Annotated in this window: 170 protein-coding genes, 8 tRNA genes, 4 pseudogenes and 1 riboswitch; of the genes and pseudogenes, 81 read left to right on the plus strand and 101 right to left on the minus strand. The window is 70.6% G+C overall.

Annotated elements, in window-relative coordinates:
- The 3 genes from ACIHCX_RS17750 to ACIHCX_RS17760 all read left to right on the plus strand — a co-directional run.
- On the plus strand, positions 1 to 906 hold a 906-nt coding region (locus tag ACIHCX_RS17750; RefSeq protein WP_400030313.1), incomplete at its 5' end, for a VWA domain-containing protein.
- A gap of 156 nt (positions 907 to 1062) precedes the next feature.
- Positions 1063 to 2778 carry a methionine--tRNA ligase gene (metG, locus tag ACIHCX_RS17755; protein WP_400030315.1) on the plus strand — a complete coding sequence of 572 codons (1716 nt, stop codon included), beginning with the start codon at positions 1063 to 1065 and terminating at the stop codon, positions 2776 to 2778.
- Positions 2779 to 3064: 286 nt separating this feature from the next.
- Positions 3065 to 3583, plus strand: coding sequence for a hypothetical protein (locus ACIHCX_RS17760; RefSeq protein ID WP_400030317.1), 519 nt, complete (start codon positions 3065 to 3067; stop codon positions 3581 to 3583).
- A gap of 78 nt (positions 3584 to 3661) precedes the next feature.
- On the opposite strand, the gene aspS is transcribed toward ACIHCX_RS17760, so the two are convergent.
- Positions 3662 to 5425: an aspartate--tRNA ligase gene (gene aspS / locus ACIHCX_RS17765; protein ID WP_400030319.1), complete on the minus strand. Its 1764-nt coding sequence runs from the start codon at positions 5423 to 5425 to the stop codon at positions 3662 to 3664.
- A 182-nt stretch (positions 5426 to 5607) separates the two neighbouring features.
- Between aspS and ACIHCX_RS17770 the strand changes: the two genes are divergently transcribed.
- The gene (locus ACIHCX_RS17770) at positions 5608 to 7806 is read left to right on the plus strand and encodes a SpoIIE family protein phosphatase (protein ID WP_400030321.1); all 2199 of its coding nucleotides are present in this window, start codon (positions 5608 to 5610) and stop codon (positions 7804 to 7806) included.
- A 20-nt stretch (positions 7807 to 7826) separates the two neighbouring features.
- Here ACIHCX_RS17770 and ACIHCX_RS17775 read toward each other — a convergent pair whose 3' ends face one another.
- The 3 genes from ACIHCX_RS17775 to ACIHCX_RS17785 form a co-directional block, all read right to left on the minus strand.
- On the minus strand, positions 7827 to 8873 hold the full coding sequence (locus ACIHCX_RS17775; protein WP_400030323.1) for an AI-2E family transporter: 1047 nt from the start codon (positions 8871 to 8873) through the stop codon (positions 7827 to 7829).
- Positions 8874 to 9060: 187 nt separating this feature from the next.
- On the minus strand, positions 9061 to 10032 hold the full coding sequence (locus tag ACIHCX_RS17780; RefSeq protein ID WP_400030325.1) for a pirin family protein: 972 nt from the start codon (positions 10030 to 10032) through the stop codon (positions 9061 to 9063).
- A gap of 153 nt (positions 10033 to 10185) precedes the next feature.
- Positions 10186 to 10668, minus strand: a complete 483-nt coding sequence (locus tag ACIHCX_RS17785; protein WP_141366432.1) for an SseB family protein — start codon at positions 10666 to 10668, stop codon at positions 10186 to 10188.
- A 160-nt stretch (positions 10669 to 10828) separates the two neighbouring features.
- Here ACIHCX_RS17785 and ACIHCX_RS17790 point away from each other — a divergent pair, with 160 nt between their 5' ends.
- From ACIHCX_RS17790 to ACIHCX_RS17800, 3 genes are all read left to right on the plus strand, one after another.
- Complete coding sequence (locus tag ACIHCX_RS17790) at positions 10829 to 12655, plus strand: acyl-CoA dehydrogenase (RefSeq protein ID WP_400030328.1); 1827 nt, start codon at positions 10829 to 10831, stop codon at positions 12653 to 12655.
- A 99-nt stretch (positions 12656 to 12754) separates the two neighbouring features.
- Positions 12755 to 14053, plus strand: a complete 1299-nt coding sequence (locus tag ACIHCX_RS17795) for a M18 family aminopeptidase (protein ID WP_400030330.1) — start codon at positions 12755 to 12757, stop codon at positions 14051 to 14053.
- Between the two features lie 152 nt (positions 14054 to 14205).
- Positions 14206 to 14472: a DUF6458 family protein gene (locus ACIHCX_RS17800; RefSeq protein WP_400030819.1), complete on the plus strand. Its 267-nt coding sequence runs from the start codon at positions 14206 to 14208 to the stop codon at positions 14470 to 14472.
- 81 nt (positions 14473 to 14553) lie between these two features.
- Here the strand turns inward: ACIHCX_RS17800 and ACIHCX_RS17805 are convergent, their stop codons facing one another.
- Complete coding sequence (locus ACIHCX_RS17805) at positions 14554 to 16383, minus strand: NHL domain-containing thioredoxin family protein (RefSeq protein ID WP_400030332.1); 1830 nt, start codon at positions 16381 to 16383, stop codon at positions 14554 to 14556.
- A 110-nt stretch (positions 16384 to 16493) separates the two neighbouring features.
- Here ACIHCX_RS17805 and ACIHCX_RS17810 point away from each other — a divergent pair, with 110 nt between their 5' ends.
- Positions 16494 to 16988, plus strand: coding sequence for an LURP-one-related/scramblase family protein (locus tag ACIHCX_RS17810; protein WP_400030334.1), 495 nt, complete (start codon positions 16494 to 16496; stop codon positions 16986 to 16988).
- A 37-nt stretch (positions 16989 to 17025) separates the two neighbouring features.
- On the opposite strand, the gene ACIHCX_RS17815 is transcribed toward ACIHCX_RS17810, so the two are convergent.
- A complete protein-coding gene (locus ACIHCX_RS17815) occupies positions 17026 to 17856 on the minus strand; it encodes a carbon-nitrogen family hydrolase (RefSeq protein ID WP_400030336.1) in 831 nt (276 codons plus the stop codon).
- 220 nt (positions 17857 to 18076) lie between these two features.
- Here ACIHCX_RS17815 and ACIHCX_RS17820 point away from each other — a divergent pair, with 220 nt between their 5' ends.
- Positions 18077 to 18901 carry a maleylpyruvate isomerase family mycothiol-dependent enzyme gene (locus tag ACIHCX_RS17820; protein WP_400030338.1) on the plus strand — a complete coding sequence of 275 codons (825 nt, stop codon included), beginning with the start codon at positions 18077 to 18079 and terminating at the stop codon, positions 18899 to 18901.
- Between the two features lie 144 nt (positions 18902 to 19045).
- Here the strand turns inward: ACIHCX_RS17820 and ACIHCX_RS17825 are convergent, their stop codons facing one another.
- The gene (locus ACIHCX_RS17825; protein ID WP_400030340.1) at positions 19046 to 20359 is read right to left on the minus strand and encodes a nitrate/nitrite transporter; all 1314 of its coding nucleotides are present in this window, start codon (positions 20357 to 20359) and stop codon (positions 19046 to 19048) included.
- Positions 20356 to 21006 (minus strand): GntR family transcriptional regulator, encoded by a 651-nt coding sequence (locus tag ACIHCX_RS17830; RefSeq protein ID WP_400030342.1) that lies wholly within the window; start codon positions 21004 to 21006, stop codon positions 20356 to 20358. The genes ACIHCX_RS17825 and ACIHCX_RS17830 overlap by 4 nt, the downstream gene beginning before the upstream one ends.
- Before the next feature lie 195 nt (positions 21007 to 21201).
- Here ACIHCX_RS17830 and ACIHCX_RS17835 point away from each other — a divergent pair, with 195 nt between their 5' ends.
- Positions 21202 to 22104, plus strand: coding sequence for a D-alanyl-D-alanine carboxypeptidase family protein (locus ACIHCX_RS17835; RefSeq protein WP_400030344.1), 903 nt, complete (start codon positions 21202 to 21204; stop codon positions 22102 to 22104).
- Between the two features lie 88 nt (positions 22105 to 22192).
- On the opposite strand, the gene ACIHCX_RS17840 is transcribed toward ACIHCX_RS17835, so the two are convergent.
- From ACIHCX_RS17840 to pdhA (ACIHCX_RS17850), 3 genes are read right to left on the minus strand one after another with little or no spacing between them, the layout of a single operon-like run.
- Positions 22193 to 23614 (minus strand): dihydrolipoamide acetyltransferase family protein, encoded by a 1422-nt coding sequence (locus tag ACIHCX_RS17840; RefSeq protein WP_400030346.1) that lies wholly within the window; start codon positions 23612 to 23614, stop codon positions 22193 to 22195.
- Between the two features lie 10 nt (positions 23615 to 23624).
- Positions 23625 to 24605: an alpha-ketoacid dehydrogenase subunit beta gene (locus tag ACIHCX_RS17845; RefSeq protein WP_400030349.1), complete on the minus strand. Its 981-nt coding sequence runs from the start codon at positions 24603 to 24605 to the stop codon at positions 23625 to 23627.
- Positions 24606 to 24607: 2 nt separating this feature from the next.
- A complete protein-coding gene (gene pdhA, locus ACIHCX_RS17850; protein ID WP_400030351.1) occupies positions 24608 to 25804 on the minus strand; it encodes a pyruvate dehydrogenase (acetyl-transferring) E1 component subunit alpha in 1197 nt (398 codons plus the stop codon).
- Positions 25805 to 26406: 602 nt separating this feature from the next.
- Between pdhA (ACIHCX_RS17850) and ACIHCX_RS17855 the strand changes: the two genes are divergently transcribed.
- Positions 26407 to 27423 carry a phosphotransferase gene (locus tag ACIHCX_RS17855; protein WP_400030353.1) on the plus strand — a complete coding sequence of 339 codons (1017 nt, stop codon included), beginning with the start codon at positions 26407 to 26409 and terminating at the stop codon, positions 27421 to 27423.
- Positions 27424 to 27554: 131 nt separating this feature from the next.
- Here ACIHCX_RS17855 and ACIHCX_RS17860 read toward each other — a convergent pair whose 3' ends face one another.
- On the minus strand, positions 27555 to 29168 hold the full coding sequence (locus tag ACIHCX_RS17860) for a protein kinase (protein WP_400030355.1): 1614 nt from the start codon (positions 29166 to 29168) through the stop codon (positions 27555 to 27557).
- 342 nt (positions 29169 to 29510) lie between these two features.
- On the opposite strand from ACIHCX_RS17860, the gene ACIHCX_RS17865 reads away from it, so the two are divergent.
- Complete coding sequence (locus ACIHCX_RS17865) at positions 29511 to 31139, plus strand: protein kinase (RefSeq protein WP_400030357.1); 1629 nt, start codon at positions 29511 to 29513, stop codon at positions 31137 to 31139.
- Positions 31140 to 31263: 124 nt separating this feature from the next.
- On the opposite strand, the gene ACIHCX_RS17870 is transcribed toward ACIHCX_RS17865, so the two are convergent.
- Together ACIHCX_RS17870 and ACIHCX_RS17875 are read right to left on the minus strand one after the other, a co-directional pair.
- On the minus strand, positions 31264 to 31803 hold the full coding sequence (locus tag ACIHCX_RS17870; RefSeq protein WP_400030359.1) for a bacterial proteasome activator family protein: 540 nt from the start codon (positions 31801 to 31803) through the stop codon (positions 31264 to 31266).
- A gap of 77 nt (positions 31804 to 31880) precedes the next feature.
- Positions 31881 to 32438: a PadR family transcriptional regulator gene (locus ACIHCX_RS17875; protein WP_400030361.1), complete on the minus strand. Its 558-nt coding sequence runs from the start codon at positions 32436 to 32438 to the stop codon at positions 31881 to 31883.
- Between the two features lie 125 nt (positions 32439 to 32563).
- Between ACIHCX_RS17875 and ACIHCX_RS17880 the strand changes: the two genes are divergently transcribed.
- A complete protein-coding gene (locus ACIHCX_RS17880) occupies positions 32564 to 33259 on the plus strand; it encodes a hypothetical protein (RefSeq protein ID WP_400030363.1) in 696 nt (231 codons plus the stop codon).
- Positions 33260 to 33306: 47 nt separating this feature from the next.
- Here ACIHCX_RS17880 and ACIHCX_RS17885 read toward each other — a convergent pair whose 3' ends face one another.
- Genes ACIHCX_RS17885 through pdhA (ACIHCX_RS17915) form a run of 7 tightly spaced genes read right to left on the minus strand, consistent with a single transcriptional unit; the run spans position 33307 to position 41368 of the window.
- On the minus strand, positions 33307 to 34287 hold the full coding sequence (locus ACIHCX_RS17885) for an NAD(P)H-quinone oxidoreductase (RefSeq protein WP_400030365.1): 981 nt from the start codon (positions 34285 to 34287) through the stop codon (positions 33307 to 33309).
- Between the two features lie 37 nt (positions 34288 to 34324).
- The gene (locus ACIHCX_RS17890) at positions 34325 to 35425 is read right to left on the minus strand and encodes a potassium channel family protein (protein WP_400030367.1); all 1101 of its coding nucleotides are present in this window, start codon (positions 35423 to 35425) and stop codon (positions 34325 to 34327) included.
- Complete coding sequence (locus ACIHCX_RS17895; RefSeq protein ID WP_400030369.1) at positions 35422 to 36849, minus strand: molybdopterin molybdotransferase MoeA; 1428 nt, start codon at positions 36847 to 36849, stop codon at positions 35422 to 35424. The genes ACIHCX_RS17890 and ACIHCX_RS17895 overlap by 4 nt, the downstream gene beginning before the upstream one ends.
- A complete protein-coding gene (locus ACIHCX_RS17900) occupies positions 36849 to 37778 on the minus strand; it encodes an NTP transferase domain-containing protein (RefSeq protein ID WP_400030371.1) in 930 nt (309 codons plus the stop codon). Before ACIHCX_RS17900 ends, ACIHCX_RS17895 begins: the two co-directional genes overlap by 1 nt.
- 55 nt (positions 37779 to 37833) lie before the next feature.
- Positions 37834 to 39228: a dihydrolipoamide acetyltransferase family protein gene (locus tag ACIHCX_RS17905; protein WP_400030373.1), complete on the minus strand. Its 1395-nt coding sequence runs from the start codon at positions 39226 to 39228 to the stop codon at positions 37834 to 37836.
- Positions 39228 to 40232, minus strand: coding sequence for an alpha-ketoacid dehydrogenase subunit beta (locus tag ACIHCX_RS17910; protein ID WP_400030375.1), 1005 nt, complete (start codon positions 40230 to 40232; stop codon positions 39228 to 39230). Before ACIHCX_RS17910 ends, ACIHCX_RS17905 begins: the two co-directional genes overlap by 1 nt.
- Positions 40229 to 41368 (minus strand): pyruvate dehydrogenase (acetyl-transferring) E1 component subunit alpha, encoded by a 1140-nt coding sequence (gene pdhA / locus ACIHCX_RS17915; protein ID WP_400030377.1) that lies wholly within the window; start codon positions 41366 to 41368, stop codon positions 40229 to 40231. Before pdhA (ACIHCX_RS17915) ends, ACIHCX_RS17910 begins: the two co-directional genes overlap by 4 nt.
- A 189-nt stretch (positions 41369 to 41557) precedes the next feature.
- Between pdhA (ACIHCX_RS17915) and ACIHCX_RS17920 the strand changes: the two genes are divergently transcribed.
- Entirely contained in the window at positions 41558 to 42064 is a 507-nt protein-coding gene (locus tag ACIHCX_RS17920; protein WP_400030821.1) for an Lrp/AsnC family transcriptional regulator, read from the plus strand.
- A gap of 12 nt (positions 42065 to 42076) precedes the next feature.
- Here the strand turns inward: ACIHCX_RS17920 and ACIHCX_RS17925 are convergent, their stop codons facing one another.
- Together ACIHCX_RS17925 and ACIHCX_RS17930 are read right to left on the minus strand one after the other, a co-directional pair.
- Positions 42077 to 42664: a TetR/AcrR family transcriptional regulator gene (locus ACIHCX_RS17925; RefSeq protein WP_400030380.1), complete on the minus strand. Its 588-nt coding sequence runs from the start codon at positions 42662 to 42664 to the stop codon at positions 42077 to 42079.
- Positions 42661 to 42864: a hypothetical protein gene (locus tag ACIHCX_RS17930; protein ID WP_400030382.1), complete on the minus strand. Its 204-nt coding sequence runs from the start codon at positions 42862 to 42864 to the stop codon at positions 42661 to 42663. The genes ACIHCX_RS17925 and ACIHCX_RS17930 overlap by 4 nt, the downstream gene beginning before the upstream one ends.
- A 170-nt stretch (positions 42865 to 43034) precedes the next feature.
- On the opposite strand from ACIHCX_RS17930, the gene paaN reads away from it, so the two are divergent.
- Positions 43035 to 44726, plus strand: coding sequence for a phenylacetic acid degradation protein PaaN (gene paaN / locus ACIHCX_RS17935; protein ID WP_400030384.1), 1692 nt, complete (start codon positions 43035 to 43037; stop codon positions 44724 to 44726).
- A gap of 21 nt (positions 44727 to 44747) precedes the next feature.
- Here the strand turns inward: paaN and ACIHCX_RS17940 are convergent, their stop codons facing one another.
- The 6 genes from ACIHCX_RS17940 to ACIHCX_RS17965 form a co-directional block, all read right to left on the minus strand.
- Entirely contained in the window at positions 44748 to 45500 is a 753-nt protein-coding gene (locus tag ACIHCX_RS17940) for a TrmH family RNA methyltransferase (protein ID WP_400030386.1), read from the minus strand.
- On the minus strand, positions 45497 to 46708 hold the full coding sequence (locus tag ACIHCX_RS17945) for an HTTM domain-containing protein (protein WP_400030388.1): 1212 nt from the start codon (positions 46706 to 46708) through the stop codon (positions 45497 to 45499). The genes ACIHCX_RS17940 and ACIHCX_RS17945 overlap by 4 nt, the downstream gene beginning before the upstream one ends.
- On the minus strand, positions 46705 to 47535 hold the full coding sequence (locus tag ACIHCX_RS17950; protein ID WP_400030390.1) for a DUF5819 family protein: 831 nt from the start codon (positions 47533 to 47535) through the stop codon (positions 46705 to 46707). The genes ACIHCX_RS17945 and ACIHCX_RS17950 overlap by 4 nt, the downstream gene beginning before the upstream one ends.
- A 242-nt stretch (positions 47536 to 47777) precedes the next feature.
- Positions 47778 to 48107: a rhodanese-like domain-containing protein gene (locus tag ACIHCX_RS17955; protein ID WP_400030823.1), complete on the minus strand. Its 330-nt coding sequence runs from the start codon at positions 48105 to 48107 to the stop codon at positions 47778 to 47780.
- Between the two features lie 89 nt (positions 48108 to 48196).
- On the minus strand, positions 48197 to 49045 hold the full coding sequence (locus ACIHCX_RS17960; protein WP_400030392.1) for a hypothetical protein: 849 nt from the start codon (positions 49043 to 49045) through the stop codon (positions 48197 to 48199).
- Positions 49046 to 49234: 189 nt separating this feature from the next.
- Positions 49235 to 49321 (minus strand) — tRNA-Leu (locus tag ACIHCX_RS17965).
- Between the two features lie 488 nt (positions 49322 to 49809).
- On the opposite strand from ACIHCX_RS17965, the gene ACIHCX_RS17970 reads away from it, so the two are divergent.
- From ACIHCX_RS17970 to ACIHCX_RS18000, 7 genes are all read left to right on the plus strand, one after another.
- Positions 49810 to 50670: an FhaA domain-containing protein gene (locus ACIHCX_RS17970; protein ID WP_400030394.1), complete on the plus strand. Its 861-nt coding sequence runs from the start codon at positions 49810 to 49812 to the stop codon at positions 50668 to 50670.
- 10 nt (positions 50671 to 50680) lie between these two features.
- Positions 50681 to 51193 (plus strand): FHA domain-containing protein, encoded by a 513-nt coding sequence (locus tag ACIHCX_RS17975; protein ID WP_400030397.1) that lies wholly within the window; start codon positions 50681 to 50683, stop codon positions 51191 to 51193.
- A 91-nt stretch (positions 51194 to 51284) separates the two neighbouring features.
- A complete protein-coding gene (locus ACIHCX_RS17980) occupies positions 51285 to 52853 on the plus strand; it encodes a Stp1/IreP family PP2C-type Ser/Thr phosphatase (protein WP_400030825.1) in 1569 nt (522 codons plus the stop codon).
- A gap of 27 nt (positions 52854 to 52880) precedes the next feature.
- Positions 52881 to 54314, plus strand: a complete 1434-nt coding sequence (locus ACIHCX_RS17985) for an FtsW/RodA/SpoVE family cell cycle protein (protein WP_400030399.1) — start codon at positions 52881 to 52883, stop codon at positions 54312 to 54314.
- Positions 54311 to 55795: a peptidoglycan D,D-transpeptidase FtsI family protein gene (locus ACIHCX_RS17990; protein WP_400030401.1), complete on the plus strand. Its 1485-nt coding sequence runs from the start codon at positions 54311 to 54313 to the stop codon at positions 55793 to 55795. Before ACIHCX_RS17985 ends, ACIHCX_RS17990 begins: the two co-directional genes overlap by 4 nt.
- A 170-nt stretch (positions 55796 to 55965) precedes the next feature.
- The gene (gene pknB, locus ACIHCX_RS17995; protein ID WP_400030403.1) at positions 55966 to 57945 is read left to right on the plus strand and encodes a Stk1 family PASTA domain-containing Ser/Thr kinase; all 1980 of its coding nucleotides are present in this window, start codon (positions 55966 to 55968) and stop codon (positions 57943 to 57945) included.
- Between the two features lie 207 nt (positions 57946 to 58152).
- Positions 58153 to 59184 carry a restriction endonuclease gene (locus tag ACIHCX_RS18000; protein ID WP_400030405.1) on the plus strand — a complete coding sequence of 344 codons (1032 nt, stop codon included), beginning with the start codon at positions 58153 to 58155 and terminating at the stop codon, positions 59182 to 59184.
- A gap of 96 nt (positions 59185 to 59280) precedes the next feature.
- Here ACIHCX_RS18000 and ACIHCX_RS18005 read toward each other — a convergent pair whose 3' ends face one another.
- The 6 genes and pseudogenes from ACIHCX_RS18005 to ACIHCX_RS18030 form a co-directional block, all read right to left on the minus strand.
- Positions 59281 to 60057, minus strand: coding sequence for a class E sortase (locus ACIHCX_RS18005; protein WP_400030407.1), 777 nt, complete (start codon positions 60055 to 60057; stop codon positions 59281 to 59283).
- Positions 60058 to 60071: 14 nt separating this feature from the next.
- On the minus strand, positions 60072 to 61202 hold the full coding sequence (locus ACIHCX_RS18010) for a class E sortase (protein WP_400030410.1): 1131 nt from the start codon (positions 61200 to 61202) through the stop codon (positions 60072 to 60074).
- A complete protein-coding gene (locus ACIHCX_RS18015; RefSeq protein WP_392303848.1) occupies positions 61199 to 61837 on the minus strand; it encodes an aminodeoxychorismate/anthranilate synthase component II in 639 nt (212 codons plus the stop codon). Before ACIHCX_RS18015 ends, ACIHCX_RS18010 begins: the two co-directional genes overlap by 4 nt.
- Positions 61834 to 62042: pseudogene (locus ACIHCX_RS18020) on the minus strand (hypothetical protein). The gene ACIHCX_RS18015 and the pseudogene ACIHCX_RS18020 overlap by 4 nt, the downstream one beginning before the upstream one ends.
- A 54-nt stretch (positions 62043 to 62096) precedes the next feature.
- Positions 62097 to 62216, minus strand: a pseudogene (locus ACIHCX_RS18025) (class E sortase); the annotation flags it as partial.
- Between the two features lie 43 nt (positions 62217 to 62259).
- Positions 62260 to 63036 (minus strand): DUF881 domain-containing protein, encoded by a 777-nt coding sequence (locus ACIHCX_RS18030; RefSeq protein ID WP_400030413.1) that lies wholly within the window; start codon positions 63034 to 63036, stop codon positions 62260 to 62262.
- Positions 63037 to 63176: 140 nt separating this feature from the next.
- On the opposite strand from ACIHCX_RS18030, the gene crgA reads away from it, so the two are divergent.
- Positions 63177 to 63431, plus strand: coding sequence for a cell division protein CrgA (gene crgA / locus ACIHCX_RS18035; RefSeq protein WP_400030415.1), 255 nt, complete (start codon positions 63177 to 63179; stop codon positions 63429 to 63431).
- Between the two features lie 269 nt (positions 63432 to 63700).
- On the opposite strand, the gene ACIHCX_RS18040 is transcribed toward crgA, so the two are convergent.
- Together ACIHCX_RS18040 and ACIHCX_RS18045 are read right to left on the minus strand one after the other, a co-directional pair.
- Positions 63701 to 64618: a rhomboid family intramembrane serine protease gene (locus ACIHCX_RS18040; protein WP_400030417.1), complete on the minus strand. Its 918-nt coding sequence runs from the start codon at positions 64616 to 64618 to the stop codon at positions 63701 to 63703.
- Positions 64619 to 64750: 132 nt separating this feature from the next.
- Positions 64751 to 65284 (minus strand): peptidylprolyl isomerase, encoded by a 534-nt coding sequence (locus tag ACIHCX_RS18045; protein ID WP_400030419.1) that lies wholly within the window; start codon positions 65282 to 65284, stop codon positions 64751 to 64753.
- Positions 65285 to 65689: 405 nt separating this feature from the next.
- Between ACIHCX_RS18045 and ACIHCX_RS18050 the strand changes: the two genes are divergently transcribed.
- Both ACIHCX_RS18050 and ACIHCX_RS18055 read left to right on the plus strand, forming a co-directional pair.
- The gene (locus ACIHCX_RS18050; protein ID WP_400030421.1) at positions 65690 to 66403 is read left to right on the plus strand and encodes a DUF5324 family protein; all 714 of its coding nucleotides are present in this window, start codon (positions 65690 to 65692) and stop codon (positions 66401 to 66403) included.
- 317 nt (positions 66404 to 66720) lie between these two features.
- Complete coding sequence (locus ACIHCX_RS18055) at positions 66721 to 68331, plus strand: hypothetical protein (RefSeq protein ID WP_400030423.1); 1611 nt, start codon at positions 66721 to 66723, stop codon at positions 68329 to 68331.
- A gap of 84 nt (positions 68332 to 68415) precedes the next feature.
- Here the strand turns inward: ACIHCX_RS18055 and ACIHCX_RS18060 are convergent.
- Positions 68416 to 68488 (minus strand) — tRNA-Ala (locus tag ACIHCX_RS18060).
- Positions 68489 to 68670: 182 nt separating this feature from the next.
- Between ACIHCX_RS18060 and ACIHCX_RS18065 the strand changes: the two genes are divergently transcribed.
- Positions 68671 to 69219 (plus strand): helix-turn-helix domain-containing protein, encoded by a 549-nt coding sequence (locus ACIHCX_RS18065; protein ID WP_400030425.1) that lies wholly within the window; start codon positions 68671 to 68673, stop codon positions 69217 to 69219.
- A 75-nt stretch (positions 69220 to 69294) separates the two neighbouring features.
- Entirely contained in the window at positions 69295 to 70926 is a 1632-nt protein-coding gene (locus tag ACIHCX_RS18070) for a protein kinase (RefSeq protein ID WP_400030428.1), read from the plus strand.
- 14 nt (positions 70927 to 70940) lie between these two features.
- Here the strand turns inward: ACIHCX_RS18070 and ACIHCX_RS18075 are convergent, their stop codons facing one another.
- Together ACIHCX_RS18075 and ACIHCX_RS18080 are read right to left on the minus strand one after the other, a co-directional pair.
- Positions 70941 to 72329 carry a hypothetical protein gene (locus ACIHCX_RS18075; protein ID WP_400030430.1) on the minus strand — a complete coding sequence of 463 codons (1389 nt, stop codon included), beginning with the start codon at positions 72327 to 72329 and terminating at the stop codon, positions 70941 to 70943.
- Positions 72330 to 72522: 193 nt separating this feature from the next.
- On the minus strand, positions 72523 to 72651 hold the full coding sequence (locus tag ACIHCX_RS18080) for a DLW-39 family protein (RefSeq protein WP_003999697.1): 129 nt from the start codon (positions 72649 to 72651) through the stop codon (positions 72523 to 72525).
- A gap of 337 nt (positions 72652 to 72988) precedes the next feature.
- Here ACIHCX_RS18080 and ACIHCX_RS18085 point away from each other — a divergent pair, with 337 nt between their 5' ends.
- The gene (locus ACIHCX_RS18085) at positions 72989 to 73357 is read left to right on the plus strand and encodes a DUF6344 domain-containing protein (RefSeq protein ID WP_400030432.1); all 369 of its coding nucleotides are present in this window, start codon (positions 72989 to 72991) and stop codon (positions 73355 to 73357) included.
- Between the two features lie 412 nt (positions 73358 to 73769).
- Here the strand turns inward: ACIHCX_RS18085 and ACIHCX_RS18090 are convergent.
- The 9 genes from ACIHCX_RS18090 to dnaA all read right to left on the minus strand — a co-directional run bounded on the left by ACIHCX_RS18090 (position 73770) and on the right by dnaA (position 86676).
- Positions 73770 to 73846 (minus strand) — tRNA-Ile (locus ACIHCX_RS18090).
- Positions 73847 to 73978: 132 nt separating this feature from the next.
- Positions 73979 to 74719, minus strand: coding sequence for a DUF3566 domain-containing protein (locus ACIHCX_RS18095; RefSeq protein ID WP_400030434.1), 741 nt, complete (start codon positions 74717 to 74719; stop codon positions 73979 to 73981).
- A 19-nt stretch (positions 74720 to 74738) separates the two neighbouring features.
- Complete coding sequence (gene gyrA, locus ACIHCX_RS18100) at positions 74739 to 77333, minus strand: DNA gyrase subunit A (RefSeq protein WP_400030436.1); 2595 nt, start codon at positions 77331 to 77333, stop codon at positions 74739 to 74741.
- A gap of 42 nt (positions 77334 to 77375) precedes the next feature.
- Positions 77376 to 79457, minus strand: coding sequence for a DNA topoisomerase (ATP-hydrolyzing) subunit B (gyrB, locus tag ACIHCX_RS18105; RefSeq protein WP_400030438.1), 2082 nt, complete (start codon positions 79455 to 79457; stop codon positions 77376 to 77378).
- A gap of 390 nt (positions 79458 to 79847) precedes the next feature.
- Entirely contained in the window at positions 79848 to 80384 is a 537-nt protein-coding gene (locus ACIHCX_RS18110; protein ID WP_400030440.1) for a DUF721 domain-containing protein, read from the minus strand.
- Positions 80381 to 81502: a DNA replication/repair protein RecF gene (gene recF / locus ACIHCX_RS18115; protein ID WP_400030442.1), complete on the minus strand. Its 1122-nt coding sequence runs from the start codon at positions 81500 to 81502 to the stop codon at positions 80381 to 80383. The genes ACIHCX_RS18110 and recF overlap by 4 nt, the downstream gene beginning before the upstream one ends.
- 52 nt (positions 81503 to 81554) lie before the next feature.
- Positions 81555 to 82430 carry a phosphogluconate dehydrogenase (NAD(+)-dependent, decarboxylating) gene (gnd, locus tag ACIHCX_RS18120; protein WP_141359852.1) on the minus strand — a complete coding sequence of 292 codons (876 nt, stop codon included), beginning with the start codon at positions 82428 to 82430 and terminating at the stop codon, positions 81555 to 81557.
- Positions 82431 to 82600: 170 nt separating this feature from the next.
- A complete protein-coding gene (gene dnaN, locus ACIHCX_RS18125) occupies positions 82601 to 83731 on the minus strand; it encodes a DNA polymerase III subunit beta (RefSeq protein ID WP_400030445.1) in 1131 nt (376 codons plus the stop codon).
- 953 nt (positions 83732 to 84684) lie between these two features.
- The gene (gene dnaA, locus ACIHCX_RS18130; protein ID WP_400030447.1) at positions 84685 to 86676 is read right to left on the minus strand and encodes a chromosomal replication initiator protein DnaA; all 1992 of its coding nucleotides are present in this window, start codon (positions 86674 to 86676) and stop codon (positions 84685 to 84687) included.
- A gap of 393 nt (positions 86677 to 87069) precedes the next feature.
- On the opposite strand from dnaA, the gene rpmH reads away from it, so the two are divergent.
- From rpmH to ACIHCX_RS18175, 9 genes are all read left to right on the plus strand, one after another.
- Positions 87070 to 87207: a 50S ribosomal protein L34 gene (gene rpmH, locus ACIHCX_RS18135; protein WP_003956500.1), complete on the plus strand. Its 138-nt coding sequence runs from the start codon at positions 87070 to 87072 to the stop codon at positions 87205 to 87207.
- Positions 87208 to 87228: 21 nt separating this feature from the next.
- Positions 87229 to 87600, plus strand: a complete 372-nt coding sequence (gene rnpA / locus ACIHCX_RS18140; protein ID WP_400030449.1) for a ribonuclease P protein component — start codon at positions 87229 to 87231, stop codon at positions 87598 to 87600.
- Positions 87597 to 87950: a membrane protein insertion efficiency factor YidD gene (yidD, locus tag ACIHCX_RS18145; protein ID WP_400030451.1), complete on the plus strand. Its 354-nt coding sequence runs from the start codon at positions 87597 to 87599 to the stop codon at positions 87948 to 87950. The genes rnpA and yidD overlap by 4 nt, the downstream gene beginning before the upstream one ends.
- Before the next feature lie 3 nt (positions 87951 to 87953).
- Entirely contained in the window at positions 87954 to 89237 is a 1284-nt protein-coding gene (gene yidC, locus ACIHCX_RS18150) for a membrane protein insertase YidC (RefSeq protein ID WP_400030453.1), read from the plus strand.
- Positions 89238 to 89252: 15 nt separating this feature from the next.
- Entirely contained in the window at positions 89253 to 89765 is a 513-nt protein-coding gene (locus tag ACIHCX_RS18155; RefSeq protein WP_400030455.1) for a protein jag, read from the plus strand.
- Positions 89766 to 89884: 119 nt separating this feature from the next.
- The gene (rsmG, locus tag ACIHCX_RS18160) at positions 89885 to 90601 is read left to right on the plus strand and encodes a 16S rRNA (guanine(527)-N(7))-methyltransferase RsmG (protein WP_400030457.1); all 717 of its coding nucleotides are present in this window, start codon (positions 89885 to 89887) and stop codon (positions 90599 to 90601) included.
- Positions 90602 to 90853: 252 nt separating this feature from the next.
- Entirely contained in the window at positions 90854 to 91927 is a 1074-nt protein-coding gene (locus tag ACIHCX_RS18165) for a ParA family protein (RefSeq protein WP_400030827.1), read from the plus strand.
- A complete protein-coding gene (locus ACIHCX_RS18170; protein ID WP_400030459.1) occupies positions 91924 to 93048 on the plus strand; it encodes a ParB/RepB/Spo0J family partition protein in 1125 nt (374 codons plus the stop codon). The genes ACIHCX_RS18165 and ACIHCX_RS18170 overlap by 4 nt, the downstream gene beginning before the upstream one ends.
- Before the next feature lie 207 nt (positions 93049 to 93255).
- A complete protein-coding gene (locus ACIHCX_RS18175; RefSeq protein WP_400030461.1) occupies positions 93256 to 93873 on the plus strand; it encodes a GNAT family N-acetyltransferase in 618 nt (205 codons plus the stop codon).
- A gap of 94 nt (positions 93874 to 93967) precedes the next feature.
- On the opposite strand, the gene trxA is transcribed toward ACIHCX_RS18175, so the two are convergent.
- The 7 genes from trxA to ACIHCX_RS18210 form a co-directional block, all read right to left on the minus strand.
- On the minus strand, positions 93968 to 94300 hold the full coding sequence (gene trxA / locus ACIHCX_RS18180; RefSeq protein WP_141359862.1) for a thioredoxin: 333 nt from the start codon (positions 94298 to 94300) through the stop codon (positions 93968 to 93970).
- Between the two features lie 41 nt (positions 94301 to 94341).
- Positions 94342 to 95313 (minus strand): thioredoxin-disulfide reductase, encoded by a 972-nt coding sequence (trxB, locus tag ACIHCX_RS18185; protein ID WP_400030464.1) that lies wholly within the window; start codon positions 95311 to 95313, stop codon positions 94342 to 94344.
- Positions 95314 to 95482: 169 nt separating this feature from the next.
- The gene (locus tag ACIHCX_RS18190) at positions 95483 to 96343 is read right to left on the minus strand and encodes an anti-sigma factor family protein (protein WP_400030466.1); all 861 of its coding nucleotides are present in this window, start codon (positions 96341 to 96343) and stop codon (positions 95483 to 95485) included.
- Positions 96340 to 97065: an RNA polymerase sigma factor SigM gene (sigM, locus tag ACIHCX_RS18195; protein ID WP_400030468.1), complete on the minus strand. Its 726-nt coding sequence runs from the start codon at positions 97063 to 97065 to the stop codon at positions 96340 to 96342. The genes ACIHCX_RS18190 and sigM overlap by 4 nt, the downstream gene beginning before the upstream one ends.
- A 26-nt stretch (positions 97066 to 97091) precedes the next feature.
- Positions 97092 to 98807, minus strand: a complete 1716-nt coding sequence (locus ACIHCX_RS18200; RefSeq protein ID WP_400030470.1) for a protein kinase family protein — start codon at positions 98805 to 98807, stop codon at positions 97092 to 97094.
- A gap of 118 nt (positions 98808 to 98925) precedes the next feature.
- Positions 98926 to 101259: a murein biosynthesis integral membrane protein MurJ gene (murJ, locus tag ACIHCX_RS18205; protein ID WP_400030472.1), complete on the minus strand. Its 2334-nt coding sequence runs from the start codon at positions 101257 to 101259 to the stop codon at positions 98926 to 98928.
- Between the two features lie 45 nt (positions 101260 to 101304).
- A complete protein-coding gene (locus ACIHCX_RS18210) occupies positions 101305 to 103740 on the minus strand; it encodes a DUF6049 family protein (RefSeq protein WP_400030474.1) in 2436 nt (811 codons plus the stop codon).
- Positions 103741 to 104053: 313 nt separating this feature from the next.
- On the opposite strand from ACIHCX_RS18210, the gene ACIHCX_RS18215 reads away from it, so the two are divergent.
- The gene (locus ACIHCX_RS18215; RefSeq protein ID WP_400030476.1) at positions 104054 to 105526 is read left to right on the plus strand and encodes a CCA tRNA nucleotidyltransferase; all 1473 of its coding nucleotides are present in this window, start codon (positions 104054 to 104056) and stop codon (positions 105524 to 105526) included.
- A gap of 107 nt (positions 105527 to 105633) precedes the next feature.
- Here the strand turns inward: ACIHCX_RS18215 and ACIHCX_RS18220 are convergent, their stop codons facing one another.
- The 4 genes from ACIHCX_RS18220 to ACIHCX_RS18235 form a co-directional block, all read right to left on the minus strand.
- Positions 105634 to 106152 carry a hypothetical protein gene (locus ACIHCX_RS18220; protein WP_400030479.1) on the minus strand — a complete coding sequence of 173 codons (519 nt, stop codon included), beginning with the start codon at positions 106150 to 106152 and terminating at the stop codon, positions 105634 to 105636.
- A gap of 127 nt (positions 106153 to 106279) precedes the next feature.
- The gene (locus ACIHCX_RS18225) at positions 106280 to 107542 is read right to left on the minus strand and encodes an MFS transporter (protein WP_400030481.1); all 1263 of its coding nucleotides are present in this window, start codon (positions 107540 to 107542) and stop codon (positions 106280 to 106282) included.
- 100 nt (positions 107543 to 107642) lie between these two features.
- A complete protein-coding gene (locus ACIHCX_RS18230) occupies positions 107643 to 108725 on the minus strand; it encodes an inositol-3-phosphate synthase (protein ID WP_400030483.1) in 1083 nt (360 codons plus the stop codon).
- 44 nt (positions 108726 to 108769) lie between these two features.
- On the minus strand, positions 108770 to 109453 hold the full coding sequence (locus tag ACIHCX_RS18235; protein ID WP_400030485.1) for a PadR family transcriptional regulator: 684 nt from the start codon (positions 109451 to 109453) through the stop codon (positions 108770 to 108772).
- Positions 109454 to 109852: 399 nt separating this feature from the next.
- Between ACIHCX_RS18235 and ACIHCX_RS18240 the strand changes: the two genes are divergently transcribed.
- Together ACIHCX_RS18240 and ACIHCX_RS18245 are read left to right on the plus strand one after the other, a co-directional pair.
- Positions 109853 to 112576, plus strand: coding sequence for a transglycosylase domain-containing protein (locus ACIHCX_RS18240; protein ID WP_400030487.1), 2724 nt, complete (start codon positions 109853 to 109855; stop codon positions 112574 to 112576).
- 108 nt (positions 112577 to 112684) lie between these two features.
- Positions 112685 to 114193 carry a glycosyltransferase family 87 protein gene (locus ACIHCX_RS18245; protein ID WP_400030489.1) on the plus strand — a complete coding sequence of 503 codons (1509 nt, stop codon included), beginning with the start codon at positions 112685 to 112687 and terminating at the stop codon, positions 114191 to 114193.
- 84 nt (positions 114194 to 114277) lie between these two features.
- Here ACIHCX_RS18245 and ACIHCX_RS18250 read toward each other — a convergent pair whose 3' ends face one another.
- The 3 genes from ACIHCX_RS18250 to ACIHCX_RS18260 all read right to left on the minus strand — a co-directional run bounded on the left by ACIHCX_RS18250 (position 114278) and on the right by ACIHCX_RS18260 (position 117051).
- Positions 114278 to 115309, minus strand: a complete 1032-nt coding sequence (locus ACIHCX_RS18250; protein WP_400030491.1) for an alanine racemase — start codon at positions 115307 to 115309, stop codon at positions 114278 to 114280.
- Between the two features lie 83 nt (positions 115310 to 115392).
- The gene (gene femX / locus ACIHCX_RS18255) at positions 115393 to 116514 is read right to left on the minus strand and encodes a peptidoglycan bridge formation glycyltransferase FemX (RefSeq protein ID WP_400030493.1); all 1122 of its coding nucleotides are present in this window, start codon (positions 116512 to 116514) and stop codon (positions 115393 to 115395) included.
- A gap of 213 nt (positions 116515 to 116727) precedes the next feature.
- Entirely contained in the window at positions 116728 to 117051 is a 324-nt protein-coding gene (locus tag ACIHCX_RS18260; RefSeq protein ID WP_400030495.1) for a hypothetical protein, read from the minus strand.
- 284 nt (positions 117052 to 117335) lie between these two features.
- On the opposite strand from ACIHCX_RS18260, the gene rpsF reads away from it, so the two are divergent.
- The 4 genes from rpsF (at position 117336) to rplI (ending at position 119022) form a co-directional block, all read left to right on the plus strand.
- Positions 117336 to 117626: a 30S ribosomal protein S6 gene (gene rpsF, locus ACIHCX_RS18265; protein ID WP_019324683.1), complete on the plus strand. Its 291-nt coding sequence runs from the start codon at positions 117336 to 117338 to the stop codon at positions 117624 to 117626.
- A gap of 70 nt (positions 117627 to 117696) precedes the next feature.
- Positions 117697 to 118278 (plus strand): single-stranded DNA-binding protein, encoded by a 582-nt coding sequence (locus ACIHCX_RS18270; protein WP_400030497.1) that lies wholly within the window; start codon positions 117697 to 117699, stop codon positions 118276 to 118278.
- A 42-nt stretch (positions 118279 to 118320) separates the two neighbouring features.
- Positions 118321 to 118557, plus strand: a complete 237-nt coding sequence (gene rpsR / locus ACIHCX_RS18275; protein WP_003949403.1) for a 30S ribosomal protein S18 — start codon at positions 118321 to 118323, stop codon at positions 118555 to 118557.
- 18 nt (positions 118558 to 118575) lie between these two features.
- A complete protein-coding gene (rplI, locus tag ACIHCX_RS18280; RefSeq protein ID WP_400030499.1) occupies positions 118576 to 119022 on the plus strand; it encodes a 50S ribosomal protein L9 in 447 nt (148 codons plus the stop codon).
- Positions 119023 to 119177: 155 nt separating this feature from the next.
- On the opposite strand, the gene ACIHCX_RS18285 is transcribed toward rplI, so the two are convergent.
- Entirely contained in the window at positions 119178 to 120515 is a 1338-nt protein-coding gene (locus ACIHCX_RS18285) for an MATE family efflux transporter (RefSeq protein WP_400030501.1), read from the minus strand.
- A gap of 459 nt (positions 120516 to 120974) precedes the next feature.
- Between ACIHCX_RS18285 and dnaB the strand changes: the two genes are divergently transcribed.
- The 3 genes from dnaB (at position 120975) to ACIHCX_RS18300 (ending at position 123692) form a co-directional block, all read left to right on the plus strand.
- Positions 120975 to 122450: a replicative DNA helicase gene (dnaB, locus tag ACIHCX_RS18290; RefSeq protein ID WP_400030503.1), complete on the plus strand. Its 1476-nt coding sequence runs from the start codon at positions 120975 to 120977 to the stop codon at positions 122448 to 122450.
- Between the two features lie 127 nt (positions 122451 to 122577).
- On the plus strand, positions 122578 to 123141 hold the full coding sequence (locus ACIHCX_RS18295) for a TetR/AcrR family transcriptional regulator (RefSeq protein ID WP_400030506.1): 564 nt from the start codon (positions 122578 to 122580) through the stop codon (positions 123139 to 123141).
- Positions 123138 to 123692 carry a hypothetical protein gene (locus tag ACIHCX_RS18300; RefSeq protein ID WP_400030508.1) on the plus strand — a complete coding sequence of 185 codons (555 nt, stop codon included), beginning with the start codon at positions 123138 to 123140 and terminating at the stop codon, positions 123690 to 123692. Before ACIHCX_RS18295 ends, ACIHCX_RS18300 begins: the two co-directional genes overlap by 4 nt.
- Positions 123693 to 123868: 176 nt before the next feature.
- On the opposite strand, the gene ACIHCX_RS18305 is transcribed toward ACIHCX_RS18300, so the two are convergent.
- Positions 123869 to 124435, minus strand: a complete 567-nt coding sequence (locus tag ACIHCX_RS18305; RefSeq protein ID WP_400030510.1) for a dihydrofolate reductase family protein — start codon at positions 124433 to 124435, stop codon at positions 123869 to 123871.
- Between the two features lie 182 nt (positions 124436 to 124617).
- Here ACIHCX_RS18305 and ACIHCX_RS18310 point away from each other — a divergent pair, with 182 nt between their 5' ends.
- On the plus strand, positions 124618 to 126003 hold the full coding sequence (locus tag ACIHCX_RS18310; protein WP_400030512.1) for a serine hydrolase domain-containing protein: 1386 nt from the start codon (positions 124618 to 124620) through the stop codon (positions 126001 to 126003).
- Between the two features lie 81 nt (positions 126004 to 126084).
- On the opposite strand, the gene ACIHCX_RS18315 is transcribed toward ACIHCX_RS18310, so the two are convergent.
- The 6 genes from ACIHCX_RS18315 to ACIHCX_RS18340 form a co-directional block, all read right to left on the minus strand.
- The gene (locus ACIHCX_RS18315) at positions 126085 to 126537 is read right to left on the minus strand and encodes a GNAT family N-acetyltransferase (protein ID WP_400030514.1); all 453 of its coding nucleotides are present in this window, start codon (positions 126535 to 126537) and stop codon (positions 126085 to 126087) included.
- An 88-nt stretch (positions 126538 to 126625) separates the two neighbouring features.
- A complete protein-coding gene (locus ACIHCX_RS18320) occupies positions 126626 to 127492 on the minus strand; it encodes a GNAT family N-acetyltransferase (protein WP_400030516.1) in 867 nt (288 codons plus the stop codon).
- A 90-nt stretch (positions 127493 to 127582) separates the two neighbouring features.
- Positions 127583 to 128065: an NUDIX domain-containing protein gene (locus ACIHCX_RS18325; protein ID WP_400030518.1), complete on the minus strand. Its 483-nt coding sequence runs from the start codon at positions 128063 to 128065 to the stop codon at positions 127583 to 127585.
- Positions 128066 to 128136: 71 nt separating this feature from the next.
- Positions 128137 to 129042 (minus strand): LysR family transcriptional regulator, encoded by a 906-nt coding sequence (locus tag ACIHCX_RS18330; RefSeq protein WP_400030520.1) that lies wholly within the window; start codon positions 129040 to 129042, stop codon positions 128137 to 128139.
- A gap of 253 nt (positions 129043 to 129295) precedes the next feature.
- On the minus strand, positions 129296 to 130477 hold the full coding sequence (locus ACIHCX_RS18335) for a cystathionine gamma-lyase (RefSeq protein WP_400030523.1): 1182 nt from the start codon (positions 130475 to 130477) through the stop codon (positions 129296 to 129298).
- Between the two features lie 6 nt (positions 130478 to 130483).
- Positions 130484 to 130861 (minus strand): phage holin family protein, encoded by a 378-nt coding sequence (locus ACIHCX_RS18340; protein WP_400030525.1) that lies wholly within the window; start codon positions 130859 to 130861, stop codon positions 130484 to 130486.
- Positions 130862 to 130909: 48 nt separating this feature from the next.
- Here ACIHCX_RS18340 and ACIHCX_RS18345 point away from each other — a divergent pair, with 48 nt between their 5' ends.
- The 4 genes from ACIHCX_RS18345 to ACIHCX_RS18360 all read left to right on the plus strand — a co-directional run bounded on the left by ACIHCX_RS18345 (position 130910) and on the right by ACIHCX_RS18360 (position 133254).
- On the plus strand, positions 130910 to 131227 hold the full coding sequence (locus ACIHCX_RS18345) for a cupin domain-containing protein (protein ID WP_400030527.1): 318 nt from the start codon (positions 130910 to 130912) through the stop codon (positions 131225 to 131227).
- 182 nt (positions 131228 to 131409) lie between these two features.
- Positions 131410 to 131622, plus strand: coding sequence for a DUF5326 family protein (locus ACIHCX_RS18350; protein ID WP_392303796.1), 213 nt, complete (start codon positions 131410 to 131412; stop codon positions 131620 to 131622).
- Positions 131623 to 131819: 197 nt separating this feature from the next.
- Positions 131820 to 132719: an IclR family transcriptional regulator gene (locus ACIHCX_RS18355; protein WP_400030529.1), complete on the plus strand. Its 900-nt coding sequence runs from the start codon at positions 131820 to 131822 to the stop codon at positions 132717 to 132719.
- Between the two features lie 97 nt (positions 132720 to 132816).
- The gene (locus ACIHCX_RS18360; protein WP_400030531.1) at positions 132817 to 133254 is read left to right on the plus strand and encodes an SsgA family sporulation/cell division regulator; all 438 of its coding nucleotides are present in this window, start codon (positions 132817 to 132819) and stop codon (positions 133252 to 133254) included.
- Between the two features lie 121 nt (positions 133255 to 133375).
- Here ACIHCX_RS18360 and ACIHCX_RS18365 read toward each other — a convergent pair whose 3' ends face one another.
- The gene (locus ACIHCX_RS18365) at positions 133376 to 134848 is read right to left on the minus strand and encodes a YibE/F family protein (protein ID WP_400030533.1); all 1473 of its coding nucleotides are present in this window, start codon (positions 134846 to 134848) and stop codon (positions 133376 to 133378) included.
- Between the two features lie 71 nt (positions 134849 to 134919).
- A riboswitch (TPP riboswitch) is annotated at positions 134920 to 135097 on the plus strand.
- Here ACIHCX_RS18365 and thiC point away from each other — a divergent pair.
- The 3 genes and pseudogenes from thiC to ACIHCX_RS18380 all read left to right on the plus strand — a co-directional run.
- The gene (gene thiC / locus ACIHCX_RS18370) at positions 135090 to 136922 is read left to right on the plus strand and encodes a phosphomethylpyrimidine synthase ThiC (RefSeq protein ID WP_400030535.1); all 1833 of its coding nucleotides are present in this window, start codon (positions 135090 to 135092) and stop codon (positions 136920 to 136922) included. Its footprint overlaps the riboswitch before it by 8 nt.
- A 162-nt stretch (positions 136923 to 137084) precedes the next feature.
- A complete protein-coding gene (locus ACIHCX_RS18375; protein ID WP_400030537.1) occupies positions 137085 to 137651 on the plus strand; it encodes a phosphoribosyltransferase family protein in 567 nt (188 codons plus the stop codon).
- Positions 137645 to 137776: pseudogene (locus ACIHCX_RS18380) on the plus strand (thiamine biosynthesis protein ThiC); the annotation flags it as partial. The gene ACIHCX_RS18375 and the pseudogene ACIHCX_RS18380, both read left to right, overlap by 7 nt.
- A 167-nt stretch (positions 137777 to 137943) precedes the next feature.
- Here ACIHCX_RS18380 and ACIHCX_RS18385 read toward each other — a convergent pair.
- From ACIHCX_RS18385 to ACIHCX_RS18395, 3 genes are all read right to left on the minus strand, one after another.
- Positions 137944 to 138801 carry a hypothetical protein gene (locus tag ACIHCX_RS18385; protein ID WP_400030540.1) on the minus strand — a complete coding sequence of 286 codons (858 nt, stop codon included), beginning with the start codon at positions 138799 to 138801 and terminating at the stop codon, positions 137944 to 137946.
- Positions 138802 to 138982: 181 nt separating this feature from the next.
- Positions 138983 to 140104 (minus strand): metallophosphoesterase family protein, encoded by a 1122-nt coding sequence (locus ACIHCX_RS18390; protein ID WP_400030542.1) that lies wholly within the window; start codon positions 140102 to 140104, stop codon positions 138983 to 138985.
- 269 nt (positions 140105 to 140373) lie between these two features.
- Positions 140374 to 141486 carry a LacI family DNA-binding transcriptional regulator gene (locus tag ACIHCX_RS18395; RefSeq protein ID WP_400030544.1) on the minus strand — a complete coding sequence of 371 codons (1113 nt, stop codon included), beginning with the start codon at positions 141484 to 141486 and terminating at the stop codon, positions 140374 to 140376.
- Between the two features lie 420 nt (positions 141487 to 141906).
- Here ACIHCX_RS18395 and hisC point away from each other — a divergent pair, with 420 nt between their 5' ends.
- From hisC to cydD, 4 genes are all read left to right on the plus strand, one after another.
- Positions 141907 to 142986 carry a histidinol-phosphate transaminase gene (hisC, locus tag ACIHCX_RS18400; protein WP_400030546.1) on the plus strand — a complete coding sequence of 360 codons (1080 nt, stop codon included), beginning with the start codon at positions 141907 to 141909 and terminating at the stop codon, positions 142984 to 142986.
- Between the two features lie 217 nt (positions 142987 to 143203).
- A complete protein-coding gene (locus ACIHCX_RS18405; protein WP_400030548.1) occupies positions 143204 to 144712 on the plus strand; it encodes a cytochrome ubiquinol oxidase subunit I in 1509 nt (502 codons plus the stop codon).
- Positions 144713 to 144732: 20 nt separating this feature from the next.
- On the plus strand, positions 144733 to 145737 hold the full coding sequence (gene cydB, locus ACIHCX_RS18410) for a cytochrome d ubiquinol oxidase subunit II (protein ID WP_400030550.1): 1005 nt from the start codon (positions 144733 to 144735) through the stop codon (positions 145735 to 145737).
- Between the two features lie 59 nt (positions 145738 to 145796).
- Positions 145797 to 149369, plus strand: a complete 3573-nt coding sequence (gene cydD / locus ACIHCX_RS18415) for a thiol reductant ABC exporter subunit CydD (RefSeq protein ID WP_400030552.1) — start codon at positions 145797 to 145799, stop codon at positions 149367 to 149369.
- Here cydD and ACIHCX_RS18420 read toward each other — a convergent pair.
- From ACIHCX_RS18420 to ACIHCX_RS18435, 4 genes are all read right to left on the minus strand, one after another.
- On the minus strand, positions 149338 to 150246 hold the full coding sequence (locus ACIHCX_RS18420; RefSeq protein ID WP_400030554.1) for a Cof-type HAD-IIB family hydrolase: 909 nt from the start codon (positions 150244 to 150246) through the stop codon (positions 149338 to 149340). The two genes, cydD and ACIHCX_RS18420, sit on opposite strands and share 32 nt — an antisense overlap.
- Positions 150247 to 150313: 67 nt before the next feature.
- Entirely contained in the window at positions 150314 to 151225 is a 912-nt protein-coding gene (locus ACIHCX_RS18425) for an LLM class flavin-dependent oxidoreductase (RefSeq protein WP_400030556.1), read from the minus strand.
- A gap of 92 nt (positions 151226 to 151317) precedes the next feature.
- Positions 151318 to 151866, minus strand: a complete 549-nt coding sequence (locus tag ACIHCX_RS18430) for an RNA 2'-phosphotransferase (protein WP_400030558.1) — start codon at positions 151864 to 151866, stop codon at positions 151318 to 151320.
- A gap of 124 nt (positions 151867 to 151990) precedes the next feature.
- A complete protein-coding gene (locus ACIHCX_RS18435; RefSeq protein ID WP_400030560.1) occupies positions 151991 to 153775 on the minus strand; it encodes an SDR family oxidoreductase in 1785 nt (594 codons plus the stop codon).
- Positions 153776 to 154011: 236 nt separating this feature from the next.
- On the opposite strand from ACIHCX_RS18435, the gene ACIHCX_RS18440 reads away from it, so the two are divergent.
- From ACIHCX_RS18440 to ACIHCX_RS18465, 6 genes are all read left to right on the plus strand, one after another.
- On the plus strand, positions 154012 to 154986 hold the full coding sequence (locus ACIHCX_RS18440; RefSeq protein ID WP_400030562.1) for an ABC transporter ATP-binding protein: 975 nt from the start codon (positions 154012 to 154014) through the stop codon (positions 154984 to 154986).
- Entirely contained in the window at positions 154976 to 155884 is a 909-nt protein-coding gene (locus tag ACIHCX_RS18445; RefSeq protein WP_400030564.1) for an ABC transporter permease, read from the plus strand. The genes ACIHCX_RS18440 and ACIHCX_RS18445 overlap by 11 nt, the downstream gene beginning before the upstream one ends.
- Entirely contained in the window at positions 155881 to 156792 is a 912-nt protein-coding gene (locus ACIHCX_RS18450; RefSeq protein ID WP_400030566.1) for an ABC transporter ATP-binding protein, read from the plus strand. The genes ACIHCX_RS18445 and ACIHCX_RS18450 overlap by 4 nt, the downstream gene beginning before the upstream one ends.
- Before the next feature lie 10 nt (positions 156793 to 156802).
- Positions 156803 to 157522: an ABC transporter permease gene (locus tag ACIHCX_RS18455; RefSeq protein WP_400030568.1), complete on the plus strand. Its 720-nt coding sequence runs from the start codon at positions 156803 to 156805 to the stop codon at positions 157520 to 157522.
- Positions 157523 to 157620: 98 nt separating this feature from the next.
- Positions 157621 to 157860, plus strand: a complete 240-nt coding sequence (locus ACIHCX_RS18460; RefSeq protein WP_400030829.1) for a hypothetical protein — start codon at positions 157621 to 157623, stop codon at positions 157858 to 157860.
- Positions 157861 to 158128: 268 nt separating this feature from the next.
- A tRNA-OTHER gene (locus tag ACIHCX_RS18465) sits at positions 158129 to 158216 on the plus strand.
- 14 nt (positions 158217 to 158230) lie between these two features.
- Here ACIHCX_RS18465 and ACIHCX_RS18470 read toward each other — a convergent pair.
- The 9 genes from ACIHCX_RS18470 to ACIHCX_RS18510 all read right to left on the minus strand — a co-directional run bounded on the left by ACIHCX_RS18470 (position 158231) and on the right by ACIHCX_RS18510 (position 168287).
- Entirely contained in the window at positions 158231 to 159043 is an 813-nt protein-coding gene (locus ACIHCX_RS18470; RefSeq protein WP_400030571.1) for an HAD family hydrolase, read from the minus strand.
- Positions 159040 to 160317 carry a serine--tRNA ligase gene (gene serS / locus ACIHCX_RS18475; protein ID WP_400030573.1) on the minus strand — a complete coding sequence of 426 codons (1278 nt, stop codon included), beginning with the start codon at positions 160315 to 160317 and terminating at the stop codon, positions 159040 to 159042. Before serS ends, ACIHCX_RS18470 begins: the two co-directional genes overlap by 4 nt.
- Before the next feature lie 547 nt (positions 160318 to 160864).
- On the minus strand, positions 160865 to 161797 hold the full coding sequence (pheA, locus tag ACIHCX_RS18480) for a prephenate dehydratase (RefSeq protein WP_400030575.1): 933 nt from the start codon (positions 161795 to 161797) through the stop codon (positions 160865 to 160867).
- Between the two features lie 108 nt (positions 161798 to 161905).
- Complete coding sequence (efeB, locus tag ACIHCX_RS18485; protein ID WP_400030577.1) at positions 161906 to 163204, minus strand: iron uptake transporter deferrochelatase/peroxidase subunit; 1299 nt, start codon at positions 163202 to 163204, stop codon at positions 161906 to 161908.
- A gap of 8 nt (positions 163205 to 163212) precedes the next feature.
- The gene (locus tag ACIHCX_RS18490; protein WP_400030579.1) at positions 163213 to 165306 is read right to left on the minus strand and encodes a copper resistance CopC/CopD family protein; all 2094 of its coding nucleotides are present in this window, start codon (positions 165304 to 165306) and stop codon (positions 163213 to 163215) included.
- 13 nt (positions 165307 to 165319) lie between these two features.
- Positions 165320 to 165793: a copper chaperone PCu(A)C gene (locus ACIHCX_RS18495; RefSeq protein WP_400030581.1), complete on the minus strand. Its 474-nt coding sequence runs from the start codon at positions 165791 to 165793 to the stop codon at positions 165320 to 165322.
- Complete coding sequence (locus ACIHCX_RS18500) at positions 165790 to 166440, minus strand: SCO family protein (RefSeq protein WP_400030583.1); 651 nt, start codon at positions 166438 to 166440, stop codon at positions 165790 to 165792. Before ACIHCX_RS18500 ends, ACIHCX_RS18495 begins: the two co-directional genes overlap by 4 nt.
- A 93-nt stretch (positions 166441 to 166533) precedes the next feature.
- Positions 166534 to 167265 carry a YcnI family protein gene (locus ACIHCX_RS18505; protein ID WP_400030585.1) on the minus strand — a complete coding sequence of 244 codons (732 nt, stop codon included), beginning with the start codon at positions 167263 to 167265 and terminating at the stop codon, positions 166534 to 166536.
- A gap of 167 nt (positions 167266 to 167432) precedes the next feature.
- A complete protein-coding gene (locus ACIHCX_RS18510) occupies positions 167433 to 168287 on the minus strand; it encodes a hypothetical protein (RefSeq protein WP_400030587.1) in 855 nt (284 codons plus the stop codon).
- A 223-nt stretch (positions 168288 to 168510) separates the two neighbouring features.
- Between ACIHCX_RS18510 and ACIHCX_RS18515 the strand changes: the two genes are divergently transcribed.
- Positions 168511 to 168957, plus strand: coding sequence for an ATP-binding protein (locus ACIHCX_RS18515; RefSeq protein ID WP_400030589.1), 447 nt, complete (start codon positions 168511 to 168513; stop codon positions 168955 to 168957).
- A gap of 157 nt (positions 168958 to 169114) precedes the next feature.
- On the opposite strand, the gene ACIHCX_RS18520 is transcribed toward ACIHCX_RS18515, so the two are convergent.
- Both ACIHCX_RS18520 and ACIHCX_RS18525 read right to left on the minus strand, forming a co-directional pair.
- A complete protein-coding gene (locus ACIHCX_RS18520) occupies positions 169115 to 170596 on the minus strand; it encodes an aminopeptidase P family protein (RefSeq protein WP_400030591.1) in 1482 nt (493 codons plus the stop codon).
- A 76-nt stretch (positions 170597 to 170672) separates the two neighbouring features.
- Positions 170673 to 172208: a PP2C family protein-serine/threonine phosphatase gene (locus tag ACIHCX_RS18525; RefSeq protein ID WP_400030593.1), complete on the minus strand. Its 1536-nt coding sequence runs from the start codon at positions 172206 to 172208 to the stop codon at positions 170673 to 170675.
- A gap of 504 nt (positions 172209 to 172712) precedes the next feature.
- Here ACIHCX_RS18525 and ACIHCX_RS18530 point away from each other — a divergent pair.
- Complete coding sequence (locus tag ACIHCX_RS18530; protein WP_400030595.1) at positions 172713 to 173378, plus strand: bifunctional DNA primase/polymerase; 666 nt, start codon at positions 172713 to 172715, stop codon at positions 173376 to 173378.
- Between the two features lie 603 nt (positions 173379 to 173981).
- Here the strand turns inward: ACIHCX_RS18530 and ACIHCX_RS18535 are convergent.
- The 3 genes from ACIHCX_RS18535 to ACIHCX_RS18545 all read right to left on the minus strand — a co-directional run bounded on the left by ACIHCX_RS18535 (position 173982) and on the right by ACIHCX_RS18545 (position 176730).
- Positions 173982 to 174947 (minus strand): DUF5926 family protein, encoded by a 966-nt coding sequence (locus ACIHCX_RS18535; RefSeq protein WP_400030597.1) that lies wholly within the window; start codon positions 174945 to 174947, stop codon positions 173982 to 173984.
- 225 nt (positions 174948 to 175172) lie between these two features.
- The gene (locus ACIHCX_RS18540) at positions 175173 to 175811 is read right to left on the minus strand and encodes an ATP-binding protein (protein WP_400030599.1); all 639 of its coding nucleotides are present in this window, start codon (positions 175809 to 175811) and stop codon (positions 175173 to 175175) included.
- A gap of 91 nt (positions 175812 to 175902) precedes the next feature.
- Positions 175903 to 176730, minus strand: coding sequence for a glycerophosphodiester phosphodiesterase (locus tag ACIHCX_RS18545; RefSeq protein ID WP_400030601.1), 828 nt, complete (start codon positions 176728 to 176730; stop codon positions 175903 to 175905).
- A gap of 267 nt (positions 176731 to 176997) precedes the next feature.
- On the opposite strand from ACIHCX_RS18545, the gene ACIHCX_RS18550 reads away from it, so the two are divergent.
- From ACIHCX_RS18550 to ACIHCX_RS18575, 6 genes are all read left to right on the plus strand, one after another.
- Positions 176998 to 178434, plus strand: a complete 1437-nt coding sequence (locus ACIHCX_RS18550; protein WP_400030603.1) for a S1C family serine protease — start codon at positions 176998 to 177000, stop codon at positions 178432 to 178434.
- Positions 178435 to 178496: 62 nt separating this feature from the next.
- Positions 178497 to 178581: transfer RNA gene (locus tag ACIHCX_RS18555), tRNA-Ser, on the plus strand.
- Between the two features lie 381 nt (positions 178582 to 178962).
- Positions 178963 to 179427 (plus strand): DUF6234 family protein, encoded by a 465-nt coding sequence (locus ACIHCX_RS18560; RefSeq protein WP_400030605.1) that lies wholly within the window; start codon positions 178963 to 178965, stop codon positions 179425 to 179427.
- 205 nt (positions 179428 to 179632) lie between these two features.
- Positions 179633 to 180184 (plus strand): hypothetical protein, encoded by a 552-nt coding sequence (locus ACIHCX_RS18565; RefSeq protein ID WP_400030607.1) that lies wholly within the window; start codon positions 179633 to 179635, stop codon positions 180182 to 180184.
- 117 nt (positions 180185 to 180301) lie between these two features.
- A tRNA-Ser gene (locus tag ACIHCX_RS18570) sits at positions 180302 to 180380 on the plus strand.
- A gap of 392 nt (positions 180381 to 180772) precedes the next feature.
- A complete protein-coding gene (locus tag ACIHCX_RS18575) occupies positions 180773 to 181558 on the plus strand; it encodes a hypothetical protein (RefSeq protein WP_400030609.1) in 786 nt (261 codons plus the stop codon).
- Between the two features lie 369 nt (positions 181559 to 181927).
- Here ACIHCX_RS18575 and ACIHCX_RS18580 read toward each other — a convergent pair whose 3' ends face one another.
- Positions 181928 to 182179, minus strand: a complete 252-nt coding sequence (locus ACIHCX_RS18580; RefSeq protein WP_400030611.1) for a hypothetical protein — start codon at positions 182177 to 182179, stop codon at positions 181928 to 181930.
- A gap of 168 nt (positions 182180 to 182347) precedes the next feature.
- Between ACIHCX_RS18580 and ACIHCX_RS18585 the strand changes: the two genes are divergently transcribed.
- The gene (locus tag ACIHCX_RS18585) at positions 182348 to 182890 is read left to right on the plus strand and encodes a DUF4262 domain-containing protein (protein ID WP_400030613.1); all 543 of its coding nucleotides are present in this window, start codon (positions 182348 to 182350) and stop codon (positions 182888 to 182890) included.
- A 54-nt stretch (positions 182891 to 182944) separates the two neighbouring features.
- Here ACIHCX_RS18585 and ACIHCX_RS18590 read toward each other — a convergent pair whose 3' ends face one another.
- The 3 genes from ACIHCX_RS18590 to ACIHCX_RS18600 all read right to left on the minus strand — a co-directional run bounded on the left by ACIHCX_RS18590 (position 182945) and on the right by ACIHCX_RS18600 (position 185351).
- The gene (locus ACIHCX_RS18590; protein WP_400030615.1) at positions 182945 to 183436 is read right to left on the minus strand and encodes a hypothetical protein; all 492 of its coding nucleotides are present in this window, start codon (positions 183434 to 183436) and stop codon (positions 182945 to 182947) included.
- A 226-nt stretch (positions 183437 to 183662) separates the two neighbouring features.
- Positions 183663 to 184322 (minus strand): NADPH-dependent FMN reductase, encoded by a 660-nt coding sequence (locus ACIHCX_RS18595; RefSeq protein WP_400030617.1) that lies wholly within the window; start codon positions 184320 to 184322, stop codon positions 183663 to 183665.
- Positions 184323 to 184466: 144 nt separating this feature from the next.
- Positions 184467 to 185351, minus strand: coding sequence for a bifunctional DNA primase/polymerase (locus ACIHCX_RS18600; protein ID WP_400030620.1), 885 nt, complete (start codon positions 185349 to 185351; stop codon positions 184467 to 184469).
- A gap of 398 nt (positions 185352 to 185749) precedes the next feature.
- Between ACIHCX_RS18600 and ACIHCX_RS18605 the strand changes: the two genes are divergently transcribed.
- The 3 genes from ACIHCX_RS18605 to ACIHCX_RS18615 all read left to right on the plus strand — a co-directional run bounded on the left by ACIHCX_RS18605 (position 185750) and on the right by ACIHCX_RS18615 (position 188767).
- Positions 185750 to 186061: a hypothetical protein gene (locus ACIHCX_RS18605; RefSeq protein WP_400030622.1), complete on the plus strand. Its 312-nt coding sequence runs from the start codon at positions 185750 to 185752 to the stop codon at positions 186059 to 186061.
- A 375-nt stretch (positions 186062 to 186436) separates the two neighbouring features.
- Positions 186437 to 186994 carry a SigE family RNA polymerase sigma factor gene (locus ACIHCX_RS18610; RefSeq protein WP_400030624.1) on the plus strand — a complete coding sequence of 186 codons (558 nt, stop codon included), beginning with the start codon at positions 186437 to 186439 and terminating at the stop codon, positions 186992 to 186994.
- A gap of 117 nt (positions 186995 to 187111) precedes the next feature.
- A complete protein-coding gene (locus ACIHCX_RS18615; protein WP_400030626.1) occupies positions 187112 to 188767 on the plus strand; it encodes a long-chain fatty acid--CoA ligase in 1656 nt (551 codons plus the stop codon).
- 114 nt (positions 188768 to 188881) lie between these two features.
- On the opposite strand, the gene ACIHCX_RS18620 is transcribed toward ACIHCX_RS18615, so the two are convergent.
- Both ACIHCX_RS18620 and ACIHCX_RS18625 read right to left on the minus strand, forming a co-directional pair.
- A complete protein-coding gene (locus tag ACIHCX_RS18620; protein WP_400030628.1) occupies positions 188882 to 193699 on the minus strand; it encodes a PAS domain-containing protein in 4818 nt (1605 codons plus the stop codon).
- Between the two features lie 293 nt (positions 193700 to 193992).
- Positions 193993 to 194508 carry an SSI family serine proteinase inhibitor gene (locus ACIHCX_RS18625; RefSeq protein WP_400030630.1) on the minus strand — a complete coding sequence of 172 codons (516 nt, stop codon included), beginning with the start codon at positions 194506 to 194508 and terminating at the stop codon, positions 193993 to 193995.
- Positions 194509 to 194702: 194 nt separating this feature from the next.
- On the opposite strand from ACIHCX_RS18625, the gene ACIHCX_RS18630 reads away from it, so the two are divergent.
- A tRNA-Ser gene (locus tag ACIHCX_RS18630) sits at positions 194703 to 194793 on the plus strand.
- A 196-nt stretch (positions 194794 to 194989) separates the two neighbouring features.
- A tRNA-Arg gene (locus ACIHCX_RS18635) sits at positions 194990 to 195062 on the plus strand.
- Between the two features lie 331 nt (positions 195063 to 195393).
- Here the strand turns inward: ACIHCX_RS18635 and ACIHCX_RS18640 are convergent.
- On the minus strand, positions 195394 to 196464 hold the full coding sequence (locus ACIHCX_RS18640; protein WP_400030632.1) for an LLM class flavin-dependent oxidoreductase: 1071 nt from the start codon (positions 196462 to 196464) through the stop codon (positions 195394 to 195396).
- Between ACIHCX_RS18640 and ACIHCX_RS18645 the strand changes: the two genes are divergently transcribed.
- On the plus strand, positions 196446 to 197225 hold the full coding sequence (locus ACIHCX_RS18645) for a helix-turn-helix domain-containing protein (RefSeq protein WP_400030634.1): 780 nt from the start codon (positions 196446 to 196448) through the stop codon (positions 197223 to 197225). The genes ACIHCX_RS18640 and ACIHCX_RS18645 overlap by 19 nt on opposite strands.
- 274 nt (positions 197226 to 197499) lie before the next feature.
- On the opposite strand, the pseudogene ACIHCX_RS18650 reads toward ACIHCX_RS18645, so the two are convergent.
- Positions 197500 to 197562 (minus strand): annotated as a pseudogene (locus ACIHCX_RS18650) (hypothetical protein); the annotation flags it as partial.
- A 393-nt stretch (positions 197563 to 197955) separates the two neighbouring features.
- Between ACIHCX_RS18650 and ACIHCX_RS18655 the strand changes: the two are divergent.
- On the plus strand, positions 197956 to 199083 hold a 1128-nt coding region (locus tag ACIHCX_RS18655; RefSeq protein WP_400030636.1), incomplete at its 3' end, for an RCC1 domain-containing protein.

Genomic DNA, 199083 nt, shown 5'->3' on the forward strand with positions numbered 1-199083 from the left:
GAGCCGCAGGCCGAGGCCGAGCCGAAGTCGGAGCCGCAGGCCGAGGGCGACAACCCGCAGGCCGCCGACGGCGAGGAAGCCCCACAGGAGTCACCGGCACCCGACGACGAGAGCCGCACGGGTGGTGCGGGTGGGAACGACCCGGCCGAAGGCGAAGCCGAGGCCGAACCGACGACCGAACAACCGCCCTCGGAGCAGGAACCGGCGGCCGAACAGCCGGCGCCGGACGCGGACAACACCCCCGCCACCCCCCTCGCCCACATCGACTCGCACGCCCCCGCCCTCACCACCGCCTACCACGCCGCCGCGTCCGCCCTGGCGAAGTACGACCTCACCGGCACCCGCGCCAAGGTCTACCTCGTCCTCGACCGCTCCGCCTCCATGCGCCCGTACTACAAGGACGGCTCCGCCCAGGCCCTCGGCGAGCAGACCCTGGCCCTCGCGTCCCACCTCGACCCCGAGGCGACGGTCCAGGTCGTGTTCTTCTCCACGGAGGTGGACGGCACCGGCGAGCTGACCCTCGCCGAGCACGAGAACCGGATCGACGACCTGCACGGCTCCCTCGGCCGCATGGGCCGCACCAGCTACCACGCCGCCGTGGACGCCGTACTGGCCCACCGCGCGGAGTCGACCGACGACCCGGCGGCCCCCACCCTGGTGATCTTCCAGACGGACGGCGCCCCGGACGCCAAGACCCCGGCCACCCAGTCCCTCACCGACGCGTCGAAGAAGCACCCCACCGTCTTCTTCTCCTTCGTCGCCTTCGGCGAGCACGACCACAAGGCCTTCGACTACCTCCGCAAACTGAAGACCGACACCACGTCCTTCTTCCACGCGGGACCGACCCCCCGCGAGCTCACGGACCAGGAGCTCTACGAGGGCGTACTGGCCAACTGGCGCCCGTAACCGACGGGACTCACCACCGCACCAGGGCCGCCCCTTCCCACCCCTCAGAACGGGAAGCGGGCGGCCCAGCCATGTCGGCTACGATTTCAAGGTTCCGCAGACGACCCGCACCCGACGAGATCGTCACCCCACGTAGCGACTTGGGAGCAGCCCGCGATGGCTCGACACCTCATCACCAGCGCCCTTCCGTACATCAACGGGATCAAGCACCTGGGCAACATGGTGGGGTCCATGCTCCCGGCCGACGTGTACTCCCGCTACCTCCGCCAGCGCGGCCATGAGGTCCTGTACATCTGCGCGACCGACGAGCACGGCACCCCCGCCGAACTGGCCGCCAAGGAGCAGGGCATCCCGGTCGACGAGTTCTGCGCGCAGGCGCACGACGCGCAGAAGGCGGTCTACGACGGCTTCTCGCTCGCGTTCGACTACTTCGGCCGCAGCTCGTCCCCGCAGAACCACGAGATCACGCAGGAGATCGCCCGCGAGCTGAAGGCGAACGGGTTCATCGAGGAGCGGGCCATCCGCCAGGTGTACTCCAACACCGACGGTCGCTTCCTGCCCGACCGGTACATCATCGGCACCTGCCCGCACTGCGGCTACGACAAGGCGCGCGGCGACCAGTGCGAGAACTGCACGCGGGTCCTGGACCCGACCGACCTGATCGAGCCGCGCTCCGCGATCAGCGGCAGCAGCGACCTGGAGGTCCGCGAGACCAAGCACCTCTTCCTGCTCCAGTCCGTGCTGGCCGGCGAGGTCGAGGCCTGGGTCGACGAGCGCGCCGACAACTGGCCGGTGCTGGCCTCCTCGATCGCCCGCAAGTGGCTCACCGAGGGCCTGCACGACCGTGCGATCACCCGTGACCTGGACTGGGGCGTGCCGGTCCCGGCCGACACCTGGCCGGACCTGGCCGCCGAGGGCAAGGTCTTCTACGTCTGGTTCGACGCCCCGATCGAGTACATCGGTGCCACGAAGGAGTGGGCGGACCAGGACCCGGAGAACCGGGACTGGCGTGCGTGGTGGTGGGAGTCGGACGCGGACGTCCACTACACGCAGTTCATGGGCAAGGACAACGTGCCCTTCCACAGCGTGATGTTCCCGGCGACCCTGCTGGGCACCCGCTCGCCGTGGAAGAAGGTCGACGTCATCAAGGCCTTCAACTGGCTCAACTACTACGGCGGCAAGTTCTCCACCTCGCAGCGGCGCGGCGTCTTCACGCACGACGCGCTGGAGATCCTCCCGGCCGACTACTGGCGCTACTTCATGATGGCGAACGCGCCGGAGTCCGACGACTCGTCCTTCACCTGGGAACACTTCACGGCCACGGTGAACAAGGACCTGGCGGACACGCTGGGCAACTTCGTCAACCGGGTGCTGTCCTTCTCCCGCAAGCGCTTCGGCGACGCCGTCCCGGAGGGCGGCGAGCCGGGCGAGGCCGAGGCGCGGCTCGGGGAGGAGATCGCCCGCCTCCTCGCCGAGTACGAGGAGCACATGGAGGCCATCCAGTTCCGCAAGGCGGCGGCCTCCCTGCGCGCCCTGTGGTCGGCGGGCAACTCCTACCTGGAGGAGAAGTCCCCCTGGCTGGAGATCAAGACCGACAAGGACGGCGCGGCCCTCACCCTGCGCACCGCGATGAACCTGATCCACCTCTACTCGGTGGTCTCGGAGCCGTTCATCCCCACCTCGTCGGCGGCCATGCGCGCGGCGTTCTCCCTGGACGACGACACGGCGACCTGGGTGACCCCCACCGAGGCGGCCGCCCTGACCACCGTCCCCGCCGGCACCCCGTTCACGGTCCCGCCGGTCCTCTTCGCCAAGCTCACCGACGACGACCTGGAGACCTACAAGAACCGCTTCGGCGGCGACACGGAATAACACAGCCCAGGTGACGGGGCCACGTTCCCCCCTGTATCAGCAGGGGGGAACGTGGCCCCGCCCCTCGAAAGAGTGAGCGCACCCCGATCGTCGGGCACACGGTCCCCCGATCCACCTACGTTGCGCCCATGGTCACATCGACACACGAGGCCGCACACCGGATCTTCCAAGAGCATCCAGAGGTCCTCGCCCTCGTCTTCGAAGCGCTCGGCCTGCCGCAGCCGGCAAAGGCGGACATCACGGCACTCCCCCCGACGCCACGGAACTCCGCCCCATGGAGCGCCGTGTGGACACGGTGCTCAAGGTCGAGCCTTCCGAGGGGGACGGCTTCATGGTCGCCGTCGAATTGCAAACGAAGCCTGCCCCGGAAAAGGCGGCCAACTGGGCCTATTACGTGGCCTATCTGCGCGCGAAGTACGACCTTCCGGTGCTGCTCGTCGCCGTCTGCAAGAGCCGGTCCACGGCTTCCTGGGCCACCGGTCCCTTCGAGTGTCGCGTGGGTCCCTGGGCGACTCCGGCCAGAGAGACATGGAGAGGACTGCAGAAGATGGTCGCCACATACTTCCCCGGCCGGGGAACCCTCTTCGAGGAGACGTACCTGAAGGGCAGAGCAGAAGGCAAGGCCGAGGGCGAGGCGAAGGGCATCTTGCGCGTTCTCGAGGTGCGCGGTCTCCCCGTCTCCGACGACGTCCGCGAACGCATCACGTCCTGCACGGATCTCGAGCTCCTGGCGGACTGGCTGGACCGGTCCGGCACCGTCAAGCGCGCGGAGGATCTGTTCACCCGGGAGTCGGAAGAAGTCTGACGCCTCTCGGGCGCGGCGGCAACGGAAGCGGCCCGGAACCCCTCGGGGGGGTTCCGGGCCGCTTCCCTGTCCGGTGGACTACTTCGGCTGCGGCTTGCGCACCGACAGGTGGAGTTCCCGCAGGCGGGACTCGTCGAGCTCGGTCGGGGCGCCCATCATCAGGTCCTGGGCGTTGCCGTTGAGCGGGAAGGCGATGGTCTCGCGGATGTTGGGCTCGTCCGCGAGGAGCATGACGATGCGGTCGACGCCGGGGGCGATGCCGCCGTGCGGCGGGGCGCCGAAGCGGAACGCGCGGAGCATGCCGGCGAACTTCTCCTCGACGGTCTCACGGTCGTAGCCCGCGATCTCGAAGGCCTTGAGCATGATGTCCGGCTCGTGGTTGCGGATGGCGCCGGAGGACAGCTCGACACCGTTGCAGACGATGTCGTACTGCCAGCCCAGGATGTCCAGCGGGTCCTGGGTCTCCAGGGCCTCCAGGCCGCCCTGCGGCATGGAGAACGGGTTGTGGGAGAAGTCGATCCCGCCGGTCTCCTCGTCCTTCTCGTACATGGGGAAGTCGACGATCCAGCAGAAGCGGAACACGCCGTCCTCGAAGTGGCCGGCGCGCTTGGCGGCCTCCACCCGCACCGCGCCCATGATCTTCGAGACCTCGTCGAACTCGCCCGCGCCGAAGAACACCGCGTGGCCGGGGGCCAGCGACAGCCGCTTGGTCAGCTCGGCGACGTTCTCCTCGGTCAGGAACTTCGCGATCGGGCCGGTCAGCCCGCCGTCCTCGCCGACGCGCACCCACGCCAGGCCCTTCGCGCCCTGCTCCACCGCGTAGTCGCCGAGCTGGTCGAAGAACTTGCGGGGCTGGCCCGCGGTGTCCGGCACCGGCAGCGCGCGGACGTGCTTGCCCGCGAACGCCTTGAACTCCGAGCCCGCGAAGACGTCGGTGATGTCGACGAGCTCCAGCTGGGCGCGCAGGTCCGGCTTGTCGGAGCCGTACTTCAGCATCGCCTCGCGGAACGGGATCCGCGGGAAGGGGGAGGTGACGTGGCGGCCGCCGCCGAACTCCTCGAAGAGCTCCGTCATGAGCTTCTCGATCGGCTGGAAGACGTCCTCCTGCTCGACGAAGCTCATCTCGACGTCGAGCTGGTAGAACTCGCCCGGCGAGCGGTCCGCGCGGGCGTCCTCGTCGCGGAAGCAGGGCGCGATCTGGAAGTAGCGGTCGAAGCCCGAGATCATCAGCAGCTGCTTGAACTGCTGGGGGGCCTGCGGGAGGGCGTAGAACCGGCCCGGGTGAACCCGGGAGGGGACCACGTAGTCGCGGGCGCCCTCGGGGGAGGTGGCGGACAGGATCGGTGTCGCCATCTCGTTGAAGCCCATCGCGGACATCTTCTGGCGGATGGCGGAGACGACCGCCGTGCGCAGCAGGATGTTGCGGTGCATGCGCTCGCGGCGCAGGTCCAGGAAGCGGTACTCCAGGCGCCGCTCCTCGTTGACCCCGTCCTCGGCGTTGATGGTGAAGGGGAGCGGGGCCGCCGCGCCCAGCACCTCGACCTCGCCGACCTCGATCTCGATCTCACCGGTGGGCAGCTCGGGGTTGACGTTGTCGGCGCCGCGGGAGACGACCTTGCCGTCGACGCGGACGACGGTCTCCTTCGAGAGCTTGTCGAGGGCCTCGTACGCGGGCGTGCCGGGGCGGGCGACGAGCTGCGTGATGCCGTAGTGGTCGCGCAGATCGATGAAGAGGATGCCGCCCAGGTCGCGCCGATTGTGCAGCCAGCCACTGAGCCGGACGTCGGTGCCGACGTCAGAGGCGCGGAGCTCGCCGCAGGTGTGGGACCTGTACCGATGCATCGTCGTTCATCCAGCCTTCGCGGATCGGGGATCGCCGGGCGGGCACGGCCCGGACCTACCCAGCGTACCGGGCAGCTCAAGGTCGGCTCCCCACCATATGGAGCGGTCCGGGGCGGCTCCGGGACCGGACGGCCGTACGCCATCGGTGGCAGTGTCCGATCGCCTCTTCTTACAGTGGGGCAATGCGCACTGGTGAGCCCCTGCCCGCCGTGGGCGACGTGCTCGCCTCTCTCGCGACCGGGATGTGGCACTGGGACACGGCCACCGGCCTGGTCTCGGTGGACGCCGAGGCGGCCCGGCTGCTCGGGCTGCCTCCCGAGAAGGCCACGCTCAGGGAGGCCCAGGTGCGCGCCCGCCTCCACCCGGTCGACTGGAACGAGATCACCGGCGTCGTGCAGCTGGCCGTCGCCGAGGGCACCCTCGCCGAGGTCCGCATCCGCATCATGGACGAGCGCAACCGGATCGTCCGCGTCGTGCGCAGCCGCTCCAAGCCGACCTTCGACGCCCACAAGAAGGCGTACCGGCTGATCGGCACCCTCCAGGAGGTCGCCGAGCCGACGCCCGGTTCGCCCGCCGGGCGACGAGCGGTCACCGGCGACTGGCGGCGCTCGCGGGAGGCCTTCCTGCTCGACGCCGGCCGGGCCTTGGCCGAGGCCCGCTCCACGGCGGAGGTGCTGCGGGTCGCCGCCGGCCTGTCGATGCCCGGCTTCTCGCCGGACGGGCTGGCGGTCTTCGGCGTCCAGGGCGACCGGCTGACGATCATCGGCCACCACGGGCAGCGGCCCGGCGACGAGGGCCCGTTCGTGCACATGGGTCTGGAGACGGACTATCCGGCCGCCGAGGTGGTCCGCACCGGGCGGGCCGTCTACCTCGCCTCGCCGGGGCAGTACAAGTCCCGCTATCCGCTCACCTGGCCGCTCGCCGAGCGCTTCCACCGCCACTCCTGGGCGTTCCTGCCGCTGACCGTCGCGGGCCGCACGATGGGCGCCTGGATGGCCGCCTTCACCTACCCGGTGGCCTTCACTCCCGACGAGCGCTCGGTGCTGACCACGGTGGCCCGCATGCTCGCGCAGGCCCTGTCCCGGGCCGGGACCGCCGAGACCGAGCGGGAGCTGAGCGAGGGCCTTCAGCGTTCGATGATGCCCACGCTGGGCCCCGAGGTCCCCGGGATGGACGTGGCCGCCCGCTACGTCCCCACCGGTGGCGGCCTCCAGATCGGCGGCGACTGGTACGACATGATCCCGCTGCCCGGTGCCGCCTCGCGGTCCCGCACGTCCTCCGGGTCGGGGCGCTTCGCCCTGGTGATGGGGGACGTCCAGGGCCACGACGTGCGCGCGGCGGGGCTGATGGGCCAGCTGCGCATCGCCCTGCGCGCCTACGCCTGCGAGGGGCACCGCCCGGACGCGGTGCTCTCCCGCGCCTCCCGCTTCCTGCACGGCATGCTCGCCGCCGGTGCCGAAGGCGAGAACGGCGAGACCGGCGAGGACGCCGAGAACGGCGAGGCCGGTGAGGATGCCGACGAGGCCGCCGACCTGCGCTTCGCGACCTGCCTGTACGCCGAGGTCGACCCGCGTACCGGGGTCCTGGAGGTGGCCCGCGCGGGCCACCCGGACCCGGTGATCCGGATGGCGGACGGCACGGTGCTGCAACGGGCGACCGCGGGCGGGCTGCCGCTCGGCGTCGACCCGGACGCCGACTACCCGACCACCCGGTTCACCCTGGAGCCGGGCGAGACGATGATGCTCTGCACGGACGGCCTGATCGAGACCGGCGGCCACGACCTGGAGACCGGCTGGCAGCGGATCCGTACGATCCTGGAGCGGCACGGCGGCGACGCCGAGGAACTCGCCGACGCGCTGGTGCAGGCCGTGCACGGGCCCTCCTCCCACCACACCACCGGGCCCCTGGCCGACCGCCGCGAGGACGACATCGCGGTGCTGCTGCTGAGTCGGCGCCGCGACGGCCGGGCGGCCCGCCCCCGGCTGCGGCACACCCTGATGACGGTCGCCCAGGCCGAGCCCGAGCGGGTCTCCGTGGCCCGCCGGCAGCTGCGGGAGCTGCTGCACGACTGGTCGAACGAGGAGCATGTGGACTCGGCGGTGCTGCTGCTGTCGGAGACCCTCGCCAACGTCCTGCTGCACACCGACGTCGACGCGCTGGTGCTGGCCGAGGTCAGCGGGGAGAAGGGCGAGCGGCGGCTGCGGGTGGAGGTCACCGACGGCGGCGACGACCTGCCGCACAAGCGCCGGCCCGGCGAGCTCGCCTCCTCCGGGCGCGGGCTGGTGCTGATCGAACTGCTCGCGGACGCATGGGGCGTCGTGCCGCGGGGCCGGGGCAAGAGCATCTGGTTCGAGCTGTACGAGTCCTCGGCGGCCAGGTGAGCCGTTCCGGCGGGTGCGTCCTACGGCGAAGCCGCGTAGCGTTCCCGCAGCTCGTGCGCGGTTCCGAAGGCCGCCGCCGTCAGCGGCACCGCCAGCAGCATCCCCACGATGCCGGCGACCGACGCGCCTCCCGTGATCGCCAGCAATACCACCGCCGGGTGCATCTGCACGGTCCGGCTCTGGATCACCGGCTGGAGCACGTGCCCCTCCAGCACCTGCACCGCCAGCACCACGCCGAGCGCCCACAGCCCGATGACGAATCCGCGGTCGGCGAGGGCGACCAGCACGGACACCGTGCCGGAGAGGAAGGCGCCCAGGTAGGGGAGGTAGCCGCCGATGAAGACCAGCGCGCCGAGGCCGAGCGCGCCGGGCACCCTCAGCACCAGCAGGCCGGCGGTGATGCAGGCGGCGTCGATCAGCGCGATAAGTGTCGTGCCGCGCATGAAGCCCTCCACGGCCGCGAAGGCCCGCCGGGCCATGGCCTCCGCCGTGTCGCCGTTCCCGCGCGGGGCGAGGGTGCGCAGGACGGCGGCGGCCCGGTGCGCGTCGCGCAGGAAGAAGAACACGAGCAGCAGGGCCAGTACGGCCATGGCGAGCCACTCGCCGACCGCGCTGACCCCGCTGATGACGTTGGAGGCGGCCGTCCCGCCGAACTTCTCCAGCAGCCGCCCGCCGTGGGAGGCGAGGTCGTCCAGCGAGGTGCCGGCCGCCCCGAGGGGCTTGGCGAGCGAGTGCGCGGCCTTCTTGAGCGAGGCGACGATCTGGTCCCCGCTGTCGATCAGCGCGGCCACCACGATGTAGACCACCCCGCCGACGACCGCGACGACCGCCACACAGGTGATCCCGGCGGCGAACGACCGGTTCACCCCCACCCCCACCAGCCGCCGGAAGAGCGGCCGCAGCAGGGCCGTGCCCAACAGCGCCAGCAGCACCGGGATCACCGCGGTCCGGAACACCACGCACAGCTCGACCCCGATCCACACCACCCCGGACACCAGCAGGAGGGCGGCGCACCAGGCGGCGAGACGCCGGACGGGCTCGGGCAGCAGCGGGGCGGGGGCCTGCACACCTCCAGACGATCACACGCCGGACGGGCTGTCCCGCACGGACGCCCCACACGGGTGACACGGCGTCAGCTGCCGGGGCTCCGCCCGCCGGTGACGCGTCCCGCGCCGGGCACCGCGGCCCGGCAGGAACGTGAAAGGCCCCGTCCGTGAAGGACGGGGCCTTTCACGCCCAACGACCGGGAAGGGTCTACAGCCCGCCCTCGCTCATCCCGTGGACCGCCGGGACGGTGCCGAGGCGGCCCTTCTTGAAGTCCTCGAAGGCCTGCACGAGCTCGTCCCGGGTGTTCATGACGAACGGGCCGTAGTGGGCCATCGGCTCGCGGATCGGCTGCCCGCCGAGGAGCACGACCTCCAGGTCGGGCGTGTGCGCGTCCTGCTTCTCGTCCGCGCGGACGGTCAGCGCGGAGCCGGCGCCGAAGACCGCGGTCTGGCCGAGGTGGATCGGCCGGCGCTCGGCGCCCACGGAGCCGCGCCCGGCCAGCACGTACGCCAGGCCGTTGAAGTCCTCCCGCCAGGGCAGGGTGACCTCCGCGCCCGGGGCCACCGTCGCGTGGATCATCGTGATCGGCGTGTGCGTGACGCCGGGGCCGGCGTGGCCGTCCAGCTCACCGGCGATGACCCGCAGCAGCGCGCCGCCGTCCGGGGAGGTGAGCAGCTGGACGTTGCCGGCGCGGATGTCCTGGTAGCGCGGCGCCATCATCTTGTCCTTGGCCGGCAGGTTCACCCACAGCTGGAGGCCGTGGAAGAGGCCGCCGGACACCACCAGCGACTCCGGCGGGGCCTCGATGTGCAGCAGGCCGCCGCCCGCCGTCATCCACTGGGTGTCGCCGTTGGTGATGGTGCCGCCACCGCCGTTGGAGTCCTGGTGGTCGAAGACGCCGTCGATGATGTACGTGACGGTCTCGAAGCCGCGGTGCGGGTGCCAGGGAGTGCCCTTGGGCTCGCCCGGCGCGTACTCCACCTCACCCATCTGGTCCATCATGATGAACGGGTCGAGGTGGCGGTAGTTGATCCCGGCGAACGCGCGGCGCACCGGGAAGCCCTCGCCCTCGAAGCCGCTCGGGGCGGTCGTGACGGTGAGCACGGGGCGTGCCACGGCGTCGGCGGGTGCGGCCACACGAGGCAGCGTCAGCGGGTTCTCGACGGTCACTGCAGGCATGTCGGTTCCTCCTTGTGCGACCACTTTAGTTGATGGTTGAACTTTCTGCCAGCCTCAACAGAAGAAGCCCGGAGGGAATTCCCTCCGGGCTCCGCGCCTCCGGACGCCGCCGGACGCCCCGCAGTGACGCCCGTGACCGCTCCCAGCCGTCCGCTAGCCGTACATCCGGCGCATGGCGAAGTCGACCATCTGCTCGACCGCCTTGGCGTCGAACACCATCCGGTGCTCGCCCTCCATGTCGAGCACGAAGCCGTAGCCGGTCGGCAGCAGGTCGATCACCTCGGCACCGGTGATCACGAAGTACTTGGACTCCTTGCCCGCGTACCGGCGCAGCTCCTTCAGCGAGGTGAACATCGGGATCACCGGCTGCTGCGTGTTGTGCAGCGCCAGGAACCCGGGGTTGTCGCCGCGCGGGCAGTACACCTTGGAGGTCGCGAAGACCTGCTGGAAGTCCTCGGCGGCCAACTGCCCCGTGGTGAAGGCGCGCACCGCGTCCGCGAGCGAGGGCGGCGAGGGCTCGGGGTAGGCCGGAGCCTGCTGACCGTACCCGCCGACACCGCCGGGCATCTGCTGCTGCGGAGGGACGTACCCCTGCTGTGCCGCCCCACTGTCCATCGGCTGGCCGTATCCGTACATGAGCCACAGCGTACTGACCCGCACGAGGGCTCGGTCACACATGGCGGGATCGGGGTTGCTTCTTATTACCGACGGGTAGCATCATCGGAGCTACTAGTTGGTACGTGAACCAGATGCGAGGAGTCAGTGCCTCGCCGAGTCCTCGACGGGAGCCGTGGCCATGGGGCACTACAAGTCGAACCTCCGCGACATCGAGTTCAACCTCTTCGAAGTGCTCGGGCGCGACAAGCTGTACGGCACCGGTCCGTTCGAGGAGATGGACGCCGACACCGCCAGGAGCGTCCTGGCGGAGCTGACCCGCCTGGCGGAGAACGAGCTGGCGGAGTCCTTCGCGGACACCGACCGCAACCCGCCGGTGTTCGACCCCGAGACGAACACCGCGCCGGTGCCGGCGAGCTTCAAGAAGAGCTACCGGGCCTTCATGGACTCCGAGTACTGGCGCCTGGGCCTGCCCGAGCAGATCGGCGGCACCACCGCTCCGCCGTCCCTGATCTGGGCCTACGCGGAGCTGGTCCTCGGCGCCAACCCGGCCCTGTGGATGTACTCCTCCGGCCCGGCCTTCGCCCGCATCCTCTTCGAGGAGGGCACCGAGGAGCAGCAGCGGATCGCGAAGATCGCGGTCGAGAAGACCTGGGGCTCCACCATGGTGCTCACCGAGCCCGACGCCGGCTCCGACGTCGGCGCCGGCCGCACCAGGGCGGTCCGGCAGGAGGACGGCTCCTGGCACATCGAGGGCGTGAAGCGCTTCATCACCTCCGGTGAGCACGACATGGAGGAGAACATCCTCCACTACGTCCTCGCCCGCCCCGAGGGCGCGGGCCCCGGCACCAAGGGCCTGTCCCTCTTCCTCGTCCCGAAGTACCTCTTCGACGTCGAGACCGGCGAGCTCGGCGAGCGCAACGGCGTCTACGCCACCAACGTCGAGCACAAGATGGGCCTGAAGGCCTCCAACACCTGCGAGATGACCTTCGGCGACCGCCACCCCGCCAAGGGCTGGCTGATCGGCGACCGGCACGACGGCATCCGCCAGATGTTCCGCATCATCGAGTTCGCCCGCATGATGGTCGGCACGAAGGCGATCTCCACTCTGTCCACCGGCTACCTGAACGCGCTGGAGTACGCCAAGGAGCGCGTCCAGGGCCCCGACCTGGCGAACTTCATGGACAAGTCCGCGCCCAAGGTCACCATCACGCACCACCCCGACGTGCGCCGCTCGCTGATGACGCAGAAGGCGTACGCGGAGGGCATGCGCGCCCTCGTCCTGCACACCGCCGCGGTCCAGGACACGATCGCGGTCAAGGAGGCCGAGGGAGAGGACGCCTCGGTCGAGCACGCGCTCAACGACCTGCTCCTGCCCATCGTCAAGGGCTACGGCTCGGAGAAGGGGTACGAGCAGCTCGCCCAGTCGCTCCAGACCTTCGGCGGCTCCGGCTTCCTCCAGGAGTACCCGATCGAGCAGTACATCCGGGACGCCAAGATCGACACCCTGTACGAGGGCACCACGGCCATCCAGGGCCAGGACTTCTTCTTCCGGAAGATCGTCCGCAACCAGGGCGCCGCGCTGAACTCGATCGCCGAGGACATCAAGGAGTTCCTGGCCCTCGGCACCGGCGGGGAGGAGCTGGCCGGCGCCCGCGAGCACCTCGCCAGGGCCGCCGCCGAGCTGGAGGCCCTCGTCGGCCACATGCTGACCGACCTCGCGGCCACCGAGAAGGACGTCAAGAGCATCTACAAGGTGGGCCTGAACACCACCCGTCTGCTGCTCGCCTCCGGTGACGTGATCGTCGGCCACCTGCTGCTCAAGGGCGCCGCGATCGCCGCCGAGAAGCTGGAGACGGCCTCCGCCAAGGATGTGGCGTTCTACCAGGGCAAGATCGCGGCGGCGAAGTTCTTCGCGGCCAACGTCCTGCCGGGCGTCACCCTGGCCCGCAAGGTCGCGCAGAACGTGGACCTGGACCTGATGGAGCTCGACGAGGCCGCCTTCTAGGACGGGCACCGGCCCTGCCGCCCGTCCCCACCCCCCCACACACGAGGGTCCGCTCCCGGCGCCGGGAGCGGACCCTCGTGACGTCGTTAAGGTGAACCCATGAGTACAAGCCAGCGCTTCGACCGCGGCCACACCGACGACCTGATGTCCTTCCTGGCGGCGAGCCCGTCGCCGTACCACGCCGTGGCGAACACGGCCGAGCGGCTGGAGAAGGCCGGCTTCCGCCAGGTCTGCGAGACGGACGCGTGGGACGGCACGACAGGCGGAAAGTACGTGCTGCGCGGCGGGGCGATCGTGGCCTGGTACGTCCCCGAGGGTGCCGCACCGCACACCCCCTTCCGTATCGTCGGCGCGCACACCGACTCCCCCAACCTGCGGGTCAAGCCGCTGCCCGACACCGGGGCGCACGGCTGGCGCCAGGTCGCCGTGGAGATCTACGGCGGCCCGCTGATGAACTCCTGGCTCGACCGCGACCTGGGCCTGGCCGGCCGGCTCACGCTGCGCGACGGCTCCACCCGCCTGGTCAACGTCGCCCGTCCGCTGCTGCGCGTCCCCCAGCTGGCGATCCACCTGGACCGCCAGGTCTCGGCGGAGGGACTCAAGCTGGACAAGCAGCGGCACCTGCAACCGGTGTGGGGCCTGGGCGACGACGTCCGCGACGGCGACCTGATCGCCTTCCTCGAGGCGGAGGCGGGGCTCACCGCGGGCGAGGTGACCGGCTGGGACCTGATGACGCACTCCGTGGAGCCCCCCGCCTACCTGGGCCGGGACCGGGAGCTGATGGCCGGCCCCCGCATGGACAACCTGCTGTCGGTGCACGCCGCCGCCGCGGCGCTCACGGCCGTCACGGCGGGGACGTCGGAACTGCCGTACATCCCGGTGCTGGCCGCGTTCGACCACGAGGAGAACGGCTCCCAGTCGGACACCGGCGCGGACGGCCCGCTGCTCGGAGGCGTGCTGGAGCGCTCGGTGTTCGCACGCGGAGGGTCCTACGAGGACCGGGCGCGCGCCTTCGCCGGCACGGTCTGCCTGTCCTCCGACACCGGCCACGCCGTCCACCCCAACTACGCCGAGCGGCACGACCCGACCCACCACCCGCGCGCGGGCGGCGGTCCGATCCTCAAGGTCAACGTCAACAACCGCTACGCGACGGACGGTTCGGGGCGCGCGGTGTGGGTGGCGGCCTGCGAGAAGGCCGGTGTCCCCTTCCAGTCCTTCGTCTCCAACAACTCCATGCCGTGCGGCACGACCATCGGCCCGATCACCGCGGCCCGGCACGGCATCCGGACCGTCGACATCGGCGTGGCCATCCTGTCGATGCACAGCGCCCGCGAACTGTGCGCCGCCGACGACCCGTTCCTGCTGGCGAACGCGCTGGTGGCGTTCCTGGAGGGCTGAGAAGCACGGCCGCCCGGCCCATAGGAGCCGCCTCCGCATGGCCACCCGGCTTGCGGGTACCCGGAGTTGACCGGAAGGGACCGGCCCGGCCCGGTCCCATCGGATCCGACACCGGACAAGGAGGCGACACTCATGGGCCATGGGGGTCCCCCCTGCTCGAGCGAAGCCGAGAGCTCGGGGGAGGGTGCATCATCCTCATCGCCGTGGGAGCCATCCTCACGTTCGCGACCGACTGGCACATGCAGGGGGTCAACCTGCACATGGTCGGCGTCATCCTGATGATCGTCGGCCTGATCGGCGTCACGACCTTCAGCAGCATCTACCGGCGCCGCCGCGTCATGGTGCCCCCCACCACGGTCGTCGAAGAGGACCGCCACCACCACACACGCGACGGCTACAGCGACGGCTACGGCATCTGAGCACGTGCCGGGCCGGTTCCGCGGCCACCGGGGTGGTGGCCGCGACCGTCAGGAGACCAGCGGCGTCGGCAGGCTCGGCGATCAGCCCGCCGCGGTCTCGTCCATCCCGGCCAGGACGAGCGGCAGCCGGTCCGTCGCGCCCTCGGTGAGGCGGACCGGAACACCCCAGTCCTGCTGGTGCACATGGCAGGCGGGGTACTCGTTCGCGGGGTCGTCGTCGCACGAGGCCGCCATCGCGGAGACGTGCAGGACACCCTCCGGGACGGCGGGATCCAGCTCCAGTTCGCGGCACAGGTCGGTGTCCGCGCCCTCGCCCTTCAGCAGCAGCTCGGGCGGGGTCGAGGACACCAGCAGCCGGGTCGACGGCCCGTAGCGGGTGTCGAGCTTCTGCCCGGCCGGGGCCTGGAAGATCACGTCCAGGCGGAGGCGGCCGGGGGCGACCTCCGTCGCCGCGCGCCGGGTGCGGTGGGCGACCGCCTCCACCCGTACCGCCTCCTCCGGCAGCCGCAGCCGGGTGAGCCGGTGCCGGGCCGACTCCACCACCACGATGTCGTCCCCCACGAGCACCGCGTCGCTGGGCTCGCGCAGATCGGTGGCGAGCGTGGTGACCTCGCCGGTCGCCGGGTCGTAGCGGCGCAGGGCGTGGTTGTAGGTGTCGCTGACGGCGACCGAGCCGTCCGGCAGGGCGGTCACGCCCAACGGGTGCTGGAGCAGCGCCTGTCCGGCGGCTCCGTCCCGGTGCCCGAAGTCGAACAGCCCGGTGCCGACCGCCGTGTGGACGGCTCCGTCGAGATCCACCCAGCGCAGGGCGGACGTCTCGGAGTCGGCGAGCCACAGCCGGTCGGGCGTGGCCGCGAGCCCGGAGGGCTGCGCGAACCAGGCCTGTGCGCCGGGCCCGTCGACGAGCCCCTCGTTCGTGGTGCCGGCGGTGACGGCGACGGTCCGGTCCTGCGGGTCGTAGGCCCACAGCTGGTGCACGCCCGCCATGGCGATCCACACCTTGCCGTTCCACCAGGCCACGTCCCAGGGCGAGGACAGGTTCACGTCCCGGGCGGGACCGGACGTGGCCTCGCCCTGCATCCACTGGCGGCCGGTACCGGCCAGCGTCGTGGTCTCGCCCGTCTCCGGGTCGAAGCGCCGCAGGGCGTGGTTGACCGTGTCGGCGACCACGACGGCGCCGTCCGGCAGGAGCGCGAGTCCCTGCGGCTCCTGGAACCGGGCCAGCTCCGGGCCGCCGTCGGCCATCCCCCGGCCGCCCTGGCCGATCCGCCGCACCACGGTCTCGCCGTCCGCCGCCAGCTCCACCAGCTGGTGCCGGGTGGTGTCGCTGACCAGGAAGTTCCCGGACGGCAGCAGCACCGCCTTGCCCGGGAAGCGCAGGGTGGTGGGCTCCGGCTCCGGCGGCACGTACGGGCCGTCGCCACGGCGCAGGGTGCCCTTCGCCTCGTGCTCGGCCTCCAGCTCCTCCACCAGCCGCTCGATGGCGTGCGCATGCCCCTCGCCGGCGTGCTGCGCGACGACGTAGCCCTCCGGGTCGATGACGACGAGCGTCGGCCAGGCCCGTACCGCGTACTGCTTCCAGGTGGCGAGCTCCGGGTCGTCGAGCACCGGGTGCTCCACCCCGTACCGCTCCACCGCGTCGACCACCGCCTGGTGCTCCGCCTCGTGAACGAACTTCGGCGAGTGCACCCCGACGACCACGACGGTGTCGCGGTGCTTCTCCTCCAGCTCCCTGAGCTCGTCCAGGACGTGCAGGCAGTTCACGCAGCAGAAGGTCCAGAAATCCACCACGACGCATTTGCCGCGCAGGTCGGCGAGGGTGAGGTTCTTCCCGCCCGTGTTGAGCCAGCCGCCCTTGCCGATCAGCTCGGGGGCGCGTACGCGGGCGCGTCGGGGTGCCGTGTCGTTCATGGGACCAAGGGTGCCACCCGTGCGGGGCGGCCCGTCCGGCGCGGTGCCGTACGGGGCCCGTCGGACCACCGGCCGCGTCGCCGGGGCGGAGGCGGGGAAGCGGTGAGGACATGAGATTCCTCGTACGCGACCGGATTTTCGGCATCGGTGACGACTACTGGATCGAGGACGAGCACGGCCGCAAGGTCTTCCTCGTCGACGGCAAGGCGATGCGGCTGCGGGACACCTTCGAGCTGAAGGACGCCCACGGCCGGGTCCTGATCAACATCCACCAGAAGATGTTCGCGCTGCGGGACACGATGGTGATCGAGCGGGACGGGGAGGGGCTGGCGAAGATCAGGCGCAAGCGGCTGTCGCTGCTGCGCCACCACTACCGGGTGTCCCTGGTGGACGGCACCGAGCTCGACGTCAGCGGCAGGATCCTCGACCGGGAGTTCGCCGTCGAGTACGACGGCGAACTGCTCGCGGTGATCTCCCGGCGTTGGCTGAGCGTCGTGGAGACCTACGGCGTCGACGTCGTGCGCGAGGACGCCGACCCCGCGCTGGTGATCGCGGTGGCGGTGTGCGTGATCCACCTGGCGGAGAAGGAACGCGAGGAGCGGTAGAAGAGAGGAGCGGTAGGGGGAGAGGAGCCTCGAAACCCTAGGGGACGTCCTGGCGGTGCGGCGGCTCCAGGCCGAGGACCCGGTCCTTCAGGGCCGGGAACTGGTCCCGGGTGGCCGGCACCCTCGCCGGGTCGAAGTCGACCGTGAGGACCTCCTCACCGGGGCCGGCCTCGGCCAGCACCTCGCCCCAGGGGTCCACCACGATCGAGTGACCCGCCTGCGGAACTCCGGCGTGCGTCCCGGCCGTTCCACAGGCGAGCACGAACGCCTGGTCCTCCACCGCCCGCGCCCGGGCCAGCAGCGTCCAGTGCGCACGCCGGCGCTCGGGCCAGCCCGCCGGGACCACCAGGGTCTGCGCCCCGGCGTCGACGAGCCCGCGGAAGAGTTCGGGGAAGCGGAGGTCGTAACAGGTCGCGAGGCCGAGGGTGGTGTCCGGCAGAGGGACCGTCACCAGTTCCCGCCCCGCGCTCATCAGCACGGCCTCGCCCTGGTCGAAGCCGAAGCGGTGGATCTTGCGGTAGACGGCGGCCAGATCGCCGGCGGGGGAGAAGACCAGGGAGGTGTTGTACAGGGAGCCCGTACCAGTACCCGGGCCGCCGTCGGACGCGGCGCGTTCGGGGATCGAGCCGGCGTGCAGCCACACGCCCGCGTCGCTCGCCGCCTCGGCCATCGCCTCGTAGGTGGGACCCTCCAGTGGTTCGGCCCCGCGTTCGAACTCTTCGAAGGCGAAGGCTCCGGTGGTCCACAGCTCCGGCAGCACCACGAGGTCGGCCCCGGCCTGCTCGCGCACCAGCGCGGCCACTCGCCGACGCCGCGAATCGGCACATTCGCCGTCGTCCACGGCAATCTGGATCAACGAGGCGCGCACACTACCACCGTCCTGGCACTCGAGTCGTCCGGACGGGCCTACGATCGTCACACGAAAGCACTGCCGGGCTGCCGCACAGCAGCGTAACTTGGGGGTACCCCGTGCTCGTAGCGGAGCGAGAAGCCGGGGGAGTTCCAAGACACCCGCCGACCGCAGCCACCTCCCACTGGCAATGCCATCACATCCTGCCCGTGTACCGACCGCCGAGGGGTCCCGTTCCGTGAGTCTGCATCCCACCCTCCAGCCCTACGCCGATGCCTGGACCCACTCCGTCGAGGCGATATCGGAGCTGATGCAGCCCCTGGTGGAGGCCGATTGGAACCGGCGCACCCCGTGCCCGGGCTGGTCGGTCCGCGATGTCGTCTCGCACATCATCGGCATGGACTGCGAGTTGCTGGGGGACCCGCGGCCCATCCACGCCCTCCCGCGCGACCTGTTCCACGTCACCAACGAGCACCAGCGCTACATGGAGATGCAGGTCGACGTCCGCCGCCACCACACGTCGCCGGAGATGACCTCCGAGCTGGAGTACACGATCATCCGCCGCAACCGCCAGCTGCGGAACGAGTCCCGCGACCCCGACACCAAGGTGCGCGGCCCGCTCAGCGCGGAGATCACCCTCGAAGAGGCCATGCGCTACCGCGCCTTCGACATCTGGGTGCACGAGCAGGACCTGCGCGTGGCCCTCGGCCGCCCCGGCAACATCGACTCGCCCGGCGCCCACGTCGCCCGGGACTACCTGCTGGCCGCCCTCCCCGACGTGGTCGCGGTCAAGGCGGACGCCCCGCGCAGCTCGGCGGTCGTCTTCGACGTGCACGGCCCGCTGGAGTTCCTGCGGACGATCCGCGTCGACATCCAGGGCCGCGGCACCCTGGAGACGGCTCCGGCCCTCGGCCCGGCGGCGACCCTCGCGCTCGACTGGGAGACCTACGTCCTCCTGGCCTGCGGCCGGGTCACCCCGGAAGCGGTCGCCGACCAGGTGAAGACGGAGGGCGACCTGGACCTGGCGGCGGCGATCCTGCGGAACTTCGTGGTGACGGCCTAGCACCGTGGCCGCGGACGGACGCGCCTCCCCAGTCCTAGCCGGATCCCCCCTGGTCCCTGAGAGCCGGGGGGAGACGCCCCTCGGCCGGGCGAGCGCGCCGGGCCCCGCCGCCACCCCGCTCCGCGGCGGCGGCGCAGAGCACCGTCACGCCGGCACGTGCACCGTCTCCACCCGGCTGGCGACCAGCCGCTCCCGCTCCCGCCGGGCCGCCCGCTTCCGCAGCCGCAGGATCTGGCTCACGCCCAGCGCCTGGAGCACGAACACCGCGGAGAAGGCGATCCGGTAGTCGTCCCCGGTCGCGTCCAGCAGCACCCCGATCGCGAACAACGTCGTCATCGAGGCCACGAAGCCGCCCATGTTGGTGATGCCCGACGCCGTCCCCTGGCGCTCCGCCGGATTCGCCGGCCGCGCGAAGTCGAACCCGATCATCGAGGCCGGCCCGCACGCGCCGAGCACCAGGCACAGCACGACCAGCAGCCACATCGGCGCCCGCCCGCCCGGATACGCCAGCGTCACCGCCCAGACGCACGCGGTCGCCGCCACCGTGCCGAGCGCGAGCGGCAGCCGCGCCGCGTGGTGCCGGGCGATGATCTGCCCGTAGACGAGCCCGACGGCCATGTTGGACACCACGACGAGCGTGAGCAGTTCGCCCGCGTCCGCCCGTGACAGGCCCTGGGCCTCGACCAGGAACGGCAGCCCCCACAGCAGCAGGAACACCATCGCCGGGAACTGCGTGGTGAAGTGCACCCACAGCCCGAGCCGCGTCCCGGGCTCCCGCCAGGCCGCGGAGATCTGCCGGCGTACGTACGCGGCGCCCCGGTGGGGCAGCGGCTCCGGTTCGTGGCCCTCCGGGTGGTCCTTGAGGAACAGCACCAGCAGCACCAGCACCACCGCTCCGGCCAGCGCGCTGCCCGCGAAGGCCGCCGTCCAGCCCACCCCGTGCAGCAGCCGGGCCAGCACCAGCGTGGACACCAGGTTGCCGGCCATTCCGGCCAGCGCGGCCAGCTGGGCGACCAGCGGCCCGCGCCGGGCGGGGAACCACCGGGTGCCCAGCCGCAGCACGCTGATGAACGTCATGGCGTCCCCGCAGCCGAGCAGCGCGCGCGAGGCGAGCGCGGTGCCGTACGAAGGGGAGAACGCGAAGCCGAGCTGGCCGGCCGTGAAGAGCACCGCGCCGATGGCCAGCACCTTCTTGGTGCCGAGCTGGTCGACGAGCAGGCCGACCGGTATCTGCATGCCCGCGTAGACGAGGAGTTGGAGGATCGAGAACGTCGACAGCGCCGAGGCGCCCACGTGGAAGCGGTCGGCGGCGTCGAGGCCGGCGACGCCCAGGGACGTGCGGAAGATGACCGCGACGAAGTAGACGGCGACGCCGATGCCCCAGACGGCGACGGCGCGCCGGCCGCCGGGCGGGTCGCCGGGCAGGGAGACCGGTGACGAGGACGACGACGAGCTCACCGGACCTCACCCCGGGCGAGGTGGGAGAACCAGTTGACGTGCCGGTGCACGACGTCGACGGCCGCCTCCGCGTCCCCCGAGCGCAGCGCGTCCAGGATCTGCTCGTGCTCGGCGAGCGTCTTGGCGAGCCGGTCGGGGTGGGAGTGCATGACGGCGACGCCCATGCGCAGCTGCCGGTCGCGCAACTGGTCGTACAGCCGGGACAGGATCTCGTTGCCGCCGCTGCGGACGATCTCGGCGTGGAAGCAGCGGTCGGTGACGGCGGCCGCGGCGAAGTCGCCGGCGGCCGCCTGCTTCTTCTGCTTCCGGAGCAGTTCCTCGAGCCGCTCGATGAGCCCCGGCGGCGCGGGTACGGCCTTCCTGGCCGCGTGTACCTCGACCAGCTGCCGGGTCTCGACCACGTCGGCGATCTCCTGCGCGGAGACCGGCAGGACGAGGGCCCCCTTCTTCGGGTACAGCTTGATGAGCCCCTCGACCTCCAGCCGCAGCAGCGCCTCGCGCACGGGGGTGCGCGAGACCCCGACGGCCTCGGCCAGCTCGCCTTCGGTCAGCAGGGTGCCGCCCTCGTAACTGCGGTCCAGGACTGCCTGCTTGACGTGCGCGTACACGCGATCGGCGGCGGGGGGCTGTTTCACGGCCAGGCTCATGTCCACAGCATAGATACAACACGTACGCAAGGCCCGCCCCATCCAGCATGCGGACCATACGGACGCGACGGGAAATCCACCCGGAAGCCGCACAACCTTCTGCCCCACCCGTGCGTCAGACAGGCGCGGTCCCACTTTGTGGGCTTTCAACTCCGCCGCACCGCAGAGGAATTCAATACAATCGGGGTACTTCACTTGAAAACCGGCATCCAGGGCATCCGTATCCGCAGGGCCGCCGCAGTCGCCGTGACCGCGAGCGCCGTGCTCGCCACCGGGGCCCTCACCACGGCCCCCGCGCAAGCCGCGACCGCACCGTCGATCGTGGCCAAGGGCGGCTACGTGATGGACAGCGCGACCGGCAAGTCCCTCTACAGCAAGGCCGCGGACACCAGGCGCTCGACGGGCTCCACCACGAAGATCATGACCGCGAGGGTCGTGCTGGCCCAGCCGAAACTGAACCTCGACGCCAAGGTCACCATCCAGAAGGCGTACAGCGACTACGTCGTCAAGAACAACGCCTCCCAGGCGCACCTGATCGTCGGCGACAAGGTGACCGTCCGCCAGCTGCTGTACGGCCTGATGCTGCCCTCGGGCTGCGACGCCGCGTACGCGCTGGCCGACAAGTACGGTTCGGGCTCGACGCGGGACGCGCGGGTGAAGTCGTTCATCGGCAAGATGAACAGCACCGCCAAGAGCCTCGGCATGACGAACACGCACTTCGACTCGTTCGACGGCATCGGCAAGGGCAGCAACTACTCGACGCCGCGCGACCTGACGAAGCTGGCCCGCGACGCGATGAAGAACTCCACGTTCCGCACGGTCGTGAAGACGAAGTCGTACACGGCCAAGACCGTCACCAAGACGGGCAGCACCCGCACGATGGCGAAGTGGACGAACACCAACACGCTGCTCAGCAGCTACAGCGGCACCATCGGCCTGAAGACCGGATCCGGCGCGCAGGCCAAGTACTGCCTGGTCTTCGCCGCCACCCGCAACGGCAGGACGGTCATCGGCACCGTCCTCGCCTCCTCGTCCGCCTCCCAGCGGGCCACGGACGCCACGAAGCTCCTGAACTACGGGTTCTCCAAGAAGGTCTGACACCCGCCCACCGGCCCGGAAAGGCCGGTCGGGACGCCGGGGCGGCGCACCTTTGCGAGAGGTGCGCCGCCCCGTTCGCCGTGGGCCACTAGGCCCAGGTGATCAGTCGCTTCGGCTGTTCCAGGATCGCGGCCACGTCGGCCAGGACCTTGGAGCCGAGTTCGCCGTCGACCAGGCGGTGGTCGAAGCTGAGCGCCAGCGTGGTGACCTGGCGGGGCTTGACCTTGCCCTTGTGGACCCACGGCTGGAGCTTGATCGCGCCGACCGCGAGGATCGCGGACTCGCCGGGGTTGAGGATCGGCGTGCCGGTGTCGACGCCGAAGACGCCGACGTTGGTGATCGTCACCGTGCCGCCCTGCATGGCCGCCGGGGACGTCCTGCCCTCGCGGGCCGTGGACACCAGCTCGCCGAGGGCCTCGGCGAGCTGCGGCAGCGTCTTGGCGTGGGCGTCCTTGATGTTCGGGACGATCAGGCCGCGCGGGGTCGCCGCCGCGATGCCCAGGTTGACGTAGTGCTTCCGGACGATCTCCTGAGCGGCCTCGTCCCAGGACGCGTTGACCTCCGGGTTGCGCCGGATGGCGACCAGCAGGGCCTTGGCGATCAGCAGCAGCGGGTTGACCCGCAGGCCCTGCATCTCCTTGTCCTGCTTGAGCTCCTCGACCAGCTTCATCGTGCGCGTCACGTCGACCGTCACGAACTCCGTGACGTGCGGGGCCGTGAACGCCGAGCTGACCATCGCCGCCGCCGTCGCCTTGCGGACGCCCTTGACGGGGACGCGGGTCTCGCGCACCCCGTCGTAGCTCACGGCCGGAGCCGGGGCGGCGGCCACCGGAGCCGGCGCCGCCGGCGCTTCGGGGGCCTGGGGTGCGGCCGGTGCGACCGGCACCGCCGCGTGCACGTCCTCGCGCGTGATGATGCCGTCCGGGCCGGACGGCACGACCGCGGCGAGGTCCACGCCCAGGTCCTTGGCCAGCTTGCGCACCGGGGGCTTGGCCAGCGGGCGGGGCCCGGCGGCAGCCGCGGCGGCCGCGGTGCCGTGGCCGTTCAGCTCCGGCCGGGGTGCCGTCGCCGCCGGGGCGGCCGCGGCCTCCGGGCCCTTGCGCGGGCGGCGCTTGGTGGAGGACACCGAGACGCCGTAGCCCACGAGCACCGGCTGACGGCCCTGCGGCTTCTCCTCCCCGTCCGCGCCCGGCTCGGCCACCGGCTCGGCCACCGGAGCGGCCTGCGCCGGGACCTCGGCCGGCGCCGCGCCCGCCACCTCCACCGCGATGATGGACGTGCCCACGTCCACCGTGGTGCCCTCGGCGAAGTGCAGCTCGCGCACCACCCCGTCGTAGGGGATGGGCAGTTCGACGGCCGCCTTGGCGGTCTCGACCTCGCAGACCACCTGGCCGTCGGTGACCGTGTCACCGGGCTGGACGTACCACTTGAGGATCTCCGCCTCGGTCAGACCCTCGCCGACATCCGGCATCTTGAACTCGCGCACGGACGCATCGGTCATCGTCGTCACGAACCTCTCCTCAGTACGCCAGCGAGCGGTCGACGGCGTCGAGCACGCGGTCCAGGTCCGGCAGGTAGGACTCCTCCAGGCGGGCCGGCGGGTACGGGGCGTGATAGCCGCCGACCCGCAGCACCGGAGCCTCCAGGTGGTAGAAGCAGCGCTCGGTGATCCGGGCGGCGATCTCCGCGCCGGAGCCGAAGAACACCGGGGCCTCGTGGACCACGACCAGGCGGCGGGTCTTCTCCACCGAGGTCTGGATGGCGTCGAAGTCGATCGGGGAGACCGAGCGCAGGTCCAGGACCTCCAGGGACCTGCCCTCCTCGGCGGCCGCGGCGGCGACCTCCTGGCAGAGCTTCACCATCGGGCCGTAGGCCGCCAGGGTCAGGTCGGTGCCCTCGCGGACGACCTGCGCCTTGTGCAGCGGGTTCGGGATGGCCTCCGTGTTGACCTCGGACTTGTCCCAGTAGCGCCGCTTGGGCTCGAAGTAGATCACCGGGTCGTCGCTCTGGATGGCCTGCTGCATCATCCAGTACGCGTCCGACGCGTTGGAGGGGCTGACGATCTTCAGGCCCGCCACATGGGCGAACAGCGCCTCGGGGGACTCCGAGTGGTGCTCGACCGCGCCGATGCCGCCGCCGTAGGGGATGCGGACGACGACCGGCAGCTTGACCTTGCCCAGCGAGCGGGCGTGCATCTTCGCGAGCTGCGTGACGATCTGGTCGTACGCCGGGAAGACGAAGCCGTCGAACTGGATCTCGACCACCGGGCGGTAGCCGCGCAGGGCGAGGCCGATCGCGGTGCCGACGATGCCGGACTCGGCGAGCGGGGTGTCGATGACGCGGCTCTCGCCGAAGTCCTTCTGGAGGCCGTCCGTCACCCGGAACACGCCGCCGAGCTTGCCGACGTCCTCGCCCATGATGAGGACCTTGGGGTCGGTGTCCAGGGCACGGCGCAGCGACTCGTTGATCGCCTTGGCCAGGGCCATCTTCTCCGCAGCCATGATCAGACCCCCTCTACGTCCGCGAACGACGCCTGGTAGGCGGCGAACTGGGCGCGTTCCTCGTCGACGAGCGCATGCCCGTCCGCGTACACGTTCTCGAAGATGGCGAAGAGGTCCGGGTCGGGCATGGCACGGACCGCTTCGCGCACTCGTCTGCCCAACGCCTCACTCTCGGTCTCGAGTTCCGCGAAGAATCCCTCGTCCGCGTGGTTTGCGGCCTCCAGGTGGCGGCGAAGGCGCAGGATCGGGTCCTTCGCCTCCCAGGCCAGGCGCTCCTCGTCCCCCCGGTACCGGGTGGGGTCGTCGGAGGTGGTGTGGGCGCCCATGCGGTAGGTGAACGCCTCGACCAGGGTGGGGCCCTCGCCGCTGCGGGCACGCTCCAGCGCCCACTTGGTGACCGCGAGGCAGGCCAGTACGTCGTTGCCGTCGACGCGGACGCCGGGGAAGCCGAAGCCGGCCGCGCGCTGGTAGAGCGGGACCCGCATCTGCTTCTCGGTCGGCTCGGAGATCGCCCACTGGTTGTTCTGGCAGAAGAACACCACGGGGGCGTTGTAGACCGCGGAGAAGGTGAAGGCCTCGGCCACGTCGCCCTGGCTGGACGCGCCGTCGCCGAAGTAGGCGATGACCGCGGAGTCGGCGCCGTCCTTGGCGACGCCCATCGCGTAGCCGGTGGCGTGCAGCGCCTGGGAGCCGATGACGATCGTGTAGAGGTGGAAGTTGTTGCCGTTGGGGTCCCAGCCGCCGTTGTTCACCCCGCGGAACATGCCGAGCAGGTTGGTCGGGTCCACCCCGCGGCACCAGGCGACGCCGTGCTCGCGGTAGGTCGGGAAGACGTAGTCGTCCTCGCGGGTGGCGCGGCCGGAGCCGATCTGGGCGGCCTCCTGGCCGAGCAGGGAGGCCCACAGCCCCAGTTCGCCCTGGCGCTGCAGGGCGGTGGCCTCGGCGTCGAAGCGGCGGGTGAGCACCATGTCGCGGTACAGGCCGCGAAGCTCCTCGGCGGTGATGCCGGCGACGTACTTGTCGTACTCGGCGTTCTTGACGCGCTTGCCCTCGGGCGTCAGCAACTGCACGAGTTCGGGGTCGGCGCTCTTCTTGGCGCCGGTACGCCGCCTGGTGCCGGCGGCTTTCGTGCCGGTCGCGCCGGCCTTGCTTGCGGCGCTGCGTCGCGATGTGCGCGCGGCAGTGCTCTCCACGGTCACGTGTGCTCCTCCGTCGGTCCGGCCCCGGGGTTGCCGGTAGCTGGGGGTCCCCCCTGCTCGTCAGAGCTCGGGGGAGGCTCACCTGTTTCCGAACCACCGGGCACGGGGTGGGTGCCACTCGGCCGGGAACAGGCGTGACAGGTGCCCCGGCGAGCGCCCTGCAACAGTCACGTTACCCAGTGCTCCACATTTCTGGGAAACCCCTCCTGACCTGGGCGTTTCCTTGGATTTCCAAGTATTTCCACTTGGACGTCCAAGTACCTCGCCAGGCAGTCGGAGCAGCCGCTGGTCACAGCCGTGCAGGGGGGCCGGAACACCGGCACGTTATCCCGGCCACCCCCGCGTCGGGAAGAGTCGGTGAATGGCCGGAACTGCTCTTGATGGGCGACCCTGCACGGGCCATGACGCGACGGGACCGGCGGGCGGCGGGCAAGAGCGCACCCGAGGGTGCGCCGGCGCACGGCGGGCGACGGCGGGACGACATCGCGACCCCATGTGACCGAAAGCGACCACCCATGACTGTCTGCGACAAGTCCCAGCTCACAGCCCTCCGCCGGTGCCCTAGCATCTGGCGCGTGCCGCGCCCATGTGTACCACCCCTTGTGCCCCACGCGCCCCCTCTGAGCGCCTTGCTGCGCCAGTACTCCGCCGGTTCCGCCCTCGCCTGCGAGCCGGTCGACCAGGGCCTGCTCAACCGCGGCTACCGGCTCCGCACGACCCGCGGCCGCTATTTCCTCAAGCACCACTTCGATCCGGACACCGCCGACCCCGCCGCCATCGCGCGCCAGCACCGGGCCACCCAGCGCCTGGCCGACCTCGGCGTCCCGGTGGCCCCGCCGCTCACCGGCCGCGACGGGCGCACGGTCGCCGTCGTCGGCGGCCACGCCTACGCCCTGCACCCCTGGATCGACGGCCGGCACCGGCACGGCGGCCAGCTCACCACCGGCCAGTGCGCCCGCCTGGGGGCCCTGCTGGGAGCCGTGCACGCCTGCCTGGAGCGCGTGATGCCGCCCAAGGGTCGCACCCGCCCCGCCGCGAGTCCCCACCCCGTGGAGAGCGCCGATCCCGCCGACACCTTCGCCCTGATCGACGACCTGCTCGCGCACGTCCGCCGCCACCGGCCCCCGGACACCTTCGACGAACTGGCCCGGTACCGGCTCCGGGAGCGGCGCGCGCTCCTGGAACGGCACGCGGACCGGCGGCCGCCGCCCGGCGGACCCGTCGGCTGGGTGCACGGCGACTTCCACCCCTTCAACCTGCTCTACCAGGGGGACGCGCCCGCCGCGATCGTCGACTGGGACCGGCTCGGCGTGCAGCCCCGGGCGGAGGAGGCGGTGCGCGCCGCCGCGATCTTCTTCGTCCGGCCAACCGGCACCCTGGACCTGCCGAAGGTCAGGGCGTACGCACGCGCGTACCGGCTGACGGCCCGCGCCACCCCGGCGGAACTCGCGGCGGCCGTGCACCGCGTGTGGTGGGAGCGCCTGAACGACTTCTGGATGCTGCGCTGGCACTACGAGCGCAAGGACACCCGCGCCGACCCTCAGTTCCCGGCCGCCTCGGCGCTCGCGGTGTGGTGGACGCGGGAGTACGGCGCGGTGTGCGGCGCGTTCGCGGAATGACGCGCGGGGGGGGGGGGGACGGGCCGGGTGACGCGCGGGGGGACGCCGGGAAAGCCGGAGAAACACCACGCGCGCGTGAGGCCCGTACGACCTCACGCGCGCGTGAAGGATGGTCGGTCCGCGGGCGGGACTCAGTTGCCTCCGCCGACGCTCCCCGCCGCCCCCGCGGCGGTACCGCCGGGGTCGCCGCCGCCGTCCCCGGAGCCGGTGTCGGGCGGAGAGCCGCCCGCGTCGGGGGGCGTCGACGGAACGCCGGGATCGGCCGGTTCGCTGGTGGGCTGCGGATCGGGCTGCTGGTCGGAGGGCTGTTCGTCGGACGGCTCGGACGGGGTCCACGACGGCTGGTACGACGGCGTGTTCCGCCAGCCGCCGCCTCCGCCCGAACTGTAGCCCCGGTCCGTCGACGTGTCCGACGGCTGCTCGTCCGACGGGTCGCTCGGGGTGCTGCTGGGCTGCTCGTCCTTGGTGGACTGCGTGATCGACGGCGATTCGGTGGGGTCGAGGGTGCCGCCCTTGTCGCCGCCGGTGTTCTGCATCGCCAGCGCGACGCCCGCGGCGATGGCGATCACCGCGAGGACGGCCAGGATCCACAGCTTGCCGCGGCCGCTGCCCTTGTTGCCGTGTCCCTCGAAGCCGCCGTCGTCGGCGTTGCCGTACCCGGCGGGCAGGATCGGCTGGGGGATCTGCGTGGTGCCGGAACCGAGGTCGGCCGGGTGCGGCATCGCGGTCGTGCCCGCGAAGCCCGCCGCCGGGGTGTGCCGGCCGTCGTGCGCGTCGACCGGGCCGGTGTTCCAGGTGCCGGTGTGGCCGCCCTGGTCGTACAGCATCTGCAAGCCGTACTGGATCAGCCCGCGCATCTCCTCGGCCGTCTGGAAACGGTCGTCGGGCTCCTTGGCCAGCGAGCGCATGACCAGGCCGTCGAGCTCCGGCGGGCAGACCCCGTCGGTGACCTGGGACGGCGGCACCGGCATGTCCTGGACGTGCTGGTAGACCACCGACAGCGGGGTCTCGCCGGTGAACGGGGGCCGCAGCGCGAGGAGTTCGTACAGCAGGCAGCCGGTCGCGTACAGGTCGGAGCGGTAGTCGACGGCCTTGCCGAGGGCCTGTTCCGGGGAGAGGTACTGCGGGGTGCCCATGACCATGCCGGTCTGCGTCATCGTCGACTGCGCGCCGTGCAGGGCGCGGGCGATGCCGAAGTCCATCACCTTCACGGCGCCGTTGTCGGTGATGATGACGTTGGCCGGCTTGATGTCGCGGTGCACGATGCCGTGCTGGTGCGAGTAGGCCAGCGCCTCCAGGACACCCGAGACGATGATCAGCGCCTGCTCCGGGCCGGGCGCCTCGGCGTTGAGCAGCAGATCGCGGATGGTGCGGCCCTCGACCAGCTCCATCACGATGTACGGCACGGCCTGGCCGCCCGCCTGGTCCTCGCCGGAGTCGTACACGGCGACGATCGCGTGATGGTTGAGTCCGGCCACCGACTGGGCCTCACGCGTGAACCGCGCCTTGGACACGGGGTCCTCGGCCAGATCGGCGCGGAGCAGCTTGACGGCCACGGTCCGGCCGAGGCGCACGTCCTCGGCGGCGAACACCTCGGCCATACCGCCCCGGCCGAGTCTGTGCGTCAACCGGTACCGGCCGTCACCGACCAGTCCGTTGTTGCCCCACATCTCCGGCGCGTCTGACATACCGCCGCCCGTCGCCTCGGGGTCGGACGGGCCCTGGGCGCGATGCTGCTGTGCCATCAGTCCTCGCCGTCGTTTCTGCCCGCGGTGCGCGCGGTGTTGTCACGGTCTCCGTCGGCCACGCTACAGGCTCCGCGGGGGCCGCCGGTCCAGGATCCTCGCGGCGAGCACCGTCGGGACCGGACCCGAGACGGACCGGCCATGAAACCCCGTGCGGGGGCCGCGGCGCAAATTCCACGCACCGGCCGTGCGCCTGCTGTAACGCTTCCGCGACGCTTCTTTCGCGTACGGTCACGGAACGGGCACCGAGCTTGACGTGTCAGGGCCCTGGGGCAGACTTGGCCGGGAATGACTCATTCGATCAACGAGGGCGCCGGACGGCCTAGTGGGGGACGCGGAGACATGAGCCAGGACGCCGCACACGGCCAGTACGCGGGACGGGCACTGGCCGGCGGCCGGTACCAGCTGCGCGACCTGCTCGGCGAAGGCGGCATGGCCTCGGTACACCTCGCCTACGACTCCGTACTCGACCGCCAGGTCGCGATCAAGACACTCCACACCGAACTCGGCCGTGAACAGGCCTTCCGCGAGCGGTTCCGCCGCGAGGCCCAGGCAGTGGCGAAGCTCACGCACACCAACATCGTCTCGGTCTTCGACACCGGCGAGGACGATGTGGACGGCATGACGACGCCGTACATCGTCATGGAGTACATCGAGGGCCGCCCCCTCGGCTCGGTGCTGGACGAGGACATCCGGCAGTACGGCGCGATGCCCGCCGACAAGGCCCTGAAGATCACCGCGGACGTGCTCGCCGCGCTGGAGATCAGCCACGAGATGGGCCTGGTCCACCGCGACATCAAGCCGGGCAACGTGATGATGACCAAGCGCGGCGTGGTCAAGGTCATGGACTTCGGCATCGCCCGCGCCATGCAGTCCGGCGTGACGTCGATGACGCAGACCGGCATGGTCGTCGGCACCCCGCAGTACCTCTCGCCGGAGCAGGCGCTCGGCCGGGGCGTGGACGCGCGGTCCGACCTGTACTCGGTCGGCATCATGCTGTTCCAACTGGTCACCGGGCGGCTGCCGTTCGAGGCGGACTCGCCCCTGGCCATCGCGTACGCGCATGTGCAGGAGGAGCCGGTGGCGCCCTCCTCGATCAACCGCTCGCTCCCTCCGGCGGTGGACGCGCTGGTCGCCCGCGCGCTGAAGAAGAACCCCAACGAGCGCTTCCCCAGCTCCGAGTCCATGCGCGACGAGTGCCTGCGCGTGGCGGCCTCGCTCCAGGCGGCCGCGCCGAGCATCGTCCCCGGCGCCCAGACCTCGAGCGGCGCGGGTGTCGGCTCGGCCGTCTTCCCGCCCGTCGACCAGGCGTCCCCGATGCCCCAGGGCCATGTGCAGATGCCGTACCAGCCGACTCCGACGCCCAACCCCTACAGCACCGGCGCCCCCACGCCCGCGGGCTACGGCTACCCGCAGCAGCCCGGCTACCAGACGCCCGTCGCGTCGCCCTACGCGCAGCAGCAGGCGGCGACCCCGCCGCCGTACGTCATCCAGCCCCAGCACACGCCCCCGCCGGGCGGCGGCAGGAGCACCAGGCCCGTGGTCATCGGGTCGATCGTCGTCGCCGCGCTCGCGGTGGTCGGCCTGCTGGTCGCGCTGGGCCTGAACAGCGGCGGCGGAGACGAGGCCAAGGGCGGGGAGAGCAGCGCGAGCGCGGCCACCTCGGCGGTCGAGGGTCACCGCGGGCCGGACACCTCGAGGACGATCGACGCCGACGAGTGCAAGGAGCCGCGGGAGTCGTACAACGACGAGCACAAGGTCAGGCTGCCGGACTTCCGGTACAAGAACCTCGGGTCGGTCAAGGAGTGCCTCCAGGCCGCGGGCTGGAAGCTGAAGAAGACCGACGTCGACGAGAACACGTACGGCCAGGACACGGTCCTCAAGCAGTTCCCGGCGGCCGACACGGACGTCGATCCGAAGAACATGCCGATGATCGAGCTCGACGTCTCGACCGGCAACCCCGCGTCCTGACGGAGCCGCCCCGGCCGAAGTCGTCCGGACCGGAGCCGTCGGACCGGATGATGTCGAGGGCCCCGGCAGCGTGGCTGCCGGGGCCCTGTCATATCCGCCTACAGGTACGGCCTACACATATGGCCTACAGATACGGTCCGCCCGAGCGGCCGCCCGTGTGGGGGTCGTCGCCGCCGTCGTGCCCGATGCCGGGCGGGAGGGCACGGCGCATCTGCTCCAGCTGGGCGCGGGCGGCCATCTGCTGGGCGAACAGGGTCGTCTGGATCCCGTGGAAGAGACCCTCCAGCCAGCCCACCAACTGCGCCTGCGCGATCCGCAGTTCGGCGTCGCTGGGGGTTCCCTCGTCGGTGAACGGCAGGGAGAGCCGCTCCAGCTCCTCGACGAGTTCCGGCGCCAGGCCGTCCTCCAGCTCCTTGACCGAGCTCGCGTGGATCTCCTTCAGCCGGACCCGGCTGGCCTCGTCCAGGGGAGCCGCGCGCACCTCTTCGAGAAGCTGCTTGATCATGCTGCCGATCCGCATGACCTTCGCGGGCTGCTCCACCTGCTCCGTCACCGGGGTCTCACGGGAGTCGTCGTCGCCGCCTCCGCCGAGCGCCATACCGTCCTGGCCCACGACCAGGATCTGCGGATTCTCCGGCGACCGTTCGTTCCTCGGCATCTCCATGCCCCCCATTGTCTCGCACCCGTACATGCCACTTCCGTGGCGCCCCCCACACACGAACGGTTCGCCTCGTCATCGGGTCATTCCCCCGTCTCCCCGCCCCGGTGGAGGTCCAGACGGAGCAGCCGGGCCTCGCAGTGGTCCAGCCAGCGGGATTCCGCCTCGGCGCGGCAGATCAGCTGCTCCACGACCAGCAGCCGGGCCACCTCGTCCGGCGTGCCGAGCGGGCCGGCCAGCACCTGGGCCCGACGGCGCACGTGGTCGTGCAGCGCCTCGGACACATGCCGGCGCTGCGTGTCGACGACCTCACGCACATCGACGCCGGGCGTCCCCACCGCCAGCGCCAGCTTGATCGCCAGTTCGTCGCGCGGCGGCCCCGTCCGCTCCACCGGCCGCGCGTACCAGGCCCGCAGCTCGGCGCGGCCCGCCTCCGCCAGGGCGTAGACCACCCGGCCGGCCTCGTCCACGCCCTCCCGGGTGACCAGGCCGTCGTGCTCCAGGCGGCCGAGCGCGGCACGGACCCGGCCGAGGTCCAGCGGCCAGGCCGCCCCCGTGCGCGCCTCGAACCCGGCGCGCAGCCGGGAGGCGGGGCAGGGGCCGTCCGCCAGGAGCGCCAGCAGTCCGTGCCGTATCGACATAACCGGATTGTGCGGCCGGTTCGACCCGGCGGCCGATCCTGGAATGCCGGATTGGTCCAGTGATGTGACTGTTGTTGAAGAAACGATCTGATCCGCTGCCCGGGCACCGTGAGGGGACCCCCGACGTGACTCCAAGGCTGCGCGCTCGGCTGCGCGCGACGGGACTGCTGATCGCGCTGGGAACGGCGGTCCCGCTCGGTGGCTCCGCCTCGGCGTACGGCGCCGTGCGGACGCCCTCGGCCTCCGCCACGCCGCACGATCTCGCGTCCGCGGCTGCCCGGGCCGGCGCCTCGGCCACCGACGCGGCGCGCGACCTCACCTCCGCGGCCGCCGCGGACGCCGCCACCGCGGGCATCGCCGCCCCCTGGATGGCCGTCGGCTCCCACCTCGCACCGCTCCACGGGCCCTCGCCGTCCTCCGCGCCACCACCTCCGGCCTCACCCCGGGACTCGACCCTTTCCTCCTCCGCTTCCTCCTTTTCCTCCTCTTCCTCCGTCTCGTCCTCGTCGGCCTCCGGCCCGTCGCGGACCGGGAGCCGCGGTGACAGGAGGTGGCCGCCGCGCCGGTGGGAGAGGTGGCGCGACGACCGCGATGAGGACTTCAGGACCGCGAGCGCGACCCCGGAGGCGACGAGCACCTCGCCGTCGGACCAGGAGGCCGCTCCCGTGCCGTCCGGGCCGCCGGACAGCCCCGGCGCCCTGCCCGTCGCGCAGAACGAGACCGGGACCGTGCTGCGGTCCATGTCCCTGGGCAGCGGAATCGTCCTGATCGGCCTCGGCCTCGGCCTGGCGTTCATCGCCCTGCGGTTGCGCCGGAGCTAGCGCCCCGACAGGCAGTGGCTCCGGCGCTCCGCGTACGGCGGTGGGAGTCAGGGCGCCACCAGGAGCACCTTGCCGATGTGGCCGCTCTCCTCCACGATCCGGTGGGCGGCCGCGGCGTCGCTCATCGGCAGCTCCTGGTCGACCACCGGCCGGACGTGCCCGTCGGCGAACAGCGGCCAGACGTGTTCGCGGACGGCGGCGACGATGGCCGCCTTCTCGCCGAGCGGGCGGGCCCGCAGCGAGGTCGCGCTGATCGCGGCCCGCTTGCCGAGCAGGGTGCCGATGTTCAGCTCGGCCTTGATCCCGCCCTGCATGCCGATGATCGCGAGCCGGCCGTTGACGGCGAGGGCCTGGACGTTGCGGTCCAGGTACTTGGCCCCCATGTTGTCGAGGATCACGTCGGCGCCGGACCCGTCCGTGGCCCGCCGGATCTCCTCGACGAAGTCCTGCTCCCGGTAGTTGATCAGGATCTCGGCGCCCAGTTCGGCGCAGCGTTCGAGCTTCTCCCTGGTGCCCGCGGTCACGGCGACCTTCGCGCCCACGGCCCGGGCGAGCTGGATCGCCATCGTGCCGATGCCGCTGGAGCCGCCGTGCACGAGCAGCGTCTCGTCGGGACGCAGCTGGGCGACCATGAAGACGTTGGACCAGACGGTGCAGGTCACCTCCGGCAGCGCCGCGGCCTGCCGCAGGTCGACGCCGTCGGGCACGGGCAGCAGCTGACCGGCCGGAACGGCGACCTTCTCGGCGTAACCGCCACCCGCGAGCAGCGCGCACACCTCGTCGCCGACGGCCCAGCCGGACACCCCGCGGCCGAGCGCGGCGATCCGCCCGGAGCACTCCAGGCCGGGGTACGGGGAGGCGCCGGGCGGCGGGTTGTAGAAGCCCTGCCGTTGCAGGATGTCGGCCCGGTTGACGGCGCTCGCCGCCACCTCGACCAGCACCTCCCCCTCGCCGGGTACGGGATCCGGTACCTCGTCCCACACCAACGCCTCGGGCCCACCGGGTTCGGGAATCGTGATCGCATACATGGGCCCGACGCTACTGCTTCTGCCGCACGGCCCGCCCTCAGTCGTGCGGGAGCGGGCGTATGTCCGGGGTGACCTTCGTGATCGGTGTGGTCCGGACGATGGTGATCAGACGGTCGGTCAACTCCAGTTCCCGTACGGACGGGTCGTCGTAGCCCAGCACCCGGTGTCCGCGCAGGACGCTCACCACCAGCTCTTCGATGTCCCGCGGGTCCCGGCCGACCTCGGCCTTTATGACGGGCCGTTCGACGATGTCCAGGCCGCTGCCCTGGTGGATGAGGTCCTCCAGGATCATGCTCGCGGCCGGACTGAGCACGGACAGCCCGAGCAGCCGTCCCGCGGCGCTCGCGCTGGTGATCACGGCGTCGGCCCCGGACTGTTTGAGCAAGGGCGCGTTCTCCACCTCACGCACCGCCGCCACGATCTTCGCCGCCCGGTTGAGCTGCCGGGCCGTCAGCGTCACCAGGACGGCCGTGTCGTCCCGCTGCGTCGCGATGATGATCTGCCGCGCACGGTGCACCTCGGCCCGCTTGAGCACCTCGCTGCGGGTGGCGTCCCCGACCACGCCCGCGTAGCCCTCCGCCGTGGCCGCCTCGATCGCCTTGGCGCTGGGGTCGACCACGACGACCTGCTGCTTCTTCAGCCCTGCCGCGCAGACGGTCTGGAGCGCCGACCTTCCCTTCGTGCCGAATCCGACGACGATGGTGTGATCGCGCAAAGTGGACCTCCAGCGATTCTGGCGCCATTCCTCACGAGTGCGTTCGGTGAGGACTTCGAGCGTGGTGCCGACCAGGATGATCAGGAACAGCACACGCAACGGCGTGAAGACGAAGATGTTGGTGAGGCGGGCACTGTCGCTGACGGGCGTGATGTCCCCGTATCCGGTGGTGGAAAGGGTCACCGTCGCGTAGTACGCCGAGGAGATGAGGCCCATGGGGGCCTCTTTCGCGCTGTCCAGGTATCCGTCGCGGTCGACATAGACGATCACGATGGTCACGAGCAGCACCAGCAGCGCGAGGGACAGTCGTTTGCCGACCTGACGTATCGGGCGATCCATCACCTTTCGTGGGAGCTTCACCCGATGGGTCACGAGATGTTCGTCCGCCTGGCGGGCGATCGCGTCATGGCCCGGAAGTTTCACGTGAAACACACCCCGATTCCGGCGGCGGCCCAGGGCAGGTCGAGGAGTTCGGCCTCCTGACCCGGCCGGTTACCACCCGGTGGTACGACAGCGAGGGCATCGGCCGCCGCGACGCCGCGCAGCATGGCGGGGCCGTTGTAGTGCAGAGGGACGGCGCGGTCGCCGCGCAGCACCACCGGCACGAGCCGGGTGTCGTCCGGGGGCCCGTGCACCGCGTCCGTCAGCGGCAGCGTGTACGGCTCCGGGGCCGGGCGCGCGGCGAGCGTGCGCAGCAGCGGCTCGGCGAGCGTCAGCAGACCCGAGACGGCCGCGAGCGGATTGCCGGGCAGGCCGACGAGGTGCTGGTTCTCCTTGGTGCGCGCCAGGAGCATGGGGTGGCCGGGGCGTACCCGCACGCCGTCCACCAGCAGTTCGGCGCCGATGCGGCGCAGGGTGGGGTGGACGTGGTCGACCGGTCCGGCGGCGGTTCCCCCGGTGGTGACGATCACGTCGGCCCGCGACCCGGTGACGGCCTTGTGCAGGGCCTTGGCGTCGTCGCCGATCCGGCGCACGCCGGTGACCTCGGCGCCCAGCGCCCGCAGCCAGGGCGGCAGCATCGGGCCGAGCGCGTCCCGGATCCGTCCGTCGTACGGCAGGCCCTCGGTGAGCAGTTCGTCGCCGAGCACGAGGACGTCGACGCGGGGGCGGGGGATCGCGGTGAGGGTGTCGTACCCGGCGGCCGCTGCCAGACCGAGCACCACCGGGGTCACCAGCGTGCCGACAGGCAGCAGTTGGTCCCCGCCGCGGCACTCCTGCCCGCGCGGGCGGATGTCCCTGCCGTGCCCGGACCCCTCGGTGGCGTGCAGCCGGCCCTTGGCGTCGGTGCGGCCGTGTTCGCTGCGCAGCACCGCCGTGGTGTCCTGCGGGACGCGGGCGCCGGTCGCGACGCGTACCGCCTCGCCGTCGGTCAGCGGTTCGGGCTCGTCGTGCCCGGCCAGGACGCTCTCCACGCGGACGTCCCAGGGGCCGGGGCCGGCGACCGCCCAGCCGTCCATGGCGGAGGTGTCGAACGGGGGCAGGTCGCACAGGGCGGTCAGCGGCGCCGCCAGGACCAGCCCCAGGGCGGCGTCGAAAGGCACGGAGACAGGGGCGCGGCGGCCGCCGGCGCGAGCCGCGCGGGCGGCGGCCTCGCGCGCCTGCGGCCAGGTGATGGCCTGGTGACGGGCCTCCTGGGAGCGCGCGGAGTGCGGGGTGCCGTGACCGGCCGCGGCGTTCCCGCGGTCCGGGAAGGAGCCGGAAGCGGGCACGGGTGTGCCGCCGCGTCCCGCCGCACCCCGGCCGGGCTCGTGAGCGCGCCGGCCGCTGCCTTCGTTCACCAGGGCGAGCGCCTCCTCCACGTCGAGATCCTCGGCGTCCTCGCCGACCCGCGCGCCACGGGCGGCCATCAGGCGTCCGGGCGGTTGTCGGGCGTGGCGTCGGACGCCACGTCGGGCCTGCCGGTGTCGTCGGTGGCCTCGTCCGCCCAGCGCTGGGCGAGCGCGACGGCCTTGCGGGCGGCCTCGGCGACGGCTTCGGGACCGCCCTTGCCCTGCGCGGCCGCGTACCCGACGAGGAAGGTGGTCAGGGGTGCCGCGGGCCGGGCCACGCCGTGGGCGGCGTCGCGGGCGAGGTCGAGCAGGGCGCGGGTGTCGACGTCCAGCTCGATGCCCAACTCGTCCTTGACTGCGGAAATCCATTCATCCAACACGTGCCCATGCTCCCTGATACGTGCTCTGGCGATGGCGATGTCGTCCCAGGTGTCGCAGTCGAAGGACGCGATGTCGTCGGGGACGCGGGTGAGGTCGAGCGCGGCGGTCAGCCGGCGCAGCGGCAGCCCGGTGAGGGCGCCGGCCCGGGGAGAGCCGTCGTCGGCCGCGGTGCGGGCGAGCGCGGCCAGTGCGTGGCGCAGCGCCCGCACGCGGTAGGCGGCCACGAGCGGCTGGTCGCGGCCGTCGGCGTCGGTGAGCAGCACGCCGTCGGCTCGGCCGGCCTCCAGGGCCGTCAGCAGCCGTCGTACCGTGCCCTGTTCGAGGAACGGCAGGTCGGCGGAGAGCACGACGACGTGGTCCGCCGTGGTGTGGCGCAGCCCGGCGTCGAGCGCGGCGACCGGTCCGGCGCCGGCCGGTTCCTCCCGTGCCCAGCGCACGGGCCGCGCGGTGGGGCGGGGGTCGGCGACCACCACCGTGGTGTGCGCGTCGGCGCAGGCGGCGAGCACGCGGTCGAGCAGCGCGCGGCCGCCGACGCGCAGACCGGGCTTGTCCGCGCCGCCGAGCCGCCGGGCGGCTCCTCCGGCGAGCACGACGGCGTCGTGGGTGAGGGGCTCGTAGGAGGTCACCCCCCGAGTATGCGTCCCGCCCGCGATCAAGGGGAACGCGGGCGGGGCACTGCCGTCACAGCGTGCGCAGGAGCACCGCCGGCTGTTCCACGCAGTCGGCCACATACCGCAGGAAACCGCCCGCCGTGCCGCCGTCGCACACCCGGTGGTCGAAGGTGAGCGAGAGCTGGACGACCTGCCTCACCGCCAGCTCGCCCTCGTGCACCCACGGCTTGGGGACGATGCGGCCGACGCCGAGCATGGCGGCCTCGGGGTGGTTGATGATCGGTGTGGAGCCGTCGACGCCGAACACTCCGTAGTTGTTCAACGTGAAGGTCCCGCCGGTGAGTTCGGCCGGGGTGAGGGTGCCGGCGCGGGCCGCCTCGGTCAGCCGGGCGAACTCGGCGGTCAGCGACTCCGCGTCCCGCGCGTGCGCGTCCCGTACGACCGGGACGACGAGCCCGCGTTCGGTCTGCGCGGCAAAGCCGAGGTGCACGGCGTCCAGCCGGACGATCTCCCTGGCCTCCATGTCGACCCGCGAGTTGAGCTCGGGGTAGCGGGCGAGGGCGGCCGTGCAGATCCGGGCCAGCAGCGCGAGCAGGGAGATCTTCTGACCCCCGGCGCCGTTCATTGCCTTCCGGGCGCGCATCAGCTCCGTGGCGTCGGCGTCCACCCAGCAGGTCGCGTCCGGGATCTCGCGGCGGCTGCGGGACAGCTTGTCGGCCACGGCGCCGCGTACCCCCTTGAGCGGAACGCGGGAGCCGGAGCCCTGCGCCGGCCCGGCCACGGAAGCGGGAGCGGCCGGTGCGCCGGCGCTCGGGCCCGCTGCCGCGCCGGCCCTGAGCACGTCCTCGACGTCCACGCGCAGAATCAGCCCCTCGGGCCCGGAGCCCGACAGCTGCCGCAGGTCCACGCCGTTCTCCCGCGCCAGGCGGCGCACGAGCGGCGAGATCACCGGGACGGGGCCGTCGGCGGGCCGCTCGGCCACCGCGGCGGCCTGGGCCGCCGGGGTCGCCGGGGCACCCGCCGTACGCGCCGTCCCGTTGGCGGCCGGTGCCGCGGGCGCCGAAGACACCTTGGCGGCGTTCACACCCGGGCGCGAGCCCCGCGTCACCGGTGCCGGGCGCACCCTGCGGCGGCGGGCCGGGGGCGCCCCCGTGCCGTAGCCGACCAGGACGTTGCCGGAGCCCTCGGTGCCGTCACCTGTGCCGTCACCGGCGTCCTGCTCCCCGACCGCCACCGTCAGCAGGGGTGCTCCCACGGGCAGTTCCGCGCCCTCCTCGCCGAAGCGGGCGGTGACCACCCCGGCGTAGGGGCAGGGCACCTCGACCATCGCCTTGGCCGTCTCGACCTCGACGACCGGCTGGTCGACGGCGACCACGTCGCCCACCTCGACCAGCCAGCGGACGACCTCCGCCTCGGTGAGCCCCTCCCCGAGGTCGGGCAGCCTGAACTCCAGCACCTGTGCCATCAGCTCTCCGCCTCCCACTGCAGACGCGCCACGGCGTCCAGGATCCGGTCGACGCCGGGCAGATGGTGCCGCTCCAGCATCGGCGGCGGGTAGGGGAGGTCGAACCCGGCCACGCGCAGCACCGGCGCCTCCAGGTGGTGGAAGCAGCGCTCCGTGACCCGGGCGGCGATCTCCCCGCCCGGGCCGCCGAACCCGCTCGACTCGTGCACGACGACCGCACGCCCGGTGCGCCGCACCGACGCGCACACCGTCTCGTCGTCGAACGGCACCAGCGAGCGCAGGTCGACGACCTCCAGCTCCCAGCCCTCGGCCCGCGCCGCCTCGGCGGCTTCGAGGCAGACAGGCACCGACGGGCCGTACGTGATCAGCGTGGCGCTCCTGCCGGTGCGCCGCACCACCGCGCGGCCGATCGGCTCGACGGTCTGCGGCTCGTCCGGGTTCCAGGTGTCCTTCGACCAGTACAGCCGCTTGGGCTCCAGGAAGACGACCGGGTCGTCGGAGGCGATGGCGGCCCGCAGCAGCCCGTAGGCGTCGGCGACGGTCGCGGGCGTGACGACATGGAGGCCCGGAGTCGCCATGTAGTACGCCTCGGAGGCGTCGCTGTGGTGCTCCACGCCGCCGATGCCGCCGCCGTAGGGGATGCGGAGGGTGATCGGCAGGGGCATCTTGCCGCGGGTGCGGTTGCGCATCTTGGCGACATGGCTGGCCAGCTGCTCGAACGCCGGGTAGGCGAAGGCGTCGAACTGCATCTCGACCACCGGGCGCAGCCCGTACATGGCCATGCCGACGGCAGCGCCGAGGATGCCGGCCTCGGCCAGCGGGGTGTCCGTGCAGCGGTCCTCGCCGAACTCCTTGGCGAGGCCGTCGGTGATGCGGAAGACACCACCGAGGGTGCCGACGTCCTCACCCATGACGTGCACGGAAGGGTCGGCGGCCATCGCGTCGCGCAGCGCGCGCGTGAGGGCCTGGGCCATGGTGGCCGGCTTGAGCGCGACGGTGGTCATCGGACCGTACCCTCCTCCGACTCGGCCTGGAGCTCGGCGGCCAGCTGGTCGCGCTGCTCTCGCAGTTGCGGGGTCGGCTCCGCGTACACGTGGGCGAACAGGTCCATGGGGTCGAGCGGCGCGTCCTGGTTCATGCGCTCGCGCAGCCGCGCGGCCATCGCCTCGGCGTCCTCGCGGGCGGCGCGGACGCCGTCCTCGTCGAGCAGGCCGAGCCCGGTCAGCTCCCGCTCGAGGAGCTGGATCGGGTCGTGCTCGCGCCAGGCCTCGACCTCGGCGTCGCCGCGGTAGCGGGTGGCGTCGTCGGCGTTGGTGTGGGCGTCGATGCGGTAGGTCACCGCCTCGATCAGGGTGGGCCCGCCGCCCGCGCGCGCGTGCCGCACGGCGTCGGCGAGCACCTCGTGCACGGCGGCGGCGTCGTTGCCGTCGACCAGGCGGCCCGGCATGCCGTACCCGACGGCCTTGTGGGCCAGGGACGGTGCCGCGGTCTGCTTGGCGAGCGGGACGGAGATCGCGAAGCCGTTGTTCTGCACGAGGAAGACGACGGGGGCCTGCCAGACGGCGGCGAAGTTCAGCGCCTCGTGGAAGTCGCCCTCGCTGGTGCCGCCGTCGCCGATCATCGCCAGGGCGACCACGTCGTCGCCCTTGAGGCGGGCGGCGTGGGCGAGTCCGACGGCGTGCGGGAGCTGGGTGGCGAGCGGCGTGGACAGCGGGGCCACCCGGCGCTCGTAGGGGTCGTAGCCGGTGTGCCAGTCGCCGCGCAGCAGCGTCAGGGCCTCGACGGGGTCCACACCGCGGGCCACGACGGCGAGCGTGTCGCGGTAGCTCGGGAAGAGCCAGTCGCGCTCCTCAAGGGCGAGCGCGGCGGCGACCTCGCAGGCCTCCTGGCCGGTGCTGGAGGGGTAGACCGCCAGGCGGCCCTGCTTGGTCAGGGCGGTGGCCTGCGTGTTGTACCGGCGGCCGAGGACCAGCTGCGCGTACAACCGCCGCAGCAGCTCCGGATCCGCCTTCGCGGCCGCCTCCGTCCCCAGGACGCGGTAGGGCTCCGCGTCGGGCAGCAGCGGCGCGGGGTCGGTACGGGGCTGCCAGGCGGGCGGCGGCGATGGCCGGTACGCGCCCCGCTGCTCCATGACCGTCATGACGGCACCTCCTCGTGGGAGTGGCTACAGGGGCGCGTCGGCTGTGACGCGCCCCACCTACCGATTGTTCGGTCGCCGGCACATTTTGGCTACAGGCGGGCCCAGGCTGTGGACAAACGGTTCTCCACAACCTGAGATGTACGCAGTACGTCCACGACGGAAAGGCGGGGGGACATGGCACCTGAACAAATGGCCGAGAACGCAGCAAACGCAGAGAACGCAGCGAACCGGGCCGGCGCCGTACCGCCGCCGCGCCCGCTGGACGCCGTCGACCAGGACATCCTGCGCATGCTCCAGACGGACGGCCGCGCCTCGATACGGTCGGTCGCCGAACAGGTCCACGTCTCGCGCGCCAACGCCTACGCACGGATCAACCGGCTCGTCGAGGACGGCGTCATCCGCGGCTTCGGCGCCCGTGTCGACCACGAACGCGCCGGACACGGCACGTCCGCGTACATCACGCTGAAGATCGTGCAGAACACCTGGCGCACGGTGCGCGAGCAGCTCAGGCAGCTGCCCGGCGCCCATCACATCGCGCTGGTCGGCGGCGACTTCGACGTCCTGCTGCTCGTGCACACCCCGGACAACCGGGCGCTGCGGGAGCTGGTCCTCACCCGGCTCCAGGCCATCCCCGAGGTGCTGAGCACGCGCACGCTGCTGGTGTTCGAGGAGGAGGACCTGGAACCGCAGGGATGAGCCCGTGCGGGGTCAGTCCTTGCGCAGCCCCGAGAACACCAGCCGCGTCACCGCGTCGGCCACCTCGCGCTCCCCCATGCCGCGCCCGTCGGGCCGGTACCACTCCACGATCGAGTTGATCATCCCGAAGACGAGCCGGGTCGCCAGCCGCACCTCCACGTCGGAGCGCACGTCCCCCTCCTCGGCCGCCGCCCTCAGCAGCTCGGCCACCCGGTGGTCGAAGTCGCGGCGGCGCTCCAGCGCCCAGCGCTCGGTCTCGGTGTTGCCACGCACACGCAGCAGCAGCGTCACATAGGGCAGCTCGGTGATGAGCACCTCGACCATGCGCCGCACCACGTACTCCAGGCGCTCGGCGGCGCGTCCCGTACAGGCGTGCTCCTCGCCGAGGATCCCGAACAGCTCGTCCAGGGCCCGGCTGACCGCCCGGCGCAGCAGCTCCTCCTTGCCGGCGACGTGGTGGTAGATCGACGACTTGGAGATGCCCGCCGCCCTGGACAGGTGCTCCATGGAGGTGCCGTCGTAGCCGCGCTCGTTGAAGACCCGCACGGCCACGGACAGCAGCGTCTCCGGGGTGTACGTGTCGCGCCTGGCGGTGGTCATGAGGTGCCCTCCCGCTTGTCGGTGGCGTAGGCGTGGCGGTGGAACGCGGGCAGCGGCGCGCGGCGGCCGGACGGAGCGCACTCGTGCAGGGTGCCCATCGGGGAGCAGGCCCGGGTGCCGCCGGGCCCGCGGCTCCCCTCGAAGGGCCCGAGGGGGTCGCCGGCGACGGCCACGGGACTGCTGAGGTCGAGTGCTGTCATGTGCGCGATCCTCCCGCACGGCGCTGTCCTCGGACGCGGCGGACCCCTTGTCCCGACCGATCGTTCGGTTACTCTAACCCTGACCGCCTGTTCCTGCCCATGGCCGTGACCATGGAGATGCCAGATCACGGGCTCGACGAGGAGCTCTTGAGACGAGGAGTTGGTCCCGCATGGCCGCCGAACTGACCGCACACGAGCTGATCGCCAGGCACCGGCCCACCCTGGACCAGGCGCTGGAGGCGATCCGCACCCGCGCGTACTGGTCGCCCCACCCCGAGCACCCCAAGGCCTACGGGAACGACGGCAGCCTCGACGCGGCCGCCGGCAAGGCTGCCTTCGACGCCGTCCTGGGCACCCGCCTCGACCTCGGCCAGCCCGGCACGGACGACTGGGTGGCCGGCGAGACCTCGCCGTACGGCATCGAGCTCGGCGTGAGCTACCCGCACGCGGACGTCGACGTGCTGCTGCCCGCCATGAAGGCCGGCCAGCGGGCGTGGCGGGACGCGGGCGCGGAGGCGCGCGCCATGGTGTGCCTGGAGATCCTCAAGCGGATCAGCGACCGGACGCACGAGTTCGCGCACGCCGTCATGCACACCTCAGGACAGGCGTTCATGATGGCGTTCCAGGCGGGCGGCCCGCACGCCCAGGACCGCGGCATGGAGGCGGTGGCGTACGCGTACGTGGAGCAGGTGCGCACCCCCGACACCGCCGAGTGGACCAAGCCGCAGGGCAAGCGCGACCCGCTCGCCCTCACCAAGCGGTTCACCGCCGTCCCGCGCGGGATCGCGCTGGTCATCGGCTGCAACACCTTCCCGACCTGGAACGGCTTCCCGGGCCTGTTCGCCTCCCTCGCCACCGGCAACGCGGTCCTGGTCAAGCCGCACCCGCGCGCGGTGCTGCCGCTCGCCCTCACGGTGAAGACCGCCCGCGAGGTGCTCGCCGAGGCCGGCTTCGACCCGAACCTGATCGCCCTGGCCGCCGAGCGGCCCGGCGAGGGCATCGCCAAGACGCTCGCCACCCGCCCCGAGATCAGGATCATCGACTACACCGGCTCCACGTCCTTCGGCGACTGGCTGGAGACCAACGCCCGCCAGGCCCAGGTCTACACCGAGAAGGCCGGCGTCAACACGGTGCTCGTGGAGTCCACCGGGAACTACCAGGGGATGCTCGCCAACCTGGCCTTCTCGCTGTCCCTCTACAGCGGCCAGATGTGCACCACCCCGCAGAACCTGCTGATCCCCCGCGACGGCATCCGCACCGACCAGGGCCCCAAGTCCTTCGACGAGGTGACCGCCGACCTCGCCAAGGCGGTGGACGGCCTCCTCGGCGACGACGCGCGCGCCAACGCGCTGCTCGGCGCGATCGTCAACCCGGGCGTCAAGGCCCGCCTGGAGGCCGCCGCGGGCCTCGGCGAGGTCGCCCTCGCCTCCCGCGAGATCACCAACCCGGACTTCCCCGGCGCGGTCGTCCGCTCGCCGGTGATCGTGAAGCTGGACGGCGCCAAGCCGGACGCCGAGGCCGCCTACATGAACGAGTGCTTCGGCCCCGTCTCCTTCGCCGTCGCCGTCGACTCGGCCGCCGACGCGGTGGAGCTGCTGCGCCGCACCATCCGCGACAAGGGCGCGATGACGGTGGGCGCGTACACGACCGACGAGGACGTCGAGCAGGCGGTGCAGGAGGTGTGCCTGGAGGAGGCGGCCCAGCTGTCGCTGAACCTCACCGGCGGGGTGTACGTCAACCAGACCGCCGCGTTCTCCGACTTCCACGGCTCCGGCGGCAACCCGGCGGCCAACGCGGCCCTCACCGACGGCGCGTTCGTCGCCAACCGCTTCCGCGTGGTGGAGGTCCGCCGGGAGGCGTAGGCCTCTCGGGCCCTCGGGCCCTCAGGACGCGGCCGCGCCCCCGGTGGCGCTCCAGTGGTACAGCGTCATCGCCACGCTGGTGGCGAGGTTGTAGCTGGAGACCTGGGGGCGCATCGGCAGCGCCAGCAGGTGGTCGGTGCGCGCGCGCAGTTCGGCGGACAGGCCGCTGCGCTCGGAGCCGAAGGCGAGCACGGCGTCGTCGGGCAGCTTCACCCCGCGGATGTCCTCGCCCTCCGGGTCGAGCGCGAACAGCGGCCCGTGCGGGAGTTCGTCCACGCCCAGCCGCTCCACCGCGGTCGCGAAGTGCAGCCCCGCGCCGCCGCGCACCACCGTCGGGTGCCAGGGGTCCAGGGTGCCCGTGGTGACCACTCCGGTCGCCCCGAAACCGGCGGCCAGACGGATCACCGCCCCCGCGTTGCCCAGGTTGCGCGGCTGGTCCAGGACGACAACTGGCGCGCTGCGGGGCGAGTGCGCCAGCGCCCGCAGATGGGCTTCCCGGGACGGCCGTACGGCCAGGGCCGCCACGGCGGTGGGGTGCGGGCGCGGCACGAGGGAGGCGTACGTCTCCCGCGGCACCTCGCTCAGCAGGGCGTCCAGCGTGTCCCGCAGGTCCGGCGCCAGCTCGTCCGCGAGGGCGAGCGCCGCGCGCCGGTCGGCGGTGACGGCCACCGGCACCTCGGCGCCGAAGCGCAGGGCGTGCTTGAGGGCGTGGAAGCCGTCGAGCAGCACACAGGCGCCGGCCCGCCGGTGCCAGGCGCGTACAGGGTCGTTCATGCCGGGAAGCCTACGCGGGCGGGCCCGGTGTCCTCCGGGGAGCGCGGGTCCCGCGCCGGGGGCCGGTCGCCGCCCCGCCGCAGTCGCGCACGCGCGCGTGCCGCGAGGCCGCCCAGACGGCGCAGGAACGACGTCGGCAGGAACACCGCGTCCGCCGCGATCATCGCCAGCGAGAAGAACGGCAGCCCCAGCACGACCGCGATCACGGCGTGCTCGGTCATCATCACCGCCAGCAGGACGTTCTTCACCCGCCGGTTGAACAGCGTGAACGGGAAGGCGACCTGCGCGATCACCGTCCCGTAGGTCACCAGCATCACCAGGGTGCCACTGGCGGACAGCAGACCGGCCAGGCCCGGCCAGGGCGAGAAGTAGTCCAGGTGGAGCGGGTAGTAGACGGCCGTGCCGTCCTGCCAGCGCGGGCCCTGGACCTTGTACCAGCCGGCCGTGGCGTAGATCAGACAGGCCTCGGCCATGATCACGAGCAGGGCGCCGTTGTGGACGACGCGGGCGACGACGTCGAGCAGCATCCGCGGCTGCGCCGAGCGCGCCCGGCGCCCGACCGCCCACCACAGGGCCAGGCCCAGCCAGACCGTCCACAGCAGGACGGGTACGAACGCCTCGCCCCGCACCCGGCCGGCCGCGGTGACCACGGCCAGGAACAGCCCCAGCACGCTCCACAGGACGGGACCGGCCCGGTCGGGCACACGCTCCCCGCGCGCGTGTGCCGCCCGTACCCGTGCGGCCCGGCGCGCGTCGAGCGACCAGACCTGGCCGCAGCGGGTGAACACCAGGTACAGCGACATCAGGTGCAGCACGTTGTCGCCGCCGTCGCCCATGAAGATGCTGCGGTTCTGCAGGGAGAGCACGCCGACCATGAAGAGGACGGACGTCGTGCGGGTGCGCCAGCCCAGCGCGAGCAGCAGGCTCGCCAGCACGGCGAGCGCGTAGCACGTCTCGAACCAGAGGCCGCCGCGGAACCACAGCAGGGCCGTGAAGGCACCGTTGTCCGCGGTCAGCTGCCGGGCCAGGGTCCAGCTCCACGGGCCGTCGGGTCCGTACAGCTGGTGCCGGTGGGGATACTCGCGCAGCAGGAACAGCAGCCAGGTCAGCGAGAAGCCGATGCGTACGACGGCGGTCTGGTAGGGGCCGAGGGCCGCCTCGGTGACCCGGCCGACCCCGCGCGAGACCGCGAGTGCGAGGCGGTTCACCGCACACCTCCCCGGGTCTCGCCGGCCGGCACCGTCCACCAGGGCAGCGAGCGGTAGACCGGCCTGCCCGTCGCCTTCTCCCCGCTCCACGGGGGCGGGGACACGCCGCTGGTGCGGCTGCGGACCTGGACGCGTTCGAGGACGCCGCCCGCGCCGACAGCGCCGCCCGGGTCAACGCGTTCCAGGCGCAGCACCGCGATGCGGCGCACGTACTGCTCGGCCAGAGCGCCGCGCAGGCCCACCGACCGGTTGTCGCCGTCGTGGCTGCCCCCGTAGAAGTCCCAGGCGCGGCGCAGCTCGTTCTGCTGGGTGTGGCTGGGCAGCAGGTTGCCGTCGATGGCCCGGCCGTCCTCGGCGGACAGGTCGTACCAGCCGGTGGTACGGATGCCGCCGTCCGCCGCCCTGACCTCCGCCCGCGCCTGTACGGCGACGTTCTGCTGGAGCGGGTTCGGCGCGAACAGCTTCCAGTTCTGCTCGAACTCCGGGTAGATCCACCCGTCGACGGCCTGGGCGTGCTGCCTGCTCACCGTGTTCGGCGGCGCGACGTGCAGGAACACCATCCCGAGATGCACACACACCACGACCCCGACCACCACGAGCGCCAGCACCGCACCCACCTGGTACGGCAGGGACAAGGCGGCGACACCACCACCGGGATCGGGATCGGGATCGGAGCCGGGGGCTGAGCGGGGAGCCGGAACGGAGACGGGCGCGGAGGCCAGGGCCTTCCCGTCCGGCCCGGCGGTAGTCCGGGGGTCCTCGTCCGGCCGGGGGTCCGGGCGGCTGGGGGGCCGGGCGGCGGTCGAGTCGTCGTCGTGCGCGTTCATCCCGCCCCGTTTCCGATCCCGGTCCGCCGTCCGGTCGCCGTCCGGCCGCGGGGCGCCGTACCGCCGCGCGCACCGCTTCCCGGCGGCGTACCGGAACGGTACTCAGGGCCGTCCTCCGGGCACACCCCCGGGGCGTACCGGACGCCGCCGCACCGGACAGCGGGCGTCTTCCTCACCGACGCGACCCTGACGCGGGGTCAGGCAGGCGTGGTCGTAGAGGAATACAGAAACCCGGCCCGGTGTCACACCACCTGGCCGGGCCGCCCCTCGTCGGTCACGACGGGTCGGCCGGAGGCCTCCCACACCTGCATGCCACCGTCGACGTTCACCGCGTCGACGCCCTGCTGGACCAGGTACATCGCGACCTGCGCGGACCGCCCGCCGGAGCGGCAGATCACATGGACCCGCCCGTCCTGGGGCGCCGCCTCGGTCAGCTCGCCGTACCGGGCCACGAACTCGCTCAGGGGGATGTGCAGCGCCCCCTCGGCGTGACCCGCCCGCCACTCGTCGTCCTCGCGGACGTCCAGCAGGAAGTCGCCGTCCTCGAGGTCCTGGACACCGACCGTGGGCACACCAGCTCCGAAATGCATGAGGCGACGCTACCCGAAACGCGCCGAAGGGATCCGGGCGTACCTCACACAGGTCGCACAGGTCACACAGGTCACTCCTGGCTCAGCAGCGCGGTCAGTTCGGCCTCCCGCTCCGCGATCTCCTTGTGCAGCTGCTCGGCGATCTCGTCGAGCAGACGGTCGGGGTCGTCGGGGGCCAGCCGGAGCATCCCGGCGATCGCGCCGTCCTCCAGTCCCTTGGCGACCACCGTGAGCAGCTCCTTGCGCCGGGCGAGCCATTCGAGGCGGGCGTACAGCTCCTCACTGCGGCTCGGCAGCTGCTCCTTGGGCTTCGGGCCGGCCGCCCACTCGGCGCCCAGCTCCCGCAGCTCGTCCTCGTCGCCGCGCGCGTAGGCGGCGTTGACCCGGGTGAGGAACGCCTCACGCCGCTTGCGCTCGTTGTCGTCCTGCACCAGGTCGGGGTGGGCCTTGCGGGCCAGCTCGCGGTACAGCCGGCGGGCCTCCTCGCTGGGGCGCACCCGCTGCGGGGGCCGCACGGGCAGGTCGGTGAGCATCGCGACGGCCTCCGGGTACAGGCCGCTGGAGTCCATCCAGCCGTTCAGCAGCTCGTCGACTCCGGGGATCGGCGCCAGATCGGCCCGCGCCTCCTGCGCCCTGCGCAGGTCCTCGGGGTCACCGGTGCGCGCGGCCGTCGCCTCGGCCGTCAGCACCTTCAGCTCCTCCAGCCGGGCGTAGAGCGGTCCGAGCCGCTGCTCGTGCAGCCGGGCGAAGTTCTCGACCTCCACCCGGAAGGTCTCCACCGCGATCTCGTAGTCGATGAGCGCCTGTTCGGCGGCCCGTACGGCCCGCTCCAAACGCTCCTCGGGCCGCGCCGCAGCGCCCTCGGACGTCGCCCGGTCCGCCCCGGCGACGTCACCCTGTCCAGCTTCCGGGGTCGTCACCCGACCAGACTAGTGCCCAGCCGGGCAACGTTCGCCCCGCCGCGAGGGTCGGCTCCCCCGACAACAAGGCGGGCCCCAGCGCGTGAGATACCTCACGTATCGGGGCCCGCCTCGCATGTGCCGGCACAACGAAAAACGGGCCCCACCGTGACTTCCGTCACTGGCGGAGACCCATTCATCGGTATCTCATGGTGCGCGAGGGGGGAGTTGAACCCCCACGCCCTTGCGGGCACTGGAACCTGAATCCAGCGCGTCTGCCTATTCCGCCACCCGCGCATTGGGTGTGTCCTCCGGCTCCGTCCCCCTGGGGGCTGGCGCCTTCCGACATGCAGAACATTAGCACGGCCCGGACGGCGCATTCACATCGCTTTCCCAGGGCAGACACCCCGCACCGGCCGCGCCCGCGCCCGCCCGCCACGGCGCCCCGCCGGCCCTGGGCCGCGCCGCCCGGACAGAACCCCGTTCCGTGTCGGGACGCCCCCGTTCACGTATCAACCTCGTACCGGTCGCACCCGTCTGCCCAGGAGCCGGGCAAGGTCCGCGCCCGGGTGCGGGACACTGGTCTGCGACCCCCTTTACGATCCTGGGCAGAAGTACCGAGCAACACCGGGTACGCGACAGGCGTCGACACCCGTCGACAGGGCCGACAGGGGGAACCAGCCGATTCACCGGCGCGTGGATACGATCAGTAAGCAGTACCAGGCAGGCAACACGCAGCACGACGGCAAGACCCACAGCGAAGGCAACGACGGAGGAGGTGCCCCATGGGAGTCCTGAAGAAGTTCGAGCAGCGTCTCGAAGGTCTGGTCAACGGCACCTTCGCCAAGGTCTTCAAGTCCGAGGTCCAGCCCGTGGAGATCGCGGGTGCGCTCCAGCGCGAGTGCGACAACAACGCGACGATCTGGAACCGCGACCGCACCGTCGTACCCAACGACTTCATCGTGGAGCTCAGCGCGCCCGACTACGAGCGTCTGAGCCCCTACTCCGGCCAGCTCGGCGACGAGCTCGCCGGCATGGTGCGCGACTACGCGAAGCAGCAGCGCTACACCTTCATGGGGCCGATCAAGGTCCACCTGGAGAAGGCGGAGGACCTGGACACCGGCCTGTACCGGGTGCGCAGCCGTACGCTCGCCTCCACCAGCAGCCAGCAGGCGCCCCAGGCCCCCTCGGCCGGTCCGGCCGGCCGTCCCGCCGCCCCGGGCGGATACGGGTACCCGCCCGCCGCCGGCCCCTCCGCTGCCCCCCCCATGCCGGCCGCGCCGCCGCCCGGTGCCCGCCCCGGCGGCTACGGCTACCCGCCGCCCGCCGCCCAGCGGCCCGCGCCCACCCCGGCGAGCGGCGGCCGCACCCGCTACTGGATCGAGATCAACGGCACCCGCCATCAGATCTCCCGCGCGACACTCGTGCTCGGCCGCAGCACCGAGGCCGACGTGCGGATCGACGACCCCGGCGTCTCCCGCCGGCACTGCGAGATCCGGACCGGAACGCCCTCGACGATCCAGGATCTCGGGTCCACCAACGGCATCGTGGTGGACGGGCAGCACACCACCCGCGCTACGCTCCGCGACGGCTCGCGGATCGTCGTGGGCAGCACCACCATCATTTACCGGCAAGCCGAAGGGTGAAGCGGGGGCAATGTCAGAGCTGACCCTCACGGTCATGCGGCTGGGTTTCCTGGCCGTACTGTGGCTGTTCGTGATCGTGGCCGTGCAGGTCATCCGCAGCGACCTGTTCGGTACGCGCGTCACCCAGCGGGGGGCCCGCAGAGAGACCGCCCGGCCGCAGCAGGCCGCGCGCCAGGCGGCGCCGCCGCAGCAGCGCGGTCAACAGGGCGGTGGCCGCCAGCGCCGCAACGCCCCCAGCAAACTCGTGGTGACCGAGGGCATCCTCACCGGCACCACCGTCGCGCTGCAGGGCCAGACCGTCACCCTGGGCCGCGCGCACGACTCCACGATCGTGCTGGACGACGACTACGCCTCCAGCCGCCATGCCAGGATCTACCCGGACCAGGGCGGCCAGTGGATCGTCGAGGACCTCGGATCCACCAACGGCACCTACCTGGACCGGACCCGGCTGACGACCCCCACACCGATCCCGCTGGGCGCGCCGATCCGCATCGGCAAGACCGTCATCGAGCTGCGGAAGTAATACGACTAATGAGCGAGCGGAGCGAGCACGCAGCGGAGGCCGGCACCCCGGGCCCCGGCGCGCTCCCGACCGGAGGGTGGGCACCGTGCGGATGTACCCGGAGCCGACGGGCGAGGTGCGCATGAGTCTGTCACTGCGCTTCGCCGCCGGATCGCACAAAGGCATGATCCGCGAGGGCAACGAGGATTCCGGCTACGCCGGTCCGCGTCTGCTCGCGATCGCCGACGGAATGGGCGGCCAGGCCGCCGGCGAGGTTGCCTCCTCCGAGGTGATCTCCACCATCGTCGCCCTCGACGACGACATCCCCGGCTCCGACATCCTCACCTCCCTCGGCACCGCCGTGCGGCGTGCCAACGACCAGCTGCGCGCCATGGTCGAGGAGGACCCCCAGCTGGAGGGCATGGGCACCACGCTCACCGCCCTGCTGTGGACCGGCCAGCGACTCGGTCTGGTGCACGTCGGCGACTCGCGCGCCTACCTGCTGCGCGACGGCGTACTGACCCAGATCACCCAGGACCACACCTGGGTGCAGCGCCTCGTCGACGAGGGACGCATCACCGAGGAAGAGGCCACCACCCACCCGCAGCGCGCCCTGCTCATGCGCGCCCTCGGCAGCGGCGAACACGTCGAACCCGACCTGTCCATCCGCGAGGTGCGCGCCGGCGACCGCTACCTGATCTGCTCCGACGGCCTCAGCGGCGTCGTCTCCCACCAGACGATGGAGGAGACCCTCGCCGGCTACCAGGGCCCGCAGGAGACCGTGCAGGAACTGATCCAGTTCGCGCTGCGCGGCGGCGGCCCCGACAACATCACCGTCATCGTCGCCGACGTCCTCGACCTGGACACCGGCGACACCCTCGCCGGGCAGCTCTCCGACACCCCGGTCGTGGTCGGCGCGGTCGCCGAGAACCAGAACCACCTGCACGACAACGGCATCATGCAGACCCCCGCCGGACGCGCCTCGGGCCTCGGCCGCCAGGTGCCCGGACAAGGCGGCGGTGGCGGCGAGTTCGGCCCGCCCGGCTCCGGCGACACCGCCGGCTACGCCCCCGCGGCCGACCACGGCGACTACGGCGACGACGACTTCGTCAAACCCCGCAAGAACCGCAGGTGGCTCAAGCGGTCGTTCTACAGCGTCCTCACGCTCGCCGTCCTCGGCGGCGGCCTCTACGGCGGCTACCGCTGGACGCAGACGCAGTACTTCGTCGGCGCCAACGAGGAACACGTCGCGCTCTACCGGGGCATCAGCCAGGACCTGGCCTGGCTGAAGCTGTCGAAGATCCACACGGACCACCCCGAGATCGAACTCAAGTACCTGCCGCCCTACCAGCAGAAGCAGGTCAGAGCGACGATCACCGAGGGCGGTCTGGAGAACGCCCGAAAGAAGATCGACGAGCTGTCCGTGCAGGCCTCCGCGTGCAAGAAGGAGGCCCAGCGCCGCACCGTCGAGGACAAGAACGGCGCCACGACGGGCCAGGACCAGGCCGGCGGCACCACGGGAACCACCCGCACCGCCCTCACGTCCAAGGCGACACCGAACCCGTCGACGGCCAAGTCCCCGTCCTCCCCGTCCACGTCCGCCACCGCGTCCACTCCCAGCCCCGGCCCCACTCTCTCGGAGGAAGAGCAGAAGGTCGTCTCGCTGTGCGGTAAGCAGTAGGCAAGCCGTGAGAGGCCCTGTCACACGATGAGCACTACCAACCCGTCGACGCAGCACACGTCCACGATCGGCGCGATCGGCGCGCCCAGCCGACGCAACACCGAGCTGGCGCTGCTGGTCTTCGCCGTCGCCATCCCGGTGTTCGCCTACGCCAACGTGGGCCTGGCCATCAACAGCCAGGTGCCCGCGGGCCTGCTGAGCTACGGCCTGGGCCTCGGTCTGCTGGCCGGCGCCGCGCACCTGGTCGTCCGCAAGTTCGCCCCGTACGCGGACCCGCTGCTGCTGCCGCTGGCCACGTTGCTGAACGGGCTCGGACTGGTCGTCATCTGGCGCCTGGACCAGTCGAAGCTGCTCCAGGCCATCGACCAGGCGGGAACGGCCGCGCCACGGCAGCTGCTGTACACGGCCCTGGGCATCGCCCTGTTCGTGGTGACCCTGATCTTCCTCAAGGACCACCGCGCCCTCCAGCGCTACACCTACATCTCCATGGTCGGCGCGCTGATCCTGCTGCTGCTGCCGCTCGTACCGGGCCTCGGCGCCAACATCTACGGCGCCAAGATCTGGATCTCGGTCGCCGGATTCTCCATCCAGCCCGGTGAGTTCGCCAAGATCGTGCTCGCCATCTTCTTCGCCGGGTACCTCATGGTGAAGCGGGACGCGCTCGCCCTGGCCAGCCGCCGCTTCATGGGCCTGTACCTGCCCCGCGGCCGCGACCTCGGACCGATCCTGGTCGTCTGGGTGATGTCCATCCTCATCCTGGTCTTCGAGACCGACCTCGGCACCTCGCTGCTGTTCTTCGGCATGTTCGTGATCATGCTGTACGTCGCCACCGAGCGGACCAGCTGGATCGTCTTCGGTCTGCTGATGTCCGCCGTCGGCGCCGTCGGCGTGGCCAGCTTCGAGACGCACGTCCAGCAGCGCGTCCAGGCCTGGCTCGACCCGTTCAAGGAGTACAAGCTCAGTCAGCAGGGCGTCAGCGGCCACTCCGAGCAGTCGATGGAAGCGCTGTGGGCGTTCGGCTCCGGCGGCACCCTCGGCTCCGGCCTCGGCCAGGGCCACTCCGACCTCATCAAGTTCGCCGCCAACTCCGACTTCATCCTCGCCACCTTCGGCGAGGAGCTGGGCCTGGCCGGCATCATGGCGCTCCTGCTGGTCTACGCCCTGATCGTGGAGCGCGGCGCGCGCACCGCGCTGGCCGCCCGCGACCCCTTCGGCAAGCTGCTCGCCATGGGCCTGTCCGGCGCCTTCGCGCTCCAGGTCTTCGTGGTGGCCGGCGGTGTGATGGGCCTCATCCCGCTCACGGGTATGACGATGCCGTTCCTGGCGTACGGCGGCTCCTCCGTCATCGCCAACTGGGTCCTGATCGGCATCCTGATCCGGATCAGCGACACCGCCCGCAGACCCGCCCCCGCGCCCGCCTCCAACCCCGACGCCGAGATGACCCAGGTGGTCCGCCCGTGAACAAGCCCCTGCGCCGAATCGCGATCTTCTGCGGACTCCTCGTCCTCACCCTGCTCATCCGCGACAACTGGATCCAGTACGTCAAGGCCGACACCCTCAAGAACGACAAGCACAACCGCCGCGTCACCATCGCGCGCTACGCCACCCCGCGCGGCGACATCATCGTCGGCGGCAACCCGATCACCGGCTCGGTCGAGACCAAGAGCAGCGGACTCAACGACCTCAAGTACAAGCGCACGTACAAGAACGGCCCGATGTGGGCGCCCGTCACCGGCTTCGCCTCGCAGTCCTACGGCGCCGACAAGCTGGAGAGCGTCGAGGACGGCATCCTCACGGGCAACGACGACCGGCTCTTCTTCCGCAACACCCTGGACATGATCACCGGCAAGCCCAAGCAGGGCGGCAACGTGGTCACCACGCTCAACGCGGCCGCGCAGAAGGCGGCCTACAACGGCCTGAAGAACGTCGGCGGCAAGGGCGCGGCGGTCGCCCTGGACCCCTCCACGGGCAAGATCCTCGCCCTGGCGTCCTACCCGTCCTACGACCCGTCGTCGTTCGCCGGCAACTCCAACGCGGACGCCGAGGCCTGGAACAAGCTCCAGAAGAAGTCCGACCCCAACGACCCGATGCTGAACCGGGCACTGCGCGAGACCTACCCGCCGGGCTCCACCTTCAAGGTGGTCACCGCGGCCGCCGCGCTGGAGAACGGGCTGTACAAGTCGGCGGACCAGGCCACCAACTCGCCGCTGCCGTGGATCATGCCCGGCACGACGACGCCGCTGAAGAACGAGGGCAACATCCCCTGCGAGAACGCCACCATGCGCGAGGCGCTGCGGGTGTCCTGCAACAGCGTCTTCGGCAAGATCGGCGCGGACCTCGGCAACGACAAGATGCTCGAGGAGGCGAAGAAGTTCGGCTTCGACAGTGAGCAGTTCACGCCGGTCCGCTCCAACGCCTCCGTGTTCTCGGACGACATGAACAAGTCGCAGACCGCGCTGTCCTCGATCGGCCAGTTCAACACCGCCGCCACCCCGCTCCAGATGGCCATGGTCGCCTCCGCCGTCGCCAACGACGGCAAGCTGATGAAGCCGTACATGGTCGACAAGCTCCAGTCCCCCAGCGTGGACACCCTGGAGCAGACCCAGCCGCAGGAACTGAGCCAGCCGCTCAGCTCGCAGAACGCCCAGATCCTCCAGTCCATGATGGAGACCGTCGTCAAGGACGGCACGGGCCAGAACGCGCAGATCAACGGCGTCACCGTGGGCGGCAAGACCGGTACCGCCCAGCACGGCGTCGACAACAGCGAGAAGCCGTACGCCTGGTTCATCTCCTACGCCAAGCTCCCCGACGGCAGCTCGCCGGTCGCCGTGGCCGTGGTCGTCGAGGACAACAACGCCAACCGCGACGACATCTCCGGTGGCGGCCTCGCGGCGCCCATCGCGAAGAACGTCATGGAGGCGGTCATCAACTCCAGGCAGTGACCCCCATCACGCCCCCTTCACATCGATGCACGTTGCGATACCGGTCCTGTATCGGGTGACGGGCTTGGCCAGGTCACACACAGCGAGCCGGGTACGGTAGGCCCGGACAGCAGCCTCCGGCGGCACAAGCAGTGCCGGTCGGGACCGACGGAGAGGGCTGGTAGGTAGCTATGGAAGAGCCGCGTCGCCTCGGCGGCCGGTACGAGCTGGGCCATGTGCTCGGCCGTGGTGGCATGGCGGAGGTGTACCTCGCACATGACACCCGGCTGGGACGCACCGTGGCAGTGAAGACGCTGCGCGCCGACCTGGCGCGCGACCCTTCCTTCCAGGCCCGGTTCCGCCGGGAGGCCCAGTCGGCCGCCTCGCTCAACCATCCCGCGATCGTCGCGGTCTACGACACGGGCGAGGACTACATCGACGGGGTCTCGATCCCGTACATCGTGATGGAGTACGTCGACGGCTCCACGCTCCGTGAACTGCTGCACAGCGGCCGCAAGCTGCTGCCGGAGCGGTCGATGGAGATGACCATCGGCATCCTCCAGGGCCTGGAGTACGCCCACCGCAACGGCATCGTCCACCGCGACATCAAGCCGGCCAACGTCATGCTGACGCGCAACGGCCAGGTCAAGGTCATGGACTTCGGCATCGCCCGCGCCATGGGCGACTCCGGCATGACCATGACCCAGACCGCGGCCGTCATCGGCACCGCCCAGTACCTGTCTCCCGAACAGGCCAAAGGCGAGCAGGTCGACGCGCGCTCGGACCTGTATTCGACGGGGTGCCTGATCTACGAGCTGCTGACGGTCCGCCCACCCTTCGTGGGCGACTCCCCCGTCGCGGTCGCCTACCAGCACGTCCGCGAGGAGCCGCAGCCCCCGAGCGTCTTCGACCCCGAGATCACGCCCGAGATGGACGCGATCGTGATGCGGGCGCTCGTCAAGGACCCCGACTACCGCTACCAGTCCGCCGACGAGATGCGCGCCGACATCGAGGCCTGCCTCGACGGCCAGCCGGTCGCGGCCACGGCGGCCATGGGCGCGGTCGGCTACGGCGCCTACCCCGACGACCAGCCGACCACCGCGCTGCGCCCCGACGCCGGCCCCGCGGGCGCGACGACGATGCTGCCGCCCATGAACCCGGACGACGGCGGCTACGGCTACGACGACCGCCCCGACCGGCGCCGTCAGAAGAAGTCCAACACCTCGACGATCCTGCTGGCCGTCGCCGGCCTCCTGGTCCTCATCGGCGCGATCTTCATCGGCATGTACGCCTTCGGCGGGAAGGGCGCCAACAACGACATGGTGCCCGTGCCCAACTTCGTCGGCCACACGAAGAGCGACGCCGAGAAGATGGCCACGAACGGCAGCGTCGTGGTGGCCTTCACCCAGGACACCTGCGAGGACCAGCCCAAGGGCAGGGTCTGCTCGCAGGACCATAAGGGCGGTGAGGACATCAAGAAGGGCGAGACGGTCAACCTGGTGATGTCCACCGGGGCGCCGAAGGTGACGGTTCCCAGCGTCCGCGGCCTGTCCTTCGACAAGGCGCAGACCCAGTTGGTGGATCTGGGCTTCAAGGTCGAGAAGAAGACCCGGGAGTCCGACCAAGAACCCGACGTGGTCATCGACCAGGACCCCGCGGGCGACACGGAGAAGGAAAAGGGCTCCGTCATCACCCTCACGGTCGCCAAGCCCGTCGAGAAGGCCACCGTGCCGGACGTCACGAACAAGACCTGCGACGACGCCGTGGCCCAGATGCAGCAGAACGGCCTCACCGGCGAGTGCAGCGACACCCCCGTGAACGACCCCAACCAGGACAACAAGGTCGTCTCGACCGTTCCGGGCCCCAATCAGCAGGTCGACAAGGGCTCCAAGGTGACCATCAACATCGGCAGGCTTCAGCAGCAGAAGACGCAGGTGCCGAAGGTCCAGGGCATGCGTCTGGGGCAGGCCAAGCAGGTCCTGGGGCAGAACGGCTTCACCAACATCCAGTTCGCCGACGGAAGCAGCCAGGACGACAACGCGTTTGTCATCAGCCAGGAACCGAACGAAGGCCAGGAGGTCGACGACCCCGCCGGGACGCCGATCACGCTGACGACCGTCGGCGGCAACGGCAACAACGGCCGCGGCAACGGCGGCTTCTTCGGCGGCTGACCCCGACCCTGCCGACACTCAGAGCCCCGGTTCCCCCTCGCAGGAGGAGAACCGGGGCTCCGTCGTACCGCCCGCCCGCCTCGTCACCACACACCTGCACGCAATCCGATCGTGTCTTCATATGTCACGACTCGTTGATCGGGTGGGGTGGGGAATCGAAACGCTCTGCCCCGGCCATATGGCCGCACACGAACAGAAGGGCAGGGCGTGATCAACGAGTCGGTACTCTTGGAATCAAAGAGCCTGCGCAACAGCGTGCTCGACCGCACAGACGTGCTCGACAGGGTGAAGGCACTGTCACTGTTGCCTGACGGGATGCATGTGACGACAGCGATGGTGGCGACGTATTTCGGCGTCACCGTGGAGGCCGTCCGCGCCCTTGTGCACGACCACCGCGGGGAACTGGAATCGAATGGGTATCGGGTCCTGACCGGTTCAGAACTGAGTGACTTCAAGCAACTCAGTGGCATCCAGTCACGCACCCGGTCTCTTGCGCTCTTCTCCCGCCGAGCCGTCCTCAACGTGGCCATGCTCCTCAGGGACAGCGACATCGCACGTCAGGTACGTGTGTACCTCCTCGACATGGAATACCTGGCCCGCGCACAGCCTGTGGAAAACCCTCCCCAGCCGGACGTCGTCTCCCTCGATGACCGAATCGACCAGCGCATCAGCCACGTCCTCGGCAAGACCGTCGTCCCCATGTTCAACGCCTTGATCGAAACATCGGGCGAGCACCGGCGGGAGCTGATCGCGCTCCGCGCAGGTGTCCAGCACATCGAGCGGCGGCTGCAGCAGCACCACGCACGCCTCCTCAGGCTGGAGAGCCCCCGCCAGGATCGTCCCCTCGCCGGAGTCATGGCCGCCATGGACTCCATGACCGGCCGTGAGTTCGAGAAGCACATCGCCGTGCTTCTGCGACGCGACGGCTGCACCAACGTGGTCGTCCTCGGGCGCCACGGAGACCGAGGCGTCGACATCACCGCGCTGACGGCCGACGGCCGGCGCCTCGTCGTCCAGTGCAAGAGGTTCGCGCCCCACCTGCGGATCACCAGCCCCGAGGTCCAGAAGTTCGTCGGATCCGCAAAGGTCCTGTACGCCTCGGACGTCGCTCTGTACGTGGCGACGTGTCGCTTCACACCCGACGCCCTGAGCATCGCCGAGGAGGCCGGCATCACCGCCGTGCACCGCGGGCTGCTGGAGAAGTGGGGCGCGGGCGACATGCTCACGGTCCTGAAATAGGACCGCAGCGACAGCAAGAGGCCCGAAGTCGCAAAACCACGTTGCGGCTTCGGGCCTCCGCCATGTTAAAGGACTGAACTCCTTCAAGGCGCTCAGTCAGCCTCGCAGTTCCTCCGGCAACGTCCGCTTGCTGTCCACCTTCTCCACCCGGACCAGTTCCCCCCACACCACGTACCGGTACCGCGAGGTATAGACCGGCGTGCACGTCGTCAGGGTGATGTAGTGTCCCGGCTTCTTGACGCCCGACTCCTTGGGGACCCGGGCCAGGACCTGGACGTTGTACTTGGAGGTCTCGGGGAGGATGTCGAAGACCTTGTAGACGTACCACGTGTCCTTGGTCTCGAAGACGACCGGATCGCCCACGTGCACCTTGTCGATGTTGTGGAACTTCGCGCCGTGACCGTCCCGGTGGGCGGCGAGGGTGAAGTTGCCGGTCTTGCCGGACGTCGGCAGGGTCGCCTTGGCCGGGTCCGTGTAGTAGCCGGCCACCCCGCCGTTCAGCACCTCCGACGACGTGCCCTTCTTGACCAGGACCTCGCCGTTGTGCATGGACGGCACGTGCAGGAAGCCGATGCCGTCCTTGGTGTCCAGCGCTCCGGGACCGCCGGGCGCTGACTGCGCCCAGTCGTCGCGGACGTGGTCGCCCTCCCGGTCGGCCTTGCGGTCCGCCAGGACGTTCGTCCACCACAGGGAGTAGACGACGAACAGGCCCAGGACCAGACCCACCGTGATGAGAAGTTCGCCGAAGACGCTGACGGCGAGGGCCAGCGGGCCCGTACCCCGGCGGCGCCGCGCACGACCGGCACCCGGCCTGTCACCGTGCCCTTCGCGGCCGTCCGTGTGCTCTGCCGTGTCGTCCGTGGTCGCTGCCACTGTTCATCCGCCCTTTAACTGACGAGCGCATCCGGCTTGCCCTTGCTGCGCGGCCGTTCCTCGACCATCTTGCCCCAGACGATCATCCGGTACTTGCTGGTGAACTCCGGAGTGCAGGTGGTCAGCGTGATGTAGCGGCCGGGCCCGGTGAAGCCCGATCCCTTCGGTACGGGATCGAGGACGCTGATGTTGGCCGGTGGGGTCACCGGCAGTATCGACGCCATCTTGTACACGAAGTACGTGTCCTGCGTCTCCACGACGATCGCGTCGCCCGGCGAGAGCTTGTTGATGTACCGGAAGGGCTCACCGTGCGTGTTGCGGTGGCCGGCGAGCCCGAAGTTGCCCGTCTTCGCGTCCGGCATCGCGGTGTTCAGGTCGCCCTGCCCGTAGTGCCCGACCATGCCCTTGTCCAGCACCTTCGCCTTGCTGGTGCCCTCTGCGATGGGGACCACCACGTCCAGCTTCGGGATGTGCAGGAGCGCGAAGCCCTGCCCCGGCTCGAACGTCCCCGGGTTGCGTTTGCCACTCGCCCAGTCGTCCTGCAACTGGTGCGCCTCACTGCCCGCCTGCGCGTGCGCCCGGACGTTCGTCCACCACAACTGGTAGGTGACGAAGAGCAGCATCACCACACCGGTGGTGATGAACAACTCGCCGACGACCCGACTGGCGATCACGGCCGGGCTCGCCCTGCGTGCCCGCGCCTGCCGGCGGGCCTCCACGCGGGACAGCGGCGCGGACGGACGGTCTTCCGGGCTGTCCTCCTCCGACGGCGGGGCCGCCGGCGCCCCACGACGGCCGTGACGGCGCCTGGCGGCCTTTCTGCGGGCCGCGCGTCCACCCGGTGGAGGTGCAGCGGCCCGCACGGCGGAAGAGGCGCCAGGCGGCGGATCCGGGATCCGCAGCGCCATGGTCTCGTCGTCGATCCGCAACGCCATGGTCTCGTCGTCGACCGGAGGCAGGTACGCCGTCGCGTCGCCCGAGGGCCCGTACGACACCCCCGCCCCGCTCTGCTGGGGCGCCGCGTAGGGGTCCTGGGGCACGTCTCGCGCCCCGGTGCCGTACCACTCCTCGAGCGCGTCCGGCCCCTCGTACGACTGCTGCCCGTACGAGGTGTCCGTCTCGCGCTCGGGGCGCAGCGCGGTCACGCCGTGGCCCTGCCCACCACCGGGGCGAGCCCCGCCGACCTCGCCACGGCCTCCTTGTCGCCGCACTCCGCCAGCCAGTTGGCCAGCATCCGGTGCCCGTGCTCGGTCAGCACCGACTCCGGATGGAACTGCACGCCCTCGACGGGAAGTTCACGGTGCCGCAGCCCCATGATGATGCCGTCGTGCGTGCGCGCCGTGACCACCAGCTCGTCCGGCACGGTCGCCGGTTCGGCGGCCAGGGAGTGGTAGCGGGTCGCCGTGAAGGGGGAGGGCAGGCCCGCGAAGACGCCCGTGCCCTCGTGCTCCACCAGCGAGGTCTTGCCGTGCAGCAGCTCGGGCGCGCGGTCCACCACACCGCCGTAGGCCACCTGCATCGACTGCATGCCCAGGCACACACCGAAGACGGGAACACCGGTCGCGGCGCAGTGCCGGACCATCTCCACGCAGACACCGGCCTGCTCGGGCGTGCCCGGCCCGGGCGACAGCAGCACGCCGTCGAAACGGTCCTGCGCGTGCGCCGTCGACACCTCGTCGTTGCGCAGCACCTCGCACTCGGCCCCCAGCTGGTACAGGTACTGGACCAGGTTGAAGACGAAGCTGTCGTAGTTGTCGACGACGAGAATCCGTGCACTCACTGGTTGTCCACCGTCACATCGTTGAAGGGAAGCAGCGGTTCGGCCCACGGAAAGACGTACTGGAACAGGGCGTAGACCACGGCCAGGACCAACACCAGTGAGATCAGGGCCTTCACCCACGCGTTCCCGGGCAGTTGCCGCCAGATCCAGCCGTACATGCCGTCCCTTTCGTCTCCCACGGCACCAGACTCACGCCGTACGCCACCAGACTAACGGCGCGACGCCCGAGGTTTCCCAACCTCCGCGAGCTGTGCGGAAACCGTGTGCGCCCGGACGGACGTGGCACAGCGTCGATCAGCTCAACGACCGCGGAGACGGTTTTGTACTGCCCTTTGTCGATCCGATACGCGAACCAGGTGGTTCCGTTCACCAGTACGACACCGGAGCGCCCTCACCGGAGTGCCGGCGCCCGGCGGCCGCGCCTACCGCACGGGCTTCGCGTAGTGCAGGTCCACGGTGCCGGAGTAGCCGGGCAGGGTCACCGTTCCGTCGTCGGTGACCTTCCAGCCGAGGCCGTAGACGTTGACGTACACCATGTAGTTCTGGATCGCCGGGGAGTCCGCGAGCGCCTTCTGGAGCTTCCCCGGATCGCCGACCGCCGTGATCTTGTAGGGCGGTGAGTAGACGCGGCCCTGGAGGATCAGCGTGTTGCCCACGCAGCGCACGGCGCTGGTGGAGATCAGCCGCTGGTCCATCACCTTGATGCCCTGGGCGCCGCCGTTCCACAGCGCGTTGACCACGGCCTGGAGGTCCTGCTGGTGGATCACCAGGTAGTCGGGCTGCGGCTCGGGGTAGCCGGGGAGCTTCGCGGTGGCGTCGGGCGGGGCGTCGTTGAGCGTGACCGTGATCGCGCGGCCGGTGAGCTTGCGGGTGCCCGCGCTCTTCTCCACGCCGGTCAGCCCGCCGTCCTGGGGCTTGCCGTCGTCGTCGCGCGCGGCGAGGGACTCGATGTTGTCGCGCAGGGCGGCGTTGGACTCGTCGAGGTCCTTGTTCTTCCGGCTGCGCTCCTGGACGAGGTCGGACAGCTTCAGGAGGGACGTGTCCGTGCGGATGTTGGTGCCCTTGGCCGTGTTGAAACTGGTGAAGAAGATCAACCCGGCGAGGGCGAAGACGGCCACGGTCATGATCCGCACGGGCCTCGGGCGGCGCGTGCGGGCCGGGCCGGCACCCGTCCCCGGGAAGTCGGCAGAATTGCTCAACGTACCCTTATCTCCTTCGGCGCCGCGGAAGCACTACGCTAACGGACGTCCGGGGGAGTGCTCAGTGTGCCCTTGTACGCTGCTCCGGAGCCAGCCCAGTTCCCTGCGCGGCCACCAGCGCATCGACAGGAGAGACCCTCGTGCCGAAGTCACGTATCCGCAAGAAGGCCGACTACACGCCGCCGCCCGCCAAGCAGGCGACGAGCATCAAGCTGGAGGGCCGCGGCTGGGTGGCGCCCGTCATGCTGGCGCTGTTCCTCATCGGCCTGGCCTGGATCGTCGTCTTCTATGTGACCGACGGCTCACTGCCCATCCATGCCATCGGCAACGCGAACATCGTCGTGGGCTTCGGCTTCATCGCCGCCGGATTCGCCGTCTCCACGCAGTGGAAGTGACGTTGTCCTCCCGGTGAACACAGCTCTGCCCACGGCTATCCGCTGAGTTATCCACAGGCCGGAAGAATTTCCACATACAGCCTGGGGAAAACGCTGATGATCTGTGGATAACCCGTCTGTCGTTGACACCGATACGCCTGTCATACCGCTCACTCAGAGTGCGCGTGCCCCCTGCCTGACCTGCAACAACGCAGGTCAGCAGCAGGGGGCACACCTGTTCGCGCACGCTATGCACAAGATCAACGACTGGCTGTGGACAACGGGCGCTCTCAGGTGAGCTGAACCGTTCTGAGCAGCGTCAACACGATGACGACCACCAGCACCAGCGCACAGGTGCCGTACTGCACCAGGGCCCGCCGCTCGCGCGGGGCGTGCACCATGGCGTACCCCACCACCACGCCGGCGACCAGACCGCCGATGTGGGCCTGCCAGGCGATGTTGCCCCAGCCGAAGGTGATGACCAGGTTGATCACCAGCAGGGCGATGATCGGCCGCATGTCGTAGTTGAGCCGGCGCATCAGCACGGCGGTGGCGCCGAACAGGCCGAAGATGGCGCCGGAGGCGCCGAGCGAGGCCTGGTTGGGCGCGGCGATCAGATAGGTGAGCGCGCTGCCGGCGAGCCCGGCCGTGAAGTAGAGCGCGAGATAGCGGGCGCGGCCGAGAGCCGCCTCGAGCGGGCCGCCGACCCACCACAGGCTGAGCATGTTGAACAGGATGTGGATGTAGCTGCCGTGCAGAAACATCGCGGTGAGCATCCGGTACCACTGGCCGTCCGCGACCCCTTCGAAGGAGCCCAGCGAGGGGACGTAGGCCCAGCCGATGAGGTCGAACCGATCGGTGAACCGGTCTCCAACGGAGAGCTGGACCAGGAAAAAGGCGAGGTTGAGGCCGATCAGCACCTTGGTGAGCAGCCGGGGGTCGGCGGTGACCGAACCGCCGGCCAGCGTGCGGGGCCGGTTCGCGGCGGGCGGGTGGCCGGTGCCGGAGCCGCCGCGGACGCAGTCCGGGCACTGGAAGCCGACGGAGGCGTCGACCATGCAATCGGGGCAGATCGCCCGGTCGCAGCGGGCGCAGCGAATGCCGGTCTCGCGGTCCGGATGGCGGTAGCAACTGGGCAGGCGGTGGGCGTCCGGCGGGCCCTGGTCCGCCGGGTCCTGGCCCGTCGGGCTGCCTGGTGCCTGGTCCATGGGGTTCCCCTCGATTCGTCCTGCGCGGAGCACGGCTGCCGTTGCCCGTGGGCAATGCACCGCCCCGCTCATCCTTACGGACAAGCGGGGCGTTTGGTTCCCTCCGGGGAGCCGTCGGGACGAGCCCTGCACTCAGCCTTCGCGGGTCTCGACGACGACCGACTCGATGACGACGTCCTTGACCGGGCGGTCGGTGCGCGGGTTGGTCTGCGCGGTCGCGATGGAGTCGACGACCTTCTGGCTGGCCGGGTCGGTGACCTCGCCGAAGATGGTGTGCTTGCGGTTCAGCCAGGACGTCGCGGCGACCGTGATGAAGAACTGCGAGCCGTTGGTGCCCGGGCCCGCGTTGGCCATCGCCAGCAGGTAGGGCTTGTCGAAGGCGAGGTCCGGGTGGAACTCGTCCTTGAACTGGTAGCCGGGACCGCCGGTGCCGTTGCCCAACGGGTCACCGCCCTGGATCATGAAACCACTGATCACCCGGTGGAAGACCGTGCCGTCGTAGAGCTTCGCCGTGGACTTCTCGCCGGTGGCGGGGTGGGTCCACTCACGCTCGCCCTTGGCGAGTTCGACAAAGTTCCGGACCGTCTCGGGAGCGTGGTTCGGCAGGAGCCGGACCTCGATGTCGCCGTGGTTGGTCTTCAGGGTGGCGTAGAGCTGCTCAGCCACGATCTGCCTTCCGTTGTCTTCCTGTGACTCCCCGATCCTCGCACGGCCCGCGCCGTGCGTCGCCCGACGGTCGCCTCCAAGGGGGGATCCGCCGGATTCGGCTGCGGAAAACCGGGCGGGTCCTCCCGGTCGGGAGCGCGGCGCGGCGATCCGTGGCATTGTCGACGAAAAGCTCCTGTTGCTCCGCATTCACCCCTATTCATTCCCTGGCGCGCGTGATCGTTCATCCCCTGTCGCACGTGATCGTCCCCCGGCGGTCCCGATACGCGGGGCCACCGCGGTGACCGTGGTCGTCGCCCGTGACCCGGATGCCCGTTCGCACATGCCGCCGGGCCCGTTGGCAGGCATGATCCGTAAAAGGGTGGAAAGTCGAATTACCGTACGCCACCGAGGAGGAGGAAACCCGTGACCCGCATCAACAGCGTGCGCGCCGCGACCGGCTCGGCGAGGGACAGCGTGCTGCACGCCGCGGAAGTGGTGGCGCCCTACGCCGACACGGCCAGGGAAAGGGCCGCGCACTACGCACAAGAGACACGCGTACGGCTCGCGCCGAAGGTGACGCTGGCCGCCGACCAGGCCCGCGTCCAGTACGGCGCCTATGTCGCCCCCCGGCTGGAGCAGGCCCGTACGCAGGCCAAGGCCCATGTGCCGCCGAAGGTCGACCGGGCCGCCCAGCAGGCCGCCTGCCGGACGCGCAAGGCCGCCCGGCAGGCCGCCGAGTACTCCCGGCCGCGGATCGAGCAGGCGATGGCCGTGGCGGCGCCGGTCGCGGACGAGGCCGCCGCGCGCGGTGCCGCCGCGCTGGTGGCGCTGCGCGGTCAGGTGCCGGCCCGAAAGATCCAGAAGCTGGCGCGCGCCCAGGCGCGGCGGGCCCGGACCGGGCGCGCCATGAAGCTGCTCGCGCTGGGGGGCGCGCTCGCCGGTGGTGTCTTCGCCGCCTGGAAGTGGTGGGACAAGCAGGCCAACCCGGACTGGCTGGTGGAACCGCCGGCCGCGACGGAGGTGCCCGAATCGGGCCGGCTGACGTCCGTGGACGGCACCGGCCAGTCCGTGCTGGACCCCGAGGTCCAGGCGAGGCAGACCGAGGACGAGACGACGGACCGCGACGACCAGGGCTGACCGCCGGCAGCGAAGGCGCCGGAAGCGGAAGAGCCCGAACCTGAAGAACCAGAACCGAAAGAGCCCGCCTGACCGGTGTCCGCACTGGTCGGGCGGGCTCTTTCGGCGTGCGACACGTCGGGCGGCGGCGCAAGCGCACCCGGAGACGGCTTCTGCCGGGCTCACCGCGGCTACTGGGCCCCTCCGCCGGTTTGGGCCCTGGTATGGGCCTGTGAGCCCTGTCCTTGGGCCCAGGTGTGGTCGTTACGGTTCGGTCCCCGGCGGGTGTACGGCCGGCCCCCGGTGACCCGATCGAGCAAGCCACGACGAGGTGACGCGTGAGACGCAGCGACCGAATACGCCGAGGCGTACGCACGAGCACGGGGCAGACGGCGGTCGAGTACCTGGGAATGCTGGGGCTCGTCACGCTCGTGGTCGGCGCGATCGTCGGCACCGTCATCGGGGGCGACATCTCCAGCTCCGCACACCGGCAGATCTGCCGGGTCGTGGAGGCGGCGGGCGCCGGCGGCTGCGGTGACGACAACGATGTCAGCGCTGCCGGGGGACGGTCCGAACCCGGCAAGCCCGCCGCCGCCCCTGGCACCGAGACCGGCGAGCCCGATGGCGCATCCCCTGGCACGCCGGACGACAGCGACGCGTCCGACGACGGCAAGGGAAACGCGCTTCCCGATCTGTGCTTCGAGCCGCGGGAGCGGGCATCGAAGTCGTCGATCTCCGTTCCGGGCAACGGCCCCGTCAGCACGGCGGCCGCCTGGGGGTACTCCTGGCTGGTCAACTTCGTCATCGACAAGGTCAACAACGAGAAGAACAAGGAGAAGCGGGTCCAGGAGGCGCTTGCCGACCTCGCCTACTGCCTCCCTGACTACAACATCGTCATCGCGCAGCCGCACGAGGGCAATCTGCAGCAGATGGACGGTGCGGCCCTGATCGAGACCGTCAGCATCAGCGGCACGACGTACCGCGTGTACGCGTTCAAGACCGGCAAGTTCACCTGGGCGGATGACGCCGACCTCGGCTGGAAGAACCGCGCGTTCCGCGGCGTGTTCGACGTCAGCGAGGACCGCCGCACCGTCACGTTCGAAGAGCCTCCCCGTCCCAGGCGGAAGGAGGGCTGGAAGCCCGGCGACGAGGGGTGCGAGATCGAGGGGGAGGAACTGCCCGACCGGAGCCGCTACTACAACACGTACTCCCCGCTGGACAACGAGGCGTCGGCCCAGGCGGTCCGGATGCTCGTGAACGACATGCGCCGCTGCTTCCCCGACTACAACGTGGTCGCGATGCATTCGGAGCAGTCGTCGCACTGGGTCGAGCAGCCGGATTCGTTCGTCCATCACGGCAGATACCGGCTGAACTCCAACGAATACCACGATGGCGACAACGGGGACGACATCGACTCCGGCCGGGCGGTGTTCGATGTGTACGTCTTCGACAAGGGCACGTTCCGGAACGACGGCGACGGCGGCTACACCAACTGGGCCTTCTACGGCGACTTCACCCGCGACGGGCCGGAGGTGACCTTCGAGCAGCCGGAACCCGCCGACCTGGACGCCGATTCCATCCCCACCAAGGCGGGCACGGTCAACTTCAACGACGGGACGCCGAAGTACACGGACGGCGGGCCGTACCCCGGTACCGACTACTCCGGCGCTGTACCGCGCGACGACGCCGAGCTGATCCATTCGCTGATCGACGAGTACAGCCGCAGCTTCCCCGACACGAACATCATCGCGGTGAAGTCGTTCAACGACCTCTCCTTCTCCGGAGTGTCCGGCCTCGAGCACCTGGCGGTGGTGCACGGCGTCGACGTGTTCTCCATCGACGAGGGAGCCATCACCAACAACGGGGACGGCGGCTGGCAGAACTGGGGCTTCGCCGGAACCTTCGAACGCGCCGACGGCTCGAAGGACGTGACCTTCAGCCACCCGTGAGGGCGGTGCGAGCAGATCATCGGGGAATCGGGAACCAAAGACCCCTCCAACCACGTTTCCGCAGGTCAGAGGGGTCTGAAGAAGTGGAGCCTAGGGGAGTCGAACCCCTGACATCTGCCATGCAAAGACAGCGCTCTACCAACTGAGCTAAGGCCCCGGACGGGAGCATCCGCCCGGAAGAACCGTCCACCGGTCGGGTGCCGCAGACCAGAGTACCGGGTCACCCCCCGGATCTCGCAAAAGGATTGGGGCTCCCCGCGGCCGACCACTCTCCGTAAGATGCTCCGCGTGGTTCGCTACAGCGAACCGCGGTACTTGGGGAAGCGATGGGGAGACGCAATGGACGCCGCACAGCAGGAAGCCACCGCGAGAGCGCGGGAACTGCAGCGGAACTGGTACGGGGAGCCGTTGGGGGCGCTCTTCCGCAAGCTCATAGATGACCTCGGGCTCAACCAGGCCCGGCTGGCGGGCGTGCTGGGACTGTCCGCCCCGATGCTGTCGCAGCTGATGAGCGGCCAGCGCGCGAAGATCGGCAACCCCGCGGTGGTCCAGCGGGTGCAGCTGCTCCAGGAGCTGGCGGCCCAGGTGGCGGACGGCAGCGTCAGCGCGGCGGAGGCGACCGAGCGCATGGACGAGATCAAGCGGTCGCAGGGCGGCTCGGTGCTCAGCAACACCACGCAGACGTCGAGCGCTTCAGGGGCGCCGACGGTCAAGCGGGTGGTCCGTGAGATCCAGTCGCTGCTCCGCTCGGTCGCGGCGGCCGGCGACATCATCGAGGCCGCGAACACCCTCGCCCCGACCCACCCCGAGCTGGCGGAGTTCCTCCGGGTGTACGGCGCGGGCCGCACCTCGGACGCGGTCGCGCACTACCAGTCCCACCAGAACTGACGCCCCGGGGAGTCGTATCGCGCGTCGAGGGGGATACGAGGGGGACAGCCGCAGGGGGAGGAGCGTCGCACAGCCATGGGTGAGGTCTTCGCCGGCCGGTACGAGCTGGCCGACCCGGTCGGACGCGGGGGAGTCGGCGCGGTCTGGCGGGCCTGGGACCACCGCCGCCGCCGGTACGTGGCCGCCAAGGTCCTTCAGCAGCGCGACGCGCACTCCCTGCTGCGCTTCGTGCGGGAGCAGGCGCTGCGGATCGATCACCCCCATGTGCTCGCACCGGCCAGCTGGGCCGCTGACGACGACAAGGTCCTGTTCACCATGGATCTGGTGGCCGGCGGCTCCCTGGTCCACCTGGTCGGGGACTACGGCCCGCTGCCCCCGACGTTGGTCTGCACCCTGCTCGACCAGCTGCTGTCCGGGCTCGCCGCGGTGCACGCGGAGGGGGTCGTGCACCGCGACATCAAGCCCGCCAACATCCTGCTGGAGGCCACCGGAACCGGCCGGCCCAGGCTGCGGGTGTCGGACTTCGGCATCGCGATGCGGCTGGGCGAACCGCGGCTGACGGAGACCAACCTGGTGGTGGGGACCCCGGGTTACCTCGCTCCCGAGCAGATGATGGGCGCGGAACCCGACTTTCCCGCCGATCTGTTCGCCACCGGCCTGGTCGCCCTCTATCTCCTCCAGGGGGCCAAGCCGGACGCCAGGGCACTCGTGGGGTACTTCGCGGAGCACGGAACGCCCGGTGCGCCCAAGGAGGTCCCCGAGCCGCTGTGGCAGGTCGTGGCCACCCTGCTGCAACCCGATCCGCAGGCCAGGTTCCGTACCGCGACGGGTGTGCGCAAGGCCCTCGCCGCGTGCGCCGAGCTGCTGCCGGAACCGGGCCCCGAGGACGAGCTGATCGAGATCTTCGACCAACTCGGTCCGCTGCCCCCGGGGTTCGGACCCGAGGGGCCGCTCATCCGGAGCCCTGGGGTGACGGTCGGGCATACGGCGGCATCCGCCTCCGCCGGTTCGGCCATCGGATCTGTGCTTCCAGACACCGGTGCGGCCGCCTCCGACACCGGCTTCGTGGCTTCCGACATCCACTCCGTGCCTTCCCGTGCCGATACCGCCTCCGGCACGGGTACCGGGAGCGTGCCGGATCCTCGTCTCGATCCACGGGAAGGGACCGGGGCTACGCCGGGGACGGACGGCAGCGGCCTGTCGCCCGGACCACCCCAGCCCTCCGCCATGTCGGACACAGGCAGCTTCCCCCTGCCGCCGCCCCGGACCGCCGCCCCGCAGCGGGAAGCCCCACCGCACCAGGCCGCTCCCCCGCAGGCCGCTCCACCCCCTGCCGTGCCCCCACGGGCCGTCCCCCCGCCACCTGCCGGCCCGCCCTCCGGCCCCATGCCGTTCGAACCCGCGGTCCACCCCGCGCCTCGACCCCCGGTCCAGCCCTCGGTCCAGCCCGCGGTCCACGTCTCCCCTCACGACCCCACCCATGTGCTGTCCTCCCCCGATCCCCGGCAGCGTGCTGACGCCTCTACTGCTTCGTACACCGCCCAGGCCCCGCAGGTTCCCGTTCCGGCGCGGGGAATCTCGCGTCACCGCGCCGGACGTCCTCGCCGCCCCCGCCGCCCCGGCCCGCCCGCGAAGGTGGCGATCCCGCTGCTGCTCCTCGCTCTGGCCTGCTACGCCGTCGGCTTCTGGGCGCTGAGCCGTCTGTGAGTCCCGCCGCCGCGTTACAGGGCTTCTGCCCCGCGCCGGGCGCGCACGGTCCACACCCCGAGAACGGCCAGCAGGACCGTTCCCGTGCCGATCCCGCCGACGGCGAGCGCCCGGAGCGCCGCGACCCCGTCCGCCGCCCCGGCCGGGGTCGCCGCGGCCCGGTCGTGGGCGGTGACCTCGAAGATCCGGCCGGGTTCGGACCGGCCCGCGTAATCCGGCCCCGGCTGTGGCGTGCCGTCCACCCGCAGCCGCAGGGTCAGGCCGTAGGGCCCCTCGCCGAAGGAGTCGGCGGTCTGCGAGGCGAGGTGCACGACCAGGTAGTGGAGGCCGGCGAACCGCATCCCCTTGACCTGCTCGGCGAAGCCGTGGCGGTTGGCGTGGGCGACGGGCGGCACGGGGCCGAGGGTGGTGGACGTCTGCCGGCCGGTGTAGCCGGCGTACGCCTCCTCGACACGTCCGCGCACCGGGTTGTAGAGCGACAGGGTCAGCGCGCCGCTGACATAGCCGCTGCCGCCGCTGGAACTGCCCAGCTCGACGGTGGCGTTCGGCTGCTGCCCCCAGTCGACCGGGACCTTGTAGAAGAGCGTCCGGCCGGGCCGGATCCGGGTCCGCCACACGCCTTGCCCGACCGTGCTCGCCGTGGCGAACCCGGCGCCGCCGGCCCGTTCGACCACCTGACCGGTGACCGGCTCGGGTGAGGCGGAGTTCCACGACTCGGGCGCGCTCGTGGCCCCGGTGCCGTTCAGGGGCGGCTCCGAGACGACGGCGAGCTCCAGGGGCCAGGTGCCGGACGAGGACGCCCTGGCGCCGACGCGCTCGACGAGCACGTAGTACACCCCGGCGCCCTGGCACAGGGTGCGGCCCGAGGAGACCTCGCGCGTGCCCCACGCGGCGATGGGGTGCGCACTGCGGCTCGGGCCGAAGCGAGCGGCCTGCGAGGAGCAGGGGGTGCCCTGGGCGTCCTGCACCGAGATCCTGAGGCCGTCGGTGGCGGCGACCGCGGTGCCGGCGGCGGGTACGGCCGTGGCGGAGACGTACGTGGTGGAGGTGGCGTCGAGGTCGAGGCGGTAGGAGAACTTTCCGCTGCCCGGCAGGGAACTCCGGTAGGTGTGGCCGGGATCGAGGCGTTGAGCGTCCGTGGTGCTCGTGGCCCCGGCGACGGACCGGGCGCCGTCGGTGAAGGCGTACGGGCCCGGTTCACCGGCCGCGAACGCGCTCGGCCCCGGGACGGCCGCCGCGAGGCACAGCGCCGCCGCTGCCACGACCAGGCGCCCGGCGAGGTGGTACGAGGGGTGCCGGCCGCGGCGGTCACGCCGGGGCCTCCCTGGCCGCTCCTGCCCTCCCGCACCGCGCCGAACCATGCCGCGCCACCCCTCGCGTTCCGTCGCTTCGACGTCGCCCATCCTGCCCCGCGGGCCGCTACGCCATCCGCCCGTCCCCCGGGCACATCGAAGCACCGGCCTCAGGAAGCGACCCCTACCCCAGTCCCCACGGCCCCGCAACACAAGAGCCCGGCCCACCCGGCCCGGGGGGACCACAACACAAAACCCCGACCGCTACGGCGGTCGGGGCCTGCTCAGTTCGGGATGTCGGTGCTCACGAACCCGTGGGCACGGAGTCAGTCGCCTCCGTCCACAGATCCTGCTCGGCGCGATCCGCCTGGATCTGGCGGTACACGAGGAGCCCGCCGATGGCGGCCAGTGCGACCAGGAGAAGCTTCTTCACCGCGCGACCTCGTCTTTCCTTGACGTAGGGGACCTCTGGCGCCCGACTATACACACCGGCCGATACCGATCGGTGACCTGCGTCGGCTGTCAACTGCCGTGCGCGAGAGCGCTTTAGACGCGGCCGAAAGCTCTCCGATCGGAGGGTGATCACGCCCGCACGGACGGTGACTTTGGTCGCCCTCCTCCCAGCTTCGCACCTTTTCACCGCTCATGCGCCCATCCGAGTGGTGTTCATCCGAAGATCGCTGCGCCACGGGCGTCGGTCCACCACTTCGCGGTCCTCATACACATGATGAGCAAAGTACGCAAATCGCCCAACCCGAAAGTGAGGGGCCATGGACCAGCACAAGCTCATGAAGCTGTGGACCGCCATCGTCACCGCCTTCCTCGCGCTCTGCACGGCGCTCGGACTCATCACCACGGCCGCCGCCTCCGCGGCCGCGGCCGCACCGCAGCCCAAGACGGCGCCCAAGACGGCGTCCAAGCGCACCGCACCGGTACCGGCACAGACGACGTCATCCGCGTCCAAACCCCCTACACGGTCCCTGCCCCCCACGATGAAACAGCGCATCCGCGCCGAGGCCCACGGAAGGACCCCCGGCTGCCGACACCGTCCGCCGACCGACGCCTTCTCCCTCGCCGCCGAACCCCGAGGCATCCCGGTCGAACCGCCGGCCCGCCCGACCATCCCCCTCCAGCGCTGACAGGACCGCACCGGCCGCGCCGGTGCCACCGGCAGCACTCATGACGTAACGGCGATTCGCGTACAGCACCAGCCGCAGAACGCGAAGCTCCCCGGTCTTCACCGCCGGGGAGCTTCCCCTGCGTCCGCGACACCCCGGGGCTGCTCGACCGGGCACTTCGGCCCCGTCCGAGACGCCCACGCCCTTTCACCGGCGAACGGCGCCCCCTCCAGCACGGTGCCGGCTGATCCTCCGCCGGAGGCACCGTCCTTGACCGTGGCGGGTTCCGTCCGGCGCTCGCCTCCTGGCCGTGGCCCCGTCCCATCCTGAACTGAGCGACCGCCAGGGCCGGCAGGGCCCCCAGGGCCGGCAGGCCGCTGCCGGCCATGAACGTCAAAGACCCCCGGCCCATTCGGACCGGGGGTCTTCTCGCTGGTGGGGCTAACAGGATTTGAACCTGTGGCCTCATCCTTATCAGGGATGCGCTCTAACCAACTGAGCTATAGCCCCGCCGCGCTCTGCGGTGATGTCCCGCGCGCTGACTCCTGAAGATTAGCGCACGAGGGGGGCAGTCCCAAAATCGGTTGTCGGAGGACCGTCAGCGGACGTTTCGCGACACCCGCGCAGGCGCGGTCGGCCGGTCTACTCGTCCTCGGCCAGCGTCAGCTCGACACCGCCGACGAAGCCCGCGGAGAGGTTGTAGATGAACGCTCCGAGGGTCGCGAGGGCCGTCGCCAGCACCACGTCGATCACGGCGATGATCGACGTGAACATCAGCACGTGGGGGAGGGACAGGAAGGACTGGAGGTCGAAGCCGTTCGACTCGTTGGAGCCGGTGGCCTCGGAGATCGTCCCGCCGACCGTCGAGAACACGCCCATCGCGTTCATGACCATCCACAGCACGGCGGCCGCCACGATCGTGCAGACACCCAGGGCGATGGAGAGCAGGAAGCTGACCTTCATCACCGACCACGGGTCGGCCTTGGCCACGCGCAGCCGGGCCTTGCGGGTGCGCGGTGCGGTACGCGCGCCCGTACGCGGCCGGCGCACCGCCTGGGAGGCGGACTCGGCCGACGGGTAGGCCTGCGGCGGGTGATACGGCCCGGAGGGCTGCTGCTGCCGCTCTCCCGGCAGCGGAGAGCCCGCCGCCTGCTGGCCGGCCGCGGCGTTCACCTGCTGGGCCTGCGGGCCTCGGGTGTCCGTCACCGTTCCCCCCTGGGATCCGTGGGTGTGGGGCGTGTGTGCGTCGGTCGTGGGCGACTTGATCGCTTGCAGATTGGTCGTACGTGTGTCCGTCGCAGACGCGGCGGAGCCACGGCCGCCGCCGTTCGCATCCGTACCAGTGGAGGTACCGGCCGATCCGGCGCCCGTGGCTCCGCTCACGATGACTTCTCTCCTCGTGCTACTCGGCCGAGGGCACCCCGCCCTCGTCCGTGCCGCTGGTCGCGGCCTCCTCGGCGATCTCGTCCACGGCCACGTCGCCGTCGACTTCCTCCGCCTCGCGCCCCGCCTCGGCGTTACGTGCGATACCGACGACGGCATCGCGCTTCCCCAGATTGATCAGTTGGACGCCCATGGTGTCACGGCCCGTCTCCCTGACCTCGTTGACCCGCGTACGAATCACGCCACCCGAGAGGGTGATGGCGAGGATCTCGTCGGTCTCCTCGACCACCAGCGCCCCCACGAGCGAACCGCGGTCCTCCACGGTCTTGGCAGCCTTGATGCCGAGGCCACCGCGACCCTGGACGCGGTACTCGTCGACCCGCGTCCGCTTGGCGTACCCGCCATCCGTGGCAGTGAACACGAACGTACCGGGTCGAACAACATTCATCGAGAGCAGCTCGTCGCCCCCGCGGAAGCTCATGCCCTTGACACCCGAGGTGGCACGGCCCATCGGACGCAGGGTGTCGTCCGTGGCGGTGAACCTGATCGATTGCGCCTTCTTGCTGATCAGAAGCAGGTCGTCCGCGGCGGAGACCAGCTCGGCTCCGATCAGTTCGTCGTCGGAACCGTCCTCCTGCTCGCGCAGGTTGATCGCGATGACGCCACCGGAGCGAGGCGAATCGTAATCCTTCAGAGGCGTCTTCTTGACCAGGCCCGCCTTGGTGCCGAGCACGAGGTACGGCGCCGCCTCGTAGTCGCGGATCGCGAGGATCTGGGCGATCGCCTCGTCCGGCTGGAAGGCCAGCAGGTTCGCCACGTGCTGACCGCGCGCGTCCCGGCCGGCGTCCGGCAGCTCGTAGGCCTTCGCCCGGTACACCCGGCCCTTGTTGGTGAAGAACAGCAGCCAGTGGTGCGTGGTGGAGACGAAGAAGTGGTCGACGATGTCGTCTTCCTTCAGCTTCGTACCGCGCACGCCCTTGCCGCCGCGCTTCTGGGCGCGGTAGTCGTCAGTCTTGGTGCGCTTGATGTAGCCGCCCCGGGTGACCGTGACGACGATGTCCTCCTCGGCGATCAGGTCCTCGATGGACATGTCGCCCTCGTAGGGAATCAGCTTCGTCTGGCGGTCGTCGCCGTACTTCTCGACGATCGCGGCCAGCTCCTCGCTGACGATCCCGCGCTGGCGGACCGGGGAGGCGAGGATCTCGTTGTACTCGTTGATCTTGACCTGGAGCTCGTCGTGCTCCTGGACGATCTTCTGGCGCTCCAGGGCGGCCAGTCGCCGCAGCTGCATCTCGAGGATGGCGTTGGCCTGGATCTCGTCGATCTCCAGCAGGCTCATCAGGCCCCCGCGGGCGGTCTCGACGGTGTCGCTGCGCCGGATCAGGGCAATGACCTCGTCGATGGCGTCCAGGGCCTTCAGCAGACCGCGCAGGATGTGCGCCCGCTCCTCCGCCTTGCGCAGCCGGAACCGCGTACGGCGGACGACGACCTCGATCTGGTGCGTCACCCAGTGGCGGATGAACGCGTCCAGCGACAGCGTGCGCGGCACGCCGTCGACCAGCGCCAGCATGTTGGCGCCGAAGTTCGTCTGGAGGTCGGTGTGCTTGTAGAGGTTGTTCAGGACGACCTTGGCGACCGCGTCCCGCTTCAGGACGATCACCAGGCGCTGACCGGTGCGCGAGCTGGTCTCGTCCCGGACGTCCGCGATGCCGCCGATCTTGCCGTCCTTCACCAGGTCGGCGATCTTCTGCGCGAGGTTGTCCGGGTTCACCTGGTACGGCAGCTCCGTGACCACCAGGCACTGGCGGTTCTGGATCTCCTCGACCTCGACCACGGCACGCATGGTGATCGAGCCGCGGCCGGTGCGGTACGCCTCCTCGATGCCCTTGCGGCCGACGACGAGCGCTCCGGTGGGGAAGTCCGGGCCCTTGATCCGCTCGATCAGCGCCTCGAGGAGCTCCTCGTGGGAGGCCTCCGGGTTCTCCAGGTACCACTGGGCGCCGGAGGCCACCTCGCGCAGGTTGTGCGACGGGATGTTGGTCGCCATGCCCACCGCGATACCGGCCGAGCCGTTGATCAGCAGGTTCGGGAAACGGGAGGGCAGGACGGTCGGCTCCTGGGAGCGGCCGTCGTAGTTGTCCGTGAAGTCGACGGTCTCCTCGTCGATGTCGCGGACCATCTCCATCGACAGCGGCGCCATCTTGCACTCGGTGTAGCGCATGGCCGCCGCCGGGTCGTTGCCCGGAGAGCCGAAGTTGCCGTTGGAGTCCACCAGCGGCATCCGCATCGCCCACGGCTGCGCGAGGCGGACCAGCGCGTCGTAGATCGAGGAGTCGCCGTGCGGGTGGTAGTTGCCCATGACGTCGCCGACGACACGGGCGCACTTGTAGAAGCCGCGGTCGGGGCGGTAGCCCCCGTCGTACATCGCGTACAGCACGCGTCGGTGGACGGGCTTGAGCCCGTCCCGGACGTCCGGCAGTGCACGCGAGACGATGACGGACATCGCGTAGTCGAGGTACGAGCGCTGCATCTCCGTCTCGAGGCCGACAGGCTCGATACGGAGGATGGTCTCGCCGTCTTCTTCAGGCGTGGACGGAATGTTCTCGTCGGCCATTGCTGGTGAGGGTCCTTCCTGGTGCGGTCAGCTGAGACCGACTCAGATGTCGAGGAAGCGGACGTCCTTGGCATTGCGCTGGATGAACTGCCGGCGGGCCTCGACGTCCTCGCCCATCAGGACGGAGAACAGGTCGTCGGCCTGGGCGGCGTCGTCGAGGGTGACCTGGCCGAGGACCCGGTGGTCGACGTCCATGGTGGTCACGCGCAGCTCCTCGGCGTTCATCTCGCCGAGGCCCTTGAAGCGCTGGATCGAGTCCTCGCGGACCCGCTTGCCGCGCTGGCGGCCCATCTCGAGGAGCGCGTCGCGCTCCCGGTCGGAGTAGGCGTACTCGACGTCCTCCCGGCCCCACTTGATCTTGTAGAGCGGCGGACGGGAGAGGAACACGTGCCCGGCCTCGACCAGCGGCCGCATGAAGCGGAACAGGAAGGTCAGCAGCAGGGTGTTGATGTGCTGGCCGTCGACGTCGGCGTCCGCCATCAGGATGATCTTGTGATAGCGGAGCTTCTCGATGTCGAAGTCCTCGTGCACGCCCGTGCCGAACGCGGAGATCAGCGCCTGGATCTCCTGGTTCTGCAGGATCTTGTCCAGGCGTGCCTTCTCGACGTTGAGGATCTTGCCGCGGATCGGGAGGATCGCCTGGTACTCCGGGTTCCGGCCGGACTTGGCGGAGCCGCCGGCGGAGTCACCCTCGACGATGAAGATCTCGCACTTGGTGGGGTCGTTCGACTGGCAGTCGGAGAGCTTGCCCGGCAGGGACGCCGACTCCAGCAGACCCTTGCGGCGGGTGAGGTCGCGGGCCTTGCGGGCCGCCACACGCGCGGTGGCCGCCTGGATGCCCTTGCGGATGATGTCCGCCGCCTCGACCGGGTTGCGGTCCAGCCAGTCGTTCAGGTGTTCGTAGACGGCCCTCTGGACGAAGGTCTTCGCCTCCGTGTTGCCCAGCTTGGTCTTGGTCTGGCCCTCGAACTGCGGCTCGCTCAGCTTGACCGAGATGATCGCGGTCAGACCCTCGCGGATGTCGTCACCCGTGAGGTTGTCGTCCTTGTCCCGCAGCAGCTTCTTGTCGCGCGCGTACTTGTTGATCAGCGAGGTCAGCGCGGCCCGGAAGCCCTCCTCGTGCGTACCGCCCTCATGGGTGTGGATGATGTTGGCGAAGGAGTAGACGCCCTCGCTGTAACCGCTGTTCCACTGCATCGCGACCTCGAGGGACAGGCTCTTGTCCTTGTCCTCGGCCTCCAGGTCCACGACGGAGGGGTGCACCACCTCCCCCTTGCGGGAGTTGAGGTACTTCACGAAGTCGACGATGCCGCCGTCGTAGCGGTAGGTGACCGCCTTGACCTCGTCCTTCTCGTCCGCGCCCGCCTCGTCCGCCCCGGACGTGGCCTTCGCGGACGCACGCTCGTCGGTGAGCCTGATCGTCAGGCCCTTGTTGAGGAACGCCATCTCCTGGAAGCGCCGCGACAGCGTCTCGAAGGAGTAGTCGGTGGTCTCGAAGATCTCCGGGTCGGCCCAGAACGTCACCGAGGTGCCGGTGTCGGTCGTCTCCTCGTGCTGGGCCAGCGGCGCCGTCGGGACGCCCATCTTGTACTCCTGCGTCCAGCGGTGGCCGTCCGTCCTGATGTCCACGGACACCTTGCTGGACAGGGCGTTCACGACGGAGACGCCCACACCGTGCAGACCGCCGGACACCGCGTAGCCGCCGCCGCCGAACTTGCCGCCCGCGTGCAGCACGGTCAGCACGACCTCCACGGCCGGCTTGTTCTCGGAGGGGACGATGCCCACCGGGATGCCACGGCCGTTGTCGACCACACGCACGCCGCCGTCGGCCAGGATCGTCACGTCGATGGTGTCCGCGTACCCGGCCAGCGCCTCGTCGACGGAGTTGTCGACCACCTCGTACACAAGGTGGTGCAGGCCGCGCTCACCGGTCGAACCGATGTACATGCCGGGTCGCTTGCGGACCGCGTCCAGGCCCTCCAGGACGGTGATCGCGCTGGCGTCGTAGGAGGCCGTGACCTCACCGTTCGAGGATGCGGCCCCGTCCACGCCGGCTTCGGCGGACGGGATGTTCTCGTTGGGGTTGCCGGAATCGGCCACGAAGCGCCCTTTCTGGCACAGCACGAGCCGGACTCCTGGGGGTGCCCCCTCCGGGAGAGGGTTGCCGGAGCGGCTGCGGCATGTTGCGTTGGTAAGCCTTGATCAGCGTTACTCAGCTTTTCCCGGACGGTCCCCACGAGTGGGGCGGGATTGGCTTCCATTCTACCGGTAGCGCTGACAGTGATGGGGGTTTGCCGGTACCTGAGTACGCATGTGGCGCCCTCAACCGGTCTTGGCCGGGTCCCGATATGCAGAAGGGGGCTCCAAGAGGCTCACAGCGGCACTCAGCGCTTCCGGGCGTCAACACTTCGCTACTCCCGGGTCAGGCCGGGATTCGCAAGAGCGTGCGGACGTTCGAACGACGGCCTCTATCCGCCCCGAGACGGCCGCCACGACCTGCCCGTGTGACGTCTGTCACCCATAGGTGTCGCCGGGCCCCGTACCGCCCGGCACCCGCAGCGGACCGTACCGGCGACCCCCGCCGCCCGGCCCGAGCACCTTGATCGCCCGCACCGCGCCGTGCCCCAGGTCCTCGTTGAGCCGGGCCACCAGCGTCGGCGCGAGCAGCCTCAGATTCGTCGCCCACGCCGTCGAGTCGCAGCGGACCGTCAGCACCCGCTCGTCCTCGTCGTACCGATCCGGCACACAGTGCTTGGCCACATCCGCCCCGACGATCTGCGGCCAGCGCCCCATGACACCGCCCACCGCGGCCGGCGCCTCCCAGCCACGCTCCGTGATCAGCCGGTTGATCGCGGCGCCGAGAGCCATCGGATCACGGCCGTCGGCCCGCGCGCCCGAGCGCAGACCACCACGCCGCACCTGCCTGCGCTGCTGCGCCGCGTCCCCACGCGCGCGTGCCGCCTCCTTCGCCGCGCGCAGCGCCACACGCGCGAGGTCGACACCCGACGGCTCGGGCGCCCTTCCCCGGCCCGGCTCCCGCTCACCGCTCATACGCGCGCCACCGTCCCGTCCGACACGGCGAACCGCGCACCCGCCAGCACATGCGGCACGTCGTCGTCCACCGCGGCGGTCACCAGCACCTGCTCACCGGGCGCCACCAGCTCCGCCAGCCGCTCACGGCGACGGGCGTCCAGCTCCGCGAAGACATCGTCGAGGATCAGCACCGGCTCATTGCCCTCCGCGCGCAGCAGGTCGTACGACGCCAGGCGCAGCGCCAGCGCGAACGACCAGGACTCGCCGTGCGAGGCGTACCCCTTGGCCGGCAGCTGACCGAGCCTGAGCACCACATCGTCCCGGTGCGGCCCGACCAGCGTCACACCCCGCTCGATCTCCTGCTTGCGGACGTCCGCGAGCGCGGCCGTCAGCTGCGCGAAGAGATCCTCACGCGTGTGTGCCCCGCCCGGCGCCGACGGCTTGTACTCCAGCACCACCGGACCGCCACCGGGAGCCAGTTGCTCGTACGCCTTGTCGGCCAGCGGCTCCAGCGCGCCGACCAGATCCAGACGCTGGGCGAGCAGCTCGGCGCCCGCCCGCGCCAGATGCTGGTCCCACACGTCCAGCGTGGACAGGTCCATCGAACGGCCGCCGTGCCGACGCGCCAGCGCGGCCGACTTCAGCAGCGTGTTGCGCTGCTTGAGCACCCGCTCGTAGTCGGAGCGCACCCCCGCCATCCGCGGGGAGCGCGCCGTCACCAGCTCGTCGAGGAACCGCCGCCGCTCCCCGGGATCGCCCTTGACCAGGGCCAGGTCCTCGGGCGCGAACAGCACGGTCCGCACGATGCCCAGCACGTCCCGCGGCCTGACCTGCGAGGACCGGTTGATACGGGCGCGATTGGCCCGGCCGGGGTTCAGCTCCAGCTCGACCAGCTGCTGCCGCTCGCCCTGCCGCACCTGCGCCCGGACCACCGCGCGCTCGGCGCCCATGCGGACCAGCGGCGCGTCGGAGGCGACACGGTGGCTGCCGAGCGTGGCCAGGTAGCCGATCGCCTCGACGAGATTCGTCTTGCCCTGGCCGTTGGGGCCGACGAACGCCGTGACACCCCGGTCGAGCGGGACCTCGGCCCGGACGTACGAGCGGAAGTCGGCCAGCGACAAATGCGTGACGTGCATGGTCGTTCGCCGACCTCCCCCGGCGTTGCGGACCGCGAGGCGGTCCGGTGGACTACTTCTTCTCCACGGCGTGACCGCCGAACTGGTTACGCAGCGCGGCGATCATCTTCATCTGCGGCGAGTCCTCCTGCCGCGAGGAGAACCGCGCGAACAACGAGGCCGTTATCGCGGGCAGCGGCACCGCGTTGTCGATGGCCGCCTCCACGGTCCACCGGCCCTCGCCGGAGTCCTGCGCGTAACCCCTCAACTGCTCCAGGTGCTCGTCCTCGTCGAGGGAGTTGACCGCCAGGTCGAGCAGCCAGGAGCGGATGACGGTGCCCTCCTGCCAGGACCGGAAGACCTCGCGGACGTTCTCCACGGAGTCGACCTTCTCCAGCAGCTCCCAGCCCTCGGCGTAGGCCTGCATCATCGCGTACTCGATGCCGTTGTGGACCATCTTGGCGAAGTGGCCCGCCCCGACCTTGCCGGCGTGCACCGCGCCGAGGTCACCCTCCGGCTTGAGCGCGTCGAAGACCGGCTGCACCTTGGCGACGTTCTCCGCGTCGCCGCCGTACATCAGCGCATAGCCGTTCTCCAGGCCCCACACGCCGCCGGAGACGCCGCAGTCGACGAAACCAATGCCCTTGGCGGCCAGCTCCTCGGCGTGCCGCTCGTCGTCCGTCCAGCGGGAGTTCCCGCCGTCCACGACCACGTCGCCGGGCTCCAGCAGCTCGGCGAGGGCGTCGATCGTGCCCTGGGTGGGCTCGCCGGCCGGGACCATCACCCAGACCACGCGCGGGCCGTGGAGTTTGCCCACAAGCTCTTCCAGGCTGTGGACATCGGCGAGGTCCGGGTTGCGGTCGTATCCGATGACGGTGTGGCCGGCGCGGCGAATCCGCTCGCGCATGTTGCCACCCATCTTGCCGAGGCCGACGAGACCGAGCTCCATCAGTTGCGTTCCTTAGGTTTCACGACGTGGCGTTGCGGCACTTTCGTACCTGCGTCCGAGCCTAGACCCGGACGCTCGCGCACATCCGTGGGCATACGCGCTCATACGCATGCCCGGACCCGGGGCCGCCACCTGCGGAAACGCGCCCGGCCGTCAGCCCGCTCAGCCGCTCAGCCGCTCAGCCGCACCGGCATGATCAGGTACTTGTAGGCCACGTCCGCCTCGGCGTCCAACGCGGGCTTGCCGCTGAGCAGCGCCGGCTTGGTGGACGTCGTGAAGGACAGCTGGGCCACCGGGGAGTCGATCGCGCTCAGGCCGTCCAGCAGGAACGTGGGGTTGAAGGCGATCGAGATGTCGTCGCCCTCCAGCTGCGCGTCGACCCTCTCCACAGCCTGTGCGTCGTCGCTGGAGCCGGCCTCAAGGATCAGCACGCCCTGCTCGAAGCTCAGACGCACCGGGGTGTTCCGCTCGGCGACCAGCGCCACGCGCTTGACGGCCTCCACGAAGGGGGCGGTCTCGATGACGGCCACGGAGTTGAACTCCGTCGGGAACAGGGTGCGGTACTTCGGGAGGTCGCCCTCCAGCAGACGCGTGGTCGTACGCCGCCCGGCACCCTCGAAGCCGATCAGGCCCTCACCGGCACCCGAGCCGGACAGCGCAAGGGTCACACTGTCGCCGCTGGTCAGCGCCTTGGCGGTGTCCAGCAGGGTCTTGGCGGGTACCAGGGCGACCGCGGAGGCGTCCGGGTTCTCCGGCTTCCACAGGAACTCGCGGACCGCGAAGCGGTAGCGGTCGGTGGAGGCCAGCGTGACGGTGTCGCCCTCGATCTCGATGCGGACACCGGTCAGCACGGGCAGTGTGTCGTCGCGGCCGGCCGCGATCGCCACCTGCTGCACGGCGGAGGCGAAGACCTCGCCGGGCACCGTGCCCGTCGCGTTCGGCATCTGCGGAAGCGCCGGGTACTCCTCCACCGGCAGGGTGTGGAGGGTGAAGCGCGAGGAGCCGCAGACCACCGTCGCCCGTACACCGTCTGTGGAGATCTCCACCGGACGGTTGGGCAGGGCGCGCGAGATGTCGGCGAGCAGGCGGCCGGAGACGAGGACGGTGCCCTCCTCCTCGACCTCGGCCTCGACGGACACCCGCGCGGAGACCTCGTAGTCGAAGCTGGACAGGCTCAGCTGGCCGTCCTCCGCCTTGAGCAGCAGGCCGGCGAGAACAGGCGCCGGCGGACGGGCCGGAAGGCTGCGTGCCGCCCAGGCCACTGCCTCCGCGAGTACGTCGCGTTCCACCCGGATCTTCACCGTAAGCCGCCTCCTGCTGTTGCTACTGAGTCCTCCGACTCGGTGTCGCCGCCCACTGGGACGGGAAGGACACCGGGGACCAGTCTGACGCACAGCACTGACAGTAGGCGCCCGTCGGGGTCAAGTCGTGCCGAGGGGAGGTCGGGCTCGAGAGCTCGAGTTGTGCACAGGACCCGCTTCGAAACGGATTCCGCACTCTCTCTAGTTGTCAGTAGTAGTAGGGCCTGTGGATACCGTGGATAACCACGTTTGCCCAGCTCAGCGCGGAGATTTTGTCCACTGACCCTGTGGGTGGGACCGGTGGACAACTCGGCGTCTCTGTGGAGAACGGGAAGTTCTGCACACCCCGCCCACAGCCCGAGGGCAGTTCTCCCCAGCTGCGTCCCCAGCTTTACCCAGGTTTCCCACATGCCAATCGCGGACCTCGGTGTGACGGCTTTCACTCGACGCGGTGACCGGAGGCGTCGCGTTGCCGAACAGTGGACAGCCATGTGGAGAAGCCACCGATCGCTGGGGACAACAGCTCCCCACCTGTGGGTTGCCGGTGGACAACTCAGGCCGCGACTTGTGGACAGTGGCGTTGTCCACAGTCTGTGGAGAGTCTTCGTCCACCATTCCACAGGCCTCTGAGCTGGGGCGATGGCGGATCGGCCGCACAGCCTGTGGACGCGGTCTGGACAACTTCCGGGTCCCCAGGATGTGGATGGAAAATACTCGGCGAATCTGTGGAGGGCGGCCGTAACCCGGCGCGGATTCGAACAACGGCGGACGCCCCAACGCTCGGGGCGGGCGCCACAACGACTCGCGGGTGGGCGCCGCAACGGCCCACGGGCGGGCGCCACAACGACTCGCGGGTGGGCGCCGCAACGGCCCACGGGCGGGCGCCGCAACGACTCAGGGCGCCTCCGGGATCCGCTCCCGGAGGCGCCCTGAGCGCCGCTCTGTGTCTGTCCTCAGCCGTTCTTGATGCGGTTGGTCAGCTCCGTGACCTGGTTGTAGATCGAGCGCCGCTCGGCCATCAGCGCACGGATCTTGCGGTCGGCGTGCATCACAGTCGTGTGGTCGCGGCCGCCGAACTGGGCGCCGATCTTCGGCAGCGACAGATCCGTCAGCTCACGGCAGAGGTACATGGCGATCTGGCGGGCGGTGACCAGGGCCCGGCCGCGCGAGGTGCCGCACAGGTCCTCGACGGTGAGGCCGAAGTAGTCGGCCGTGGCCGCCATGATGGCCGGCGCCGTGATCTCCGGGGCCGAGTCCTCGCCGCCGGGGATCAGGTCCTTCAGGACGATCTCCGTCAGGCCCAGGTCCACCGGCTGCCGGTTGAGCGAGGCGAACGCCGTCACCCGGATCAGCGCGCCCTCCAGCTCGCGGATGTTGCGCGAGATCCGGGAGGCGATGAACTCCAGCACCTCCGGCGGGGCGTTCAGCTGCTCCTGCACCGCCTTCTTGCGCAGGATCGCGATGCGGGTCTCCAGCTCGGGCGGCTGGACGTCGGTGATCAGGCCCCACTCGAACCGGTTGCGCAGCCGGTCCTCCAGCGTCACCAGCTGCTTGGGCGGCCGGTCGCTGGAGAGCACGATCTGCTTGTTGGCGTTGTGGAGGGTGTTGAAGGTGTGGAAGAACTCCTCCTGCGTCGACTCCTTGTCCGCGAGGAACTGGATGTCGTCGACGAGCAGGATGTCCATCTCGCGGTAGCGCTTGCGGAAGCTGTCGCCCTTGCCGTCGCGGATGGAGTTGATGAACTCGTTGGTGAACTCCTCGGAGCTCACGTACCGCACGCGCGTACCCGGGTACAGGCTGCGCGCGTAGTGGCCGATCGCGTGCAGCAGGTGGGTCTTGCCGAGCCCGGACTCCCCGTAGATGAACAGCGGGTTGTACGCCTTGGCGGGTGCCTCGGCGACGGCGACCGCGGCCGCGTGGGCGAAGCGGTTGGACGCGCCGATGACGAAGGTGTCGAAGAGGTACTTGGGGTTCAGGCGCGCGGTCGGCTCGCCGGGGCCGGCCGCCTGCGCGGGCTTCGCGGCCGACGGGCCGGGGGCGCCGGTGGCGGGCAGGTTCGGGCCCATCGGGCCGCCGCGGTGCGCCTGGCCGGCGCCGGTCGGCTCCGGCGGCTCGCGGCGGCCGGCATCGCGCTGGTCGTAGTCGCGCTGGTCGTAGTCGCCGCGGGGGGACGGGTCGTAGTCGGAGCGCGGCTGGTCGTACGGCGGGCGCTCCATCGACGGGGAACGGTAGTCCTGCGCGTAGGAGTCCTTGGCCGGCGGATAGGCGTCCTGGTGGCCGTATCCGGTGTCCTGCGGCCCGTAGGCGTCCTGGGAGGGCGAGGCGTAGGGGTCCCGCTCGGGGAAGCCGAGCCGCTGCTGCTGCCACCCGTAGTCGTCCTGGTGGTGACGCGGCCAGGCGCCGGGCTCGGGGCGCTGGTACTCCGCGTACTCGGAGGGATAGGCGGGGCGGGCGGCCGGGAGGTGGTCGCCGCCGTCCGCCGGCTGGGGGCCGGTGCGCGGGGGCGGCAGCTGGTCGTCCTGGGCGCCGGGGAACTGGTCGGGGCGGGCGGGACGGTGGATGTCCGCCCGGCGCCGGCCGTAGCCCTCGTAGCCGCCGCCCTGGCCCGGGGACAGCTCCTGGTCCTCGTAGCGCGGCACCGGTGCGGGCGCGGGGGCCTGGGACTCGCCGACGGAGCTGTCGACGGTGATCGCGATACGGATCGGGCGGCCGCACTCGCGGCTCAGCGTCTCGCTGACGACCGGGGCGAGGCGCCCTTCGAGCACGCCCTTGGCGAACTCGTTCGGCACGGCGAGCAGGGCGGTGTCCGCGACCAGTGCGAGCGGCTGGCAGCGCCGGATCCAGTGCTCGTCCTTCACCTCGACGCCCTGTCCGCGTCCCTCACCGAGAAGCTGCTCCAGAACTCGTGGCCACACTGCGGCAAGATCGGCAGGTACGTCAGCCACAGGGCACGCTCTCTCACAGGTCCCACGAACGTGTGGTGCGGGACGGGTCGGTATCCAAAACGGGTGGGGATCTAAAACGGGTGGGGCGGGGGACATGGGAACGAATCGGAGTCCAGTCACGGTAGTCAGCGCGACGGCTGCGGTTCAAGTCGTTGTCCCCAGGCTGTGGACAGTGTCTCTCGGGAGCGGCTGGTTTGACCGGATGGCGTAGTCGCGCGTACCGTGACCAGGTCGAGTTGTCGATGGCTGCTGCCGCCTGCCTCCGAAGGGCGCAGATCACGTCAAGGGTGATCGGAAAGCGGTGCACTCGGGCGTAACTGCGAGCTACTCGTGGGCGCACGGTGACAGCCAGGACGGCACCCCGCCACTACTGATTCTTTCTGGAGCCCCCGAGTGAGCAAGCGCACCTTCCAGCCGAACAACCGTCGTCGCGCAAAGACCCACGGCTTCCGGCTGCGTATGCGCACCCGTGCCGGCCGCGCGATTCTCGCGTCTCGCCGTAGCAAGGGTCGCGCCCGTCTGTCCGCCTGATTCCGGTCAGGTCATGACATCGTGCTGCCCACCGAGAACCGGCTGAGGCGGCGCGAGGACTTCGCGACCGCGGTACGACGAGGGCGTCGCACTGGACGCCCGCTTCTCGTCGTCCATCTACGTAGCGGTGCCACGGACCCGTACGTGCCAGGGGAGAGCGCTCCCCCGTCACGTGCGGGTTTCGTCGTGAGCAAGGCGGTGGGTGGTGCGGTCGTCCGCAACACGGTGAAGCGCAGACTTCGCCATCTGATGCGCGACCGAGTCGCCCTGCTGCCCCCCGGTAGCCTGGTAGTCGTACGAGCGCTGCCCGGTGCGGGCGACGCCGATCACGCACAGCTGGCCCGAGACCTGGATGCCGCCCTTCGACGGCTGCTGGGAGGGGGCGCGCGATGAAGTACCCGCTGCTGGTTCTGATCAAGCTGTACCAGTGGACCATCAGCCCGTTGCTCGGGCCGGTGTGCAAGTACTACCCGTCGTGTTCCCACTACGGCTACACGGCCATCGACCGGCACGGTGCGATCAAGGGAACGGCGCTCACCGCGTGGCGCATCCTGCGGTGCAATCCGTGGTCGCTCGGCGGTGTGGACCATGTCCCGCCGCGCAAGCGTCCGCGGTGGCACGAGATGCTGCGTGACGCCTGGCGTGCGCGCAGGGGCGGGCCCTCCGCCGCCGAAACGGCCACCGACGGGAACATGCCGGCGGTCCCGGCCGCAGAGACCTCGCCCCATGCCCAAGGAGCATGATTAGTGGACACGATTGCCAGCCTCTTCAGCTTCATCACGACACCCGTTTCCTGGGTCATCGTCCAGTTCCACACGGTGTACGGCACGATCTTCGGCCCTGACACCGGGTGGGCCTGGGGCCTGTCCATCGTGTCCCTGGTGATCCTGATCCGCATCTGCCTGATTCCGCTCTTCGTGAAGCAGATCAAGGCGACCCGGGCCATGCAGACGCTTCAGCCCGAGATGAAGAAGATCCAGGAGCGCTACAAGAACGACAAGCAGCGTCAGTCCGAAGAGATGATGAAGCTGTACAAGGAGTCGGGTACCAATCCGCTCTCCTCGTGCCTTCCCATCCTGGCGCAGTCCCCGTTCTTCTTCGCCCTGTATCACGTGCTGAACGGCATCGCGACGGGCAAGACGATCGGCGTCATCGACGATCAGCTGCTGGCCAGTGCCCGTAAGGCGCACATCGTCGGGGCGCCGCTCGCCGCGAAGTTCATGGACGGCACCGACAAGGTCGCCGCGCTCGGCGCCACGCTGACCGACGTCCGCGTGGTGACCGCGGTCATGATCATCCTGATGTCGGCGTCGCAGTTCTACACGCAGCGCCAGCTGATGACGAAGAACGTCGACACGACGGTGAAGACGCCGTTCATGCAGCAGCAGAAGATGCTGATGTACGTCTTCCCGGTCATGTTCGCCATCTTCGGTATCAACTTCCCCGTCGGTGTCCTCGTCTACTGGCTGACCACCAACGTGTGGACCATGGGCCAGCAGATGTACGTCATCCACAACAACCCGACCCCGGGTTCCAAGGCCCAGGCCGCCTACCTGGAGCGGCTCTTCAAGCACGTCACGCACCACGGCATGACCCGCAACCGGCGTGAGAAGGCCATCGTCAAGGCGATCGTCGTCAAGGGCCGGGACCGCAACGAGTTCGAGCGCAAGTTCATCCACGGTCTGAACAAGACGGGTCTCGCGGCCCAGGCAGACGGTTCCGTGGTGAAGAGCGACAGCGCCGCCGTCGCGCAGGCCGGGGCCGAGGACGGTACGACCACCGCCACCGCCACCGCTCCCCGGCGCCAGCAGCCCAAGCGGCAGACCAAGGCGCAGCGCCAGTCGGGTGGTACGAAGTCGGCCGGCGAGGAGACGGAGTCTCCGTCGCTGACCAAGTCCGACGAGCCGGCGGACGCTCCGGCCGCCGGCTCGAAGAAGGCCGCCTCCAAGCCCGGCAACGGCACCCGCAGCAAGGCCCAGTCCGGACAGCGCAAGGGTCCGCAGCGGCCCAAGTCCCCGTCCAAGAAGTAAGAAGGAGCCCACCCCGTGACGGAAGGCACCACCTCCGCCGCTGCCGAGGGCGCAGACGCCCTGACCCGCCTGGAGCAGGAGGGCGAGATCGCGGCGGACTACCTCGAGGGTCTACTGGACATCGCCGACCTCGACGGTGACATCGACATGGATGTCGAGGCCGACCGCGCCTCTGTCTCGATCATCAGCGACACCAGCGGTCGCGACCTGCAGAAGCTGGTCGGCCGTGACGGTGAGGTGCTGGAGGCACTGCAGGAGCTCACGCGCCTGGCCGTGCACCGGGAGACCGGCGACCGCAGCCGTCTGATGTTGGACATCGCGGGCTACCGCGCCAAGAAGCGGACCGAGCTGTCCGAGCTGGGCGCGAAGGCCGCCGCCGAGGCCAAGAGCAGCGGCGAGCCCGTGAAGCTGAGGCCGATGACTCCGTTCGAGCGCAAGGTCGTGCACGACGCGGTCAAGGCCGCCGGCCTGCGCAGCGAGTCGGAGGGCGAGGAGCCGCAGCGCTTCGTCGTCGTGCTGCCCGCCTGAGCGGTCCCACGTTCCACCGGCCCCGTCTGTTGTGCAGGCGGGGCCGTACTACTTTGTCAGCCTCGTAGTTCTGATGGTCGGCGTCGAGAGCGCCGATGCGGTACGGAAGGACGGTCCCCGTGACGGCAGAAGCGGAGCTCCCCCCTGCGCCCGAGCAGGCACGTGACGTATTTGGTGATCGCTTCGCGGATGCGGTCCGGTACGCCGAGCTGCTGGCCGAGGCAGGAGTGCAGCGAGGGCTCATCGGCCCCCGTGAGGTACCCCGTCTGTGGGAGCGGCATCTGCTGAACTGTGCCGTGCTCTCGGAGGTGGTTCCCGAGGGGGTGACGGTGTGCGACGTCGGCTCGGGCGCCGGTCTGCCGGGCATTCCCCTGGCCCTGGTCCGGGAGGACCTGAAGATCACGCTGCTGGAGCCGCTGCTGCGGCGCACCAACTTCCTCACCGAGGTCGTGGAGCTGCTGGGGCTCGACCATGTCACCGTCGTCCGGGGGCGTGCCGAGGAAGTGATGGGTCAGCTTCCGCCGGTGCATGTGGTGACCGCCCGCGCGGTTGCGCCGCTGGACCGCCTGGCCACGTGGGGCATCCCGCTGCTGCGCCCCTACGGGGAGATGCTCGCCCTCAAGGGGGACACCGCGGAGGAGGAGCTGAAGAGCTCGGCCGCCGCCCTGAGCAAGCTCGGCGCGGTGGAGACCTCCGTCCTGCATGTGGGTGAGGGCATCGTGGATCCTCTCTCCACCGTCGTGCGGGTCGAGGTCGGAGAGAGCCCGGGCGGCGTACGCTTCGCGGCCAAGAGAGCGAAGGCTGCGCGGACGGGACGGACGCGGCGGCGCCGATAGGCATCCGTACTCCACACAAGCTGCCAAACCTCCACATGCCGGAGTGTCGCGACAGTCCGGCCACGGGTGCTGTGCATCGTGTTTCACGTGAAACGTCGCTCACTGCTGCACGGCATCATCGACCGTGGCCGCGCTGCGGCCCAACCTCGCAACCGCAAGCCTCTCGGTTCGCTCGGACAGGGAACGGAGATGTCCACAGAGGTGGATTTCTCCACAGAACGTCAGGCCTCACTGGTTCACGACCCCGAAGGCATGGGAGGCTCTGTTCATTGCGAGCCTGAAGTCGAGGAGAGTGAATCCTTGCGGTCCGACGCCAACATCGCGGGACCGATGACCGAACCGGTCCCCGGTCCCCGTACCGAATCGATGGGGGAGGATGTTTCACGTGAAACGCCACCCCCGATGGACGACACTCCCATCGGTCGTGCTGCCCAACTGGCGGTCGAGGCTCTGGGTCGCGCCGGCGAGGGTCTACCCCAGCCCGAACAGACCCGCGTCATGGTGGTCGCCAACCAGAAGGGTGGCGTGGGCAAGACGACGACGACCGTCAACCTTGCCGCTTCGCTGGCTCTGCACGGTGCCCGTGTCCTGGTGGTCGATCTCGACCCGCAGGGCAATGCCTCCACGGCGCTGGGTATCGACCATCACGCCGAAGTCCCCTCCATCTATGACGTCCTGGTGGAGAGCAGGCCGCTGGCCGAGGTCGTCCAGCCCGTCCCCGATGTGGAGGGCCTCTTCTGCGCCCCCGCCACGATCGATCTCGCCGGTGCGGAGATCGAGCTGGTGTCCCTGGTGGCGCGGGAGAGTCGGCTTGAGCGGGCGATCCAGGCCTACGAGCAGCCGCTGGACTACATCCTCATCGACTGCCCGCCCTCACTGGGTCTGCTGACGGTCAATGCGCTCGTCGCCGGCCAGGAGGTCCTCATCCCGATCCAGTGCGAGTACTACGCGCTGGAGGGCCTGGGCCAGTTGCTGCGCAATGTCGACCTGGTCCGGGGGCACCTCAACCCCGCCCTGCATGTGTCGACCATCCTGCTCACCATGTACGACGGCCGGACGCGTCTGGCGTCCCAGGTCGCGGAAGAGGTGCGCAGCCACTTCGGTGAAGAGGTGCTGCGGACGAGCATTCCCCGCTCGGTCCGTATCTCCGAGGCGCCGAGCTATGGGCAGACGGTGCTGACTTACGATCCAGGATCAAGCGGTGCCCTCTCCTATCTTGAGGCGGCACGAGAAATCGCGCTGAGGGGCGTCGGTGTCGGCTACGACGCCACGCACGCCCACATCGGCGCACAGGGTGATCCGAGCATGGTGGAGGGGATGCAGTGAGCGAGCGACGGAGGGGGTTGGGCCGCGGGCTAGGCGCGCTGATCCCCGCTGCCCCGACCGGGGAGAAACCGTCGGCCCCGGCGACGGCGGGGGGCGCGGGCTCCGCGTCGTCCACGGTCGTCCCGGTGATGACCGGTGACCGGAGCGACCGGGCTGACCGGGGTGTGGCGGCGGCGAAGGTGACCACGCTGCCGCCTGTTTCACGTGAAACCTCTCAGCCGCAGGCGAACAGTGCGGCTGAGGTGACCGCGTCTGTGATGGGCGCCCACTTCGCCGAGATCCCCCTCGACTCCATCACGCCGAACCCGCGTCAGCCGCGTGAGGTCTTCGACGAGGACGCGCTGGCCGAGCTTGTCACCTCGATCAAGGAGGTCGGGCTCCTCCAGCCCGTCGTCGTCCGGCAGCTCGGTCCCGCGCGCTACGAGCTCATCATGGGCGAGCGGCGCTGGCGGGCCTGCCGTGAGGCGGGGCTCGCAGCCATTCCGGCGATCGTGCGGGCTACGGATGACGAGAAGCTTCTCCTGGACGCCCTGTTGGAGAACCTGCACCGGGCCCAGCTGAACCCGCTGGAAGAGGCAGCCGCCTACGACCAGCTGCTGAGAGACTTCAACTGCACGCACGACCAGTTGGCGGACCGGATTGGCCGGTCCCGCCCGCAGGTCTCCAACACCCTGCGTCTGCTGAAGCTCTCGCCGGCCGTGCAGCGCCGGGTCGCCGCGGGGGTTCTTTCGGCCGGACACGCGCGGGCGCTGCTCTCCGTCGAGGACTCGGAGGAGCAGGACCGGCTGGCCCATCGGATCGTCGCCGAGGGACTGTCGGTGCGGGCGGTCGAGGAGATCGTGACGTTGATGGGGTCGCGGCCGGCGGCTCCTCGTTCCAAGGGCCCGCGTGCCGGTGGGCAGGTCTCTCCGGCCCTGTCCGATCTCGCGACGCGTCTGTCCGACCGTTTCGAGACGCGGGTGAAGGTCGACCTGGGACAGAAGAAGGGCAAGATCACCGTCGAGTTCGCCTCCATGGAGGACCTGGAACGCATCCTCGGCACGCTGGCTCCGGGCGAGGGTCCGGTCATGGAGAAGAGTCTTCTGGACGACGAGGCGTTGGACGAGGAGACGGAGGGCTGAGCCCACTGAGCCCGTCCGAGGGACGCTTTCGGCTCGGCCGATCGGCACAGGCGGGTCGTGTCCGGTGTGTACCGGAACACGGCCCGCTCTTTGCTTTCAGGCGGTATCGATGCAATCGCATGGTCGATACGATGCGTTCGGGTATGACGCATCCACCCGGCGGCTCCCGCGCGGCATCGTGGGTGCAGGAAGCGAGGAAATGCCTCCATGGGCCGTAGGCTCGTACCGCTCACGCTGGACAACCTTCAAGACCTGCCTCAGCGCTGCCGTGCGTGTGTCTTCTGGGAGCTGGACCCCGTCAGCGGCGAAGCAGCGGTGACGGCGGGCACCGCCGCGGCGGAAAAGGAAGCGTGGATCTCCGCCGTCCTGCTGGACTGGGGATCCTGCGGCCGGGTCGTCTATGTCGACGACGCTCCCGTGGGCTTCGTTCTCTACGCTCCCCCCGCCTACGTCCCTCATTCCACGGCGTTCCCCACGAGCCCCGTCTCTCCGGACGCGGTGCAGCTGATGACCGGCTTCATCATGCCGGGCTACCAGGGCCAGGGGCTGGGCCGTGTGATGGTCCAGACGGTCGCGAAGGACCTGCTCCGGCGGGGCTTCAAGGCCATCGAGGCGTTCGGGGACGCCCGCTGGAAGGAACCCACCTGCATGCTTCCCGCCGACCATCTGCTGGCCGTGGGGTTCAAGACGGTCCGGCACCACCCGACCCACCCGCGGCTTCGGTTGGAACTGCGGTCGACGCTGTCCTGGAAGGATGACGTGGAGATGGCGATCGACCGGCTTCTGGGAGCCGTGCAGAAGGAACCGGCGCTGAGGCCGCTGTAGGCGAGCTGCCTCATGGGAATGGGCCAACCCGGAAGGGTTGGCCCATTCGTGTTTCACGTGAAACATCGCCGCCGTCTCGGCGGCCCTGCCGCGCTTACTCGGCGACGAAGTCCTCGAGGTCGCGAACGATCGCGGCCTTCGGCTTCGCGCCCACGATGGTTTTGGCGACCTCGCCGTTCTGGTACACGTTCAGGGTCGGGATGGACATGACCCCGTACTTGGCGGCGGTGTTCGGGTTCTCGTCGATGTTGAGCTTGACGACCTCGATCTTGTCGCCGTACTCGGCGGCGATCGCCTCGAGGGACGGAGCGATCTGGCGGCAGGGACCGCACCAAGCGGCCCAGAAGTCCACCAGGACGGGCTTGTCGCTCTTCAGGACGTCCTGCTCGAAGGAGTCGTCGGTCACGTTCTTCAGGGTGCCGGCCACAGCGGGCTCCTTAACTGGTCGTGCGGTGGGGTGGTGGGATCTCAGACGGTGGACTTCTCGGACTCGGCCTTCTGCTCGTTGTCCGCGAGGGCCGCGAGGAAGCGTTCGGCGTCGAGGGCGGCGGAGCAGCCGGTGCCGGCCGCGGTGATCGCCTGGCGGTAGGTGTGGTCGACCACGTCGCCGGCGCCGAAGACACCGGTCAGGTTGGTGCGGGTGGACGGCGAGTCGACCTTCAGGTAACCCTCCTCGTCCAGGTCCAGCTGACCCTTGAAGAGCTCCGTACGCGGGTCGTGGCCGATCGCGATGAACAGGCCCGTCACCGGCAGGTCCGAGAGCTCGCCGGTCTTGACGTTGCGCAGCTTCAGGCCGGAGAGCTTCTGGTCGCCCTGGATCTCCGCGACCTCGCTGTCCCAGACGAACTTGATCTTCGGGTCGGCGAAGGCACGCTCCTGCATCGCCTTGGAGGCACGCAGGCTGTCCCGGCGGTGGACGACCGTGACGGACTTGGCGAACCGGGAGAGGAAGGTGGCTTCCTCCATGGCGGTGTCACCGCCACCGATCACGGCGATGTCCTGCTCCCGGAAGAAGAATCCGTCGCAGGTGGCGCACCAGGAGACCCCCCGGCCGGAGAGCGTGTCCTCGTTCGGCAGACCGAGCTTGCGGTGTTGCGAGCCGGTGGTGACGATGACGGCCTTCGCCCGGTGCACCGTGCCCGCGGTGTCCGTGACGGTCTTGATCTCACCGCTCAGGTCGACGGAGACCACGTCGTCCGGGATGAGCTCGGCGCCGAAACGCTCGGCCTGCGCACGCATGTTGTCCATGAGATCGGGGCCCATGATTCCGTCGCGGAAGCCGGGGAAGTTCTCCACGTCGGTGGTGTTCATCAGAGCACCACCCGCGGTGACCGCACCCTCGAAAACCAGCGGCTTCAGCGACGCGCGCGCGGTGTAGAGCGCCGCCGTGTAGCCGGCGGGCCCGGAGCCGATGATGATCACGTTACGGACATCGCTCACGGCTTGATTCCTCGTCTCTGGACTGTGTCGTACGGCCGGTGGGAGCCTCTCTCACAGCTCTCACCCCACCCAACGGATCCTAAGGGGCGCGCATTCCCGGTGCGCCGGGGCACACGGAGGGGCGCCAGCACAAGGGAGCCCCGCAGCGCGAGGAGCCGAGCGTGTCGGCTCAGGAACGCGCGTAGGAGTGCGACAGCAGCACCTTGGCCGCGACCGCCGGGTGGCGGACACAGGTCGCGTCGACCAGGTAGGCCGTGACGTGGGTGCTGTCGCCGGAGGCGTCGGGCAGCACGACGAGATAGGCGTCCTTGCCGTCGTAGATGCCCGCCCGGGCCGCGATCGGGATGCCGCTGTCGTTGATGCTCTGCCGCACGCACGAGGGGACCGTCGGGGGCCGGCTCTTCAACAGCTTCGGCTGTTCGGTGCCGGTACCAGGAGCGGAGTCCACTCCGAAGCTGTGCGGGGCATGGGTGTCGCTCTGCTGCTCCTGGCCGAGGAGATCGGCCACCTCGTTCTTGAAGGTGCCCGCGGAGAAGGTGTCCGCGGACGCGCTTGGACGGCCGTGCGCAGCGGTGTCGGCTGCGTTGTCGTCGTGGAGCGTCGCCAGTACCACGGACGTCACGCCCAGGGCGGCGAGGGCGACGACGGACCCCAGAACGGCAACCCTGCGGCGTCCCCGCCGGGTGCCCGTCTTGCGGCCCGGTCCGGTGCTGGAGGCGCGAGGGTGACCGGAGGGGCGGTCCGCGGCCGAAGTTTCACGTGAAACACGCACGCCACCGTCGACGGTGGTCTCGGCCGCGAGAGCCGCATCGATACGATCCGCCACGTCGGCCGGCATGGCGGGCACATCCGGGAGGGTGCCGAGCAGGTCACGGACCTCCGTCAGCGACGCGTGGACATCGGCGCACAGCTCGCACTCGTCCAGATGGCGCCGGAGGTCTGTGGTCCGGGAGGGGGTGAGGAGGCCTTCGGTGAGGTCGGAGATCTCCGTGACGTCCGGGTGCCCGGCCTCGTCTGTCGTGGATGTCACGCTCGCCCACCTCCGCCCTTCACAGCAGCTGAATCGCTTGATCCCGTGCCCCGCGGGTGTCTGCCCTCAGGCTCCGTCGCCGGTGGGACGGATGTCCCCTGCGCGCGGTTCCGTCCCGCGTCTGATTCCTTCTCGTCTCCGGTACGTCCCGGTCGTAGATGGGTGAGCAGCGGCAGGAGCCTGGCTCTGCCCCGGGCGCAACGGCTCTTCACCGTTCCGGTCGGCACATCGAGGATGCGGGCGGCCTCGGCGACCGGGTAGCCCTGCATGTCCACGAGCACCAGGGCGGCGCGCTGGTCCGGCGGGAGCGTGTCCAGCGCCTCGACGAGCTGCCGCTGCACGTCGTTCCTCTCGGCGGGCGCCGAGGCCGACTCGTGCGGCTCCAGCAACTGCTCCAGGCGCTCGGTGTCACTCACGGGCGAGGTCTTGCGGGAGGCGGCCTTGCGGACCCGGTCCAGGCAGGCGTTCACCGTGATCCGGTGCAGCCAGGTCGTGACGGCCGACTGGCCGCGGAAGGTGCCCGCGGCCCGGTAGGCGGAGACGAACGCGTCCTGCACGGCGTCAGAGGCCTCCTCGCGGTCGCCCAGCGTGCGCAGGGCGACCGCCCAGAGACGGTCGCGGTGACGGCGTACGAGCTCACCGAAGGCTTCGGGGTCGCCCTCCACATGACGGGAAAGCAGTTCCTGATCGCTCGCACCGCCGTATCCGGCGCCGTCCGCCATCTGACCCCTTCCCCCTCGGTGGGATGTCAGCCCAAGAGTTTCACGTCGGTGATGCCCTGCTTGTATCCGCTGTTGCTGTACTGGTCCCCGGAAGCGAACGGCAGGGCGGTGAGCCACACCAGCACGTACTGGGTCTTCACCTGCTTGGTGACCTTCACGGTGGCGGTGGTCCCGCTCGTGGTGACCATGCCGATCTTCTCCATCGAGCTCAGCGAGGAAGGCGTCAGGGAATCCGCCGCGTACAGCTCGACCGTGGTGTGGGGCCCGCCGTAGTAGAGCCCTATGGTCGCCGTGGAGAGCTCCTTGGCCGCGCCCAGGTCATAGACGATGCCCACGCCCGGCTTGTAAGGCGCCAGGACCGGACCGTCGAGGAAGCTGCTGGTCCGCCAGTACGTCGAACTGTCTCCGTCGTACGTCTTGGCGACGTCATTGGGGTGCTGGGCGTCCCCCTTCGCGACGTACTCCCGCGCCCCCTGGATCTGGATCGGCTGGGCCGGCTTCGGCTGCTTGTCCTTCTTGTCGCTGCCGTCCTGCGTCTGCGTCTGGGTGTCGTCGGAATTGCCGCCCCGGTCCAGCAGCGCATCCGCGAGCTGCCAGCTGCCCAGGCCCAGGGCCGCGATGAGGAGGGCCGAGACGGCCCACTTCAGGGCCTTGCCGGTGCGGCTCTGCAGCGGAGGCGGCGGGGCCGGGACCGGCTGGGTGACGCCGGGATGCGGTGACGGACGGCCGTAGGAGCCCTGCTGGTACGACGTGCTCTGGTACTCCGGCGGCGCCGTGAACGTCGGCTCCGGGGGGCGGATGCGCGGCATCTCGCCGATCGCCTTCACCAGTTCCTCCGGCGTGGTGCACGCCGACTCGTGGCGGGAGGCGGTGGCGCCGTCGTTGGCGAGGGCGCGCATGGCGAGTTCGGACAGACCGCGGTGGACGCCCGCGCGCACCTGGTCGGGGGGGATGAGGCCGATGTCCTTGGGCAGGCCGGACAGGCCGTAGGCGTCGCTCTCGTACGGCCAGCGCTGGGTGAGCGCCGCGTACAGCAGGGCGCCGATCGCCTCGGTGTCCGTGCGCTGCGGGGTGTCGGAACTGATGCCGCGCAGCGCGGCGTTCACGGCAAGGCCGCGGATCCGCCACTGACCGGTGGAGGTGCGCAGGACGGCGTTGGGGTTCAGGCGCAGATGGGCCAGGCCCTCGCGATGCGCGGCAGCCATGGCGGAGGCGGTCTGGCTGACCAACTGGTAGGCGTCGTGCGGCTCCAGGGGGCCCGAGGCCAGAAGTGTGGTCAGCTCCGTCGCGTCGGGCAGCCACTCGTGGACGACGTAGACGAGGTCGTTCTCCTCGACGGCGTCGAGCACCTGCACGAAGCGGGGATCGCCGAGCAGTGCCGAGGAGCGGGCCGCGGCCAGCACGGACCGGGCTCGCGCATGGTCGGCGGGCAGGATGTGCACCCCGACGGCGCGACGGAGTTTCTCGTCGACAGCTCGCCAACTACTGAATCCGTCCAGACGGGTGACGCACTCCTCGAGGCGGTAACGTCCGGCCAGCTTGTGACCGCTGTGAAGTTCGGGCGGTGAGGTCTTCCTCCCGGGCCCTTCCGTCCCGCCGCTCCCCTTTGACTCGTCGTGGTCCGTGCCCCGCTTGCGATTCTGGGCCACCCCGTCGGACGTGGACTGGTCCGCCTCGGCGGTCAGCGGCTGCTCGCCGCTGTTGTCTGCCACGTCGACGGCAGCCGTGATCCGTTCCGCCACCGTCGCTCCTGCCTCCCCATCCATCGCGCGCTGTCCGACGCCGAATCCAATTGTGCCCACAGTCCGCCGCTATGCACGACACACGGCTGCGGACGATGGTTGTGCGCCTACCCCCGACTCAACGTCCCAGGCGCCCGCGGACCATGCCCACGAGCCCGTTGATCTCCTCGATGCGCATCCGGCGGGCGGCGACGAAGAAGACTCCGAGCAGCAGTGCTCCGCCGGCCAACAGCGCGACGAACGACCCGAAGACACCCTGGCCCAGCGAGTGGCCGATGCCGTAGCAGGCCGCTCCACTGATCAGTGCCGCCGGCACCGAGGCGATGCACAGCCGTGCGTACGTCCGCAGCACCCGGGAGCCGTCGAGGTCGCCGCCCAGCCGCTGGCGCAGCCGGCGCCAGGCGACGCCGACACCGATCGCGTATGCGAGACCGTACACGGCCGCCATGCCGGCCACGGCCCAGCGGGCCGGAAGCAGCAGGTAACAGAGGACTGAGGCACCCGCATTGACGGCGGCCACGATGACCGTGTTGTAGAAGGGCGTGCGGGTGTCCTCGTAGGCGTAGAAGGCCCGCAGGACGACGTACTGCACGGAGTACGGGATCAGGCCGAGCCCGAACGCCATCAGCATGTAGCCCATGTTGGTGGCGGCCCCGGTGCCCGAGGAGCCGAAGATCAGCGTGCACATGGGGATGCCGAGGGCGAGGAACCCGAAGGCGATGGGCACGATCGCGACCGCCGTCGTCCGCAGACCCTGCGAGATGTCGTCGCGGACGGCGCCGGCGTCGTTCTCGGCGGCCGAGCGCGAGAGGCGGGGCAGCAGGGCGGCCATCAGCGAGACCGTGATGATGGCCTGGGGCAGTCCCCAGATCAGCTGGGCGTTGGCGTAGGCGCTGAAGCCGGTGCCGTCGATGTGCGTGTTGGCCACCGAGGCGGTGGCCAGCTGGGTGACCACCAGGGCGCCCGCCTGGTTGGCGAGGACGAAGAGGACCGTCCACTTGGCGAGCATGGCCGCCTTGCCGAGGCCGTGCCCCTTCCAGTCGAAGCGCAGACGGAGCTTGAACCCGGTCTCGCGCAGGTACGGGATCATCGCGAGTGCCTGCACCACGAGGCCGAGGAGCACGCCGACGCCCAGCAGGCGCTGGCCCTCCGGCGGGATGTTCGTGACGGTCATGTGGGAGTTGGCGGACGTGCCGTAGACCCACAGGAACGTGCTGAGGGTGACGATGATGACGATGTTGTTCAGGACCGGCGTCCACATCATCGCGCCGAACTTGCCCCGGGCGTTGAGGATCTGCCCCATCACCACGTGAACGCCCATGAAGAAGATCGAGGGCAGGAAGTACCGGGTGAAGGTGACGCCGACCTCGTTGGCCGCCGGATTGCTGGCGACCGGGTTGGAGAGCATCCGCACCAGGAGCGGCGCCGCGAACATCGTGAGGGCGGTGAGCGCGCCCAGTGCGACCATCACCAGCGTGAGCAGCCGGTTGGCGAACGCCTCGCCCCCGTCGTCGTCCTCCTTCATGGCGCGCACGAGCTGCGGGACGAACACGGAGTTCAGGCCGCCACCGACGGTCAGGATGTAGATCATCGTCGGCAGCTGGTAGGCCACCTGGAAGGTGTCGCCCAGCAGGGCCGTGCCCAGCGCGGCCACGATCATCGCCGAGCGGATGAACCCGGTGAGCCGGGAGACCATCGTGCCCGCCGCCATGACGGCGCTCGACTTCAGCAGTCCTGAGGCTTTCCCGCCCTTCTTCGCCGCCGGAGCGGGGGCGGGCTCGGCCTCCGGGGCGGGGGCCTCGGCGACGGCCGGTGCGGAGCCGTACGGCCCCATCGGTCCCGGACCGGATCCCGGTGCCGGGGCGGCGGGACCGGGAACCGAGGGGACCGCCATCTGCGGGCGTCCACTCATGTCCTGCGGTGGCTGGTAGCCGTGCTGTCCCGGGCCCTGGTGGCCGTACCCGCCCTGGTGCATGTCCGGACGCCCGCCGTGCTGCTGGTCCCGGAAGAGGTGGGCGAAGGCGTCCGGCTCGTGGTGCTCCTCACCGGCGTGGCTGACCAGGTCGTCGACGCCCACGAACTGCGTGGTGCGGGGATCCTCGCCCTGCGGCAGGTGCTGTGTGGGGCCCGACGGCTCCGGCGGCGGGGTCTGCGCCCACACGCGGGGGTCGGGGGCGTACGGCGAGGGCGCGGGGCGGCCGTACAGGGGCTGCTGCGGCCCGTTCGTGCCCGGGGGAGGCGGAGGGTGCGCGGCACGGTCGTAGAGCGCCTCGTCGACCGGATCCTGGGCGGTGAGGTCCTGCGCCCGGTAGGGGTCGTCGTCGTAGGCGTCCTGGAGATACATGTCCGCGGGAGGCTGCGGCGGCAGCTGGCCGTGTCCGGGCGGCGGCGCGTCGGGGTGGCCCGGGCCGCCCACGGCCTGGCCGCGGTCACCGTCGTACGGCGCGTTCATGCTTACCCCACCTCATCGTCCCGGGCCCTCCGGGCCACGACATCCTCAACGGTCCACCTTCTCACCCGTGCCGGACGGGTCTGTGCTTTCCGCTGCGGTGTTTGGTGTCGGGTCACTCGGCTGCTCCGGGGCGTCTGCCCGGGACCGGGTGCCGGACTCTTCTGTGAGACGACCGGCGGTGCCTTCGGGGTTCTCCGGCGTGCCGCTTTCCGACTCGTCCGCGCCGTCACCGGCTTCTTCTCCGGTGGCTTCCCCACCGCTTTCGGCGTCCTGCGGGTCCTGGGCGGCCTCCTTGGCCGCCGCGCGCTTGCGCTGGGTGTACATGCGGAAGCCGGCGAGGACGAGCAGCAGGACGCCGCCGCCGATGACCAGCATCACCGTGGCCGTGATCTCGGTGACCTTCACGTCGAAGGTGACGGGCGCGCCGTATTCCCGGCCGTCCTGCGTGTAGAGCTGGGCGACCACCGTCACGGGGCCGTTGGCGTTGGCCGACGTGGTGAACTTCACGGACTGGCTGTGCCCGCCCGAGACCGCGACGCCCTGCTCCGCGTACGCCTTGCCGCCGATCTTGAGGCGGGTGGGGTTGGTCGAGGTGAGGCGCAGCACCAGGTGGTCGACGCCCTGGACCAGGTTGTTCTGTACGGTCACCGGGATCGTGGCGCTGCGGCCGGAGAGCTTCGTCTCCGACTTGTCGATCAGCTTGACCTGCTCGGAGAGGTCGTCGAGGTACGCCTCCACGCCGTCGCGGAAGTTCGTCGCCTCGCCGGACCTGCCGCGCCAGGACGTGGCCATCTCACGGTTTATGGCCCGTCCGAAGGGCGTGGCGACCCGGGACGGGTCGGTGAGGACGACCTTGAAGTTGTCGACCTTGTCCTGCGTTCTGGCGATCGTCCAGAAGGCGGTTCGCCCGATCTCCTTCTTGCGCAGCGAGGAGGGGTAGTCCGCGGTGGACGGGATCTTTGTGGTGGCGTCGGGGTCCGGCTTGGCCGCGGCGGCCGCGGTCAGGTCCTGCGACTGGGACCATGTGCTCTGCTGGAGGGCGGTCAGTGCCTGCGCCATGGCGTGGGCCTGGTCCCCGGTGGGCATGCGCTGCGGGGCCACGACGATGCTGCGCTGCATGCTCGTCTGGTTGTCCAGCTCCAGGCTCTGGGCGAGGAACTCCTGCACGGCGAGCGTGGTGGCGCCGGCCTGTGTCAGGTCGCCCTCAAACGCCGTCGACAGGCGGGCGTCCGCGACGACCGCCGTGGTGCCGCCGCCGATCGGGCGGGCGGCGGAGGGCGTGTAGGTCAGCCCGCTGGTCTCCTGGAGGCTGTCGCTGCGTGTGATGACCTTGTCGGCGCCCGCGGAGGTGGCGACCTTGACGATCGAACCGTCGATGGCGCCGTCCACGGGCCAGGCGAAGTCCGTGCTCGGTTTCACGTGGAGCACCGTCTCCACCGTGCTGGCGGCGACGTCGGTGGCGTCCTTGAGCTGACTCAGTGAGCCGGTGACACTCGTGCCGTGGTGGGCGAGGGAGGCCAGGTCCGGGTCGGCGAAGGGAAGTGCCACGACGTCCTTGCCCGCCACCGCCTGCTGGAGCTCGGCCAGCCACTTCTTGGCGACATCCTGATGGGTGCCCGGCACGGACGTGCCGTCGCCGGCCTGGATGCGGTAGTTGCGGGTCATGGCGTCGACGGACGCCAAGAGGTCGGGGTCGATCACCCAGGTGACGTCGAGGGCCTTGCCCAGCGACAGCATCTGCTCCAGGCGCCCGCCGGGAGCGATGTCCTTGGCGAGGCCGTCGTCGAGGAAGACCGGTGTCTGCTGTGCGCCGGGGCCCGTCTCGGCCGTCATGTGGATGCTGGACACGAGCGGCCACAGATAGGTCGTCTTCGTCTTCGTGCCCGCCTCGTCCGGCTGCCACGGCAGGAACGTGCGCTGGATGCCCAGGACCTGCTCCCAGGGCTGGACGGAGGTCTGGCCGGACAGCGAGACGGAGAGTTCGTAGACGCCGTTCGTGACGAGGTTCAGCTTGCCGACCGGCACGGAGATGCTGAAGTGCTCGGCCACGCCCGGAGTGAGCCGGGTGAACTTCTGGACGTACTTGCCGCCGATCTCGGGCCCGTCGGCGCCCGGATCGAATGTGGTGCGCTGGGCCACGGTGTCGATCGCCGAGCGGGTGTTCAGCTCCGGCCCCAGACGCAGGCCCACATGGGCGTCGGTGACGGCCTGCTTGCCCTTGTTCGTCACCGTGCCGGAGACGGTCAGTGTGTTCCCGTCCGTGGGGGCGCTGGGACTGAGCGAGTCGAGAGAGACGGCCACCGTGCGCGAGCCCGATGCGGCCTGCGGGGACTCCTGCCCGGCGGCGTGTACGGACGGTGCGGCGGGCAGCTGGAGCAGAGCGGCCAGCAGCGGTGCTCCAGCGAGCAGCGCCCCGGCACGCCGCAGCCGGCGGCGGGCAGGTGAGGGACTGGTCCCCTGGAAGTCTGCCGCCTCGGCCACGCGCTCGCCCGTCCCTCGTCGTCAGTGGTCGTCGGAATGTGCGTCCACGCATGGTAACGATGTGCGCCGAGGGGAAGTGCCTCGGAGGCGGTCACATGATCGTTGGACGCTGGTGGACGCCCTGGATATGCCTGTATCCCGGGATGCTGTTCGTTACGTCACAAAGGCATGGCTTGAGTCGGTAATAAGCAATAAGGAGTCCACCGGGTCTGCCGCCGCGGCCCCGATGGTGCCGTTTCCGCGCATCGGCCGAGCCCGGCCCCCGAACAATGACGGCGCGGCCGCGTGCCCGGGCCACGTACCCTTTTCTGTTGTGCCGAACGCCAACGAAGACACTTCCCCTGCCCTGAGCCAGGTGCAGCAGCGCGCGGTGAGCGAGCTGCTGCGGGTGGCCCCCGTCGCCGACGACCTCGCGCGCCGTTTCCAGGAGGCCGGGTTCTCCCTCGCCCTGGTCGGCGGCTCGGTCCGGGACGCGCTGCTCGGCCGGCTCGGCAACGACCTGGACTTCACGACCGACGCCCGCCCCGAGGACGTACTGAAGATCGTGCGGCCCTGGGCGGACGCCGTCTGGGAGGTCGGGATCGCCTTCGGCACCGTCGGGGCACAGAAGCAGGCCCGCGTCGGGGACGTCGACCGGTGCTTCCAGATCGAGGTGACCACCTACAGGTCGGAGGCCTACGACCGCTCTTCGCGCAAGCCCGAGGTGTCGTACGGCGACTCCATCGAGGAGGACCTCGTCCGCCGTGACTTCACGGTCAACGCCATGGCCGTCGCGCTGCCGGAGAAGACGTTCATCGATCCGCACGGTGGGATCGGCGACCTCGAGGCACGTGTGCTGCGCACCCCGGGCACACCCGAGGAGTCCTTCTCGGACGATCCGCTGCGCATGATGCGGGCCGCGCGTTTCGCCGCCCAGCTCGACTTCGCCGTCGCCCCGGAGGTCGTGACGGCGATCAAGGAGATGGTGGGGCGCATCGAGATCGTCTCGGCCGAGCGGGTCCGGGACGAGCTGAACAAGCTGGTCCTGTCGGCCCACCCGCGCAAGGGCCTGACCCTGCTCGTCGACACCGGTCTGGCCGGTCATGTCCTGCCTGAGCTGCCCGCCCTGCGTCTGGAGAGGGACGAGCACCACCGGCACAAGGACGTCTACGACCACACGCTGATCGTGCTGGAGCAGGCGATGGCGCTGGAGGAGGAGCCCGACCTGACCCTCCGCCTTGCCGCCCTTCTGCACGACATCGGCAAGCCGCGCACGCGCCGCTTCGAGAAGGACGGCCGGGTCTCCTTCCACCATCACGAGGTGGTCGGCGCGAAGATGACCAAGAAGCGTATGACCGCGCTGAAGTACTCCAACGAGCTGGTGAAGGACGTTTCACGGCTGGTCGAACTCCATCTGCGTTTCCATGGCTACGGCACCGGAGAGTGGACGGACTCGGCGGTGCGCCGCTATGTCCGCGACGCCGGCCCGCTGCTCGATCGCCTTCACAAGCTGACCCGCTCGGACTGCACCACCCGCAACAAGCGCAAGGCGGGTGTGCTGTCCCGGGCGTATGACGGCCTGGAGGAGCGCATCGCCCAGCTTCAGGAGCGGGAGGAGCTCGACGCGATCCGCCCGGAGCTCGACGGCAACCAGATCATGGAGATCCTCGGCGTCAAGCCCGGACCGGCCGTCGGCAAGGCGTACAAGTACCTGCTGGAGCTCCGTCTCGAGAACGGCCCGATGGGGCACGACGCGGCGGTGGCGGCGCTCAAGGAGTGGTGGGCCGAGCAGGAGGAGCAGGGCTGAGGCCGTGCGAAGAGGGCTCGTGTTTCACGTGAAACACGAGCCCGGGAAACACCAAGGGGCGATGTTCCACGTGAAACATCGCCCCTTCGTCATGGGTCATACGGCTGCTACTGCCCCGCGCCGGCGCCGGTCTCCTTCAGGCACAGCACCACGTCGTGCCCGCCTCCGGTCTGGACGTAGGAGACGGTCCACCCCTTGACGCTTTCGCACTTGTTCTCGTCGGAGGAGCCGTCGAACTTCTGGATCACCTTGTACTCGGCCTCACCCGAGGAGCAACCGACCTCCTTGAGATCGGGGTCGGAGTCGGTTCCCTTGTTGTGCAGGCAGGCACCCACCGAGGTCGTCTCGGCGTCGCTCTGGCTGAACCACCAGCCGATACCGAACTTGACGAGGAAGATGGCGACAGCGACGACAATCGCCCCGATGATGCGCAGCGCCTTCTTGCTCCCGGACTTCTGCGGAACGGGCGGCGGGACCGGTGCACCCTGCTGCTGCGGGAAGGGGGCGTACGGCGCCTGCGGCGGGTAGGGCTGCTGCGGGGCTACGGGCTGACCGGGCTGCTGCCCCAGGGGAGCGGTGGGCGCCTGGGCGTGCGGGTTCTGGCCCTGGGGCGGCGGAGTGGTCACTTGGGGATCCCCCTGGAACTTGAGCATGATGGCTGGAACATGCTGTCGAAATAAGACGCACGTAAGTTACAGGTCAGGACTGACACTGCCGTAGCCCGCGGGGGACTCTGTGTCATTGATGTGACACTTACCGGCCTACAAAGCGGGTCATAGCTGCCGCGACCGCTCCATAGATCACGGCGACCAGGACGACGAGTGCGGCCGAGCGGCCGTCCGTCGGGAGTATCAGCGCGGCGACCCCCGCGGCGCCGACGAAGGCCACGTTGAACAGCACGTCGTACACGGAGAAGATCCGGCCGCGGAAACCGTCGGCGACCGCAGACTGCACCATCGTGTCCGTGGCGATCTTGGCGCCCTGGGTGGTCAGCCCCAGCACGAACGCCGCGACCAGCAAAGGACCCGCGGCGAACGGCAGGCCCAGCGCGGGCTCGAGAACCGCGGCGCAACCGGCGCACACGGCGATCCAGCGTGCCGGCCCGAGCCGGCCCGCCGCCCACGGTGTCACCACGGCGGCCGCGAAGAAGCCGACGCCGGAGAGGGCCAGTGCCAGCCCGAGCAGACGCAATCCCTCCCGTGTGTTCGAGGCCAGGCCGTAGCGGCACAGCATCAGCACCAGGACGGTCAGTGCCCCGTAGCAGAACCGCATCAGCGTCATCGAGGCCAGCGCCCAGGCGGCCCGCCGCCGTGACGGCGCGGCGAGGTGCCGGACAGCCGCCATCAGGTCGCGTGCGGTGACGGTCAGTGCCGTGCCCAGCCGTGGCCGCTTCGGCTCCCGGTCGGGCCCGAGCAGATCCGGTGCCATGAGCAGCGAGGCCAGGGCCGCGCACAGATACAGGGCGGCCCCCAGCAGCACCACGGCCGCGTCGGAGTCCGCTCCCACCAGCCGTACGGCGAAGGCGAGACCGCCACCCGCGAACGCGGCCAGGGAACCGGCGGTCGGCGACAGGGAGTTGGCCATCACCAGCCGCTCGGCGTCGACAACACGCGGCAGCGCGGCGGACAGGCCGGCGAGGACGAAGCGGTTGACGGCGGTGACACACAGCGCGGAGACGTAGAACAGCCAGCTCGGCACGGCGGCGACCATCAGCACGGCCGTGGCCGTCGCCATCACGGCACGCGCCAGGTTGCCGTAGAGGAAGACCTGGCGGCGGCGCCAGCGGTCCAGCAGCACGCCCGCGAAGGGGCCGACCAGGGAGTACGGCAGGAGCAGCACCGCCATCGCGGAGGCGATCGCGGCGGGCGAGGTCTGCTTCTCCGGGGAGAAGACCACGTAGGTGGCGAGCGCGACCTGGTAGACGCCGTCGGCGCTCTGGGAGAGCACCCGTACGGCGAGCAGGCGCCTGAAGTTCCTCAAGCGCAGCAGGACACGCAGGTCACGGACGACGGCCATGGGGCACAGCCTCACATGTGGGAGGGCCCCCGGGTGCACGCGCGGCGTACACGGACGGGGGCCCAACAGCCCTGGCAGGAGCGGTTTTGCGAAGCGCTCTCTAGCGCTCGACCTCGCCGCGGATGAACTTCTCCACGTTCTCGCGGGCCTCGTCGTCGAAGTACTGCACCGGCGGGGACTTCATGAAGTACGAGGACGCCGACAGGATCGGACCACCGATGCCCCGGTCCTTGGCGATCTTCGCGGCGCGCAGGGCGTCGATGATGACACCGGCGGAGTTCGGGGAGTCCCAGACCTCGAGCTTGTACTCCAGGCTCAGCGGAACGTCGCCGAAGGCGCGGCCCTCGAGGCGGACGTAGGCCCACTTGCGGTCGTCGAGCCAGGCCACGTAGTCGGACGGGCCGATGTGGACGTTCTTCTCGCCGAGGTCCCGGTCGGGGATCTGCGAGGTGACGGCCTGGGTCTTGGAGATCTTCTTGGACTCCAGCCGGTCGCGCTCCAGCATGTTCTTGAAGTCCATGTTGCCGCCGACGTTCAGCTGCATGGTGCGGTCCAGGACGACACCGCGGTCCTCGAACAGCTTCGCCATGACGCGGTGCGTGATGGTCGCGCCGACCTGCGACTTGATGTCGTCGCCGACGATCGGGACGCCCGCCTCGGTGAACTTGTCCGCCCACTCCTTGGTGCCGGCGATGAAGACCGGGAGCGCGTTGACGAAGGCGACCTTGGCGTCGATGGCGCACTGGGCGTAGAACTTCGCCGCGTCCTCGGAGCCCACGGGCAGGTAGCAGACCAGGACGTCGATCTGCTTGTCCTTGAGGATCTGGACGACGTCGACCGGGGCCTCGGCGGACTCCTCGATGGTCTCCCGGTAGTACTTGCCGAGACCGTCGAGGGTGTGGCCGCGCTGGACCGTCACACCGGTGCTGGGGACGTCGCAGATCTTGATGGTGTTGTTCTCGGAGGCGCCGATGGCGTCCGCGAGGTCCAGGCCGACCTTCTTGGCGTCGACGTCGAAGGCGGCGACGAACTCGATGTCACGCACGTGGTAGTCGCCGAACTGCACGTGCATGAGACCCGGGACCTTGGACGCCGGGTCGGCGTCCTTGTAGTACTCGACGCCCTGCACCAGCGACGCGGCGCAGTTGCCCACGCCGACGATGGCTACGCGAACCGAACCCATTCCGGTTGCTCCCTGTGTGTAATCGGTGAAGCCCCGACGGGACCTCACGTGGCGGTGTCGTCGGGCGTATCCGGCCGGGGAGACTCCCCGGACCGGGGCAGGCCGCCCGTCGCTCCAGTGGTGGTGTCCAGCGACGCGGGTCCCCCGGAGGCGGAACCCTTGAGGTCCCGCCCGGCCCGCTCGCTCTCGATGAGCTCGTTCAGCCAGCGCACTTCGCGCTCCACGGACTCCATTCCGTGGCGCTGGAGCTCGAGTGTGTAGTCGTCGAGGCGCTCCCGGGTCCGCGTCAGGGAGGCACGCATCTTCTCCAGACGCTCCTCCAGGCGGCTGCGGCGGCCCTCCAGCACACGCATGCGTACGTCGCGCGAGGTCTGCCCGAAGAAGGCGAAGCGCGCGGCGAAGTGCTCGTCCTCGTAGGTGTCGGGGCCCGTCTGCGAGAGCAGCTCCTCGAAGTGCTCCTTACCTTCGGCCGTCAACCGGTAGACGATTTTGGCGCGGCGCCCCGCGAGCGCGGCGGAGACGGCGTCCTCGAGAGCGTTCCCCGGCTCCTCGATCAACCAGCCGTTGGCGACCAGCGTCTTGAGGCAGGGATAGAGCGTCCCGTAGCTGAACGCACGGAACACACCCAGTGACGTGTTGAGTCGTTTGCGCAGCTCGTAGCCGTGCATCGGGGATTCGCGGAGCAGGCCGAGTACGGCGAACTCGAGGATGCCGGAACGCCGGCCCATCGTCGCCTCCTCTCTGCCGCGATCCGGTGGCGGCGGGGGCCGCTCCGGGTGCCGTGACGGTGCTTATCTCACACTGATGTATCGACTCGATACATCACGACGATAGATCCCAGCCCGGGATGCGACAAGAGGGGGCAGGGTGAACGGGATCACATCGCAGGTTGGTCCGGGGCAAGTTGCCTGGTTTGGGGTGAACTTCGGGGCTCAGCGGGTTTTGACAGTGCGTAGTCTGTGCGCCATGCACACCGACGGGAACCATGTGACGCCTGGGGAACGTCCTCGTCCCCGGTGCGGTACGGGTGAATACGCGACCGACCACATCCGTACTTCGGGGGGACCGGAAACCAGCCGCCGTTTCCAGGCGCGCAAGGGTGCGCCTGCCCGAGGAGTAATCGTTCGATGAGCGAGCACCGTCGCAAACCGCCGCAGCCGCAGGAAGGCGGACGTGCCGCGGCCCGACGTGGCCAGTCCGGCTCGTCCCCCGGTCGCCGTGCGGCACCGCGAGGCGCCAGCGGATCTCCTGCCGACTCCTATGGATCCGATCCCCACGGGCCGGGTCCGAGGTCGGGTTCGCGCGGCGCGGGGGGTGAGGAGCGCCCGTACGAGGGCCGTGCCGCCGCTCGGCGGGCGGCGCAGAGAGGTGGCGGCCGCCGCGGCCGGCCCGGCGGCCCGAACGGGCCCGGGCGCGGCCGTGGCCGAGCGGCGCCGCCCGCCAAGAACCGCTTCGTCGACTACCCGCGCGCGGGCAAGGACGGGTGGCAGCGCTGGATGCCGTCCTGGAGGCTCGTGACGGGGCTGTTCATCGGCTTCGTGGGGAGCCTGGTGGCGGTCGCCGGCATCGGATACGCCATGGTGGGCGTGCCCGATATCGCGAAGACCGCGACCGCGCAGAACAACGTCTACCTCTGGTCCGACGGTTCGCAGATGGTCTCGACGGGTGGTGAGACGAACCGGCAGATCATCAACCTGTCGCAGATCCCCGAGGCGATGCAGTGGGCGGTCATCTCCCAGGAGAACAAGACCTTCTACTCCGACGGCGGCGTCGACCCCAAGGGCATCGCCCGCGCGTTCTTCAACATGGCCACCGGCGGCCAGACCCAGGGTGGTTCCACCATCACCCAGCAGTACGTGAAGAACGCGATGTTGGACGACCAGTCGCAGACGATCTCCCGTAAGTTCCGGGAGATCTTCGTCTCGGTCAAGGTGGGCGCCACCGTCGACAAGAAGGAGATCCTGGCGGGCTACCTGAACTCGGCCTACTACGGCCGGGGTGCCTACGGTATCCAGGCGGCGGCGCGCGCCTACTTCAACAAGGACGCCATCGATCTGAACCCGGGCGAGTGCGCCTTCCTGGCCGCGACGCTCAAGGGCGCCACGTACTACGACCCGGCGGGACAGACCTCCATCGACCCCGTCCAGGCCACCGCGGAGAAGAACGCCAAGCGGGCCCTGACGCAGATGCAGGACACGCTCGACAAGATGGTCGAGGGAAAGCATCTGGACCTCACCGAGCGGGAGAAGTACACCACGCTCCCCGCCTGGAAGAACCCGCGGTCGAACACCCAGCTGAGCGGTCAGATCGGCTACCTCGTGGACCTGGCCAACAGCTATCTGGTCACCCACAGCGACGAGACCGGCATCACCGCGGACAAGCTGCGGCTGGGTGGCTACACGATCAAGACGACCTTCAACAAGAAGAAGGTCACGAAGCTGGAAGACGCGGTCAAAAAGGTCCAGAAGGAAAATATCAACCCCAAGCTGCGCCCGAAGACGGACACGCACGTCCAGTTCGGCGGGGCCTCGGTGGACCCCAAGACGGGTGCCATCGTGGCGATCTACGGCGGTGAGGACGCGACCAGGCACTTCACCAACAACGCCGACGCGACCGGTGCCCAGGTCGGCTCGACGTTCAAGCCCTTCGTGCTGGCCGCGGCCATGCGTGACGGTGTCCGTGATCCGCACGGGGAGGCGTCGCAGGCACAGGACGAGCGCACCCAGGTGTCGCCCAAGAGCCGCTACAGCGGTCAGAACAAGCTCAAGATCAAGGACTACGACGGGACCGTCTGGAGGAACGAGAAGGGCAAGGAGTGGCTGCAGCGCAACGACGGCAACGACTCGCTCGGAGATCCCCCGGACTACATGATCGACCTGCGCGAGGCGATGCGGGAGTCGGTGAACTCCGCCTTCGTGCAGCTCGGCATGGACGTCGGCCTGGACAAGGTCAAGCAGGCCGCCCTGGACGCCGGCCTGAAGGAGAACAGCCTGGCCGGCACCAGCTTCCCGACCTTCTCCATCGGCACCTCCGACCCCAGCGCCATCCGCATGGCGGGCGCCTACGCCACCTTCGCCAAGAGCGGTGAGCAGAACGACCCGTTCTCCGTCCTGGAGGTCAACAGCAAGGACGGGCAGGTCTACACGCACGAGAACAAGCCCAAGCAGGCCTTCGAGCCGGCCGTCGCCGACAACGTCACGGACGTCCTCAAGACCGTGGTCGAGAAGGGTACGGGCACCAACGCCCGGCTACCCGGGCGTGAGGTGGCCGGCAAGACCGGTACCACCGACGGAAACAAGTCAGCCTGGTTCGTCGGCTACACCCCGCAGCTGTCCACCGCGATCGGCATGTTCCGGATGGACGACGACGAGAAGAACAAGTCGCGCAAGTTCGAGAAGATGTACGGCACGGGCGGCCAGGACAAGATCCACGGTGCCTCGTTCCCCTCCGAGATCTGGCACGACTACATGATGGAGGCGCTCCAGGGCATGCCGGTCGAGAAGTTCCCGACGCCGGAGCCCATCGGCGAGATCGTCAACGCGGCGCCCAGCCCGACGCCGTCCCCCTCGGCCACCGAGTCCGAGGAGGCGAGTCCGACGCCGTCCCCCACGCCCAGTGACATCGAGCCCAGTCCGACTCCCACGCCGTCCCGATCGCGCTGCGGCTTCTTCGGCTGCAACGACACCGGCGGCGATACGAGCGACGGAGGTACGGACGGCGGTAACAGTCCGTCGCCGTCACCGACCGATTCAGGCATCGACAACAACGGCAACGGCAATGGCACGGGAGGCGGCAACCGGGGCAACGGCAACGGCGGCGGAAATGGCTTCTTCGGAGGCACGACCAACTAGCCGCCTGACCGCCCCACGAGGGTGTTTCACGTGAAACAAGGGCCGCCGCACCCACCGGGTGCGGCGGCCCTCGGCTTTTTCTTGGACGTGTGCGGCAGGATGTGCCTCATGCCCAGTGCTGAATCGACACAAGCGAGCGTGCACGAGCCGGACCCGGTGCGGCCCACCAAGGAGGACGAGGTCGCGGCGGCCGGCAGCGAGCTGATCGGCGGCCCCGTCGGGCGGCGTGCCCTGCTCGGGAGGTCCTGGTGGACCCCCGTACGGGTCGTCGCGCTCGTCGCGATCGGTGTGTTCGCCCTCGGCCTGGTCCAGAAGGTCCCCTGCTACCAGGGCGCCTGGTTCTTCGGCGCGAGCTCGCAGTACACGAAGGCCTGCTACTCGGACATTCCGCACCTCTACCAGGGACGCGGCTTCGCCGAAGGCCTCGTGCCCTACTTCGACAGACTCCCCGGCGACATGCCGTACCTGGAGTACCCCGTACTGACCGGGGTCTTCATGGAGGTGGCCTCCTGGCTGACCCCGCACAGCAGCAGCATCCAGCACCAGGAACAGTGGTACTGGATGGTCAACGCCGGGATGCTGATGGTGTGCGCGGCCGTCATCGCCGTCTGTGTGGCCCGCACCCACGCCCGGCGGCCGTGGGACGGCCTGCTGGTCGCCCTCGCGCCGGCCTTCGCGTTGACCGCCACCATCAACTGGGACCTGCTGGCGGTCGCTCTGACGGCCGCCGCGATGCTGATGTGGTCCCGCGGACGCTCGGTCGCCTTCGGCGTCCTGCTGGGCCTCGCCACGGCCGCCAAGCTCTATCCCGTCTTCCTGCTCGGCCCGCTGTTCGTGCTGTGCTGGCGCGCGGGGAAGTGGCGGGACTTCGGCAAAGCCCTGGCGGGCGCGGTCGTCGCCTGGCTGGTGGTGAACCTGCCGGTGATGGCCTTCGCCTCGGAGGGCTGGTGGCAGTTCTACAAGTTCAGCCATGACCGGGGCGTCGACTTCGGCTCCTTCTGGCTCGTCTGGGCCCAGAACTCGAGCAGTCCGCCGAGCACCGACTTCGTCAACACCTCGGCCACCCTGCTGGTGGTGCTGTGCGGCCTCGGTATCGCCGTGCTGACGCTGTACGCCCCGCGCCGTCCGCGCTTCGCCCAGCTCGCCTTCCTGATCGTGGCGGCCTTCATCCTCACCAACAAGGTCTACTCGCCGCAGTACGTCCTGTGGCTGGTCCCGCTGGCCGCGCTGGCCCGCCCCAAGTGGCGGGACTTCCTGATCTGGCAGGCCTGCGAGGTGGCGTACTTCCTGGGGATCTGGATGTACCTCGCGTACACGACCAGCGGAGACGCCCACAAGGGTCTGCCGACCGACGGCTACCACGGGGCGATCGTCGTGCACCTGCTGGGCACGCTGTACCTGTGCGCGGTCGTCGTGCGCGACATCCTCATGCCGGAGCGGGACGTGGTGCGCCGAGCCGGGGACGACGACCCCTCGGGCGGGGTCCTCGACGGCGCCGAGGACGTCTTCGTCCTCGGCACCCGGGCCCGTCCGCCGCACCCGGAGGCCGACTTCGAGGGGCCGCAGGTGGAGTGGGGCGGGCAGGGCACGTCCGTACCCCAGGGTGGTTCGCTCTGAGCGAACAGGGTTTCAGGAGGTCATGAGAAAGGCCGTACCGGCACCGCCGGTACGGCCTTTCGCGTCGGAACGGGGCCCGGGGGCTCAGCGGTCCATGAGCCGGTCGAACTGCGTGGTGGTGTGGCGCAGATGGGCCACCAGTTCGTCGCCGACCTTGGGCTCCTCCGCGTCCGAGGGAACGAAGAGGATCGACACCTGCATGTGCGGCGGCTCCGCGAACCAGCGCTGCTTGCCGCTCCAGACGAACGGGGAGAGGTTGCGGTTCACCGTGGCCAGGCCGGCGCGGGCGACGCCCTTGGCGCGCGGCATGACGCCGTGCAGCGCCTTGGGGGCCTCCAGGCCCACCCCGTGCGATGTACCGCCCGCCACGACCACCAGGAAGCCGTCCGAGGCCGCCTTCTGCTGGCGATAGCCGAAACGGTCGCCCTTGTTGACCTGTGTGACGTCCAGGACCGCGCCGCGGTACTCGGTGGCCTCGTGGTCCCCCAGCCAGAGCCGCGTGCCGATGCGGGCACGGAAATGCGTCTGTGGGAACTGCTGCTGCAACCGGGCGAGTTCCTCCGCCTTGAGGTGGCTGACGAACATCGTATGCAGCGGCAGGCGGGCCGCGCGCAGCCGGTCCATCCAGCCGATGACCTCCTCCACGGCGTCCGAGCCGTCCGTGCGGTCCAGCGGCAGGTGGATGGCGAAGCCCTCCAGCCGGACGTTCTCGATGGCGGCGTGCAGCTGCGGCAGGTCCTGCTCGCTGATGCCGTGCCGCTTCATCGAGGACATCACCTCGATGACGACACGGGCCCCGACGAGGCCGTACACCCCGTCGACCGAGGACACCGAGCGGATCACACGGTCGGGCAGCGGCACCGGCTCCTCGCCGCGGCGGTACGGCGTCAGCACCAGCAGGTCACCACTGAAGAAGTCCTTGACGCGTGCGGCCTCGTACGTCGTGCCGACGGCGAGGATGTCGGAGCCCAGCCGAGTGGCCTCCTCCGACAGCCGCTCGTGCCCGAATCCGTAGCCGTTGCCCTTGCAGACCGGGACCAGGCCGGGGAACTGCTCCTGCACGTGCTTGTGGTGCGCCCGCCAGCGCGCGGTGTCGACGTAGAGCGTGAGCGCCATGGCCGGACCTGGAACCTTTCTGGTGGCTGCGGTGTATCAGAAGTATGGAAGGTGTCGACGGGGTCGAAGCGAAGAGCCTCGGGTCAGCGGCGCGACATGTAGATGTCGAGCGCCTTGTGAAGCAGCTTGTTCAGTGGGAAGTCCCACTCTCCGAGGTACTCGGCGGCCTGGCCGCCGGTGCCGACCTTGAACTGGATCAGGCCGAAGAGGTGGTCCGTCTCGTCCAGCGAGTCGGAGATGCCGCGCAGGTCGTAGACCGTGGCGCCAAGGGCGTAGGAGTCGCGCAGCATCCGCCACTGCATCGCGTTCGAGGGCCGGACCTCACGGCCGATGTTGTCGGAGGCGCCGTAGGAGTACCAGACGTGCCCGCCGACGATCAGCATCGTCGCCGCTGCCAGATTCACGCCGTTGTGCCGGGCGAAGTACAGCCGCATGCGGTTGGGGTCCTCGGTGTTGAGGGCCGTCCACATGCGCTGGAAGTACGACAGCGGGCGGGGCCGGAACTGGTCGCGCACCGCCGTGATCTCGTACAGCCGCTGCCATTCCTCGAGGTCCTGGTAGCCGCCCTGGACGACCTCGACCCCAGCCTTCTCCGCCTTCTTGATGTTGCGGCGCCAGAGCTGGTTGAAGTTCTTGTGCACCTCTTCCAGGGACCGGTTGGCGAGCGGCACCTGGAAGATGTAGCGGGGCTGCACGTCGCCGAAGCCGGCGCCGCCGTCCTCACCCTGCTGCCAGCCCATGCGGCGCAGCTTGTCGGCGACTTCGAAGGCGCGGGGCTCGATGAAGTCGGCCTCCAGGTCGCGCAGGCGCTTGACGTCCGAGTCCTGGATGCCCTTCTTGATGGTCTCGGAGTTCCAGCGGCGGATGATCACCGGCGGGCCCATCTTCACCGAGAAGGCGCCCTGCTGCTTCAGATGCGCCAGCATCGGCTGGATCCAGTCGTCGAGGTTCGGCGCGAACCAGTTGATGACCGGACCCTCGGGCAGGTAGGCGAGATACCGCTTGATCTTGGGCAGTTGGCGGTACAGGACGAGACCCGCGCCGACCAGTTCGCCGGTGCGGTCGTCGAACCAGCCGAGGTTCTCCGAGCGCCACTCCGCCTTGACCTCTGCCCAGGCCGGGACCTGCATGTGACTCGCCGCGGGCAGGTTCTGGATGTAGGCCAGATGCTGCTCTCGACTGATGGTCCTCAGGGTCAGGCTCATTCGGGGCGCTCCTCGGGCTGGCGTGTCCCCATGGGTACAGGGGCTCCGGCTCTCGCGCCGAAGCCTACTGCGCCCTGGGAGCGCGCAGACTGGCCGCACGCAACCTTCGCCGCGGCCTGTTCACCGTCGTGGCGCCGGTCGTGCGGTCATACCGGCGGCGTCCGCGGTCTTCGGCGGACGCCGTCCGTGAGGAGCGGCCGGGCGTGCCCGGTGTCAGCCGAACAGGCCGCCGAAGAGGCCGCCGTGTGCCAGGCCGAGGTAGAAGCCGACCGCGGAGGCGCCGAGACCGAGCACCAGCCCGAAGCGCTCGCGCGTCGTCACGGAGATCCATTGTCCGTAGGCGCCGGTGAGGATCCCCACCAGACCGGCCCAGGAACTCAGCAGGTGCAGGCTGTGGAAGAGGAGCCCGGTGATGAACGCCAGCACGCCCAGTACCAGGGTCACCACGAGCAGGGTGTCCTGGACCGGGTGGGACTTGCCGTCGGTGGAGAAGAGGCCACCGCCCGCGGCGGTGTTCGGTCGCATCGTCTGTGCCATGGGGCACCTCCAGCGAAAAGCGGCGCATCTTAGCGCCGTGCACACCCGAGGTGTCCAGGTTGACGGGTTCGGCGCCCCGATTTCAACCGGAAGCGGGTGTGCGGGTAGTCTGTACGTTCTGCACGGTGTCTGCCCAGGCTGAGCCACGGCGAACCTGGAGAGTCCGTCAGTCGGCCCTCGTTGTCAGTGGCGGCTGATGTACTGCAAGCACCGTTGCGTACGCATCACAACCCTCCTGCCACGGAACGACCGTGGCCGTTGAGTCCAGAGGAGGTGGGTTCCACATGCGTCACTACGAGGTGATGGTCATCCTCGACCCCGATCTCGAGGAGCGTTCTGTCTCCCCGCTGATCGAGAACTTCCTTTCTGTCGTCCGTGACGGCGGCGGAAAGGTCGAGAAGGTCGACACCTGGGGCCGTCGTCGTCTCTCGTACGAGATCAAGAAGAAGCCCGAGGGCATCTACTCGGTCATCGACCTGCAGGCCGAGCCTGCGGTCGTCAAGGAGCTCGACCGCCAGATGAACCTGAACGAGTCGGTCCTCCGGACCAAGGTCCTCCGCCCCGAGACCCACTGAGCCCTTCGCTCAGCTGATCTCGGGATTCGAGTAGCAAGCAGCCAGAGCAAACCCGCCGAGAGGTTCCCCCATGGCAGGCGAGACCGTCATCACGGTCGTCGGCAATCTTGTCGACGACCCCGAGCTGCGCTTCACCCCGTCCGGTGCGGCGGTCGCGAAGTTCCGCGTCGCGTCCACTCCCCGCACCTTCGACCGCCAGACGAACGAGTGGAAGGACGGCGAGAGCCTCTTCCTGACCTGCTCGGTCTGGCGTCAGGCGGCGGAGAACGTCGCCGAGTCGCTCCAGCGAGGCATGCGCGTCATCGTGCAGGGCCGGCTGAAGCAGCGGTCCTACGAGGACCGTGAGGGCGTCAAGCGCACGGTCTACGAGTTGGACGTCGACGAAGTCGGTGCCAGCCTGCGCAACGCCACGGCCAAGGTCACCAAGACCTCGGGCCGCGGTGGTCAGGGTGGTTACGGCGGCGGTGGCGGCCAGGGCGGCGGCCAGGGTGGCGGCGGCTGGGGCGGTGGCCCCGGTGGCGGCCAGCAGGGCGGTGCTCCCGCCGACGACCCGTGGGCGACCGGCGCTCCTGCCGGTGGCAACCAGGGTGGCGGCGGCTGGGGCGGCGGTTCCGGCGGCGGTGGCGGCTACTCGGACGAGCCCCCCTTCTAGGTGGGCCGTACCCCAACTTCTTGATCACACAGGAGAAACACCATGGCGAAGCCGCCTGTGCGCAAGCCTAAGAAGAAGGTCTGCGCTTTCTGCAAGGACAAGGTCACGTACGTGGACTACAAGGACACGAACATGCTGCGGAAGTTCATTTCCGACCGCGGCAAGATCCGTGCCCGTCGCGTGACCGGCAACTGCACGCAGCATCAGCGTGACGTCGCCACGGCCGTCAAGAACAGCCGTGAGATGGCGCTGCTGCCCTACACCTCCACTGCGCGCTAAGGGAAGGGTGAGCCACTCATGAAGATCATCCTCACCCACGAGGTCTCCGGCCTCGGTGCCGCGGGCGACGTCGTGGACGTCAAGGACGGTTACGCTCGCAACTACCTGATCCCGCGGAAGTTCGCTATCCGCTGGACCAAGGGTGGCGAGAAGGACGTCGAGCAGATCCGTCGTGCTCGCAAGATCCACGAGATCCAGACCATCGAGCAGGCCAACCAGATCAAGGCCCAGCTCGAGGGCGTGAAGGTCCGCCTGGCTGTCCGCTCCGGCGACTCCGGCCGCCTGTTCGGTTCCGTCACCCCGGCCGACATCGCCTCGGCGATCAAGGCCGCCGGCGGTCCCGAGGTCGACAAGCGCCGCATTGAGCTGGGCACGCCGATCAAGTCCCTGGGCGGTCACGAGACGTCCGTGCGTCTGCACCCCGAGGTTGCCGCCAAGGTCAACATCGAGGTCGTCGCCGCGTAAGGCACGCCGCTCGGCTTGAGCAGTTGGGAAGGGGCCGCATCCGTCGAGGATGCGGCCCCTTCCGTATGACTGAGGCCAGTGGCGCTGAAGTCAGCGGCGTGGGAAACGGCGTTTCATGGGGAATGACTCAGCCCGCGGTGTTTCACGTGAAACGGTCAGCGCGTCGCTCCCGTGACGATCCAGCGACCCGAGCGGGAACGCAGCCACAGAGTCACCATCCGCACGGTCATCATCAACGCCATGGCCGCCCAGAGCGCGGTGAGCCCGCTGCCCAGAACGGGGACGAGCAACGCCACGGGAGTGAAGACCACCAGGGTCACCAGCATGGCGCCGGCGAGATACGGCCCGTCTCCCGCGCCCATCAGCACACCGTCCAGGACGAAGACCACGCCGCAGATCGGCTGGGAGAGCGCCACCAGAATCAGTGCGGCCACTGCCGCGTCCTTGACGACGGCGTCACTGGTGAACAGCGACAGGAAGAGCGGTCGGCTCAGCATCACCAGGAACCCCAGGGCGAATCCGACGGCTATCCCCCACTGCACCATGCGCCGACAGACCTCGCGCGCGCCCTGGGGATCGTCGGCGCCGAGATAACGACCGATGATGGCCTGTCCAGCGATGGCGATGGCGTCAAGGGCGAACGCGAGCAGGCTCCAGAGGGACAGGATGATCTGGTGGGCCGCGATGTCCGCGTCACCGAGACGGGCCGCCACGGCTGTGGCGATCATCAGGATCGCGCGCAGGGAGAGCGTACGGACGAGCAGTGGGGCACCCGCCTGTGCGGACGCCCTGATGCCGGCCCGATCGGGCCGCAGGGAGGCCTGGTGACGGCGGGCTCCACGAATGACCACGCCGAGGTACACCGCCGCCATCCCGCACTGGGCGATGACGGTGCCCCAGGCCGAGCCCGCGATGCCGAGTCCGGCGCCGTAGACGAGCCCGACATTGAGGACGGCGTTGACGACGAAACCGGCGACGGCCACGTACAGCGGTGTCCGGGTGTCCTGAAGCCCGCGAAGGACCCCGGTCGAGGCCAGTACGACGAGCATGGCCGGAATGCCGAGTGAGGAGATGCGCAGATACGTCGTCGCATACGGTGCCGCAGTGTGCGAGGCACCGAAGAGGTCCACGAGAGCGGGGGCCGTGGGCAGGACGACCGCGATAACGGCGGCCCCGAGCAGCAGCGCCAGCCAGATGCCGTCCATGCCCTGGCGGATGGCGGCCGGGATATCGCCCGCCCCGACGCGGCGGGCGACGGCCGCCGTAGTGGCGTAGGCGAGGAAGACGAAGATGCTGACGGCGGTTGTCAGAAGGGCCGAGGCGATGCCGAGTCCGGCGAGCTGCGCCGTGCCGAGATGGCCGACGATCGCGCTGTCGACCATCACGAAGAGCGGCTCGGCGACGAGTGCGCCGAAGGCCGGTACGGCCAGCGCGACGATCTCTCGGTCGTGCCGGCGCAGAGCCGTCGGGCGGCGTGCGGGGGCCTGTGTCATGAGCACCAATGTAATCGTCCACAGGTAAGAGATGCAAAGCCATTGCGCTCCTTACTTTGAGTTTCGTGGCGTTCGCTTGTGCGTACCGTTCGAGGCGATCTTGGTCCGACTGGGAAAGTTTTTCTTCTGCACAGCCGGTGGACTGGAAAACGGCAGGTCAGAGGGGTCTTGCGGGTGGGGCCGAGGGCTTTTTCACAGGGCTGTCCACCGGCTCGTGCACAGGATTCGCCGAGTTCTCCACAGCATCGGGGCCGTCGTCCACATGGCCTGTGGATAACCAGATTGGCTGACGCCGTTCTGGGCCCTACCGTGGTCCGGCGCCCGCTCCGTCCGCCGGCTTCCAAAGCGTCATAAACCTGACGCGCCTGAAGCGGAGTTGGGCCTCTCATTTGTCAGTGCCGTCCCGTACAAAAGAGGGGCACGGCGAGGTCCGCTCGGCGGACGGGAGGAGGTTGCTCGGTGAGCATTTCCGAGCCCTTGGACGACCCGTGGGCCGACAGCGGTCCAGGTGATCGTCTGCCCGCCTCCCGCCGCCCCGGCGCGGACCGCGGCCGAGGCGAGCAGCACGACCGCGGCCGGGAGAACGGCGCCTGGGACGACGGGGGCTCCGCCTTCGAACGTGTCCCGCCACAGGACCTCGATGCCGAGCAGTCGGTCCTCGGCGGCATGCTCCTGTCCAAGGACGCCATCGCCGACGTGGTGGAGATCCTCAAGGGTCACGACTTCTACAAGCCGGCGCACGAGACGATCTATCAGGCGATCCTCGACGTCTACGCCAAGGGTGAGCCGGCCGACCCCATCACCATCGCCGCCGAGCTCACCAGACGCGGTGAGATCAACAAGGTCGGCGGTGCGTCGTACCTGCACTCGCTCGTGCAGACCGTGCCGACGGCGGCGAACGCCGCGTACTACGCCGAGATCGTCCACGAGCGTGCGATCCTGCGCCGCCTGGTCGAGGCGGGAACGCGCATCACCCAGATGGGATACGCGGCCGACGACGACGTCGACGAGATCGTCAACCGGGCCCAGGCCGAGGTCTACGCGGTCACCGAGCAGCGCACCAGCGAGGACTACCTGCCGCTGGGCGACATCATGGAGGGCGCGCTCGACGAGATCGAGGCGATCGGCTCGCGCAGTGGCGAGATGACCGGTGTGCCCACCGGATTCACCGACTTCGACTCGCTGACGAACGGTCTGCACCCGGGCCAGATGATCGTCATCGCGGCACGCCCCGCGATGGGCAAGTCCACGCTCGCGCTGGACTTCGCGCGGGCGGCGTCGATCAAGAACAACCTGCCCAGCGTCATCTTCTCGCTGGAGATGGGGCGCAACGAGATCGCGATGCGTCTGCTGTCCGCCGAGGCCCGGGTCGCCCTGCACCACATGCGGTCGGGCACGATGACCGACGAGGACTGGACGCGGCTGGCCCGCCGGATGCCGGACGTCTCGGCCGCCCCGCTCTACATCGACGACTCCCCGAACCTGTCGATGATGGAGATCCGCGCCAAGTGCCGGCGGCTGAAGCAGCGCAACGACCTCAAGCTGGTCGTGATCGACTATCTCCAGCTGATGCAGTCCGGTGGTTCCAAGCGCGCCGAGAGTCGGCAGCAGGAGGTCTCGGACATGTCCCGGAATCTCAAGCTGCTGGCCAAGGAGCTGGAGGTCCCTGTCATCGCGCTCTCCCAGCTCAACCGTGGCCCCGAGCAGCGCACCGACAAGAAGCCGATGGTCTCCGACCTGCGTGAGTCGGGATCCATCGAGCAGGACGCCGACATGGTCATCCTGCTGCACCGCGAGGACGCCTACGAGAAGGAGTCGCCGCGCGCCGGCGAGGCCGACCTGATCGTCGCCAAGCACCGTAACGGTCCGACCGCGACGATCACGGTCGCCTTCCAGGGCCACTACTCGCGGTTCGTGGACATGGCACAGACCTGATCCGGCGGCTTGTAGGGTCTCAGATTTCGCTGCACAGTCTCACGGCTGACTGCATATCGCCTGCACTTATGAAGCAGTCGTGAGATGCCGATTGACGCCCGTGGCTAATGTCGTTAGCTTCTGAGCTATGGTTGTTAGAAGGTCGCTGACGCCGGCCGCCGTGGTCGACGTGGCACTCGGCATCGTGGACGAGCACGGGCCGGACGGCCTCACGCTCGCCGCCGTGGCGCACGGCTGCGGGGTCGCCACGCCGTCGCTCTACAAGCACGTGGCGAGCCTCGGCGAACTGAAGACGCTTGTCGGAGCGCGGGTGCTGGAGGACATGACCGACCGGATCGCGACGACCGTCCTGGGCACCGGCGGCGACGAGGCGGTCACTGGGTTGATGCGCGCCTACCGTGCGTACGGCGCCGCGCACCCGAAGCGGTACGCCGCGCTGCCGATGGACCCGCTGCACGACCCGATCCAGGAGGCGGCCGGCGCGAAGCTCGTTGGCGTCATGTACGCCACGCTGCGCGGCTACGGGCTCGAGGGCTCGGCGGCCGTGCACGCGACCCGGCGCCTGCGGGTGCTCGTGCACGGCTTCGTGTCCATCGAATCCGAGGGCGGCTTCGGCCTGCCGGAAGACCTCGACGACACCTACGACCAGCTCATCCAGATGTATCTCGCCAGCCTGAGGAGCGAATCATGAGGATCCCGCTGTCCGTCGCAGGCGTACTGTTCCTGCTCTACCCCGCCCTCCGCCCGTGGGAGGACGAGTCCACCACCTCGGGTGCCGCCGCCGCGATGGGCTCCACCGCGTGGATCGTCGCGCACCTGTGCGCGATGATCGGGTTCATCCTGGTTGCGATTGCACTGCTGTCGATCAACCGCGTGGCGGCGATCGTGTTCTGGATCGGCGCCGGCCTGACGCTGCCGTACTACGGCGCCGAGGACTTCGGCCTGCATGCGATGGCCAACCAGTCGAACGTCCTCGACCTGGCTGAGGACGTGCGCTACAACCCGTTCGCGATGACGATGTTCGGGCTCGGGTTGCTGACCATGGCGGCGGGCGCGATCCTCGTCGCGGTCCGGATGCGCACGGTGCCGGCGATCCTGTTCGCGGTCGGGTTCGGGCTGTTCCTGCCGCAGTTCTTCGGTCCGCCCGCGCTGCGGATCGCGCACGGCGTGCTGCTCGCGGCCGCCTGCGTGTGGCTGGCCTGGGACGCGAAGCGGGTCCAGCCCGCGCCGGTGCCGGCCTGACTTGAGGTCGTTGCCTCGTGCGGATCTGCCAGCACAGTGAGACTGATCTTGTACACACAGCCCTGAGACAGAAGGCATGTCCCCAGGTCAGCACCTCACGCATAGGCAACAGAACGCGAGACCCTGCAGATGTCGTATACGGCATCACCGTAAGACCAGCGCGTGGGTGCTGTTGCTCAGCGCCTTGTCTCGTACCTGGTCAGGACCACGCCGCCGGGAAACGTCCGCGTCTCCACCAGGTTCAGGTTCACCCAGCTGTCCAGCGCGGTGAAGAACGGCGTGCCGCCGCCCACCAGGACCGGATGGGCGGCGATCACGTACTCGTCGATCAGCCCGGCCCGCAGGGCCGCCCCGGCGAGCGTCGCGCCGCCGATGTCCATCGGGCCGCCGTCCTCGGCCTTGAGCCGGGTGATCTCGGCGACCGCGTCGCCGGTGACCAGGCGGGTGTTCCAGTCGACCTTGTCGATCGTCGAGGAGAACACCACCTTCGACATGTCCCGCCAGCGGCGCGCGAACTCGCTCTCCGCCGGGGTGGCGTGGGGCTGCTGGTCGCCGGTCGGCCAGTAGGAGCTCATCGTCTGCCACAGCTTGCGCCCGTACAGCGACAGGTCGGTCGCCTGCAACTGGTCGGACCAAAACTGGAACAGCTCGTCGCTCGGCGGTCCGCTCCAGCCGATGTCGTCGCCGGCCGCGGCGATGTAGCCGTCCAGAGTCAGGTTCATGCCGTAGATCAGTTTCCGCATGGTCCAGCCTTCCGTCCGTGGGTGTCCCGGCGTACAGACCAGCGCGGCTCGGGAAACTCATCGGTGCAGCGAGCGGCGAGACCCTACACCTACGCGGCCGCGGTCTGCCCGGGAGCGGTTCTCCGTGACCGTCCGGAAAAATGGGCTCGACGTGTGCCGGACGCACCGGGTGGACTGGGGGCATGACGACATTCCAGGATGACCTGCTTCCCGGTACCCGCCGGGCGCTGCTGCACCGGATCGCCGTGGCCCAGGCCGAGGGACGGGCGCCGTCGCTCGTCGCCACGGTCGTGCGGGACGGGCGGACGGTCTGGCACGGTGCGCGGACGTCGGTGGACGGACACGCACCGGACGAGAACACGCAGTACCGCATCGGCTCGATCACCAAGACCTTCACCGCCGTGCTCGTTCTGCGGCTGCGCGACGAAGGCGTACTCGATCTCGGGGACCCGCTGGAGAAGCATCTGCCGGGCACCGGCGTGGGGGAGGCGACGGTAGCCGAGCTGCTGGCGCACACGGCCGGGCTGGCCGCTGAGGCGCCGGCGCCCTGGTGGGAGAGATCGCCGGGGGCCCTGCGCCCCGAACTGGCCGATGTGCTCGGGGAGGAGCCGTTGCGGCATCCGGTCGGCCGGCGGTTCCACTACTCCAATCCCGGCTACACCCTGCTCGGCGCGCTCGTCGAGGAGTTGCGGGGCGCTCCCTGGGAGGAGGTCCTGCGGCGGGACGTGCTCGAACCCCTGGGTCTGCACCGCACGGGTGCCCGCCCCGAGGCGCCGCACGCGGGGGGCTGGGCGGTGCACCCCTGGGCCGATGTGCTGCTGCCCGAGCCCGCCGAAGACCTCGGGCGGATGGCTGCGGCCGGTCAACTGTGGTCCACGACAGGGGATCTGGCCCGCTTCGCCGCCTTCCTGGTCCAGGGGGACGACCGGGTGCTGAGCGCCGAGTCGCTTCGGGAGATGAGGACTCCGGCGGCTCCGCCCGAAGCGACGGATGTGGCGTCCGGGTACGCGTACGGTCTGGGGCTCGAGGTGCGGCGGTGGGGCGAGCGGCTCCTCGTCGGGCACAGTGGGTCGCTTCCGGGCTTTCTGGCCTCGCTCACCATCGGTGTGGAGGACGATGTGGCCGCGGTGGTGCTGGCGAACTGCACGTCCGGGCCGGCGCTCTCCACGGTGGGGGCCGACCTTGTGCGGATCGTCGCCGACGCCGAGCCGCGGATTCCGGAGCCCTGGCGGCCGCTGCGGAAGGTCGAGCCGTCGGTGCTGGAGCTGACGGGGCCGTGGTACTGGGGGACCTACGGGTTCGGCCTGCGGTTGACGGCCGACGGGCTCGTCTCGCTGGAGCCGCTGTCCGGCAACGGCCGGCGTTCGCGGTTCCGGGCCAACGGTGACGGGACCTGGACGGGGCTGGAGGGCTACTACGCCGGAGAGGTGCTGCGGGTGGTGCGGCGGCCGGATGGGTCCGTGGACCATCTGGACCTCGGGTCGTTCGTGCTCACGCGTCAGCCGTACGACGTGGAGGCTTCCGTGCCCGGCGGCGTGGACCCGGAGGGTTGGCGGGGCATCGGATAGGGACCGGGAGGCCTCCACGGTCCGAGGGGCGGGCGTTTCACGTGAAACGCCCGCCCCTCGGCGTGCCCGTGTTCGAGATGCTCACAGCGGGAGCTTGAAGCCCAGGTGCGAGGCTTCGAAGCCCAGCCGCTCGTAGAAGCGGTGGGCGTCGGTGCGCGTCCTGTCCGAGGTCAGCTGGACCAACTGGCAGCCCTCGCGCCGTGAGGTGTCGACGGCCCACTCGATGAGCCGCGTGCCCAGCCCGCTGCCGCGCTCGTCCGCGTGGATGCGGACGCCTTCGATGATCGACCGGGTGGACCCGCGCCGGGACAGGCCCGGAATGATCGTGAGCTGGAGCGTGCCGACGACGCGGTTCCCGCGTACGGCGACCACCAGGTGCTGGTGGGGATCGGCGCTGAGCCGCTCCAGCGCTGCCAGATAGGGCGCGAGGTCGTCCGGGGACTCGCGCCGCGCCCCCAGCGGGTCGTCCGCCAGCATGGCGACGATGGCGGGGACGTCTGCGGCGGCGGCAGCTCGTATCGCGAGGTCTTCCATGTCCCGCACCCTACGCGGTGGTTCGGCTCGCGCCGGGCCTGTGCCGGGGTGGTGGCCTGCAGGGGGGATTCGGCCCGGGGCGGTTGCCTCAGCCCGCCGCCACGGTGAGCGGTGCGAACCGGCGGGTCCAGTCCCCGGGCGGTTCCGTGCTGCCGTACATCATGACGTCGTTGTGGAACACCGGTGCCAGCCCGCGTTCCGTCACCCAGGCCAGCAGCTCCTCGTGGCGTACGTCGATGTCGGTGCGCAGCCGGCGGTCGGTTCCGGCGGCGAGGGAGGCGATCAGGGCCTTGGCCGTCTCCGTGTCCCGGGCGATCAGGGGACCGACGACCTGGGTGTCCATGTTGGGCCAGGCCGCCGCGTACCCGATGATCCGGCCGCGTTCCTCGGCGACACGCAACTGGTCGGCGAACGCGGGCAGTCGTGTGATGACCGGGGTTCGGTCGATGCCGAACACCTCATCGTCGAGCCGGAGGATGCCCGTGAGGTCCGCAGCGGTGGCAGCGCGCGTGTCGATACGAGGGCGCGGCTCGTCCGGTGTGAAGTGCCCGACCACCGTGGCCGCCCTGCCGGTGACCTTGAAGCCCAGCTCCTCGTAGAGCGGGCGGCCGAACGGCGTCGCATGGAGGGTCAGAGGGGTGCTGCCCATCGTGGAGAGGACGTGGCGCATCAGCCGCCGCCCGATGCCCTGGCGAGCATGCCGTTCCGCGACCAGGACCATACCGATGGCGCCGAGATCGGGGCGGTCCTGCGGTCCGTACTCGCTCACCACGCACGCGGCGACGAGTCCTCCGTCCGGGTCGTCGATGCCGTAGCCCGTCCCGGCCGTCAGGAGGAAGCCCCACTTGTGCTCCTCCCGCGGCCATCCCCGGTTCTCGGACAGGTCGGCGCAGGCAGTGAGATCGCGAAGCGTCAGGCGGCGGATGGGGGAATGAGCGGGAGAAGGAGTCGACACGCAGGTCAGGCTGTCCGAAGGACCCCCTCGGCGTCCACCCGTTTGGGACCGGACGTACGTGCTTTTGGCCACGCCGCGCCGACCGGCTGCTCAGCCCAGGTCGGGAGCGTGCATGGCCCGCACGCCCTCGATGTTTCCGTCGAGGTAGTGACGCAGGGACAGCGGGACCAGGTGGACGGAGGCGATGCCGACCCGGGTGAACGGCACCCGTACGATCTCGTACTCGCCCGCGGGCTGGTCCACTTCGGGGCCATGCCGCTCGGAGGGGTTCATGGACTCCAGCCGGCAGACGAAGAAGTGCTGCACCTTCACGCCGGTCGCGCCGCCGTCCTCGCCGATGTGCTCCACGGTGTCCACGAAGCAGGGAACCACGTCGATGATCTTGGCGCCGAGTTCCTCGTGCACCTCGCGGTGCAGAGCGTCGACGACGGTCGCGTCTCCGGGCTCGACCCCGCCACCGGGAGTGACCCAGTAGGGATCGACACCGGGCTTGGTGCGCCTGATCAGGATCAGGTCGTCACCGTCGAGGAGAACGGCGCGGGCGGTGCGCTTGACCACGGGTCGGACGGTCATGGGAGAAATGTGGCCCGACTGGTTCCACGTGAAACATCGCACGCCTTTCCGGTCCGCCCCGTCTCCTCCGCTCAGCACCAGGCGGCGGCCGCCCGCAAAAGCCACTCATGGGCCCGCGCGATGTGCGGCATCGCCAGTGTTCCGGTGCGGACCGCGAGGAAGTAGGTGCGCAGCGGTGGTACCGGCGGCTCGTGCAGGGGCACGATCTCGCCCCGGCCCAGGGCGGCCGCGCACAGATACCGGGGCAGTACCGCGAGCCCCGCGCCCGCCACGACGCAGGCGAGGACCGCACGCAGATCGGGGACGATCACGGTGCCGGACGCCGCGGGCCGGGCATCGAAGACGGAGCCCCAGTAGCGGGAGGCGAAGGGGAGCGACTCGTGGACCTCGATCACGGGGACGGTCTCCAGGGCCGGCACCACCGTGCGACGCGGTGTCGCCGGGGCGATCCGCTCGGCCCAGCGCGGAGCGGCGACCAGGACGTGTTCCTCGTCGCACAGCGGAGCCGCCGTGAGCAGTCCGCCGCGGGGCCGGGCCGTGCTGATGGCCAGATCATGATGTCCGGCGGACAGGCCATCCAGGGTCTCCTCGGCGGTCCCGAAGGAGGTGCGCAGCGCGAAGCCCTGCCCGTCGTCGCCGGTCAGCCCGGTCAGCGCGGGCAGTGCCCGTTCCGCGACGAACTCCGGCGGCCCTGCCAGATGCAGCGTCCGCAGGGAGGACTCGTCGTCGAGCCCAGCCTCGGTGATCTCCACGAGGGCGTCCAGGTGCGGTGCGGTCTTGTGCGCGAGTTCGTCGCCGATGGTCGTGGGCGTCACACCGCGGGCCTGGCGCAGGAACAGGGGGCGTCCGAGCTGCCGTTCCAGCGTGCGGATCTGGGAGGTGACGGCAGGCTGGGAGAGACCGAGGAGCGCCGCGGCGCGGGTGAAGGAGCCCGCGCGGTGCACGGTCACGAACGTGCGCAGCAACGCCAGATCCATGGCACGCCCACCCCTCCTGGTGCCCTTTCGCACGACTCTCTGTGGCCCCGCCCAACTATAAATATGTCGATAGGTCTCTGTCGCTACCGTGATTGGACACTGACACAGAGTCAACTAGCCTTGGTCGCGCGGTTCTTCGCGCGCGGAACCGAGGGCGGTCCGAGCCACGAGGGGGGAGGCTCGGACCGCCCGCCTCCGCACGGACGGAAACCGCCGGAGACCCGCCATGGCCCCGCCGGCGTCCGGGAGAGGGTCAGTGGGCCGACTCGTCCAGCGCCCGCAGCACATCCGCCACCAGGTCCTCGGGGTCCTCCGCGCCCACGGACATCCGGATGAAGCCCTCCGGCACCGCGTCGCCGCCCCAGCGTCCGCGCCGCTCGGCCGTGGAGCGCACCCCGCCGAAGCTCGTCGCGTCGTCCACGAGCCGGAGCGCGTCGAGGAATCGCTCGGCACGCGCGCGCGTGGGCAGCGTGAAGGACACCACGCACCCATAGCGCCGCATCTGCCGGGACGCGAGCTGGTGCGAGGGGTCGTCGGGCAACCCGGGGTAGCGCAGCCCGGTCACCTCGGGCCGTCCGCGCAGCGCCTCGGCGAGAGCGAGGGCGGAGGCGTTCTGCCGCTCGACGCGCAGGTGCAGGGTGGCGATCGAGCGGTGCGCGAGCCATGCCTCCATCGGCCCCGGGATCGCGCCGACGATCTTGCGCCAGCGGCGTACGGCCGCCATGGCCTCGCCGCCCTGGCCGACGACGTACCCCAGCAGGAGGTCGCCGTGCCCGGTGAGCTGCTTGGTGCCGCTGGCCACGGAGAAGTCCGCGCCCAGCGTCAACGGCCGCTGCCCGAGCGGGGTCGCCAGGGTGTTGTCGACGGCGACCAGGGCGCCACGCGCGTGTGCCGCCTCGACCAGCCGCCGGATGTCGCACACGTCCAGCCCCGGGTTCGAGGGGGACTCGATCCACAGCAGCCGGGCCCCGTCCAGCGCGTCGAGCTGGGCGTCCCCGCCGGTCGGCGCCGTGCGCACCTCGATCCCGTACTCCTGAAGCTGCTCGCGCACCAGGGGCAGTGCCTGGTACCCGTCGCTCGGCAGCACCACCGTGTCCCCGGTACGCAGTTGGGAGAAGAGCACCGACGAGATGGCGGCCATGCCGGAGGCGAACGTCAGTGTCTCGACGTCCTCCTGCCTGGGTGCCTCCAGCTCGCCGATGGCGCGCTCCAGCAGCGTCCAGGTCGGGTTCTCGTCGCGGCCGTAGGTGTACGGCCCCGTGGGGTCGCCCGGCAGATGGAAGTGGGCGGCGAACACCGGCCCCGGAAGGGTCGGTTCGTGCTTGACCGGCTCGGGCAGCCCGGCCCGCACCGCACGCGTGCCGTCACCGGCGCCGGTGGGGAAACGGGGCCGCCCCGGGGTGCCGTTCGGATCGTTCGCAGCGGAGTCGTTCATGTCGGTTCAGTCCTCTTCCGGCAGGACCAGGTTCAGCGCCCAGGAGACGACCGAGACGATCAGGCCGCCCAGAACGGCCGTCCAGAAGCCCTCGACGTGGAAGCTCAGGTGGAGCCTGCCGCACACCCACGACGTCAGCATCAGCATCAGGGCGTTGACCACCAGGGTGATCAGGCCCAGGGTCAGGATGAACAACGGGAAGGTCAGTACCTTCACGATCGGCTTGACCAGGAAGTTCACCAGCCCGAAGATCAGAGCGACGACGATCAGCGTCCCGGCCTTCTTGGCGGTGCTGTCCCCGGTCAGGGTGATCTTGTCGAGCAGCCACACGGCGACCGCCAGGGCGCCCGCGTTGGCGATCGTCTTGACTACGAAATTCTTCATGTGTCTGATCGTGGCAGACCAGATCGACTACGAGTACGGGCGAGGGCGATGAAGGCATTCCGGCTGGACGAACTGGAGACGGAACGAGCCGCCAACGAGGGTGCCTACCTTCAGTTCCTGCGCGAGCGGAACATGTCGGTCGGTCTGTACGCGCTCGACGCAGGCGGGAACGATCCGCAGAAGCCGCACGGCCAGGACGAGGTGTACTTCGTCGTGAGCGGCCGCGCCTCGATCACGGTCGGTCTGGAGACGACCGAGGTGGCACGCGGCAGCGTGGTGTACGTGCCGGCCGGCGTTGCCCACAAGTTCCACCACATCAGCGAGGATCTGCGGGTCCTGGTGGTGTTCTCTCCCCCGGAGGCCTGAGGCAGCGGCGTCTCGGGGTTCCCTAGGGGACGGCTCAGGGCAGGACAAGGGATGCGAGGGCTCCGCGGGACGCCCTCCGGGCTCTAGCATCGAGTACAGAGCATCGACAGGGCCCGCACCGGGGAGTGCGGGACGCCGACAGGGCCCGGCACCGCGCCGGCAAAGAGATGAGGACGAGGGCAATGCGAGAGATCTTCGCGGGTCTGCCGTGGTGGGTGAAGTGGATCGCGGTGCCCGTCATCGCTCTGGTCGTCTTCGGCGGCGTGATAGCGAGCGTGATCGGCTTCGTGGTCTGGCTGCTGTTCAAGGTGCTGATCTTCGTCGCCCTGGTCGGCGGGCTGATCTACATCGTGCGGAAGTTCCTGGCGGGTTCGTCCTCACGCAGCGACTGGTGAGTGCCGGGGGGCACCGGTGATCGGTAACGGAAATCGCCGGTTCCCTCGCGGGAGGGAAGTTTCCCGGACAAGCCGTCCGTGTGCGGTGACAGGCGGATAAGGTCCGGGGATCGACGCGGGGACCGGCCCCCGCGGGGGGCGTACACCCCCTTCGTGTTCCCCGCACGGCTGCCCCCTCGCGCTACGGGAGTGACCCCTTGGCCACGGTTGACACCGCACCCGCAGAACGGCACGCGCCGCCCGCACCCCGGGGGCCGTCCCGCTCGACGGCCCTCCCGGCGCAGCCACGTTCGTCGGGCCGCGTGGAACGGCCCGGGGCCACGGTCCCCGAGCAGCCGCGACCCCAGCAGCCTCCGACCCTCATCGGGTCCGTCCAGCGCGCGATGCGCCTACTGGAGACCGTCGCGCGGCACGAGCACGGAGCACCCGCCAAGCAGCTCGCCCGTGAGACGGGCCTGGCCCTGCCCACCGCCTACCACCTGCTGCGCACCCTCGTCCACGAGGGCTATCTGTGCCGCGATCGGGGCCTGTTCTTCCTGGGCGAGGCCGCCGAGCGGCTGAGCAGCAGCGGAGCGGCGCAGAAACGGCGCACCACGCTCGTCGAGGTGCTCGCCCAGTGGCGGGATTCCCTCGGCGCCCCGCTGTACTACGCGATGTACCGCGAGGGCGAGATCGAGCTCATGTGCGTCTCCGCCACCGCGGCCATCCCGGCGGTCGAGGAATGGGCCGGCTTCCGCGAGACCGGGCACGCGCACGCGATCGGCCAGTGCCTGCTGTCCCAGCTGGACGACACGGCCCGCCGCGACCATCTCGACCGCTACCCCGTGCGGTCCCTCACCCCGTACACGGTCCGTGACGATCGCACGGTGCTGCGACGCCTGGAGCGGACCCGGCCTCTGGAGCCGGTGACCGAGCGGCAGGAGTACGCGCTGGGGGCGGTCTGCGCGGCGATTCCCCTCACGGTGGGTACCACGGCGGCCGCGATCGCCCTCTCTCTTCCGGCCCACCAGGCGGACCGGCTGATGCCCGCCGCGCGCCGGCTGCAGCACGAGGTGGGACGGCGTCTGGGCTCCCTGGCGCTCTCTATCAGTATCTGAAAACTCACTCCTTGTGATCTGACGTGCACGTTCAGCAAGATGCACCATTGTCACGGGATGGATTCCCGGCCAGTCGACGGCAAACACCGGGGTAGCGATGCGCGAGTCCGTACAGGCAGAGGTCATGATGAGCTTTCTCGTCTCCGAGGAGCTCTCCTTCCGCATCCCGGTGGGGCTGCGGTACGAGACCTGTGATCCCTATGCCGTACGGCTGACCTTCCATCTGCCCGGAGACGCCCCGGTGACCTGGGCGTTCGGGCGGGAGCTGCTGATCGACGGGGTGGGGACGCCGTGCGGGGACGGTGACGTGCGCATCTCGCCGGCCGGCCGCGACGCGCTGAGCGAGGTCCTGATCCGGCTTCAGGTCGGCGGCGACCGGGCGCTGTTCCGTTCCTCGACGGCGCCGTTGGTGGCGTTCCTTGACCGTACGGACAAACTGGTGCCGCTGGGGCAGGAGGGCGCGCTGGCCGACTTCGACGCCCACCTCGACGAAGCCCTGGACCGCATCCTCGCGGAGGAACAGAGCGCGGGCTGAGGCGCCACAGCAGGGGACGAGGACGCTGGAGTAACGCTTCACCACGGCCTCAGGGGGTGCAGGAACGCTTCGCCGACCGGTCCGGACGGCCCCGGGCCCCGGCCCCGCCTCGGGCCCGGCATCAGCGCCTGCGGCGCCTGCCCCTTCCGCCGCGTGCCGGAGCGGGCACGGTGGCCGGTGCCGCGGCCTGCGCCCGCCCCGGGCGGTCGGCCGAGACCACGAGTGCCGCCAGCGCCGTGGTGACCGGCACCGAGGCGACCAGGCCGATCGAGCCCACCAGCGTGCGCACGATCTCCTCCGCGACGAGCTCACTGGTGGCGACGGTCGACATGCTGCTCTGCGCGATGGAGAACAACAGCAGCAGGGGGAGCGCGGCACCCGCGTAGGCGAGGACGAGGGTGTTGACGACGGAGGCGATGTGGTCGCGCCCGATGCGGATGCCCGCGCGGTACAGGCCGCGCCAGCCCATCGCGGGATTGGCCTCGTGCAGCTCCCAGACCGCCGAGGTCTGTGTCACCGTCACGTCGTCCAGGACACCGAGCGAGCCGATGATCACACCGGCGAGCAGCAGGCCGCTCATGTCGATGGACGGATACAGGCCATGGATCAGACCGGTGCTGTCGTCGGTGTTGCCGGTCAGCGCGGCCCAGCCGATGAACAGCGAGCCCAGGACGCCGATCAGCATCAGCGAGATCAGCGTGCCGAGCACCGCGACCGAGGTACGGGCGGACAGGCCGTGACACATGTAGAGCGCGATCAGCATGATGGCGCTGGCCCCCACGACCGCCACGACCAGCGGGTTCGAGCCCTGGAGGATCGCGGGCAGGACGAAGAGGTTCAGCACCATGAAGCTGATGACCAGCGCGACCAGCGCCATGACGCCCCGCATCCGCCCGACGACCACGACGGCGAGTGCGAAGAGACCGGCCAGCAACGCCATCGGGAAGCGCCGGTCGACGTCGGTGACGGAGTACTGCAAGTCCTTGGGCGCCGAGGGCTCGTAGGCGACCACGACCTTCTCGCCCTGGTGCAGTTGCCGGGACTGGTCGGGCTGCACGACCTCCGTGAACGTACGGCCCTTGTCCTGGCCGGTGTCCATCCGGACCGTGGCCTTCCTGCAGGTCCCGGACTGCTGCTGTTGTGCGGAGGATCCCTCGGCGGTGGAGGTGTCGCCGGTCGGGGTGTCCCCGGAGCTGTTCACCGATCCGCAGCTGAGCTCGACCACCTTGACCACGGTGGCCTGCTGCGTCTGCCGGTCGAACCCCACGCCGGTGCGCTCGTGCGACGGGGCGCCCCCCGGCCACAGCACGGCGAGTCCGGCCGCCACCATGGCGGCGAACGGGATCAGGATCGCCGCGATCACCTTGCGGAGGTGCTTCGACACCGGCGCGGCCGGTCCGTGGCTGTGACTGTGCCCGTGCCCGCCACCGCTCCCCGGGCCGTGTCCATGCCCGCCACCGCTTTCCGGGCCGTGCCCGGCACCGGTCGCGGGGCCGTGTCCGTGGCCGGGACCGGTGGCTTCCTGGCCGTGCCGGAAGTCCTGACCGCGTCGGGGTTCGGGCGGCGGATGGGGGAACTGCTCTGTCGTGGTCACCGCCCGATCATCGCAAGAACGGCACAGGCCCACTGTTCACCGCGCCACAAATGACGCTAGCGTGGTGTCACCTTTGCACACGCGGGAGCTCGGAGCACCGGGCTGAGAGGGCGCTGACCTCCGTCTTCGCGATGTTTCACGTGGAACGTGCGATGTTTCACACGAAACGCCGGCTGACGGACACCGCTGCGTCGACCGCCGAACCTGTTACCGGGTAATGCCGGCGTAGGGAGTAGGTCTCATGACCGACAAGGACGTACGCACGCCTGCCTCCAAGCAGATCTCCGGCGACGAGGAGCGGATCGCTCCCGACGCTTTCGGCGGGGAGGCCGGGAAGTCCATCGGCTGGCACAAGGGCTACGTGGAGGGCTCACGCCCCGATCTGCGGGTGCCGGTCCGTCAGGTGCACCTCACCAACGGGCAGTCCGTCACGCTGTACGACACCTCCGGCCCGTACACCGATCCACTCGTCGGCACCGACGTCCGCAGGGGCCTGCCGCCGTTGCGCGAGAACTGGATCGTGGCTCGCGGCGACACCGAGGAGTACGCGGGCCGTCCCGTCCGCCCCGAGGACGACGGGGTCAAGCACACCTCGCCACGCGGCGGTCTGCGCAACCTCGACGCGGTGTTCCCGGGACGGCCGCGCCTGCCGCGCCGCGGCCGCGCCGGCCGAGCGGTGACGCAGCTCGCCTGCGCGCGCCGCGGCGAGATCACTCCGGAGATGGAGTTCGTGGCCATCCGGGAGAACGTCCCTGCCGAGACCGTCCGCGAGGAGATCGCGGCAGGCCGCGCGGTGCTGCCGGCCAACGTCAACCACCCGGAGATCGAGCCGATGATCATCGGCAAGCGGTTCCTGGTGAAGGTCAACGCCAACATCGGCAACTCCGCGGTGACCTCCTCCATCGAGGAGGAGGTGGAGAAGATGACCTGGGCGACCCGCTGGGGCGCCGACACGGTCATGGACCTTTCCACCGGCCGCAACATCCACACCACCCGGGAGTGGGTGCTGCGCAACTCCCCCGTCCCCATCGGCACGGTTCCGCTCTACCAGGCACTGGAGAAGGTGGACGGCAAGGCCGAGGAACTGACCTGGGACATCTACAAGGACACCGTCATCGAGCAGGCCGAACAGGGGGTGGACTACATGACCGTCCACGCCGGGGTACGCCTCGCCCATGTGCCGCTGACGGCGAACCGCAAGACCGGCATCGTCTCGCGCGGCGGCTCGATCATGGCCGCCTGGTGCCTGGCGCACCACAAGGAGTCGTTCCTCTACGAGAACTTCGAGGAGCTCTGCGAGATCCTCGCCGCCTACGACGTCACGTACTCGTTGGGCGACGGACTGCGACCCGGCTCGATCGCGGACGCCAACGACGAGGCCCAGTTCGCGGAACTGCGCACGCTCGGGGAGCTCGGCCGGATCGCCAGGCGTCTGGACGTACAGACCATGATCGAGGGCCCGGGCCATGTCCCGATGCACAAGATCAAGGAGAACATCGACCTTCAGCAGGAGATCTGCGACGAGGCTCCGTTCTATACGCTCGGCCCCCTGACGACGGACGTCGCACCGGCCTACGACCACATCACCTCCGGCATCGGCGCCGCGATGATCGCCTGGTGGGGCACGGCCATGCTCTGCTACGTCACGCCGAAGGAGCACCTGGGGCTGCCCAACCGCGACGACGTCAAGACCGGTGTCATCACGTACAAGATCGCCGCCCATGCGGCCGACCTCGCCAAGGGGCACCCGGGGGCGCAGGAGTGGGACGACGCCCTGTCCGACGCACGCTTCGAGTTCCGGTGGGAGGACCAGTTCAACCTCTCCCTCGACCCGGACACGGCACGGGAGTTCCACGACGAGACCCTCCCGGCGGAACCCGCCAAGACGGCCCACTTCTGCTCGATGTGCGGCCCGAAGTTCTGCTCGATGAAGATTAGCCAAAGCATCACAGAGCGGTTCGGCGGTGCAGCGGCTGAGGGTGCCACGGCGGAGGAGGTGGCTGAGGGCATGCTGCAGAAGTCAAAGGAGTTCGCGGCGAGCGGGAACCGGGTGTATCTGCCGATCGCCGACTGACGATGGGGAAGGCGGTGCTCTATGGCGTGCTGAACGCGGAGCACCGCCTTCGTCCTCAGCGGCGTTGTGCGTTCGAGGCTGCCTTTCGGCCAGCCTGCTGCCACTGACACCGGCGCCGTAATTGTGTTGCCCCGGTGATCAGGGCTCATGAGACTCGCGGCCATGTCGACTGCCGCGCGCAACCTCACGCTTGAGCACTTCCAGTGGATCGACGGCCATGCCGATGTGTGGAAGATCTTCCGCGATCCTCAGGCGTTGGCCACGGTGGTCCGTGGCCTGGTGGAGCCCTTCAGACGGGAGGGCATCACCGCTGTCTGTGGCATCGAGTCCCGAGGCTTCCTGCTCGGGGCGGCAGCGGCCATCGAACTCGGCGTCGGATTCGTTCCGGTCCGTAAGCAGGCCGGCCTCTTCCCAGGAGGCAAGGTCACCCGCCAGACTGCTCCGGACTACCGCGGCAACCGCCATGAGCTGCGCCTTCAGCGGGCGTCGCTCACCCCGGTGGACCGGGTGCTGATGGTCGACGACTGGATCGAGACCGGCAGCCAGGCGACAGCTGTGAGGTCCATGCTCGATGAGTGCGGCAGCCAGTGGGGCGGTTGCGGCGTGATCGTCGACCAGGCCAGTGACCACTGCCGGTTGGCGCTGGGAGTGCGTGGCATCGTCAGCGCGACGGAACTGCCCGCGTGCAGACCGTCGCACGGGTGTGCAGGTGAAGATCAGGGTCGATGAAGATCTCGCAGGACATTCGTCGTGAGCACGGTGTCAGCCGGGCCGAGATCGTGGAGGGGATGGCGCAGAAGTCGAAGGAGTTCGCGCAGGCGGGGAACCGGGTGTACCTGCCGATCGCGGACTGAGGCTCGCCGATCGCGGGAGGGGCGCTCGTGGTGTGCGGGCGTGCCTGGCGCCCCGGCCCGGCGGATGCGGGGCGGGGCGGTGGGCGCGCACGCCGCCCCTGGGAGCGCGGGCTCGACCCTCGGGCGAGGCGCGGTCCTCGGGGTGAGGCGTGGGTGCGCGGCGCTCGTCAGTCCGGTCGGTGTTCCGGGCCTCCGAAGTCCGGGCTGGTGAAGTCGGGGCTGGAGTAGCGCGGGCGGCGGCTCGGGGCTCCGTCGTCCGGGCTGCTGAAACCTGGCCGGTCGTAGCCGAGTTGCGGTATGCGGCCGGTCGGTGCCGCCGATCCCGTGTGCCCCGGTGCGGGCGAGCGGGGTTCGGCGAGCGCGTCGCGCAGGAACGGCAGGATGCCCCGTTCGAGCAGGGCGTCCTGCCAGGCCTCCCTCGCCTGGGCGACTTCCTCGCCCAGTTCGGCGTAGGCGCCGCTGTCGAACGAGGGACGGTTGCGCAGCGCGGTGAGCAGCAGCCCGGCGGCGGCGGCGAGGATGGCGGCCGCGGTCAGGGCGCCGAACACCCAGCCCGCGGTGATCATGGACTGGGCGAACGCCTGGGTCGGGTCCAGCATCCTCAGGGTGTAGCCGACGAGCAGGAAGAGCGCCGCGGCGGTCCCGGCGAGGACGGGGGCGAGCACCGCGACGACGGCGCCCGCGCCCGCGCCGTGGGTCTCGCCGACCCCGCCCGTGGTGGCGGCGCGCCGGGCGGGCCCCGGCTCGGCGGAACCGGGTTCGCTGAGGCGCGACGGGCCGGCCGGCGCCGGCCGACGCAACTCCTCGCGGACCTTGACGTAGTGGAGGTACTCGGTCGACGCGGCCGCCGTGATGACGGCGGTGGCGCTCAGCGCCATCGTGCGCAGCTGCTCCGAGCTGAGCCGCCGTCCGGCGGCGGCGAGTTCCGGGTGGTGTGGGGCGGAGCGCAGCGCCTCATCGAGGATCCGCTCGTATTCCTGGCGGTCCTCGCTCAGCAGGTGCTGCGGAACGCTGTTCATGTGCATCCCCCGATGCTCCGTAGGGCTTGGGGCTCGCATGGCGGCGAGCCGTCGGGCAGAAACGGAGGGGAGCCTGCTACGGATAAGCCGATGGTAGAGCCGTGACGGCGCGCGGTGACAGGGGGTTTCCACAAATTGGGTGCCGACCGGCGCGGTCGTCTCCGGAGGCGAGCTGCCCGGTGAACCGTCAGATGTCGAGGGGCAGTTGCCGAACCAGCAGCTTTCCGGCCATGGTCACGCCGCCGTCCATCGCGATGGCGAGTCCGTCGGCGTACACGTGCGGTCCCTCCACGACCGGCCCCGCGGACTCGTCGCCGTCCTCGGAGCCGACCTCGCCCAGCAGATAGGGAATGGGGCTGTGGCCGTGAACGATGCGGGTGCCGCCGTACGTATCGAGCAGGGAGCGTACGGCGTCGGCGCCGCCCTCGTCGCGGAAGGAGAAGCGCTTGGTGAACTTGCGGAACAGATCCCAGACTTCGTTCACGTCGTTGCGGGTGAGCGTCTCGTGGACGGTGTCGTTGACCTCTTCGATCGAGGCACCGTAGTCGAGGTAGGAGGTGGTGTCGGAGTGCACGAGCAGGTAGCCGTCGACCGCCTCGACGGCGTCGAGACGGGCCATCCACTGCAGGTGGTGGTCCTGGAGGCGGTCCATGTCGGACTTCTGGCCGCCGTTGAGCAGCCAGGCCGCCCGGAAGGTCGCGGTGCCCGCGCCGGAGTTGACGGGCGTGTCGCCGTACCGTTTGGCGCCGAGCAGCAGCAGTTCGTGGTTGCCCATGAGGGCCTTGCAGTAGCCGCCGGCCGCGGCCGCCTCCGCGGACAGCCGCATCACCAGGTCGATGACGCCGATGCCGTCCGGGCCGCGGTCGGTGAAGTCGCCGAGGAACCACAGCCGCGCGGTGCCCGCGCACCACTGGCCGGCGGAGTCGATGAGTCCCTCGTCCTGGAGGGCGGCGACCAGCTGGTCGAGGTAGCCGTGCACGTCACCGACGACATAGAGGGGGCTGGGGGCGGCGGCGGACTGCCGGGTCGGCGCGGCGACCGGGTCGACCGCCACCTGGAGCGTGTCACCGCGCTTGATGACCGGCAGGTCGCGCTCGGTGGGCGTGTACGCGGCCGGGTAGCCCTCCTTGGGCGCCGCGGGGGCCGCGGGGGCCGTCTCGGCAGACCGGGCCGTCTCGGCGGGGTGCGCGCCGCGGGCGTACGGACCGGTCTCGTTCACGTATCCGGGAACCCGGAAGTCGCGCAGCGTAGCCGTCCGCTCCGCCTCGGGTCCCTGACCGGCCCCCTGAGTCATCGACCCCTCCACCATCGCGCCGCCTCTGCACCGCTTCGGACTGCCTGGTCGCAGCGGCCCGCGGTGTCGTGGGCCCATCATAGGAACGCGGATCGCGCCGTGTGATGACCCAGGGGTGGTGAATCGGGACTGGACTCCGGTTCACCGTGGCTTTCGCCCCGATTGGACAGTCTTCGGCGACCCCGCGGCCACCCGTGTTCCGCGACACGGTGTTCTGCGACACGGTGTTCCGCGATGCCGTGTCCTGCGACACCCTGTCCCGCGATTCCGCGGCCGCCCGTCTCCTAACGGTCCTCCGACACACGTGGCGGGCTGACCGTTCTGCGCTGGGTGCGCCGCTGGGACGAGGTGCGCACGATCAGCTCGGTCGGTATGACCTGCTCGACCGGCTGCTCCGACTGGACCCCTTCGATGGCGTCGATGAGGAGCTGGACGACCGCCGTGCCGATCCGGCGCGGCTTCAGGGACAGCGTGGTGATGGGCGGCTCGGTGCTGGCGTACACCGTGGACTCGCTGCAGCACACCAGCAGCAGGTCGTCGGGGACGCGCAGGCCGTAGCGGCGCGCGGCGGCGAGCAGGTCGGTGCCGTTGGGGTCGAACAGTCCGTAGACGGCGTCGGGTCGGTCGGGCCGGGCCAGCAGCCGGTCGGCGGCGACGGCGCCCGCGCACGGGTCGTGGGCGGGGTAGGCCTCGTACACCGGGTCCTGGCCGACGCGCTTGCACCACTGGAGGTAGGCGGTCGTCGACAGGTGGGTGTAGGTGTCCGTCGTGGTGCCGGTGAGCAGGCCGATACGGCGGGCGCCGGCCTCGGCGAGGTGGTCGAGGATGCCGAGGACGGCGGCTTCGTGGTCGTTGTCGACCCAGGCGGTGACCGGGAGCGCGCCGGCCGGGCGGCCGTCACTGACCACCGGTAAGCCCTGCCGCACCAGTTCGCTGACGACCGGGTCCTGGTCGGAGGGGTCGATGACGACCGTGCCGTCCAGGGCGACGTTCGACCACACGTCGTGGCGCGAGGTCGCGGGCAGGATCACGAGGGCGTAGCCGCGGGCGAGCGCGGCCGAGGTGGCGGCGCGGGCCATCTCGGCGAAGTACGCGAACTCGGTGAAGGTGAAAGGTTCATCCCCGTACGTCGTCACGGTCAGGCCGATGAGGCCCGACTTGCCGGTGCGGAGAGTCCGGGCCGCGGCCGAGGGGCGGTACCCCAGCCGGTCGGCGACCTCGCGGACATGGCGCCGGGTGGCGTCGGGGAGGCGCCCCTTGCCGTTGAGGGCGTCGGAGACGGTCGTGATGGAGACTCCGGCGGCGGCGGCCACGTCTCTGATGCCCGCCCGGCCCGGTCGGCTGCCTCGGCGTGAGGTTTCCGCGCGGCTCACCTGGTGCTTCCCTGCTGCTGTCATGGCGAGCCGATAGTAGGGCTCTTGCGGTGGGGTAGTGCGGACGCATATGCACGCGTTGACAGGCACGTTTCTGCATGGTCATCAGGGCCCAAGTGCCTTTGAAAACATGTCAGTTACCCGGTGTCATGTTAGGACGTGACGTGGTGGCACGCATGGGCCTGTCGAGCACTCGATGTCTCGAAGAGGTCTCAACTCACCTTCACGAGGGATGCGCGCCACGGCGCAAGCCACCGGCGCACAGATATATGTGTGACGCGCCCCCCGATTCGTGCCTGTTCGTCCGGAGGTGCCGCTGATGTCGCTGTGACGGACGGAGTCGGCCCTCGAGGGGGTGATGGCTTCCGCCCCATACGCAGCGGCGCCCAATCCTCATAAGGTGTGCAGTATTGGATGCCGGTGGTGGTCACGAGGAGGACTGCGGTGAGCGAGACAAGCCCGAAGCTGCGTGCCGAGCTGGAGGGTATCCCCACCTACAAGCCGGGGAAGCCCGCCGCGACCGGCGGTCCGGTGGCGTACAAGCTGTCCTCGAACGAGAACCCCTACCCGCCGCTGCCGGGGGTCATGGAGACGGTGACGGCGGCCGCCGCCACCTTCAACCGCTACCCGGACATGGCGTGCACGGCCCTGACCGAAGAGCTCGCCGAGCGCTTCGCCGTGCCGGCCTCGCACGTGGCCACGGGCACCGGATCCGTCGGTGTCGCCCAGCAGCTGATCCAGGCCACCAGCGGCCCCGGCGACGAGGTCATGTACGCCTGGCGGTCCTTCGAGGCGTACCCGATCATCACGCAGATCAGCGGGGCGGCCTCCGTGCAGGTCCCGCTGACGCCGGGCGACGTGCACGACCTGGACGCGATGCTGGACGCGATCACCGAACGCACGCGTCTGATCTTCGTCTGCAACCCGAACAACCCGACCGGCACGGTGGTGCGGCGGGCCGGGCTGGAGCGGTTCCTCGACCGGGTGCCCTCCGATGTGCTGGTGGTCCTGGACGAGGCCTACCGCGAGTTCATTCGCGACGCCGAGGTGCCGGACGGGGTGACGCTCTACCGCGACCGGCCGAACGTCTGCGTGCTGCGCACGTTCTCGAAGGCGTACGGCCTCGCCGGGCTGCGCGTCGGCTTCGCCATCGCCCACGAGCCGGTGGCGGCGGCGCTGCGCAAGACGGCCGTGCCGTTCGGCGTGAGCCAGCTCGCGCAGGAGGCGGCGATCGCCTCGCTGCGCGCCGAGGACGAGCTGCTGGGCCGGGTCGGCTCGCTGGTGTGCGAGCGCACCCGTGTGGTCGACGCGCTGCGCGGACAGGGCTGGACGGTGCCCGAGACGCACGCCAACTTCGTGTGGCTGCGGCTGGGGGAGCGGACGGCCCCGTTCGCCGCGGCCTGCGAGCGGGCCGGCGTGGTGGTCCGGCCGTTCGCGGGTGAGGGCGTGCGGGTGACCGTCGGGGAGACCGAGGCGAACGACATCTTCCTGAAGACCGCGGAGGAGTTCCGCAAGGAGGTCTGATCCGGTCCGTCACTTGGCGGAGCGCGGCGCAGGGACTCGCGAGACGGGGGTCCCCCCAGGGTTCGGGGGGACCCCCCTTCGCTGTTCGAAAACTGGTGCGCCATAATTGCTTGTGAATGTGAACGCGTTCACAAGCGAGCCCGATTGTTGCCTGTTGTGTAGGACACATCGGGATGAACCGCCGCCGTGATCGCGGTGACGTAAGGAGAGTGACGACGTGGACCTGGCTTTGGCGCCGGAGACACTGGCGCGCTGGCAATTCGGCATCACGACCGTCTACCACTTCCTGTTCGTTCCCCTGACGATCTCGCTGGCCGCCCTGACGGCCGGGCTGCAGACCGCCTGGGTGCGCACGGAGAAGGAGAAGTACCTCAGGGCCACCAAGTTCTGGGGCAAGCTCTTCCTGATCAACATCGCGATGGGCGTGGTCACCGGCATCGTGCAGGAATTCCAGTTCGGCATGAACTGGTCGGACTACTCGCGCTTCGTCGGTGACATCTTCGGTGCCCCGCTCGCCTTCGAGGCACTGATCGCGTTCTTCTTCGAGTCCACGTTCATCGGACTGTGGATCTTCGGCTGGGACAAACTGCCCAAGAAGATCCACCTGGCCTGCATGTGGATGGTGGCGCTCGGCACGATCCTGTCGGCGTACTTCATCCTCGCGGCCAACTCGTGGATGCAGCACCCCGTCGGCTACCGGATCAACGAGGCCAAGGGGCGCGCCGAACTCACCGACTTCTGGGCGGTGCTGACCCAGGACACGGCGCTCACCCAGGTCTTCCACACGCTGTCGGCCGCCTTCCTGACCGGTGGCGCCTTCATGGTCGGCATCGCCGCCTACCACCTCGCCCGCAAGAAGCACGTGCGCGAGATGAAGACCTCGCTGCGGGTCGGCCTGGTCACGGTCGTCATCGCCGGCCTGCTCACCGCGGTCAGCGGTGACGTCCTCGGCAAGGTCATGTTCAAGCAGCAGCCGATGAAGATGGCCGCGGCCGAGGCGCTGTGGGACGGACAGGAGCCGGCGCCGTTCTCGGTCTTCGCCTACGGCGATGTGGACAAGGGTCACAACACCGTGGCCATCGAGGTCCCCGGCCTGCTGTCCTTCCTGGCCAACGACGACTTCACCTCCTACGTCCCCGGCATCAACGACGTCAACAAGGCCGAGCAGAAGCAGTTCGGGCCCGGCGACTACCGGCCCAACATCCCCGTCGCCTACTGGGGATTCCGCTGGATGATCGGGTTCGGCATGACGTCCTTCGCCATCGGCCTCGCGGGACTGTGGCTGACCCGCAAGAAGTTCCTGCTGCCGCAGCATCTGCGCGTCGGCGACGACGAGGTGCCCCACCTGGTGCTGCTGCCGAACCAGGCGCTCGGCCCGCGGCTGACCACCTGGTACTGGCGCATCGCGATCGGGACGCTGGCCTTCCCGCTGATCGCCAACTCCTGGGGCTGGATCTTCACCGAGATGGGCCGCCAGCCGTGGGTCGTCTACGGCGTGCTGCAGACCCGGCACGCGGTCTCCCCCGGTGTCTCCCAGGGCGAGGTCCTCACCTCGATGACCGTCTTCACGCTGCTCTACGCCATCCTCGCCGTCATCGAGGGCAAGCTGCTCGTGAAGTACGTCAAGGCCGGCCCGCCCGAGCTGACGGAGGCCGACCTCAACCCGCCCACGAAGATCGGCGGCGACGAGCGTGACGCCGACAAGCCGATGGCCTTCTCGTACTAGGCCGAGGGAGCTGCACAGCCATGGAACTGCACGACGTCTGGTTCGTCCTCATCGCCGTCCTGTGGACCGGCTACTTCTTCCTGGAGGGCTTCGACTTCGGGGTCGGCATTCTCACCAAGCTGCTGGCCCGGAACCGGACCGAGAGGCGGGTGCTGATCAACACCATCGGCCCGGTCTGGGACGGCAACGAGGTCTGGCTGCTCACGGCGGGCGGCGCCACCTTCGCCGCCTTCCCGGAGTGGTACGCCACGCTCTTCTCCGGCTTCTACCTGCCGTTGCTCGTCATCCTGGTCTGCCTGATCGTGCGCGGGGTCGCCTTCGAGTACCGGGCCAAGCGGCCGGAGGAGAACTGGCAGCGCAACTGGGAGAACGCGATCTTCTGGAGCTCGCTGATCCCCGCCTTCCTGTGGGGCGTGGCCTTCGGCAACATCGTGCACGGGGTGAAGATCGACCGGAACCTCGAGTACGTCGGCGGGGTCGGCGACCTGCTCCACCCGTACGCGCTCCTCGGTGGACTGGTCACCCTGACGCTGTTCACCTTCCACGGCACGGTGTTCACGGCCCTGAAGACCGTTGGTGACATCCGTGAGCGGGCGCGGAAGCTGGCCTTGCGCGTGGGTCTGGTGACGGCCGTGGCGGCGCTGGTCTTCCTGCTGTGGACGCAGGCCCACACGGGCAACGGCAGGAGCCTGGTGGCGCTCCTCGTGGCGGTGGTCACCCTGGTGTCCGCGCTGGCGGCGAACCAGGCGGGGCGCGAGGGCTGGGCGTTCGGGCTGTCGGGCGTCACCATCGTGGCCGCCGTGGCGATGCTGTTCCTGTCGCTCTTCCCGAACGTCATGCCGTCCACGCTCAACCCGGACTGGAGCCTGACGGTCACCAACGCCTCGTCCAGCCCGTACACCCTGAAGATCATGACCTGGTGCGCCGGGATCGCCACGCCGATCATCCTGCTCTACCAGGGGTGGACCTACTGGGTGTTCCGCAAGCGGATCGGCACGCAGCACATCGCCGAACCCGCGCACTGAGTCCGGTGAGGGTGTGTTTCACGTGAAACACACCCTCGGGGCCGAAGGGCATGTTCTCCATGAAACCGATCGATCCACGACTTCTGCGGCACGCCCGTGCCACCCGGCTCTTCCTGGTGGCCGTCGTCGGGCTGGGTGCCATCGGGGCATGCCTGGTCATCGCTCAGGCGATGCTCGTCGCCGAGGTGGTGGTGGGTGCCTTCCAGCACCGGATGCCGGTCACTGAGCTCCGCACTCCCCTGCTGCTGTTGGCCGCGGTCGCCTGCGGCCGTGCGCTGGTCTCCTGGCTGACCGAGCTCGCCGCGCACCGGGCGAGCGCGGTGGTGAAGTCGGAGCTGCGCGGGCGGCTGCTGGAGCGCGCGGCGGCGCTCGGCCCCGGCTGGCTGAGCGGGCAGCGCACGGGCTCGCTCGTGGCGCTGGCGACGCGGGGTGTGGACGCCCTGGACGACTACTTCTCGCGCTATCTGCCGCAGTTGGGGCTGGCCGTGGCCGTCCCGGTGGCGGTGCTCGCCCGGATCGTCACCGAGGACTGGGTCTCGGCGGCCATCATCGTCGGCACCCTGCCCCTCATCCCCCTCTTCATGATGCTGATCGGCTGGGCCACGCAGTCCCATATGGACCGCCAGTGGCGCTTGCTGTCCCAGTTGTCGGGGCACTTCCTGGACGTCGTCGCCGGACTGCCGACCCTGAAGGTGTTCGGCCGGGCCAAGGCGCAGGCGGAGTCGATCCGGCGCATCACCGGGGAGTACCGGCGGGCGACCATGCGCACGCTGCGGATCGCCTTCCTGTCCTCCTTCGCCCTGGAACTGCTCGCCACGCTGTCGGTGGCGCTGGTCGCCGTGACGATCGGCATGCGCCTCGTGAGCGGCGACCTGGACCTCTACATCGGGCTGGTCATCCTCGTGCTCGCGCCCGAGGCGTACCTTCCGCTGCGTCAGGTGGGCGCGCAGTACCACGCGGCGGCGGAGGGACTGGCGGCGGCCGAGGAGATCTTCGCCGTGCTGGAGACCCCCGTGCCGGAGTCCGGTACCGGGGCCGTGCCCACCGGGGCCCTGACCTTCGAGGACGTGAGCGTCCGCTATCCCGGACGGTCCGCGGACGCGGTGACGGGTGTGTCCTTCTCCGTGCGGCCCAGGGAGACGGTCGCGCTCGTCGGGCCGAGCGGTGCGGGCAAGTCGACGCTGCTGAACGTCCTGCTGGGGTTCGTGCGGCCGAGTGCGGGCCGGGTGCGCGTCGCGGAGGCCGATCTCACCGACGTCGATCTGGAGCAGTGGCGCTCGCGCATCGCGTGGGTGCCGCAGCGGCCGCATCTGTACGCGGGCACGGTCGCCGAGAACGTACGCCTGGCACGGCCCGACGCGGACGACGCCGCGGTGCGCGGGGCGCTGGCCGACGCCGGTGCGCTGGAGTTCGTGGACGCGCTGCCGGAGGGACTGGACACCCGGCTCGGAGAGGACGGGACCGGGCTCTCCGCCGGGCAGCGGCAGCGGCTCGCGCTCGCCCGGGCCTTCCTCGCCGACCGGCCCGTCCTGCTGCTCGACGAGCCGACGGCCGCCCTGGACGGAGCGACCGAGGCGGAGGTCGTGGAGGCGGTGCGCCGGCTGTCCGCGGGCCGGACGGTGCTCCTTGTGGTGCACCGGCCCGCACTGCTGGACGTGGCGGACCGGGTCGTGCGTCTTGCCGGGACCGAGTCCCCCGCGCCGGTGCCGGCCGTGGCCGGCCCGGCCGAGCCGCGTCCCGCGCGCACGACGGAACCCGGACCGGCCTCGACTCCGGTTGCCGAAGCCGGGACCGAGGTCACCACCGTCACGCGGGGTGTCCTCGCCCGGGTACGGGCCATGTCCGGCCCCCGGCGCGGCCGGCTCGCCCTCGCCCTGCTGCTGGGCAGCCTGGCGCTCGGCAGCGCGGTCGGGCTGATGGCGACCTCCGGCTGGCTCATCTCGCGGGCGTCCCAGCAGCCGCCCGTGCTCTACCTGATGGTGGCCGTCACCGCGACCAGGGCCTTCGGCATCGGACGGGCGGTCTTCCGGTACGCGGAGCGGCTGGTCTCGCACGACGCGGTGCTGCGGATGCTCGCCGACACCCGGGTGGCCGTCTACCGGAGGCTGGAGCGGCTGGCACCCGCCGGGCTGCGCCGGATGCGCCGCGGCGATCTGCTGACACGGCTCGTCGCCGACGTGGACGCCCTCCAGGACTACTGGCTGCGCTGGCTGCTGCCCGCCGGTGCGGCCCTGACCGTGTCCGTCGCCTCCGTCGCCTTCACGGCCTGGCTGCTGCCGGAGGCCGGGGCGGTGCTCGCGGCGGGCCTGCTCGCCGCCGGGGCGGGCGTCCCGCTGGTCACCGGGGCCGTGGCCCGGCGCGCCGAGCACCGGCTCGCCCCCGCGCGTGGCGCCCTGGCCACCCGCGTGACCGAACTGCTCACCGGAACCGCCGAACTGACCGTCGCCGGCGCCCTGCCCGCCCGCACCGCCGAGACCCGGCGGGCCGACCGGCTGCTCACCCGGATCGCCTCGCGCGCCGCCGCCGCCACCGCGCTCGGCGACGGGCTCACCGCGCTGGTCTCCGGACTGACCGTCGCAGCGGCCGCCCTGGTCGGCGCCCAGGCGGTCGCCGACGGGCGGCTCGGCGGCGTGAGCATGGCGGTGGTCGTCCTCACCCCGCTGGCCGCCTTCGAAGCGGTCCTCGGCATGCCGCTCGCCGTGCGCTACCGGCAACGGGTGCGCCGCAGCGCGGAGCGGGTGTACGAGGTCCTGGACGCCCCCGAACCCGTCCACGAGCCCGAGCGGCCCCGGCAGGCGCCCGCCTCGCCGTTCCCGCTCTCCGTCAGGAACCTGACGGCACGGCACGCGGGGCAGGACCGGGCGGCGCTCACCGGACTCGACCTGACGCTCCGGGAGGGCCGCAGGGTCGCCGTGGTCGGTCCGTCCGGCTCCGGCAAGACGACGCTCGCCCAGGTCCTGCTGCGCTTCCTCGACCCGGAGACGGGCACCTACACCCTTGGCGGCGTCGACGCCCGCGCCCTGGCCGGCGACGACGTACGGCGGCTGGTCGGTCTGTGCGCCCAGGACGCGCACCTCTTCGACAGCTCGGTCCGCGAGAACCTGCTGCTCGCGAAGAAGGACGCGACCGAGGCCGACCTGCGGGACGCCCTCGCGCGGGCCCGGCTGCTCGGCTGGGTCGACGCCCTGCCCGACGGGCTCGACACGCTCGTCGGCGAGCACGGTGCGCGGCTGTCGGGCGGTCAGCGTCAGCGGCTGGCGCTGGCCCGTGCGGTCCTCGCCGACTTCCCGGTGCTGGTGCTCGACGAACCCGCCGAACACCTCGACCTGGCGACCGCCGACGCGCTCACCGCCGATCTGCTGGCCGCCACCGAGGACCGTACGACGCTGCTCATCACCCACCGCCTGGCCGGGCTGGCGGCCGTGGACGAGGTGATCGTCCTCGACGAGGGACGTGTCGTCCAGCGAGGACCGTACGCGGAACTGGCCGCGCTGCCGGGACCGCTGCGGCGGATGGCCGAACGGGAGGCACAGACGGAGCTGCTGGTGGGCGCGGGCCAACGGCCCGTTCGCGGGCCGTTGCCGGCGGGCGGGTCGCCCGCTACGGCCGCTCCCCCAGCAACCGCTCGATGATCACCGCGACGCCGTCCTCGTTGTTGGCGACCGTCCGTCCGGACGCCGCGGCGACCGCGGCGGGGTGCGCGTTGCCCATGGCGTAGGAGCGGCCGGCCCAGGTGAGCATCTCGACGTCGTTCGGCATGTCGCCGAAGGCGACGACCTCCTCGTGCGAGATGCCGCGCTCGGCACAGCACAGGGCCAGCGTGCTCGCCTTGGAGACGTCCGGGCCGCTGATCTCCAGCAGGGCGCTGGGGCTGGACCGGGTGACGGTGACGCGGTCGCCGGCGGCGAGGCGGGCGACGGTGAGGAAGGCGTCGGGGTCCAGCGTGGGGTGGTAGGCGAGGATCTTCAGGATCGGCTGGTCGGCACCGACTCCGTCCGGCGCCAGCAGTTCCTCGGCCGGTGCGAGGACGTCGGCCGACTCCATGTGCAGCTTCGGATAGACCGGTTCCTGATGGAAGCCGTAGGTCTGCTCGACCGCGTACACCGTGCCCGGTGCCGCCTCGCGCACCAGCCGTACGGCCTCCAGTGCGTTCTCCCGGGCCAGCTCCCGCACCGTCACGAAGCGATGGGCGCCGGGACCGCCGTGCAGGTCGACCACGGCGGCGCCGTTGCCGCAGATCGCCAGACCGTGGCCGTGGACGTGGTCGCTCACCACGTCCATCCAGCGGGCCGGGCGGCCGGTGACGAAGAAGACCTCGATGCCCGCCTCCTCGGCCGCCGCCAGGGCGGCGACCGTGCGCGGGGAGACCGACTTGTCGTCGCGCAGCAGGGTGCCGTCGAGGTCGGTGGCGATCAGCCGAGGCGGAACGCCGGGGGTGCCACCCCGTTCGAACGAGGTCGAGAGCTGGGGTGAGGCCGGGGTCTCGGGTCGTCGAGTCGCTGAGGTCACCGCGACATTGTCGCCTATATGTCCGCACGATCGTGCGAGAGTTCGCACATCTGAGGGGTTGCCTCGGTCACGTCAGCTGGGAGGACGCTTCCAGCGCGATCTGTTCGAAGACCTTCTGGTCCGCGGCGAAGTCCGAGTCCGGGATCGGCCAGTGGATCACGATCTCGGTGAACCCCAGCTCCCGGTGCCGGCCGGCGAAGTCGACGAACGCGTCGAGGGACTCGAGGGGACGGCCGCGGTCGGGGGTGAATCCGGTGAGCAGGATCTTGTCGAGCGCGGAGGCGTCACGGCCCGCCGCGGCGCACGCGGCCGCGAGCTTCTCGGTCTGGGCGCGAAGGGCCTGGACGGACTGCTCCGGTGTGCCGTCCTCGTAGAGCTTCGGGTCACCCGTGGTCACCCAGGCCTGCCCGTACCGTGCGGCGAGCCGCAGCCCGCGCGGTCCGGTCGCGGCCACGGCGAACGGCAGCCGGGGCCGCTGGACACAGCCGGGAATGTTCCGGGCCTCGTGCGCCGAGTAGAAGTCGCCCTCGTACGACACTCCGTCCTTGCCGTCCTCGGTCAGCAGCCGGTCGAGCAGCGCGACGAACTCCGCGAAGCGGTCGGCCCGCTCCCGGGGCGTCCATGGCTCCTGCCCGAGCGCGGTGGCGTCGAAGCCGGTGCCGCCCGCGCCGATGCCGAGGGTGATCCGCCCCCCGGAGACGTCGTCGAGGGAGATCAGCTCCTTGGCGAGGGTGACCGGGTGCCGGAAGTTCGGCGAGGTCACCAGGGTTCCCAGCCGGATCCGGTCCGTCACGGACGCGGCGGCGGTCAGCGTCGGGACGGCCCCGAACCACGGGCCGTCCCGGAAGCTGCGCCAGGACAGGTGGTCGTAGGTGTAGGCGGCGTGGAAGCCGAGCTGTTCGGCACGCGTCCATGCCGATCGGCCGCCCTCGTGCCAGCGGCGGTACGGAAGGATCACGGTGCTCAGACGCAGACTCATGGACCCGAGCCTAGGGCCTCTCGTGTGGACACTCGCGGTTGTTTCACGTGAAACGGTCACCGCGGGCGACCGGCGGCCGGGGCTGAGGAGGGTCAGTGGGTCGCGGAAAACCGCAGGTAGCGAGGCGGCACGGACTGCGTCAGCCACACACCGTTGGCGCTGACCCGGAAGACATGGCCGTCGCGGTGCATGGCGGCCGCGTCCACCGCGAGGACGACCGGGCGGCCGCGGCGGGCGCCGACCCGGGTCGCGGTCTCACGGTCGGGCGAGAGGTGCACGTCATGCCGGTCCATGGGCCGCAGTCCCTCGCTGCGGATCGCCTCCAGGTTGCGGACCACGGTCCCGTGGTAGAGGTACGGCGGCGGTGTCGCGGTCGGCAGGCCGAGATCGATGTCGATGGTGTGGCCCTGGCTGGCGCGGATGCGGCTGCCCTCGATCGCGAAGCGCCGCTTGTCGTTGGTGGCGACCACGTGGTCCAGCTCCTCGCGGGTGAACCGGAAGCCGTGCGCGGCCGCCGCCGTGATCAGCGTGCCGATCTCGACCCAGCCGCCCTCGTCGAGTGTGAGCCCGATCCTCCCGGGCTGGTGGCGAAGGTGCCTGGCGAGGTACTTCGACACCTTCACGACGCGCTGTTCGTCCATGCCACCAGCGTGCCGGGAGAGACGCGGATCACGCAGGTCAATTTCGCCCGGGAGGTTTGATCCACAGCAAAGTGATGTTGTCCACAGGCTGGAGACCCCAAGCTGTGGACAACTGGGCGCCGATTCAGGCGTGTTGGCCCGGATCCGCGGTACCCAGTGGCGGTTTCACCCGCGCGAGCCGGTGCCGCGCCCGCGGGCTGAAGCGGGACACCACGCGCAGGAGACGGGCCTCCGGCGTCACCGCCACCACCGCCTCGTCGCGTACCACCGCGCGCAGGATCGCGTCGGCCACCTTCTCCGGCGGGTAGCCGCGCCGTCCGTACAGGCGGGCCGCACGCCGCCGACGGCGCTTCTCCTCCTCCGCGTCGACGCCCGCGAAGTGCGCCGTGGACGTGATGGCGGTGTCCACGAAGCCGGGGCAGACCGCCGTAACGCCGATCCCCCGCCCGGCCAGCTCCGCGCGCAGGCACTCGCTCAGCATCAGCACCGCCGCCTTGGAGGTGCTGTAGGCGGGCAGGGCCTTCGACGGCTGGTAGGCCGCCGCGGACGCGGTGTTGACGATGTGGCCGCCCTGTCCCCGCTCGGCCATCCGTCTTCCGAACAGGCGGCAGCCGTGGATCACTCCCCACAGATTGACGTCGAGGACGTTCCTCCAGTCCTCGGGGGTGTGGTCGAAGAACGAGCCGGACAACCCGATGCCCGCGTTGTTCACCAGGACGTCCACCACGCCGTACTCGGCGTCGACCTTCTCGGCCAGCTTCTCCATGGCCTGCTCGTCGGAGACGTCCACCGCCTCGGCCCAGGCGGCCGGCGCGCCGAGCAGCCGGGACTGCTCGGCGGTGCGGGCCGCGGCCTCGGCGTTCCGGTCGACGGCCACCACGCGCGCGCCGGCCCCGGCGAAGGCGTACGCCGTGGCCCGTCCGATGCCGCTGCCCGCGCCGGTGACCAGCACGAGCTGCCCGGCGAAGCGGTCGGCGTACCGCCCGGTGGCGGCCGGCCGCGGCCGCCCGTCCTCGGTGGCCGTGACGAACTCGGTGATCCAGGCCGCCAGCTGGTCGGGCCGGGTGCGCGGGACCCAGTGCCCGGCGGGCAGCGTGCGGCGCACCAGCTCGGGGACCCACTGCTCCAGGCCGTCGTACAGGCACTCCGAGAGGAAGGCGTCGTCGAGCGGGGTGATGAGCTGCACCGGCGCGTGCGCGCGGGCGTCCGCCCGTGGTCGGCGCAGCCGGGCCCGCACGTTGTCCCGGTACAGCCAGGTGCCGTGCGCCGCGTCCCGGGGCAGCGACGAGGTCGGGTAGTCGTCGCCGGGGACCTTCTCGACGCGCCTGAGGATGCCGGGCCAGCGCCTGCCGAGCGGGCCGCGCCAGGCCAGCTCGGGCAGCCTGGGCGTGTGCAGCAGGTACACGTACCAGGACTTGGCGCCCTGGCCGAGGAGCTGGCCCACCCGGCGCGGGGTGGGGCGCCTGACGCGCCCGGCGATCCAGTGGCCGAAGTGGTCGAGGCACGGGCCGGACACCGACGTGAAGGAGGCGATCCGGCCCTCGGTGCGCCGGACGCTGACGAACTCCCAGGACTGCACCGAGCCCCAGTCGTGCCCCACCAGGTGCACCGGCCTGCCGGGGCTCACCGCGTCCGCGACCGCCAGGAAGTCGTCGGTCAGCTTGTCGAGGGTGAAGCCCCCGCGCAGGGGCCGCGGCGCGGTGGAGCGGCCGTGGCCGCGGACGTCGTAGAGCACCACGTGGAAGCGGTCGGCGAGACGCTCGGCCACCGGGGACCAGACCTCCTTGCTGTCCGGATAGCCGTGCACCAGGACGACCGTCGGCCGCTCGGCGTCGCCCAGTTCGGCCACGCACAGCTCGACCCCGCCCGTGCGTACCCAGCGCTCCCGCGCGCCCTTCAGCGTCGTCACGTCTCCTCCGCCCGGGTCGGATCCGGCTGCGTACGTGCCTGTGATGCGGTCCTGGCGACTCTGGCACTTGTTAGACCGACCGTCAACAGGGCGATCCGGGTGCCGGCACTCCGTGGGGTGCCGGGTCCCCTGGGGGCTGACCCCTAAGGTTCCCGTACTACTCGAGAGGGACCCCAAGACGGCTCTGGGGTCTGACGACCGGAGTGGCCCGGATCACTACTGTCGAGGATGTGACTGTGATCGCGACCGAAAGCCTGAGCAAGCGGTTCCCCCGGGTGACCGCGCTTGACCGGCTCTCCGTGGACGTCGGACCGGGTGTGACCGGGCTCGTCGGCGCCAACGGAGCCGGCAAGTCCACACTCATCAAGATCCTGCTGGGTCTGTCCCCCGCCACCGAGGGCCGCGCCGAGGTGCTCGGCCTCGACGTCGCCACCGAGGGCGCCGCCATCCGTGAGCGCGTCGGCTACATGCCGGAGCACGACTGCCTGCCGCCCGACGTCTCGGCCACCGAGTTCGTCGTCCACATGGCGCGCATGTCGGGCCTGCCCCCGACCGCCGCCCGCGAGCGCACCGCGGACACCCTGCGCCACGTCGGTCTGTACGAGGAGCGCTACCGCCCCATCGGCGGCTACTCCACGGGCATGAAGCAGCGCGTGAAGCTCGCCCAGGCCCTCGTGCACGACCCGCAGCTGGTCTTCCTCGACGAGCCGACCAACGGCCTCGACCCGGTCGGCCGCGACGACATGCTCGGCCTCATCCGCCGCATCCACACCGACTTCGGCATCTCCGTCCTGGTCACCTCCCACCTGCTGGGCGAACTGGAGCGCACCTGCGACCACGTCGTCGTGATCGACGGCGGCAAGCTCCTGCGCTCCAGCTCCACCACCGACTTCACCCAGACCACGACCACCCTCGCCATCGAGGTCACCGACAGCGACGAGCACCCGGACGGCACCCGCGCGGTGCGCGAGGCGCTCCAGGCGCGCGGGGTGGAGACCCAGGACGGCACCGGCCTGCCGGGCGCGGGACACGTCCTGCTGCTCACCGCCCAGGGCGAGGAGACGTACGACCTGGTGCGGGACGTGATCGTGGACCTCGGCCTCGGCCTGGTGCGCATGGAGCAGCGACGGCACCACATCTCGGAGGTCTTCCGGGACAGCGACGAACAGCGCGACGCAGAGCGGAAGGAGGCGGTCGGCCATGGCGGTTGAACACACCGCGCCGGCGCCCACGGGCGACCAGACCCGGATCCACAACATCGGCTACCGCAGCTACGACGGCCCCCGCCTCGGCCGCGCCTACGCCCGTCGCTCGCTGTACTCGCAGTCCCTGCGCGGCGCCTACGGCCTCGGCCGCTCGGTGAAGTCCAAGGTGCTGCCGATGCTGCTGTTCGTGGTGATGTGCGTGCCCGCGGCCATCATGGTCGCCGTCGCGGTCGCCACCAAGGCCAAGGGCCTGCCCATCGAGTACACGCGCTACGCCATCATCATGCAGGGCGTCATCAGCCTGTACGTCGCCTCGCAGGCACCCCAGTCCGTCTCGCGCGACCTGCGCTTCAAGACCGTGCCGCTGTACTTCTCACGCCCCATCGAGACCGCCGACTACGTGCGCGCCAAGTACGCGGCTCTGGCCTCCGCGCTGTTCATCCTGACCGCCGCTCCGCTGCTCGTTCTCTATGTGGGCGCGCTGCTGGCGAAGATGGACTTCGCCGACCAGACCAGGGGATTCGCCGAGGGAGTCGTCTCCGTGGCACTGCTCTCACTGCTCTTCGCCGGCATCGGCCTCGTCATCGCCGCCGTCACCCCGCGCCGCGGCTTCGGCATCGCCGCCGTGATCGCCGTGCTGGTCATCTCCTACGGCGCCGTCTCCACCCTCCAGGCCATCGCGGAGGTCCGGAACAACTCCGGCGCCATCCCCTGGATCGGCCTGTTCTCACCGGTCACCCTCGTCGACGGCGTGCAGACCGCCTTCCTGGGCGCGACCTCCTCGGCACCCGGCGGTGTCGGGCCGGGCAGCGGAGAGGGCATCGTCCACCTCCTCGTCGTCCTGGGCCTCATCGCCGCCGCATACGGCCTCCTGCTGCGCCGCTACAAGAAGGTGGGACTGTGACGACCCTCAGCATCGACCACGTCTCCCGCTGGTTCGGCAACGTGGTCGCCGTCAACGACGTCACCATGACGATCGGCCCCGGCGTCACCGGACTGCTCGGCCCCAACGGCGCCGGCAAGTCCACGCTGATCAACATGATGGCCGGCTTCCTCGCCCCCTCCACCGGCACGGTCACCCTCGACGGGCAGCAGGTGTGGCGCAACGAGAAGATCTACCGGCACATCGGCATCGTCCCCGAGAGGGAGGCGATGTACGACTTCCTCACCGGCCGCGAGTTCGTCGTCGCCAACGCCGAACTGCACGGCCTGGGCGACAAGGCCGCTCAGAAGGCGCTCGCCACCGTCGAGATGGAGTACGCGCAGGACCGGAAGATCTCCACCTACTCCAAGGGCATGCGCCAGCGCGTCAAGATGGCCTCCGCTCTGGTCCACGACCCCTCGCTGCTCCTGCTCGACGAGCCGTTCAACGGCATGGACCCGCGCCAGCGCATGCAGCTCATGGACCTGCTGCGGCGCATGGGCGACCAGGGCCGCACCGTGCTGTTCTCCTCCCACATCCTGGAGGAGGTCGAACAGCTCGCCTGGCACATCGAGGTCGTCGTCGCCGGACGGCACGCCGCCAGCGGCGACTTCCGCAGGATCCGCCGTCTGATGACCGACCGGCCGCACCGCTACCTGGTGCGCTCCAGCGACGACCGGGCACTGGCGGCCGCGCTGATCGCCGACCCGTCGACGTCGGGCATCGAGGTCGACCTCGCCGAGGGCGCGCTGCGCGTCCAGGCCGTCGACTTCGGCCGGTTCACCACGCTGCTGCCCCGGGTGGCCCGGGACCACGGCATCCGCCTGCACACGGTCTCGCCCTCCGACGAGTCCCTCGAGTCCGTCTTCTCGTATCTGGTCGCGGCGTAGGAGGCCGAAGATGTACGACCCCACAGTCGCCCGGCTCACCTACCGGGCCCTGCTCGGCCGTCGCCGGGCCCTCATCCTCGGCGTGCTGCCGCTGCTGCTGATCGTGATCGCCACGGCCGTCCGCGCCCTCGCCGGAGCCGACGACCAGACCGCGGTGAACGTCCTGGGCGGGTTCGCGCTCGCCACCATGGTGCCGATCATCGGCGTCATCGCCGGCACCGGAGCGATCGGGCCGGAGATCGACGACGGCTCGGTGGTGTACCTGCTGTCCAAGCCGATCAAGCGGCCGACGATCATCTTCACCAAGCTGATCGTGGCGATCGCGGTGACCATGGTCTTCTCCGCGGTGCCGACCCTGGTCGCCGGGCTGATCCTCAACGGCAACGGGCAGCAGATCGCCGTCGCCTACACCGTGGCCGCGCTGGTCGCCTCCATCGCCTACGCGGCCCTGTTCCTCCTGCTGGGCACGGTCTCCCGGCACGCGGTGGTCTTCGGGCTCGTCTACGCGCTGGTCTGGGAGGCGCTGTTCGGCTCCCTGGTGCCCGGGGCGCGCACGCTGAGCGTCCAGCAGTGGGCGCTGGCCGTGGCGCACAAGGTCTCCGGCGGGGACATGGTCACCTCCGACGTCGGGCTGACGACGGCGACGGTGCTGCTGGTGGTGGTGACCGTCCTGGCCACCTGGTACGCCGGGCAGAAGCTGCGGTCGCTGACCCTCGCCGGCGAGGAGTGAGGCATCCGATCGGGGCCGGGCGGTCCTGCCCGGCCTTGACGGAGGCTTCATCTCCACCCGGGCACACTGGGCAAAGCGTGGCGAAGGAGGAGGGCGTGATGGCGGGCGAAGTGCCGGAGAGCGACGGCCCGGGGAGGACCGGTGACGCGTGGGACGACGTCGTCCTGGACGCCGACTTCATACGGGCCGCCGGCACCACCGAGCCGTCCGCCCGGGCGCGGATGCTCGCCGCGCGCTGGCGGCGCGAGGAGCCCGAGCCCCAGCCGTGGCGCTCCGACGAGCCGCCCGCCGGATGGTTCTTCAGCAAGGCGCGCCGGCGTCGGTGGCGGCGCCGCTGACGAGGGCGTGGGGCGCCCGGTAATTCGGTGGCGCCGAAGCCGTCGTGACGGCACAGTGGTGATGTCCACCGCGCCGGATCGAGTCGGCGCCACGTTCTGGGAGAGGAGCTGGGCGATGTCGATGCACGGCAGTACGCCGAGCTCCCGACAGGGCAGCCCGCGGCGGGCTCCGGAGTAACTACCGGCTCCGTCGAGCCCGCCCCGCACGGGGAGCTGCCCGGGGCGGCCGCTTCGAGCACGCGAATCCCTTCGCGTGGGCCGCCCACCCGGAGGATTGGCCGAGTGGCAAGGCACCGGCTTGGTTCAAGCCGCGGTCGGGGTCACCCCCCGCGCACGTTCGATCCGTGCATCCTCCGCAGAGACCGAAGGCTCAGCGCACCAGCTTCTCCAGCAGCACGGCGATGCCGTCCTCGTCGTTCGAGGCCGTCACGTCGTCGGCGACCGCCTTCAGTTCCTCGTGGGCGTTGGCCATCGCCACGCCCCGGGACGCCCAGGAGAACATCGGGACGTCGTTGGGCATGTCGCCGAAGGCGATGGCGTCCGCCGCCTTCAGACCCAGCCGCCGGGCGGCCAGCGAGAGTCCCGTCGCCTTCGACAGGCCCAGCGGCAGCAGCTCGACGATGCCCTCGCCGGCCATGGTGACGGAGACGAAACCGCCGGCGGCCCGGCGGGCCACCTCGGCCAGTTCGTCGTCCGTGAGGTCCGGGTGCTGGACGTAGATCTTGTTGAGGGGCGCGCTCCAGAGATCCTCGACGTCCGTGAACGGCGTCGCCGGAAGCGGGCCCCCGACCGCGTAGCCGGGGCCGACCAGCACCTCGCCGTCCAGGCCGTCGCGGCTGGCCGCCAGGTACAGCGGACCGACCTCCGCCTCGATCTTGGCCAGGGCCAGCGCCGCCAGTTGCCGGTCCAGGGTCACCGAGGTCAGCAGACGGTGCTGACCGGCGTCGTACACCTGGGCGCCCTGGCCGCAGACCGCGAGGCCCTGGTACCCGAGGTCGTCGAGGACGTGCCGCGTCCAGGGGACCGCGCGGCCGGTGACGACGAGGTGCGCGGCACCCGCCGCGGTGGCCGCGGCGAGTGCCTCACGGGTGCGCTGCGAGACCGACCCGTCGGAGCGCAGGAGCGTCCCGTCGAGGTCGGTCGCGATCAGCGTGTAGGGGAACGGGTCGGCGACGGGTCTCACGCGGCCACCGGTTCCAGGACCTCCCGGCCGCCGAGGTAGGGACGCAGGACTTCCGGCACCCGCACGGAGCCGTCGGCCTGCTGGTGGTTCTCCAGGATCGCGACGATCGTGCGCGGAACGGCGCACAGTGTGCCGTTGAGCGTCGCCAGCGGGCGGACCGCCTTGCCGTCACGGAAGCGGATCTGGAGCCGGCGGGACTGGAACTCGGTGCAGTCCGAGGTCGAGGTCAGCTCGCGGTACTTGCCCTGGGTCGGGATCCACGCCTCGCAGTCGAACTTGCGCGAGGCCGAGGCACCCAGGTCGCCCGAGGCGACGTCGATCACGCGGAACGGCAGCTCCAGCGAGGTCAGCCACTGCTTCTCCCACTCCAGCAGCCGGCGGTGCTCCTCCCGCGACTCCTCGGGAGTGACGTAGGAGAACATCTCGACCTTGTCGAACTGGTGGACGCGGAAGATGCCCTTGGTGTCCTTGCCGTGCGAGCCGGCCTCGCGGCGGAAGCACGGCGAGAACCCGGCGTACCGCAGCGGCAGGCGGTCGGCGTCGATGATCTCGTCCATGTGGTACGCCGCCAGCGGCACCTCGGAGGTGCCGACCAGGTACAGGTCGTCCTTGTCGAGGTGGTAGACGTCCTGGGCCGCCTGGCCGAGGAAGCCCGTGCCCGCCATCGACTGGGGGCGGACCAGCGCGGGGGTCAGCATCGGCGTGAAGCCGGCCGCGGTGGCCTGGGCGATCGCCGCGTTCACCAGCGCCAGCTCCAGCAGGGCGCCGACACCGGTGAGGAAGTAGAAACGCGAGCCGGAGACCTTCGCGCCGCGCTCCACGTCGATCGCGCCGAGGCGCTGACCGAGCTCCAGGTGGTCCTTGGGCTCGAAGCCCTCGGCGGCGAAGTCGCGGATCGTGCCGTGCGTCTCCAGCGTGGCGAAGTCCTCCTCGCCGCCGACGGGAACGTCGGGGTGGATGAGGTTGCCGAGCCGGAGAAGGAGCTCCTGGGTCTCGGCGTCGGCCGCGTCGCGCTCGGCGTCGGCGGTCTTGACGTCGGCGGCGAGCCCGCTCGCCCGCTTCAGCAGCTCGGCCTTCTCGTCACCCGAGGCCTTGGGGATGAGCTTGCCCAGCGCCTTCTGCTCGGCGCGCAGCTCGTCGAAGCGGACGCCGGACGACCTGCGCCGCTCGTCGGCAGACAGGAGGGCGTCGACGAGCGCGACGTCCTCTCCACGGGCACGCTGCGAGGCGCGCACACGGTCGGGGTCCTCACGGAGCAGGCGAAGGTCAATCACGCGGTCAAGGCTACCGGTGCCGCGTTCCACCTCACGACCCAGTATTCCGAACCATGCCGTCCATGCCGCTACGAGGGAATTGCCTCCCGTGTCAATTGAGCGGGCCCGCCTCCCTGGAACGAGGCAGGCGGCAGGCGGAGGGTTGACCTGATTTCCTTGCGCGGAAGGGGACTTGAGGTCGAGTTGTCCACAGGAATCCACACCCTCCGGAGAGTTGTCCACAGGCTGTGTGGAAGATCTGTGGATTTCGGAATTGATCACTCCGGAAGCGCTGTCCGGAGGAGGGATTTCCGTCTCGAGGCACCTGGACGCCCACTTTCGGGTGGAAAGGGGTCGCCCCAAAAGATGAACGAAAGGAGACGAGTGGACGAAGGGTGACCTGTGGTGCCTCGACCGCTCTTGTGGCTCGAAGGGCGATTTGTCGACCGAGTCCCCGTTGGGTGTCGACTTGTCCCCAGATCGAGACGGGAGGGTGTGGATAACTTCTGTGGACAACCGCGATCCGCAGGCGGCACCGGCCGGGAGCGCCGGAACCGGCCAGAAGCGGCTAGAAACGGCCGTCCTGGCAGCGTGCCACCCAGTCCGCCGCCGCCACGAACTCCTGGTCCGAGGTCCCGACCAGCGGAGGCCGTACGTCCGCCGTGTCGCCGTCCGCCCGCGGGTACGAGCCCAGGAAGCGCACCTGGAGGCAGATCCGCTTGAGCCCCATCAGGGCCTCCGCCATCCGACGGTCGTTGATGTGGCCCTCGGCGTCGACGCAGAAGCAGTAGTTGCCGATGCCGGCGCCCGTCGGGCGGGACTGCAGCAGCATCAGGTTGATACCGCGGGTGCTGAACTCGCCCAGCAGGTCGCGCAGCCCGCCGGGATGGTCGTCGCGCTGCCACAGCACCACGGAGGTCTTGTCCGCGCCGCTCGGTGCGGCGGGCCGCGCGGGCCGGCCGACCAGCACGAACCGTGTCTGCGCGTTCTCCGCGTCGTGGATGCCCGTCTCCAGGGGCACGAGCCCGTACCGCGCGGCCGCGAACTCGCCGGCGAACGCGGCGTCGTAGCGGCCCTCCTGGACCAGGCGGGCGCCGTCCGCGTTCGAGGCGGCCGACTCCCAGACGGCGTCCGGGAGGTGCGCCGAGAGCCAGTTGCGCACCTGCGGCTGGGCGGCCGGGTGGGCGGTGACCGTCTTGATGTCCGACAGCGCCGTACCGGGCCTGACCAGCAGCGCGAAGGTGATCGACAGCAGCACCTCGCGGTAGATCATCAGCGGCTGGCCCGCGACCAGCTCGTCGAGGGTGGTGGTGATGCCGCCCTCGACGGAGTTCTCGATCGGCACGAAGGCGGCCTCGGCCTCGCCGGCCCGGACGGCGTCCAGCGCCGACTGCACGGACACGTACGGGACCAGTTCCCGCGTGGCCGTCTCGGGAAGGGTGCGCAGGGCGACTTCGGTGAAGGTGCCCTCGGGGCCGAGATACGCATAGCTCGCTGGCATGACCTCACCCTAATGGCCGCGGCCGAACCCGGCGCGCGTGTCTCACGCAAGCCCGCTCCCATGGGTGAACCGGTGTGACGGGCGTGATCTCGCCCGCGCCCGCCGTGCTCACCCCTCCAGCAGCCGCTGCCCCACGTACTCGCCCTTCGCCGCCCCGCCCGGGACCGCGAACAGACCGCTCGCCTCGTGCCGGATGTACGTCGACAGCGCGTCGCCGCGGTCCAGCTTGCGCTGCACCGGCACGAAACCGCGCAGCGGGTCCGCCTGCCAGCAGATGAACAGCAGGCCCGCGTCCGGGACGCCGTCGGCGTCGAAGCCGTCGTGGTAGGAGAAGGGACGCCGGAGGATGGCCGCGCCCCCGTTCTGGTCGGGCCGGGTGATCCGGGCGTGGGCGTTGATCGGGACGACGTAGGTGCCGTCCTTGCCGGTCTTCTCCAGGTCCATCGCGGTCGTCTCGGTGCCCCCGCTGAGCGGCGCCCCGTCGGACTTGCGCCGCCCGATGACGTCCTCCTGCTGGGTGAGCGACAGCTTCTCCCAGTCGTCCAGCAGCATCCGGATGCGGCGCACGACGGCGTAGGAGCCGTTCGCCATCCAGGCCGGCTCGCCGTCCGCGGGCACGAAGAGGCGCTGGTCGAAGTCCGGGTCGGCCGGCTTCGGGTTGCGGGTGCCATCGATCTGCCCCATCAGGTTGCGGGCCGTCATGGGGCGCGCGGTGGCTCCGGGGGAGCGGTTGAAGCCGTTCATCTGCCAGCGGACGCGGGCGGCGCCGCCCGCGTCCTTCTGGAGGGCACGCAGGGCGTGGAAGGCGACGAGCGCGTCGTTCGCGCCGATCTGCACCCACAGATCGCCGTTGCTGCGGGCCTTGTCGAGCCGGTCGGAGGAGAAGTCGGGCAGCGGGTCGAGAGCGCCGGGCCGCTGCCGGCTCAGACCCGTCCGGTCGAAGAAGGAGTGGCCGAAGCCGAAGGTGACCGTCAGTGCCGAGGGGCCCGCGTCCCGTGCCACCCCGGTGTCGTCGTGTGCGGCCGGTTCACCGGCCATCAGCCGCTCGGCCGTCGCCGACCAGCGGCGCAGCAGTGCGGCGGCCTCCCTGCGGCCCGCTCCGGGCACGAGGTCGAAGGCGACGAGATGGCCGCGGGCCTGGAGGGCGTCGGTGATGCCGGGCTGATGTTTCCCGTGAAACATCGCCCGGTCGGCGCCGAGCGAGGTGAGCGGGGTGGCACCGGCGGGTGCCGCCGTGTAACCGAGGCCCGTGCCGGCCGCGCCGAGGACGAGTCCGGTGGCACCGGCCGTGCCGAGCAGCCGTCGGCGTGACACGCCCGCTCCCGCGGCGGCGCCGGCCTGCGCGGGCACGGTCGCGGCGGGCGAGGGGTTCGAGGAGGTGGCCTCCGGGGTGGAGTGGTCGGTCATGGTGTGGTTCAGCCGATCTGCGCGTTCTTGGTGACGGTCACCTGGTCGATGTCGGAGGTCCGCACGGTCACGGCGACCTGCCAGTCACCCGCCATGGGGATCTGCACTCCGCTCGCCACCCAGTGGCCGGTGACGATGTGCTCCGGGTTCACCGGGAGCGGTCCGATGTTCTTCGTGGCCAGGGTGAAGGCGATCTTGAGCTCGGCGACGTCGTGGAGGCGCCCGTTGGGTCCGAGGGCGAAGATGTGCAAGTCGTTGCCGCCGACGCGCGCGGGGTCGATGTCGATCCGCACGACGCCCTTGCCGTCCTTGCCGCCGGTGTCGTACGGCAGGTCGAGGGTGACCGCGCCGGCCCCGGAGGGCGAGGACGAGGACGAGGAGGCCGACGTGGCGGTCTTGGCCTCCGTCTCCGTGCGCCCCGGTTCGGTCTGCGTCAGCACGGTGGCGACGGCGAGCAGCACGACCGCGATACCGGCTTCCAGCAGGACGGACCGGCGCAGCCCGAAGCGGTGGGGGTCGGCGTCCCGCAGCCGCTTCTGCCGCGTGGTGTCCACGGCGGCCTGCTGCCGGGCGAGCTGGGCGGCCCGCCGGGCGGCCTCGCCCTGCGCCGCCTTCCCGCCGGACTGTGCCTTGCCGCCGGCTTTCCGCCCGGCCTCCGCCTTTCCGGCCTCTGCTTTTCCGGTCCCGGCTTTCCCTGCCCCCGTCTTACCGGTCCCGCCCTTACCAGCCCCGGTCTTCTTTGCCCCGGCCTTCCCGGTCCCGCCCTTTCCGGTCCCCGAATCGGCGCCGGACCCGGTCTTCGCGTCGGGGCCGGGCTTCCTGCCCGTGGTCGCCGCGGTCTTCGCGCGTGCCGTGGCCGGTGCCTTCGCGGTGGCCGTCCCGACCAGCCGGCCCGTCCAGCGGCGGGAGGTCCAGGCGACGCCGACCGTCAGCAGCACCAGAGCGATCTTGACGAGGAGCAGCTGCCCGTAGCGGGTGTCGGTGAACGCCGACCAGGAGCCGACCTGCCGCCAGGACTGATAGGTGCCGGTCGCGACCAGCGCGAGGACGCAGCCGAAGGCGAGGCGGGAGAAACGGCGGACGGCCGCGGACTCGATCGGGGTCTCGGCGGGCGCCCGGTACAGCGCGACCAGGAGGGTGGCGAGCCCGCCGAGCCAGGCGGCCATGGCGAGCAGGTGCACGACGTCGACCGGCATCGCGATGCCCGGCTGGAGACCGGTCGAGGCGTGCTCGGCCATGGCCCAGCTGGCGGCGAGGCCGACGGCGACCACGGTGCCGCCGATCGCGAGCCCGAAGGTCAGATCGCGCTTCTCGTCGTCCGCGCGTTTCTGGTACTCCCCGAAGAGCACCGCGACGAACAGTGCCGCCGCGGCGAGCAGCAGCAGCCGGGAGACGAGGGCCGCTCCGGTCTTGGTCTGCAGCACCTGCCCGAGGAGCGTCAGGTCGAAGACGTCGCCGATCTTTCCGGAGGTGGTGTAGGAGCCGCGCAGCAGCAGCAGCGCGAGTGTGGCCGCGGTGAGCGCGACCCAGCCGGAGACGACGAGCCGCTGCACCGCGCGCACCCCGGAGCCGCGCTGCCAGCAGGCCAGCACGAAGGCGCCGCCGCCGGCCAGAAGGATGAAGCCGGCGTACGACACGTACCGCCCGAGCCAGTAGAGCCCGCCGACGATCCCGCCGCCCACCGTCTGGTCACCGACCGCGGCGGACGTCTTGGAGGGGGCGCCGATGGAGAAGGTGTAGGCACCTCCGACGGGGTGGCTGTCGGCGGAGATCACCTGGTAGGCGACGGTGTACGTGCCGTCCGGCAGCCCGCCGTGCAGCCGCACCGCGTACGTGGTCCCGCTGACGTTGGCGGGCTTCCCTGTGTCGACGCGGTTGCCCTTGGGGTCCAGGACGCGCAGCGAGTCGTCGTTCATGGCGACCTGCTCGGAGAACGTCAGTGACACCTGGGAGGGTGCCTTGTCGACCACCACCCCCTGCTGGGGGTCGCTGCCGGTCAGCGCGGCGTGCGCGGAGGCCGGGGCGGCTCCGGCGAGGAGCACGCCGGCGACGGCCAGGAGCAGCATCAGGGCCCGGAAGCGTGGGGCGATGGTCTGCGACAAGGTGGTCCCTCCCTCAGTGTCCGGTCGCGGGGTTGTACGTGGCCGACTTCACCGGCATCTCGACCTTGACGGTGCCGGATTCGGCGAAGTGCAGTTCGACGAGGACCGTCTGGCCCTGCCGGGGCGCGCGCTTCAGCTGGTCGAACATCAGGTGGTCACCGCCGCTCCTGAACACGAGCCGGCCGTGGGCGGGGACGGTGAGGGGGCCGGCTTCCTTCATGACCCCGCCGGTCGTCTGGTGCATGGTGACGTCCTCGGCCTCGGCGCTGGTGACCGAGGTGAGTTCGTCCTTGGCGCCGCCCTTGTTCTCGATGGTCAGGAAGCCGGCCGCCATCTCGTTGGAGACCGGCTGGGGCATGTAGGCGGAGTGGACGGACAGCTCGGCCTTCCCGGCGCCGGTGCCGGAGGACGCGCCGCAGCCGGTCAGCAGGGCGGTACCGGTCAGGGCCGCGGCCAGGAGCGCCGCCGCTGGTATCGGCCGCCTCACGGGTTCTCCCCCTTGACGATCCTGGGGAGGTCCTTGGTGTAGTCGTCGACGGTGGCGTCCTCGCCGTAGAGGACGTATCCGGCGTCGGTCTTCGGGGAGAACGCGATCACCTGGGTGCCGTGCATCGAGACGAGCTTGCCGTTCTTGTCCTTCGTGGTCGGCTCGATGGAGATGCCCAGGGTGCGCGCGCCGGCCTGGATGGTGGAGAAGTCCCCGGTCAGCCCTATGAACTGCGGGTCGATCATCTTGAGCCACTTGCCGAGTTCGGCCGGGGTGTCGCGGTCCGGGTCGGTCGTGACGAACACCACGCGCAGGTCGTCCTGCTCGGCCTTGGGCAGCGCCTTCTTGGCGACCGCGATGTTGTTCATGGTCAGCGGGCAGGCGTCGGGGCAGTGGGTGTAGCCGAAGTAGACCAGCGTCGGGTGGCCTGCGGTCTCCTTGCGGAGGTCGTACTTCTTTCCCTGGGTGTCGGTGAGGACCAGGTCCGGCTTCTCGAACGGCTTGTCGAGGACGGTCGCGGCCTTCTGAGAGGTGTCCTCGGAGACGACGGCGACGGGCCTTTTGCCGTCGTCGCCGCTGCCGCAGGCGGAGAGGGTCGTGGTGGCCGCGGCGAGCAGGGCGGCCGCGACGAGGGTCTTGTTGCGCATAGAGAAATGTCCCAGATGTGAGAACTCCGGCGCGCACCGGGGGCCGGACGCGAGGGCGGCACGACCCCCGGAGCGCGTGACGGACGAGCCGGATCAGGCGGTGGTACGCCTGCGGCCGGCGAGTACGCCGTAGGCCACGCCGGCCGCGCCGACGAGGATGCCGACGATGCCGAGGACGCGGGCGGTGGTGTCGCTGCCGCTCTTGGAGGTGTCGGCGGCGGTGGTCTGGTCGGCGGGCTTGGCTTCGGCGGTGGCGTCCTGGGCCGCCGCGTCGTGTCCGTCGCCCTCGGTGGCCGCGGTCAGCTGAAGCACCGGCGCCGGGTTGTCCGGCTCGGCCTGGCCCTTCTGCGGCACCTCGATCCAGCGCACGACCTCCTTGTTGGAGTACGTCTGGATCGCCTTGAAGACCATCTGGTCGGCGTCCTCGGGCAGGGTGCCGACGGAGACCGGGAACTTCTGGAAGAAGCCGGGCTCGATGCCCTTGCCGTCGGCGGTCCAGGTGACCTTGGTGACGGCCTCGGAGATCTTCTTGCCGTGCATCTCCAGCGGCTTGTCCAGCTGGGACTTGGTGACGTCGATCTTCCAGCCCGTCACCGGCTGCGGCATCACGGAGGCCAGCGGGTGGTCGGTCGGGAAGTTGACCTCGAGCTTGGTGGTGGAGGCGTTGTCGCGCTCGTTGGGGACCTTGAAGTCGACGACGGCGTAGCCGCCCTTGGCGGCGGAGCCCTCCGGCTGGACGGTGACGTGCGCGAACGCGGGGGCGGACAGGGCGAGGACGGCCGAGCCGGCGACGGCGGCGGCGACGACGAGTCGAGAAGCCTTCATAGGGGTGCACTCCGCTTCGAGTGAGTTTCCGGTGTCTGAGGGGTGCGCGTGCGGGGCGGGACCGCTGTGTGCGCGGGACCTGCCGGACGTGCACGCGCGCGCGTGCCGCACGACGGCGGCCGCTCCCCCGGCGGAGGCCCGCTCGGTGGGCTGGTGGTCGCGTCGCGTCAGGCAGCGAGGACGAGTGCGGCGGCGTTCGGCGGGCCGCGGCGGATCACCGTGTGCTGGAGTGCGGTGGTGTGGGGGGTGAGCGGCGCGGAGTCGGCGGTGCGCCGAAGGCGCGGGCCGGTACCGACCGTCGTGGGCAGCCCGGCGCACAGGGCGCGCACGAGAGCGAGCGCCCCGCGCAGGGACCGTACGAGCGCGGCCTCGGTGACTCCGTGCGCCGACAGTTCGATCAGCCGCAGCAGGGCCAGGTCGCCCCGCCGCAGCACCCAGCCCGTGGTGACGGCGGCCAGGACGTGGACGAGCAGCATCGGCAGGGACGGCAGCAGCGCGGCCGCGCCGACGGTGAACGCGGAACCGGCCTGGTGGTGCGGGGCGCTCGGGCCCGTGCCGACGCTGCCCAGGACGTGTGCGTCGACGAGTATCCGGTAGGCCTGGGTCGGGCTGAGCGCGGCGGCGGTGGCCCCGCACACGTACCGGGCGGCCTGCTGGACGAGCTCGGTGTCGGACAGCACGGGCGGGGAACCCGTCGATCCCGCGGAGCCCATGGGCATGGCACCGGAGGTCATGGCGCCCATGCCGCCCTGCCCCATTCCGAACAGGGCGTGCAGCACGGTCTGGCCGACCACGAGCAGTGTCGCGATCCCCGGCAGGGAGCGCGCGCGCCCGGCGAGCGGTGCCACCACGACCAGCGCCCCCAGGAACCCGGCGCCGAGCGTCCACAGGGGCACCGCGGCGCAGGAGGCCAGCGTGTGCCCGGCCGCGGCCAGCACGACGCAGACCGCGGCGAACACCGCGGCCCGCAGGATCCGGAGACCGCGTCCGGCGGGTGCCGTGCGCGGGTGGGGGGCAGACATGGCGGCCTCATCATCCCACTGGACCCGGGTCCGTCGTACAGCAGGTCCGCAAGATGCGGTACATCCGAAAGGTCGTGGTCTGATGCCGTCGGCCCGCACATACACCGATTCCCCGTCCCGCCGCGTCCGCCGATCGTGCGGCGTCGCGTCAACGCCGTGCTTATGGCGGGGTACTCGGGGCAATACGTAACGGTATGTCGAGCCGCGGCCGGGAGGCTGGAGCATGAGCATCTGGTGGTCACTCCATCTGCGGCGCGACGCCGCGAGCGTGCCGCTCGCCCGGCGGCTGCTGCTCGGCACGATGGAGACCGCGGGCGTCGACCCCGACATCTCCTTCGACCTGTCCGTGGCCCTGAGCGAGGCCTGCGCGAACGCGGTGGAGCACGGCGGGGACACCGAGTCCTCGGACGCCTTCCGGGTCACGGCCTTTCTCGACGGGGAGAAGTGCCGCATCGAGGTGGCCGACACGGGCCCCGGTTTTCCACCGGCCGGCCGCCGTCGTCCGGTATGCGCCGCGCGCGCCGAGGCGGAGCACGGCCGCGGCCTGTGTCTCATCCAGGAACTCGCCGACCATGTCCACATCCGCAACAGGCCGGGCCGCCGCGGCGCGGTGGTGAGCTTCGACAAGATCCTCAAGTGGCGTGAGGACGCGCCGCTGCCGGCGCTGTAGCACCGCGGGACACCGGCGGGCCTTCCGGGCGTGTCCCGGACCCGGCGCGGCGGCGGCCGGCGGGGCGGCGACCTCGGCGTCCGGTCCCTGCCGCGCCGTCAGACAGCCCCACGGGAACGGCCGGGCACCCGGCGGGTACCCGGCCGTCACACCCGGGTCAGCTCTTCAGCGACGCCATCCAGGCCTCGACCTCGTCGGAGCGGCGCGGCAGGCCCGCCGAGAGATTGCGGTTGCCGTCCTCGGTGACCAGGATGTCGTCCTCGATGCGGACGCCGATGCCGCGGTACTCCTCGGGGACGGTCAGGTCGTCGGCCTGGAAGTACAGGCCCGGCTCGACGGTGAGGACCATGCCCGGCTCCAGCGTGGCCTCGACGTACGTCTCGGTCCGCGCGGCGGCGCAGTCGTGGACGTCCATGCCGAGCATGTGGCCGGTGCCGTGCAGCGTCCAGCGGCGCTGCAGACCCAGCTCCAGGACTCGCTCGACCGGGCCCTCGACGAGGCCCCACTCGACGAGCTTCTCCGCGAGGACGCGCTGGGCGGCGTCGTGGAAGTCGCGGTACTTGGCGCCCGGCTTCACCGCCGCGATGCCGGCCTCCTGGGACTCGTACACCGCGTCGTAGATCTTCTTCTGGATCTCGTTGTACGTGCCGTTGATCGGCAGCGTGCGCGTGACGTCGGCGGTGTACAGGGTGTGCGTCTCCACGCCCGCGTCCAGCAGGAGCAGGTCGCCGGAGCGGACCTGGCCGTCGTTGCGCACCCAGTGCAGCGTGCAGGCGTGCGGGCCGGCCGCGCAGATGGAGCCGTAGCCGACGTCGTTGCCCTCGACGCGCGCGCGGAGGAAGAACGTTCCCTCGATGTAGCGCTCGCTGGTCGCCTCGGCCTTGTCGAGGACCTTCACCACGTCCTCGAAGCCGCGCACGGTGGAGTCGACGGCCTTCTGCAGCTCGCCGACCTCGAAGGCGTCCTTGACCAGGCGGGCCTCGGAGAGGAAGACCCGCAGCTCCTCGTCGCGCTCGGCGGTGACCTTGTCGGTCAGGGCGGCCTCGACACCGGCGTCGTAGCCGCGCACGACGCGGACCGGGCCGGTGGCTTCGCTCAGCCTGTCCGCCAGTTCGCGCACGTCGGAGGTCGCGATGCCGTACAGGGTCTCAGCCTCGGCCAGCGAGTGGCGGCGGCCGACCCACAGCTCGCCCTGGCCGGAGAGCCAGAACTCGCCGTTCTCACGGTCGGAGCGCGGCAGGAGGTAGAGCGTCCCCTCGTGGCCGCCCGCGGTGGGCTCCAGGACCAGGACGCCGTCCTCGGTCTGGTTGCCGGTGAGGTAGGCGTACTCGACCGAGGAACGGAAGGAGTACTCGGTGTCGTTCGAGCGGGTCTTCAGGTTGCCTGCGGGGATGACCAGGCGCTCGCCGGGGAAGCGTGCGGACAGTGCGGCGCGGCGGCGCGCGGTGTGCTCCGCCTGCTCGACCGGCTTCAGGTCGTGCAGCTCGGTGTCGGCCCAGCCGGACTTCATGTTCTCGGCGAGCTCGTCGGACACGCCCGGGTACAGGCCGTTCTTCCGCTGCTTGATCGGTTCTTCTTCGGCGGTCTCCGGGGTCTCCGGCAGCTCCTGCGCCACGGTCTTCCTCCTCGATGCAGCCATTGGGCCGTCCCCCATCGTACGGTCGTGCGGAAGGGGGCCAGAGGCGGTAGCGCCTGTTACCGGGTGACCGGGCGGCCTACTCGAAGCGCGCCGCCAGCAGCGCCACGTCCTCCGTGCCCTCGGTCATGTCCAGACCGTTCGGCAGGACCGTGCGCAGGATGTGGTCGGCCACGGCTCCCGGGTTGTGGCGCAGCGCGCGCGGGACGCTCGCCGCAGCCGCGTGCAGCCGGGCGAAGGCGCGGTCGGCGGGGTCACCGGTGCGGTGCAGCAGCCCGTCGGTGTAGAGCAGCACCGTCTCGCCCGCGGACACCTGGAACTCCACGCTCGGCGCCTCCCAGCAGGCGAGCATGCCCAGCGGCGCGGACACGGACGTCTCCACGAACTCCGTGCGCCGTTCGCCGAGCAGCAGCGGCGGGCAGTGCCCGGCGCCCGCCACGGTGATCCGGCGCAGCTCGGGTTCGCAGTAGGCGAACAGGGCGGTGGCGGAGCGTGCGGGCTCGGTGAGCCGCAGGAGCAGTTCGAGGTCGGACAGGACGGCGACGGGGTCCTCGCCCTCCATCACCGCGTACGCCCGCAGGGACGCCCGCAGTCGGCCCATCGCGGCGATCGCGCCCGGACCGGCGCCGGTGACCGAGCCGACCGCGAGGCCGAGTGCGGCGTCGGGCAGCGGCAGCGCGTCGTACCAGTCGCCGCCGCCGCGCGGTCCGGTGCGGTGCCGGGAGGCGAGCTGCACACCGGGGACGCGGGGCAGCCGGGAGGGCAGCAACTCCTCGTAGACCGTCGCCATGCACGCGCGCGTGCGCTCGGTGTCGAGCAGGCGCGCCAGGTGCTCGGTGGCGAAGCGGAGGTAGAGGCCGGCGAGGTGGCGCTGCCGCTCGGCCGGTTCGGCGGGCTCGTCGTAGAACCAGACGGCGGCGCCGAGGCGGCCGGCGGCCTCGGTGGACAGGGGCAGCGCGTAGCTGGCGGCGTAGCCGAGGCGGCCGGCCACCTCGCGGTGGCGCGGATCGAGGCCGTCCTCGGCGAACAGGTCGGGGCGCACGTCCTCGCCGTCGCCGCCCGGCAGTCCGGCCGCGGTGTCGAGGAGCGTGCCGTAGGGCATGGCGCTGCGCGGCACGGTCTCGATGTGGCCGAGATCGGCCCGTGCGAGGCCGAGACCGATGGTGGTGTCGGGGCCGAGTCCGTCGTCGGGTTCGAGGACGGCGATGCCGCGCCGGGCGCCGACGAGGGCGGCGCCGGAGCGCAGCAGTTCCTTCAGCGCAGCGTCGAGTCCGTTCGTGCGGGCCAGCCGCTCGGTGAGCTCGTTCAGGGTGGTGAGGTCGAAGACCCAGCCGGCGAGCCGGTCCTGGAGGAGGGCGCCCGGTGGGCGGGGGGCGTGCGGGCCGGGCGGGGCGCTCGGGGAGTTGTCCGGGACGGCGGACGAGGGCGCGACAGTGTGTGCGGGTGCAGGGACCGTTGAATCGATTCCAGCCACTTTCGGGAGGTGGGGGGCGTTCATGGCGTCCGGCCTTCCGACCGGTGCGTATTGCTCAAAAGCATCGCAAACCCCCATGTCATTCTGCGCCGCCAGCAGTGTCTCCACATGTACACGCACTCGTGAGGGGATGTCCAGCATTGTCCTGCCGGGTTTCCTGGTGTCAGAGGGCTTCTCGGGGTCTTCTTCCCAACCTCTTGCGAAAAAGGGAAGTTGGCTTGAAACTGCCTCGGGTGACGGCCCGTTGCGGTCGACTGGGCCTGCTCGACAGAGCGTCACAGCGGTCGTGATGGGTACGTACTCGGAGAAGGCCAGGGGTGGTTGGGGGCTACCCGGAACCTGGCGACGGACCCGGGCGTCTTAACCACCGACGGCCGTGCCCCATCCTTGCGCGATGGAGGCGGAGAGCAGAAGGCAAGACAGCAACAACGCCATGCTCCGCCACCCCGCGCCACGCCCATGCTTCTGGTAGACGCAGTATGGACGAGGCTGCCGTGTAAGCAGCCGATGTTCGGCCCATAGGGGTTCCCCGCGCCTGAAGGCAGGGGTGTGATGCGCCAACAGGTACGCACAGTGCAGTGATCGACACATGGTGTGAGTGGTCCACGGTGTTGCCAGCGGTGCAACGGAAAGGAACGAGCGCTCATGCGCGAGATCCCCGGAAGGCGACGCGGGCTCCCGTCCCAGCCCAGTGACGAGAGGCCTGAGTCGATCGGCGCGGCCCTGACCTTCGCGACCCGGTGGCAGTGGCCCGTGCTGCCGGGCGTGGCACCGGATCCGCGGCGGCGCGGCGGCTGTGCCTGTCCCGACCCGGAGTGCACGGTGCCCGGCGCTCACCCCTTCGAGCCCGGTCTCCTCGCGGCCACCACCGACGCCCGCATGGTGCGCTGGTGGTGGACCAACCGGCCCACCGCGCCGATCGTCCTGGCCACCGGGGGCAAGGCCCCCTGTGCGGTGAGCCTGCCGGCCCTCCCGGCCGCCCGCGCCCTCACCGCGCTCGACCGGGTCGGCATGCGGCTCGGTCCGGTCGTCGCCTCGCCCACGCGCTGGGCGATCCTCGTCAAGCCCTATTCCATGGAGCAGTTGGGCGAGCTGCTGTTCGCCAAGGACTTCGTCCCCGGCTCCCTCCGCTTCCACAGCGAGGGCGGATACCTCGCCCTGCCCCCTTCGGAGACCGGAGCCGGCCCGATCCGCTGGGAGCGCGCGCCGCTGCCTGGCTCCGCCTCGCCCTGGGTGCCCGACGTGGAGGCCGTGGTCGACGCCGTGGTGGAGGCCCTCACTCGTACGGGTGTGAGCGCCCCCGAGTTCTAGGGGTGTCGCGGCCGGGGCGGGCCAACCGCCCGTCCCGGGTCGTTATCGTCCCCTCGTGCCGCGTCGTTCCGCCGGACACGGAAAGCCGGTGCCGTGCGGCGACCCGACCCGACCCGACCCGACCCGACCCGACCCGTGACGCGTCCGCCTGCTCGCCCTCCTGGGCGTCGTCGTCCGGATGCCTTCGGCCGCGCCCGCGCCGCGGACGCCGACCTGACTCCCACCGTTCGCCGAACGTGGCGGGCGTGCCGGGCTGCTGCTGAGGTCCGGGAGCAACTCGCCCACGACGACGGGCCGTTGACGTGCGGCTGCGCTGAGTGAGCGGTGGCGGACATGCAAGCGCCCGGTTGCTGGCGACGGGGGATGCACCAGCAACCGGGCTACTGGAACGGTAACAAGAGATCGGCAGTTCGCAAATTCGATCCCGGATTTCCAGTCGCCGGGGGACGGCCTTTCCGGTCACCGACTCGCCTGTGCCGCCCGCGGGTTGTGACGGGGGTCACTCGCTCTGCCTGGGCCGGGCGGCCGACCGGACAGCCGGCCGGGCGGCCACCGGGCAGCCGGCCGGTCGGCCGAACCGGAGGCCGGCCGCTCCGCCGTCGCTCAGCTCAGCGTGACCTGCCGGTTGGTCAGACCGCCGCGGGCCCGGCGCTCGTCCCCGGTCAGCGGCGTCTCGGTGGCCAGCGCGGCGGCCAGTTGCTCGGCGAACTCGGCGGCCGGCTTCTCCACGTCCTGGGCGCTCATCTCGCTCGGCAGGTCCCACACGGGGACGGTGAGACCGTGCGCCCGGAAGGAGCCCACGAGACGGGTGCCTTCACCGAGGTTCGAACGGCCCGCCGCGTGCAGCCGCGCGAGGGCGTCCAGAAGCTGCTCCTCCGGGTGCGGCATGACCCAGCGCAGGTGGTTCTTCTCCGGCGTCCGGCACCAGTACGCCGCCTCGACGCTCTCCATGCGCACGGTCGGAATGGCCGCCGCGTTGGCGCGCTCCAGGGAGGCGGCGACCTCCGGCGTCGCGTTCTCCGCGTCCGGCACCCAGAACTCGAAGCCCTCGTGCACCACCGGCTCGAAGGGGGCCTTCAGGTCGAGCAGGTCCTGGAGCCGTGGGCCGTCGGCCGGGGCGCGGCGGCCCTGCACCGGGGTGCCCGGCCTGGCCTCCAGCGCGCGCAGCAGGGTGTCGGCGAGGTCCCGGCTGATGTCGCCGGACGACGTGTCGTTCTGGAGGCCGAGCAGCACCGAGCCGTCGTCGCGGCGCAGCGCGGGCCAGGCCATCGGCAGCACCGTGGCGAGCGTGACCGCCGGGACGCCGTCGGGCAGGCCGTCGCGCAGTGCCAGCCCGGCCGTGGCGGCGGGAACCAGCTCGCGCAGCGCCACCCAGTCGCACTCGCCGGGCAGTCCCTCGAAGGGCCGCTGCACCAGCTCGGTCACCGCGTGCGCGGCGGCCCGGCCGTGGCAGGCCTTGTACCGCCGGCCACTGCCGCACGGGCAGGGTTCGCGCGCACCGACGACCGGGATCTCTCCATCCGTGAGCTGCGGGCGCTTGGCCTTCGTCTGGGGTCGCTTCTTGGCCATCTGGGTGTCTCCCGGTTACGGCTCGTCTCGTACGGGCGCGAGCCTAGCCGTTCACGACGTCAATGACGGGACCCTGTGGACGCGGCAGGGGAATGGCGGGCCATGACAGGCGACGGCGGGCAACGGTGGGGAAGGGGGGAGGGGGGAGGGGTGACCGGCCGTCGCCCGCACCCGCGCCCGCGGCCCGACCCGGGTGACGCCCGGGCGCGGCGCACGCGTGCGGGTTCAGTCCAGGTCGCCGAAGGCGTCCGTGAAGCCGAGGTCGGGCAGGGCCGACACCGGCGGTGCGGTGATCCGGGAGGCGAAGTCGTCGCGACGGTGACCGGCGTCCGGATCGTGCACGTCGTCGTGGACGACCACCCATACGGTGACCTCGCCGCCGGCGCCGTCCCGTACCCCCCAGTCGTCGCACAGGGCGGTGATGATGTTGAGCCCGCGGCCGCCGTGCGCGGTGACCGAGGGGGTGGCCGGGGCCGGGCGGGTCGGGCCGCCGCCGTCGGTCACCTCGACGATCAGCCTGCCGCCCGCGTCCACCCGCCACGCGGCCCGGACGTCGCCGTCGCCGGCCAGGGCACCGCGCAGCGGCCGGCCGTGCTTGCAGGCATTGCTCAAGAGTTCGGAAAGGACCAGTACGGCGTCGTCGATGACCGATTCCGCCACGCCACCGCTGCGCAACTGGTCACGCATCCGGTGTCTTGCTTTCCCCACGCCCGCAGGGCCATGGGGTACGGCCATGCTCGACGACGTGGGCACCTCCTGTGCCACCACCAACGCCACCCCCGAGACCTCCTTCGCCCCACGCCACGGTGTGGATGCCCCACCGGCCTGTACCGGAAACCGGCCGAATCGCGTCCGGCGACGCATTTGGAACGGTTGATCACGCACCGAACGCGCCGGAGCACTCCCTGTCATCATGGCTGGATCGGCGGCCGGTCCGTGGCCGGTCCGTGGCAGGTCAGCGGCCGAGCCGGTGCAGGACCGCGCGCGGGCGGTTGGTGATGATGGCGTCCACCCCCAGGTGCACGCAGAGGTCGACGTCCTGGGGCTCGTTCACCGTCCACACGTGCACCTGGTGTCCCGCCTGCCTGAGGCGCTCCACGTACGTCGGCTGGTTGCGCACGATCCGGATCGAGGGCCCCGCGATCCCGACCCCCGCCGGCAGTCGCCCGTCCCGCAGCCGCGGTGAGAGGAACTGCATCAGATAGACCGTGGGCAGGGTCGGTGAGGCCGCCCGCACCCGGTGCAGGGAGCGCGCCGAGAAGCTCATCACCCGCACCGGCGACCTCACGGCCGAGGCCGGGGCGTCCAGTCCGAACCGCTTCAGCAGTTCCAGCAGCCGCTCCTCGACCTGCCCGGCCCAGCGGGTGGGGTGCTTGGTCTCGATGGCCAGCTCCACCGGCCGGCCGGCGTCGGCGACGAGTTCGAGCAGCCGCTCCAGGGTGAGGACGGAGGTGTCCTCGGGGTCCTCGGGCCGCACCTCCCAGTCCGGCTCCTCGACCCGGCCGCGCCAGGGCGCGCGCGTGCGCCAGGAGCCGAAGTCCAGCGTGGCGAGGTCGGCGAGCTCCAGGGCGGAGACCGCTCCCCTGCCGTTGGACGTACGGTTGACGCGGCGGTCGTGCACGCAGACGAGATGGCCGTCCGCGGTCAGACGCACATCGCACTCGAGGGCGTCCGCGCCGTCCTCGATGGCCTTCCGGTAGGCGGCCAGCGTGTGCTCCGGGGCGGCCTCGGAGGCTCCGCGGTGGGCGACGACCTGGATGTGGTGCTGCCGTGCGTGGGTCACCGCGTCATGGTCCCACCGCGGCGGAATGGGCGGGACGGCGGAGAGCCGTCGATAATGTGTCTGTTTCATGTGAAATGACCTATATAAAGAATGTACTCGGACCCACAGCAACGGCTTATGGTGCTCTGACGGCCCGTGGGAAATGCTGACTACGTGCACCTGCACTTGCACCACATGCACAGCTGGAGCGCGCCGGGTCGTCGGCGGGCATGACGAGCGTGACCGAGTGCGACCGACAACGACAGCCGTGGACCAAGGAGAAGAGCTGTGAGCACCGAGAACGAGGGCAACACGGTACCCCCGGCGCCGTCCGCACCTCCCGTGCCGGTGGAGACTCCCGCTGCTTCCCCGCACCCGGCCGCCCCCGTGAGCGGCCCCGCCGCACCCCCGCCCCCGGACGCGCCCCCGCACGTCCCGGGAGCCCACGACGGGGCGGGCGGGCCCGCACCACAGGGCCCCGGCTCGCCCGCCGACGGCTCCTGGCCGCCCCCGGCCCCCACCGTGCCCGCCTACGGGGACGGCGGCGCGGGAGGCTCCGGCTGGGGCGCCGCGTACCAGCAGCACCAGCCCGCGCCCAAGCCCGGCGGCCGGCGTGGGGGCCTGGTCGCCGCGGTCCTGGTGGCCGCGCTGGTCGCCGGCGGCCTGGGCGGCGGCCTCGGCTACACCCTGGCCAGGAACGAGGACGGCGGCTCCACCACGGTCTCCGCCTCCGACTCCGGTGCCTCGCAGATCAAGCGCGACCCGAACTCGATCGCCGGCGTGGCCGCCAAGGCCCTGCCGAGCACGGTCACCATCGAGGCCGAGGGAACGGGCGGCCGGGGCGGCACCGGCACCGGCTTCGTCTTCGACACCCAGGGCCACATCGTCACCAACAACCACGTGGTGGCCGACGCCGTCGACGGTGGCAGCCTCAGCGCCACCTTCCCCGACGGCAGGAAGTACGACGCCGAGGTCGTCGGCCACGCCCAGGGCTACGACGTCGCGGTCATCCGGCTCAAGAACGCCCCCTCGGACCTCAAGCCGCTCGCCCTCGGCGACTCCGACAAGGTGGCCGTCGGCGACGAGACGATCGCCATCGGCGCGCCCTTCGGCCTGTCGAACACGGTGACGACCGGCATCATCAGCGCGAAGAACCGTCCCGTCGCCTCCAGCGACGGCGGCTCCGACAGCAAGGCCTCCTACATGAGCGCCCTCCAGACGGACGCCTCCATCAACCCGGGCAACTCCGGCGGCCCGCTCCTCGACGCGCGCGGCGCGGTCATCGGCATCAACTCCGCCATCCAGTCCGCGGGCAGCGGCGGCCTCGGCGGCGCCGGCCAGTCCGGCTCGATCGGCCTGGGCTTCGCCATCCCGATCAACCAGGCCAAGTACGTCGCCCAGCAGCTCATCAAGACCGGCAAGCCCGTCTACGCCAAGATCGGCGCGTCGGTCTCGCTGGAGGACACGACCAACGGCGCCAAGATCACCGACCAGGGCGTCAGCGGCTCGGACCCGGTCGAAGCGGGCGGCCCTGCCGCCGAGGCCGGCCTCAAGCCCGGCGACGTCATCACCAAGCTCGACGACCGGGTCATCGACTCCGGCCCCACCCTCATCGGCGAGATCTGGACCCACCAGCCCGGCGACAAGGTCACCGTCACCTACAAGCGGGACGGCAAGGAACACACGGCGGAGCTCACCCTCGGCTCCCGCATCGGCGACAGCTGATCCCACGCGCGCCTGCCAACCCGTTAGTCTTGTCCCCGCGCCGCCGCGCACGAGCGGCGCGGGGTGGGTTGCCCGAGCGGCCTAAGGGAACGGTCTTGAAAACCGTCGTGGCGCGAGTCACCGTGGGTTCAAATCCCACACCCACCGCATCGCAGGTCAGAAGCTTGCAGGTCAGAAGGGGTGCCACTCTCCGGAGTGGCACCCCTTCTGCATGACCTTGTCTCACCCTGGCTCGCCGGTTTCCCACCTCTGACCAGTGCGTGCGGCCAACCTGCGGCCAAGAATCAGGGCCCCTCGGCGCCGTCCTCGTGCTCTGCCAACCCCCGCTCGATCAGGGCGTTCATCCTGGCTTCCTCGCCGTCTAGACGAGTGATTCCCAATGCTGACGGTGCGTCCGGTGTGACTGAGCGCCTCAGTTGGCCAGTGAGCGTTTGAGTTGGCCAATACCAGATGTGTGCTCAGCCACGACTCGGTCTCGGCCTGGTGAACAGTGGTGCGGTGCACGGCGTGTCGTACGAGCGTGTGACCATGCCCTTCGAGCCGAGTTCGCGTACACCGCGCATGCCAGGTAACGGTTGTCAGCCCGGACAGCCCTCGGACTCGCGAGGTGACGGGTTCGCGGGTGGCTGCCTGACCCTGATCGCGCTGCTCATCGAGATCCCGGTCGCTTTCCTGCTGGTGGGGACGTTGGTAATCAGTGGATTGGGCCATGCAGATGCAGACGAGCGGGCCGGGACGCCCCCCATGGACTGGGTGCCGATCCTTTGGCTTAGCGGGTTCACACTGGCCGTACTCGTGATCGCCGGAATCTTCCTGTACTTCGCGCATCCGTTTGCCGGAGCGGTCCAACTGCTCATCGCAGCCATTGCACTGATCTTCACGATCACTGCTTGGCACGAGCAGTACGAGCGTGCCCATCCCCCTCCGCTGCCGACGTGCCCAACGAGGGCTGGGGTGCCGTGCGCTCCATCGAACCCCGTGACCGACCAGTAAGACCGCTGTCATGCACGCTCAGCCTGGCCAACTCACAACCTCGGTGGCCAACTGTGCTGCCAAACCGATGACCAAGGTAAGGACCACTGATCACATCGGAATGACTCGTCTAGGGCCCCTGCCTCGTGAGTCGAGGTGGGGGCGTTCTGATGGGAGGACCGCTACCGTGCGGTGGTAGGTACGACAAGGAGATTGGGGGGAGCTCATGCGTCGGCTGTGGCGGGTGGCCGGTAGCGGGTGTGCCCTGCTGATGCTGGGCGTGGGCGGGTGGCTGGGGTTCTCGGACAAGGGGTATCCGTTCGGCGACGCGCGGGCCTGCGAAGGAAGCGATGTTCCGCTGCAGCAGGAGCTCGATGTCGTACGCCTTCCCCTGCCCGCTGGTGCGGAGAACGTCCACTACGTCACGCACTCCAGGGCCGCAGCCGGAGAGGTCCGGTTGGCCGTCGCCTTCCGCAGCACCTCGCAGGAGATGGAGGCGTATCTGCGGGAGAACAAGATCGTGACGGAGGGGCTGCACGACCTCACCGACGGACGGTTCGAACTTGGTGCCACGGCTGCCGACCCGGCGTATCTCGGGCTGTGTGGGAATGTTGCTCAGATCGACGCGCCCGCCGCCCTCATCGACCAGCAGCATGAGGGGCTGCTCCAAGTGAAGGTCGACATTGCCGTCCAGTTGAGCGACAGCAGCAGCATCCGACCCACGACGAACGTCCTCCTCACGGTCGCCGAGAGCTCACGGCGAGAAGACGCTTGGTGATGGTCTAGACCTACGGATCAGAAGCTCTGGCAGCAAGTAGTTGAGTGGCGTCCTGGCCATCCTCTGGCCAGGACGCCACTAGCTAGTCTGGCGCTGTTTGCAAACGTCCAGGTCACGGGCCTAGTCGGGCGCGATCGGCGGCCGGTCTTGAAAACCGTCGTGGCGCGAGCCACCGTGGGTTCAAATCCCACACCCACCGCGCATGTGAACGGCCTCTGACCAGGGATGACGGTCGGGGGCCGTTGTGCTGTGCGCTGGGGACCGTCGCCGTGTATCCCCGTGGTTTCCCGCTCGATCGGGTACGAAAGGCCCGCCCGGGGCACGGGGTCACCGACGCTTGGGTCTGACCTGCGGCGCAGCGGTCCGCAGCCGTGGCGTCCGGTGCGTGCTCTCGGTGTGCCGGGCAAAAGTCCTCTCTGCGAATGCTAAACCGTCTACAAGCATGTAGACCAGCACAGTCTTGATCCGTAGGGTGCCCGGGTGACTTCGATAGCTCGCCATGCCCGTTCGGGCAGCACTGCCGCAGGCGTCTTCCGGGGCGCGGTTCGCGTTCCCGGAATCGTCACCGCCTTCTGGATAGCAAAGGGGTTGTCGACGGCGCTGGGGGAGGGGGCCTCGGACTATCTCGTCCAGGCCATGCTGCCGCAGCTCGCGGTGGTGCTCGGATTCGTCGCCTTTCTCGTCGCGCTTGTGGTCCAGTTCCGCCAGGCTCGCTACCGGGCGTGGGCGTACTGGTTCGCCGTCGTCATGGTCGGCATCTTCGGGACGATGGCAGCCGACGTGATGCACGTGGCCCTCGGCGTGTCCTACACCGTCTCCAGCGCGCTGTACGCGGTGCTGCTGCTGGCCGCGTTCTGGCTGTGGCGGCGAACCGAGGGCACTCTGTCGATCCACGCCATCGACTCCCCGCGCCGTGAGGCGTTCTACTGGGCGACCGTGGTCGCCACCTTCGCGATGGGCACCGCGCTGGGAGACTTCACCGCCTTCACCCTGCATCTGGGCTACTTCACCTCCGCGTCCGTGTTCGCGGTGCTGATCCTCATTCCGGCGGTGGGGTACCGCCGGCTGCGTTGGAATCCGGTGTTCTGCTTCTGGGCCGCCTACGTGCTCACCCGTCCGCTCGGCGCGTCGATCGCCGACGGCCTGGGCAAGCCCCGCTCCGTCGGAGGTCTCGGCCTCGGCGACGGGCCGGTGGCTCTGGTCCTGCTCGCCCTGATCGTCCTGGTGGTCGCCTACCTGGCGGTGACCAAGGCGGACGTTCAGCGTGCGCACGAGCCCGTCGCCGCACCGGAATGGGCCGCCGCGCGGCCTGGGGCACACAGCGGGCACGACGACGATTACGACGGCTCTGCCGGGGTGCGCGCACCCGTCTGACCTGCGGCGGAGGGGGTTCCCGCTGATCGCCGAAAGGTCTTGAAAGCCGTCGTGGCGCGAGCCACCGTGGGTTCACATGGTCATCTGAAGAACCGCGGCTCGGGACAGATCTCCAGGACATCGTCCGGCCGGTCCGCCCATTTCCACCAGGCGTGCCCATCGGCACACCTCCACAGCGACCGGCACGCCCGCCCATCGCCGTCCCGCCCGACCAGGACCAGCCCGCCCGAATTCAGTGGCTGAGTGCACCTGGGGCAGGACATGGTGTCGGTCATGTGACGGCGCACTCCGAATCGGGATGATCGACTGACGGGGATCTCATGGACGATCTCGCAGTGCGCGGCAGGTACCACGATGTCCGCCGGTATCTCATCGCTGACGGTCGGGCGCCGGCTCGATGACGTCGGCCCACACACGGTCGCTCCACGGGTTGCCCTCCGTCCCGAGGCGTGCCGCGACGACGTCGTCGAGAAAGTGCGCCCGAGCCACCTCGACCGTCTCGTCAGGCCACCACATCGAGTCGCACTCGGTGCACAGGAGGAAGGGTGTTCCGTCGGTCTTGAAGCGGTACGGGTGGACCCGGTCCTGCTCACAGCGCGGACAGATGAGTTGGGCTGGCATGTTCGGCACGATACCTGGACGGGAGGGCACGCTTTCCCACTGTGTTGGCGGGGTGGTGAGCCTCGTACAGGGTCGTTCACCTGCGTTCATGGCTGACCGGGTGCCGGGACGAGCCTCGCCCACGGCCCGGTCTGAACGACCCTGTGCGAGCAGGTCTACTCTCCTCGGATGGACGACGCCCCTTGCTTTTGCCTCCTCTGCGCCCCAACGAAATGGGGCGGTCCTGCGTGGGAGGAGCGCGACAGCCGCATAGCCAAGAGTGTCGCGGACTTCGGCTGGCACGTCATGGGTGTGGCCGGCGGTGACGCCCCCGGCGATTGGGGCTACTCCATCGGTCTCTGGCACACACTGCGTAGTCCCGAGGTGAGCGTGTTCGGCCTGCCATCGCAGACCGCGATGCGCGTGGCGAACGCCGCTGGGGCAGCGATACGGGACGGCAACCCACTCGAGCCCGACCAGCGCCGGGGAGACGTCCTCAACGGCTACGACGTGGCCGTCCGGCCCGTGCATCCAAGCTGGTACCACGACTTCTTCGGCGCAGGCATCGACTTCTACCAGACCCCGCCTCTGCCCATCACGCAGCTGTTCTGGCCGGACAAGGCCGGGCGGTTTCCCTGGGAAGAGGGAGCGGACGAGCGCTGCCGCACGGGACAACCACTGCTCTGGATTCCAAAAGACGAGACCACCGGCCCGTGGACCGAAGTCACGTGAGGTCGGTGGAGTCTCAGCGGTCGAGTCAGCCCGCTTGAGCAATCTTGAAAATCGTCACGCGGTATCGGGCTGCCGTACCGATGAATAGAGGTACTGGCCCTTCCCCAGGGGCTGCTCCGGAACGTGCCCGCGCCACAACAGGACCCCGTGATGCCTCTCCCAGTAGGTCCCGTACACGCACTTGATGAGCCGCTCCGGCAAGAACAGCACAGACCACAAGGCCATGACGGGCACCCATATCAGGGCGCAGACCAGACCGAACAACATCAAGAAGACAGCGAAGCCCCGGTCAAAGCTGCGGCGGAGAGACTCCCGGGGCGTGGGCAACACCGAGTCGGGGTCCGCCAGGGGAACCGCATCCTCGAACTCCCGCTTCTCACCGCCCAGCCAGCTCAAACGAGTACAGGCGAGTACCCCGTTCACAGCGCTGAACGCTGCGACGAGCGCAAGAGCCCGCCATTCGCCCTCGCCCCTGGGAACGCCACGCACACCGAACACCACGGGCACGGTGACCAGTGCCGCGCCCACCGCCTCGGCGACGGCCATCAGCTCATGGTGGACATACCTGCGCACGTCTCTCCCCCTGGGCCCCGCTCCCCACGGCTGCCCGCCGCACACCACCTATCCACACGGCGCTCACTCCGACAAGCGCCTCGCCCGCAGAACCCCCAAACCGGCAGCCGCTGTTGGCCTCCCGTTCATGGAGTCCCGGATCCGGGTTCCGCCCGCGGCCACCTGCCAGAAGCGCCGTGGGCGCGGCCCGTACCCGGGGTCAGGACTCCGCCCGTTGGGTGATGGCTGCCTCGGTGCGGTCGCCCAGGAACTCGTACCACCGGCGTTCCAGGCAGACGTAGCGCACGTCCGCTTCGACGAGGCTGAGGAAACCCGACACGGTCTCGGTGAGGCGTTGCTGGAGCCCCGGGTCGGCCAGCGTTCCGTCGTCGGCGAAGGCCTGGTAGCTGTTGGCCAGGCTGAACATGTCCGGGTAGACGCGAGTGCCCAGGTGTTCCAGGGGAATCCGCAGAGCCCACAGGCCGCGGTTGCCGCCGATCAGGGACGGTGAGGCGGAGACGAGCATCGCGTGCTTGTTCTTGAACGGCTGCGGCCGGACCCGGGAGACCCAGTCGATCGCGTTCTTCAGTACGCCCGGCATGGAGGCGTTGTACTCCGGCGAGGAGATGACGAAGGCGTCGCACTGCTCGATGCGTTCGCGCAGGGCGAGGGCGCCCTGCGGCAGCCCTTCGGCGGCCTCCATGTCGCCGTCGTACAGCGGCATGTCGAACTCGTGCATGCCGGCGAGGTCGACGGTGGCACCGGTGCCGGAGACGAGCCGGGCGACGAGGGAGGCCAGGCGTGCGTTGGCCGAACCGGTCCGCAGCGCCGCGCCGAAGACCAGGAACCGCAGCGGGCCGGGAGAGGCGTCCGTGGGCATGGAGCCGTCCTTCCGTCGTGGGTACGCGCTCCCAGCGGGAGCGTCCCACCGACCAGTGTGGTTCCGGGAGCGCGGGTGTGCGACCGGCAGCCGGGGCGGCGGGGCGGTGATCCGTCGCCCGCTCGGGGCCGCTCTCTTCGGGGCTCAGGGCCGGTGGCCGGTCAGGCGGGCCGCGGAGGCTATCGTCGCGCGGGCCTCGTGTTCGGTCAGACCGGTGTGGCGGGCCGCGTCGACCAGGGGGGTGACGAGCAAGGGGCCGATGCCGTTCTCGTAGGCGCGGCAGGCGGCCCAGAACAGGCGTGTGTTGCGCTGGCCCTCGTGGGCGCCCAGCACGAACTGCACCAGGCCCTCGCCGTGCCGGCCCGCCGAGCGCGGTGCGGGGCGGCGGTCGGTGCGCGGCGGCGGGAGCAGGAGGCGCAGCAGGGCGCGCGGGCAGGGGGCCGGGAAGAGGTGCGCGGTGCCGGGGGCGGTGGTGTAGACGCCGTGTTCGGTGCGGGAGCCGGGGCCGACCAGGTAGCCGCCGGCGCCGCGGATGTCGATGCCGGGGGCCAGGCGGCCGGCCGAGTTGGGGACGGCGACGCCGGACGGCCCGCTCAGCCACAGGTGGCGACCGCCGCTCGGGGTCAGGACGACCACCGTGGCGGGAATGGTGAAAAGGTGGCGCCGGGCGAGCTCACGCAGGGCCGCCGAGGCGTCCGTGCCGCTCTTGGTGTCCAGATCGACGCCGATCAGATGGTGCGGGGGCAGTCCGCAGGCGATGCCGTAGCCGGTGGCCCAGGGTGCGGCGGCGAACAGTTCCCGGATGCGGGCCGGGTCGGTGGAGGCGTCGTACACCCCGTGGCCGAAGCGGCCGCACGCGCCGTGGCAGGGCGGACCGGACGGGCCCACCGGAGCGGGGCCGGCGCGGTGCGGGGAGCGCAGGGCCGGGAGTTTCGTCCGGGACAGGGGGATGACGGCCAGTCCGCGTTCGGCGACTGACAGGGCGTGCGCGAGGGCCAGCGTCGTGGCCTGCCGGTCGATGGTGGCCATGCCTCTATGTTCGTACGCACGTTCGAAAAAGGAAAGGGGGAGGCGGACGTGGGACGTCGTGGGGCGGGGTTTTCGGGCGGTTTTCCGAGCGGCGCCTCGGCTCGTGTGGGCTTTGTGGCCCTTGCGGCGCCTGGGGATCAGCGGTCCGCGTCGCCCCCGACGGAGCTCGCGGTGGAGCTCCCGGCGGCAGGAGGGGGGCGAAAGGGGTTTATCGACATGTCCTCACGCTTGCGTGCGAATCGGGTGCTCCGGGGTGGTTCGCCGGGTTCCGGTGGGCAACTCTGATCTCGCGACGTCGTGAGGAAGCCCGGGCGGTCGGCCAACTGCCCAGATGAAAGCCGTACTTCATGTACTCCCCGGCAAGGCAGCCGGTGCGTACCTCGTACTGGAGGAGCAATATGGCAAGCATCCGTACCGCTCGTGTTCTCGCCGCCGCCGCGGCCGTCCCCCTCGCCGCGGCGCTCTTCGCCGGCGTCGCCGCCGCGGACACGGGAGCCATCGCGGGCAACGGATCGAACGCGGGCGTCGCGGGCCTCGTCGGCAGCGGGGTCGGCCGCGACAACAGCGGCAACTCGTCCACCACGCAGCAGCAGGCGGTCGGCTCGGGCGCCACGAACCAGAGCAACACCGCACAGGTCAACCGCTCCGCGTTCACGGCCATCCAGCAGGGCAACAAGAACGTCGTCGTCCACTTCACCCGGCTGTGGTGAGCCGGGGCGGGCCGGCGCGCAGTCTGGGGACTCGCCGGCCCTGACCCTCCTGGTGGGTGTGCTCGTGGGGACGTAACACACCTCTGCGCGGCGGTGCTTCGGCTCCGCCGCGCAGACGTGTTCCGAGGGATCGCGGCACGGGGCCGCTGTACGGGGATCGCGGCACAGGGGCCCCGGCACAGAAGGGCGCCGCAGGGGACCGGCCGGCCAGCGACGCCGTCCGGAACGTCCCCCAGGGGTGAACCCGCAGTACACCCGGCCCGTTCCTCCACCTTCAGGAGGTGCGGCCAACCCCACCCCTACAACCTGAGGCGGACTCGGCTGCGGGACCTGCGGGCGATCCGCGGGAGCGGGTGCCGCTCCTAGCGTGGAGGCATGACCACATCCGTCCGCACCAGCGTGTCGAAAGCCGCCGTACCGGCGACCAGGACTCCGGCGTACCCGTCCTTCGCATCGTACGTGCGGGACCGGCAGCCGCTGCTGCTGCGCACCGCCCGGTCGCTGACCGCGAACCCGAGCGACGCGGAGGATCTGCTGCAGACCGCGCTCACCAAGACGTACGTGGCGTGGGAGCGGATCGAGGACCACCGGGCGCTCGACGGCTATGTGCGCCGCGCGCTGCTGAACACCCGGACCTCGCAGTGGCGCAAGCGGAAGGTCGACGAGTTCGCCTGCGACGAACTGCCGGAGCCGGAGCCGGTGCCCGGCGCGACCGACCCGGCGGAGCAGCAGGCGCTGCGCGACGCCATGTGGCGAGCGATCATGAAACTGCCCACCCGGCAGCGGGCGATGGTCGTCCTGAGGTATTACGAGGACCTCTCCGAGGTCCAGACGGCCGAGGTGCTCGGAGTGTCCGTGGGTACGGTGAAGTCGGCGGTGTCGCGGGCGCTCGGCAAGCTGCGGGAGGACCCGGAACTCGGGCGTGTGCGTTGACCGTCGGCGAACGTTGTGTGATCGATCATCCGGGGCTAGTGACATACCGCACGGTATGTGAGCAGAATCAGCGCATCCCTTACCACCGCGTAGGCGACGCCGCCCCGGGAGGACGCCGTGCTGAGCACCATGCAGGACGTACCGCTGCTGATCTCGAGGATCCTGGCCCACGGGTCGACGATCCACGGGACGTCGCAGGTGATCAGCTGGACCGGTGACGGCGAGCCGCACCGCCGCTCCTTCGCCGCGATCGGCGAGCGCGCGGCCCAACTGGCGCACGCGCTGCGCGAGGACCTCGGGGTCGCGGCCGACGACCGCGTGGCGACGCTCATGTGGAACAACGCGGAGCACGTCGAGGCGTACTTCGCGATCCCCTGCATGGGCGCGGTGCTGCACACCCTCAACCTGCGCCTGCCCGCCGAGCAGCTCGCCTGGATCGTCAACCACGCCGCCGACCGCGTCATCATCGTCAACGGCTCCCTGATCCCGCTGCTCGGCCCGCTGCTGCCGCACCTGAAGACGGTCGAGCACGTCGTCGTCACGGGCCCCGGCGACCGCACCCCGCTCGACGGCTGCCACGCCCAGGTGCACGACTACGAGGACCTGATCGGGGCCAAGCCGGTCACCTACGACTGGCCCGAACTGGACGAACGCCAGGCCGCCGCCATGTGCTACACCTCCGGCACCACGGGCGACCCCAAGGGCGTGGTCTACAGCCACCGTTCGGTCTACCTGCACTCCATGCAGGTCAACATGAGCGAGTCCATGGGCCTGACCGACCGGGACACCACGCTCGTGGTGGTCCCGCAGTTCCACGTCAACGCCTGGGGCCTGCCGCACGCCACCTTCCTGTCCGGCGTCAACCTGCTGATGCCGGACCGCTTCCTTCAGCCGGCCCCGCTCGCCGAGATGATCGAGCGGGAGAAGCCGACGCACGCGGCCGCCGTGCCCACCATCTGGCAGGGGCTGCTCGCCGAACTGACCTCCCGGCCCCGCGACGTCTCCTCCCTCACCCAGGTCACCATCGGCGGCTCGGCCTGCCCGCCCTCCCTCATGGAGGCCTTCGACCGGCTGGGCATGCGGGTCTGCCACGCCTGGGGCATGACCGAGACCTCCCCGCTCGGCACGGTGGCCCGCCCGCCGGCCCACTCGATCGGCACGGACGACGAGTTCGGCTACCGCCTCACCCAGGGCCGCTTCCCGGCCGGGGTCGAGGCCCGCCTGACCGGGCCCGGCGGCGAACGCCTCCCCTGGGACGGCGAGTCCGCGGGCGAGCTGGAGGTCCGCGGACCGTGGATCGCGGGCGCCTACTACAACGGCCCCGGCGCCGAACCGCTGCGCCCGGCCGACAAGTTCAGCGAGGACGGCTGGCTGAAGACCGGTGACGTCGGCACCATCAGCCCCGACGGCTTCCTCACCCTCACCGACCGGGCCAAGGACGTCATCAAGTCGGGCGGTGAGTGGATCTCCTCCGTGGAGCTGGAGAACGCCCTGATGTCCCACCCGGACATCGCCGAGGCCGCCGTCGTCGCCGTCCCCGACGACCGGTGGGGCGAGCGCCCGCTGGCCGGCGTCGTCCTCAAGACAGGCGCCACCGTCGGCTTCGAGGCACTGCGCGCCTTCCTCCAGGAGGAGCGCGCGATAGCCAAGTGGCAGCTCCCGGAGCGCTGGACCGTCATCGAGGCCGTTCCGAAGACCAGTGTCGGCAAGTTCGACAAGAAGGTGCTGCGCAGGCAGTACGCCGCCGGAGAGCTGGACGTCACGCGGATCTGACCGCGGACCGGACGGCACGCGCGCGTGTACGCGCACGTGTACACGCACGACGCCGGGCGGGGAGCGTGAGTGCTCTCCGCCCGGCGTCGTACGCGATGGGGGCCGGTCGGTCGGTCAGTTGGTGCCGATCCGGGCCAGCAGGTCGACGATCCGGCTCTGCACCTCGTCGCTGGTGGACCGCTCCGCGAGGAACAGCACCGTCTCGCCCGAGGCCAGCCGCGGCAGGTCGGCCTGGTCGACGGCGGCCGTATAGACCACCAGCGGGGTGCGGTTGAGCTGCCCGTTCGCGCGCAGCCAGCCCAGGATCCCGGCGCGGCGCCGGTGCACCTGCATCAGGTCCATCACGACCAGGTTCGGCCGGAACTGCCCGGCGAGCGTCACCGCGTCGTCGTCGCTCGCGGCCCGCGCCACCTGCATCCCACGCCGCTCCAGCGTCGCCGTCAGCGCCAGCGCGATCTCCGCGTGCTCCTCGATCAGCAGCACACGCGGCGGATGCTGCTCGCTGTCGCGCGGCGCGAGCGCCTTCAGCAGTACGGCCGGGTCGGCGCCGTAGGCCGCCTCGTGCGTCGCCTGCCCGAGTCCTGCCGTGACCAGCACCGGCACCTCGGCGGCGACCGCGGCCTGCCGCAGCGACTGCAACGCCGTGCGCGTGATCGGCCCCGTCAGCGGGTCGACGAACAGCGCGGCGGGGAAGGCCGCGATCTGCGCGTCCACCTCCTCGCGCGAGTTCACGATGACCGGCCGGTAGCCGCGGTCGCTCAGCGCCTGCTGGGTGGTGACGTCGGGGGCCGGCCAGACCAGCAGCCGGCGTGGGTTGTCCAGCGGCTCCGGGGGCAGTTCGTCGTCCATCGGCTGCGGCCGCGGGGTGTCCGCGATCTCCACCGCACCACCGGGACCGTCCAGCGGCTCGGGACCCTCGTCGGCGTTCTCGTCCGGAGCCCCGATGGCGTACGACCGTCCGCCGCCCTCGGTGCCGACGGCCACGGCGGGGCCGCCCAGGGAGGGCTGCGCGGTGGGCTGCTCGGCCGACGGGTGCGGGCGGGCCGTCGGTGCCTGCGTCTGCCCCTGCGCCTGTGGCGCCGTCTGCGGGCGCGCGGCGGACGGGTCGGGCGGAGTGCCCAGCTTGCGGCGGCGGCCGGAACCGCTGGTCGTCTGCGGGGGCGGCGTGGCCGACGGCGGCTGCGGCGCCTGCGCCTGAGCCGCCTGCCGGCTGAACGGCACGCCCTGTCCCAGCGTGCGCACGCTGAACGCCCGCCCCTGCGTCGAGTGGGGGTCGACGGGCGCGGCGGCCTCGGCGGGCAACGGCTGGGCCACACGCGGTGCCGCGGTCCCGGGGCCGGGCTGGGCCTGTACGGCGGCCTGCCCCGTCACCTGCTCGGGCGGGAGGGCGGTGCCTGCGGCGGCCGGGGTGCCGTGGGGCGGTGTGCCGGGCATGTCGGGCGCACCGGGGGCACCCGGCTGGGGAAGGGCCTGGGCCGGGGGCAGCGGAGTGCCGGTGGCGTTCGGCGGTACGGGGCTGCCACCCGCGCCGGGGACCGGCTGCGGGGCGGGCACCGCCTGAGCCGGGGCGCCCGGGGCCGGGATGCCCTGCGCGGGAACGGGCTGCGCGGGGGAGGCCTGCTGGGCCGGGACGGCGAGGTTCTGCGCGGGAGCGAGCACGGGAGGCTGCGCGGGGAGCGGCTGACCGGGGATGCCGAGCGCGGGAGCGGGCACCGTGCCTGTGGCCCCGTGTTCCGGCGACGGCACCTGCTGCGCGGGCAGGGCGGCCTGTCCGGACGGCTGCTGCGCGGGCAGCGCCTGACCGGGAACGGGCTGCTGCACGGAAGCCTGCGGCCCCGCACCCGGCTGTCCGGGAGCCGCCAGCGGTGCGACGGGCTGCCCTGGCATGCCCTGCGGCATGGCGGGCTGTCCGGGTAGGCCGTGAGGAGCGACGGGCTGACCGGGAGTCCCTTGTGGGGCGGCGGGCTGTCCCGGCAGGCCCTGGGGAGCGACGGGCTGACCCGGAGTCACCTGTTGCGCGGGCTGTCCCGGTACGCCCTGCGGTGCGACGGGCTGTCCGGGCAGGCCCTGGGGAGCGATGGGCTGACCGGGAGTCACCTGTTGCGGAGTGGGCTGTCCGGGCACCCCCTGCGGTCCGACGGGCTGCCCCGGAGTCCCCTGCGGCACAGCCTGCGCGAGCGCCTGGGCGCCACCGGGGTCGGCCTGCACCGGAACGCCCGGTCCGGCCGTACCCTGCACGGGCGCGCCCGACAAGGGCACGGGTACGGCCCCGGCAGGCGCACCCGGCGCACCCGGCGCACCCGGCGCACCCGGCGCACCCGGCGCACCCGGCGCGGGCGTCGCGCCCGCTGTCGCGGTGTCCTGCGGCTGGGCCACCGCCCGCCGACGGCGTCCCGTCGGCGCGCTGGTGGGATGCGGCTGCGGCGGCGTGTGCTCGTCGGCCTGGTCGTGAAGTACGGCGTCGTGCTGCCCTTCGTCCCCCAGGGGGACGGGGACGGCGGCACCCTGCGTCGGCACCCGGGGCGCCTGCGCGGCCTCCGGACCTTCGGCGGGTCGGTCCGCCTCCGCGGGCGGCAGAGCGAACACCGGACGGGGAGCCGCCTCCTGCGCGACGGCACGCTCGGACGCCGCGGCCAGGGCGCGCCGACGGCGCCCGCTCGGCTGCGGGGCGGAGGCCGCCGGGTTCTCCCTGCCCGCCGCCTCTGCCTGCGCCGCTTCTGCCTGCGCTGCCTCGGGTTGTGCGTCGGCGGCCGCGGGCAGCGCCGCCGGCAGTGCCTCGGGTCGGCCGACCTCGCGCCGGGCGCGCCGCCCGCTGGGAGCGGGTACGCCCTGCGGCGGCACCGTACCGCCGAGTCCCGTACCCGAGGCCGCCGTTCCCGCGCCGTGTTCGCCCGCCATGACCACGGCGCCCTCGGACACGCCGTCCGCGCCGTCGGCGGGCCGTCCGCGCCGCCGTCCCGTACCACCGGAGCCGTCCGTTCCCTGGGCGACCTGGGCGACCTGGGCGCCCGCGGCCGGGACCTGCCCGGTCTCCTGGGACGGCTCGGCCGCCCGCCGCCTGCGCCGACCGGTCGGCGCCGCCGGGGCACCGGCGGCCGCCTCCGCCTGGTCGTCGCTTTCGAGGAACGCGTCCGTCGAGGACCGCCGGGCCCGCCTCCGCCCGCCCGCAGGCTGCTCGGGCACGGCGGGCTCCGCCGGGGCGGGCTCTTCGGGAACCGCGGCCGGCTCCAGGGCGTGGACCGGTGCCGGGGCCGGTGCCGCGACGACGCCGGCACCGCCGCCGAGCGGCACCTCCAGGACGTACGCGCTGCCGCTCATGCCCGGCACTTCGTGGGTCTGGAGGACACCGCCGTGCGCCCGGACGATCCCGCGCACGATCGGCTCGTGCACCGGGTCTCCCCCGGCGTACGGCCCGCGCACCTCGATCCGGACGACCTCACCGCGCTGCGCCGCCGCCACCACGACGGTGTTGTCCATGTAACCGCCCGCCGAGACGGGCGAGTTCCCGGTGGCGTCCACGCCGGCGACGTCGGCGACGAGGTGCGCGAGCGCGGTGGCCAGACGCCTCGGGTCGACCTCGGCCTCGATGGGCGGCGCGTGCACGGCGAACTGCACCCGCCCGGGGCCGATCAGCTCGACGGCGCCGTCGACACCGGCGGCGACGACCGCGTCCAGCATCACGTTCGTCCGGATGATCTCCTCGCTGCCGGCGTCGAGACGCTGGTAGCCGAGGACGTTGTCGATCAGCGTCGTGATCCGGGCGTACCCGGCAGACAGGTGGTGCAGCACCTGGTTGGCCTCGGGCCAGAGCTGCCCGGCGTCGTCGGCGGCGAGGGCGGCCAGCTCGCGGCGCAGTTCGTCCAGGGGGCCGCGCAGGGAGCCGCCGAGGAGGATCAGCAGCTGCTCGTACCGGCCGGCCAGCGCCTCGTAGCGGTCCTTCTCCCGCTCGCCGAGGGCGGCGTAGCGCTCCTCGTTCGCCGCGAGTTGCTCCGCGTGCCGCTCGGTGAGCTCCTCGATCTCGGTGGCGTGCTGCTGGCGCAGCGCGGTGAGTTCGGAGGCGTGCTTCTCCGTGAGCTGTTCGAGCCGTTCCTCGTGGCGCTGCTCCTCGGCGGCCTTCTCGTCGGCGAGCGCGTCGTAGGGGCGCCGGTCGGTGAAGGTCATGACGGCGCCGACGAGCTGGTCGCCGTCGCGCACCGGCGCGGTGGTCAGATCGACGGGAACCTTGTCGCCGGACTTGGACCACAGCACCTGTCCGCGCACCCGGTGCTTGCGCCCGGAGCGCAGGGTGTCGGCCAGCGGCGACTCGCCGTACGCGAAGGGCGAGCCGTCGGCGCGCGAGTGCAGGACGAGGGTGTGCAGCTCGCGGCCGCCGAGGTCGCCGGCCCGGTAGCCCAGAATCTGCGCGGCGGCGGGGTTGACGAGCACGACCCGCCCGTCGGTGTCGGTACCCACGACACCCTCGGCGGCGGCCCGCAGGATCATCTCGGTCTGCCGCTGAGAACGGGCCAGTTCGGCCTCGGTGTCGATGGTGCCGGACAGGTCGCGGACGACCAGCATCAGCAGTTCGTCGCCGCTGTAGCCGTGGCCGTCGTAGGCCTGCTGGCTGTTCTCCAGGTTCGCGCTGGTGACCTCGACCGGGAACTCCGACCCGTCGGTCCGCCGGGCCGTCATCCGGGTCGGCTTGGTCCGCCCGTGCGGGTCGATGTGGTCGGGCCTGCGCATGGAGCCGGGGATCAGCTTGGAGTCGAACTGCGGCAGCAGATCGAGCAGGCCTCGCCCGACGAGGGCGGTACCCGGCGTCTCGAACGCCTCCAGCGCGATGGTGTTGGCGTTGACGACGGTGCCGTTGGCGTTGACCAGCACCAGCGCGTCGGGCAGCGCGTCGAGTATGGCAGCGAGGCGAGCAGCGCCTCGGGATGGCCTGCTGCTCACGAGACGCTTCCTCCCTGTCACCGCACCTTGCCGACCGCGGAGGCCATCTTGCCAACCGGCCCGCAGCGTGTCACGCGAGGGAGTCTATGCGCAGTGGTTGCCGCCGCGACGCAGGATGAGAGGGAGGTCGCACGGCGGAGTTGACGTCGAACCTCTGACCGAACGGCTTCGCTTCGCACGACCTCCGCGAGATCTTTACGACTCGCGGTCCACCACGCCGTGGACACGTGCCTACGCGCCGGTACCCCGACCCCGCCTGCACGCCGGTGCGGGCACCCACCCGCCCGTCCCCGCTACGCGCTGCTGCGGGACACCGCGGTCGGCCTCTGAGCGCCGAGGTCGGGCAACAGCGGCACGAGTCGGTTCCAGCGGTCGATCCGGCAGCCGTCGCCGCGGTCGTAGGACGCGTCGACGCGGCGCCCGGCCCACGTTCCGGTGATGCGGGCGGTGGCGGGACCGCCGTACTGCATGGTGCACACGCTGCCCTCGGGCACGGGCGCGAAGGGCTCCTGCCCCCAGCGCGTGTTCCGGTCGAGCAGGTCGCAGGCGCGACGGGTGTCCGGGTGACTGCCCGCGGCCGGGTGGCAGTACAGCCTGTACGTCCCGTCCCTGCCCGCGCCCGCATGCCGCACGGTGACGGTGAGGTGGTCGCCGGCCCGGTCCTCGGCCCGGACGGGCGGCGGCACCGCGGCCGAGGCGGCGGGTACGGCCGAGACGGAGGCGAGCCCGGCGAGCACGGCGGAGGCGCCGAGTGCCAGCGCCCGCGAGATCGCGGAACGTCGGGCTGGGAGAGATCCGATCTGCGTCATGCCCGGACTAACGCCCCGCGCCCCGGGACGTTGCGCCCCGTCCGCCGGCTCGCCCGCCGCCCGCCCGACGCCACCACAAGGGCTTTGCCCTGGGCCCCACCGGCCTAGTACCGTAGGGGGCGATTGGTGACGGCCCCCTCGGCTGTGTCATCATCTGCACGCACCATTCGCGCGCTCGCGGGAGTGGTTGTGCTGGAGGCGTCGCCTAGTCCGGTCTATGGCGCCGCACTGCTAATGCGGTTTGGGCCTTAAAGCCCATCGAGGGTTCAAATCCCTCCGCCTCCGCGCATGATCACCGAAGCCCCGGTCCCTCGAGACCGGGGCTTCGGCGTTGTCGGCCACACCCTGCCCCAAACCGTGTTTCCGCAGGTCACAAGGGGTGGGGGGAATGGATTTCACATGGCGGCGGCAGTCATGTAATGTTCTTCCTGTCGCCGCGAGCGGCCCGGAAGGGCCCGAAGCGAAGACCAAAACAGAACAAGCACTCGTAGCTTAACGGATAGAGCATCTGACTACGGATCAGAAGGTTGCAGGTTCGAATCCTGCCGAGTGCACAGCACGTCAGAGGCCCTGTGGAGTGATCCACAGGGCCTCTGGCTTTTGCCTTGACGGCAGTGTTTGACGGCAACCGCCTCAGGCCCGAGTAGATGTCCATGGTCACGCGGATGGAGCTGTGGTCGAGGACTTCCATGATCATGCGAGCGTTCACCCACTTGTTGCTGTAGATCAGTCGCTCACCGTGGGTCTTCCACTCCGTACCTGCGGCCCCTCTCGATCGGTCTCCAGGATCTCTGACCGTCCCGGAGACGGACGCAGGCTCGGTCCTTTTCGCGTCAGCATGACGAGATGACTCTTGGGCGTGATCATGTCCTCGCCCAGGATCCGTCACGAGGTCGAGGCGTGATCCGCTGTTGCCTGTAGGGCGGGGATCAAGTCCGCGGCGCGTTCGAGTTGCTCGTGCTGGGAGTGCAGGTCCAGGGCGCCGAGGCGGGTGACGATGTGCCGGACACCGGCGGCGACGTACTGTCCCAGGTGCTCGAGTACCTGGTTGGCTGAGCCGGTGACAACGGCCTGGATATTCTCCAGTGCCTCCAACGGCATGCCGTACGTGGCCCGCGCGTAGTCGTCCAGTGCCCGACGGCCGCTCTCGATGTCGTCGTCGATCCGTAGGGAGACGAACAGTGCGGGAGTGATGTCCTCGCCTTCACGTCCGGTGTTGGCCGCTGCTTCGCGGACACTGCGGAGTCCGGATGCGTAGTCGCCCGGGTCGGGCGGGTAGGGCAGCCATCCGTCGTACATCCGGCCAGTGCGGGCCAGCGCCGCGGGGGTTGCGCCGCCGAGCCAGATGGGCGGGCCACAGGCTCGGAACGGCCTGGTCATGGGCGGGATGTCTTCGAACCGAAGGATCTCGCCGTGGAAGGAATCGGCGCCGCCCCAAAGGGCCCGCCACAGCGTGACGGTCTCGTCCAGGCGGGCGAAGCGTCTTTCCCACGGCACCTCGGACAGCGTGTAGAAGGGCCGTCCGAAACGGCCCGGGAAGCCGGCGCCGACGGCGACGGTGAGCCGGCCACCGGACAGCAGGTCGATCGACGCCAGTGACTGTGCGGTCTGTATCGGCCGCCGGAGGAACGGCAACAGTGCAGCCGTACCCAAAGTCACGGTCTCGGTCGCCGGGGCGAGTGCCGCCAGCATCGTGAGCGCCTCGATGCGCGGGCTGATCAGGGAGTCGTTGACGAAGAGCGAGGAGAAACCTACGCGTTCGGCCCGACGGCCGAAGGCGACCAGCCCGCGAGGGTCATCTGCCGCGCCCCACTGAGCGGTTCCGGTCGGAAGCAGTACGCCAATGTCCATGCCGGCGATGCTCACGACTGGTGCGGGCAGCCTCAATTCCCTGCGGGGAATGGCCCGGCGCCCGCCCTCGACGTTACAACAGGACGGTGGACTTCCCTCGGGCACTTCGCGAACTCCGTACCCGCCGCCATCTCAGCCAGCTCGATCTGGCGCTGCGGGCGGGCACCACCCAGCGGCACCTCAGCTTCATCGAATCCGGCAGGTCCGTCCCCGGCCGGAGCCTGGTCGGGCGCCTGGCCGAGTCGATGAAACTGCCGCTGCGGGAACGCAACGAGCTGCTGCTGGCCGCGGGGTACGCACCCGCCTATCCCGAGACTTCACTCGACGACCCGCTGCTGGCCCCCGTACGCACGGCGATCGACCACATCCTCCGCGGACATCTGCCGTATCCGGCGCTGGTCGTGGACCGGGGAGGTGACCTGATCGCCGCGAACGCCGCATTTGACCTGATCACCGAGGGTGCGGCCCCCGAGCTGGTGGGACCGGGCACGAACATCTACCGCCTCGCGCTGCATCCCCACGGCCTGGCTCCCCGCATCCGCAACCTCGCTGAATGGGCCCGCCACATCCTGGCTCGTCTCGGCCACCTGGACGAGCTGCGCGCCGAGCTCACCGAATACGTTCCCAAACTGGAGCCCTCCGCCGGGCTGCTGGGTTTCGCGGTTCCCCTCCATTTGCGGTCCTCGTACGGTGATCTACGCCTGATGACGACCGTGACGACCTTCGCCACCGCCGTTGACGTGACACTTGCCGAGTTGAAGCTGGAGGCGTTCCTGCCGGCTGACCTGGCGACAGCGGAGGCTCTCTCGGCAGGTACCAGGCCACCGGCTTCGGCTGCTGCGGGACAGGCCTCCGGAAGCTTGTGAAGGCCAGCCCGTAAAAGATCTTCGAGTCGACACGGGGCACGGTCGGCCGCGGAGCTTGCACGCGGAGCCACGCCGCGTCAGAGGCTCCGCGTATTCCATGCCCGAACGCCGCACCCACGACTACCTGCGCGGCGGCGTCACCACCTTGTGCGCGGCACTCAACACCGCGAAGTTCCTCGCCAAGCTCGACAAGGAAGTCCCCGCCGAGCTGCACGTCCACCTGCTCGCGGCGCCAGCGGCGGAAGAAGTCGTACACCGCCCGCCAGTAAGGCAAGTCCGTGGGCAGGGAACGCCACTTGGCGCCGTTGTCGACCAAGTACCGCACCACGTCGATCATCTACCGGTGGCAACGCACCTCCGGGCGCCCGCCCCGGCCCTCCAGCCATGCCGGCACCGGCATCGCCGCCCGGACCACCGCCCACTCCGCGTCGTCATATCGCTCGGATACCGCGGCGCGCGCCTGCCCGGCCCGATCGCCCCGTGCTCCCGAACGCTGCTCGCTTTGCGACCTGTGCTGGGCCGGCCGCCCCGCATCCGGGGCCGGGGCCGCGGCCCAGCTGGAGGCCACTTCTCAGGTCTATCAGGGCGAAATACCGGCGGATAGCCCCTTATAAAGCGATGAATCGTCGAGGCGTGCGGCATATCTGTCTGATGAGTGCAAGTCGATCAGGCATCTTCCAAGGGCGCGGTCCGCAGCCCGGTCCCCGACCCGTTGCATGAAGGGATTCCCATGCTTCTCGCACGCCGTGGCAGGCCGCTACTCAGGCGCGTTGTCGCCGTCGCCGTAGCGGCCCTGATGGTCACCGCCGCCTCCCCGGGCGCTCGGCAGACCGCTGTGGCGGACCACGGCAAGCCGAGGAGCCCCGTCCTCGCCTGGGGAGACAACGGCGGCGGTGAGCTGGGTGACGGCACCACGATGAACCGGGACACGCCGGTGCGGGTGTGCGCGCCCGGCCGGACGGCCCCCTGCACCCGATTCCTCAGCCACGTGGCCATCGCCGCGGGCACCGACCACAGCCTGGGCCTGCGCAGGGACGGCACCGTCCTCGCCTGGGGAGACAACGCTTTCGGTGAGCTGGGTGACGGCACCACCATCAACCGGGACACGCCGGTGCGGGTGTGCGCGCCCGGCCGGACGGCCCCCTGCACCCGATCCCTCACCGACGTAGCGGCCGTCGACGCAGGCACCAACCACAGCCTGGCCCTGCGCAGGGACGGCACCCTCCTCGCCTGGGGAGACAACGCCGGCGGTCAGCTGGGTGACGGCACCACGATGAACCGGGACACGCCGGTGCGGGTGTGCGCGCCCGGACAGACGGCCCCCTGCACCCGATTCCTCGCCGGCGTGGTGGCCATCTCCGCACACGGCGGCCACAGCATGGCGCTGCTCAGGGACGGCAGCGTCCTCGCCTGGGGGAACAATGGTTCCGGTCAGCTGGGTGACGGCACCACCACCAACCGGGACACGCCGGTGCGGGTGTGCGCTCCCGGTCAGACGGCCCCCTGCACCCGATTCCTCACCCATGTGGCGGCCATCGACGCAGGCCGCGGCCACAGCATGGCGCTGGGCAAGGACGGCACCGTCCTCGCCTGGGGAGACAACGCTTTCGGTGAGCTGGGTGATGGCACCACCATCAACCGGAAGACGCCGGTGCGGGTGTGCGCGCCCGGCCGGACAGCCCCCTGTTCCCGATTCCTCACCCATGTACGCACCATCGCCGCAGGCCGCAACCACAGCCTGGCGCTGCGCAGGGACGGCAGCGTCCTCGCCTGGGGAGACAACGCTTTCGGTGAGCTGGGTGATGGCACCACCATCAACCGGAAGACGCCGGTGCGGGTGTGCGCGCCCGGCCGGACA

This window comes from Streptomyces sp. NPDC052043 (assembly GCF_044548235.1).
GTDB lineage: Bacteria > Actinomycetota > Actinomycetes > Streptomycetales > Streptomycetaceae > Streptomyces.

Excerpts from the sequence above, each read along its gene's own strand:
- gnd (WP_141359852.1), bottom strand. The coding sequence starts at position 82,430 with ATGGAGCTCGGTCTCGTCGGCCTCGGCAAGATGGGTGGCAACATGCGC.
- ACIHCX_RS17975 (WP_400030397.1), top strand. The coding sequence starts at position 50,681 with ATGTCAGAGCTGACCCTCACGGTCATGCGGCTGGGTTTCCTGGCCGTA.
- ACIHCX_RS18520 (WP_400030591.1), bottom strand. The coding sequence starts at position 170,596 with ATGGCTGCATCGAGGAGGAAGACCGTGGCGCAGGAGCTGCCGGAGACC.
- pdhA (WP_400030377.1), bottom strand. The coding sequence starts at position 41,368 with ATGACGGTCATGGAGCAGCGGGGCGCGTACCGGCCATCGCCGCCGCCC.
- ACIHCX_RS18565 (WP_400030607.1), top strand. The coding sequence starts at position 179,633 with ATGCGTCGGCTGTGGCGGGTGGCCGGTAGCGGGTGTGCCCTGCTGATG.
- rplI (WP_400030499.1), top strand. The coding sequence starts at position 118,576 with ATGAAGATCATCCTCACCCACGAGGTCTCCGGCCTCGGTGCCGCGGGC.
- ACIHCX_RS18425 (WP_400030556.1), bottom strand. The coding sequence starts at position 151,225 with ATGAGTCTGCGTCTGAGCACCGTGATCCTTCCGTACCGCCGCTGGCAC.
- ACIHCX_RS18535 (WP_400030597.1), bottom strand. The coding sequence starts at position 174,947 with ATGGCCAAGAAGCGACCCCAGACGAAGGCCAAGCGCCCGCAGCTCACG.
- cydB (WP_400030550.1), top strand. The coding sequence starts at position 144,733 with ATGGAACTGCACGACGTCTGGTTCGTCCTCATCGCCGTCCTGTGGACC.
- ACIHCX_RS18540 (WP_400030599.1), bottom strand. The coding sequence starts at position 175,811 with ATGCGTCGCCGGACGCGATTCGGCCGGTTTCCGGTACAGGCCGGTGGG.
- ACIHCX_RS18270 (WP_400030497.1), top strand. The coding sequence starts at position 117,697 with ATGGCAGGCGAGACCGTCATCACGGTCGTCGGCAATCTTGTCGACGAC.
- ACIHCX_RS18510 (WP_400030587.1), bottom strand. The coding sequence starts at position 168,287 with ATGTCTGCCCCCCACCCGCGCACGGCACCCGCCGGACGCGGTCTCCGG.
- ACIHCX_RS17865 (WP_400030357.1), top strand. The coding sequence starts at position 29,511 with ATGAGCCAGGACGCCGCACACGGCCAGTACGCGGGACGGGCACTGGCC.
- ACIHCX_RS17940 (WP_400030386.1), bottom strand. The coding sequence starts at position 45,500 with ATGAACGACCCTGTACGCGCCTGGCACCGGCGGGCCGGCGCCTGTGTG.
- ACIHCX_RS18110 (WP_400030440.1), bottom strand. The coding sequence starts at position 80,384 with ATGAGCGGTGAGCGGGAGCCGGGCCGGGGAAGGGCGCCCGAGCCGTCG.
- ACIHCX_RS17925 (WP_400030380.1), bottom strand. The coding sequence starts at position 42,664 with ATGACCACCGCCAGGCGCGACACGTACACCCCGGAGACGCTGCTGTCC.
- femX (WP_400030493.1), bottom strand. The coding sequence starts at position 116,514 with ATGAGCCTGACCCTGAGGACCATCAGTCGAGAGCAGCATCTGGCCTAC.
- gyrA (WP_400030436.1), bottom strand. The coding sequence starts at position 77,333 with ATGGCCGACGAGAACATTCCGTCCACGCCTGAAGAAGACGGCGAGACC.
- ACIHCX_RS18560 (WP_400030605.1), top strand. The coding sequence starts at position 178,963 with ATGCCCTTCGAGCCGAGTTCGCGTACACCGCGCATGCCAGGTAACGGT.
- ACIHCX_RS18460 (WP_400030829.1), top strand. The coding sequence starts at position 157,621 with ATGGCGGGCGAAGTGCCGGAGAGCGACGGCCCGGGGAGGACCGGTGAC.
- thiC (WP_400030535.1), top strand. The coding sequence starts at position 135,090 with ATGACCGACAAGGACGTACGCACGCCTGCCTCCAAGCAGATCTCCGGC.
- ACIHCX_RS17950 (WP_400030390.1), bottom strand. The coding sequence starts at position 47,535 with ATGAACGCGCACGACGACGACTCGACCGCCGCCCGGCCCCCCAGCCGC.
- ACIHCX_RS17985 (WP_400030399.1), top strand. The coding sequence starts at position 52,881 with ATGAGCACTACCAACCCGTCGACGCAGCACACGTCCACGATCGGCGCG.
- ACIHCX_RS18390 (WP_400030542.1), bottom strand. The coding sequence starts at position 140,104 with ATGGTGGAGGGGTCGATGACTCAGGGGGCCGGTCAGGGACCCGAGGCG.
- ACIHCX_RS17770 (WP_400030321.1), top strand. The coding sequence starts at position 5,608 with ATGCGCACTGGTGAGCCCCTGCCCGCCGTGGGCGACGTGCTCGCCTCT.
- ACIHCX_RS18310 (WP_400030512.1), top strand. The coding sequence starts at position 124,618 with ATGACGACATTCCAGGATGACCTGCTTCCCGGTACCCGCCGGGCGCTG.
- ACIHCX_RS18245 (WP_400030489.1), top strand. The coding sequence starts at position 112,685 with ATGCCCAGTGCTGAATCGACACAAGCGAGCGTGCACGAGCCGGACCCG.
- pknB (WP_400030403.1), top strand. The coding sequence starts at position 55,966 with ATGGAAGAGCCGCGTCGCCTCGGCGGCCGGTACGAGCTGGGCCATGTG.
- ACIHCX_RS18085 (WP_400030432.1), top strand. The coding sequence starts at position 72,989 with ATGGACCAGCACAAGCTCATGAAGCTGTGGACCGCCATCGTCACCGCC.
- ACIHCX_RS18315 (WP_400030514.1), bottom strand. The coding sequence starts at position 126,537 with ATGGAAGACCTCGCGATACGAGCTGCCGCCGCCGCAGACGTCCCCGCC.
- ACIHCX_RS18600 (WP_400030620.1), bottom strand. The coding sequence starts at position 185,351 with ATGGCCACCATCGACCGGCAGGCCACGACGCTGGCCCTCGCGCACGCC.
- yidD (WP_400030451.1), top strand. The coding sequence starts at position 87,597 with ATGAAGTACCCGCTGCTGGTTCTGATCAAGCTGTACCAGTGGACCATC.
- ACIHCX_RS18610 (WP_400030624.1), top strand. The coding sequence starts at position 186,437 with ATGACCACATCCGTCCGCACCAGCGTGTCGAAAGCCGCCGTACCGGCG.
- ACIHCX_RS18445 (WP_400030564.1), top strand. The coding sequence starts at position 154,976 with ATGGCGGTTGAACACACCGCGCCGGCGCCCACGGGCGACCAGACCCGG.
- rpsF (WP_019324683.1), top strand. The coding sequence starts at position 117,336 with ATGCGTCACTACGAGGTGATGGTCATCCTCGACCCCGATCTCGAGGAG.
- ACIHCX_RS18395 (WP_400030544.1), bottom strand. The coding sequence starts at position 141,486 with ATGACAGCAGCAGGGAAGCACCAGGTGAGCCGCGCGGAAACCTCACGC.
- ACIHCX_RS17910 (WP_400030375.1), bottom strand. The coding sequence starts at position 40,232 with ATGACCACCGTCGCGCTCAAGCCGGCCACCATGGCCCAGGCCCTCACG.
- ACIHCX_RS18165 (WP_400030827.1), top strand. The coding sequence starts at position 90,854 with ATGGGAGGCTCTGTTCATTGCGAGCCTGAAGTCGAGGAGAGTGAATCC.
- ACIHCX_RS18430 (WP_400030558.1), bottom strand. The coding sequence starts at position 151,866 with ATGGACGAACAGCGCGTCGTGAAGGTGTCGAAGTACCTCGCCAGGCAC.
- ACIHCX_RS17870 (WP_400030359.1), bottom strand. The coding sequence starts at position 31,803 with ATGGAGATGCCGAGGAACGAACGGTCGCCGGAGAATCCGCAGATCCTG.
- ACIHCX_RS17930 (WP_400030382.1), bottom strand. The coding sequence starts at position 42,864 with ATGACAGCACTCGACCTCAGCAGTCCCGTGGCCGTCGCCGGCGACCCC.
- ACIHCX_RS17790 (WP_400030328.1), top strand. The coding sequence starts at position 10,829 with ATGGGGCACTACAAGTCGAACCTCCGCGACATCGAGTTCAACCTCTTC.
- ACIHCX_RS18335 (WP_400030523.1), bottom strand. The coding sequence starts at position 130,477 with ATGAACGACTCCGCTGCGAACGATCCGAACGGCACCCCGGGGCGGCCC.
- ACIHCX_RS18530 (WP_400030595.1), top strand. The coding sequence starts at position 172,713 with ATGCGCGAGATCCCCGGAAGGCGACGCGGGCTCCCGTCCCAGCCCAGT.
- ACIHCX_RS17810 (WP_400030334.1), top strand. The coding sequence starts at position 16,494 with ATGAGATTCCTCGTACGCGACCGGATTTTCGGCATCGGTGACGACTAC.
- ACIHCX_RS17895 (WP_400030369.1), bottom strand. The coding sequence starts at position 36,849 with ATGGCCGCCCGTGGCGCGCGGGTCGGCGAGGACGCCGAGGATCTCGAC.
- ACIHCX_RS18455 (WP_400030568.1), top strand. The coding sequence starts at position 156,803 with ATGTACGACCCCACAGTCGCCCGGCTCACCTACCGGGCCCTGCTCGGC.
- ACIHCX_RS18240 (WP_400030487.1), top strand. The coding sequence starts at position 109,853 with ATGAGCGAGCACCGTCGCAAACCGCCGCAGCCGCAGGAAGGCGGACGT.
- metG (WP_400030315.1), top strand. The coding sequence starts at position 1,063 with ATGGCTCGACACCTCATCACCAGCGCCCTTCCGTACATCAACGGGATC.
- ACIHCX_RS18330 (WP_400030520.1), bottom strand. The coding sequence starts at position 129,042 with ATGGATCTGGCGTTGCTGCGCACGTTCGTGACCGTGCACCGCGCGGGC.
- ACIHCX_RS17875 (WP_400030361.1), bottom strand. The coding sequence starts at position 32,438 with ATGTCGATACGGCACGGACTGCTGGCGCTCCTGGCGGACGGCCCCTGC.
- ACIHCX_RS18605 (WP_400030622.1), top strand. The coding sequence starts at position 185,750 with ATGGCAAGCATCCGTACCGCTCGTGTTCTCGCCGCCGCCGCGGCCGTC.
- ACIHCX_RS18305 (WP_400030510.1), bottom strand. The coding sequence starts at position 124,435 with ATGCGGAAACTGATCTACGGCATGAACCTGACTCTGGACGGCTACATC.
- ACIHCX_RS18070 (WP_400030428.1), top strand. The coding sequence starts at position 69,295 with ATGGGTGAGGTCTTCGCCGGCCGGTACGAGCTGGCCGACCCGGTCGGA.
- ACIHCX_RS18230 (WP_400030483.1), bottom strand. The coding sequence starts at position 108,725 with ATGGGTTCGGTTCGCGTAGCCATCGTCGGCGTGGGCAACTGCGCCGCG.
- ACIHCX_RS18175 (WP_400030461.1), top strand. The coding sequence starts at position 93,256 with ATGGGCCGTAGGCTCGTACCGCTCACGCTGGACAACCTTCAAGACCTG.
- ACIHCX_RS18360 (WP_400030531.1), top strand. The coding sequence starts at position 132,817 with ATGCGCGAGTCCGTACAGGCAGAGGTCATGATGAGCTTTCTCGTCTCC.
- sigM (WP_400030468.1), bottom strand. The coding sequence starts at position 97,065 with ATGGCGGACGGCGCCGGATACGGCGGTGCGAGCGATCAGGAACTGCTT.
- murJ (WP_400030472.1), bottom strand. The coding sequence starts at position 101,259 with ATGAACGCGCCGTACGACGGTGACCGCGGCCAGGCCGTGGGCGGCCCG.
- ACIHCX_RS18525 (WP_400030593.1), bottom strand. The coding sequence starts at position 172,208 with ATGCTGGACATCCCCTCACGAGTGCGTGTACATGTGGAGACACTGCTG.
- ACIHCX_RS17795 (WP_400030330.1), top strand. The coding sequence starts at position 12,755 with ATGAGTACAAGCCAGCGCTTCGACCGCGGCCACACCGACGACCTGATG.
- ACIHCX_RS17885 (WP_400030365.1), bottom strand. The coding sequence starts at position 34,287 with ATGTATGCGATCACGATTCCCGAACCCGGTGGGCCCGAGGCGTTGGTG.
- ACIHCX_RS18595 (WP_400030617.1), bottom strand. The coding sequence starts at position 184,322 with ATGCCCACGGACGCCTCTCCCGGCCCGCTGCGGTTCCTGGTCTTCGGC.
- ACIHCX_RS18625 (WP_400030630.1), bottom strand. The coding sequence starts at position 194,508 with ATGACGCAGATCGGATCTCTCCCAGCCCGACGTTCCGCGATCTCGCGG.
- ACIHCX_RS18235 (WP_400030485.1), bottom strand. The coding sequence starts at position 109,453 with ATGGGCCGGCGTTCCGGCATCCTCGAGTTCGCCGTACTCGGCCTGCTC.
- ACIHCX_RS18585 (WP_400030613.1), top strand. The coding sequence starts at position 182,348 with ATGGACGACGCCCCTTGCTTTTGCCTCCTCTGCGCCCCAACGAAATGG.
- ACIHCX_RS17905 (WP_400030373.1), bottom strand. The coding sequence starts at position 39,228 with ATGGCACAGGTGCTGGAGTTCAGGCTGCCCGACCTCGGGGAGGGGCTC.
- ACIHCX_RS17970 (WP_400030394.1), top strand. The coding sequence starts at position 49,810 with ATGGGAGTCCTGAAGAAGTTCGAGCAGCGTCTCGAAGGTCTGGTCAAC.
- rpsR (WP_003949403.1), top strand. The coding sequence starts at position 118,321 with ATGGCGAAGCCGCCTGTGCGCAAGCCTAAGAAGAAGGTCTGCGCTTTC.
- ACIHCX_RS18260 (WP_400030495.1), bottom strand. The coding sequence starts at position 117,051 with ATGGCACAGACGATGCGACCGAACACCGCCGCGGGCGGTGGCCTCTTC.
- ACIHCX_RS17845 (WP_400030349.1), bottom strand. The coding sequence starts at position 24,605 with ATGGCTGCGGAGAAGATGGCCCTGGCCAAGGCGATCAACGAGTCGCTG.
- ACIHCX_RS18065 (WP_400030425.1), top strand. The coding sequence starts at position 68,671 with ATGGACGCCGCACAGCAGGAAGCCACCGCGAGAGCGCGGGAACTGCAG.
- ACIHCX_RS18250 (WP_400030491.1), bottom strand. The coding sequence starts at position 115,309 with ATGGCGCTCACGCTCTACGTCGACACCGCGCGCTGGCGGGCGCACCAC.
- ACIHCX_RS18300 (WP_400030508.1), top strand. The coding sequence starts at position 123,138 with ATGAGGATCCCGCTGTCCGTCGCAGGCGTACTGTTCCTGCTCTACCCC.
- ACIHCX_RS17920 (WP_400030821.1), top strand. The coding sequence starts at position 41,558 with ATGGCCGAGAACGCAGCAAACGCAGAGAACGCAGCGAACCGGGCCGGC.
- ACIHCX_RS18515 (WP_400030589.1), top strand. The coding sequence starts at position 168,511 with ATGAGCATCTGGTGGTCACTCCATCTGCGGCGCGACGCCGCGAGCGTG.
- ACIHCX_RS18325 (WP_400030518.1), bottom strand. The coding sequence starts at position 128,065 with ATGACCGTCCGACCCGTGGTCAAGCGCACCGCCCGCGCCGTTCTCCTC.
- efeB (WP_400030577.1), bottom strand. The coding sequence starts at position 163,204 with ATGACCGACCACTCCACCCCGGAGGCCACCTCCTCGAACCCCTCGCCC.
- aspS (WP_400030319.1), bottom strand. The coding sequence starts at position 5,425 with ATGCATCGGTACAGGTCCCACACCTGCGGCGAGCTCCGCGCCTCTGAC.
- ACIHCX_RS17805 (WP_400030332.1), bottom strand. The coding sequence starts at position 16,383 with ATGAACGACACGGCACCCCGACGCGCCCGCGTACGCGCCCCCGAGCTG.
- ACIHCX_RS18350 (WP_392303796.1), top strand. The coding sequence starts at position 131,410 with ATGCGAGAGATCTTCGCGGGTCTGCCGTGGTGGGTGAAGTGGATCGCG.
- ACIHCX_RS18075 (WP_400030430.1), bottom strand. The coding sequence starts at position 72,329 with ATGGGCGACGTCGAAGCGACGGAACGCGAGGGGTGGCGCGGCATGGTT.
- ACIHCX_RS18345 (WP_400030527.1), top strand. The coding sequence starts at position 130,910 with ATGAAGGCATTCCGGCTGGACGAACTGGAGACGGAACGAGCCGCCAAC.
- ACIHCX_RS17785 (WP_141366432.1), bottom strand. The coding sequence starts at position 10,668 with ATGTACGGATACGGCCAGCCGATGGACAGTGGGGCGGCACAGCAGGGG.
- ACIHCX_RS18375 (WP_400030537.1), top strand. The coding sequence starts at position 137,085 with ATGTCGACTGCCGCGCGCAACCTCACGCTTGAGCACTTCCAGTGGATC.
- ACIHCX_RS18040 (WP_400030417.1), bottom strand. The coding sequence starts at position 64,618 with ATGGACCAGGCACCAGGCAGCCCGACGGGCCAGGACCCGGCGGACCAG.
- cydD (WP_400030552.1), top strand. The coding sequence starts at position 145,797 with ATGAAACCGATCGATCCACGACTTCTGCGGCACGCCCGTGCCACCCGG.
- ACIHCX_RS17980 (WP_400030825.1), top strand. The coding sequence starts at position 51,285 with ATGTACCCGGAGCCGACGGGCGAGGTGCGCATGAGTCTGTCACTGCGC.
- ACIHCX_RS18225 (WP_400030481.1), bottom strand. The coding sequence starts at position 107,542 with ATGGCCGTCGTCCGTGACCTGCGTGTCCTGCTGCGCTTGAGGAACTTC.
- ACIHCX_RS17830 (WP_400030342.1), bottom strand. The coding sequence starts at position 21,006 with ATGAGCCTGGCCGTGAAACAGCCCCCCGCCGCCGATCGCGTGTACGCG.
- ACIHCX_RS18580 (WP_400030611.1), bottom strand. The coding sequence starts at position 182,179 with ATGCCAGCCCAACTCATCTGTCCGCGCTGTGAGCAGGACCGGGTCCAC.
- ACIHCX_RS18340 (WP_400030525.1), bottom strand. The coding sequence starts at position 130,861 with ATGAAGAATTTCGTAGTCAAGACGATCGCCAACGCGGGCGCCCTGGCG.
- ACIHCX_RS18385 (WP_400030540.1), bottom strand. The coding sequence starts at position 138,801 with ATGCACATGAACAGCGTTCCGCAGCACCTGCTGAGCGAGGACCGCCAG.
- pheA (WP_400030575.1), bottom strand. The coding sequence starts at position 161,797 with ATGCCAGCGAGCTATGCGTATCTCGGCCCCGAGGGCACCTTCACCGAA.
- paaN (WP_400030384.1), top strand. The coding sequence starts at position 43,035 with ATGGCCGCCGAACTGACCGCACACGAGCTGATCGCCAGGCACCGGCCC.
- ACIHCX_RS17860 (WP_400030355.1), bottom strand. The coding sequence starts at position 29,168 with ATGGCACAGCAGCATCGCGCCCAGGGCCCGTCCGACCCCGAGGCGACG.
- ACIHCX_RS18505 (WP_400030585.1), bottom strand. The coding sequence starts at position 167,265 with ATGAAGGCTTCTCGACTCGTCGTCGCCGCCGCCGTCGCCGGCTCGGCC.
- ACIHCX_RS17780 (WP_400030325.1), bottom strand. The coding sequence starts at position 10,032 with ATGCCTGCAGTGACCGTCGAGAACCCGCTGACGCTGCCTCGTGTGGCC.
- ACIHCX_RS18285 (WP_400030501.1), bottom strand. The coding sequence starts at position 120,515 with ATGACACAGGCCCCCGCACGCCGCCCGACGGCTCTGCGCCGGCACGAC.
- ACIHCX_RS18590 (WP_400030615.1), bottom strand. The coding sequence starts at position 183,436 with ATGGCCGTCGCCGAGGCGGTGGGCGCGGCACTGGTCACCGTGCCCGTG.
- ACIHCX_RS18500 (WP_400030583.1), bottom strand. The coding sequence starts at position 166,440 with ATGCGCAACAAGACCCTCGTCGCGGCCGCCCTGCTCGCCGCGGCCACC.
- ACIHCX_RS18295 (WP_400030506.1), top strand. The coding sequence starts at position 122,578 with ATGGTTGTTAGAAGGTCGCTGACGCCGGCCGCCGTGGTCGACGTGGCA.
- recF (WP_400030442.1), bottom strand. The coding sequence starts at position 81,502 with ATGCACGTCACGCATTTGTCGCTGGCCGACTTCCGCTCGTACGTCCGG.